The organism is Sinanaerobacter sp. ZZT-01 (genome assembly GCF_035621135.1).
Classification (GTDB): domain Bacteria; phylum Bacillota; class Clostridia; order Peptostreptococcales; family Anaerovoracaceae; genus IOR16.
Genome location: NZ_CP141728.1, coordinates 1,267,449 through 1,498,134, shown reverse-complemented (window position 1 = coordinate 1,498,134; position 230,686 = coordinate 1,267,449). Strand labels below are relative to the sequence as shown.

The following is a 230,686-nucleotide window of genomic DNA, read 5'->3' as shown; positions in this document are numbered from 1 at the left end:
CTTTTTTGCTGCCGGGGTTGTTACACCTTTTCTCGGATAATAGGTATCCCGTGGCACAGAAATAACATCAACATGCTGATTTTTCATGTCATAGCTCCCAAGCATAATCGTGTCCGTCATTCCGTCATTTACTCCAAGAACCAGAATGTTCACTCTTTGGCTGTCCTGAAAGGCTTCAAAAAATGGACTATTGGGGTCAATTAAAACATTCATGTCCTTCATGAGGTTCTCTTCCCCTGAAAAAATACGAACCTCGCCAACACGATTTATCATAATTTGTACCGGTATCATTATCACCGTAAAAATAATAAATGCAATGATAAATTGCTTAAAAAATACTTTCATATTGCAACTCTCTTATTCCTTTTTCCCTTTATATGCTTCAACATTCTAATATATTATTTTCATTATACACCGTAATATTTTATACTGATTTGACAAAAATGCAAGAAGAAAATAAAAAAATCGTAGTGAATTACATAACAAAAGCCCTCTCACAATCAATGCAAAAGGGCTTTACGTTTTTAGTAATCATTCAACAGGATATCATCCATTTTTCTTATTTGCTGTAGTCAAAGAAGCCTATGCCGCTCTTTCTTCCAAGCTTTCCAGCACGAACCATCTTCTTTAAAAGAACATGAGCTCTGTATTTTGGATCACCATATTCACTGTAAAGAACGTCCATGATTGCCAAGCATACATCCAGACCGATCAAATCACCTAAAGCTAGAGGACCCATTGGATGGTTTGCACCAAGCTTCATAGCAGTATCAATATCTTCTGCCTTTGCAACACCGTCAGCTAAAATTCCAACTGCTTCGTTAATCATAGGAATCAAAATTCTATTTACAACGAATCCAGGAGCCTCGTCTACTTCTACCGGAGTTTTCTTTAATTTCTCAGAAAGCTCTAAAATAGTAGCTTTTGTCTCTTCAGAAGTCGCAAGACCTTTAATAATTTCAACCAGCTTCATTGCAGGAACCGGATTGAAGAAATGCATGCCAATAATTTTATCCGGTCTATTTGTAGCAGAAGCAATTTCTGTAATGGAAAGCGATGAAGTATTGGTAGCCAAAATAGTACCAGGCTTGCAAAGCTCATCCAGTTCCTTAAATAATGCTTTCTTTGCTTCCATATCCTCTGTAGCTGCTTCGATAATTAAATCTGCATCCGCTACGATGGAAATGTCTGTGGAACCATGAACTCTTGCTAAGATTTCGTCTTTATCTGCAGCAGAAATCTTTTCTTTTGCAATCATTTTGTCAAGATTTTTAGTCACAGTTGCAATTCCCTTATCTACGGAAGTCTGTCTTCTTGCTCTAAGAACAACTTCGTAACCATTTTGTGCCAATACCTGAATGATTCCAGCACCCATTGTACCTGTTCCTAATACGCCAATCTTTTTCATGTTAAACTCCTCCATTTCGGTTGGGCTTGCGCCCATGTCTTAACTATGTATTGTTTGTTACATTTTTAACAAAGCCTATAATGTTAGATTAATTCATAACTGAATAAATTGCAAGAGTAAAATAATATTTCCGTTAAAAATATCAATTATTTTTTATTTACCCTTAAATTCTGCTTTTCTCTTCTCTAAAAAGGCATTCATGCCTTCTTTTTGATCCTCTGTCGCAAAGCACTGCCCAAAAAGTTCAGTTTCAAGAGCCATTGCTTCTGTCATAGGCAACTCAACACCCATTTGTATCGCTTTCTTGGAAGCTCGTACAGCAAAAGGTGCATTCTTCGTAATCTTTGCAGCAAGCCCCATCGCTTCTTCCATCAAGCTTTCTGGTGCAACCACTTTATTGACTAAGCCAATTTCTGCTGCCTGCTGAGCAGTAATAATTTCTCCGGTCAGAATCAATTCCATTGCTTTCGCTTTCCCTACAATTCTAGGCAGCCTCTGCGTACCGGAATAGCCTGGTGTGATACCAAGACCCACCTCAGGTTGACCAAATTTTGCCTTTTCACTTGCAATCCGCATATCACAGCTCATACACAATTCACAGCCGCCACCTAAAGCGAATCCGTTAATTGCTGCAATAGATGGTTTTTCAAGCGTCTCAATTTTGCGGAACACAGCAGAACCAAATGTACCAAATTCATTTCCTGCTTTTTCATCCATTACGCTCATAGCCGCAATGTCAGCTCCTGCAACAAATGCCTTACCCTCACCGGTAAAGATTAAGACTTTTACTTCGTCATCAGAAGCCACTTTATCTACCGCATCGGAAATTGCCTGCAGCACCTCTCCGTTTAGTGAATTCATCGCTTCCGGTCGGTTGATCTTAATAATTGCAACCTTGTCTTTTTTTTCTGTTACCACTACACTCATTTCATTTTCCTCCATTTGTTTAACCGTTATTTTACTAACGTTAAATTGTGGGTTTTCGATCAATGTTCGATCAATGATCGTTTCAATTTATTTAGTGAGCGCTTTGCGCATCTCTAACTTGTAGCTGTCCACCCCCGGCTGGTCAAACGGATTGATCCCAAGCAGGTAACCACTTAAGGCACAGGTGGTTTCAAAAAAATATACCATCTGACCAAAATGATAGGCGTTTAGGAAAGGAATGTCAACCTTAATCATGGAAATTCCCTCTTTTTGATGTGCCTTTATCACTCCGGCCATAGCCGCATTATTTATTTCATTTATACTGCGTCCGGCTAAAAATTCTCCGGCGCTTTTCGGTACTTTAAGGTCTTTTTTCGGATTCTGCAAAGAAAGGATGGTTTCAAAGAAAATTTGATTTCCCTGCTGCAAAAATTGTCCCATTGAATGCAATTCTGTACTGAACTGTAAAGCGGAAGGAAAAATTCCTTTTCCTTCTTTGCCTTCGCTTTCTCCAAAGAGCTGCTTCAGCCACTCGGTGAAAAAATAAAGCTTAGGTTCATAACATTCAAAAATTTCAATGACCTTCCCGTTTTGATATAATTCATTTCTCGCTGCCGCAAGCTTGCCGGCCTCACCTGCTGTCTCACTCTTCGCCAGCACAGTCGCCATATCTGCCGCACCATCAAGCATCTCCCGTATGTCAATTCCGGCGACTGCGATCGGTAAAAGACCTACTGCACTTAATACGGAATAGCGTCCTCCAATATCCTGCGGTACAGCAAAGCTTTGATAGCCTTCTTCTTCCACTTCGCAGCGAAGAATTCCTCTCTTCTGATCGGTAACTGCATAAATACGCTCTCGGCATCCTTTTTTTCCATATTTTTTTATTAAAAATTCTTTGAGTAACGCAAACGCTACACTAGTCTCCGTCGTTGTACCCGATTTAGAAATGACGCAAATGCATACTTCTTTATCTTCTAACGCTTCCAACAACTCACAGTGATAGGTTCCACTCAGATTATTTCCGGCAAAATATACCTTCGGTACATTCTTACTTTCAGATTCGGAATGCAACATCTCAATCGCTGCACGAGCACCAAGGTAGGAACCGCCGATGCCAATGACAACAAAAGCATTGCATTGCTTATGAATATGCTGCGCAGTCTGCTTGATCTTTCTGATTTCTTCCTTGTCGTAATGAAGCGGTAAATCCACCCAGTCAGTAAACGCTTCCGCCCCACTTTTCAGCTTCGCCCAGCTTTTTATCAATTTTTTTTCATGCTTTTTAATGTGACCCATTCCTTCTACCATTGACAAATCAATGGATAGAGCTTCTATTTCCAGACTACTCATCCTTTTTCTCTTTCAATCCCATATATGTCCTTTTTACATTTGCCAAATTATAGTTTGGCACTAATTTTTTTAACCAAAGTCTAGCATCCGCTTCTTTCTGCGTAAGAATCTCTTGTATTCCCTCTATTATGCCATTTCCCTCTTGTTCCAATAGGAGCTTTAATTCTTCTGGAGGTGGCACTGGATGTCCCACATATATTTTATTATGATTGGTCTTTTTTATACCCTCCTCATCTAAAAGGAGTTCCTCAAATAGTTTCTCCCCGGGGCGAAGACCAGTAATTTTAATGTCAATATCCACATACGGCACATAGCCGGATAATCGGATTACATTTTCTGCCAATTCCATAATTTTTACAGGATTGCCCATATCTAAAATGAAAATTTCTCCCCCTTCTGCCATTGCACCTGCCTGAATAACCAATTGCACCGCTTCCGGTATTGTCATAAAATAACGCGTAATCTTTGGATGCGTTACAGTAACCGGTCCGCCTTGAGCAATTTGTTTTCTAAAAATAGGAATGACACTTCCGTTGCTTCCAAGCACATTTCCGAAACGTACTGCGGAATAACACGTATTGGATTTTGTACTCTTATGCTGTAAAATCATTTCAGCTACTCGTTTTGTCGCACCCATGACATTTGTTGGATTTACCGCTTTATCTGTTGAAATCAATACGAATTTCCCGACCGCATACTTATCCGATAAATCTACCATATTCTGGGTACCTAGAATATTGTTCACAATGGCTTCTTTCAGATTCAATTCCATTAATGGTACATGCTTATGTGCCGCTGCATGGAACACAACATGCGGTTTATATTTCTCAAACATTTCCTCTAAGCGATCTTTATCTCTTACTGAACAGATCACAATATCAAACTCCAGATGTGGATTTGTCTTTTTAATCTCATTCGATAATTCAAAAATAGTGTTTTCATAAATATCTAATGCCACTAAACGCCTTGGTTTAAAAGCTGCAATCTGCCGGCAAAGCTCTGACCCAATAGAACCTCCTGCACCCGTAACCAGAACAATTTTCCCTTCTATATATTGACTGATTTCTCTCAAATTTACCTGAACGGTATCTCTGCCTAATAAATCTTCAATATCAACATCACGAAGCTTACTTACGCTGACTTTGTCATTAATCAAATCAATCAACGAGGGAACAATTTTCATTTTGCACCGCGTTTTATTGCATTCCGCTACAAGTTCTTGAATTTCTTTTTTCGCTCCCGAAGGAATTGCAATAATAATTTCATCTATACCATATTTTCTTGCCAGTCTTTTTATATCCGAGCGATTACCCGCTATTTTCACACCAGAAATCCGCCGTTTTAGCTTCTCTGGATTATCATCCACTGCAATTACCACTTTTTTATTGTATTCCGGATGATGCTTTATCTCCTTTATAATAGAAGCTCCTGCATCTCCCGCTCCTATTAGCATTACTTTAGTCAAGCCTGTTTTACCGGTAAGTTCTTCAATAATTGTGGTTTTATTTTTATTAAAATAATCATTGAATTTACCCGGAGAACGCCAATTTCGCAGCGTACGGTAAAGAAGACGACTCCCTCCAAAAAAAAGAATGTCCATATTGCAGCTAGTGATGTAAATGCTCCTAGGAAAAAATTGCTGCGTAAATTCCAAATAGACGATGACGGCTGCTCCTGCGACAATGGAGGCTATGGCTACATTCGCTAACTCTTCTACACCTGCATATTTCCATAAGCTGTTATACAATCCAAACAACCACAAAACGGCTATCTTTATTATAGACAGTATAACAATGTTATTTACATAAACAGCAAAAAATCCTTCGAAAACATCACTTGTGACATTGAAGTCAAATCGAAATAAAAAAGCCAGTATATAAGCCAAATTCATGCAAATGACATCTGCAATTAAGAGAAATATAATTCTCGAATATTTTATCATGTATCTATCCTCAATCTAATCCTGATTTCCTTGTATTACTCTATTTTACGTCAATTATTTTATTTTAGCAAGCTTATGAGATCTGCTGCAAAAGATAAGCAGAAAAACTTGGCGTCAATTTCTGCACGCCCCGAAAATTAAGATGACGCCGATCGTAAAAATCTTCATTAAGCTTTAATCCCAGCTCTTCATATTTTTGGTTGTAATCGATATAGGCAATATCGTGTTCCTCTGCAAACTTCCACGCCGCATTATAGAGCATCTGCTCCTTTCTGGTTGCATTGGATGGTGTTTTTAAAAAAATAAGAGTAATCCCTTCTTTATTTGTCAATTCATAAATTTTTTCTAAGTACTGCATTGTTTTGGAGAGTGGTTCTCTTGTTTCTATCACGTTAGAAATGTCCTCACGACTTTCGATCGGAGTAATCTGCTCTAAGCGAACAAATCCCTGATACGGATCACATTTTTTTTGGTACTCTCGCTTGTAATCCTCTAACGTCAACTCTTCCCACCTGTCATGGTATTTCATAATATTAAATATATAATTTCTCCGTTCTCCATTCGGAGCGGATGCAAAGACCATATCGAGCTTATTCTTGGATAAAGGGATCGGGTCCATTGCAGAATACAAGGTGCCCTCCTTCGGAAATTTTTTCTTTTCTGTCATCATATTTACTTCCAATACGACTGCCTTCGGACTTTGCGTCTTCAGGGCTTCTTTCATGTAATAGTAACTGATCCAAATCGGCTGTTCCTGCGTTGCCAGGACATAGGAGTGTAGTCCAGTTTGCTCTTCCACCATTTTCGGATCAATGGAACAATACATATGACTCGAACCAAAATACATGACATCAAAGCTGTTTTTCGGCTCATTATAAAATCCGCCAATTTTTACCGACATATCCCACGGCTGCGTCAAGCTTTTACGCACTAAAAGATCACTGACTTCTGCAAATAATAGCGTTAAAATCAGCAAGAAGCAGGCTATACGGAATATTCTCATTGTAATTTTCAAATGTAACTTCATTTTCTTCTCCATTAAAAAACAAGCTTTTTATTTATTTCAAACAAATCTCCTCTGCAAATTTCAAACTCAAAGTAAACACTCCGTTAAGAAATTTTGTCCATAAAGGCATGCTCCATAAGTATGACTCGCATTTGCGGCACATAAATGTTTGTTAAAAAATAAATCCTTAAAATTGAAAATATATAAATTGGCTTTCACTGTAACCAGGGCCGTAGACGCCAAAGATAACGATCGAAAAAATCAGTAGCAGATACACACTCCAGCGAAATAGGAATCCCTGCTCTAAGACTTTTTTTCTCCAATCTACACCATGATACTCTGCAATACTCATACAGATCATTACAAAAATTGCTGCGAGAGCTAAAAGAAAATTCTTTTGGTTCAGCCCAAGCTGCCATAGTGTTCCGTCCACAAATACAATTGGATTCCACTTCAAAAAAATTTGCTGGATTACGCCAAAGGCATCGTCCAAACTAGGTGCTCGAAAGAAAATCCACGCAAAGTTTACAAGAAAAAAAGTAATTACACCTTGTCCCAATTGATAGCCGAAATTTTTTCGATTGATTCCCAAAAAATCAAATACTGTATTTTTTAAAGGGCGAAGTACTTGACCGATCACTTGAAAAGCTCCATGCAGAAATCCCCACATGACAAACGTCCAATTTGCTCCATGCCAAAGTCCGCTGACTAAAAAGACAATCATGATATTGGCGTATTTTCTCCATGTTCCTTTTCGATTCCCCCCTAGAGGGATGTACAAATAATCTCGAAACCAAGTGCTCAGAGAAATGTGCCACCGCTGCCAAAATTCCTGAATACTTCTGGAAAAGTAAGGCTGTTTAAAATTATCCATTAAACGAAAACCCATCACTTCTGCAGCACCTTTTGCAATCAGAGAGTAGGAATTAAAATCACAATAAATCTGAATACCGAAAAACAAGGTCGCTACAACCACCTGCAGTCCCAGATAATAGGTATACTGTCCATAAACCTGATTTACCAAAGTTGCGATACGGTCTGCAATTACCAGTTTTAAAAAGAGCCCCCACAGCATAAGAAGAAGACCGGATTTCATTCTTTCATAGTCAAATGAATGCCGTTCACTGATTTGCACAAGAAGGTTCTTGGAACGTTCAATCGGTCCTGCTACCAGTTGTGGAAAAAAGGAAACAAACAATGCATATTTTAACAGATTGCGTTCTACATAGATATCCTTGCGGTATACATCCATCGTATAGCTTAATGCCTGAAAAGTATAAAAAGAAATTCCTACCGGTAAAATCACATCAAATTGCGGTTGAATCAGATCTATCCCAAATTTTATAAAAACTGTATTTATATTTGCAATTGCAAAATCAAAGTATTTAAAGAAAAATAAGATGCTTAAATTAGAAAGAAAGCTGATGCCGACCCAAAATCGTTTTTTTAATTCCTGCTTTTTTTTATCCGCTTTCGCAATTAAAATACCGCTGCCATAAGTAAGCAGCGTCGATGTTGCGATAAGTAAGGCATATTTAGGATTCCAAGACATATAAAAATAGTAGCTTGCGAAAAGCAGCCACAAATAGCGAAACTTATGTGGTATCAAGTAATAGATTCCCGTTACAATCGGGAAAAAAAGTAAAAAATTAAAGGAGTTAAATAACATCAGAGGAAATCCCTTCTAAATCTGATTTTTGTAACTTCTATTATTTTAAAATAAAAGAGTAAGAAGGGCAAGGGGGAATCCTATGGGAAACCATCGAATCGCTATGAGACGCAGTGTAGGTAACCAAAATATCGGCATTTCACTTTCAGGCGGCGGTATTCGTGCTGCCATTTTTCACTTAGGTGTACTGAAATGGCTCGCAGAAAACAATGAATTAGAAAACATCCGGCATATTTCGTCTGTTTCCGGTGCCAGCTTAGCAATCGGTCTTATTTATGCAAGAAATCACTACCGCTGGCCGGACAGCTGTCTTTACCTTGGAAGAACACTCCCTAAGGTACGAGATACTATATTAAATAATAATATTCAACAAGATTCCATTTTTTCACTGATTGAAACACCATGGAAATGGAATCAAAAAGTAAATGTTCTGGCTCATGTTATTGAAAAAAAATGGGGTGTTCGCGGACAAATCTGTGATTTGCCACTCACTCCGTTGTGGTCCATCAACTGCACGACGTTTGAGACAGGCAATAATTTCCGTATTAATCAAAAACAGATGGGAGACTACAAAATCGGCTATGTTTCCCACCCACAAATGTCCATTTCAGATGCCATCTCCGCTTCCGCAGGTTTTCCGGTACTCATCGGGGCATACAAGCTCTCTATTGATGATTACCAATGGGCAACCCTGCTGAAAAAAACAGAAAGTCACAGTTCTTCTCTTCCATCCCCTGCTTTAAAAGATTGGAAATATCTCCATCTATGGGACGGTGGTGTCTATGATAATTTAGGACTGGAAGCTCTTTATAAAATTTCGGACGGCGGCCATCTTACAGGTGATCTGGACTTTCTGATTGTCAGCAACGCTTCCTCTCCATCATCCTACCGAAAATGGGATAATCTTTTTTCTCCGCGCAATCTACGGCAGCTTTTGGGCATAAACATGGATCAGGTCGTATCTCTTCGAAGTCGTGACGTCATTGATTACTTTCTGCGTACCCAAAAAGGATATTATGTACAAATCGGAAGCAAAAAAAAGCATATCTTTGCCTTTTCTTCCAGTTCACTTCCAGCCTTCAAAAGCGGCACACTACCCATGTTAAGTGAGAAAGAAATTGAACGTGTAAAGCATTATCCAACTACTTTGAAATCACCGTCAGAAGAGGATTTTAACCTAATTCTCAATCACGGATATGAAACCGCAAAATATACGGAGCTTTGCTATTACTCTCCATATGCAGAAAATCAGTCTAAAATCTAATTGCAAATCTATGCTTTTCTATACTTAATTTTAACTACCTCTTTGTATTTGGGCCAAGTCCGGTCTTCTTGGAATTATGACCTAAATTTTGATGAGGCAGTGCGTTTGGAATGCATTCCTCATCGGCTAATTCCTTCGCAAACTCAACGGTTTGTGCTTCCTGAGCCTTCATGCCCTGCTCTGCCTGCTCTACCATTGCACGGGTCAGATTTCCATTCTGTCTTGAGGTCATCTCACCTCTGTCGATACCATCGTGATAATTTTTACTCATTTATTTCACCTCCTGCCGGTAGTGTAACCAAAAATTCCAAAAATAAGCAGCTTCTATTATAATTCACTGAAATACCCTTGTTCCAGTATAAGTATTCTTATATAATAAGATCTATTAAATATCTATGTTTAGAAATAGATATAAATTGCGGGAGGCTACCATGGCAAAAGATAAAAAAAATATAAATATATCGGAAGAGAAAAAAAAGAATAAAAAACGTTCTTCAAAAGTTTTGGAAACGCCCGAAGACTGTCTTTGGTCTATGAAGCAAGGGAATCTAACCGCAACTCACTGGTTTCAGATGATTCCTGCTATCTTTTTTACATCAGTGGTTATCTTAATTGTACGAATGCACGAATATAAACGTAACATGTCTCAATTTTTTTGGTCTGCCGGCGATTCTAGTCTGACGGATTTTTTCAGCTACTATAAAATGATAGCTATCTTGGGATGCGCCATTTTCGTTCTGCTTATTCTTCTATATAAAATTATCACACAATCTATGACAATCAAGCGCTGCTTTGCTTATATCCCTATAGCCGCTTATTCTTTCTTTGTTTTTAGTTCCTATCTGGGGAGCGAGTATAAGGAATTTTCACTCTTGGGCTGGAACGCTCGTTTTGAAGGGACACTGCCGCTTCTCTGCTATATGCTCCTCCTCTTTTATATAATAAATGCAATTAATTCAGAAAAAGCTGTAAAATGGATGATCTACTCATTAGCGGTTTCCAGTACTTTGCTCAGTCTGGTCGGACTGAGTCAAGCATGGGGTCATGATTTTTTTCAGACAAATATCGGAAAAATGTTAATTACGCCGAGCCGTTCCTGGGACAGCGTAGATTCTTTAATCTTCAACTTTAAAGCTAAAGAAATCTATCAAACACTGTACAATATCAATTACGTCTCTTTTTATTTGACATTACTGATTCCTTTATTTGGAATGCTATTCCTTTATTCAATGAATATGAACAATGAAGAAAAAAACTATAAAAAAATTATATGGGCTGCCCTTTTTGCGCTCCTTATTTTTAATATAATCGGATCTGCATCCTCCGGTGGTCTTTTAGGTCTCGCCACTATTGGAATCATGGGACTGATCGTACTGAATAAGAAAATTCTGCGATGGAAAAAACCAATTGCGATTCTATTTATTATTTCCTTACTTATAATAGGAACTACTTACCAACGCTGGATTCCTGAACTTACAAGTACCGTAAAAGGAATCACTCATACAGAATCTCGCGAAAGTGCCGCCAATATTTCACAAGATAACAATGTAGACTTAGATAATACAGATGTTATTCCGGGAAGTGAAAAAGCTAAAATTGATTATATTCAAACTCAAAAACACGACATCATCTTCTCTATAAATGGAAACCTGATGAAAATACATGTAATTATGGCTGGAGCTGATATTGACAGCCTGGAGTTATTGGATAAAGATGGAAAAAAAATTGCTTTGATTCCAAATGGAAAAAATTTCGCAATCGATGACCCTCGTTTTTACGATTTTGCCACCATAACACCGACCCTTACAAATGGGAATTATTACGTTATTGTCAATACACAAGAAATGCAGTGGCCATTCGCTATTATGGAAGATCAAGTTTATTACCAAAATGCGAAAGGGAATTTGGTAAATTTGGATAAAGTTCCATCAATAGGCTTTGAAAACAATCTACTTTTTGGAAATGGGCGTGGATACATTTGGTCAAAGACAATCCCTATGATGAAGGATACCTTGCTTCTAGGCAGAGGAGCCGACACATATTGTATCTATTACCCTCATTACGATTACACCAATAAATACAATATTGGGTGGAATGTAAATCTGGTCGTGGATAAACCGCATAATATGTATATGGGTATAATCATTGGAACCGGTGCTCTTTCTCTCATCGCACTCTTATCACTTTTTGGAATTTATCTTCTGCAAAGCTTTAAACTGTATTTTAGAAGTAAATTTGAAACGGACTTCCTCACCTATGTTGGAGCCGGAATCTTTTTTGGTATCTGCGGATTTTTGACCTCTGCATTGGTGAACGACAGCAGTGTTTCTGTTATGCCAATGTTTTACGGTCTTTTAGGAACCGGCATTTCAGTTAATCTTATGCTTCAAAAGAAAGCTAAAAATGAATAAAAGATGATTGTTAATCATGTGTTAAAAATAAAAAACGCTTTTTCCAGATAATACCGGCAGAAGCGTTTTTTACATTTTTTATTTCATCTGAATCCGATCGCACACATAGGCGACCTCTTCTTCTGTTAAATTGGTCGAACAAGGCAGATTTAATATGTGCTCCGCATAATCTACGGCTTTTTCTATTTTATAAGCTTGGCAGTCCAAATAAGGTCTTTGTGTATGAATCAGTTTCCAAACCGGTCTGCACTGTATCCCCTCATCAATTAAACGATGCATTAATTGGTTCCGGCTTTCACCAAAGGTTTCTTCTCCCACCAAAAGAGAGTAAAACCAGTGATTTGTTCTCGATTCATCGTTAAATTCTAATATACGAAGTCCCTCAGCTTGATTTAGTCTTTTCTTATATCGATTATAATTATCGATTTTTGTTTTTATAAATGTCTCTAATTGATCAAGCTGGCTTACACCAAGAGCTGCCTGCAAATTTAGCATCCGATAATTATAGCCCACCTCATCGTGCACAAAATATAAGGTGTCATTTTTGGCTTGTACGCCTAAATATCTGGCATGATTCAAAAGCTTCTTATTGTTTGAAACAAGCATCCCGCCGCCGCCGGTTGTAATAATCTTGTTTGCATTGAAAGAATAGGCACCCATATCTCCTATAGTCCCGGCAAAACAGCCTGCGTATCTGCCCTTTTTGTAATAGCTTCCGAGTGCTTCTGTTGCATCCTCTAAGACCTTCAAATGGTATTTCTGTGCAACTTCCATAATTCGTTCCATATCACATAGATTTCCAAAAACATGAACCGGAATGACTGCCGCAACTTTGTTTCCTGTTCTTCGATTTCGAAGCTCGTCTTCGACTAAGTCACATTCTTCCTCACAAAATTGCTCAAGCTTTTCTGCATCCAAGCACAAGGTATCATCACAATCCATAAAAACAGGAGATGCTCCCATGTAGATAACAGGATTTACCGCTGCAATAAAAGTAAGCGTCGGCACAATGACTTCATCGCCTGATTGTACACCAAGCACACGTAATGCCGTATGTAAAGCAGCCGTGCCACTCTGCATCGCTACTGCTTCGCTTACTCCCACATACTTCGCAGTTTTTTCTTCAAATTCTGCAATAAATCTACCGCCCGTAGACACCCACCCTGATTCAATGCATTCTCGAAGATTTTCTAAAGTTTCGATATCTAAATTAGGTACACTTAACGGAATCTCTTTTTTCATTCTCGACGCTCCTTATTCTTTTTTCTTTATCACTCTAGCAGGAACACCAACAGCTGTACAGTGATCCGGGATAGCTGAGATTATAACACTTCCTGCACCAATCATTGTACCTTGACCGATCCGTACGCCCTGTATTACCTTTGTCCCAGTACCAAGCATGGTCAATTCTCCTATCTGAACATTTCCCGCGGTGGTCACACCCGAAGCAATATGCACAAAATCATCTACTTTATTATCGTGTTCCAAAATTGTGCCCGTATTAATCAATGATTTTTTTCCAATTTTTGTATCTACGTTGATAATAACACCGGGCATTACAACGGTTCCTTCACCAAGCTCCACATGACTTCCCAGGATTGCGCTTGGATGAACCAGCGTATACCATGATGCGCTTAAATATTTTTCATACAGATTTTTTCGTATCGAATTTGCACCGATTCCATCGACAAATGCAATGTTCTTTTCATCTGAAAAATCTTCTATCTTAGAAAGACCACCTAAAATGGGATACCCTCCCATTTCTTTTTTCGCACAATCGTCATCTAAAAATCCTATAATTTCTAATTCCTCACCTAAAATCTGTTTTCTGGCAAAAATAGAGTCCAGAATCACCTTACTGTTTCCGCCAGCACCTACAATAATCAATTTTTGTGTCACGTATGATCCTCTCCCCCCTTTTTATTTCCCAGAAATTCACCCATAGTGGCCTGCCCCTCTGCACTAACGCCATCCCGCTTTATTACCTTTGCCACAGTCATGCACAGGATTTTAAAATCTAAAGTTAATGACCAATGGTCTACATACCATAAATCCAGTTCAAATTTCTGATTCCAATCAATGGCATTGCGGCCATTGACTTGTGCCCATCCGGTTAGACCGGGTTTTACTTCATGACGTCTTGCCTGCTCGTTCGAGTAGAGGGGTAAATACTTCACCAGTAAAGGTCTAGGGCCTACAAAGCTCATCTCTCCCTTTAAGATATTGATCAGCTCCGGAAGCTCATCCAAACTGGTTGCTCGCAGTTTTTTCCCAAAAGTTGTTAACCTTATTTCATCCGGCAGTAAATTCCCCTCTGCATCCTTTTCTTCGGTCATAGAACGAAATTTATACATTTTGAATACTTTCCCATTTAATCCGGGGCGTTCTTGAGCAAAGATAGCCGGCGACCCTAATTTTATTTTACACAAGACATATAGTACAAGCAAAATCGGAGACAGAATCATCAACATACCTGCCGAAACAATCAAGTCAAATAGACGTTTTACTGTGTTTTTCATTTTATTCCTCTGCAACTCATTTTATTAAAGATTCTATGCACTTTAGGTATTGCTTCATTACAATTTTTCGGTCAAAATTTTCAATCATCTTTTTTCTACCCAGCTTTCCCATTTCCATTCGCTCTTCCTCTGACAGTAATAGGAACTTTTCTAAAGCCAGTTCTAAGCTCTTTGCATCCCTCGGTTCGCATAGAAATCCCGTGACTCCCTCTTCCACCGCTTCCTTACAACCATAAACATTTGATGTAATCAGCGGAAGTCCAAACGAAGCGCCCTCTAATAGAACATTTGACATTCCTTCATGATAGGACGGTAATACAATGCAATCCGCTTGCGACATCTGCAGCCTTGTATCATGTGAAACGCCCAAATATTCCAATATACCGTCTGCTTCCATTTGCTCTACTTTGAGCTTGTAACGATCTTCATCATAATAACCTAAAATCTGAAATCGTACTTCCGGATAACGTTTTTTTACCGCCTCGGCAGCTTTTAAATATTCTTCAATACCCTTATCCTTCATAACACGAGCGATGTAGAGAAAGCAAACATTCTTTCCTGAAGATTTATATTCAGGAAATTTTTTTTGTCGTGCATAATGGCTTGTATTTACACCGGCGCCCGGTACCACAATATACTTGTCTTCTTGCGCAATTTCATATTTTTGAAAGTAGTCGCGATTTCCTACATTCTCAAAAAAAACAGCTTTTGTCTCTTTAAGTGCAAAGCGATACATCTTTCTAATAACCTTAGCCAAAAGATTATCTTCCTGTAAAGCACTTCCTAGTCCTGTAATATTATTCATATACGGTTTGCCCATCCACATCGCAAGGCAGCTCCCATATATATTAGGTTTAATCGTATGTAGGATCATAATATCGGGGTTTACTTCTTTATATACATTTTTTAGCTGTAAGATAAGGTCAAGGTCTTTTAAAGGATTCATTCCTCTTCGATCTACTTTCAATTCATGATAAAAAGCACCTGCATTTACTAATCTCACAAGCTTCTCATAATTAGGCACCGAAAAATGAACCTCCAACCCTTGCGTTAAAAGTACCTCTAGTAATTCTTTTTTAAAATTATAAAATCCTTGTCCGTTATTGCTTACCAGTAATACTCTTTTCACGATTCATTTCTCCCTAGATTTGATACTGCAAAGTTCCAAGCATCTTTGCACATATCTTCTAATGTTCGAACAGCGTACCATCCAAGCTCTTCCTGTGCTTTCGTAGAATCAGCATAGCAAGTCGCAATATCCCCCCATCTACGCGCAACAAATTCATAAGGTATCACTTTTCCATTCACTTTTTCAAACGTATCAATAACGTCCAGCACACTATAGCCTTTTCCAGTTCCAAGGTTATAAGTATGCAAGCCGCCTTTTTTCTCTAAAGCTTCCAATGCTGCAAGATGCGCTTCTGCCAAATCCATTACATGAATATAATCTCTGACACCGGTTCCATCTTTCGTAGGATAGTCTTTGCCAAAAATCTTTAATTTAGAAGTTTTTCCTAGTGCTACATTAATGACATATGGAACTAAGTTATTCGGTATTCCTTCTGCATCCTCTCCAATCAATCCACTTGCATGCGCGCCAACCGGATTAAAGTATCTAAGCAAAGCAATCTTCCATTCTTGGTCTGCACAATAGACATCTTTTAAAATCTGCTCCACCATCAGTTTCGTCGCCCCATATGGATTGGTAGCCGACAGCGGAAAGTCTTCTCTAATCGGTAATGTAGGTGCTTCTCCATATACAGTCGCAGATGAACTGAATACCAATGTCTTTACGCTATGCTTATTCATAGATTCCAATAAATTCAACGTTGATACAATATTATTTTGATAATAGCGCAGTGGCTCTTGTACCGATTCACCTATAGCTTTTAACCCCGCAAAATGAATCACTGCATCTATTTTATGTTGTTCAAATACCCAATCCAAAGCTTTCTTATCGCACATATCACAAGAATAAAATGCAGAACGCTTTCCGGCTATTCTAGAGATCCGATCGCAAACTGATTTCTTACTATTCGATAAATTGTCCAGCATCACCACTTCATACCCTTTCTCTAAAAGGCATACACATGTATGACTGCCTATGTATCCGGTCGCACCGGTAACTAAGATTGACATAAAGCTTTTCCCCCAAGATGGCTCTAATATAACAATGTAATTTGCTCAAAATTTTATTTTTATCTAAGCCGTAACTACAAATAAGTGATTTGATTCTTTTCCTCTCTGTATTCCTGTACCTATCATAAATCTATCATCTTCCGATACTGCGTATTCATAAAAGAATCAATCATACTTACAAATTTTGAATCCCATAATAATTTAGCATTTACCCCCATCCGTCTTAACTCTTCATTATTAGTAACACACCATTCAATTTTTTCCTCAATGCCTAACAAATTTTGCTCTGACAAATTCTTTATAACAAAGAACATCCACCCTATTTTTTTTAAAAGATTTTTCAATCCTCTTCCAAAAGGGCAAAGTTTCCTATAATAAAGTATGGAATCAGTATCATAAAAGCCTTTTCCTAATCTATCCCAAGCAATAATTTTATAGCCCATCTTTATAGAATCTAAATAATCAATATATTTCTGAAGACGAGGGTCCGGCTTAATATCATTGCACCGAATAAAAATAACCATTGAATCTCCCCTTTCGTTAAATAATAATCTCACTCATATTAGTTGGCATCTCGATGCCTATATTACTAAAGAATTTCTCAATTTCAGTCTGGTAATCAATTTCACACATTCTTATTAAAGATATGGTTTTAATTCCTAAAAAAGCAGCCATTTGCAACACTGTAGTAGTCATACCAATAACATTAACAAATTTATCTATATTTCTAGCCAAAACAGCTTCTAAAGCCACATTTTTTTCAATTTGCTTCATATCTTTAATATCTATGCTTACCTTGATGCTCTCTCTTGAAATTTGATGATAAACCTTTATTTTCAACATAAGGCGAATAATATGGTAACACTCCTTCTTCTACGTATATGTGACAGACCTGCTTGTTTTTATGATAGCAACACTTCATTTCTCTTACAACACTTGACGAATCATCTTCACTTCTTCAATCCTAAACAAACTCAACAATCCAATATACACTATTCCGTCTACCATTGCAGCCAGGCCAAAGTATATCATACGTGGCATCCAAATCGTTGAAACAAGCAAATAATAAATTGCATAAGATATCCCTGTTGCTATTATAGCACTTCCAGCAATTTTATACAATTTTGACCAAGATTCAATCAAACATATCTCATTGTATTTTTTTCTAAAAATAATGAACATGACCGCTACATTACAAGCGCTTGATATACTTGTTGCCAAAGCCAATCCACCATGTGCTAAGTAACGTACTAAAATTAAATTTAATGTTATATTAACAATCACTGCCGCCGCCCCGGCTAATAGCGTACTCTTTGTATCTTTCATTGAGTAAAACACTCTCGTAAAAAATTCTGCCAAAGCAAAAAATAAAAGTCCACCTATATAAAAGAGAAAAGTGGTTTGTGTAAGCATCGTTGCATTTGAATCAAAAGCACCTCTTTCGTATACAATTTGCACAATGGTGCTACTATACACTACTCCCCCAAACGTGCAGGGTAGCGCAATGATCAATATCAGATTGATACCCGTGCAAATCATCTCTTCAAATCGGCTCCACTGTCCTAAGGTCTTTGCCTGTGTCAGCTTTGGATAGATTACTGTCGTAATAATCGAAATAGTGAGGCCCGTCACAATTCCTACAAGGAGATACCCATAATTCAAGGCAGAGGCGCTTCCTTCCGGTAATTGAGATGCCAGCGATTTATCTACAAACAAATTAATCTGATTAATATAACTTCCAATGAAAACAGGAAGTGCTAGGATCATAATGCTTCTTGCTCTATCTTTAAAATGAAGATCAAAAGAATAGCGAAATCCTTTTTTCACAGCAAAGAAAAACACAATTAAAAAGCGAACAAAACAGCCAATTAGCAATCCAAATGCCAAAAAGTAATATTGGTATAACGCACTAATTACAATGCATCCGATCACAAAAACATTCTGCATATAGCCCGATATAATTGGAAGTAAAAAATATCCCTTATACTGTAAATAGGAATCTAACAAGCTTGCTGTAGAGGTAAATATAATGTACGAAAAAGTGGCTTTGACAAAAAAGCTCGCTAATTTTGCCGTTTCTCCCGTAAACCCCGGTGCACAAATTTTAATAATCATATCGGAAAAGAAAAAACCAAAAATAGAAGATATAATCGATATAATAAATAATAAATTTAGGATTTGGCTGGTAAATAAATCGGCTTCCTTCTTCCCTCGATGCTCTGTCACTTCCGAAAATAATGGTATATAAGCCGTAGCAACAGCTCCAAATAACCCTCCAAAAACAATCGTCGGAATAGCAGTAGAGAGTACATAAGCATCTGTCACATAACTGGTTCCAAACGCACTTGCCATAACCATTTCCCTAATAAAACCAAGCAGCTTTGACCCTAAGGTCAATCCTGCCATTAAAACAGCTGTCTGTGCCGCTGTTCTTTTTATCCCACGCATTTACCTCACCTCAAAATATTTACAAATTCTATCTCTGATTCTGCACGCAATCCTGTATCTTTTTCCTTCCATTTGCTTATGCTTTCCTCTCTCCAATAAAAAATTACTCCTTGATTTAAATTCACCTCTGCCATGGAATATTCTTTCAAGGCCAATTTTACGATTTCCATTACCTCATCTTCCGGCCCCACTATGTAAATTTTCTTTCCCAGCTTTTGATAAAAGTCTGATAGCGTTCGAATTTTCTCTGTTAATTTTATCACCGTGCCATAAGAATTCTTTATATACTGCAGCGTCCTTTCCGCTTTCTCTTTCATACCTTTTGGTGTCAAATTATATCTCAAAGACTTAGCCGTCTGCTGTTCTATCTTTATGAAGCCCTTCTTTACACACTTCTTAATTAAAAAATTCACTTGCCCTAAAGAGATTCCTATTTCCTCCGCTATTTTTCGCTGAGATAGATATGGTTTTTCCTCTATTAGCTTCAAAATTTCCAATTCATCTTTCATCATTTTTCTCCGTAACTGTAGCTATCGCTTCGTGCATCGTTCATTAAATGAACAATGCAATTTTATTCTAAATTCAATACTTCGTCAAGTCATTTCGCCTTTCACTATACTTCTGATTCAATTCTTTCTAATTTATCAACAAAACATTTCTTTTTTCTTACAATCATGGGCATATTATTGAAATAAAAAGCTAAGAAGGATATAATTAGGCTACATATTATGATCTTAATCTTAATGAATTATCTTAAATTAAAGGGGGATAAAAATGAAAAAAATAACATCTTTTATACTAATACTGGCACTCGTATTATCGGGTAGTCTCACTGTCTTTGCAGACGATCTTTCCAAAGAAACCTTACCACGAGATGTAAAAGGAACCAATTATGAAGCCGCAGTCAAGAACCTTATTTCAAAAGAAATTATCAGCGGCTATGAAGACGGGAATTTTAAGCCTGAAAACAAGATTACCCGAGCGGAGTCTTGCATTCTAATTGTTAGAAGCATGAATGCAACGGATTTGGTTCTTAAAAGTGCGATGAAAAGCAGCTTTAATGATATGCAGGGATATGATTGGGCGAAAAATTACATCAATTATGTAACTGCGAAAGGCATTGCGAAAGGCTACGGAAATAATACCTTTAGACCTGGAAACAATGTCACTTATAACGAAATGTGCGCTTTGCTCGTAAATGCTTTAGGATACAAAGCGCAAGACCTGCAAGGAAAATGGCCTGAAAACTACCGAAGCAAAGCGGACGAGCTTGGTATTTTCAAAGGAATTACATCTGATCTTTCTCAATTTGATACCAAGCAGCCTGCGACTAGAGGCAATGTCGCACTTATGATAAATTCTGTTTTGGAATCCCTTTTGAAACAAACGGATACGCAAACATCCACTGATACAAGCAAAAACGAACCTGATACGGACAAATCGCCAAGTAAAGCCGGAAAATTGAAGGACTACAGTGGTTATGCAATTGGAATGATCTTAAGTTCCGCAAAGGTAGTAAATAAAGATAAAGAATCCGTGCAGGAAATTGAATTTCTTTTTGGGGACGATATTTTATACTTAAACACGAATGGAAAATGCAACATAGATTCCATCTCCTTTGATGGCACTCCTTATACATTGAAGATAAATAACGGTGTAATAACGAAAATTAACACAGGAGGAAGCGGTTTAAAATACTATTCCGATCTTACCGGCGGCAAGTGGATCGAAGTTGCTGAACGAGATGGTCATGTCATCACCGCAAAGGATGGCTCTAAATTTACTATCGTGCGTGACGCTAGTTTTTATGGTGCATCGTTTAACAAAAAATCCATTGATGCTTACGAAGCTTCAAATTTAAATCATATTTCAAAAGGTACAAAACTCCGGATGTTTGACGTAACCGATGATACAAACGATGTTGCAAATATTGTTGTCATTATTGATGCCGATGATGCAAACGATATTGCAAAATTGACGCAGATGACAGTTCAAAAATAAAATAGAAAGAGGACTTAAATGAAAAGAAAATTAATTATTATGCTTTTATCTGTATCCCTTTTAACAACAAGCAGTCTATTCTGCTTTGCGGCAGAAGCTCTGCCGGATACTAATACTGCTGTGTCAATTGCACCAACGATGGATTTTGTCGGCACCTCTATTAAACTCTCTCTCTCCGAAGCTGTCAAACACATGCAGACAGAAGGAGTTCGTGCAGAAACAGCGAAAAATAACAAAGATTATGATAAAGCACTCTCCAGTGGTTATACGGAAAGTATAAAATCATTTCGCGATACCATCAATGACTACAGTGATAACTCTGACATATGGGGCGACAGCAGAGACAGCAAAATCGAAAAAAAGGTTGCAGAGTTAAAAAGAGATTTTGCAAAAGCTAATTTAGAAAACAACTACGCGGCTGAAATGAATAAAATCGAAAGCGATACAATCACTTCTTACTATAAGATATTGCAGGCAGAAGACATTTTGAAGTCCTCTCAGGACAATTTAAAAATTCAAAAAAGTATTTTGGAAACCACTCAAAAAAAATTTGACCTAGGCCTTGTTTCTAAAAATGATTTGGACTCTGCCAAAGCAAGCATCCTATCTGCAGAATTTAATATAAAGGATGCTGATGCCACTTTAAAAGACCTAAAAATGAATTTTAATCTCGATATGGGATATCCATTGATGCAAAAGGTTACTTTTTCCGACACATTAAAGGAGTTGGATGAGCCAAAAGAAGCTCTCTCTTCTGCAATCGATAACGGTCTTTCAAAACGAATGGAAATTAAAAATGCAGCCTTAGGGCTAGAAGTACAGAAAATACTGTTAGAGAGTATGAAATATACTATTTCGACAGCATCCTCTAAGTATGCAAAGCAAAAGATTGCTCTCTCAAATATGGAACAGGCATTAGAACAAAAACCATTGGAAATTGAAAAAGAGATTCGATCGGCTTACATGGACATACAATCAAAAAAAAGTGCTTTAGATTCTGCAAAGGCATCGAAGGTGTTGGCAGAAGACTCTTACCATCTAGCCATGATTTCATATAATGCAGGCGTCAAGACCTTAACCGATGTGCAAGAAGCACAGTTAAAGGCTTTTGAAGCAAATCAAAGCGTCGCAGCTGCAATCACTGCCTATGATCTATCCATCTACACTTATCAATATGCACAAAATGTCGGTACACAGAGAATTGATCTATAATACAAGTTCAGCTTAAAAAAAACAGCGATTGATAAAACAAGTTATCAATCGCTGTTTTTTTATATAACTAAACTAATAGACATAACCTCTCATGCTGACTTCTGTGTAGATACCTACCATATCTGATGAAGGTAAAATTGTAAATGAAATCGAGTTCTTATCATAAGAAAACTTCCCAATTTTTACTTTTCCATCTGATAAATGATTTATCTTCTGTACAAAATATTGACCTCCCGCATTGTAATATTTGCTATCGTCTCCATAACCTACAGTGAAGATATCAGAGCGGTCAGCACCCTGCGCATGGTATAGCTGTCTCTCTTCTACGTTTGGCTTGCCGGATCTAATTCCAATGTAATCAGCATCCACATATGCTGTCTTTACTGAACCATTTGCATTTTTTACTATATAAATATCCGCTACAAGCTGATCCCTCCTATTATAGGTTTTAATCAATCGAATCATCTTTGGAAAATATCCCGGAATCCCCGTATCAAAATTAAATGTCAAACGCTTTCCATCATCAACCCACTCAGATGTTATTAATTGATTATCATCTAGGTCAAACCTTGTCTTATATCCACCAAAGCTTCCTCTATCCACTTCCGTAATTCTTGTATCTAGAATATCAAGCACTTTATGAAGCGCTGTATCCCCTTTTGATATCTCTGTTCGTACCTTGCCTAGCTCAGTATAGAGAGCTTGGTCATCTTTTGAAATCTTTGTTCTTAAGTCAGAAAGCTCCGTATGAAGCCACTTATCTTCCGGTGAACCATCCGCTTTTAGTGTATTAATTTCACCTGTATTCGCTTTCGCAATAACATGAATAGGCGGCTCGCTGAATGTACCATTTTTTCGATTATACCACTTCCCCACTAATGACTGATCATAGCTTGGAATTTCAATCTTCTTCTCATCTGTTACTTTTGACTCCAATGCTACAACTTGAACTACGATATCTTGCTCATCCAACACAGCATAGTAAAACATCACATCTTCGAACTCTCCAGTTTCTCTATTGTACTTTTTACCTATTAATGACTCATCATTGCTGGGAATCGCAATATACTGCGGATGAGATATTACGGACGGCAGAGCAACGATGGTTTCTACCACATCCTGTTCATTGAGATATGCATAATAATGCATCGTCAATGCCATTGCTTCAAGCTCACTCATTTCATTTTTCATTTTTATACCTCTTTTCTTTCCTTTACGCTGCACAAAATAACTCGATTTACTATTTTTGCAGCATTTTTAAAAATAACCTACTTAAGTAATAACGAATACTCAAAACCAGCATCTCAATATATTTGCATTTAAATCTCCCCCCTTTATATAGAACCATTGCAGAGGCTTTTTCCACAAGATTCAAAAAAATAAAAAAGACCTCCTGCAAATACAGAACGTCTCCTATAAAGTTATGCAGCTTTTATCGCTTACTTAACTTAATAGCATAGTATCACATAAAAGTGCTAATATTCTCTCATCTTTGTCTCAATTCTTCCTATTCCCTTTTTAATTTGCTATAAATCAAAACCCCCTTGGAATAATCCAAGGGGGTTTTCTTTTCTGACAAAGTCAGATTTTTTTAAGCTATTAAGTTAAGCGATAAACACTGTAACCATTATAGACTGAATTATTTAGCAGTAACTGTTGCTGTAGTGTTCGTAGTTCCAATTCCTGCTTGATCTACCACTACCTTAACTGTCCAGTTATCACCAGCATCAACACCAGCAACATTAGTTACTGTAGCAGTTACAGTATCAGTATTCTCGTTAGCTAATACCAGCATTCCAGTTGTTGCCTCTACTGCTGCATCAGAAGTTCCTTGCGCAACCGCTTCTACTGTCCAAGCATAAGTTACACCATAGGTACCTGCTAATACTGTGTCAAGCTCTACACCAGCTGCATTCTTTAAAGTTGCTTTTGCATTTACAGTGCTAGCATCAGCCTTGTCAACAGTCACATTAGCAACTACCACAGTAGCAACCGTAGCAGCCTTCTTAATCAATGCTGCTTTCGCATCAATTCTCTTCTGAAGATCTGTTTTAAAGGTTCCATCCTGTACTCCAGTTAGATCAGGAGCTGTTGCATCTACTGCAATCTTAATGTTTGCATCATCATCTAATGCTAGAGCTTCATACTCTTCTACTTTAGTTTGTTCCTCAATCTCAGTTGTAGAAGGCTTCTTCACAACATTTCTTGTAACAAGTGCAGATTTATAGTATACCTTAACTTCATTGTCTCCAGTCGTAAACTTAGTAGTATCAGAAATAATTACTCTATTGTCAGTTATAACTAAGACCTTTTCTTCAATAAGGTTTCCATTAACATAAAGTCCAGAGAAATCATCCTTTGACTGATTTGTTACGATTTCAACAGAAGCTTGATCGTTTTCCATCGATATATCACCAGTTGAAGGGTTGGAAGTAGTTCCATCATCCTTCTTGTAGATAACAACGATATCCATTAAGTCATCATTGTTGTCATCCTTAGTGTCATAGAACCATACGGAAGAACCTGCAGGCAAATTCTCTAGCTTGTTATCTGTTCCATATTTCCAATCTTTTCCATCATTATATAAGATTGTTGCATTTCTATCAACACTTACACGTGGATATTTTGGATTTTCAAAGATTCCCTTAACAGCTGCACCGGTTTTGACTTCAAAGATACGATTCTTATAGCTATAATCGCCAGTCTGAATCCCTTCAATTGCACCAACTGTCATTGTATCGTCAGTATCAATGATCTTAGTTCCATTCCAAACCTGAACTAAATCGCTTAATTCGCCGTTTGCATTGAACTTCATCTTCATCAATTTCATTCCGGCATTCGCATCTGCAGTAGCATAGTCTTTAACTAAGTTGCCCTTAGCCTTTGAAGTTGCTTTGTATGTCTTTTCTGCCTTAGCGTCATTTGAAAGCATCTTGATTTCATAGTCAGAATCAACAGTCTTGCTGTATTCAGTTGCCACACCATAGATCGCATCAGAAGCAGCATAATCATAGATTAACATAGAAACAATTTTGCCTTTTTCAGTAACGAAAGCAGCATAAATATCTTTACTATCTAATACTTTCTCTAATGTAGTAACTCCATACTTGTCATCATCATTACGTTTGTTCAAGCTATCAACGCTTGTTGAGTTTTCAGCTTTTTCTTCATAAGTGTAGATTACTGCATTTTTCGCAATCTCACGTCCAGCATAATAGCCACTCTTCGTAATATCAGATTTAGGTGCATTATTAGGAGTTGCTTTTGAATTGTCATAATTCTTGCCAGTAGCAATTGTTAAATCTTCAAATGAATCGATAACGCCATCTTTATCAACGCCATATTTAACAATAGCTCCAGCAGTTAATGTGTCATCCCATTTATTCTTATCCGTAACGCCACTAACTCTGTCGTTTGCGTCACTTCCGAATAAATCATCGTCTACGTTAAATACCTTGTCTGTGCCATCTGCCAAGAACAACTTGATCTGATGCTTTTCATCAATTCTTCCGGTATTACCAGTGCTTAAATCCAATACAATCGCAAAGTTATCTGCACTTCCAGAAATTGCTTTGTAATCATAGATATAGCCATAAGCATCTAAATAAAATTCTACTTCATCTTCAGTATCAACATCATCTGCATCTACTTCAGCACTTGTAATTCCATTTTTATTTAACTTATCCTGTGCAAACTGATATTCTTTCCCATCAATAGTTACTTTGTTATCACGAGTGGATTCTTTCTTTTTAGTAATCTCACCTTTGACAGTCTCCGTTCCTACTGCTACTCTCGTAATTTCTTTATCAGATCCGCCTGTATAAACATATACAATGTGACCTTCTTTGATGTCATTTAATGATTTTACACCAACTAATTCAAAAGAATTCGTATCAATATCATCATTGTCATCTTCAGTAAAGTCTTTTCCTAATAAAGATTTATTACTTTTGATTGCTTTAATATCATCAGCGTCTACGGTCTCTGCATTATCAACACTCCACTTAGCAACAGAGTAAATACCTTTTACAGTTTTACCGGAAAGGTCTGCTGCGATTGTTACAAAAGTACCATCTTCTGAAGTATCAATTGTCTTTCCATCTCTTAAGATAGTAGTATCTCTTGAAGAAGCAGTATCGCCATTTACAAACTCAGAAGCAGTATAATCAGACTTAAAGAATTTTTCAGAAGAAGTTCCTTCTACACCATTCTTATATATATCATCTAATTTGTACTCAGTTCCGTCTGCAGTCTTAATCACTTTATCTGCATCTTTAAACTCACCAGTAATGAAGTCAGATTTTACATCAGAGATAGCAATAATCTTTCCATCGTTCTTACCCTTAGTCATTTTGAAAGTCTTTGCGCAAGCTCCGATATAAGCTTTGATGTTTACTAAAGCATCATCAGCATCAGACTTTGTGATAACAGAATAACCTTCTACACCATCAGAAGACTCTTCTGCGTCTAAGTTAGTAATTACTTTGACGTTTTTGCTGTCTTTATCTTTCTTATTCTGGTATACACCATCAGCATCAGCATAACCCATGTCAGCAGTCAGCATGTTGTAAAGGTAGATTGCAACGTCGCCTCTGTTCGCTCCAACAGCACCACCAGCTTTTACATCATCAGTCAATCCCAACACTCTAGCTTTCTGCACATAGATTGCAGGCCAGCTTCCATTCATTTCTTTGCAATCTTTTGTGTATCCGAGAGCACTTACAATCATAGTCAGCGCTTCATCATAGGATACAGTCTTGCCAGGCTTGAAGGTTCCGTCACCGTAACCACTGACAATTCCTAAGCTCTGAGCATATCCGATATAGCCCTCTGCCCAGCCGTAACCGGACATATCTTTGAATGTGCTCTTAGAACCGGTTGCATTTGCCTCCAATCCCAATTCAGCAATGATTAATTTTGCCATTTCAGCTCTAGTTACGATATTGGCAGGTTTATATGTGCCATCTTCGTAACCGCTAACTACTCCAAGAGCAGATAATGCTGTTACAGCACCTTCGAATTCGGTACCAACTACATCTGTAGGAGTTGCAGTTGTTTTCGCAGTCGTTGTAGTGTCTGCGAATGCGAATCCAAAGCTTCCAAGTACCAGTGTAAGAACTAATACTAATGAAAGTACTTTCTTCATCTTAAAATTCCTCCTTTAAGGTATTTTCTTCTGAAGGGGACTTATAAGTAAATTGTTTGCGCAAATCACCCTCCCCTTCTGAAGATAATTTGACATTATTTATAGAAACGCTAACGGGTAACCCGTCGCATATTCTATCACAGTGAATTATACCCTTATCCGCTTATTGCCGTCAACAAAATGGGGCAATTGTAATATTACTGTAATAAAATTATCAACTTTTTTTTCACCAAATTTCGTTATTTTTTTCTAAGCTTTACAGGTATTTTCGTATCTATTATTATACTGTTCTCTTAAAAAATGTCCATTACAATGATATTACAAAAAGGTTATGCTTTTACGTCAATCATTACCTAAATACAGTTTAATCCTGCATCTCTGCCAGCTGCGGATATTGATTTCTTCCCTTTTCCCAAATTGCCTTGCCATCGCTTCCTCTATAAGTATTCATCATATCCAAAACTAACTCATATCCGTTTACGGTCCGGAACGTTACCTTCCCGGAAAGCTGATCTTCAGTAAGCATGTATACATCTTCCAATCCGGACGTGTTTTGGTTGATCCCAACATCTTTATCGGCAGTGTCCTCCAACCAAAAACAGCTGGTCAGAGAGCCTAGATTTCTTCCGGCAATGCTTCCCCCTTCTCCATCTTCTGATACAGCTCCGCAATTATACACATTTAAAACACGTCCCATGTTTTTGCCGATGATACCACCGGCAACACCATTGCTGTAAATCTTTCCCTCATTGTAGCTATTACTGAGCAGGGTAGAAGATTCTCCCGCAATCCCACCGATATTTCCCGCTTCGCTGTTTTTCCCGATTGTACCTGTATTAAAGCACTTTGTTACCTTAGATTTTTCTTGCTGTTGAAATCCAATAATCCCTCCAATCAGATTATTGCCATCTACTCTTCCCTCATTTTTGCAAAGCTGAACCGTTCCTTCGTTGGCACCGACAATACCGCCAACATTTGCACCTTCCACTTCCCCCTCATTCAGGCAAGCATCAATGGTACTTGGATTCCCTTTCACATAGCCTGCAATCCCACCGCTAAGTGACTTCCCTTTCACCGTTCCCTTATTGGTACAATTATGTAAAGTAATACTTGCACGATTCCCGTCGATTAATCCGGCAATCCCTCCCGTATTTCCTTTTTCTCCTTCCACAGTCCCATAATTTCCGGAATCCTGAAGCGCATAATTCACGACAGCAAGATCTTCTCCATCGACAAAACCTGCAATTCCTCCCACATTTTGACTGCCGCTGACCTTTCCTCGATGTTCGCACTTGCTGATTGTCTGTACGCCTGCATGATAGTATCCTACAATTCCTCCGGTGCAGGTGTCCGTGCTCTCTACTTTTGCATAACTCGTGCAGCTGATTAAGTTACCTGTGCTGTATCCTGCAATCCCTCCCGCATTCTTTCCTTCTTCAATATAAGTTGAGCTTTCGGCACTGCAATTTGAAATCGTTCCTGCAGCATGACCGGCAATCGCTCCTGTGTAAAGCCCGTCTTTATTTTTTATTTCACTGTCAGAAACCCGGACATTTTGAATTCGGCTGGATGTAGCTGTCCATCCGAACAGCCCTGCCGCATCTGCTTTCACTTTTTCAGCTCTTCCGTCATTCTCCGAATTACTGTCAATCTTCAAACCAGAGATCGTAAAGTGATTCCCATCAAAATTCCCAAGAAACGGTTTTTCATTCGTTCCAATCGGCTGCCAATTTCCGCTCCGCCAGTCCGCCGCGATCTCGCCTATAGGTGGTGCACTCATCGCAAAATCAGATGATATTTCAATGTTTTGTGTCAGCTTAAAATAAATTCCCGCTTGGTTATGTTCTCTTATATGGTTTAGCTGCTCCTGTGTTGTGATCTCATACGGAGAACTTTCCGTCCCATTCCCTTGCTTAAAAACTCCCTCCGGAAGATCATCCAATGCTTCTTGACTGGCATCCGCCCCGTTTACTGTTTGCGGCAAATGGGATTTCATACAGCCGCCGATAATAGTAGGTTGCTGCGTTGCTTTCGAGTTATCTTCTCCGCTTTGCCCTTTTCCCACAATTACAGCTTCCTTTTTCTTAATTTGTAAAAGGAGTTGTACAGCCTCTGCTCTCGTTATTGCATTCGTTGGTCGAAAATTCCCCTCGGAATCTCCCTTCATATACCCTTTTTTAAACATCAAGTCTACTGCGTCGTGAGCCCATTCATCAATCAACGCTTTATCTTTTACGGTATCCACGCCGGATTGAGTCCCAGCATCGCTAGAAGACAAGACCGTAGATGCCACTTGTGCAGCCTCTTGTCTGGTCATCATTCTCCCAATTCCAAATGTGCCATCCGGATAACCGTTTGTCATACCGCCTGCAACGGCAGTTTTCACTGTTGCCACGTACCATTCAATCGGGTCGACATCAGTAAAGCTTATCTGTGTATGTGCAATATCCGGCTTCTGTGTTAGTATATTGCTCACCAAAGTATAGAATTCTTCTCGTTTAATTAGGTTGTCCGGCAAAAAAGTCCCATCGGGATAGCCCCCCACAATATTAAGCTGTACGGCTTGTTCAATCGTGTTTTTTGCCCAATGTCCGGAAATGTCGGAAAAGATCGCATTCTTTTCCGTGCTCCCTGTCGTATTCGTCACAGTTTGTGCACTTGCGGTTATGCCACCCATTCCAAACACTAAGACCGCCGAAAGTAAAATCGCTGTCATTTTTCTTAAGTTCATTTTTCTGATTCCCCCTTACTTGATCTACATTTCTGCAAAACTCTACATTTATATATACCTATAAAATATGCACATCTCATATGTGCGAAAACTTCTCTCGCAGTTGCCTTCCTTAAATCATTATAACCTGTTTTTGAAATCAGTGTAAAGGGTAAGTCGCTTTTCATCAATTTTCTGAAAAATAAAAAACCATATTTACTTTAAGAACCTCCATGAAATGAAATGGGCTCTCAATTGTAAATATGGTCTAATATCAGTTTGTAATAGGGATCACAGCACGCTGTTCAATGATATAACACAGGCGTTCGAATTCCTCAAACTTCAATGCATTTTTTTCATCATCCTGAATCATATAGATGCTTTCGCTATGCTCATTCATAAATTTTACAATATCTTGAAAGGATGAAAAGGGCTCAATATAAATAACATCTCTAGGACCGATCACACACACATCTATTCGTTCCGGGCTCAATGATGTCGTATTATTTCGTTTTTCCATAACCTTCACTAAGCTATACTTCCCGGACATGATCTCACCTCCAATATAAATGATTTCATTCAAACAATTTTTATAAAATTTTCAAATTTATCTGATAAAAAATAGGAAGACTAAAAATCTAAAATCGTAAACCAGTCAAACTAAATTTATGCGATTGTTTGCTTTATTATTATACCCGTTCTTTTCTTTCATGTACCAAAAAAGAAAATTATTTTTAATTATTTTTCTTTTTAAAAGAGCTTCTCTTTTTATTGATGCCTCTTTACTTTTCTGCTATAATTGCAATATTGTTTGAATGCATTCAAGCAAGATATAAATATAAAAAACACTCAAATTGTTTTATGTTGCGTGACAAGCCTAAAACAATTTATTTCATTGTGTACGAAATGGGGGCAAATATGAAAATCGGTTTCGATGCAGACAAGTACATTGAAGAACAAGCAAAATACATTTTAGAACGAATCAACTCCAATGAGGGAGAACGGCTTTATCTTGAATTTGGCGGTAAATTGGTTCACGACAAACACGCAATGCGTGTACTGCCAGGCTTTGATGAAAATGCAAAAATCAAGCTCTTACAAAGAATGAAGGAGCATGCGGAAATAATCATCTGTGTTTATGCCGGTGATATTACAACGAATAAAACGCGTCAAGATTTTGGCATTACTTATGATTTAGAGGTTCTGCGTCTAATCGATACATTTCGGAAATATCAGCTGCGCATCAACAGCGTTGTGGTAACCCGCTATCAGGATGAGCCGGCTGTCAATATATTTATCAACAAATTAAAACGCCGTGGAATCAAAACATACCAACATGGATATACAAAAGGATATCCAACAGACGTTGACACAATTGTAAGCGATGAAGGCTATGGTTCTAATCCATACATCGAGGTTACAAAACCGATCGTCGTAGTAAACGGTCCGGGACCGGGAAGCGGAAAGCTTGCTACTTGTTTGAATCAGCTTTATCACGAGCATAAGAGACACCGAAAGGTTCGTTACGCAAAATTTGAAACCTTCCCTATTTGGAATATCCCGCTAAAGCATCCGGTAAATATCGCGTATGAAGCTGCGACTGTAGATTTACGTGACGTCAATATGATCGACTCCTTCCACTTGGAAGCATATAATCAAATGGCAGTAAACTATAACCGTGACCTAGAAGTCTTCCCTGTTGTAAAAAGAATCATTGAAAAAATTACGAATGAATCTTCCGAGTATAAGTCTCCTACCGATATGGGCGTAAACCGCGTCGGTTTTTGCATCACAGACGATGAAGTTGTTCGAGAAGCTTCCTGCCAAGAAATTATTCGCCGATACCTGCTTTCTCAATGTGATTATAAAAAAGGAATCATAGACGAAGATGCCCTTCTCCGTTCTAAGCTTTTAATGGACGAGCTGAATCTTAAGGTAGAAGACCGCACTGTCGTCAAACCGGCAAAAGATTACGCCGAATACAAACGTAATTTGGACCAAAAATACGAAAATGTAATTGTCATGGCAATTGAGCTTCCCGATGGCAAGATTATAACCGGCAGAAGCTCCAGAAGAATGGTCGCCGGTGCCGCATTAATCTTAAATGCAATCAAAGATCTCTCTCGTTTTCCCGACGATATGCTATTGATTTCTCCGGAAGTACTTCAAACCATTCAATATCTGAAAACAGACATCCTTCATAAGGAAAAATCCACTCTGAACTGCGAAGAAGTGCTGAGTGCTTTAACGATATCGGCAACTACCAATCCATCCGCAAAGGCCGCAGTGGAAAAACTGCCAATGTTAAAGGGCTGCAAAGCACACTGCACCGCTATATTAAGCGATGTAGACGACCAAATCTTCCGAGACTTGGGCATTGATGCTACTAGCGAGCCGGAACATTCTACCAACAACTTGTATTTGGGTTGATGAACGACTTAAACACACGCATAGAAGAAGCAGCGGCCGATACTCAAAAAATGGAAGAGCTTATTATAAGATACGAACCTTTTATTCTAAACTGTGCATCCTCTGTCACCCATAAATACATTACAAAAAGTGATGATGAGTGGTCGATTGCACTGCTTGCTTTCTCGCAGGCAGTGCATCATTATCATGCGGAAAAAGGTTCCTTCCTTTCTTTTTCTTCACTTGTTATACGGCGACGCTTAACCGACTATCTGCGCAGCGAAACACGCCGGAAATCTGAAATTCTAGCCGAGCCAGCCCTCTTCTATTCCGGAGTATCTGACCATTCATTCGCATTGCAAAAAGAAATTATAAATAAAACAAAAGAATCGGAGCAGTCTGAATTAAAATTAGAAATTGAAACGGTTAATGAAAGTTTCTCATCTTACGGTTTTTGCTTTTTTGACCTTGCGGCTTGTTCACCAAAAGCAGAAAAAACAAAAAAATCATGTGCAAAAGCGGTATGCTACGTATTAAAGAACGAATTTCTATTACATCATTTGCAAGAATCCAAGCTGCTTCCTATTAAAATAATAGAAAAAAATATAAATGTACCCCGAAAAATATTGGAACGTCACCGAAAGTATATAATAGCAGCCATCGAGATACTATCCGGAGAGTATCCCGGTCTGGCCGATTATATGCGGTTTATCAGAGAGGAGTTAAACAAATGAAAGCAGTGGTAACAGAAATAAAAGGTTCATTTGCCGCGCTCTTATCTGATGATGGTCGCATGATCAAAGTAAAAAACAAAAATTATGCGATTGGACAGGTGATTATAATGAAAGAAACAAGATTGAAAGTAAAACACAAGCTACTTCCATGGGCAGCTGCTGTATTTGCAGTCTTTGCCATCAGCGGTGCCGGCGCCTATGCGTACTGCTCGCCTTATTCCTACGTTAGTCTTGACGTGAATCCATCTATTGAATACACACTAAATCGATTTGATCGTATTCTCGATGTAAAAGCAATGAATGACGACGGGCAAGACATTTTAGAAGAAATGAACTTTAAAAATATGGAAAATCACACCATAGAAAAAGCGATTGCTCAGACAATAAAGGAAATTTCAAAAAATGGCTATTTTGATGGGAGTGAAGAAGGAGGTATCGTCATTGCCACCTTTGGAAAAAATGAAAAAAAATCGAACAAACTAGCAGATACGTTACAGGAAACCGCTCAAGAAGCTGCCGATGAAGAAAATGGCGAAATCGCTGTGGAGTCTTCCAGTGTCGGACTGAATCGTGTAAAAAAAGCACGTGAATTAGGTGTAACGCCCGGAAAGCTGAACCTTGTAGAAAAATTACAGGCCAGCGCAGAAAATCCGGATGAAGTAAACTTGGAAGACTGGCTCAATCAGCCGGTTAAAGAAATTATGAAAGAAATGAAAGAAAATCGGAAAGCTTCACAACGCATCGATGAAGAAGAAGATCTACAACAGGAAGATCCTGCCGATGAAACAACTTCCAGCTCAAATACATCAAATACAAATAAGACAACTATAACAAACGCACAACAAAAAACACAAACAAAGGCGGAAGTAAAAGCAGAACAGAAAACACAAAAGAAAGCGGAGCAGCAGAAAGAAGTAAAAGCAAGCGTACAGCAGAAACCGCAAGAAAAAGTAGAACAAAAGGCAACTGAAGAAGTGCAAGCAAATACACAAGAAAAAATACAAGAAAACGAAGAAAAAGAAGTACAGCAAGAAATACAAAAGAATGTGCAAGAAAAGGAAGAAAAAACAAGCGAACAATCCGGCAATAATTCTAAAAAAATGACGGAAGAATCGTTGGAAAATGAAGCCGATGCGCAGCAAGAACAAGCAGCGGCTGAGGCAGAAAGAGACTCTAAAAATACCGGAAACAGTTCTTCAAACTATTCTTCCAAATCAAGCAATTCCAAAAGCAAAAAGAACTAATATAAATTTTATACAAAATAACATATTTGTATAAAATTCATACAACCCACTCAAATTATCTATTTTGAGTGGGTTGTTTTTTTACTATACTAAAATCTGAAAATAAAACAAGAAAGGATGCTAAAAACGATATGGTAAACGGCACCTATAAAATCACACTCCAAAGCCCTTTAGGTCCCAGGCATGGTACGCTTACACTTTTGCAGTGTGATTCCAGCTTATCCGGAAGCGTTGATATGCTTTCCTCCCACACAGTCTTTGAAAATGGCAGTGTACACGATAACCATTTTTCATTTACAACAGAAATGCATACCCTGCTCGGGAATAAATTGATCACGGTTACCGGGCTTTCAGAAGGCGATGCGCTTGTCGGGTTCTTATCCCTTTCTTTAAAGAAATTTCCGTTTACCGGAGAACGTTGCAGTTTGGAATAACTATTTACATTTCGGAAAACCGTTCCATGGCACTTCGGATATTGTTGCTGATTGTAATCGAAATCATTTCAATCAGTTCTTCCGCAGTCAGCTTTATTTCGCCCTTCATCCAACTGATCAATACCGCAGCAAAAGAAACGGTATAAAAATGTGCTAAAAAATCCTTATATTTTTCTTGTAAGATTAAATCGGAAGCACCTTCGTCAATTACACTTCGAAGAATGCTGTATATGTCTTTATAAAAAAAGGATTCTAAGTGCGAACGCCCCAATGAATGCAAAGCACTGGTACAAACTTCCCAATTCTGCTCAATATATTTCAGCAGATAAAGACAGCTGTCTTCCCAAGTTAAGAAGGTCATGTTTTCTTTTAAGAGACGAATTGCTTCTTGCTCAAACATCCATTCAACTAAGTCATAGATGTCTTTAAAATGATAATAAAAGGTTTGCCGGTTCAATCCGCTGTCTTCAACAATTTCACGAATGCTGATCTTATTCAGCGGCTTTTGCTTCATCATTTTCTTTAAAGATTCGGACAGCGCTTTTTTTGTCCTGCCGCTGGCGCCTGAATGTGCCATAATGCCCTCCTTATTCTTAATTTTTTTCTTATTGGCATTATAACACTTCTTTAGACAAATTACAAAATATGTCCAAATTTTATACAATCGTGTATGGATTATCTATTTTAAATTGCCTTAAAATTTCGTAGGATAATATAGAAAAGGCAACCGCTTTTCTATAACTGTAAATTAAAAATTCACATAACACATAAAAGGAGAAACGCAAATGGACACTTGTTCAAAACAACCACAAATAAAAAGTAAGAAGAGCCTAATTCAGACCATCATCCTGATTGGTATTGCTGCTCTTATCGTTTTCGTATTTTTCACAGTCACTTCCACAACAAAAGCAAAAGAAAAAGCTGCTGTGCTTCAAATACAAGGAAGTATTAAACTTGAAGAAGTTACTTTAAATTCAAAAATAGCCGGAAATATTGAAAAAGTAATTGTATCTGAAGGAGATATCGTAAAAAAAGGAGACCCCCTTCTACAGATTGACAGTTCCGCATTGGAAGCAAAAAAATTACAGGCAGAAGGTGCTGTCGCCGCTGCAAAGGCAACGGCAGAAAAAGCTGCAAACGGCGCAAGAAACCAAGAGGTTATTCAAGCAAAAGCAGCGTTTGATTATGCTCAAAAAACGTATGACCGTGTAAAATCGCTGTATGAAGAAGGAGCGGTTTCGGCAAATACTTATGATGAAACCTATGCAAAGTATACTGCTGCACAACAGACTTACAACATGGCTTTAGAAGGAGCTCGTTCCGAAGATGTCTCCGCTGCAAATGCTTTAGTCGCCCAAGCAGAAGGTGCCTTAGCTGAAGTCAACTCATATTTAGAAGACTGCATCATTAAAGCACCTGATGACGGCACAATTACTGCTATTAATGTGGAGTCCGGCGAACTCGTTTCAACCGGCATGGCACTTGCTTCTCTATCCAGTAACAAGACCCCTTGGATTGAAGTCAGCGTAGAAGAGAACTTATTATCCAATGTTTCTTTAAACCAAGAAGTTCCCGTCACGTTAACTGCATATCCAGATAAAACATTTATCGGACAGGTCACTAAAATCAGCCAGCAGCCGGACTTTGCCACAAAACGAGCAACCAATAACAATGGAGAATTTGACATACTGTCTTACCGTGTAACCGTCACTCTTGACAATCTGGATGTCGATGTATTTGCCGGCATGACTGCGGTTGTTGATTTTTCCAAGAAAGCCGGTAATGCACAATGATTTCTTTGTTTCAGTCAATCTCAGACCGTCTTTATCAATTTAAACTGCGGCATACGAAACTGATCATGACTTTACTGATTTTTCTTATTGTTCCTACTGTTACAGGGATAGCTTTGGGTTATGAGATGGGATATAACCGGATTGAGTCCATTCCGATTATGATTGCTGACTACGATCGTTCCGATTTCAGCAGAACACTTTTGGAATACATTACGGACAGTGAAATCCTTACAATCAAGGACTATGCCAAAAGCAACGAACAAGTAAAAGAGGCTTTGGACTCGGGCGAAGTAATGGCTGCTTTAATCATTCCGGAAGCATTCAACAAAAACTTATTAAAAGGAAATGGTCCAACAGTTGAAGTGCTTTATGATGGCTCACAGATGACAGTTGCCAGTTCTGCAAAGTCTGCTTTGTCTGAAATTTTATTGACGGTCAAAGCGGGTTATATGAAGAATATTTATCAGGGAAAGCTCTCTGTCGTTGAATCCGAATCCATGAAACAAATACAGCCAATCGGCGCAACCTACCGTGCCTTATTCAACCCAACGAAAAATTACAGAAACTTTTTACTGCCCGGTATGCTGGCTGCATTAATGCAGGTAGGCTTCGGTATCATCGGTTTATCCCGCTCAAAAGAAGAACGCTGCGGCTTTTTTAAATCAGTAAGTAAAATTATCGGCTGGGGCTGTGCCGGCGCTGCAAGTATGCTTCTTTGTCTGGGAATACAATATGTATTTTTTGGTCTTCCGTATCGCGGCAGCTTATTGGCAGGACTTCTCATGACCTGTTTTTTTGCCATTGCAATGACAGCATTTGGCTTTGTCATGGGCCGTATCGTACCGGATCGGGTGTTTGCAACGCAGCTTACCTGCGTACTAATCTTGCCGACAAGCATTCTAAGCGGGTATACGTTCCCTGTGATTGCTATGCCTCAGCTTTTACAAAAGCTTAGTGTTATTTGGCCTTTGACTTATTATGGAGATGGTATCCGAAGTCTTTGCCTGAAAGAAATCGGTCTGTCCTATTTTATACCTCATCTAACCGCTTTAGGTACGATCATTGCGGTAGAACTTTTATTTTTAGCTTGTGTCGTATTTGTGGAGAAAAGATACTATGATTACCAACTTTCATAATGCATTTATCAAGGTAAAGAATATATTGGTAGTCCTTGCTCTACCGATTCTCTTTACACTATTATTTGGCTATGTCTATCGTGAAGTTTACGTCGACAAGATCCCTTTCGCCGTTTTAGATTTGGATGAAACTTCAACATCACGTATGATTTCTGATCAGTTTTCGGAGCATGAGGGCTTAAATGTCCTTGGCAATGTAAGCACGCAAGAAGAGTTAAAGGATCTGATCTTATCGAATCAAGTTTATGGTGGTGTAATTATTCCAGATCATTTCGAAAAAGATATTAAGGCGAAGCAGGCTCCTTCTTTACTCGTCTTAATGGACGGGAGCAATCTCGTTATCGGCAACAATCTTCAGGCTTATGCAACGACAATTGTCAATACACTGGACATCGGTGTACAGCTTAACATCCTAGAAGGAGGTAACATTGTTCCCTATGATGCAAAGCAGTATTTAACGGCACTTTCCTTTACCAGCCGAATGCTCTATGACCCGCAAATGGGCTATTTTTTATACGTGTTTGCAGGTATATTGGGGATACTCATTCAGCAGACTTATCTGAGTGTAATCTGTTCACACTTATTACAATTAAAAAATGATTTAGCAGAAAAACAAGGGTCTATCTCGTTTCCAAATTTCACAATCGTTCAAAAAATCATACGGCTCATTTGCTTTAGCACCGTATCATTCTTTCTTTGCCTGTTAATCGCAAATAAAGGATTTGGCTATCCGCTTCGAGGTGATACCTTGTCTCTGCTTGCAATCGTAATCGTACTTTTAATCGGTGTGACTGCAATGGCAATTCTTATCACTTCCTTCTTTGACGATGAAGCGCATTGTGCACAATTCTGTATGTTCTTATCGATTCCGACCCTTTTAACGTCTGGATATATCTGGCCGGAATTCATGATGGCACCACACTTTGCCGCCATCATAAAATGCGTATGGCCGCTTTACTATTTCGCTAATCCGCTGCGTACGATTTGTTTAAAAGCTGCAAGCTTCCATGATATCCTTCCTTATTTAAATGGAGGTATCCTTTTCGCAGCTGCCTGGCTTACCATCTCTATCCTGCTTTTCAGACACCGGGTACGGCTGATGCGAAAAAACCATTTATCTAGACTTGACATTTGTAAAAATGAACTTTAATATATTAATTAAGTTTTCCGACTCTCGGGTCGGAAATAATAGCCAGCATAGAAAAGAGGAAAATGAAAATGAAAAAAAAATATATTTGCGCATTGCTGATTTCTTCCATGCTTCTCGGCAGCAGCACTTTCATCTTTGCCGCTGATGCAAAAGAAACAACAATTGTTGCAGAGGCAACTGCCGACAAGACTTCAAGCAGCTCTAAAGAAGAAAATTCCTCAGCGAGCACCGTTCCAATTCAAAGCAAGCTGTCTCTGAGTGAAGCCATTAAAATTATGCAGACGACGGGAACCAGTGCGGAAACGGCTGAATTAAACCGTCAATCGGATGAATCGATTGCAAAGGGGTACGCCGAATCCGTCAAAAGCATCAAGGAAGCCTTTGACAGCTTAGATCAGCTTCAATATCTTCTCAATGTCAACTATCCCGGTGTCAGCCGATCCGATTATATGACCGCCAGTTCCAGTGCTGAGGCCGCCGGTGCAACTGCAACCAATGAAAAAATCATGAAGCTTCGCCGCGATTTTGCAAAGGAACAAGGTGAAAATAATTACAAAGCAGAACTGAATTCAATTGAATACACCACTGTTCAAATTTACTCCGGTGTACTCTTAGCACAAGACAATTTAAAAATTACGCAGGATAATTTAAAAGTACAGCAAGAAATTCTAAAAAATACCGAAACGCAATTTAAAGTGGGGATGGTTGCTCAAAAGGATGTTCTCTCTGCTCAATCTGCTGTAGAAAGTGCAAAAAGTGATGTGCAAGCAGCTGAAACAAGCTTAGAAACAGCGAAGATGAAATTTAATTTTCTGCTTGGATATCCGGTAACGGAAAAAATTACCTTTACCGACACTTTAACCGAGCTGCCTGCTCCGACAGCCAGTTTAGATGATTCCATTCAAAGTGCTTTGAAAAATCGGAACGAAATCAAAGGTGCTAACTTTGCAAAAGAAGTACATGCCATTTTATTGGAAAGCTTAGCATACCGCTATCCTAAGAATTCATCGACTTATCTAAAGCAGCAAGTTGCATCCCTTCAAGCAGAAAAGACAGCGAAAGATGCTCCAAACCAAATTGAGATTGATATTCGAACTCAAAAATCGAAACTGGAAGATTTAAAAGTGGCATTGGAGTCTGCAAAATCGACAGAAACTTACGCAAAAGAAGGCTATCGCCTGACAAGCCTATCTTACCAAGCTGGTATGTGCACGCTCTCTGAATTACAGCAGACACAAGTGCTCTCGTACAAAGCAAGCTTAGGCGTAGCTGCGGCAATCAACGATTACAATTTAGCAATTTATCAATTTAAGTATGCCACTAATGTCGGAACCACACGACTTCCGCTGTAACATTAAATGGAACTCGGGACATACAGGGGATACCCCTCTGTAGCTTCTATGGCTTTCCCGATGTTGTAAGAAATATAAAAATTGCAAAGAGCTTTCTCTTAATGATTCATTAAGAGAAAGCTCTTTCTTGTTTGATTCAAAAACAGAGAGCATGCAACAAAAAAGCACCAGGAACATTCAACTGATACAGCCTTCTTATATACAGATAATCTTTATGATTTAAGTGTCTGCAACAAGAAAAATACATCGAGCAGTAATTCATGATGCTTTCCATTTTTAATAATCTGATTTAAAGCCTTGAGTAATCTCTAATCATTTACTTGCTTTTTAGAAGCTCAATCGCCTTATTCAGTTGCAGGTCATCTTTTCCATGAGCCGTCGTCGATGAAACATATTCCAAAACAGCTTGATCCAGTGCAGCAAGAGTCACATAGTCTAATCCGCCATAGGCGTATAGACCTCTTTCTTTCTGAAACTGTTTTATCGCTGTGACAGTTTGCTGATCCATCGTCGCACTTAAAGGAACATCAAATCCCAACACCTCTAATCTCTGCTGTGCGCCGTACACATTTAATCCGACCTGTCCCAAAGACGCCTTTACTTTTTCAATCATCGGAACAAACGCATTGACTTTTGCTTTCAGTTCATCGGACTTCTCTTCATTGCCATTATATACGATATAATCCGGCGTAATTCCGATATGATCAATTGTCTTTTTATCCGGCGTTAAAAAATAGTAGGTAGAGAGCTTAATTTCCGAACCGTTTTTCAGTTCTCCGATCTGCTGTGCAACTCCTTTTCCAAAGGTTTTTGTTCCTACCAAAACAGCCTTTTTGCTATCCTGCAAAGCGCCTGCTAAAATTTCGGAAGCACTTGCTGAATTTTGATTGACTAAAAGTACAATTGGCAGATCAACATGCTCATCAGCTGTTGCCTTTATTATCTCGACGATTTCGCCTTTTTGTTTAAAATACATGATCGGACCATCTTTCATCAGCTGATCTGCAATTTCTACAGTCGGTCCAATCAATCCCCCCAGATTGTTACGAATATCAATAATCAAGGATTTTGCCCCTGCCTTTAAAAGGCGGTCCAAAGCCAATCGGAATTCTTTATGGCAATCACTGTCAAAGCTTGTGATCTGCATATAACCTATATTTCCGTCCAGCATCTTATCCGCGATGCAAAGACTTCCAATCACATCTCGTGTCAGGGCAAAGGTCAGGCTTTTTCCACCACGATCTACCGTGATACTTACCTTTGTTCCCTTCTCTCCACGCATCAATGCAACGATCTCATCTACCGTCTTTGTGGTTACATTCACACCGTCGACCGCAGTTACAATGTCACCTGCTTTTATACCTGCTTCCTTTGCAGGGGAGGCGGAAAAAGTCTGTGTGATGCTGCATTTTCCATCCACATCCTTTACTGCAACGCCAATTCCACTAAATGCACCGTTTACACTTTGTACAAACGCTTTTCCCTCCTGCTCATTTGCATAGTAGACACTATAAGGGTCATTCAATGCCTCAAAAATACCTTCGTACGCCCCATCAATCAGCTCTTTATAAGTAATTTCATCCTTATAATTGTTATGTATGGTTTTGAGCAAGGTTTCCATTGTGGTAAATTCACCCTTCAAATAAGCACTGCTTTGCTTTTCGTTTTCTGTAGCATATACAGAAAACTCAGCTGCTCCCAACATCCCCGGAAAATACATAACAAACGAGAAGGAAGTCAGTATGAGTACCAACGCAACTAATAATGCCAGCACACGTGCTACTTTTTTTGTCCTTTGCGAATGCATTTTTACATCTCCTTTCTATTCTTCCATCTAAAAATTTATTTAAAAATATTTTACGCAAAATAGATTTTATATGATTTCAATATCCAATTTACTTCTGCCCTCAGTCAGTCCCCGTAAGCTGATATGGTAATCTATTTTCAAAGTGCCCTTTCCAAGGTCTCCCTGTAAACAATTTTCAACTTCATTGGTCAATACTTCCATTTCCACTGCACCGAACGGCGTATCATAATACCCTTCAAATCGTTTTCCTTTTTCAAATTCTATGACCGTATCTAAGGGAACGGACTCTCCGTAACGCCGCATTTTAACGGTATCCCCTTTCACCTTTAATGAGGTGGTACAGCCTTCCATTCCGGAAACTTCGCTCTCTTTATATAGCAAATACACAGAGCTTCCTTTTCTATAAAATTTCCCCTCTGTGATAAATTCTAAAACATTCTCTTCCTGTTCACTGGTAATCTGTTTACCAATGATTTTTAACATAATGTCTTTCATATCCTAATGTAATTATCCTTTCAATCAATGTGGAATAAGGTACGCCTACTGCTTCCCATAAGAGAGGAAACATACTGTATTTTGTAAAACCTGGGATTGTATTAATCTCATTCAAATAAATCTTGCCCGTTTTTTTATTGATGAAAAAATCAACTCTTGCAAATCCGCAGCAATCCGTTGCCCGATATGCCTTTTTCGCAATTTCCTGAATGGTTTCAGTCTGCTCTTTTGTAATATCTGCCGGTATACATAGCTTTGATTTTCCCCCGTCAAAGTATTTTGCCCGATAATCGTAAAATTCAGCAGAAGGAATAATTTCACCTACAGCAGCAACTTCCGGATTATGATTTCCGAGTACTCCGGTTTCAATTTCCCTGCATTCTATGTATTCTTCTACAATGATTCTTCGATCATATTTTGCTGCATTAAATAGGGCCTGTTCTAATTCTTTTTTATCCTTTGCCTTCCCGATTCCAACGCTCGATCCCATATTCGCCGGTTTTACAAAGACCGGAAAACCTAATTCATCGGATAATTTTTGAATGATATTATTTTTTTCCTCTTTCAATTCTTCACTGCAGACAATACGATAACAAACCTGCGGCAGACCTTCTTTTGCAAAAATTGCCTTTGCCAATCCCTTATCCATACAAACTGAGGATGCAGCCACACCACATCCACCATATGGTATATTAAGCATTTCAAACAATCCCTGCACCGTACCATCTTCTCCGTATGGGCCATGTAAGATAGGCAATGCAAAGTCAATTTGCTCTTTTAAGGAATCTTTCCCTGTCCCCAAAACGGTAAATCCATAATTCTGCGGATCATTCTCTAATGCAGTTTCAGCGATTTTCTGCCATCCACCATCCTCAATACGGCAAAATGGTCCGTCATATTTTAACCATTTCCCCTGCTTGGTAATGCCTATCATAACAATTTTATACTTTGTCTTATCAATCGCTTTGATGACCGATGCTGCTGACATCAAAGAAACCTCATGTTCCCCGGATCGCCCTCCAAATAAAACGCCTATTGTTGTCATTTTTATATCCTCCAAAGCTTTTCCTGCATTTATCCCTTCTATATTTTTGCATTTTACTATGCGGTAAGCAAACAAATGCATGATTTTAACAAACGCTTTCGTAAGCCAGCTGCTTCTCCAAGTATTTGCGTTCATTATATCGTATCGTGGGAAAAGTGCAATCATGCCTTTTTGTTTCGTTCTCGCTCACTTTTTTTTATTTATTTTTCATCTAATTCTGCAATCAGGCGTTCTAAATGGGATTGATCAAACTGGTATTTTTTTGTACAAAATTGACATACAAGCTCCGCTTGTCCATCTTCTTCCAAGATCGTTTGTAAATCTTTTTTTCCTATGCTCATCAGTACCTGCTCCAAGCGTTCTTCACAGCAGTCACATTCCCAGCTCAGTTCTCTGTATTCCAATGGATTGACTTGAAATTCTTCCGGCAGTTCCGAAAAAATCGTAGTTAACAGCTCCTGTAAGACCGCTTCTTCAGTTTTTCCTGCACCCTTTGCTGTCTGCTCTTCAATGAGCGTACTGATCGGCTTCATTTTATCCAGCATAGTTTCCAATGCGTCTACAGCCTCTTCCTTGCCCTGCGGCAGCATCTGAATCATCAAGCCTCCTGCAGCTGTGATTGCATAATCTTTTCCAATTTTCACACCCAAGGCTACAGAAGATGACTGCTGCTCTGACACAAAGAAATACGCAGTCAGGTCTTCCGCAATTTCTCCTGAAACTAAATCAATTCTTCCGACATACGGTTCCTTTAAACCCAGATCCTTTATTACGGTAAGCGTTCCGATACCGAGTGCTCCTCCAACATCCAGTTTCCCGTTTTCCTTTAACGGCAAATCTAAAAATGGATTGGAAATATAGCCCTTCACTCTTCCATTTCCCTTAGCGGTAGCTAAAATTTCCTTTGCCGGTCCGTCTCCTTTGAATTGAACGGTAACCTTATCCTTTTCATTCTTCATCATCAGTGCCATCATTCCGGTTCCGGTGAGCACTCTTCCCAATGCTGCCGCGGCAAGCGGCGTTGCCTGGTGTATCTTTCTCGCTTCCTCCGCCATGGACGTTGTAATCGCTAAATAAACGCGAAAGGATGCACTTTTATCAATTGCAATCAATGCTTTGCTCATACTGATTCTCCTATTGTTTCCGGTTGATCTAATTACATCAGCCGGATACTCTGTCTAATTTTCTCTGCACTAATTTTGAAACGTCTTCTTTCAAATTCTCCAATCTATGATTCACCTCTGCCGAGTCTTTTCCTTCCACGAAGAAATATATTTTTAATTTCGGCTCGGTCCCGGAAGGTCGAACAACAAAGCAGCTTCCATCTTGTAACGAATACTGCAAGACGTTTGCTTTTGGCAGTTTCGTTTCATCTCTCTCATAATCAATAACCGAAGAAACCAGACTGCCTGCGATAATCGCAGGCGGATTCTTTCGCAATCCCTCCAAAAGCCTCTGCATTTCCTGCATGCAATGTACTCCTTCAAAGGCAAAATCCAAAAGATCATTTTTATAATATCCAAATTGCTGATACAGATCCTGCAGGTGGTCGATTAAAGTTTTTCCTTGTTTTTTATAATACGCCGTCATCTCACAAAGAAGCATGGAACCATTCACTGCATCCTTATCTCGCACATAGCTTCCTGCTAGATAACCATAGCTTTCCTCAAAGCCAAAAACAAAACGGTGTGCTTCCCCTCGATCCTCCAACCATCCAATCTGTTCTCCAATAAATTTAAATCCTGTTAATACCTGAATCAATTCCAGCCCATAATGCGCTGCAAGAACCTCAATCATCCTGCTTGATACAATGGTTTTAATCACAATCGGGCGTTCTGGCAATGGATGAGCAGCTCTCTTTCTACTATTCGCATCTTTACGCATACTGCAAAGATAGTCCAATAGTAAAATACCAATCTCATTTCCGCTCAACAATTGAAATGCATCTTCGCCTACTTCGTCTTGTATGCGTATTGCAGCTGCAACACGGTCACAATCTGGATCTGTAGCCAAAAGCAAATCCGGCTTTTTTACTATGTCCCGGGAAATCGCCTCGGAATTTTCCGATAAACTCTCGTCGGCCTCTCTACAACGCTTTTTGCATAAGGCAAGTCCTTGTTCAAGCGCTTCTATTTTTTCCGGGTTCGGATACGGACAGGTTGGAAAGTTTCCATCCGGATGCTCCTGTTCCGGCACAACTTCGATATCCGTAACTCCGATTTCTCTTAAAATGCGGCGCACCGGACGGTTTCCTGTACCATTCAGCGGTGTATAGACGACTGACAAATCCGAGCAGTCCACACCTGTACTTTCATTCTTGACACATTCCATGTATTTGGTAACTGCTTCATCTGAAATATATTGTATCCGGCCGATCCGCTCTGCCGCCTGCTGCTCAGCAAAGTCGCCCTTGACAGCTTGTACGCCGTAAAAAAGGTCAATCTGATTCATCTGAGCGATTACAGCCTCTGCTTCCTCTAGATTTAATTGGCAGCCTTTTTCATTATATGCCTTATATCCGTTATATTTTGCCGGATTATGGCTCGCTGTTATCATTATCCCCCCGGCACATCCAAAATACCTTACCGCATAAGAGAGTATCGGTGTTGGCATCAATTCTTTAAAAAGAAACACATCAATGTTGTTTGCAGCAAGAACCTGTGCCGCTTTTTCAGCAAACTCTTTTGAATAAATTCGGCTGTCATAGGAAATAGCAGCCTTTGCTTTTCCTTTTATATAAGTTTTACAATTGATATAGTTTGCCAGCCCTTGTGTCACCTTGCCTACGGTATAGATATTCATTCGGTTGGTTCCGGCACCTAAAATACCTCGCAATCCTCCCGTTCCAAACGCAAGTTCCTTATAAAAACGTTCATAAATCTCTTCCAACGCAGTCTCATCAACGTTCTCTTTTTTTATCTCTTGTTCCAAAGAACGCAGCTCTTCACGAAGTGAAGCTTCCAAGTCAGGATACTCCAGCCATCGCTTCATTCTTTGAATGACCTCGGTATATTTCTCCATTTACGTATTCCTTCCTGTTTTTATATGGTTATTTTTTATTTTAAGGTCTTCTGATCTTTAGTCTTCCAAACCTTGCATTTCTCTACATTCTCAAATGATTTATATTATAGTTTACCATACTCTCGGAAATATGGAAACCTACATATCTGAATTACACACACCGTCACAAAAACTTCACGAATCATTGATAAATGGTGATAAATGCCAAAGAGTGCTTTCTAATGGTGGCAATAAATAAAAGCAGGAGTCGAGGGCATAAAAACACCCTCTAATTTTAGGTACAGAGGGTGCTTCTTCCTATTCTTGTATACGATCTAGGTATTCTCTTAATCCTTTTCGAACACTGCCTCGAACACCAACGACGCTTTCCGCGTGATAAAGCGAACTGAGGATTGCTTCTTCACTCGCTTCCGCTGTGGCTCGAAAAACGCTATCCAGATGCTCATCATATATCATCTTCGTTTCCAGAATATCCTTTTCACTATAATGAGGAACTCGGTTCGTTGTGGAAAAAGCAACTGCAATGTCTCCGCTCCCGTTTCCGTAAAAAGAGCCGGTTCTGGCAAGGCCTGCTCCCGCACGCTTTGCCGTCCTTTTCAGCTGGCGCTCGTTTAATGGCAAATCTGTTGCAACTACCATAATGATAGATCCTTGATCCCTCTCTCCTGATTCAAATGCACTCTGGCACTTTTCAGTTTCTTTTTGGGTCTTCTCTTCGTCTTGCATTTGGCGAATGCACTTTCCGACTGGATTTCCCGCAAGAATCAAATCTCCTCGCTCTCCAAAATTAGATAGAACAAGGACTCCGACGGTATAACGCGTTCCATCCATTTGCAGCACTCTAGAAGCAGATCCGATTCCTCCTTTTACACCCAGGCAGCACATTCCCCTCCCGGCTCCAACCGCACCCTCTTCAAAGATAATCGATGCGGATTCCAATGCATCTGTCACATGCTTTTCCTTAATATGAAGACCTCGAATGTCATTCAGTTTTCCGTCATTGCACTCCATGACTAGGGAATTGACTGTTCCCGTACTCACGCCGATGTCTTCGTTTTGCTTCAGCATATATTTAACCAATGCGGTAACTGCGGTTCCGACGCTTAACGTGTTTGTCAAAAGAATCGGTGTTTCAATTGTTCCCAGCTCGTTCAGCTGAATCAATCCCACACTTTTTCCAAAACCATTAATCACACAGCTTCCTGCCATCACCTTTTCTCGAAACAAATTGCCCTCATGCGGTAAAATTGCCGTTACACCGGTCTGTATTTCTCCCTTTGATAAAGTGAGATGTCCAACCTTTACTCCTGGTACATCAGTAATCAGGTTATTTTTGCCCTTTTGCATGTTTCCAATAACAATTCCTGTATTTTTACTCAAACCCATTTTCTTACCTCGTCTTTAAAAAAAATTATAAACCCAGTATAATATACTCTCTGTTTGAACACAACCGTTTGAAATACATGCTTACTTTGCTTCGAAATTGTTTATTAAATTTACAATGACAAATATTATTTATTAAATTTTAATAAATTGGCAAGTTTTTATTAAAGTACATTTTTAATATTTGGGGTACAATAGCAAAGAAAACAAATACGGAGGCTTTTCATGTTTCACTATATATCATACGCTGCAAGCTACTTAATTCCCGGATTCATAGTAACCGGGCTATTTTTAATTTTTTATGAAATTTATTTGCATAAACAGAATCTTGATCGAGATCCAAGCAAGCGATTTTTATTTTTATTACTCGGTGGTTATTTAACCTTCCTATTTTCACTGACTATATCCCCTATTTTTGGCTTTTCTTTTTCTGAAATCGGAACGGATCTCAATTTGGTTCCTTTGGACGTAAAAGATACGATAGCAACAAATCCACTTCAATTTTGGGGTAATATCTTTATATTTGTGCCATTTGGAACGCTCTTAGTTCTTATATCAAAAAAGTGCCGAAATTTATTTCTCACTCTTTTTCTAGGTGCACAACTATCTTTTTTTATTGAATTGATTCAGCTTTTTGAAAAAAGAGGGACGGATATCGATGACATTATTTTAAATGTAATCGGAACATTTTTGGGTTATATTCTCGGACGGATTCTAACGCAGTTTCTACCGAAAAAAACTCACTTAAAACCTAATTCTTTTTTTAAGCGCCCTGACCTTAAAAGCTTTTATATTCTCACGCTGCTTACCGTTACCACAGTTTTTTTCATTGGCTTTACGCAAATAGAAGACAAGCCGCCTTTCAGCAACACACCTGTTGTACAAGAAGCATCGCTGTCTTCCAAGCCATCCTACAGTGAGAATCCAATTCAAACAGAGATTGAAGCGCAAAATGCAATTTTGTGGAACACCAATACCAATACCATTCTATTTGATAAAGCGAGTGAGGATAAAATTGCACCAGCAAGCACCACTAAGATGCTTACTGCACTGACAGCCCTAGATTACAGCAATCTAGAAGACGAAGTGTTAATCGGAGACGAAATTCATTATATATCAGAAGACGCTTCCAGAGCCTGGCTCCTTTCAGGAGACCGCTTGACAATGAGGCAGCTTCTCGTTGCACTGCTTTTACCTTCCGGAAATGACGCTGCCTATTCGGTTGGTGTATACACGGGCAGAAAAATTGCAGGGAATGATTCTCTCTCTATTGATGAAGCACTTTCCGTTTTTATGGAAGCGATGAATCAAAAAGCTGCCCAACTAGGGGCAGCTGATTCCAATTTTATCAGGCCAGACGGTTATGATGCAGCGGATCAGTTCTCCACTGCTCACGATCTGGCGTGCATCGCTATTGAATTTTGTAAATCAAAAGAGCTTCTTGAAATTGCAGGCAGTCACTCTATCTCAAATGTTTGGTGTAATGGCAAGGATGTTACTTACTATAACAGCAACGAACTGATCAATCCGCAAAGTCCCTATTTTGATGCAGATGTCATCGGAATAAAAACAGGAACCAGCGTAGATGCGGGCTATTGTCTCATCTCTGCTGAAATTCGTAACAATGAACAATATATTTGTGTAGTCATGAACAGCACACAGGAAGGCAGGTGGAAGGACAGCTTAGCTCTGCTGCAAGCTACTCCTTGATTATAGAAGAAGGTCTTCGTCAAGGATTTCACCAGCCGCTACGATATTTGTATCTCCTGTTAAATACAGCGACTCGACACATCCATTTTCAATCAGAGCATCCACAAACAATTCTCCGCCGGGTACGGTCAGCTTTATGTTTTTACCGCTTACCTTACCTTGTAATGCCAAAACAGAAACGACAGAGCCTGAACCGGTACCGCAAGCCAAAGTAAAGTCCTCGACACCTCTTTCAAAAGTCTTTTCTAAAATATGGTCTTCCGAAACGATTTTATAAAAATTTACGTTAGCTCCCTTTGGAAACGCACTGTGCCAACGAAGCTGGCTTCCCAATTGAAACAGTTCTTCATGCGGCATTTCTTGAAATGCATCCAATCGAACAACTGCATGGGGCAATCCGGGATTTCCCAGCTCTACATAAGAACATTCATAACGTTTCCCATCTACTTCAACCGGATAGTCCAGCCGAACCACTTCGGGGGTATTCAGCTTTATTTTATAAAACCGTTTGCTTTTCCTCCATGCAAATACATCGCCCGCTTCGGTTTCAATTTTCATGCTTTCACCGGCAAGTTTACTTTCATAAGCATACCGTGCAATACAACGTGCACCGTTTCCACACATTTCAGCAACACTTCCGTCTGCATTATAAAAACGCATTTTGAAATCGCCGCCTGCCGTTGGCTGATCCACGACCATAAGTGCATTTCCTCCAATGGACAAGCCTCTCTGGCAGAGGCGTCTAGCCATTTGCGGAAACTTTTCCAGCGGAAGCTTTAATTCTATGTTATTCATAACAATAAAATCATTTCCTGCACCCTGCATTTTTGTAAATTGCATACCTAAAGGCCTCCTTCTGCATTTTTATAATCTTTGCTCTTGTTACCTCTCTGGAGCTGCAAATTCGATTTTTTTATTTTGCGTATCCAATGTACAAACACCGCCCATCGGTAAAGTCATCATCGGATATCCATGCCCAGATTGAATGTTGTATATAACAGGAATATCTAAATTTTTTAATGCATCTTTGTAAAGTTCTAACTCCGTATAAGAAGGGTCTTCTTTATTTAAACAGTCTGTAAACTGTCCCAAAAGAATTCCTGCACAATCCTTTAATTTCCCGGAATTTCGAAGATGGTACGTTAGCTTTTCAATTCGACTCATAGGCTCCTGTACCTCTTCAATAAATAAAATTTTCCCCTTTGTATCCATTTCATAAAAGGTACCTATAGAGGCAGAAAGGAGGGATAGGTTTCCTCCAATTAGTTCACCGCATGCTTTTCCTTCTTTTAATACTCCGATTTCATATCCTTTCGGATTCTGAAACGTATACGAAGCATCTGCATTCAGCGCTTTAAAGAAGCTTTCTTTTGTCTCTTCATCAAAATTCGCTACCATGTTGGAAGAAACCATCGGTCCATGAAACGTCACGAATCCACACTCTTTTGTAATTGCATTGTGCAGACTTGTAACATCACTGTAGCCGACAAAAATCTTGGGATTGGCCCGAATTAAGTCAAAGTCTACATAGTCCATAACCCGGCTTCCGCCGTCTCCTCCTCTGACGCAGAAAATCGCATCCACTTCAGGATCTGAAAACATGGCATTGATCCATTTTCCCCGAACATCTCCATCTCCGGCCATATATCCGGCATAATCAACCGTTAAATTATCGGCCAGTTTTACACGGTAGCCAAGCGCTTCCAAAACGTTCTTGCACTCCCGTTCTCTTTCTTCTGAAATGCGGGAGCTCGGGCAAACCAACCCAAGCGTTGCTCCCGGTTCTAATTTTTTTGGATACTTCATTCCCATCCTCTTCTTTACCTGTTCTTTATTAGCAAAATTATAGATCACTTTTTTATTATATTACAATTGTGCGTCTTTTAAAACCACATAACATTTACGATAACGGTAGCAGCAATTAAAGATGCCAAGTCTCCTAACAATCCGGAAATAATGGAGTGTCTTACATTGGTAATACCGACGCATCCGAAATATACTGCAACAACGTAAAACGTGGTTTCTGTAGAACCCAGAGCTACGGAAGCAATTCTTCCGATCTGGCTTTGTGTTCCATATGTTGTAAGAAGATCACTCATCATACCTTCTGCACCGCCGCCGGAGAAAGAACGCATGATGCCCATCGGCAGAACTTCTCCAGGCAGACCGATCAAGTTTGTAACCGGATTAATAATATCTACCAACCAATCCATAGCTCCCGAAGCACGGAACATACCGATTGCACAAAGCATACATACCAGATACGGGATAATCATTACGGAAACTTTTAATCCTTCTTTTGCGCCTTCTGTAAATACGGAATAAACTTTTACGCCTTTCGCCAATGCATACACAGGTATCACTAAAAGTATTAACGGTATTGCATATGTAGAAATTACATTTAAAACCTCTGTCATGTGTATATCCTCCTTTATCTCCCTATTTATAATTTAATTGGATCATTTCCGACATAATCTTCATTAATTTCCAAAGTACCGGCAGCTCTTTCTTTCTCAATGATGTTTTCCAGCTTATACTTTTTTGTTCTCTTGAGAATGATTGTAGCTCCTATTCCGACAATTGTGGAAATCGTCGTAGCTAAGATAACCGGTCCTACAATCTCTGCAGCACCTTCTACTTGTACTGCAGAACGCAATGCCAATACCGTTACTGGAATTAAAGTAATTGACGTTGTGCTGATAGCAAGAAGCATACATTGTGCATCTGTTGCGATATGCTTCGTCTTATTCAATGTCTGTAAATCGGCCATTGCTTTTAATCCAAATGGAGTTGCTGCATTTCCGATACCTAAGATATTAGCAGCAAAATACAAAGCCATAGAACTCATAGCCGGATGGTCTACCGGCACGTCAGGGAATAACAGACGCATAACCGGCCCGATTACCTTTCCTAATTTTTCACAGAGCCCTGCTTTTTCCATAACAGACATAAATCCTGTGAAAAAGACCATAACACCTACCAAACCAATTACAATGTCTACTGCTGTACCTGCGAAACTAAATAAAGCTTCTTGAACTGCCGTGATATTTCCCGTGAAAATTCCGGCAATTACTGCGATGGCCACTAGTCCCACCCAAATAAAATTCATCATAACAATAATTCCTCCTTAAAAAATAATTATCTCTCTATACAATATACGCAATTTCCGTGCCAAATTACCATTTTAATTTTTTACCATATCATCCTTTCTTTTTTCTACTTTTTTTTCGATTTTTAAATAGATCTGCTAAAAATCTTGCTTCTTTTCCTTTGTTTTTGTATTGAATTTCGAACCCCTATTCCTAATTTTAGGAATATTTATAAAAATCTCTTTTCAGCTTTACTTTTTTAAGTCGGATATGTAAAATAGGATAAAGTTAAAAGAAAGGGGACCAAAAATGGAAAAAATTCAATACTATTATCCTTCCATGTCAAAACAAGTTTTTCTAATCCTCCTCATGCTGCTTATTGCAGCACGCTTTACCATATTTCTTGAAGTTATTTTTTTTGATATTAATGATTATACCTCTACTTATAATGTCGGCGCTTCTTTACTTCTCTATCTCTTTTATTTGGTAATTTGTCTTTTCTTTTTCTTCGGATATAAATTTTTCTACACAACTTATAATGATAACGAAATTATCTATTATAATCGCATCTTAAGAAAAACAAAAGAAATTGATTTTCAACGTATTTCAAAGGCAGTTTTGGGCAAACGGGGCATCACGCTTTATGAGAAGGACGGCGAATCTGCGCTCTTCTTTCTTCCGTTTTTTCGTCTTGGTTTAATTTCGCCAGTTGGTGTTGACGGATTTTATAAACTCTTAAAAGCAAAAAACCTTTCCATTGAAAAACAGTTTACCATACTACCGGGGCATGGGATTTCAAGAAAGATTACTTCAATCGTCTATTCCTGTCTTGCACTTTTTGTTCTCGCCTCTCTCACGCAATCCGTGGCTTTAGCCGTTGCTATTTTAAAAAATAATTAGCGTTCTTTAACGAAAAAAGACTGTAGCTCAAGGAGGATATCCTTATCTACAGTCTAAGCAGACGTATAAACATGTCTGCTTTTTTAATTTCTGCCCTCTATAAGCAGTCTTTTATGATACGCATAGCGTTGCCATTGCAGATTTTATCTAGTTCCACTGCTTTAAAATGCTTGCTTAAAGCATTTAACAGCATTAAATATCCAGAATAATCCTTCATTTCAAGCTCATCATCAATGCCGTCAAAATCAGAGCCGAATCCAATGCTTTCCACACCGGCTTTATCCGCCATATATACCGTATGTGCAACGATGTCGTCAATCATAGAACGGCTGGCACCTTCCTTTAAGAAGGAAGCACAGAAATTTACACCGACTACGCCGCCTTTCTCTCCCAAAGTTTTTAATTGTTCATCCGTTAAATTTCTCTGATGATTGCATAAAGCACGTGCACAGGAATGTGAAGCAACAAACGGTTTCTTGGAATACTTTGCTACATCATAAAAACCACCTTCAGACAGATGGGATACATCAATCAGCATTCCCAAGCGGTTCATCTCTTCTACCACATGAATACCAAAGGGTTTTAACCCCATTTGATGTGCTTTTTCATCCTTACTGCAAGGAAACCCGATTGTATTTTCAAAGTTCCATGTGAGCGTTAAAAGGCGCACACCTTTCTGGTAGAACTCTTCTACTCGTTCCATTTGATCGCTGAGCACAACCCCGTCTTCAATGGAAAGAAGTGCAGACATTTTATTTAATTCTATGTTTTTTTGTATATCCGCTGCACAGTAAGCCGGTAAAATAAGATCCTTATTTTTTTCCAATTCTATCTGGTAAACTTTGTAAACCTCTTGAAAGATTTCATAGGGATCCATGGTTTTCATCTCATTACGGGATATGTAGATTGCAAAGAATTGTGCAAGCGCCCCCCCTTCTTTCATCTTTCTCAGGCTGATGTGCCCTGGATTATCAAGCAGTTCACACTGGCCATCACGATAGCAATTCAATAACGTATCGCAATGCAGATCAATCATTCTCATCGTATTCTCCATTTTGTTCTCCTTTCGCTAGCTTCTATACCTTTGTAAACCATTATTCCTATCCAACTTTATATCATAAAGCCTTATTTTATTAATTAAGCAAATTCTATGCCATAGATAATTCCCCTATTGATTTGGCATAAAGTTTGCTTATACTTATAAGTATAGTACTTCTTTTTACATTCCTATAGAACAATGTAAACAAACTTTGACTTTGATTCTTTAAACGGAGGTTATTATGAACATAGAAAATCAAATTGATGCCATTTTGGAGGAAATCATTACAATTCGGAGAGACTTTCACAAGCACCCCGAGCTTTCAGAACAAGAAAAACAAACGGCAGAAAAAATCAGCACTTATCTCCACAGCTGGAATATACCACATCAAATAGGCGTCGCAGGTTATGGTATTGTAGCATCCGTGACCGGTACAAAAGAAGCTTCCATAAAGCAGGCATTCCCTGCGATTGCAATTCGTGCTGACATGGATGCGCTTCCGATCTGCGAAAAGGTGGAAATACCTCACCGCTCTGTAGCAGAAGGGGTTATGCATGCCTGCGGCCATGATATCCATATGGCTACTCTGTTAGGAACTGCTCGTATTTTGCAGAGCCTGCGCTCCGAATTTCATGGTACAGTAAAATTCTTTTTTCAACCGGCAGAAGAAACCATCGGGGGAGCAGAGCGGATGATCGCAGCAGGATGTATGGAAAATCCCAAAATAGAAGCGGTGATCGGACTGCATGTTGCTCCATCCATTCCAAGTGGCGCAATCGAGTTTTGCCGAGGCAGAATGAACGCTGCGTCAACAGAATTTTCTATTCGTGTTGAAGGTGTTTCAAGTCATGGAGCACATCCAGATGATGGTGTCGATGCAATCTTAGCAGCTTCCCACATTGTAACAGCATTGCAGAGTATTGTCAGCCGCAACCTATCACCGACCAATTCGGGCGTCTTAAGCATAGGGCAGTTCCATGCAGGTACAAAAAATAACATTCTTCCACCATACGCTGACTTAAAAGGTATCATCCGTACATTTGATAAAGCAACACAAGTCTATATGAAACAACAGTTAGAGCAAATTGCTGTAAGTACTGCGCAAGCTTTTGGAGCAACCGCATCAGTGGATTTTCATGACAGCTACCCGGCATTGATTAACAATGATCTGCTTGGAAGCATATTGGAATCTGCTGCTCTGCAACACTTCAATCAAGAGCAGCTATTCCTCCTTTCCGAGCCCAGCATGGGCGCTGAGGATTTTTCTTATTTTGCAAATGCTTCTAAAGGAATTTATTTTAATCTGGGAACTAAGAGGGAGAGCAGCGAAAAACCACAGGCTCTTCACAGTGAATGGTATGATCCGGATGATTCTTGTATCCGCTCCGGTATGCTCATGGAAGTAGCCGCTGCATTTGCATTACTGAATTATGAAAAAAAGCCAAGTGCTACCGATAGGAGGAAATAAAAAGTGGAATTGCTCAGAGATACCGTCGTACAAGTCGATTTGGATGCAATCAGAGAAAACATGAGGGAGATTCATACGCTGATTGGAAAAGAAGTTTCGATAATGGCCGTGATCAAGGCAAACGGATATGGTCATGGGGCAATTGGAATTGCTCCGGCTCTGATAAAAGAGAATGCCGCTTATCTGGCCGTCGCTACATTAACAGAGGCCTTGGAGCTTCGCGAAGCGTATCACGATTATCCGATATTTATTTTAGGTCACACTCCTGACCATCTGCTGCCATATATCATTGAAAAGAACATTACACAGACAATTGTCTCTTTTAAGCAAGCTTCTCTTCTCAATGACTTGGCAAAACAAGCTCACAAAAAACCAAAGGTTCATCTAAAGGTAGATACTGGATTTCACCGCTTAGGTATGTCAAACGTTCATGAACTGAATAAAATCTGCCAGCTTGATTCAATAACAATTGAAGGCATTTTCTCTCACCTTGCCCTTGTCAACAAGCAGGAAAATGATCTGCAATATAACCGTTTTCTTGCTGTGATTGATGAACTGGAAAAGGGCGGGGCTTCCTTCCGCTACAAACATATCGCTGACAGTATTTCTGCGGTCGATTTTCCAAAGTATCATATGAATATGATCCGTCCCGGTGCTTTGATTTATGGTCTGAAAGGCTTTCACACTGGTTTTCTTCCATTGCAACAAGCACTTACGTTTCTTACACGAATTTCTCAAATTCATGAGATAAAAAAAGGAGATGGCGTTGGCTATGATTATTTATGGAAGGCGGAAAAGGATACCAGGATCGCTACACTTCCATTTGGATATGCAGATGGCTATCCTAGAAATTTAAGAGGAAAAGGTTATGTGCTGATTCACAGTGTCCGCTGCCCGATTATCGGGGTAATCTGCATGGATCAATGCATGGTTGATTTAACTGATGTTCCCAATGCTAAGGAAGGTGATTCTGCAATCATCTACGGCGACGGAGCTGATTCCGCTATGGACATTGAGGAGGCAGCAAAGCTGGCAGGAACAAACAAAAATGAAATTGTATCCCGAATCGCAAACCGTCCGCCGCGTATTTACCTTTCTAAATAATTTACCAAAAAAAGACTGCCTCACCAGTCATAAATCAGTGCGGCAGTCCTTCTAGTATTCTGCGTTAATCGTTATCCGTTGTTTCACAAAAAAACTTATTTATAGCTTATTTAAGCTTTTACTTTTCCATTACCAAAATATTTGTTAAAAAGAAACAGTTCTAGGAAAAGAGAACCAAATCCCGCTAGCAGAGTCACAACAACACTGTAGTTTGATAGTGCCGCTGCAATATATCCGATGATGCAGCAACTTGCTGTTGTCAGTGCATATGGAATCTGTGTCGATACATGATCCAAATGCACACAAGCAGCTCCTGTTGAGGACATAATTGTAGTATCGGAAATCGGCGAACAGTGATCCCCAAATATAGATCCGCCGAGAACTGCGGCAAGGGATACAGTCATTAAATTCGGTTGCGTCGCCATAGAAGGTTCTAAAACAATAATAACAATTGGAATGAGAATTCCGAACGTTCCCCATGCAGTTCCAGTCGCAAAAGCCAACGCCGAAGAGACAACGAAAATTAAAATTGGAAGGAAGGCCAGCGGAAAATGGCTTACTTCTACCATATGTCCTACGAATTGGCCCGTAGAAAGCAGCTGGCGACATACGGCTCCGATGGTCCATGCCAACGTCAAGATAATATTCGGCATAACCATATTTTTCGCCCCCTGAGTCACACCTTCAAAAAACTCATTAAAGGTCATCAGCTTTCTTGGTAGATACATAACGAACGCAACAACTAAAGCTGCAAAGCTTCCTAAAACTAAAGAAAGAGAGGAATTACAATTTCCGAACGCTTCCTGAACAGAACTACTCTCACCAGTAAAGAGCCCTCCTGTATAAAGCATCCCCAAGACAGAAAATATTATTAAACTCAAGATTGGGATTACAAGGTCCATAACCTTTCCTTTTTCACAAATTTTTACACCCATCTCTGCGTCATTTTCTGTGGAAGCCAAATTCCCTTCCTCTGCCAGCCTTTCAAATTTCCGCATAGGTCCAAATCCTACATTTGTTGTCGCAAGAACAATTACCATTGCAATGGTAAGGAGTGCATACAAATTAAAAGGAATTGTTGCTAAAAATGCAGCCATATCACTATCAAATACACCAGATGCACCCAAGCTGGACCCTACTGCAGCAACCCAGCTTGACACCGGGGCGATAATACAGATTGGCGCTGCTGTAGAATCTATAAAGTAGGCTAATTTTACTCTGGATACTTGATATTTATCGGTGATCGGTTTCATAATTGTCCCTACAGCAAGACAGTTAAAATAGTCATCAATAAAAATAATAACGCCCAGTAAGGCTGTTGCAAGCTGCGACATCACCCTTGACTTTATCTTGGTCGCAGCCCATACACCGTAAGCTTGTGCACCTCCTGCCACCGTAACCTGCACGACCAGGGCACCAAGTAAACTTAAGAAAATAACATTTGTAATGTTTCCTGCTAATGAGTCTCCCATAAGAGTAAATGTTGTCGTAAAAATCCCGACAAATCCAGTTCCGACGGTATAAGAATACGTCGCTGCACCAATTAGAATACCTACCAAAAGTGAAGATATCACTTCTTTTGTAAGCAAGGCCAAAATAATCGCAACAACTGGCGGCAAAATTGACAGCCAGCCAACACTGATACTTTCCATAAAACTATTCCTCCTTTATAGTCATTAAAGAACTATTCCTATGTTATTTTTAACAAATGGTGTAATCGTATGCTTTCTTTGCAATCTCCTGACAGACTCTATCAGCAAAACACACTTCCGTATCGTTGGATGCAAAGCATAAAACAAATGGAATTTCACTGTAAATAATTCCTGCATCATTTGTAATCCCATTATCCTCTCCGGTTTTGTGGCCAATCGGAATACGAGGAAGAAAAAAAGGAATTTTATAATTGAATTGCTGATTTTGCAAGATTGCAGACATCTCTTCGCTTGCTTGTCTTGAAATTAGCTCTCCCTTATAAATTTTTTCAAAAAACATCCCCGTCTCCTTTAGCGATATCACATTCTCTAAATTCTTTCCTTGAGGTGATGTATCAAAAAGAATGCGATTCAGCTTTGTCTTTTCCATCCCCAGTGAAGAAATAAATGCATTTATTTTTTCCATTCCCAATATATCAATTAAAATATTTGTTGCCGTATTATCGCTTACGGTAATCATAAGCCGATACAAATCTTCTATCGTCAGTTCTGTTCCTGTATGAAGCAAATTCAATACGCCGCTTTCCGGGAACATATCCTCTGAAAGAGATCCCGTTCTTGCTTGTCTTGCGTAATCTTCTACCAATCCTGACGGCACTTTATCTGAATCTTTTAAAATAATCATTGTATCTTTTGATAGAATGCCCTGCTCAATTTGATGAAAAGCTTCTCCCATCACCCATAGCTTTATCACGCTGGCAGACAAGAATAAATCATTTTCTGCAATCAGCAACTCTTCCTGTGTCTTCAAATTTTTATAGTAAACACCTGTCTTGCCTTGTAATTTTTCTAATTTATTTTCAATATATTCTTTCAACATATCTCCTCCTGTATAAAAGCCTGGGGATGTAGGTGTGCTTTTAAAGCGAGCAGTATTCTACCGCATTAAATTAATCTTCCAAAGACAATTCATTTTGTATCATATCTTCATAAGACTGTCTTTTTACAATCAACTGACTCTTCCCATCTTTTACTAAGACAACAGCTGGTATTGGATTTTTATTATAATTGGAAGCCATGGAATAACCATATGCACCGGTAGAAAAGACCGCCAGAATATCACCTTTTTTCGCTACAGGCATTTTAATATCTCGAATCAAAATATCTCCTGACTCACAGCATTTCCCACAAATTGTGACTAAGTCATCTTTGGTTTCTTCTGCCTTATTCGCAATTACGCCATCATATTCCGCCTGATAGAGCGCAGGGCGAATATTATCAGTCATACCTCCGTCTACAGATACATATTTCCGGATACCTTTTATGTCTTTAATTTCTCCAATGGTATAAAGCATGATGCCGGCTTCTCCGACAACACTTCTACCCGGTTCAATAACGACCGCCGGTCGATTCATTCCGTTTGCTTTAGAAAATTCCTCAATCCGTTTCATCATTGGATCAAGATAATATGCATACCTTTCTGGGTTTTGATCTGTGTAACAAATCGCATAGCCGCCGCCAATGTTCAGCTCACTTATTTCGTATCCAAATTTTTCTTTTGTTCCCTTTACAAGGTTTAGCAATGTCTCGAGTGCCGCTAAATGAGACTGATTATCTAAAATTTGAGATCCTACATGAAAGTGAAATCCCAGGAAATCAACAGATTCACATTGTATTGCTTCCTGAATCGCCGGATAGATCACCTCATCATCCAATGGGATCCCAAATTTAGAGTCTTTTTTTCCAGTTACAATATAGTCATGTGAATCACTTTTTACACCCGGTGTGATTCGATACAGCACCTTCATCTTTTTCTGCTTTTCTTTGCACACTTCATCAATTAATGCCAATTCATGAAGTCCGTCGATAATGATTCTTCCGATTCCATAGTCAACTGCCATTTCAATTTCACTGCGTAATTTATTATTTCCGTTAAATTCAATCTTTTCCGCCGGATATCCTACTGCCATCGCTGTATAGAGTTCCCCTCCGGATACAACGTCAATACACATCCCTTCTCTCTTCAAAATCTGTAACAGCGCCTTCGTGCAAAAAGCCTTGCATGCATAAGCCACACGTGTGTTGGGATATGGCTTCAAAAAATCATCTTTTAATTCATTCATCTTTTCTAAAAGGCCATTTTCCGAGTACACATAGAGCGGCGTTCCATATTTTTCAGCCAAATCTACCGTATTGCATCCGTCAAAATGTAATACGCCTGCTTTTACATCTTTATTCATTTTTTTCCCCTCATTTTTCTAATTTTTATAGCCTAAGCTCCTTCTTTTTTGTGAACAGCAAGATTTTTTTCACTTCCCCCCCTAAATGCACTTTGAAATGAAACCTCCTCAAATACTTACAGGGGAATTTTCCTTTTAATCCTTTATTGCTGCTTATTACCTAATATTTACGCAAGTCTTATGCCAACTGATTCCTTTAATCTTTTGTATAATCATTGCCGAAAAACCGTCTGTTTTGTTGCTTTTATGATTCACTTTTGCCATATTTTCATATTATTTTCTATGTTTTATACGAAAATCCGGACTACCAGTTCTTTTTTTCGGAAAAAAAATACAATAAAAATAGACGACCCTTAAACTATTATAAAGCCGTCTATCTACTGATTATTTAAATTGATATGAAGTATTTTTTCAATTTTTCATAAAAAACGGATTTTGACATATCTAAATCCTGCATTGCTTGAATCTTATTTCCGTTCGCCCGAACCAGTGCTTCTTTTAATATTTTTTTCTCTGCTTCCTGCATCTGTTCACGCATAGAAGTTCCAATCGTATAAGAACCCTTAATATTGATGTGTTCCGGGTAAATCCAATTGGTTTCACACAGCGTAATAGCCCGCTCAATGATATTTTCCAGCTCTCGGACATTTCCGGGCCAGCTATACCTGAGTAGCTTATCAAGCGCTTCTCCCGACAATTGCTTTGGAGATAAATCATAACGCACACAAATTTTATTTAAAATCTTATTAATCAGCATATAAAGGTCTGACTTATGCTCACGCAAAGGCGGAATCACAATCGGAAATACATTGATTCGATAGTAAAGGTCTTGACGAAACGTTCCCTTTACTACTTCCTCCTCAAGATTTTTATTTGTTGCTGCAATGACTCTGACATCAATCGGAATCGGCTTTGCAGAACCTACTCGATAAATGATCTTATTTTGCAGAACATATAAAAGTTTCACTTGAATTTCAAGAGGAAGGTCTCCGATTTCATCCAAGAAGATGGTACCTCCATTCGCATTCTCAAAGTATCCGGAACGTCCGGAAGACAGTGCTCCGGTAAAAGCACCTCCTACATAACCGAACAGCTCACTTTCAAAAAGAGTCGGTGCAATGGCATTACAGTTCACTTCTATAAACGGAGAGGATTTATTATTTTCTTCGTGAATCAAACGGGCCAATAAAGATTTTCCGGTTCCGCTTTCACCCGTAATGATTACATTAAATTTTGTTTTAGATGCCTTATGCGCTAAATATTTCAGCTGCACCATCAAATGACTGTTACCGACAAAACGAGGAAAGAGATCTTTTGAAAGGTCTCCATACATTGACGGACGGTTCGTATAACTTTTTTCAACCTCCATTAAAATTTGATTGCGGTCATCCAAAAGCTTTTCCAGCTCGGATACATCCTGTATATTAAGAAGAACGCCTTGTATCCCTTGCTCATCCTGAATCGCCCTGATTGAACACAATACTAAACGTTTATTAATTTCAAAAAAATCATTGGGAATAAGATGTTCTTTTCCAGACAAAACGGTTCCTATGCTTTGAAGCAATTTCCCTTTTTCAAAAAGGTCATCAATCTTCGTTCCAATGACGTTAAGGTCCTCTCTTTTGCTTCCTTTTGAAAGAAATTCACGATCATGTAAAATTTCTTTAATGGACTCTTTTCTTATGGTATAACCTTTCGCCTGAAAAAATTTTATACTTCCGCTTTTTCCATCGATAATCACCATATGGCCGAACGAATCTAAGAAAGAAACACTGTAGGAATCTCCGTTTACTCGAATGTGCATCTTTTTCTTAATCGGTTCGATCAGCACCTGAATCTGAAAGCCCAAATAATTTGCTTCTAATACAAAGTCCTCATTTAAATTCGCACCGCGAAGATATTTATAAACAGGCTGAATTTCAGGGTTTCCATAAACACCAATGCCAAGGATACAATCATTTGCTCGAATATCCGAATCCAAAATGTTAAGCAGCGATAAGTCCTTCGGTGATAAATCACCGTCATCCTTTCCGATTGCATTATCTGCAAGAATAACGATATCTCCGCTTTCAATTTTACCCGCTTCGTGGGATGCATATTTATCAAAAATAATCCCCGTGATTCCCTTTGCTTTTTGGTTAAAAAGACGTATTTTATGCTCTTTGTCTACAAATATGATACCGTCTTCCAAGTGATCGGTAATGAGCTGGAGCAATTGAGAGTTTCCAATCATGTTCTATCTCCTAAGCAGCGAAAGATTTAACTTAGAAATATTATAACAAAATGTTACTGCTTAAGCAATCCTGCCGATTTCATTTACCGCATATGTAATTGTTGAACTGCTTCTCTAAGCTGCTCTAACGCACGCTTCAAAACAACACGCGGGCAAGCGACATTCATGCGCAGATAGCCATCGAGACTGCGGCAAAAATCAGCTCCATTATTTAATCCAATTTTTGCTTCGTGAATCATAAAGCTCCATAAATTTTTATAATCCATCAGTTCTCTGCAATCCAGCCAAAGCAAATAGGTCGCTTCCGGCAGACTTACCTTTATTTCCGGGATTTCTGTATGTAAAAATTCTCTTACAAACAACATGTTTTCCTCTACATACACAAGCAGCTGTTGCAGCCATTCGTCACCATGACGACACGCTGCTTCTATCGCAACTAAACTAAAACAATTATTTCTGTGAATATCTAAGCCACCCCAAAAAGAATCAAAACGATTTTTCCACTCTTTGTTTGGAAAAATAATGGATGCTGCCTGTAATCCAGCCAAGTTAAAGCTTTTAGTGGAAGAAATACAGCTGATAGTTTGCCCCGCTACCTCCTTTGAGATCGTTGCCGTCGGAATATGCTCGCTTCCCCAAAGCAAAAGGTCAGAATGAATTTCATCTGACACAATCGGTACCTCATGGCGAATACACAACCCCGTCATGCGCTCCAGTTCTTCCTTCTTCCATACCCGTCCGACCGGATTATGCGGACTGCAAAATAGAAATAGCTTCGGCTTCCGTTTCAACTTTTCTTCCAAGTCTGAAAAATCCATCGTGTAAGATCCATTTTCTTCGATAAGCTGGTTTTCTATGACCTTACGGTCTTTCCAAGCCTCAATGACATCATAAAACTCAGGATATACCGGTGTCTGTATAAGCACAGCATCTCCCGGTTCCGTAAATTCATGTACCAGTTCTGATAGCGCCGGAACAATCCCTGGTGCAAAACTAATTTGATTTGGATCAATCTCCCAATTGTGATGTCGCCTCTGCCATTGACATATGGATTCGTAATAGGAACTTGGGCGGGAAGTATATCCATAAATTCCTTGATTCGCTCGCTTTTTTACTGCATCTATGATAGGCTGTGCTGTTTCAAAATCCATATCGGCAATCCAAAGCGGGATGATATCATCCCGCCCGAATTTTTTGAAGCGTTCATCATATTTTGCTGCATGCTGCTCGCTGCGATCAATTATTTTATCAAAGTTATATTTCATAATATCCGCTCCATTTCATCAAACTATTGGCTATAATACTCCTCACCGTACTGTAATAATACGCCTGTTTTTTCCGCACGTTCTGTGCTGTCCTCTGCACCTAAAACAATGGCAATGATTCTCGTTTCTGCAGCACCATTTTTTACTGGCATTGTCGCAATCAAGCAGCATCCCGCCCGATTTGTCGTTCCTGTTTTCAATCCGTCTACACCATCCATTTGGAATAATAAGCGGTTGGTATTTTCATCTGTGAAATTTAAACTTCCTTCAGACAGCTGTACTTTTTCAGTAATAGCAAGGACTTCCGGATAATGGTTGATGATGTATCGGCTCAACTCAAATAAGTCCTTTGCACTCATTCGATTCTGCTTCTTTGATGAAAGGACATCCGGGGTATAAATAGGAAGGCCATGTGGATTATAAAATTCTGCACTCAGCAGCCCTAATTCGCTCGCTCTCTGGTTCATACGCTGCGTAAATTTTTCCTCTGATCCATATAAATGTTCTGCAAGCGCCGTAGCTGATTCGTTACTTGAAACGATCAGCATAGCTTCTACCAAATCCTGTAATTTAACTTTCTGTCCCGCTTTCATAGGGACAACTCCATCTTCCGACAGAGAATAGGCTTCAGCTGTTTTGGAGAGAACGACTTCATCATCCCAAGAAATTTTCTTTTCTTTTACCGCTTCTCGAATCAGCAGATAGGTCATAAGTTTTGATGTACTTGCGATTGATACTTTTTGATCTGAATTATTTGAATAGAGAATTTCTCCTGTGTCAGAATTTCCAAGCAGTGCCCCGTGTAAAAAATCAAAATATCCGCTCTCTACTGTATTTTGGAATTGTACGGTATAATCTTTTTTCGGGTCGATCAGAATCGCTTCTGCGCTATAGTCATAGGCGGCATATACGTCAAAAATTTGCATGATATCACAGAATCTGAAATAGCTTTCTCCTTCAATACTGTATGCAGTAAACTTAATGCGTTTGTTATCTAGTAAAAGTTTCGAAGAAATCGACCGTGCCTCTTTGTTAATAAGGTTTTTTACCTGTTTTTGCTCTCCATTTGCTGTATACGCCTTTCCTTTCCATAGCTGAATTGCTTTATATTGATTATCATATGTAATATTAAACTGTTTTTCACTTCCATTTAGCAACTCCGCAAAGTCTCTCAGCCTAAAGTAATTCTGCCCCCCTACGTTATATCCTGCAAAGTTTTCAGTCTTGTCATCCATAACTACTGCCACATTTTTAGGCACTGCTGTATAGGAACTTCCAGCAAAAGCAAACGTCGTCATTCCACAAAATAAAGTCAAAATCAGCATCAAAGATAATGTAGTGCGTATTATTTTTCTATTCATAGTATCCTCCATTATTATAAGTTTCAATATTTTGTATTCCTATTTCATTGGGCAATTCCTATGCTACTTCATCTATTTCCGTTTCCCTATTTTTTTTCATCCACTCTTTTCCTTCCACAAGTCTTGTCACCATCATCGAAGAAACCGTATCCCCGGACGCATTTACCATAGTAGCCGGCGGGTCGACTAAAAAACCAATGGTTGCGATAATAGGAAATGCTTCTGGCGGAAATCCGTAAAGATTTACAATCAGCATTTCTCCAATCAAACCGCCTCCCGGTACCCCTGACATGACAACTCCACCGAGAACTGATATGATAATTGCTGTTGCAAATGTTCCAATGCCTGCAAATTCTTGCCCAAAGACACCAAATAAAAACGAAATCTTCAAGATAGAAGACAGGCAGGTTCCGTCCATATGCATGGTCGCGCCAATCGGTAATATAATTTCACGAATATCTTTTGGCACACCTATTTTTTGTGCAGCTTTTAAGTTAACTGGTAGTGTCGCAATCGAGCTTCCTGTTGCAAAAGCTGTAACAGCCGGTGGCATAATGTTTCTAAAACAAGCTGTTGTTCCTTCTTTTCCTCCTGCGAAATAAGAATAGCCAGCAAACGCAACAATAAAGTAAAGAAAACAAACCGGATAGTAGATCAACATCGCTTTCATATAAGCACCTAAAAGCTGTGGTCCGAATTCGCCGATTAAGGCTGCAAAATAAGCACCCAGTCCAATAGGAGCATAAAGCATGATGATACCGATCAGTTTCATAAAAATTTTCGATAAAGCGTCTAATCCTTTTGCGACCTTATTTTCTTCTCCTCCTGTCGTACTGACACAATATCCAAACAGAATAGAAAAGACAATCAACGGCAGCATATTCGCCTTTGATAAGAGACCTACGAAATCCGGTACAGTAATTGCCTTTACAATCTGTTCTCCAAGATCGATCGTCTCTAACTCTTCGGCTGCTTCCAATGCAATATTAGCTCCAGCTGCTGGTGGAAAAATGCTTACAACCGTAATGATAATAATGGATGCAATGATACCAGTGACACAAAATACTAGGAGCATATTTCCTAAAATCTTTCCCAATCGCTTCATATTCAGCATGCTTCCAACCGCACTGCTTATTGTAATAAAAACTAAAGGGACAACGGCAGTAAACATTAAATTAATAAACACCTGCCCAAAAGGCTTCAGCACAACGGCTTTTTCCCCCATAATAAGGCCGATTATGCTTCCAATGATAATACCTGAAAGTAATATAAGTGGAAATCGATAATTTTTCCAAAAAGTTTGCTTTTTTAAGGTCATCATAACAAGTCCTCCCCTTTATCAATACTATTCCTCCAAGAGTCTATTATTCCGATTAAGTTTCATAAACTCCTGCGGAAATCCAATCTGGATTTCGCAATCCCAATCTAAGACAATACAACGGCCATAAAAAATAAATCATTCATTTTAATCTTTTTTCATCCCTCCTTTTTCATGAGACAGGATTTGTAATCCTATGAGTTAATTATTTTCTCATACTTTTCACAATGTTTATTATAAGAGCAAGATCGATGCCAAATTGGTTGAATATTCTAAATAATGATACTGCTTTTAAATAAACTGTATGAAGCTTAGAAATAATAGAGCTTCTGAAAAACTTTCTTTTTTATTTGCGTTTCATTTACTAGCATAATACTCGTTTATCCTCTATTTTTTCCGGTTTTTCGGAAAATGATGTTAAAAAACGAACTACGATAAAAAAGTTTCATAATTCTTATAGTCAAAAAATAAAATCCCCAATCTAATCACATCATTAGATTGGGGATTTTTAAATCATTCATTTCCATCTTTAATCAATTTTCATCATTTCCAGAGTTTTAAATTTTAATTTTAAAGTTTTTGGTTTCTTTTTTGGATCTGTTGCTGCTTCAATCAATTCACTATATTTTTTATCTGTTAGAGCCTCGCGATAAATCTGAGCTACTTTCGGATCAACCTGGACTACCGGAACTAAGTCACTATCCAGCTCTTCAGGTGCTTGTGCTCCGATCAGACATAAGGGTGGAAAAAGTACACACCACCAATTTTGACCTTCGGCTTCTCCAATACTTACATTAAGTGCTTCATAGTTACCAGCTGGAAAAGTTACATTTCCATAGCTTTTTTTCGGCACCCATCGATTTCCCAGTGCAGCGGTTACTTTATATGTGTATCCTTCTTCTTTTATCACACTTTCTGCCGCCTGTTCAATGTCTCTTAAATGGCTCTCAATGTAAGCTCTCGAATCTCCTAAGGTTAATGAAACTTCTTTTGCCTCATCATCCGCTTGTGCAATTGCTTCTTGAACAAGTTCTTCATTGATTTTTTTCAGAAGCTGATCTCTCACTTCTCTTTTTAGTGCTTGATCTCCTTCGCTATCACTGTTTGCAATGACATGAAAACGTATAAAATCTTCATTACTCATAGATGACTGCATCCTTTTTTGTATATTCCATGTTGTATAGGCAAACAGGCAAAGTAAAACTAAAAACAATATTTGTATTCGCTTTTTCCTTGACCGCATAATAAAAACGCTCCTTTGAAATTTTCTTATTTTAATTTTTTCCAAAGTAGAGCGTTTTTATACAAGTGGTAATATTATTTTACAATTAATAATTTTGTTCCTGGTTTGATATCATTACTGTAATCTATGCTGTTAATTTTTTTGATTGCTTCAATTGTTGTACGATATTTTTTTGCAATTTTCCATATATTGTCACCTGCTTTTGTGATGTATAGCACCATACTTGGCTGATTTTCTTTTTGCTCCGGCAATTCTACAAAGCATACATTTTTAATCAATGCATGTTTTTCCATATCCATAACACTAGAAGAAACTGAGATTCCCGCATTTACTTCAATTTGATTTTGATTCATTTTGTCATACCAAAGCTCTTTTAGCACAACTTCATTATCAGCGACCATCTCACTCTTAATCCCTGGAATATCTATGCTGCTTCGGAACGGTAAATCCTGTTTTATACTAAATGGGGTTTTATTCTCATCCATTCCAATGCAGATAATCTTTAAAGTAACTGCACCCTCTACGATGTTTTTTCCCGCTTCAATATGCGATGTTGTTTCTCCAATGTTTCCGGATAAAAATACAACGCGGTCAATGCCGCCGTATTTTTCCGGCACATTAATGATCTCTCTAGCTGATACTTCAGAATTACCCATGCCACAAAGATTCATAAGGCTTATTTCATCCGTATCATACTGCATCTCCTTAATATGATGATATACATCTGTTACAATTTCCTGTTCTGTGTCTTTATAAACTTCAATCGTAGTATCTGCTGTCAGCTCCAATGTAAAAGAATTGACTTGCCCGTTCTCATCTTCTTTCGGTTTTACACTGGCGTTAGCGACGGCAAAAGAAACACTGCTTCCAGAAGGAGCGGCTGAATCAGGAGTATCTTCCTCTAATTTGATAAATTGCGTGAAGTCCGTCTTTCCCTGATAGAATACCGGTATTGCTTTCTGTGTATCTTCTTCGCCTTCCTCTGCCATAGATTCAATATCGCCACCAAAAGGCTCAGCACCCAGATACATAACATTGCAATAAACGGTTGCGTTGATTACCGCTTTATCTCGACTGACTTGCTTATGATTTTCTACAACATTTACATCATAGCGAAGAATTTTGCCAATTTCCGGCATACTGTCTTTTAATGGAAGGTCTTCTTCCAGTTCAATCGCTTCTGTTTTACGCAAAGCAACATCGGTTGCATGTATTTTTTCTTTTAGTAATTGTACCTCTTCTCCTTGTATTCCTTCAAAAATTTGCACATCGACTGCACGATATTCTTTTACATTAATTCCAACGGTTGCTTTCACGCGGAATTTTCTTTCATTCACTACGGAATAATCAATCGCTTCCAGCATTGGTGTAACAATTAATTCCGAATACGGCTCTGCACGTATTTCTGCTTTCTCTTTAAATGGCAGCCTGGAATCAATTGCGACAACAAGTTCATTTTCCTGTGTCTTATCTGGTATGTATAAGGTTTGCAGCATAAAATCGCCACTTATTTTTAAATCAGTCACACCTGAGGCACCTGCTGATACTTGTTTATCAGAAAGTTTTAATTTCCCATCCATAGAAAGAATGGAGGCTAAATCTGGTTTTACATCAGGTACTAAAATATCTTCTTCAATAAAAACACGAAATTGTGGTTTTGATTTTACATCTGTTATCTTTAGGCGGCGGCTCAAAAGGTTCGCATCTACCGGCTGAACCTTATGTGGAATAGGCTTTTCTGACGGCTTTTCTTTTGGCGCCTCTGCCGGCCGTTCTATTTTCTTTTCTTCCAAAGTTTGCGGGATGATTGCAGATGGAACAGTCGGTGATATTTGTATTTTTTCACGTGCAGTTTCCAGCATTGCTTCTTCTGCTGTTTCCGTAACCACTTCTTCTTTCTTTTCCACTGCCTCCTGCGTCAATTTTTCCTCTTTATTCGCTACTGTTTCCGATGCAGTTCCTTTCTTGGAAGCCGCTTCTTTCACCTCATCTTCGATATTCTCTTTTTTATCATCCAGTTTTGCATCTAATTCCCTTGCCATTACTGTTTCTGCATCTATACTTTCCTGCACATTTCCAATGGAATTTTTTATAGAACTTTCAGCTTCTTCTTTCTTTAAAGAATTTTCTTTCTGCTTCTCTTCATCCTTACTCTGCTCCGTCCCTTTTTCCTTCTCACCAGTCATCTCAAGCTTTTCTCTTTCAGAAATCGGTTTTCCCGCAGCTGCCTTCATATCTGCCACGGTTTTCGGACTGATTGCCGGAAGGTCATAAAACAGCCTGTCGTAGACACTCGGATCAAAGGCGTTATCTATCGGCATAGGCGTTTTCTGCTTCAAAGGCAATTCATTTTTTGGCCGTGCCGGTTTTAATGCAAAGTCTGGAATCTTATCAAAATCGTATGGATCTTTTTCATATGCCATGATCGTTCCCCCTGTATCACTAAAATCAAAATTTCTTTGTATTTAGTGTATGTAGAGAGCGGACTTGTTATGACAAGGTTCTGATTAAATATGTATCTTCATTTTTTTTCTTACTATTAATATATGCTGTTTTTGCTTTATTTTTACTTGTATATAAAGAAAAAATAGTTGGACCGCTTCCGCTCATCAAAACTTGATAGGCTGTTTGAAAACTTTTTAAATAAAGTTTGGTCTCTAAAACGCTTGGATTCTTGTTCAACGTAACCGTCTCAAGAACATTAATCATATTTTTTTGTATTTTGTTTAAATTTCTTTCCTTTAATCCACTAATCAATTCGGTAGTATTTGGGTGGCATTTCACTTCATCCATAAGAAACGCATCATATACCGATTTTGTTGAAATATTAACGGGAGGTTTGGAAAGCAGAATCCAGCCATCTAGAGGTGGAAGCGGAGTAAGTTTTTCACCGATTCCTTCTGCAAATGCACAAGTAGATGCAAGCTCCTTCTCTCTTAATTGTAAATCTTTTCTTTTATATACCTGGCCCATAATACAAAAAGGAACATCTGCACCTAGTTTTACTCCAAGCTGCAAAAGATCCTGTAATTTTAAATTCAAATGCCAAAGCTGTGAAAGCGCAAGCATAACCGCTGCTGCATCGGCACTTCCTCCTGCCAACCCAGCAGCGATCGGAATTCTTTTCTCCAATTCAATGGCAATCCTGCAATTGGGGTTATAAATACTCTGCATTAAAGCAGCGGCTTTATACGCCAAATTTGCTTGATCTGTCAAAAGTCCCTCGCAGTTTGTCGTCACTTCAATCTGCTCGTTTTCTCTTTGCTCCGCTTTTTCATCCATAAGCGGGTAATATTTTACAGTAACGGTATCGTACAAATTCACTTGCTGCATAACCATTTCAACTTGATGATAGTTATTTTCCAATTTTCCCAATACATCTAGACAAAGATTAATTTTCGCATACGCTTTCATTGAAATTTCATTCATAGAAAACTCCTTTCTTACAAGGTAGTATAATCGTCCTCGATAAAAATTACAATCCACTCTAAAATAATTAAAAATGTATTTTTTCGCCACGAAAAGGTAATAATGCTTTAATATAAAAAGAATTATTCTTAATTAAAAAAATGAGATCAATCATTTCCTGCTTTCAAATAATTGATAATAATTTCTTAATTATAAAAAAATTTTGTGAAATCTATTGACAAAAAGTCGAAACGATATATAGTATATAATATACAATATATCGTAAATCGCATATGTGGAAAAAAATGTTTAGGGAGGACTAAATATGTTTAAAAATGTAATTGTAAAAAGACCTTGTAAAGCTATGGTGGAAGGAATTACATCTGCACCGGAATTAGGTAAACCAGATTATGAATTGGCATTAAAGCAGCACGACGACTATATAGAAGCTCTGAAGCAGTGTGGTGTTGCCGTTACAGTATTAGAAGCAGATGAGGCTTATCCGGATTCTTGTTTTGTAGAAGATACAGCTGTTATTACGAGAAAGTGTGCTATCATTTCCAACCCTGGTGCATTATCCAGAAGGAAAGAAGCAGAAGTCATGCTTCCAACAATTAAAAAGTTTTTCAGCGATGATAAGATTGAATATATCAAATCACCTGGTACGTTGGAGGGCGGTGACGTCATGATGGTTGGCGATCATTTCTACGTAGGACGCAGTGCCAGAACAAACGAAGAAGGAATTCGCCAGTTTATTGAAATTTTAGAAAAACATGGATTGACTGGATCGGAAGTTCCTCTTGAATTGGTTCTTCATCTGAAGACTGGTGTAAATTATATTGAAAACAACAACATGCTTGTCTCTGGGGAATTTATTACGAAACCGGATTTTGAAAAATTTAATAAAATAATAATTCCTGAAGATGAATCTTATGCTGCAAACTGTATTTGGGTAAATGATAAAGTCATTGTTCCTAAAGGTTACCCAACTGTAGAAAAAAGAATAAAAGAAGCTGGATATGATGTTATATTGGTAGATACTTCTGAATATAAAAAGCTCGACGGTGGTTTGTCTTGCTTATCCTTACGCTTTTAATTTAAACAGGTAATTCACCTGAAAATTCCTTGCCGAGGGTATGCAAAAATACCTTCGGCATTTTTTGTTGCCAAGCATTTGTGATTGATCGAATGGAGGATTTTAGTATGACGGATCAACAGCCTCAAAAAGAAAGCAAAGGTGACTTAGGCTTGCTTCGCTTAACAACCTTCGCAATTGGTACGACTTTGGCAAGCGGAGTATTCAGCATATCGGGAGATATGGCGGCAAATGGAGCAAACACTGCGGCTGTATTGGTCGGCTGGTTCATTTGTGGAATCGGTATGTTAGCACTGATGCTTTGCTTTTACGGATTAAATAAACATCGACCTGACCTAAGAAGTGGTGTTTACAGTTATGCCAGAGAAGGCTTTGGAGATTATATCGGCTTCAACTCTGCATGGGGATATTGGATTAGCGCTATGTTAGCCAACGTATCCTTTGCTACATTGCTCTTTGCTTCTATGGGTTATTTCTTTCCTATCTTCGGAACGGGAAACAATCTTATTTCTGTCATTTGCGCTTCTGCACTTATCTGGTTTACTGTCTTTCTTGTTCTTCGCGGTGTCAGTCAGGCTGCTACCATTAATGCAGTCGTCGTTATCGGTAAAATCCTTCCTATTATGGTTCTAATCGTTGCTATCGTCTTATCGAGGGCCTTTGATCCTAAAATTTTTATGGACAACTTCTTCGGCGAACCTGATGGATTGGGTTTTTTGGATCAAATAAAAGCGACTACCTATACGACTGTATGGGCTTTTGTCGGAATCGAAGGTGCAGTTGTTATTTCTGCAAGAGCGAAAAAATCAAAAGATGCCGGATCGGCAAGCGTTATTTCCTTTTTATGCTTACTTGCCATCTACATTATGATTTCTGTCTTAAGTATGGGCGTATTAACAAGAGGTGAACTTGCTGAATTAGGAAATCCTCCAATGGCTGGTGTCCTTTATCACGTTGTCGGTACATGGGGTGCTACTCTTGTAAATTTCGCCGTTATTGTTTCTTTAGCAGGTGCCACATTTTCTTACACTATCTTAGCGGCAGAATCTGCCTATGCTCCAGCGGCTCAGGGCTGTTTTCCAAAATTCTTTGCCTCTGAAAATAAAAAAAATGCACCCTTTGGTTCTTTAATTCTTTCTAATTTAATTATTCAAGTTTTTCTAATTATCGTTCTATTTAATGAATCAACCTACCAAGTCTTTTACACACTCTCTGCGAGTATGATTATGTTTCCTTACTTACTCAGCGGTATGTTTTATCTAAAGCAAATTTTACAAAGGCATGGTACGATCTCTCAATTAAGCCCGGGTGAGCTGGCAATTCAGCGAATCATTGCATTTACCGGTACCATCTACGGTGCATGGCTTCTATATGCCAGCGGAATGATCTACGTATTGATTACAGCCTTGCTTTATGCCCCAGGAACTCTCGTTTATATATGGAGTAAAAAAGAAAAAGGTGAAAAAGCATTTTCAACCTTACTTGACTTTGCGATCTTGATTGTAATTTTAATCATGTTTGTAATTTCTGCGATCTTAATTGCAAATCAAACGATCCAACCATTTTAAAATCTTATTATAAATGAAACCAACCATCTTTTTTTAGGCGGGATGAAAATTTTTTTCTCCTGCCTTTTTTAATGCACACTGGTACCGGTAAATTTAGTGTTATCTATGAAGCTCTCAATTTTTTTGTGAAAAAATAAAAAAACGGCCTCCGAAGAAACCGTTTTTTAGTTTAAAATTAGGCAATGATACCAGGAGGCGATTCGATCAGTCCTCCATAATTTGCTCTCAATTTCAATATATTTTTTAAATCACATATGCATAGCCAGCTATAACGAATAATATTAAGGACAGACCTGCACTTATCAGTCCATACGGCAACTGCGTTATCGCATGATCCATATTATCAACTTTTGATACAATAGATGAGAATACTGTTACATCGGCATAAAAACAGATATGAGCACCAAATGCAGCACCTGATACTATTGCAGCGATTAGTAATATCGGATTAGCAGCTATTGCTACACAAAGAGGTACTAATATCGTACCTGCAGCAACCGTAACTCCCCATGTACTTCCAGTCGCAAAAGAAAGCACACCACAAATAGCAAATGTAATTGCAGGTAGCAATGCTGGACTCATATATGGTTTTGCCACTTCTATGACAAAATCAGGTAAACCAATCTGTATTAATGTTGTTTTTACCATTAAAGCTGCAATAATTATTAATACCATAATTAGCATGTCATTTACACCTTTAAATGATGCTTCCATTAACTCATTCCAATTTGCTGATTTAGTTACTAGATACAGGACATATGAAGCTGCAATCGTGACCAATTCTGCCATAAGAACATCTCCTGTAACTATAGAAATAGTTACTAGTATTGCTACAGGTATTACAAAACATAATATCTTTACTAAGTCAGAACGATTATCCTCTTTTTCTGAACTACTATTTTCAGCATTGGTAGTATTTAAGTGATCGCTTGCATCAGAATATAGTTTTCCTGTTCTCTCAGCTCTCTCATATTCCTTTTTCATCGCACCTATAGGCGGTATAATATCCATAGCAACCAATAAGCAAATAATCAAAGCTATCCATCCATAAAACATAAAAGGTATAGCATTTAAATACATACCATATGCGGTTCCATAAGAACTTAATTCCTCAAATCCTCCAAATACGCTCTGATAAAATATTGCCCATGTAGTAATCGGTACAAGTATACAGAGGGGTGATGCCGTTGAATCCAATATATAAGCAAACATTACCCTTGGAACTTTGTTTTCATCGAATATTTTAGACATAGCTCCTCTTACACTTACACTTAAATAGTCATCTATGAAAAGTAACACGCCTAATATCCACATAGCAATTTTACTTTTCTTCTGTGTATTAGAATATTTAACTAAAATATTTGTAACTGCACTCATCGCTCCTGACATTTCCAAAAGTGCAATAACAACTCCAATTAAAGAGCTAAATGCGATTACCCAAATTGTATCTGGATCCGTACAAACTTCATAAATCAAATCTATAAATGGATAAACAAAATTCAATCCATGCATTATAATGTAAGCAACCACTACTCCCAAAAGTAGCGAAGAAGTTGTTTTTCTCGTAATTATTGCAACTGCTAGAATAACCAGAACTGGCACTAAACTTATAATTCCATACTCCATTTTTACCTCCTATATAATAATAACATAGTAAATTTTAAGTTTTATTTGATCTTTTATTTACTATAATTTATCTAGATGTTGTGGATTAACCAGTTGGCTTCATATAATTAGCCTACCTACTTCTATATATATTCATTTATTTTTTCTTATTTTTTTTCATATTGAATCCCCAACATTCAGTAATTATTCTTCGTGCTGCAAACATAGCATTTAGTGTGGAATCAAGAGGTGGCGCTACTTCTACGACATCCATTGCAATAATAGGCAATTTTTCAAATATTTTTTCTAAGAATATCAGCATTTCTCTGCTTGATAATCCACCAATTTGTAGTGTTCCTGTGCCTGCTGCATATGCTGGATCTAAACTGTCAATATCAACTGTCAGATACACTTTTTTAAATCTTTTCATTTCTTCTATGACTTCTTCTGCTACTTTTTCAATGCCTTTTTTGTAACATTCTTTTGCATTGTGTACGTTACATTTATTTTCGGCAAAGTAATTTATTTCATCTATTTCTAACGATCTAATCCCTACAAAAGAGATGCTTTCTGAATCAACCACATTTTTTAATTCTAATGCTCTTCTTTGCACAGCTCCATGAGAATATTTGTCTCCCCCCAATTCATCACACATATCAGGGTGTGAATCAACATGAATTATTCCAAAAGGTTCATCTACTGCTTTATCTATTCCTGCCTCAACAGGTATTGTTACTGAATGATCTCCACCAATCATAGTAAAGAATTTTTCTTTTTTAACTAATTCACATACATATTCCTCAACTTGTTTAAAAAGTTGTTCTCTGTCTTTTTCCAAAAAATCTCCTGCATCATGAATATTAAGTATATCCAATCGCTCACCGTCTTCAGTTACTTCTGTAGAATGAAGTGTATTTGCCCTTAAAACCGAAGGCGTTTCTGCCGCACCCTTTCTATAACTTACTGCTTCATCATACGGAATACCAAAAATGACTACATCTGCCTCATCTTCTGTGATATCCGGCTTATTCATACCACACCAAATTTTATTTGTTTTTGTAAGTTCGTCTTTAGTTAACATTTTTTTGCTCCTTTTCTCTAAAAAATATTTTGCAATTATTTGCAGTTATTAGTAGCGCAATATCTATGCCAACATGCTAAAGTATTAAATATTTGGTTTTATTCCTTAAATATGAATGTTTTTATCACATTCTTTATCTCTTAGTGATTTTTTTATATACAAAAAAATAAAAAAGGCAAAAAAAATTTTTACATTTTGTGCAATTTTTTTTGCCTTTTTTACAGAATACATATTTTATTTACTTAAATTATGCTTTGTCATCTTATAATTTAACACTTGCCTGCTAATACGTAATTTTTTAGCAGCTTCACTAATATTGTCTGAACTATTCAGTGCTGCTAATATTATATTTTTTTCGTATCTATTCATTAACTCCGAATAGGAGAATTGTTCTAGTATTTCTGCATTAAATTTTTCATCTTCGGAATTGCTTATGCTTGCGCCATACAAAATATAATCTGGTATTTCATTTACTGTAATACTTTCTCCGTTTATAACATTAAACCCATACTCAATAGCATTGCGTAACTCTCTTACATTTCCTGGCCATGAATAGTTTATAAGAATGTTTTCTGCAATATCACTTACTCCGATGACTCTTTTATGAGATTGCTGATTGAATATATTAATAAAATGTTTGATCAATAACGGTATATCATCTTTTCTTTCAGATAATCCTGGCAAATTAATTTGCACAACCCCTAAGCGATAAAATAAATCTGCTCTCATTTCACCACTTTCTACCAGATCAAATGGTTTTTTATTCATAGCCGAAATAATACGTACGTCAATTTTTATTTCCTTTTGACCACCGATTCTCCGAACCTTTTTTTCTTCTATTACTTTTAAGATTTTCCCTTGTAATACAATATCCATGGAATTTAGCTCATCAAAAAATAACGTCCCTCCATTAGCTAATTCAAACAAACCTTTCTTCTGCTCCGCACCAGTAAAACTCCCTTTTTCAGTACCAAATAACATGCTTTCAAACAAGTTGACGGGTATTGCAGAACAGTTTTGTGAAACAAACGGTCCTTTGCTTCGCAAACTATGCGTATGTATTGATTGTGCAACTAACTCTTTTCCTGAGCCTGTATCTCCTATTATCATGACCGTTGAATTACCTATTGAAACTTTTGAAATAAATTCTTTTATATCTTTCATTTTGGAATTATTCGTAATGATATCGTCCAATTGATACAGTCTTTCTTCTTTTTCATCGGAATTACTTTTACTACTGTCCCACTTTTTTCCATTTATTGACAAGATAGTTGTTCCTTCTATCATGCCCACGATTTTATCTCCATATTTTAGAGGATAGGCAGACGTAATGTATTTGAAAGTGTTATTGTTATAATCCGTAATAACCTGCAATTCATCTATTATTGATTTACCATATGTAATAACTCTCCAAAATGTACTTTTTTCTTTTTTTAAATCAGGATATACTTCAAATATATGTTTACCCGTATATCCTTCATTTATATGTTTGTTCATATTTTGATCAAATCGAACTGAATACTCTATAACTCCTTCAGCGTTAACAATCATCACCGCATCAAATTTCTCATATATCTCTTCCATTATTTCCAAATGTTTTGTTATCATAATCCGTTTCTCCTAAGACTACATTATGTCCTTCTTCTTTAAACTAATATCTCTTGTATCCATTTACAAGAGCATAATTCTATATGTACTTTATGACATTTTTCCCAAATTTGTATTATATACATGTAATCTATTTCAAATGTTTCACTATGTAAGCATATACTAAAAACGGTTAATTACAACAGCCTCTACTTTTAAGCCTTTTAATTGTTAGAAAATCTAAATAGAATATTCAAAAACTTTATTTCGTCTGTTTATGAAGCATAAGATGCCTCATCCTCATTATATTTGTTTTCTGCTTTTTAATCAACACCATTGTAGAATATGAAACAAATATGCTTCTTTCTATTGCCTTCTTAAAGGACAAAAGAAAAAAAGCATATTTTTTTTTATTAAAAAGGACCGTCTCAATTATTTTGAGACAGCCCCTTTTCACCTATAAGTAAGTATTTACATCTCTACGATTAATGCAGTTCCTTGACCTCCGCCGATGCAAAGAGTCGCTAAACCGGTATGTGCATTTCTCTTCTTCATTTCAAAGATCAGAGAAATTAAGATTCTTGCACCGGAAGCTCCGATCGGATGTCCAAGGGCAATTGCTCCACCGTTTACATTCAGCTTTTCTTCAGGAATCGCAAGATCCTTTCCTACTGCCAAGGACTGTGCTGCAAATGCTTCATTTGCTTCTACTAAGTCGATATTATCCATGGTAATACCAGCTTTTTCCATTGCTTTTCTAGAAGAAGGAATTGGTCCGATACCCATAATTGAAGGGTCTACACCAGCAGATGCATAAGACTTAATTGTGCAAAGGTAACTCAAACCAAGTTCATCTGCCTTTTCCTTAGACATAACAACCAATGCTGCACCACTGTCATTGATACCAGAAGCGTTCGCTGCAGTTACTACACCATCTTTTTTAAATGCAGGCTTTAATTTAGCAACCTTTTCTATCGTAGATCCAAACTTAGGGAATTCATCGGTATCGAATACGATTGGATCACCTTTTCTCTGAGGAATTTCAACCGGTACAATCTCATCCTTGAATTTTCCGGCTTTTACTGCTGCTTCTGCTTTATTCTGAGATTTTACAGAGAATTCATCAAGCTGCTCTCTTGTCAGACCCCACTGCTCTGCAACATTCTCTGCAGTGATACCCATGTGGTAACCGTTAAATGCATCTGTCAATCCATCATGTACCATCATGTCAATCATCTTCGTATCGCCCATTCTAGCTCCCCATCTGGAAGATGGAACAACATATGGAGCCATGCTCATGCTTTCAGCACCACCGCAAACGACAACATCAGCATCACCAGCCTTAATAATTTGAGCGGCAAGACTTACTGAACGAAGTCCAGATCCACAAACCTTATTAAGCGTCATTGCCGGTACTTCCTTTGGAATTCCAGCGCCCATAGAGATCTGTCTTGCAATGTTCTGTCCAAGTCCACCCTGAAGTACATTTCCAAGTACGACTTCATCAACCTGTTCCGGCTTAATTCCTGCTCTTTTGATTGCTTCTTTTACTGCAACAGTACCTAATGTTACAGCTGGTGTGGACTTCAGTGTTCCGCCAAAGCTACCGATTGGAGTTCTAGCTGCACTCACAATTACTACTTCTCTCATTTCATTTCCTCCTAAAATAATTTAATATTTATGCCTATTCATTCAAAAAACCTAAAATTTTTCGAATTATTTTGCATTGTAATTGTTATCATATCATTTTCCATTTAAAAAGACAATACCCCTAAGAGGCTATCAAGATATTCAAAAAACGACCTCTTTGCAATATATTTTAAGTAATTTTCACCTAATCTCCTTAATTTCTATTGCGTTAATCGATAAATATTTAACAAAGTTACAAATTTTTACGAAAACACTTTGAAAAATAATTTTGCAAAAACTAATAATCAAGACATAAAATTCCGAAATATTACAAATCCGCCTTAAAAACGCCAATATACTTTTCCACAAGCTTGATAGGATTATACGAAAGTTTTGCCTTACGCAATCCTAGAATCCCCATATCTTCTTCTCTATTAATATACTTTACTCTACAAGCTACGTTCTTTGAAAATTCATTGTTAATTGCCTGGTATAAACCTCTAAACTCAATATTTGCCTTCTCGACGTGTACCGTAACCGTTCTTTTTCCTAAATTTCCCCCGATGCTTAATGCTTCTATTTTATCATCAATCAAAATTGCTCCCGCATGGTAACCTACTTTTTCTAAATTATGAAATACATCTTTCATAGCCACTTCCTCCATGAGCAGAAGCTCACGTTCATGACCAGACAAATTCTTTCTTTCATTAAACTCCTTGATAAATGCTTCTGCCTTCTCTGCCATCGACGAAGTTAATGGTACATATTTATAGTCGTAATGATTTAAGAAATAATTTAAATGATTTCTTTTGCTGTGAAATTCTCTTCCAGAAAGCTGAATTAAGTCCTTAGTCAGATAAAGATAGTCATAATTTGCACGATCAGCAATAATCAGCATTTCTTTTGAAAATGCTGCTTTAATTGCTTCCATTATTTGAATGGGAACCAGACGCAGGGTACAGACAAACCCACATTCTTCAAATGCTTTTTTTGCTTCTAAGATAGAATACCTCAGACCTTCCGTTTCATAAAATCCGGTTTTGGTTAAAGGGGGAAGTAAAAAAGGCTCTTCTTTGTCTTCTTCCAACTGGCTCATCCCAGCAATACAAAGATAGTCTCCAAAAATCTCCCAGCTAAAGTAATTGATGTTTCTCCACATATAAAGAGAACTAAATGACAAGCCTGAGGTTTTATACTCATAGCTTCCAAGGTATTCCTCTAATATTTCTCTGTTTTCTAACGTAATCTTATTTTTAAATAAATACATACTCTCTCCCATTTTGAAAAACCCCCGCTGAATGCGTGGGTTTTTATCAGCTTATAATCTTGTCCTTCTCGTCACAATCGTGTACGATTTTATTTTATAATTGCCGAAATTCCTTTAAACCCGGCTTCCTTCGCGCCTCCGCACAATTCAAACAGCACGGATTCCATCGATGTAAAGACAGCACCGGCAGCAATCATGCGAAGCTGTGCATATTCTTTATCCATCACTTTTCTAGAAGAAATGCAATCACCTACAACGAATACTTGATACCCATTATCCAGTAAATCAAGCACGGTTTGCTCTACGCAGATATGGGATTCAATCCCTGTTACTAAGATCGTTTTTCTGTCTTGCTTTTTTATTTCAGCCGCAAAGTCTGCCTGCCGCATTGCACTAAAGCTTGTTTTTTCAAATGGTTCATATGCCTCAGTCTTCCCTGCAATCTCTTCTGTCAACGCCATATTAATCGAAGGAATTGTTTCTCCAAGGCCTTTTGTATATTGCTGTGTCACAAGAATGGGAACATCCATTGTTCGGCATCCCTTCACTAATTTTACCATGGCTGCTTCCAGTGCTTCTTTTTCATTCATCACAGGCATCAACTTTTCTTGAAAGTCAATTGCAACCATAAGCGCTTCTTCTTTTTTTATTTTTTTCACTTCCATCAGTCTCTCCTTTATCTATCGAATTTTTAATCATAAAATTACTCTATTATAAAAAAAGCGGATGCTTTTTCATCTCTTCCAGAATTCTATAATTTGTCAAGTCATGCTGTAACGGCGTCACCGTAATATAGCTTTGCTCATGTGCTGCTACATCTACATCTTCTGATAAGCCTTTATAAGTCAAAGCTTCCCCTGAATATTGATATAAAATCGTTCCGCCTTCATTTTTTATTGGGTTAAAATGGTCAGCATACTCACGCTCACCCAATCTTCCAAGCCGGATTCCTTTAATCTCCGCTTCTGGTAAGTCTGGTATGTTAACATTTACAATGCTATGTTCATCCAATGATTCTAGAGCAAAGTCTAGCATGCGAACTGCAATCTCATGACAGCTTTCAAAATGTTTCGGATGATGGCTGCAAGAAGAAATCGCAATAGACGGTTTTCCGCATAAAACCCCTTCCATAGCTGCTGATACAGTCCCAGAATATAAAGTGTCCGTACCTAGATTTGCTCCATGATTAATCCCAGAATAAACAAGATCCATTTCAATTCCCAATGCACGAAAAGCACGTAATCCCAGCTTTACACAATCAGCTGGCGTCCCAGAGCAAGAGTACGCTTTTTCTACTCCCTCAAAGTCCCACTCTTTTAAGAGTAAAGGCTCCGATACTGTAATTCCGTGACCGGAAGCCGTTCTTTGGCGGTCAGGAGCACAAAGGTAAATATTCACATCGCTCCGCGTTCCAAGTGCTGTGACCAGCTCTCGAATTCCCTGCGCTTCGATTCCATCATCGTTTGCAACTAATACATTCATTTTATCACTCCATTTATATCATTCTACTTTATAGTCATTATTATTTTTATATATAATTATTTTTATATATTTTTTTATTATACCATAAATTTGTATATCTAAAACTAAAACATCAATCATTCTTATTTGTATTCAGTTTTTGCGATAATAGGAAGCATTGATTCTCTCCGTTTAAATAATTATTTCTTAGAAGTCCCTCAACACCTAGCACGGCTATCTTTACTCGTAAATTCGTGCGACCCTCGGTCCAATTGTTCCAAACAAATATTCAAAAGTATTTCCGGTAAGCTGTTCGATCTCCCACGTACGAATTCTCTCATTACCATCTTGTCCAATCAAAGTGACAGACTGTCCAAGTTCACACGGTATATCCGTTACATCTATAAACGATTGATCCATGCAACAGCCTATAAATCTAGTGCGTTTTCCACTGACTAAAACAGGGCCTTGCCCCTTCATCCATTCCGGACAAAAACCATCTGCAAATCCGATGGATAGAGTCGCTACTTTCATAGCTTTTTCGGCTTTAAAATATTGATTGTATCCAACGCTTTCATTTGGCATCACATCATGAATATTAGTAATAAAAGTGCGAATCTCCACAGGTTCTTCCAGTCCAATCGGCTCGCTTCCATCTTCCATTGCTATATGCCCTAAGACAGAAGAGCAGGAACGGACATGTGTCCCATAAGCTTCCTTGAACCATGCAATTGCGGCAGAATTGCAACAATGTATATATTTTAAAGAAACACCATGTTCTTTCATTTGATTCACACCTTCTTGAAATTTACGATGCTGTTCCAAAGCAAATAGATTGTTAGCTCGAACGGTCGAACTGGCAAAGTGCGTGTAGGCACCTACAATCTCTACATTATTTAAGTCATCTACATAAGATAGAAGCTCCGAAAGTGTCTTTCCCGGCTTGACTCCAAGTCGATTCATTCCAGTCTCTACCTTTATATGTACCTTTATAATTTCACCTGCTTTTCGTGCCGCAGCATTTAATTTTTGTGCTGTCACTTTATCGAACAAAGGAATTTGCAAACGGTATTTAACTGCAATCGGAATGAGATGTTGTGGGATTCCTCCAACAATTAAAATCTCGCATAATATGCCAGCTTCTCTCAGCTGCACTGCTTCGTAAATCGCCGCATTCGCTAGTAATTTAACATGACAGCGTTCTTCAAAAATTTTAGCTATAGGTACTAGCCCATAGCCATAAGCGTTTCCTTTCAGAACAGGAATGATTTCTACGTCTTTTCCAATATAATTTTTTACTTTATAAAAATTTTCAACTATTTTTTCAGTATCTACTTTAAAGTAAGAGTTGCAATATCCTATTTTATCTATGTATTGATCCATAAAATCCAACCTCTTCTTCCATTCTTATAAGAAAAAAAGCAGACACTCTGATGGAGTGTCTTACTTTATCAAAGGGCCTCATTTTGACTATTTACTGAACAGCTTTTGCAGCAAGCTCCGCATCCAGTTTTCTCTGTTCCAATATCTCTTGATACTCTTCATCAGACATTTTTTCCATTGTAAATCCGAGGAAGCCATACAGTGTTGATATTAATGGATTAATCCAATTTAAAACAGCATACGGTGCATATGCCGCAGTAGGAACTCCTAAAAAGCTTTTCATCGTGGCACCGCATACATTCCAAGGAATCAGCGGAGAGGTAAGCGTAGCAGAATCTTCTAAGCATCTGGAAAGATTTTTCGCCTTTAATCTTCGATCTTCAAATGCGGTTCGGTACATTCTACCCGGTAAAATAATTGCTAAGTACTGGTCAGCTGTAATCATATTGACAAGAATACAAGAGCAGATCGTAACCGCTACTAAAGAGCCCGTATTTTTTGCGATTTGCAATACCTTCTCTGCAATGTCGTTTAACATGCCTGTTGCTTCCATGACTCCGCCAAAAGACATGGAGCAAAGAATTACACTGACTGACCACAACATGTTGTGAAAGCCTCCTCCACCAAGAAGATCCGCAACCATATAATCAGCATTCAATTGCACCTCACTGATGGAATTATATCCATAATGCATGGTTGGAAACCAATCAGCAATTGAAATTCCCTGTACAAAAGTCATGCAGGCAAGCCCGACAAAAATTCCGATGTAGATTCCAGGCAAAGCTGGAATTTTTAAAACTACTATTACAATTAAAATCAGTATCGGCAATAATAACAATGGACTGACCGTAAACTCATTTAAAATTTCACTTTGCAGCAAATCTGCCTCTGTGACCGAAACATGGGCTCCAGCGGTACCTCTTCCTATAACTGCATATACGACCAATGCAATCAGCATAGAAGGCGTAACTGTGAATGCCATATGTCTGATATGATCAAAAAGATTTGTACCCGCAATAGCAGGTGCCAGATTTGTCGTATCGGAAAGAGGAGACATCTTGTCTCCAAAGTAAGACCCTGCAACAACCGCTCCCGCAGTCATAGCGGGATCCACACCAAGTCCAATGGATACGCCAATCATTGCAACACCAATTGTTCCTGCTGTCGTATACGAACTTCCAAGACACAAGGATACAATCGAGCATAAAATACAAACAGAAACTAAGAAAATAGAAGGGTTTAAAATATTTAGTCCATAGTAAATCATAGAAGGAATAATACCGCCAGCCTTCCAAGTTGCAATGAGTATTCCTACTGATAATAATATAATACTTGCTTGCAAAGAACGGCTGATAGCAGAAATCATACCTCTTTCCATAAATGACCATTTCCAGCCATTTAGTGCACCTACTGCCGCAGCTATAATTGCCGCCATAATCAGAGGCATGTGGGATTCACCATAACTAAATACAATGGAATAAATAATAACACCTAAAGATAATACAACTACTAGAAAAGTTTGCCAGATAGGAATTTTTCTACCCATTTTTTGTCCTCCCAAAATAAAATAGTAAAATAAGAAGATAATTTTGTTTATCAAGGCCCTATGTATAGCTCATTCTATCAATTGGATACAGAAAAGTCAATGAATTCTGAAAATATAAAAATACGTAAATACATAAAATACAATAATACAAATAGGTCTAATGTTTCAAAAAACAGTGAAGTCCTCAGAATTATAAATCCTAAGGACTTCACCAAATTTGGGTAAATAGTAAACACATAGTATGGCAAATCTATGTAATAATTACTATGAATATAAGTATATATGTATACTTTGTATTCGTCAAGTGTTTTATAATCGCCTTATATTGCGCCTATTCTTCTTTTATGATATATTATTTACAATACATATATATAAAAGGGGATACTGATATGGATTCATCCTTAAGAAATTTAGCAACAAAAATGATTTTAGAGAAAATACAGCGCGGTGACTTTGCGGCGGGCGACATCATCTCGGAATCTGAAATCTGCAAAATATTAAATATCAGCCGAACACCGGCAAGAGAAGCATTAATTGAACTTGTGGCAAATGGCGTTTTGGACAAAATACCCAGAAAAGGGTATCAAGTTGTAAATACCAGCCATAAACAAAAATTAGATGCTTACATCATATTGGCTGATCTTGATGCTTTAGCAGCAAAACAAGCTTGTTCCATGATAACGGAACAAGATATTCTCCATATGCAAGAATTGGTCGATCTGATTGATATTGCAATAAAATATAGAAATTATGTGTCTTATTGTGAACTGCAGGAAAAATTTCATCAAGTTTACATTAAACGTGCCGATAATCTGCTTCTTTCCCGTATGCTGGATGAAATCAAATCCAGTGTCTTACGTTACACTTATTTTAGCGAAGATGCAGACGCACAATTTGACATCTGCAAATTAATGAATGAAGAACACAGAAAAATCATCCAACTTTTCCAAGAAGGTGATGCCAATGCGGTAAGTGACTATTTAGAAAATACGCATTGGGCGACAAAAGACTATGAGCTTATTTAATTTTTCTAAAATACAAATGGACACCTTCGGGTGTCCATTTGTATTTTAGAAAATAAATAAAGATAGAAAGAATTATACTTCTTGTATTAAGCTTCGTTGCATTTCGCAATTAATTCTTCTGCTGTTTCCCTGCTTAATCCTGCCTCTAAACATACTTCAATAAATGCTTTATCCAAATTTTCTTCCTGCTGTTTGGATAACACGATGCCTGGAAGTAACTTGATCCGATCAGCTTCTTCTTTTGCCTTTTCAAAAATACTTTTTCCTCCATCCTTTTTCCAGCTCGCTCTCTCTTGATAATTCATAACCAAGTTATCATAATTATGCTCTTTTTTAAACCATTTTAATGTATGTTTTTCTTTCATATAATTCCCGGCAGGACCCACTTTACAAATCAATTCATTTGCCAAAGTCGTTTCGTTAAAGGTAATTCCTTTTGCAAAATGTTTTAAAGTGCCAATGTATTCTGCATCCATAATCAGCTTTTCCACACTCATCTCTGCGATGACATTTAATCCTCCTGCACCGGAAATGTTATCAATTCCCAACTGAAGTGCAAGCAAGCCACTTCTTGCAGTCTCACTTCCTGCCTGATAATCAATTTCTTTTGAATCAGATAAAGCTGCATACGTATGGGTCGGAAGTCCGTAATATTTTCCCATTAGAGCATAACCTGCCGTGATCATATTTGATTCCATCGCAGCCATTGGTGTATACATGGTACGCATATTAAAAATGCATGGTGCACCTCCATAACTAACAGCAGTACCCGGCCGAACAATTTGTGCCAAAATCAGACCAGATAAAAGCTCTACGGTATGCTGTAAAATACATCCAGCGATACTAATTGGACCGGTAGCACCTGCAATTTGAGCAGAGATCAATTCAATTGGTATATTTCGCTTTGCACAATCAATAATATTTTTTGCTCCAATATGCGACCAGGTCATTGGAGATGTCACGCAGATATCAAATATGCTGTAAGGTTTCTCTAGTACATTTTTTTCACTTCCAAGTACTGCTTCTAACAATTTAAACGTGCGAGGAACACCCAGTACATCGGTTGCACCTCCTATAATCGGTTTTGTTGAATATTTCATTTCAGTATAGTACAGATATTGAGAACCCAAGTCTCCCGGAGCTTCTTCACAAACGACAGAGGAAGATACAAAATCGATCTGCGGCAGGTGCTGTGCTACCTTCGTAATTAACTTTAAATCTGCTACCGTAGAAGGTCTGACTGTTTTCCCGTCATCGGCTAGCACAAGCCCCGAGCAGCTCCCAGGATTAAACCTGCTTTGAGAATCACCGAATTTACAATAATAATTTCCGTCCCTGTCGTATAAATCAAAAGAGCTTGGTGCCATTTGAATGCATCTTTCAATTAATTCTCTATGAAATTTTACTCTTTGTGCGTTTCTCTCTACTACGCAGCCAGCCTCTTCGAGAATATCCAACGCCTCTTCACAGGCAAAGGCGACTCCGGCGCGTTCAAGAACATGAATCGCATTCTCATGCATCTGCTCAATTTCGGAGTTTGATAATATTCTTAATTGCGGCAACGATTCAAATGTAAATTTACTCATAAATTCTCATATCCTCCTATGATGTTTGTTGTATTCATATATATAAAATATACTTTAATCAATACAAAGTCAATAGAACAATCATCAATACATTGTATTTATATTATTTTCGTTTAAATTCCAATGTTTATTTTAATAATTATTATTGCATTTCGTTTGCGTATACAGTATTCATAAATTAATTTAAGGATTCTTTTAGCTTTAGCGCCGTTTTTTCTGCACAACAAAAAAAAGTGGCAAAGCCACTTCTTTTAACTTTTATAAAAAATTTTATGTTATTTTAACGCCTCCACGCATGTGCCTAGAACTTCTCCAATCGCCTCATGGATAACAAGAGTCGCCCTGTGGTCCTGTTCAGTCATGGATTTATTAATTAAAACTAGATTCTCCCCATTAAAATATCGAATCAATCCGGCTGCCGGATACACCACTAACGATGTACCCCCTATGATTAAGGTATCGGCTTTTGAAATTGCATCAACTGCCCCATAAATACACGTCTCGTCAAGCGGTTCCTCATAAAGTACGACATCCGGCTTTACAACCCCTCCGCATTTCTCACAAATCGGGACCATTTTTTTACAATGTGCTTCATCCATAATATAAGATAAGGAATAAGAAGCTTTGCACTTCGTACAATGATTCCGCAGCACCGACCCATGCAGTTCATAAACAGTCTTGCTTCCTGCCAACTGATGCAGTCCATCGATATTTTGTGTCACTACCGCTTTTAAACGACCTTGCTCCTCTAATTTTGCCAAGGAATTATGGGCTTTATTCGGTTTTGCTTCTGTATAAATCAAATTGTTTTTATAGTAATCATAAAAAGTATCTGTATGTGTTGAATAGAAAGTATAGCTAAGCATTTCTTCTGGAGCATATCCATATTTTTGCTTGGTATGATATAATCCATTTTCCGAACGAAAGTCCGGAACACCGCTTTCAGTAGAGACGCCCGCCCCTCCAAAAAACACAATATTTTTACTGTTCTCCAAAACTTTTTTCAGCTCTTTGTACATTCCGAACCCCTTTCAAAACTTGCTTGTATTTATGTTCATTGTATCATCTTTTTTTTAGCAGAATCAAGGATACGAATGAAATTCGGTAAGATTTTTCCAATAGCGCACCGGCATACATCGTTTTTGACAGTCTGCATTGGTCCTCTCTGTAATTGCAATGGAATTAAAATACTTTTTCCATAATTTGCGGTACTCCAATTCATCCTCTGACACAGCATAAGTAAGCTCTTTCCTTAAATGCCCTAAATACCAATCACCATTTTGACAGAAAAGTGCCTTTTCCCTTTTTATATCATGCATGATAAACGTTTCTTCGGGGAACCGCTGTGCAAAATGGTCTGCAATTAATTCTAAGATATTATGATCCGGTTCAATCGCTGAATATAAAATATGCCTTCCTGCATCCGAACTTATGTCTTTTTCTTTGTCTTTTTCTTTGTCTTTTTCTTTTTTGCCTTCAATTGCAGAGAAACGTACCAATCCCAATAATCTGTGCTGTTCCGCAGCAACCTTATGCTCCAGTTGCTGAACTTGATAAACCACGGTTTCGGAATGAAGTGCATCCACCTTTTTTCCAATCCGAAAGCCCAATACTAAATAGTTCAAAAGCTTGGTTTCTTTTTGTATATCATTCGAAAGAAATGCTTTATAAACACGTTGTAAGGAAGCATTGGATATTTTATTTTGAATTGCTTTATAAACTTTCTCTGCCTTTTCTGCTTCCGTTTCCACAATAAAAAAAGGTTGGAGCATCGTCCTTTGATAATGATTCTCCGGATAAATTCCTTCTGCTCGTTTTTTATAATAATGTGCATAAATACAACACAGAAATCCTTCGAAGCTTCCGTCATACAAGTAATCCACGTGCCGCCTCCTTTGGCTCATATAATAGATTTCTCCGCTCACTTCCAAATAAGCTCAGCTGCTCTTCTTTTTCTCTTGGCAGCAATCCACTTCTAATTTTCTCTTGTGAGAGCATTCTTTCTCTTATGCATTCGGATGCAATATCCCCTGCACCATAATATTTTCCGTTGCAGGTAATAAAATACCTTGCCCGTTTTACCACTACGCCTATTTTTTTTAAGTCATCAAAGGTTACTGCACCAAGCCTTCTTTGTCTTACGATCCGCATTGCAGATATATTTCCCACTCCGGGAATCCTCAGCAGCTCTTCCATTGATACCTTATTGATTTCAAGTGGAAACAGCTCTAGATGCCGAAGTGCCCAAGTTACCTTAGGGTCTAATTCTAAATCAAAAAATGGACTGTCTTCATCCAGCAGCTCTTCTGCTGAAAAACCATAGAAACGCAGGAGCCAATCTGCCTGATACAATCGATGCTCCCGCAAAAGTGGAGGAGGTGTAAGAAGTGCAGGCAACTTTGAAGAAGAAACAACGGGTATATAGGCCGAAAAATAAACACGTTTCATTTGAAATTTTTTATAAAGGCTCTCTGACATTCTTATGATCTGCCGATCGCTTTCCGGGGTCGCACCAATAATCATCTGCGTTGTTTGACCTGCCGGAGCAAAACGATGTAAACTTCCTTTATCATAAGGAACCATTCCATATTTTGCTTCCTGCTCTCGTACCGCTGTCGGCAAAGCCATACCGTTTAAAAGATAGTCGTTTCCCTGCTTTAGCTTTGAAAAACGATTTCCTGCTCCTTTTAGGCTTTTTTGTTCTTTCATCGTATTTGTAATTTGTCTCATAGGTGTCAATATCCCCGCCGCTTTCTTCTGCGGGGCCAATATTGCTAAACTTTCTTTTGTAGGAAGTTCAATATTTACACTTAAACGATCTGCCTGCATTCCGATTTGCCGTACCAACTCAGCAGATACACCTGGAATAATCTTTGCGTGAATATAACCTGAAAATCCATATTTTTCTCTCAGCAAAGAAAGCGCTTTTAGTATCCGCTCCGCCGTATAATCTGGAGAAACTTCAACCGCAGAGCTTAAAAACAAGCCTTCAATATAATTCCTCTTGTAAAACTCTATTGTTAGCTTCGCAAGCTCCTCTGGCTCAAACGAAGCACGTTGTACATCCGCAGAACGCCTGTTCACACAATATTCACAATCATAGACACAACGATTTGAAAAAAGAATCTTTAATAAGGAAATACACCGCCCATCAGCAGACCACGAATGACAGATTCCGGAGACTGCGGCAGTTCCCATTTTATTGGTTTTCGTGCGGTCTGCCCCGCTGCTGGAACAAGATACGTCATACTTCGCACTATCTGCTAAGATTTTTAATTTTTCTAACATAACATCCAAACCAGGCATCGCTTTTTCCTTCTCTCTTTTTAAATACTCTTTTTCCGTTCAATAAAACGTTTGTTCTATTTATTATATCCAAATCAGAACAAATGTTCAATTCCTTTTTATGTATTTTACTTCTTTTTATCTTCATCTTTTTAGTTGAAATAAGCCATTATTTCTCTTTTTTAAGAGGCGCGTAAATTAATAATAAGTGGCGCATAATAATGATGTAATACATAAAATATTTTATAAGTATAAATAAATATCCTCAATGAATTTGAAGGCAAATAAAATATTATAATGCAAATCTATATTGAGCGATATAGAAAATGGTGAAATTAAATGGAAACAATATTAGCAATTGACGACAGCTCATTTAATATCCAAACTTTAGCCTCTTTTTTGCAAAATGACTATCATATCATTTCAGCACAATCCGGTAAAGAAGGAATTCAATTGGCAATCCAGCAATTACCTTCTCTTATTCTTCTTGATATTGAAATGCCTGAGATGAATGGTTTTAAAGTTTTAGAAGAATTGCAGAAAAATGATAAAGTAAGCCGTATTCCTGTTATTTTCTTGACGGGTTTGGCTAGTATTGAAACAGAAGAAAGGGCTCTGCTTGCGGGTGCCGTTGATTATATTACAAAACCCTATAACCAAAATATCGTCAAAGCGAGAGTACGAACGCATGTAGACTCTTATTTACATCAAAAAACAATTGAAAATGAGCTGTTGCTGGATACGCTCACCGGCCTCCATAATCGACGCAGCTATGAACGCTTTGTTCGGGAAAAATGGAATGATGCACTGGAAAATCAGACGCCTCTTTCTATTGCTATGGCAGACATCGATTATTTTAAGAATGTAAATGACACCTATGGGCATCAAGAAGGAGATCATGTATTAAAACTAGTTTCTTCTGCGATTCAAGAAGCACTTCCTAGCAATAACAACTATGTCGCTCGCTATGGCGGCGAAGAGTTTGTTTTTATCCTTCCAAATGTGTATGCAAAGGAAGCTGAACGAATTGCCGATCAAGTATGTAAAAATGTTTTTAATCAATCCCTCCCAAACCTCGGTTCAAAGGCTAGCAATGTCGTAACAATCAGTATTGGAGGGGTTACCATTATCCCAAATGAGTGTGATTTTCTTCTTGATTTCATGAATCATATTGACCATATGCTTTATAAGGCAAAATCCTATGGGCGAAATCAAGTTGTTTGGAAAAAATAATCTAAATATAGTAAATTAAAATTAAATGTAAAAAGAGAGTGTGGATTCAGCGTTTCACACTCTCTTTTAACTTTTATAATTCTGTTATTATTTAAATTTTATACCTGCCGCTTCCTTCTCTCCTTGCTGCCTTAAACTCATTTTAGAATCCTCTGCATCCGACTTCTTTTTTTTCGACCAGTTCCTATCATTACTTTAAGTCATATTTCTTCTTAACTCGTTCCAATTTTTCCCCGATAGGCTTTATCAAAACTACCAAGAAGACCACATTTGATATTGCATAGATTACCATAAACGGTAAGGATGATACAATCGCAACCTGATATCGCAATAGATTAAAATGCCCATCTATCGCAAGTACCGTCCATATATCCATCATTAAAGAAAATGCCGCACCGGCAATGATTCCATAAACAGCAAGTTGACTCTTTTTATTTAGCCATCCATGCTTTGCAAGGATTCCACCCACAAATCCTAAAATACCCCATACAAACATTTGAAAGGGAGTCCAAGGTCCTTGTCCAAAGAGAATATTAGAAACGACTGCCGTCAATGCTCCTGTCAAAAAACCTGCCTGTGGTCCAAAATAGATTGCCGTAATTATGGTAATTGCCGTCACAGGTTTGAAACCGGGAATTGGTGCAAAAATAAAACGCCCAACAACAGAAATCGCCGTCATAACGGCGATCAATATCATTTCTGTCGGTTTTGGATTCCTCTTTTCAAATGAGAGAAAAAAGGGAATACAGGATAAAAATACTATTATAATGGAGATTAAATTATATTTTCTATCATTAAAAAGTTTCACACCGATTGCAATTACAAGCGGAATTGCGATCAAAATAATGAAGTAACTTATAAATTTTCTTAATTTTTCTTCTCTATGCTCCAACTTGATCCCCCCTTTCCTTCAATCCATTTTCCAGGCAAAGAGCAACCACATCTTCACAAGTCACCGCATTTTCAAACATATGCCTGGAAATACGACTTGCTGCGGTTGTATAAAAGGTATTGGTAGAAAAAAAGGCATTTGGCTCATCGACAGAAACAACCTCCCCATCAAAAAACATCGCACATCGGTCTGCACACAGAGCCGCAAATTCCACATCATGCGTCACAATAATTACTGTAATTCCCTCTTGTTTTAAATCACCTAAAATCGTTCGTAAAATTTGCTTTGAATACGCATCGATTCCTTTTGTCGGCTCGTCAAGCAAAAGAATTTTGGGCTTCAATAAAAGCATTTTTGCTAATGCCGCTTTCTGCTGTTCTCCACCGCTTAAATCGTAGGGGTGCTTTTTCATTAAATGAGAAATTCCAAGCTTTTCTGTAATATCCGCTATCAGGGATTCTCCCTCTTCTTTTTTGTAATTCATAGCTTTACATACTTCTCTTAAATCTTCTTCTACTGCCGATTTCACAAAAGCAGACTGTGGATTCTGCGGGAGCAATGCGATGTTATGGCGATATAACTCAATACCCTTATATTGTTTTATATTCTTCCCCTGAATCTCTACCTTACCGCGATAGGCTCGCGCTTGTCCCGAAATAACTTTTAGCGTCGTCGTCTTTCCGGTTCCATTTCCGCCTAAAATGCAAAAGGTTTCTCCGGAATACACCTCCAAATCGACACCTCGCAACACATCCGGCAATTCTCTTTCATAGCGAAACCATGCCTCTTTCAACCTTACGATTGGCGCTTCTGTTCTTTTTTTGCTTACTCCTTCACGCACAAGATAAGTCTTTCTGTTTTTAAAATTCCTAGAAAGAAAATCCCTTCCGTCTCTGACTGTCAATGGACAAGCATCTTCAACATTCAGCTGATTATAAATGCGTACGGCACTCGGAAGACCCATCAGCATCTGGTGTTCGCCGCTGACGTACTTTAACTTTTTCCCTACATTTTCAGGTGTATCACAAGCAAGAACACGGCCCTGTTCCATGACAACAACCTTGTCGGCAATAGGAAAGACCTCTTCCAGACGATGCTCGACTAAAAGAATGGTCAAGCCAAGCTCTTTATTTAACTTTTGCAATGTTGAAATAAATTCAGATGCTCCAATCGGGTCCAATTGGCTGGTTGGTTCATCCAAAATAAGCACTTTCGGATGCATTACCATAATAGATGCTAAATTTAACAGCTGTTTTTGTCCGCCGGATAAATCTGCGGTCTGATTTCGAAACCAAGTCTGAATGCCAAAAAAGCTGGCCATTTCACCGACTCTTCTTCGAATTTCAGGTGTAGAAACTCCCATATTTTCAAGACCAAAAGCCAGTTCATGCCAAACTTTATCCATCACAATCTGACTTTCGGGATTTTGCATAACATAACCAATTTCGCATGCTGCAATTCGATCTTGCAGCTCAGAGAGAAGTCTTCCCATATAGCGAATGGTTCCGGACTGCTCACCCGAAGGAGCAATTTCTCTTTTTAAAAGACGTAGCAATGTTGTTTTTCCGCAGCCGGACTGCCCGCAAATTACAACAAACTCTCCATCTTGTATGGTAAGATCCACTCCCTTTAAAGCCTTTTCCCTTTCATCTGGATATGTAAATTCTAAATTTTTAATATGTAATAATTCCATTTTCTGTTTTCCTCTACTTCAACTACAAAAGGAATGAATAATAAGATCACTAATGCAGCATAAGCGATCACCGATACAGGGCTGATCTGAATAGACGACATTCTGGGATAAAAGGAATAGTCTAATACCCCTAAGCTGCTTCCGATTAATACAATACTGAAAAGGAAAGCAAGAATACTGAGCAGAATTCCATCTTTTAATGTGAAACGGAAGAGGGAGAAGTTTGTCCGCCCAGGCAACCCATACCCTCTGGCACGCATAGATGCCGCCGTATCTACGGCATTCTCCAGTGACCATGTAATCATCGCCGAAAAAATGCGAAAGCCGCTTAAAATACGGTCTGCAACGCCCTTGGTTGCATAGATTCCCATCGTCTTTTGAACGGTGTTGATGTGCTTAATCTGTTTGATAAACAAAGGCACAAATCGAATTGCCATGGAAATAACCAAGCTGAGCTTTGGGATGGCCTTCCCAAACAGATAAATAAATTTATCGGATGTCATAATCAGGTTGTAACAGCGACACCAATACATGACAGAAATAATCATGCCTCCGATCGCTGCTCCATAAAGAATTGCTTCTAGCGTAATCGGCTGATCGTTTAAAAAAAACAATGGAGTCACTCCATTGTGACTAAACAGCGGATTGGTAATTGCTATCAGAAAAAACATCGGAATATAGAAAGTAAAGCTCATAGCAACAGCCTTCCTGTTTTCTAACTGAACAGCAAATCCAAGTGCCCCTAGTAAAGAAACCGCTAGCAAAAGCGGATTCATTGTAAACATGCTGATCCCAATCACACCTATAAAGTATACAAGCAGTACACCGGGATGATACGATGAAAATAGTCTCATTGTCCGTTCCACTCTCCTCCCATCCAAACGCAGCCTACATCTCTGCCTAAATCGCAGGTATAGACCCATTCAATTTTATCTCCGTTCTTTAATTCGTATTTACTGCAGCCATAGTTCGGGAATACACCATTAACTCGATACATCCATCCGCTTAAAGGACCGCATGAAAATTCATATAAATAATGAATGCCTTGAATGTATACACTTCCATAGCTGTTCAAATTTGCCCCTTGGTATTCCATTTGAATTTTATTATAACGAACAGCACGGTCAATAATATCAAATGCGGTATCTCCTTCACGAAGTACATACGTTGTTTCCGGTAAAATAACACCATCTTGTGGGACAAATTCATCAGACTGCAGTTCTGGCACAAGATTATTCCAATTATCCCGTATCGTCTCACAGCGAATGCTGATGGTCACTGTTTTTGAATCAGCTGTGATATCATCAATATGCGTCAAATAGTACTCATCCACGGTCTGAAATTTGGTTCCTGATAGAATAAGAGCAATGGCAAGAATGATGAAGCCCAATGCTAACAAGTCTTTTTTCATGCGCCTTTCCCTTCTTGTTTTTCTTTCTCTTCATATTCCTTTTCAAGTGCTAACATAGCATTTGCCTTGTGATTCTTTCTCTTTTTTATATGCTTTATAATCCACACCGCACTGATTATTGAAAGAAGCCCCAATATAGCTGTAATAAGGACAGCCCGAAGTAAATTGTCGACCTGCGTTTTCGTTTTTACAACATCATCCCAACGTAAAATCTTCTTTTGGTCGTACGTACTCAGATTCTCATATCGATTTACGATACTATGGACAGTTCCCCAGTCTGCTAAGGATATTTTCTCAAATGGATAAAGGTTCTTCTTAACATCTTTATTTATGCTGTCAATCTCCTTCTGAATCGCCAAAATTTCCTTTTTTATACTTGTGAGCTTATCCTTGTATTCTTTTTTCTTATCAAAATCCTCCGACTTCTCAAGCTTATCAAGCAGCTTGATGACATCCACATACTGCTCTGTCGTCAGCTCCTTCGGCAATGCGTCCACTTTTCGCTTATCTGCATCACTGAAATACAGTAAAACACTTTCCTGTTCTTCTTTTTCTGTTTCTTCCGCTTCCTCTGTTTCAGGCTCTGCAGGTTCTTTTTTTACTTCAATACCGCCCTTTGCCGCCGCATCGGAAAGTTTATAGTAATTATATACATAACACTGTTCACTCTCTGGTATCGCTTCGTATTTTTTTACGAGCTCATTGATTTTTGCTTTCGTTGGAGAACTCTCTAAAGCGTTGATTTCTTTTTCTAATGTACGGATTTGATTTTTCAGGCTTGCGCTTTGTTCTGACCGAAAATCATATAGTGTGCGCATTCCTTTTGCCTGCCGCCAAACAGCAGTCAGTGTATATAAGGTTTGTTCGCTGGCCATTGTATTTGATTCTGTCGGCAGGGAGGTCGGATTATCTGCATCATAAGTATAGGAATGTACAAACCCGCCATCCGCCATCCGATAAAGCATAATTCCATCAAGAAGGGTGTTTCCGTTTTTAATAAAGCGACTGTCCGTTTGAACGTTAATTCCAAGAGAGCATAATGCCACCGCTACCTGTGTGGTGCTTTCCACATTTTTCGTACCCCAGCTATCATAATCTCCTGTTGCAAGCTGCATCTTTGAAAGACAGCTGACTGCTTCATCCACAACTTGGCGTACCTTTTTCGTCACGGATTTTCCAGATGCCTTATTGCTATATGTATATGCCTTCTCCCTGTTATAATACGGTGCCAGAGACTGTAGTGCCATCGCCGTGATATCCGGATCAGAAGCATTTCCATATAAAGTAAATCCGCCGTCTGAAAGCTGACGGCTTAAAATTTCCTTAATCATAGAGTCTCTGCTGTCACGTGCACCCGCGGGCACAGAATAACGCTTTGAATCCAGTGCTATCAAACCCCATATCCATCCATTGATTCCTTGCTTTCCTAAGGAGGTGGTTTTCCCCCGGTTATACGTTCCGTCAGCAATGAGGTTAATTACATTTCCGTTTGTATCAGTGCCTGCTTTTGTTGGATCTCCGCCAGATGCCAAGATTGCAAGGGAAATTCGATGCCATTCCGTAGCTTTCGCTGCACTCAATTTCGCAGAGGTCTTATAACGATCCTGCACCTTTTCTTTGATAACCGCCAAATATCCTGCATAGTCATCTTTATATCCAAATCTTCCCATTCCGACCTGATACCAATCTCCCGGCGTCGTCCCTGCCAATTCGAGGTATGCATCATTCATGAGATAGCCATCCAGTGTAGAACCGTTATCTAATTTTTTCCAATCTATAATGCCTTGTATGATTTCTTCCAGCTCCGCTGTACTATACGCTTTATGCCCAGCAGCATGCACCCATAGAGGCATCGCCGCAGCCACCATGACCATGCACAGCAGCACAGCCATGATCTGCCTTCCTAGTCCTTTCAATTGATCACCCATTTCTATTAAGCGTATAAAAATTAAAGTTTAATGCTTTTACGTATATCTTCTACCCGTATAGGTTTTCCATCGTGAATAATTACACGTAATTCACCATATTTGATTTCACGAATTAAAGCTAAGAGATTTGCTTCTTCTTTTCTTGTTACACTCAAGTCAACTAAAGGTTGTTCCATCTTTTTTTCTCCTCCTTTTATGTCCATAAAAATATTTTTTACTGCAAAGTTTATTAAACTGTGTATCAATCTTTGGATAATAATTCCTATGATTGAAGCGAATCCGTTTTTTTGATAGTTCCTACAGAATAAAAAAAAACTGTGACATTTCTGCCACAGCCGTATTTCTGCTTAATTTGCGCACTGAAAAAACAGAGCAACCTTTTTTATTTTACTCTTTTTTCCTCCAAAAACCCGTGGAATGCACTTCTATTTTATGTAGGTCTTCTGGCTTACGCTTCTGGAGAAATTAATTCTCCTGCATCTTCACTTCCCTTCCCGGTTTTCCAGTGGTCAATTCAAATGATTTAAAGTAAAGATTCTGCGATTACAGCGGCGGGACCGCGCAGGAATGTAACCTGCTTCCCTCTTAGCTGTCTACGTAATTTTTTATACTACATAAACAGACATAAAATTAATATTAAATTTTACTCTATTCTATCAATCACCTATTTTTTTGTCAAGAAGGATATATTTTTATAATGCATGATCCACTTCAGTCTGCGAAGCATCGAGCTTGGTTAAAATCGTTTTTACTTTCTCTGATACGTTTACATACCCTTTTTCTGCGACCTTTCTCAGAAGTTCTGTTTTATCGGCCACAGTATAAAAATTACTTCCATAAGTACCCATCGCATCGGCTCCTCCAATATCTCTTCCGTAGCCCCAAACTGTGAATTGTACTCGAACCACATCACCGTCTTGCAGATAGGTATCGGCAAATCCTACGTTTGGAAACACATTATTTACTGAATACATCCAGCCTGACATGCTCGTATAGTCAAACTCCCCTAAAGAATCTGCATCTGCTCTTGGTTCCATTTCGGCCTTATCCTTTTCCAGCACTTTCTTTAAGCAGCTTGGGATGTTCGATAAATCCATCGGAGCCTTCCCTTCTATTCCTTTCATATGTGATAAGTAAAACGAGCTGTCTGCGGTTCCCGTATGTTCATACTGCAATCCATTCTCATCCAAAATTCGCAAAAGAGCTTTTGCTGCATTTTCTCCTTCAAAAATTTCCACTTCAGTCGGTGTGACCAAATATCCGGAACCCAGAGTAAGCATTTCTACGGTAAATACTGCATGCCCGACGGATTCTCCCTCTTTCACTGTCTTGTGGTAGAGCGTATATGTTTGTTTTGTTGTCTGATCATCTGAAGCGGCACTGACAACAACTATGTTTTCTCCTTCTTTTAGTTTTAGCGTAAAGCTTGTTTTGGTCTGATCATCCCAATTTACAGAAGCAGCTTCTCCATTTAAGGTTACTTTACTGTCAATCTTTTTACCGTCTTTACTTCTTGCATAGACATCAAAAGTAAGCTTGCTTGGTTTCACTGTTTTCCCATCTACAAGCGTTGTTTCAATTGTCGGTGCAGTCGCTGAACTTTCGGTTTTCTGCGAATCGTTTGAACTGTTTTTCGGTATTGCTTTATCTAAAATCGTTACAACTTCTGCCCTAGTAATCTTATTTTTCGCATTTATCTTTCCTTCGAAGCCGCTCATCCAACCTTTATTTACAAGAGCATATACTGCTTCTTTTGCCCACGAACTGATTTGGTCTTCATCTTTAAATGTCGTATTACATACAGTTTCTTTTTCAAGATTCAGTGCCTGACACAGCATGAGTGCAGCCTCTTCTCTTGTGATTTGATCCTCCGGTCGAGCGAAATTCCCCGCTCCACTCATCACACCTGCGCTTTTTAACTTTAATATTGCCTCTGCATAGTAAGAAGATTCTTTTAAGTCTGTGAAAGTATTTTCTGCTTTTTCATTAAATTCCACTATCTTGTTTAAAATAACAGCCATGTCTCCACGCTTAATCGGATCGCTTGGCTTAAATGCACCCGCATAGCCACTCACCGTTCCGTTTTCGCTGAAGCGTTCAATCGCACCCTTTGCCCAATGTGTTTGAATGTCATTGAAGGCCTCTGATGATGCGCTGACTGACATCACGCTGAAAATGAAGCATAATACTAACACAATACTGCATACCTTTGTAAATCTTAATTTCTTTTTCATATTCTTTTTCTCCCTTCTTTTATATCTTTACTGTTTAACGATATACATTCTTCCGGTTTCTGGATCTTCATAAACAATTCCCTTTGAATCAAAATCCTCCGCCATACTTCCATCCTTTGCCGCATCGTTCAAATGTTCTACTTGCACTAACTCGTCTTCAGTAATAATATCCACTACCTTACTAATATCTACATTCCAATAGAGGATAATTGCGATCATCAATCCGCAGGCGAAAACAAGCATGACATCCACTAGATTTGACAAGGTTTCTAACGGGTTCAGCTCTGGCTCATTCATTAGGCTTCTCCGCCGTCTTCCTAAACGCCCACCATTACTAATCATCTACAGTGACCTCCTCTAAAACACACTCCATCACCGATTCTAAAGTGACCATATCGCTATTATACCAACGCTTACGTAAATTAGAGATAACACAAGCAATTCCTGCTGCGATCATTCCGGCTATAGTTGTATCGAACGCAACCCCTAAAGATTTTGAAAGTGCTGCTGTGTCTCCATTTCCCAGAGCGACAATCCCGGGGCCTAGAGGAATTAATGTTCCAAGCAGTCCGAACATAGGCCCCAGTCTTATTATTAAGTCAGTGATGGCAGTCGTTTTTTCATACTGCTCCTCTTCCGTCGCCAAAAGTCTTTGCGCTAATGCAATCAATGACACTTTTGGAAGGTGTTTAGCATGGAGCAATGTACACAGTAAATTCTTCTGACGAGAAGTCAATCCGCTTTCTTCGATCACTGTATCTAGGTTTTCATTCCCTTCATGTATTTTCTCTAACAGCTGAGGTATATGATTCTTTTTCAGTTTTCGTCTTTCCACAAGCAGTTCGACCAGCATGTCCCCTAACTGCCAGATTGCAATCACCATGAGCAGCAACAAAATGATGAGGCATGGCTTCATCATAACTTGTCCAATTATATGCAATGCTTCACTTAAATTGAATTTCATTTTTTGATCTCCTTCTTAACGGTTTGCTCTTTTGAATTTCTATAATGATCCCATTACTTCTCTCTGACTTATTGCAAATAAAAAAGCCGTGGCATTTCTGCCACAGCCGTATTTCTGTGAAGTTGCTACATTGAAAAATAGAGTAAATTTCTACTTTTTTACTCTTATTTTCTCCAATTACCCGTGGAATGTACTCTTGTCTTATGTGGCTCTCTGGCTTACGCTTTTAAGCCGTTCCGCTCAATATTCTTTCTATTGCATTGCTGTTTTCAATTGATCCAATAGAATTTGAAGCAAAACGCTGCGATTACAGTGGCGGGTCCGCACAGGATTTCAACCTGTTTTCCTCTTAGCTGCCTATATTGATTTAATAAGCAGGCACAAGACATTTTTTATGTAAATTGATTCTTTATCTAATCTCACTCTTTTTAAGATTGTATTTTTTCCTGTTTCTTAGAAAATGTTCTAAAAGAAAAGGAGCAGGAGAATCTCGGATATAGCCGCAAGTTCTATACCCTTAACACTCCTGCGGATGAAAAGGCAGTTATCAAACTTCATAGAGACAAACGGTTCTATCATAACTTTGGACAAAAACAAAAACAACCGTGGCAAAAATGCCACAGCCCGTATTTTCTGTGTATCAATCTTTCGCTATATGCCCAAAATCTCCCGTTGGTACAGCATTCTTTTATGCAGGTCTTCTGGTTTACGTTTGTAGAGAAACTCTTACGTCTTTGTTTTCCTTCCCGGTTTCCCAGTGGCGAACCTCACGGTTCTCAAACAAAGACTCCACGAATACAGCGGCGGGACCACACAGGATTCAAACCTGTTTCCCTTACATAAAAGTCTTTTATGAAGTTACTCTCATCTTAACAGTAAACATGGTCACCGTCAAGTCTTTTATCGAAATAATTTACTTTGCTTCTTTAAAGCATCTTCTCTTTGCTCTCTATTGGAAGCGATTAACTCATGAACGACATATAAAGGGTTTAATCGATCGAGAAACTCTTTTGCTTTTTTGCATTCTGTCGGCTGGTGAGTATCAACGTTTCCTAAAAGCTCATAAACTTGCTGAAATCTCTTATAATAATCCTTTTCTAAAATCGGAGGCTGTTTCAACGCTTTTTTCGTAAAAGTTCCCGTTACCGACTGATGTAAATGAACGCCTTTAACGTATTGACGCAGGTCACCGTGCAGTTCTATCATCTTTTCAACATATTCCCATGCTTCCTTCTCTGTCTCCAATTCGAGATTGCTGCACATCAAATGCCCGGTGTCCAGCATGATACCTTTCTTCTCATAATGAACCTTCTCCAAAAGACGTGCTGTCATCTTTGGGTTTGTCATCGTAAGTCCAGGCCACCATAAATTTTCCATAAGAAAAGTAAAGGTATACTCTCTATGGTCCAGCAGCTGGTTAATCAGATCTGCTGAAGCATCAATGACTTCTTCATCAGTGTGCATATGCTTATGCGTAAATACACCTTCAATTGTCACATCAGAAATATGAAAAACGACGTATTCTGCATCCATTTTTTTCGCATATTCCAAATCTTTTTGAAAATTTTCTAAAAGTACTTGGGGGTGTTTTCCACCATAAAAGCCTTCCCATACACTGCGTTCTCCAAATTCTTGATACAAGGCTTCTTCATTTTCGTTCCAAAAGTCAATCCAAAAAGGATAAAACGGCATATGGAGTCCCTTCACCATATCGGGCGATATAATCTTTCTATCGTCATTCCCACAGCAAATAATTTCTAATCCTCTGCATCCGTATCTTTCATAAAAATCCTTTAAATCCTGCGGATTTTCATATTCTCCCAAAGTCTCATTATAACTGGGTATGTATAATATCTGTTCCATTTTCTCCCCTCCTCACACTTGCATTCATTATATTTTTGAAAAATATAATTGTCAATCCTATTGTCAATCCTATAGTTTTTTTCTAAATTTCAGTCGATATTTGATTCTTCTATAACGGCTCGTCCTTATTGCAAACCTTCCTAAAATATGTTAGTTTTAATATAAGGAAAAAGCATTTCATGCAGACGATGAAAATGTTTATAATACAATATAAAATTACGCAGCATTCATAGGAGGAACGCAATGAAAAGTAAAAAAAATTGGAAAAAAGGGTTCTCAATTTGCCTGGTACTCTGTCTATTAATGGGCAATCTCAGCGGATGCAGCTTTGAGAAAACAGAGCAGCAATCCGAAGCTCTCATCGCTTTGGAAAATGCCGTTAATTATTATAAAACAGAAAATAATTTAAACAATTGGGAAGAACTCGTTGCGCTTTGTGCAGCAAACCAAGCAGATGGAATCGGGATTGGGTGGAGCTTTTTAACCCTTCCTAAAACGCCGAAAACTAATGAGTATGCTTCCTCCTACATCGGTGCAATTTTGAGTGATACCATCAAAGGAGAGGGTGACCCTATCAGTTTTGCAAAAAAATTATCTGAAACACAGAATTTAGAAACGGGTTCATTCGATGCAACTTATATCAATCAGCATGTATGGGCTATGATCGCTTTAAACGTAGCAATCAGTAAAGATGGCTATGACTACGATCATGCAGTTGCATACCTCCTTTCTTATCAGGCAGAAGACGGAGGCTTCGCTTATGGTCAGCAGCTTGCCGAGGGCAATGTGGACTTAACCGGCATTTCTTGCATTGCACTTGCTCCGTATTTTCAAAAGCACAAAAAAGATCCCGCTATGAAAAAAATCATTCGGTTCTTTAAAGACAAGCAGCTGGAAACCGGTGGATTTGAAAACGGCGGAACGGAAAACCCAAGTACAATCTCATCTGCAATTTGGGGACTTACCGCGTTTGATCAGTCTCTTCCTGCTACCGATAAAGGTTTGACACCATTTGAAGCATTACTTGCGTTCCAAAATGAAGATGGTAGTTTTCGTATGAAAAAAGATGGGGATCAGAAATTTGATAATCTGGCTACGAGGCAGGCAACGATTGCTTTATGTGATATCGTAAATGACATGAATACTTATCTGCTGCTTGCTTCCGATGCTGAAACTTATAGAATTGACCATCTATCAGGTCCTTCCATCACTTTAACAATTGATTATCCTGAAGACAGTGAAGAACAGGATGTCCATGGTCCATTCACCATTGAAGAGGATTCTACCGTTTTGGATGCGATCGTATTATACGGAAAAATTACAGAAACTCCTATTGAGCATAAATCCGGGATAATCAAAAGCATAAACGGAATTTCTGTCAAATCTACAGATCAGAATGAAGATGCAGCAAACGAACTTCCAGAAAATCCAACTGGCTGGAGTTTTAAGATAAACGACCAGTCGCCTGAACTAGATGCAAAAAATACGATTTTAAATGAAGGTGATATTTTGACTTGGACCTTTGTTTCTCCCGCATCAACAAATACGCCAGAGGAATAAACCGTTTATTAGCTTTCAGTAAATCATCATTTTATCTTCATATGAACGACATGAACGACCTTTACAATGAAAGATACATGGTAAAGGTCGTTTTATTAAAATGAACCATAAGATAAAATTGCTGAAGCAGTTTTTAAATAAAGGAGAATCCAACCAATGAAAATCCGAAGGTATCTGCCATTAAAATGGCTTGCCCTTTTTTCACTATTGGGTATTATTTGCTTTCTTGGAACAGTTGCATGCAAGGAAAATCAGAAAAACCAATATGAAATGGAACCTGCCTATTTAAAAATTGGAGAAAAAAACATTTCCGTAAACTATGTTATGAAAATCGATGAAAAAGAGGTATCCTTAGAAGAATATCGTTACCACTTTCTCAATATGAAAAAAACAATGGAAGATACAGACGAATCTTGTTTTATCAATGATACGGACGGCAGCTCACAACGCCGATTAAAATCCGATACATTGACAGCTCTAAGAGAAGTCTATGCCATTGAAAAACTTGCAAAAAAAAATAAGCTAGCTCTCTCCCAACAGGAAAAGGAAAAAATCAATACTGATATAAAGAATCAGGTTCATTCCTTGGGCAGCGCTTCTGCTTATAAGCAAGCATTACAGGCAAGCTATATGACGAATGCTATTTATCAGAAGATATGGGAGACAACTTTCTATTACGAGAAGCTGTATCAATATTATTTCCCCGGTGATAAATCCGCAGATTATGAAACTCGCCAACAGCTGAATCAGGACGAGGCTATAAAAAATGAAGTAAGTCTGCAAGCAATGATTGCAGAAGCTGCAGACTCCTTAATTGTAGAATATGGACCGGAATATGATTTGATTTCGATTGACAGTCTATATTAAATGGCACACTTTCCTTCTTTTAACATAGATTCACACTATGAAAAATCCTCAAACACCAGGTTTGAGGATTTTTTCATTATTTTTTATCTGTAATATAAATCGTTTTCCCTTTTCGAAGCAAGACTCTACCCTTCTGCGGATACAAAAATCCCATATCGTAGTCCCCGTACTGCTCTCTTTCTTTTTCTTTTAAGATCTCGCGCTCCATCAAAATTTCTCTTTTTCCATTTGACTCTACGACTTGAAAATACTTTGATCCGCGGATTTCTTCATCAAGGCTCACCCATATCTTATTTATCATCTTCTCTTGTCTGACTTCAATCAAGCAGCTTCCGCCAAGCCAAGGTGTATAATAGTCTTCGGATTTTGTAATTTCCTTTACACAAAAATTACTTTTTTCTAAAATTTCTTTATTTTCCCAAGCAGCAAAAGATAAAATAGAAAAAAAAGTAAGAAACAGAATTCCGATTTTAAAATAGTATGTCGAGGAATGAGTCCCTTTCATTTTTACATCTGACGGCCAATTAGATCGAATCGATGCAACTCGAAGTGTAGCGCCGATTGCCCCTCCGATTATCCCTCCTGCGAAAATCGACCAGTCCAAGTCCCATACAAGCAAAAAAACGCTTATAATCACAGCAAGAAATGCAAATAAGGAGTACATATTTTTAACAATGCCCATCCATCTTTTTATGCGTTTCAAGGAATCTCCCGCTTCAAATTCTTTCTGATTTTTTTTATTACAATAGAAACGATATGCGATACACATTTGAAAAAATAAAGCAAAAAAGCCCGCGATAAAAATTATAAAAGCAACACCTACTATCCATTGATCCCCATAAGAATCCAAATAGAATTGACTCCAGCTCCACTTACTTTGAAGGATGTAAAACAGAAAAGTAAACCATATACAAAAAAATAATCTACTGAAAAAGTTACGTTTTATGATACCTGCTTCTTGTTCTTGTCTTGTTTGTAAATCGGATTGCAACACGGTAGGATTCTTCCCGTCTATCGCCCGAAAAATTTTATATTCATCCCACTGCCATCGAAGTTCCCACCCCGAATCTTCACATAAATCGAGATAAGGCTGTATGTCTATATAAGCCTTTGGGCGGAAAACATCTATATCATACCTCACTTCTTGAGGCTCTACTTTCTGATATTTTGCAAAAACAGAGAAACACCCTAAAGAAGAAAAACGAAATCCTCTTTTTTCTTTTTCTTTTAAATATTCTGGAATATATTGATACCCATGTTTGAAAAACGGCCAAAAATGCCAGCAGTATTTTTCCTTTCTTCTACTATTTTGTAACATATCTACCATTACCCCTTCTATGTTGTTAACAAACCTTTTTCAAATGCATGACGCAAGCCTTTTGGTTTTGACACAATTTTCGGTTTTTTCACATTCTCCCCTAAAGGCACTTCGGGTTCATCTTTCGATTCATTTTCTATTGCGGATAAGACTTCTTCCTCCTCTTCAATCCCACCCCGGTCAATTGGGGGCAAGGTGCCGTCTTGATTAAAAAATAAGTCGCCATCCTTTACCATTTGATTGAGCCTTGCATACTCACGAGTTAAAAGTTTCTCTCCTAATTCGCTCAAACAGTACAGCTTTTTACGCTCTATCTCCCGAGTCTGTATCACAATTCCTTCTTTTTCAAAACGAGACAGCAATGCATACAAAGTTCCTGCACCGACCTCGACCCGTCCCTCTGTAAGCTTTGTAATGTTCTGCATGATCGCATACCCGTGCTGCTCCTTTGTCAAAGCTAATAGTACATAATACATCGGCTCTGTTAAAGTTTTCAATTGCTCTCTTGCCATTTTTCTCTCTTTCTTCCCTTCTTTTTTTAGCAAATCACTTTTATATCGATATTAGATATATCTATACTCACTATAATAATTTATTTTTTATATTTGTCAAGTGCTATTTATTTGAAACTTATGAAGTAAACTGTTATAATAAGGCTAGAATGCTATTTAATACTTATTTTTGAGAGGAGAAGACTGATATGAACGAGCATTACAAATTTGAGGTAAAACCACTGCCCTATTCGTATGACGCACTTGAACCTCACATTGGAAAAAGCACACTTTGCTTTCATCATGACAAACATTTGCAAAGCTATGTAGATAATTTAAATAAAACACTGGCTGACTTCCCTGCCTATCAAGACTGGTCCTTAGAGGAACTCATCATACGACAGGACGAATTGCCGGAAAGCATTCGTACCGCAGTCAGAAATAATGCCGGAGGTGTATATAACCACTTTTTATATTTTGATGGTATGGCACCTGCAAATGCGACCGAACCATCTGGAAAGTTTAAAGATAAAATAGAAGAAACTTTCGGTTCAACAGAAGAACTTGAAAAGAAGTTGAAAGAAGCCGCACTCTCCCAATTTGGTTCTGGCTGGGCTTATTTAGTAAGCGATCAAGATGGCAATCTCAGCATAGTAAAAACACCAAATCAGGATACTCCTCTAACGATGGGTTTGTGTCCAGTCCTGGCAGTTGATGTTTGGGAGCATGCGTATTATCTAGATTATCAAAATCGTCGGCCAGACTACTACAGCAACTGGTTTGAAGTAATCAACTGGAATGAAGCAGAAGAAAAGTACAACAACTGTTTACAAGGGTAAAAAATAGAAAAAAGATAGAAACGTTGTTTCTATCTTTTTTATCGTAACAAATCAAGGAGGTAATCATGTCAAAAGCATCTATATCAAAGACGAACGCACTCCGTTTATTGGATGCAAAAAAAATTGCGCATCAAATCTATACTTATAATGCCTCGAACGGCTTTTCAGACGGTCTTTCTGTCGCAAAATCTATAGGAAAAGATCCAAACCAGGTATTCAAAACCTTAGTCACACAAGGAAGCAGTAAGGAATATTATGTCTGTGTTATTCCAGTTTCCTGTGAATTGGATCTAAAAAAAGCTGCAAAGCATTTTAAGGAAAAGAAGGTTGAAATGATACCAGCAAAAAATATTACAAATATCACTGGATACATAAAGGGGGGCTGCTCGCCCATCGGTATGAAAAAACAGTTTCCTACTTGTATCGATCAAAAAGCCGCTGCCTTCGATACAATTATCGTCAGCGGCGGCCGTATTGGTCTTCAAATGGAACTCTCCGTGCACTCTCTTTGCGAACTCACAGAAGCTCAGCTCACCGATCTAACGGTTGAGTAAACTCATCATCAAAAGAAGCCGCTGCTTCCAGCCAAAGCTTCATTTGAGAAAACGTTTCTTCACTGATAATGTGCTCAATTCGGCAGGCATCCTGCTCTGCCGTCTCCTCACCAACCTCCAGTGCTTCCACTAAAAACTGTGCAATCAAACGGTGTTTTTCGTAAACGCTTTTTGCTCGTTTTCTTCCTTTTTCAGTTAATACAATATTTCCTCCATCTTCAACGGTAATATATTCTTCACGTTTTAAAATACCCATAGCACGGCTGATACTTGCCTTTGTAAAATCCAATTTATTTGCAATATCCACGGAACGTACCATTCCTTTTTCCTGCTCCAGCAGCAGAATGGTTTCCAAATAATTTTCACCGGATTCTTGTAATTTCATAGTGCCCTCCTATGTTAAGTAAAGTATTGATAGCAATTAGTTTATCATATTTATTTATCTTTTTCATCTTTTTATCCAAAATTTTAAAAAACTCATTGACAATTTGTCAATTGAATTTTATAATTAAATTAGTTAGCAATCGCTAACGTACGAGAAAGGAGTCGATTATGGCAGATTATATCATAGGTGCAATTGTTATTTTGCTTTTGGTTCTTGCCATTCGTAAAACCATAAAAATAAGAAAAAGTGGAGGTTGTTCCGGATGTTCAGGCTGTGCCTCCTCCTCCTTATGCAAGCAAAATAAAGCGAAAAAGTAAGTAAAAAAATGAAAGACACTTCAATGTGTTCTTTCATTTTTTATTTATAGAAGTTTTTATCCATATTTTTATAAATTCAGTTCAGGGTTTAAACTTCGCATTGCAAGTATCGTTTTTTGAATCAAATCATCCAGCTCCCATCCAAGCATCTGTGTTCCCTGTAAAATAACATCTCTGGAGCAACCGGCTGCAAAATTCAAATTTTTAAACTTCTTTTTGACTGATTTCAGTTCCAGATCATCCACACTCTTTGATGGCCTCATAACAGCAACAGCTCCGATCAATCCGGTCAATTCATCCGTAGCAAATAATATCTTCTCCATCGTATTCTGTGGCTCAATATCCACAGTCAACCCATAACCATGGCTGCATGTTGCATGGATGATTTCTTCATCAATGCCTAAATCAGCCATCAAACTTTGCTGTTTGATACAATGTTCTTCTGGAAACTGCTCAAAATCCAAATCATGAAGCATTCCCACTACTTTCCAAAACTCCACTCTATCTGGATCATATTCTTTTGCGAAATAACCCATGACACCGGATACAATCTCTCCGTGCTTTAAATGGAATGTATCCTCATTATATTTTTTTAAAATTGTCTTTGCCTCTTGCACAGTTGGTATATAACTCATATTTTCCTCCTTGTATTTAAATTATTAGATAAAAAAGATAACGCCAACTGTCACTACATCCGACAGCTGGCGTTATCCGTTTTCTTCAACCTGCATTTTTTGGTGGACTCACCTCTTTTCTTTTTGTTAGTAACCTTATTATAACAAAGAAAAAATAATTTGCAAGTGTTTTCTGAAAATTCTCTTAATTATTTTTACCGGAATGCCAGTGCCAAAAACACACCCGTTATTGTCCATGACAAGTACGTGAACTGTGATAAATAATTTGCAATCCACGGAAATGGCAGCAAAGGAACCAATGCGTACATCAACGGTGCGATCGCAATTACTAAAAATAAAAGAATTGGCACAATATATATGTACTTATTTTTCGTAAAGCGCATAGAGACCATACTTCCTACAGCGATCCCAATTGCAAGATAAACCACATACATAGCAATTGAAGAAATAAATCTTAAATTGCCTGATTCATTTGTATAGATAACCAGCTGTTTATTGAGCCAGGTACCAAAGACCATAAGAAAAACAATCAGCAAAGTTCTTACCATTAATTTCATTGGATTCGACATGTGCATTCATCCTTTCGTTATGCTCCGACTGGTCATTGGCACATATTCTCTGCGTGGGCATACATTCATATATGCAGGACGAATAATTTTACCTGCATTAATCAGTTCTTCTATACGATGTGCACTCCAACCGGAAATACGAGCGATCGCAAAAATTGGAGTGTAAAGTTCCAGCGGCAAATCAAGCATACTATAAACAAATCCACTGTAAAAGTCGATATTTGCACTAACACCTTTATACATCTTCCGTTCTTCAGAAATAACTTGCCCTGCCAATTTTTCAACTAAAGAATAAAGGCGAAATTCTTCCATTCTTCCCTTTTCCTTTGATAAATTCTCGACAAATTTTTTAAAAATATTGGCTCTTGGGTCCGATAAAGAATAGATTGCATGTCCCATACCATAGATCAAGCCCGCTTTATCAAATGCTTGTTTATGGAGTAATGCACGTAAATATCGTTCTACTTCCTCCTCATCCGTCCAATCTTTTAAAACTTTTTTCATATCCGCAAACATTTGGACGACTTTAATGTTCGCTCCTCCGTGTTTCGGTCCCTTCAATGAACCTAACGAAGCTGCAACAACCGAATACGTATCTGTGCCGGAAGAAGAAATGACATGTGTTGTAAAAGTAGAGTTGTTTCCTCCTCCATGCTCTGCATGAAGTACAAGTGCCAGATCTAAGATACGTGCTTCCAATTCCGTATATTTTGAATCCGCTCTAAGCAAATGTAAAATATTTTCTGCAGTGGAAAGTTCCGGCTTCGGTGTGTGAATAAATAAGCTGTCTCCGTCAAAATAATGCTTATAAGCCTGATATCCATAAACAGAAAGAAGCGGAAACAGTGAGATCATTAAAAGACACTGTCGAAGAACATTCGGAATTGATATATCATTGGCCTTTGTATCATAGGCATACAGAGTCAATACGCTTCTGGCTAAAGTGTTCATCATATCAGAGCTCGGTGCCTTCATGATAATGTCACGCACGAAGCTTGTTGGCAATGTGCGGTACTGAGCCAACAAAGTTCGAAAATCATCTAGTTCTTCTTTCGTCGGCAAAGCGCCAAACAACAAGAGATAAGTGGTCTCTTCAAATCCAAATCGTCTATCGTCGATAAACCCGTCTACAAGTTCATCAATGCTGATGCCTCGATAAAATAATTGTCCGTCACATGGTGTTTTTTCTCCATCAATTATCTTTGAAGCTTCAATTTCCGAGATTTCAGTCAGTCCCGTCAATACTCCATTTCCACTTAAATCACGAAGCCCACGATTTACTTTATATTTGCGATAAAGCTCTGCTTCAATGGAACTGTTATCCTTACAAAGATCTGACAGATCCACTAGCTCTTGCGTAATTCTCGAATAAGACTCATCCAACGTATTAAACATACAATTCCCCCTTTCTGTTTCCCCTTCTTAGCTGCTGTTTTCTGAGTGGTATTGCAAGCTTTACAGCTCTGCAATAACCTCGATTTCCACAAGAACGTCTTTTGGTAAGCGTGCAACCTCTACCGCTGATCTGGAAGGATAGGCACCTTCAGTAAAAAAGGTTCCATAGATTTCATTCATCACAGTAAAATCATCCATATTTTTAATAAATACGGTTGTCTTTATCACTTTATCCATAGAACTTCCCGCTTCTTCCAAAATTGCTTTTATATTTGTCAAGGACTGTTTTGTCTGCTCCTTAACTCCACCTTCTACGATCGTTCCTGTTTCCGGATTAAGAGGAATCTGTCCAGATGTGAAGATCAGGTTTCCAAAAATATTACCTTGTGCATAAGGTCCGATCGCTGCCGGTGCTTTTTTTGTTGCAATTGCTTTTTTCATTTCTTTACTCCTTTGCTTTTTTAATATATGAAATAATGTGGATACGAATTACTCGGTTGTACTTAATATCGTACTATACTTTTCAACTTGGCTGATTTTTAACTTACTTAAATCAGAAATATCGGTCCCATCCGGTACACGAAGTGTTCTTGTATCCAGATATGTGGTATCAATCAAATCTCCGTCAATCGTTAATACACTATACGGCGTGAAATTCTCACCTTTGATATATACATGATTTTCAATCGTAAATGCATCTGTAATATGGATATTTTTAATTCCCATGCGCATTTTAATCCTCTGATATGGCATCTCTCCATTATAGATATACTGCTTTCCATACAGCATGTCATACTGCAATGCTTTTAAATCAATCAGATAATTTGCTTTTCCCTGCTGTGTCTGATGGAATTTAGTTAAAATGCCATTATTAATACCAAGACGTCCCAGCACAGTTGCAGAAAGCTGATAAGATTTTAAATCCGTATCTATTTTTCTCATTCGAAAATTACTCCAAATAACATATTCCGTTTCATAAAGATCACCGTTTTTCAGAATGTCATTTGATATTTCCAGGCTTGGCAAGTGATCACCATATAATACTAGTACTACATCTTCATCATATTCAGACAAAGTGTCTGTCAGTTCTTTAATAAATTGGTCCATCTCATGAATTTGATTTACATAATATTCATAGGCATATGCATCGCCCTTGTTTTCAATGCCGCTTACGGTAATCGGCGGATTGTTGTAAACCTTTTTCGTTGGATATTTTCCATGACCTTGTACGGAAACCGTGAATACCAGATCTTCTTGCTCTGTAGACTGTAAAGCCGTCATAATTTCTTCTGTCAGAACTTTATCTTTCGCCCATTTTCTCGGGTTCATCTCTGCATTTGCCATATACTCCAAAGAAGTGAAACTATCAAATCCCAAGTTTGGATATACTGCATTTCTCCCATAAAAAACACCCCTATGATTATGAATTGCATGAGTCGCATATCCCAGTTCTTTCAAGTTGTATGCAATCGTCTCTGTCGTATGATCCTTTAAGACCGTTTTATACGGGTATTCACCCGGACCAAAGAAGCGGACACGCATGCCTGAAAGCACCTCTAATTCTGTATTTGCAGTTCCGGCTCCAATGGAAGGTACCATCAAATAGCCTGTACTATATTTTTTCTGTAATGCATGGAAATTAGGAATCGGATCCTCTGATACTTCTAAGCCTTTTATTAAAGTCGGATCAAAAAAAGATTCCAGCTGCACTATGACGATATTCGGTGTGCGCTCTTCCTGAGAAAGCAATCCACCTGTTGCTGCTGTACTGTCTTGCTTTACCTCTTGTAATATTTCTTTCATCTTTTCTTCTGAATAACCAGATGGAAGCCCAACACCGGTATTTAGCCATGTATTGATAAAGCAATAAGGGAATCCATAATCATCATATGCATATCCTAAATTCCCAAAGACTGTTGACAGCCAATTCTGTCTAAGGCCCAGCTGCGTAGAGCCCGTCAAACCAAGAGCTATAATTAAAATAACAAGGACACTTTTTTTCAAACTGTAATTCTTGCATTTTGGTGCAAATAAAAACAACAGCAAGTATAATATCAGAAGGAGAATGACTCCACCGCCTAGTCCCATCAGCTCCATATTAGAAAAATAATTTGGTAATACACCAAGCCCAGTCTCCATCAAAGAGAGGTCGGCCACTGTAAATGGCGTCATACGAAAACTCAGAATCACACCATTTGTCGTACCTAATATCAACCAAATTGAAGAGACAACAAAATATACAAATACCCTTCGTTTTACCAATAGCCCAATTGAAAGTGTAGCTAAGATAATTAGACCATTATAAAAAAATGCAAATGGATTTTTCTCTAAAAAGAGTAAAATTCCTCCAAACGACCCTCTGCTCACAATCTCAATATATAAATCGAGTGCAAATGCGAGAATGATGCAGTTAACAATAGCATAGTTAAAATTCTTTCTATAAAAATCCCGCACCGGCATTCCATATTTTTCATCATATTTCTTTAAATATTTTTCATAACAATTATTAAAAAAGTTTTTCATTTGTACCTTGTATCCTCCAGCCTTTATTTTTCCGCAATCCTATTAGACAAGCTGGCAAATTCTTCAATGCTTAAAGTTTCGGCTCTTCGCATTGGGTCTATCCCCGTTTCCGTCAGCGCCTCTGCTATTTCTTCTTTCGTTTTCCCCATCACACCAGTTAAGGAATTCAAAAGTGTTTTTCTTCTTTTCCCAAATCCGTATTTAACCACAGAAAAAAACACTGCTTCATCCAATAATTTCACAGATTTTTCTTTTCGCAAATCCAGCCGAATCACCGCTGAGTCTACCTTTGGCTGTGGAATAAATACCTCCTTCGGTACCGAAGCTACCGGAACTACTGTACAGTAATACTGCACAGCAACGGAAAGCGCACCATACGCTTTTGTTCCCGGCCCCGACTTGATTCGATCTGCGACCTCTTTTTGCATCATAATTGTAATGCTGTCAACAGGAACACCTTCCTCTAATAATTTCATAATAATCGGTGTTGTAATGTAATAGGGTAAATTTCCAATTATTTTTACACCTGTTCTTTCTGTTTTGTTTATCTCTTTATTTTGTTCAAGTACAGCAATTAAATCCGTTTTTAAAATATCTGCATGTAAGATTGAAATATTCTCATATTCTTTCAACGTTTCTTCTAATATCGGTATTAAATTTCTGTCAATTTCTACAGCGATGACTTTTCGTGCATAAGCAGCAGCTGCAGCCGTTAGCACACCAATTCCCGGCCCGATTTCAATTACTAAATCAGTCTCTCCGATTTGCGCACCTTCAATGATTTTATCAATAATATTTGCGTCAGTTAAAAAATTTTGTCCTAAGCTTTTTGACAGATGAAAGCCATACTTTTCTTTTATTTTTCGAATGGTATTTGGTGAATAGAGCTTGTCCATGCCTCTTCAAATTCCTCTCTGCTAATCCCATAATGATTTAAACGGCTCAAAAATACCTTAGTATTTCCATATCCAATTCCCAATTTTTTTCCAATATAATCACGTCTTGCTGCAGCATCTGCTGCCCCGCAAAGACCATAATCAAATAAATCTTGCTTTGAAAAAGTGACTTTTGTTTCTCTCGAAATGCATCTCACTTTTTTTAAAGCTTCTCTAATCGTATCAGCACTTGCGTTTTCAATGCCTATATCTCCATCCTTTTTGGCTTCTTCTCTGGATAGATACGCATGCTTTGCATCCGGAAATCTTTCACTAAGCCTCTTTCGAATGCTCTCTCCTGCATGGTCTGGATCAGTAAAAATGATAATTCCTGTGGTTTGATATGCTTTTTCAATTAAAGCAAAAGTGCTTTTTCGAATGCCAAATCCATGCGTTGCAATTGTCTGTGCTTCTACCGCACATTTAACAGCACTCTCATCATCTCTGCCTTCTACTACGATTACTTCTTGGATCATGACAGACCCCATTTCTTTTTACTATTGAGGCACAACACTTTTAAGCTCGTTATCTTTCTCTTTTTCATTTTCGCTTTCTTCTTTCTTATCATCTTCCGGTACTACATAAATCTTTTCTCCGGGCTTAATCATTTGAAGCTGTGTCCTTGCCTGCTCTTCAATGTATTCTTCACTGTTCACCTGCTTTAATTGTTCTTCTAATCTAGCTTGCTCTTTTTTCAATGCTTTTTGTTTTTCTACTTCTGCCTTCTGTGCTGCGTTTAATGAAATTAAATTGTAAACCGTCAAAGACATGAGTATTGCAATGAGAAAAAAAGCGGCGACACAAATAAAACGATGGCGGACAATTTTAATTGCACGCCGTTCGGACACCCCTGGGTTCTTCTCTTTTATCTTCTTTTTTTCATAAGCCTCTTTTCGTTTTTGGCTGCGTTTTCTTCGTGCTGCTTCAATATCTATAATTTGATTGTTTTCTTTATAAGCGCGGCTCCTTTTTTTTTTCGCCATGTGCCTCACCAAATCTTTCAGAAAAATGAAAATACAATGTGCTCTTTATATTAATTTCATATTTTAGCTTTAGACTTTATTATACCATAAAGCTGACCAATAAAAATTGAAATTTTTTTACCTACACAAAATCTCCATAAACACATCCCGCTGAAAAGTGCAACAAAGCTATGTACGCTTAGCTCACCATAGCAGCAATAATATAAAAAAGCACAAGTTATAAAGGCAGCAAAAATCCAAAATATAATTTCCAATGTCGCTTTCATAAACATTTTTGTCGTTTTTCTTCTCTTCTTATAACCTTCCAGAATTTGATAAAAAAACATGACTATCATTCCTGCATAAAACATAACAAAAACATCAAATACTTGGCTTGGAATCAAGGGGTTCATTTCAGTATCCTCTCCAGCCAGTTCTTATCCTGTTTCTCTTTCTTTTCGGTGTATGCCATAGAATGAAAAAATCCATTTACAACAACCTTTCCTTCTTGTAAATCTAAGCTTTGAATGTGCAGATGGTTCCCCTTTAACTGCATGCCTCCTTGATTTAAATCCAGTAAAACCGTATCCTCATTGAAATTTGCTACATCCTTTACTCCTGTGACAACCATTCTTTCACGATTTTCCATAAAAACACTATGTGTTTTCTTCTCTTTCATATCATCCATAAAAAACACCTCCTTGCCATACACTTTATGACAAGGAGGTATCATTTATGTTATTCAATGTTCCGCTGTCCCCGGATTGGTGCTAAAGGAAGAACAAGTGTTGCTTTTGTCCCTTTTCCTTCCTGGCTCTCAATTTCTATTGAACCACCGTGCTCCTCCACAATTTGCTTAGAGATGGAAAGTCCCAATCCAGTTCCACCCATAGCTCTTGACCTTGCTTTATCCACTCGGTAAAAGCGTTCAAAGATGCGAGGAATCTCTGATTCTGCCATCCCCATCCCGTTATCGGTCACAATTACCCTTGCTTGACCGTCTATCCTCATTGCATCAATATCAATGCGTCCCCCCTCTTGGGTATACTTTATTGCATTACTTAAAATATTTAACAAGACTTGTTCAATCCGGTCTTTATCAACCGTAACCATAATGCCCTGTTCGCCGTCAAAGATACAATTCAAATGCTGTTCCTTCTGCTTTGCTGTCATCTCCACTTTTGTAACAACAGCGCGCAAAAGCCAAATTAAGTTGCTATCTTTTTTATGCCATTTTTCTTGTTTATAATCCAGTCTCGATAGCTGCAACAGATCTTTTACCAAACGATTCATGCGGTCAGCTTCTGTGTCAATTATTTTCAAAAAGCTGGCTGCCATTTCTATGTCTTCCAACGTTCCATCCATCAAGGTCTCTGTATAGCTTTTAATTGTGGTTAAAGGTGTTTTCAATTCATGTGATACATTAGCAACAAAATCCGTCTGCATATTTTCCAGTTTTTGCCGTTCTGTGATATCTTGTAGAATAATTATAATGCCGACATCCTCATCATTCTCATCCCGAAAGCGATCATAGCGAACCGCGAAAGCAGATGAGCCATAGTTAAATATTTCTTGGCCCCCTCCTTCTTTGCAATTTTCTTTTAGATTTTCCAAATGAAAAATCTTGCTATATTTTTTTAATACATCGTTACAATTTTTTGATTCTAGATCAGGATCGACAATACCCAGCATTTGTCTTGCCGCAGGATTGGCGTGTATGATTCCTCCTGAAAGGTCAATTGCAATCAATCCATCTGCCATATAGCACAGGATTGTTTCTAATTTGCTTTTTTCATTAGAGATTTCTGCAAGGGTAATATTCAGCTTCTGCCGCAATAGATTGAACATCTCTGCCAGTCTTCCGATCTCATCATCCGACATGACGCTTACTTCTTGGCTAAAGTCTCCTTGCGCCATCTTTTCTGCTTTTTCAGTCACATCATTAATCGGCACCGTAATACTTTTTGCGATAAAGAAACCAAGGATTACTGTTACAAGCAATGCCAGTACCATAGCACGTATAAAAATCAGTTTCGATTGTGTCAAAAAATTAAAGACATCTGATAAATCGGCACGAATATACACCGCACCGATGATATTTTCTGCTTCACCAATCGGAAATGCAATATTTTTAATCGGAATGTTTGCGAGATTTACCCCATCGGCTTCTGCTTGCTTTCCCCCAATCATTGCGGTAGTAAGAAGTGTTGTATTCAATAATTCGGTTGCATTTTTTCCGATTATATTTTTATTCGTAGAAGCAATGATCGTAAAGTTAGTATCTACAATTGACATTTCTTCCTGGAAGCTGTTCTTCCATCCTTGATCTAAAGTATTCTGAATCTCTTTGCTATGGCTTGTCAAATCATCATATACTTCAAAAGAAGTGAGCAAGCCACTGTCTTTAACAGTCTTTGTCAAATTGTCTCGAATCGAATTGAGCTGATAAACTTCCAGCTGATTTACAATGAAAACGGAAACAATCGTCATCGCTATAAAAACCAACAAAAAATAAATAAGGACAATTCTCCATCGTATGCTGTTCCACTTCTTTGTCCCAAGCATCCCTTACGGCCTCCTAAAGTAATATCCGATTCCCCGTTTTGTCATGATATATTTCGGATCACTGGAATCATCTTCCAGCTTTTCTCTCAATCTTCGAACCGTTACATCTACAGTACGAATATCACCATAGTACTCATAGCCCCAGACCTCTTCTAACAATTGTTCTCTGGAGAATACTTTATTTTCTCGCTCTGCCAGGTATTTCAGCAATTCAAATTCACGAAGCGTAAGTTCCAAAGGTACTTCGTTTTTGCGAACCTCATAACGGTTTAAATCGATCGCTAAATTACCAAATTCCTGTATATTGGATGGTGCATCCTGCAGCTCATCCACAAAATCCATTCTTCGAATATTCGCTTTGATTCTTGCAATTAATTCACGCATGCCAAAAGGTTTTGTAATATAATCATCAGCGCCTAGCTCTAAACCTAGAACCTTATCAACTTCTTCTTCTTTTGCAGTCAACATTAAAATTGGAACTGCACTTGTTTCGCGTATTTTTTTACATACAAGGAACCCATCCATAATCGGCAGCATCACATCCAGTAAGATCAAATCCGGATTAACTGACAGTGCCTTTGTGAGTCCTTCCTGTCCATCATACGCAGTCTCTATTTGGAATCCTTCTTTGGCTAAATTAAATTTTATAATATCAGAAATGGATTTTTCATCTTCTATGATTAAAACCTTCTTTAATTCCATTCTTTTTCCTCCTTAACCAAATCCCCTTAATAAATCGTACAAACTGTTTCTATTATAGCAAAAAATCAAATCTCCGTCAAAAAAATAAGCAAAGCAGGTTCCTTTTGCATATTATAAATCAAATTTAGAAATTGGAGTTGAATCATATGCAAATACATCCGCGACTAGTCGCAAAATTGTCTGCTTCAAGGCAGACTCTTTTTCCCGTTATTATATATTCAAAAAAAACCATTTATGAAATCCGTGATTACATTGCAGATAGCTACGGACCGATCAAATATGAATTGCCTTTTATCAATGCGGTTTCCGTTGAGCTTTCCGCTGATAAAATAGACACTCTTTCGAAAAATCAATCCATTCGTTTGATTTCCGATGATCCGCTGGTTTCTAAAATTGGAGAAAAAAATACAAAACCTTTACTTAATCGTCCCGATATTCCGTTAAAAACGAATTATGATAAACATCGACTTTCTAAGCATGAAATTCTTTCTGATAAAAGGCACGGTCAAAATGTGGGCATCGCTATTATCGACACCGGTGTTGCTCCGCATTATGATCTTGTTTACCCTCAAAACCGAATCATTGCATTTAAAGATTTTATTGAGCATCAGTCAGTCCCATACGATGATGACGGACACGGGACTCACGTTGCCGGAATTGCTGCCGGAAACGGCTTCGTTTCAGAGAGATTTGCCGGAACGGCACCTGCTGCGGACATCATTTCCATAAAAGCTTTAAATGGTGATGGAAACGGCACAACATCCGACATCTTAGCTGCCATGCAGTGGGTTATTAACAATCGCCGTCTATATGGCATTCGTGTCATCAATCTTTCTTTGGGCGTTCCTACCGATCCTTCTTATGAAGAAGATCCTTTAATTAAAGGGGCAAATGCTGCAGTCCACCACGGAATTACCGTAGTTGCCGCTGCCGGAAACAATGGTCCTGATCGATGCACGATCAATTCGCCTGCTACCAGTCCTTATGTCATTACGGTCGGTGCTGCTGATTTCGCATCTTCTCCTTCGGTTGCACCTTTTTCCAGCCGTGGTCCAACACCGTCTGGTGTGGTGAAACCAGATCTTCTTGCACCGGGTGTTGACATCGTTTCTCTGGATGCAACCAATCCAAAGGGTTATGTGATACAATCCGGCACCTCTATGGCTGCCCCGGTAGTCAGCGGCGCTGCGGCATGTCTGTATGCTCTTTATCCAAAATTGACACCAATGGAGGTAAAGCGGATACTCATGCGTAATACCTTACCTCTGCAGCGTACTTCTTCTAATGCACAAGGGCGCGGCATATTAAATTATGAAGTTTTCTTTGATTTATAAAAAACCATTATATATTCTGTTATGAGAAAAAGCGGCAATTCAATCTTTATATTTTGCCGCTTTCTCTTTTTATTATTGATTTTTTTATTTATTATTTTAAGTAATTTAATGGATTTTTCGCAGTTCCGTTTACGTGAACCTCGAAATGGACATGAGGTCCGGTACTTCTTCCCGTATTTCCTACATTTGCAATATGCTGTCCCTGATATACTTTGTCGCCCTTCTTTACGAACAGCTTGCTGCAATGTGCATAATACGTCTCACGACCACCTCCATGGTTGATAATTACTAAGTAACCATAAGAGCCTTTATACCCAGCAAAAGTGACCGTTCCTCCATCTGCTGACGTAATGCTTGTTCCTATTGAACAGGCCAAATCAACTCCATAGTGGACCCTTCCCCATCGACGTCCGAACTTTGAAGTCAGTCTAGCTCCTCTTACGGGATAGCGGTAAGTTCCGGTTCCGACTAACTTTGGCTTTGCTTTTGTTCCTACTAACACGACTTGATTTGCCGGCTCACTCAATACCTCACTACTCAATACTGTCCGGCTGACTTCTACACCATTATGCCGTACAATTTGAGCAACAACTGCTTCTTGTCCGTTGGATCCGGTCGACTTAACTGTCTGTTCCCCTTTATACAAAGTGGTCGTATTTTCATATGTAATATCATATGGAATCGGCAAATTATATCCGGCAGTTTCTACGGTCTCTACCATCAAGACCGGAGAATCTTGGTCTAAATATAGTTCTTGCCCAATTTTCAGCTTATCCGGTTGTACGGTTGGATTGGATCGGGCTAATTCACTTTGTTTCATCTCATAGGAAGATGCAATCCCCGAAAAGGTCTCTCCCGACTGTACGACGTGAACCTTTTTTTCCACAGCTCCTGTCAGCATATAATTCAATGCTTCTGTTGGATTTTTTATTTCTCCTAATTTTGTATGCACTGGCTTAATCTCTACTTTTTGTGCAAATCCTACTTTATCATAGGAGATTCCTGACATAGGAGGTGCAAAATAGTCTTTAACCTGCTGCAAAACTTCACTCGCTGTTTTCTTGTTTTGCAATATAGATTTTTGCTCTCCGTCCGCAAAAATACCATAAGCGGTAACCTTGATATCTCTCATATAGGTTAAGGTATTTAGAATATCTTCGGTTGAATCTAATTTCAGTCCAAGGCCCATAACACGATGAAAACTTATATCATTTTCTTTATCAATTTCAATCTGTGCATCATAAGAATCCGCTAATTTTGTTCCGATGACATCAATCGTTTTGTATACCTCTTGCTGATCTTTTACAATTCCCAATACTTTTCCATTATAGCTATACTCATACGCACTGATTCGTCCGATAAGCAGGCAAATTAAAGCGATTCCAGCTACAAACCCGGCAAAGCTCTTTATCAGTAAAGCTTTATGGTGCTCTGCATAGTCTTCCACGCGTTCAAGCCAATGGAAAAGTTCATACATCCACATTTCTATTTTAATGGACCACTGTCCCAACCTATAATCTATGCAATTTACGAATCCGGCTACTTTCGCAGCTATTTTTTTCTCTTTTACTGAGAAGATGCCATAATAGCGGGCAAACCGGATCAGCGTATAATCCATCGCGATCAATCCATACTCTTTTAGTAGAGTCAGCCGCTTCGCCGTAAGCTTCTCATAAGGCAGAGGTGCATCTTGACGATTGGAGCTTCCCTGAGGGCTCACAACTTCTGAAACTGCATGTTTCATTGATCGAAACGTTTGCTTTAATCGGTTTCCTATCCTTTTTACTTTTAGAAAAAATGCGTCAATTGCTGCATCCAAACGCATGCTTTCTGTTTCCGCTTCTTCTATTTTTTCTTCCAGACAAATTTTGAATACTTCATCAATTTTTTTGTCTAGATCATCCTGAACTGATTCCTCTATTTGATCGGTAAATTCTTTGCTGTTTTTCCGCTGTATTTCAACTTGTTTTTGTATATTTTGCTGTATATCTTTTTGCGTCTTTTCTTTCTTACTTCCGATTTTTTCTTTTTTGTCTTTTTCTATATTCTTAGCCGCAGCAATCGGATTCTTTTTCTGATTGTGGTCTTCTTTTTCATTTAGGTCTTCCACAAAGCCTGTGTTGTTTTTCTTTTGTTTTGATTTCCTTTTTCTTTTACTATTTTTAGAAGGATGCTTCTCTTTTTCAAAAATCATTTTTTCCTGTTTTCTTACTTCTTCTATTTTTTTCAATTGATCTTCTACTTCTTCCCAATAATTATTGCGATTTTTAGACATAGGTCCCTCCCTTCTGCGTCTTAATCATTGCCGGATGCTTTCTTTAATTTTTCTGCAAAACAACTGCAGCGTTCACCGGTGTCTAAAATTCCAGTATCCTTACAATGTGAACAGGTATATTTGAGATCAATGTAATCAATCGTATAGTTATGTTCGGTCAACAAAAATGCCTTTTCGCCATTTAAATAATTTACTTTATTTTTTAATGCATTCATTTGTATCTTTGCATCATCTCTCCCAGAAAGCATAACCTTAGATATTTCCATCCCTATTTTACGAATTTCACTTTCAATTTCTTTCACTCTCGGAATCGCTTTATACACCTCCTGTCGTCTCTTATGAGCAGCCGCCTCATTTCTTGCACGATCCTCATCATAAGATCGCATTACCATATTAATTGGGTTACTTGGATTTGTCGGACTCGTCGCTTGTGCCTGTGCTCCTCTTCCGCTATTATTATCAGAGGAATGCCATGCTTTTAAAATACTGTTTATGTAATTGATATTCGGATTTGAAATACCGGTTGTTTTTTTGCAAGCCTCAAGAACTTTTTCAATGTCAAAATTCATCTGATCAAACCAAGTGTCCATAATACGCTTTTCTTCTTCTGTCGCATTTCGTAAAAAGCCCAGTGCTTTTAAGACTCGCTTATAAAGATAGTGCCGATTGTCATTTTCCTGTAAATATTTTTCTACATGTCCAATGGTCGTCAATCCTTTGTCCGCCCATTCCTTTACAACTGCTCCCACATACTTACACTTATTATTATTTCTATGACTCGAGCAGTAAGAATACGCATAAACTGCTAATTCTGGTGTAATATTATAGTCTCGTATCCAGGTTAAAATCTCGGCAGGCTCTTTTCCTTCAAAAAGTCTGCCGATAACTCGTTCAATTTCACTGTACATATTTCGAATGGTACCGTTATCCATAAGGTTCTTTAGATGATCGGGCACTTTTTCTGCTTTTTTCTGTCTCGACTTTTTCCCATATGCCAGCTCCCTCAAATTCAGAAACTCAACTTGATAATGGTATTTGTCCGCAGCGTCTTTATAATGTTTACGGACAATTCCCTGATTTTCCCAATAACTCCAAGCCTTCAGCACATCTTCATCTGCGATGGAAAGCTGTTTTGCAATAATGCTGTTTTCAAGAGGTACATTAATATCTGCATACATCAATGCAAAGAGATATACTTTTACATAATCTCCAGGCGCTTGTGCCATATATTCATTAATAAACATATTCTCCACACGAGTATCATGTAGATAATAATCTTTAATGATTTGTCGCTTAAAATTCATATTTTATTTCAGTCCTATCCATCTTTTTCTATATTAGCTGATTAAAAAATTTCGCCGCGAAGAATGGTTTGATCCCTTTTCGGTCCGACCGATATGCTTTTTACCGATACTCCCACAATTTCTTCAATCGCTTTGATATACTCTTTTGCTTCTTGCGGCAGCTCATCATAGGTCTTACAATTGGTAATGTCTTTTTTCCAACCCTTTATTTCCTGGTATATTGGCTTACATTCTTCCAATACGTCCAGCCTTGCCGGAAAATTAACCATTTTCTCCCCTTTATAATCATAAGCATAACAAAGCTTAATCGTATCAAATTCACTTAAAACATCAAGGAGCATCAAAGCAATTCCAGTCAGACCATTGATGCGTGCAGAATAGTTTACGACTACACCGTCAAACCATCCGCAGCGTCTTGGTCTTCCCGTCGTCACACCGTATTCATGACCAGTTTCACGAATCTTATCTCCGATTTCATCGTAAAGCTCCGTTACAAAAGGCCCTTTTCCAACACGAGTCGTGTAAGCTTTGACAATACCCAACACATCTGTAATGGAACCGGCGCCGATTCCACAGCCTGCGGTGAAACCACCAGAGGTCGGATGCGAGCTGGTTACATACGGGTAGGTTCCCAGATCAATATCGAGCATGGAGCCCTGAGCTCCCTCAAATAAAACATTTTTATTCTGCTTGATCGCTTCATAAACTAGAACGCCTGTATCTTTTATATAAGGCAGCAGACGCTTTGCATAATCCCGATACTCTTCTATAATTGCCTGCTTATCCAAAGGTTTTTCTTCAAATAATTTTACAATCATTTCATTTTTACGGTCAATCTCATGGGATAGTTTTTCTATGAAGCTGTTTTCTTCAAATAAATCACAAGTACGGATTCCATTTCGTTCTATCTTATCCATATAGCAAGGGCCGATACCTTTTTTAGTCGTTCCGATATCTTCCTTGCCTCTGGCTTTTTCAAACAGCTCGTCCATTTTTCTATGATAAGGAAAAACAATGTGTGCACGGTCACTAATAAAGATTTTCGTTGTGTCTACACCATCTTTTTCTAACATTTCCAATTCTTCAAAGAATCCACGTGGGTCAAATACAACTCCGTTTCCTATAATATTTACCGCATCTTTATTTAACACTCCGGATGGTATTAAATGAAGGGCATACTTCTTCTCATCAATGACTACCGTATGACCTGCGTTGTTTCCACCTTGTCCTCTTACAACCATATCCGCTTTTTTTGCAAGATAGTCAATCATCTTGCCTTTTCCTTCGTCTCCCCATTGGGAACCTACAACTGCTAAACCTGACAATGCAATCACTCCTTTTTGTCTTTTATCTAAAGTTTATCTAAATAGTCGTCTAAATCAGCTAAAAGTGCTTTTAAATCCAATCCATGTCCCTCTGCTGCTTCTCGAATACTTTCTGCAGCGGCGCCCGGACATCCAAGGCAATTTAAACCATTGCGTAAAAATATTTTACTTACATCGGGGTCCAAATCCAAAATTTCGCTTACCAGCATGGATTCATTGATTTTGCTCATAAAAACCTCCTTAACAGAAATATTTACGCTATTTAAATTTTTTATTCGGAAATATGACTCTTATCTACAAATCTTGTGTATTTTCCCAGCCAAGTCAGCTCGACGCTTCCTGTCGGCCCGCTTCTCTGCTTGGCGATGTTCACTTCACAGATATTTGGTTTTTCAGTTGTATCTGGATTATAGTATTCATCTCGATACAAAAACATGACAATATCCGCATCCTGCTCAATAGAGCCGGATTCTCTTAAATCGGATAAAATTGGCCGATGGTCTGTTCTTTGTTCTGGTGCACGGGACAGCTGAGACAATACAATGACTGGGCAATCCATTTCACGTGCAAGCAATTTCAAAAAACGCGAAAGGACGGAAACTTCTTGCTGACGACTTTCTGAACGACCTTCATAGCTCATTAGCTGTAGATAATCAATGACAACTAAATCCAATCCTTTTTCAGCTTTTAGTCTCCTGCATTTATTTTTCATTTCCATCACAGTGATCCCCGGTGTGTCATCAATGAACACCTCGGTTTGTGACAGTTGGTCTAAGGCTAAATGAATGTTATCCCAATCCTGAGAATTGAGGTTTCCGGTTTTCAGTCTCTGCATTTCCACTCTGGATTCCATGCTTAAAAGTCTTTGTCCCAACTGATCCTTAGACATCTCAAGACTAAAAATCAGTACGGTAGCATTTGCTTTAATTGCTGCCTGCTGGGCGATGTTTAAGGCAAACGCTGTCTTTCCCATCGCAGGTCTTGCAGCAAGCATGATTAAATCAGAACGCTGAAGGCCGGAGGTGCGTTCGTCCAAATCAATAAATCCTGTCGTTAACCCGGTAAGGTTTCCTTCCATTTTGGACATTTCATCAATTTTTGCAATATTAGACCAAAGAACTTCTTTTAACGGCTCAAAGTCTTTGTTCTGCCTTGTTTGGGCAATTTCAAAAATACTTCGTTCTGCATAATCTAAAACTTCTTCCGGCTGCATTTTTTCTTGATAAGCTTTTTCAATAATATCTGAGGCTGAAGAAATCAAACGACGCAGCACTGCTTTTTCAGCTACAATTTTTCCATATTGTGCTGCATTCGATGTCGTCGGCACGACGGTAGAAAGCAAGGCAATGTATGCTCTACCTCCCACCATCTCCAAACTTTTTCTTTTTTTTAATTCTTCGGATACTGTCAAGGTATCAACTGGCTCGTTTTTACGGTATAATTCAACAACGGCATTATAAATTTCTTTATGCATTGCATTATAAAAATCATCTGCTTTTAAAAATTCCAAAACTTCAAATAAAGCATCTTTATCTAAAAGTATTGAACCAAGCACTGATTTTTCCGCATCGTCATTATGCGGCGGAATACGTTCCATCTGGTTCATTGATATCCCTCTACATAACCTTTACTTTACAAGATGCTGAAACATCTGTATAAAGTTTGATTTCCACGTTAAATTCACCGATGTGCTTAATCGGTGTGTTCAAAATAAACTTTCGTTTATCAATTTCTATCTTTTCCTGTTCTTTTAGTGCATTTGCAATATCTTGGTTTGTAATAGAGCCAAACAGCTTGCCGCCTTCTCCTGATTTTGTATTGATTGTCAAAGTAATGGATTCAATTTTCTTTGCAAGTGTCTGTGCTGCTGCAAGCTCTTCTTTTCTTTTTGCTTCATCCAATGCCGCCCGCTCCTTCAGCTCTTTTAAAGCACCGGGGGTCGCTTCCTTCGCCATGCCCTTAGGCAAAAGTAGGTTTCTTGCATATCCGTCGCTCACTTTAGCAACAGTACCAGCCTTTCCGATTCCCTTTACATCTTTCATTAATATTACTTGCATATGTTCCTCCTTTATTTCACTGTATGTTCTCTTCTGCAATCAGCTCTTTCAATCTTTCAATTGCCTCTTCGGGTGCCATTTCAAGCTGTGCCCCGGCAGTTGTCAAATGCCCGCCGCCTCCTACCTTTTCTAAAATAGTCTGCACATTTACCGCACCCAGGGAACGACCGCTAACTGCTGCATAGCCTTCGCCGGTTGGTCCGGCAGCAAAACTGGCTCGAATTCCATTGATATCCAAGAGCTGATCTGCTGCTTGTGATACCAATACCTGCATATTTGCTGCAAGCTCCTCTGTATATGTCAATGCAATGCCATTTTCTAAAATTTGAGCATCTGCAATCAGTTGTGCTTTTCGTTTAAAGAAAGCCAAATCTGTTTTAAAGAACTGTCTTACATTTGCCGTATCTGCACCGGATCTTCTCAGCCACGATGCAGCCTCAAAGGTACGTACTCCTGTTTTGACGGAAAAACTCTTTGTGTCTACAGTAATTCCTGCAAGCAAAGCTTCCGCTTCCAGCTTATCTATTTCCTTCTTATCCCCAATATACTGTAATATCTCCGTTATCAATTCAGAAGTAGACGATGCATAAGATTCCATGTATGTTAATGTCGGATTTTCAATGCTTTCTTCATCTTTTCTATGATGGTCAATCACAACAATTTTATCTGTTTTATACAGTAGCTCTGAGCATTCGACCAAACTCGGCTTGTGTGTATCCAAAACAATTAGTAACGTATCTTTTTCCATCATCCCCAATACGGTTTCACTGCTTTCAAAACGATAATTCCCTGATTCTTTTGCTCGTTTGTAAATATTCTCCAATGACTCATGATAATCATTAATTACGATTACCGTATCTTTATTTCGATTTTTTGAAATGCGATAGACTCCAAGGGCAGCGCCAAAACAATCCATGTCCGGCTTCTTATGCCCCATAATAACTACGTTCGGCGATTGGTCGATGAGCTGACGCAGTGCATGTGCCATAATTTTTGATTTTCCTTTATTTCGTTTTTCGACTGCTTGTAAACGTCCTCCGTAATATTCTACCTTGCTCATCTTTTTAATGACTGCTTGATCTCCGCCTCTTCCTAAGGCTAAGTCTAAGGCCGCTGCTGCATATTCATCCAGCTGCTGCGGCGTCTTAGCCCCAACACCAAATCCCATGCTTAAAGACGCCGGAAAATCCGCATCCGTTTCAATCTCTCGGACTTCATCTAAGATCGCGAATTTGTTTACTTCCAATTTTTCAAAATGCTTGTATTCAAACGCAATATGATATTGTCCTGAACGATATCGCGTTACTGAAGCATTAATTTTAGCAGCCCATTGGCGTATCGTTTTCTCGATTTGTGCTGCAATGACTGCTTTTCTCTCATCGGGAGAGCTGGCAATTAAATCATCGTAATTATCAACGTTTACGTATGCCGTACAGAGCTTTTCATCCTTATATAAATTTTTCAACGTTTCCAAATTGGTCACATCTAACCAATATAGCATTGTTGTATTATTCTCTTCCTGTGCTTTTTCTTTGCTTCTCATGCTGGAAGCCATAACGCGATAAATTTTACCGCCATGTGAAATCAGCATATATTTATCTTCATCTTCGTTATTTAAAAACTCGGTATGTTTTACATTCGTAATTTGATGAATGTTTGTGTGAAACATTTCCACATCTTCGTAAATTTCGGAAAATTTTTTATTGATCCATAAAATCTCACCTTCAAAGTCAATCATACAAAGAGGCAATGGATTTTTTGAAATAAAATGCCGTGTTGTTTCTTCCATATCGTCTGTTATTGCTTTTGCATATTCTACAAGCAGCTCTCTTTTGCTCGCAGACAATCTTTGGTAATACCAAAATAAAACAAAAACTATAAGAAATGCAAAAATCCCTACTGCAATATTAAAATAAAGCAATATGGCTGCAAATAGAATTAATATAACAGTATTTACTTTTAAATACGGTTGAATTAAGCTTTTTAAAATTTTAATACCCATTTTATAATCCTTAACATATATAATGTTTCAATCGCTCAACATCCTGTCATAGTATAAACGATTGATCCAGTTTGCTCCGCCTTGATACAATTGATATCTCTAATACATCCGAGACAAAATACACTGATTTTGTTACATAAAGCGTATTTATTCTATCATCCGTGCAAATCGTTGCTCCGATTTGCTTCACTCCGATACAATCAATACATCCGAGATAAAATCTCCTGATTTTATTACATAAAGCGTATTTATTATATCATAAATCTATTATCATTTCGCACTCTTTTTTTGTTCTGAAAAAGGAAGCTTATGATATATTTCAAGCATTTTGTAGGTGAACGTTCCCTAACTAGTCATATGCTACTAAATGTAGCTTAAATTATCTCATCTTTACTTTTTATATTAAAATTTTAGTCTAATTTTTTTATAAGAATATATTTTTCCCATATCATTTTTCTGATTTTTCATAAAGAGTCCTTAAAATATTAAAAGAGGCGAAAACCGCCTCTTTTCTATTCTTATTCTGCTGTGTAAGGCAATAAAGCAACTATTCTTGCTCTTTTAATTGCCTTTGTCACTTCTCTTTGGTGTACGGCACAAGTGCCTGTGATTCTCTTCGGAAGAATCTTACCTCTGTCAGTAACATATTTTTTTAGTTTATCAACATCTTTATAGTCAATTGATTCTGTCTTATCTGCACAGAACTGGCACACTTTTTTTCTTCTTGCGCCACGTCTTTTGTCCATCATACTCTTTCTCTCCTTTCTTGAAATTCTAATTTACGAAAAGCAAAGATTTAAAATGGAATATCGTCATCATCGTCAAGTGCTTGAAAACCTTCTGGAACACCAAGACCGCCGGCCGGTGTCTCACGTTCGAACCCGCTTCTAGCAGACTCACTTTTGTCGCCCCATTCTAAAAACTCAACTCTGTCAGCAACAACATCGGTAGTATATCTGGTTTCGCCGGACTGGGTTTTATAACTACCAGTTTGCAGTCTTCCCTGCACGCCTACCAAACGACCTTTTTTTAAAAACCGTTCACAGTTTTCTGCTTGTTTGCCAAAAACCGTAATACGAGGAAAATCGGTTTTCTTTTCTCCACCTGCTCTGACCGGTCGGTCAATTGCAATTGAAAAGGTCGCAACCGCATTCTGACTCTCCGGGATATAGCGAATCTCGGGATCTCTCGTCAATCTGCCGATTAAAACTACTGAATTCATCTTTGTCACCAACCTTTATTTTTCATCTTTATTGATAATGATATGTCTGATCACATGATCGGAAATTCTAAGTCTTCGATCCAGCTCTTTCGGAAGCTCAGTGCTGCCTGTAAACTCGATTAAAGCATAATATCCGTCATTTTTCTTATTAATCGGATATGCAAGCTTTCTCATTCCCCAAACGTCTACTTTTCCAACTTCACCGTCTGCTGCGATGATTTCTTTTACTGTCTCGATGCTTGCTTCTTTTTTATCATCTTCTAATGCAGAATCGATGATAAACATAACTTCATAATTACTCATTTTTTCACCTCCCTATGGACTAAATGGCTCTGGCCTTATGCCTGAGCAGAGAGCATATATATTTTTGTCAGCCATTGCCTGTACAAAAATTCATGCTTACTAAGTATACCATAAAAAAAATAATTTGCAAGTTTTTTTATTGCGCTACAACGCTTGCATTCCCTTTAATGCCTGCACCAAGGCAAGAACAACACCGACAACTCCCTCTCCTCCTAAAAGGCCTGAAGCAATAATCATACCATTCCCCGCCTTTTCAAATTTCGGTGCAGCCTTTTCCACAATCAGCTTTAAAGCACCGCCAATCATAGCTGTAAAGGACAGGTAAAACGGCAGATAGATTCCAAGTCCTAAGGTCATAACCGGAAAACGCAGAACATATAAAACAGTTCCTATAAAAAGACCGATGACAAAGGAAGTCATATGCGGGATTCCTCCAACCATAGCGGCCACTGCGCTGGCTTGAGGGGCAGGGAACAGTTCAGGATCTCCAAAAGCTTCTGCTCCATATGCTTTTATCAAGACAAAGAGAACACCAACTGATACAAATGCGCCGATGATTCCGCCGATTACTTCTCCCAGCCACTGTGCTTTCGGGTTGCTTTGAAGGATATGGCCTGCTTTAAAATCGTTCATGACATCTCCGACTAATCCACAGGCAACTGCTACGATCGCAGCCACGAAAAAGGCTTGTACATTTCCAAGGCTCGCAGCAAACTTAGCCGCGAGAAGTACGATGATTCCAAAAATCTCCATCGGATTAATTCCAGATTGCCCAACTACCTGAGCTGACATTGACGTTGCAAGCCAAACACCTAAAATTGTAATCAAGCTGGCTCCGATACCCAAATCCAGAGCAAATGTAAAAATAAAGGCAAGAATCACCATAAGCATCGGTGCCCATCGAAGGTTTACAATGGAATCTCCACGTGATTCTTTGGAAAACATCGGCCCAAAAATTTCTTTTGCTTTCGGAAGAATACCCTTTACAATGATGCCGATTCCCGTTCCAACCATTACCCCAATTCCTAATGAGGATTTCACGGCCATTGCAGTATCTAAATCAAGGATTCCCATCCTAGGCATTCCTATAACAATTCCAAAATCTCCAATCACAGCACCCAAAAACCAGATCCCAACTGCCAATGGCCCTATAAGATATCCAACTGCTATAAGCATTGGAGATAAATAAATATAAAAAGCGACTCCTTTTGCAGCAATTGCTTTGTTCAAAATAAGAGTCTGCGGAATTTTTTCGAACCAATCTCGAAAAAGGGTAAAAAGTGCAGCAACTCCTAAAGAAGAAAATAAAACAACGGATTTTTTACCGCCCTCATCCCCGATAACCAAAGTCTCTGCCGCAGCGATCCCCATAGGGTACGGTAAATCCTGTGTCACTACGAAATATTTACGAATCAATGCGGTAAAGATCAAACCCAGTAAGACTCCTCCTAATGTGACGATGAGCAGCGAAGCTAAATTCACCTCTGCTTTCGGCTCTAGCATCCAAATGCCGGGAACGGTAAAGGCAATTCCACCTGCTACCATTGCACCTGCTGACATAACGGTATGCGTGACATTTATCTCGTGGATATTTGTCCGACCCAATGCTTTTAGAGCAAACATAGATACAAGGGCTACGAAAATGATTGGCCAAGGAAGTGCGCCTAGCTTTAAAGCTACATACATAGAGCTCATCGTTAAAATTACTGATCCGATTGAACCAATTACCATTCCTCGGAAAGTAAACTGCTCTCTGAATGAAGCCTGCCTTACGCCTTTTGGTGTGTTAGACATTTTTCTTTCTCCATTTCTTTTATTAAATTTTAATTGGTGCATACAATTGCACATCTTAAAAAGAATAGTACAAAAAAAAGGGCTTCGCAACCCTTTTTCTTTAAATTATTCCCAAAGATTTTGTGGATATACACCTTGATCTTTTAGTAACTGCAAGGCTCTCACCACATTTTCCTTATCCTCTTTATACGTAACACCCTGCCATTTATCAGGCGATTTCAGCACCTTTACCGTAGCATTTCCCTCTTCAATCAGTTCATCCACTACAAAGGGTAAAAAATATTCTCCTTTTAATGGATTTTCCTTCAATGCAGATTCTAAAAAAGCCGAAAATCTTTTTTCAAGCTCCTTCATTATACTCCTTGTAAAACCCCACAAGTTCATAGATACCAAGGTACCCTCTGCAATGGTAGCCCAATCACAGTCATTTTCAGTATATTGAATTTGCCCGTTGTTTCTTTGAATCTTTGTTCGCTCTACAATATCCTGCAAATACCCGTTCTCATCTGCTTGGCAGAGACCTCTTGCTACATGTCCATTCTCTGTCAAAGTATTTTCCACCAAATAACCTACCATACAGTAACGATATTTGTCGTCATCGTGTGCATTTCTCAGAAAATCATACATATCCTGAAATGCCTGCACTCCATAGTAATCATCTGCATTGATCACTGCAAACGGTGCATCCACTTCTTTTCTCGCAGCTAGTACAGCATGGCCTGTCCCCCATGGTTTTACCCGTCCATTAGGAGGATGAAATCCCTCCGGCACATCTGTCAGCTCCTGAAATGCAAAGACAACTTCTAATTTTTTACCTGCTTTTGGCTCAATCATGGCACGAAAATCTTTTTCCATTTCTCTTTTAATAATAAAAATAACTTTACGAAAGCCAGCTTTCCAGGCATCATAAAGGGAAAAATCAATAATCAGTTCACCATTTGATCCAACTGGGTCCATCTGTTTCAATCCACCGTATCGGCTGCCCATTCCAGCAGCCATTACAACTAAAATCGGTCCTTTCATTACATATATCCTCTCTCGTTTTTTATCTTATAGCAATTATATCACACCATCCTCCTTTTTTGACAAAGTCCCATTTTCAAAGGAAGATACAGTCTTTTACGCTTTATTTTATCTTAGCCGATTCCAGCTTTCAAGCGTTTCCTATTTTACATTTACACTTTCTAATGTTATGATAGAAAACAAGTTTAAAATTATTCGCTGTTACAAAGGAGTCGATATCATGACAAATCAAACAGGCAAAGAAATGAGGAATCGTGAAGAAATTCGAAAACAAATCGATCTAATTGACGATACACTTATGGAGCTGCTTACTAAACGCATGTCTATTTCTCTGGATATAGCTAAAGCAAAAAAAGAAAAAGAACTCCCTTTATTCGATGCGGTACGTGAGCAAGAAATTCTGGAAAAGCTTCCGCGTTTCTGTAAGAATTTTGATCCTAAAAATACTGAAAAAATTCATTCTGCCACAGAAAAAGTCTATGAACAGATTATGACACAAAGCCGACGAATTCAGTCTAACACGCTTTTACCTAACATTATTTATTTAATTGGCTATATGGGGAGCGGGAAAACCACCATAGGAAAAAAATTAAGCCTTATAACCGGTTTTTCATTTATAGATATGGATGCAGAAATCCAACAGAATGAACATGATTCCATCCGTACTATTTTCAATGAAAAGGGAGAACCTTATTTCCGAAACATAGAGGCCGCTTTACTAAAAACACTTTCTCAAAAAAGTGAAATCATTATTTCTTGCGGAGGCGGAATCATATTAAACGAAAAAAATCGAACCTTATTAAAAAATTCCGGCGGTTGCGTATTCTTAGATGGGTTCCCCAAAGATATGTTTGAGCGCATTAAAGAAGATCCAAATCGTCCAAATGCCTACTTTGAAACAGAAAATGAAGAACAGCGTCTCATTCAATTTAACAATCGATATCAAAAGAGGAAGAATTATTATTTAGAAACGGCAAACTGTACTATTTTTATTGATCAGGAAACACCCGAACAAATTGCAGAAGGCATTACCTTCCTCCTGTCAAATAGGTAGCTTAAACGGGTAGGCGGCAATAAATTGCACCCTACCCGTTTTTATTTGCTTGTAAATTTTGCAGTTTATCTTCAATCATTTCTTTGACTCGTTCCGAAAGCTCAGAAGCTTCTTTTTTATCCATGTCTTTGGTCTCAATCGCAGAATGAATGAACACATGAACCTCTGCAGGAAATGCATATCCCTTCTCTTCAAAGCATTTATAGCTTCCGTCGATGGTAATCGGCACAACTGGAATTCCCGGCTTTGTCGCAAGACGTAAGCTGCCGCGTTTGAATTCGCCCATCTTTCCTCCTTTACTTCTCGTCCCCTCCGGAAAAATGCCCAAAGAAAAGCCTTGTTTCAAATACTCTGTTCCTTTTTCAATTGCACGTAAAGAAGCTCTTGGATCTTCCCGCTTTATAAAAACGCTTCTCACATCATAAATCCATTCACCAAAGACCGGTAATTTTCTTAGATCTTCTTTTGCTATAAATCCAATTTGTTTAAAATCAATGACTGAAGTAAGTACTGCAATATCTGCATAGCTTTGATGATTGGCTACGAAAACAACCGCTCCTTGCGGTATGTTCTCAAGGCCTTCTACATGTACCTTAACTCCAACCTTTCGTATCAGATTTTTCCCCCAGGTTGACTCTGCAATGGCGATCTCTTTTCGCTCTGATTCCAAATCCCCCTGCGCCCGGTATTTATGGATATTTTTTTTATTTGAATGTATGTGAATCAAATCCCAATACATCCAAATACCCATTCGTAAATTCTTAAAAAATTTCATTTTCACTCCTTTTTCATTGTAAGATGTTAATTTGATTACAATTGCATAACGGTTCTGCTATTTAGTTGCAAAACAAATCCGTCAGTTATAAAATTGAGGCAAATACATAACAATGAACAAAGGAAATTCATTATGAAACACTCAAATCGCCTCGTAACAACCCTATGTTTACTGGGTTTTTCTATGATTGCATATTTTGTGACTTTAGATGCCTCATTGTCGTTTGATGCTTATCTTCAAAATGCAATTTTTTCTATGCGCAATGAATCACTTAATACATTTTTTATAACACTGACTCGTACAGGAGATTGGCAGACATTTTTAACGATATGCGTTGTCCTTTTGCTGTCTCCGAAAACCAGAGACCGCTTTGGGCTACCGCTCTCATTCGTAGCTTCTTCTTCACTATTACTGTACTCTATTTTAAAATACATATTCCAACGTCCGCGCCCCATGGTGGCTCTCCACTTAATTGAGCAAGGTGGATTCAGCTTTCCGAGCGGTCACACTTTAACGAGTCTTATTTTCTACGGAACTCTCATCTTATTGCTGAATCAATATTATGGTGCTAAGCATAAGGCGGTACGCGTTATAAGTATTTTTTGTGCGATCTACATATTTTTGATTGCATTTTCAAGAATTTATCTAGGCGTTCATTATCCGACTGATATATTAGGCAGCTGGTTCTTAGGAATCATGATTCTCTCCTTCTTTCACACACATTTTATCTCTCACGTCACTCGTTTCGATGAGACGGAAGAAGAGCAGAGTTCCCTGCATTTGCATCACTAATTATCTTTTTTCTCTTTTTACTGCATCATTATCAGCCGTCCCTCGATCAAAAAATGGATTTTTTGAAGAAACGGACAGGAGAATACCATAAGCAACACGAACGTCTTTTGGGAACAGTCCAATTTCCATTGCTATTTTTCCTGCTGTATAAATAGTCCGATTATCTATGCGATGATTTGCAGCAACAGAAACGGCAGAACCGATTGCAATCCCCAAATCACCTGTATTGAAACTGCAAATTCCATTGTTCTTTATATTTTCCCCACAATTTTTATAGCCGCAATATCCGCAGTGATCCAATAAAATGGGATGAATCTTTGCCCCCATAAGCATTAAAGCATCGGCCGTTTCTACGTTATGAGAATCCCTCACCATAAAATCTATTTTCCATTCCGTTCCATACTTTTCCATAGACTTTGCTAAATTATCTTTTTCTTCTCCATCTAAAATAAGAACTTCTAAATTATCGATTCCACAGCCCTTTGGCGCAGTTCTCGCAGCAGCAGCCATTAATTCTGCAACCTGTATCACAGCCTTTTTTTCCACTGTCTTTCCATTGCAAATCATGAGTTCCTCCTTTTTATCGTTTTGCATGAATTATTTTTATATTTATTAGTAATACCCGTAATAAAATCCTTCAATTACCCTTTTAGAATGTATTTATTATAGCAGAAAATCAAATAATTTTCTGCTTTTTCGTTCTTCATTTTTTTAATTATCAGCTTTCTCAAGTTCAATTTCATACAGCCCTTTTATTTCACTGTTTTAAAATCTTTAGAAAAGACCAAAAAAATGGTATTTATGTATGATTTTTTTCAAATAAAGCATACTATTAAAAGTTTTATCAGTCAAAGGAGGTATAAAAAATGGCTGCTGACAAGCAAAAAAATGAACAAGAAGAATTGATCGAAGGCATAATCAGAGAGGCAAAAAATGAATGCCCAGAAAAAGATGCAGACGGAAACTGTTTAACTCCCGGCTCTTTCAGCGATTCCGATCCAATCGGTGGATGATAACTTCTAAAACAAGTATAAAAAAGGCCTGACATCTAAAGATGTTCGGCCTTTTTTAAAGAGACGCAATTTCTTAAATTTTATTTTTCTTTATTCGTAGTTTCAAATGTACCGTATATGGTTGGTTTTCCTTCTTTTACCATAATATTTCCTTTTGCTACAACCGTATTAATCGTTAAATCCTCTGCATTTAACAAGCACAAGTCTGCATCGTAGCCTTTTTCGATCCGTCCTTTTCCCTTAAGCTTCAAAATCCTAGCCGGGTTTGACGTAATAGCCTTGATGGCAATTTCAAGCGGTATTTTTTCTTTCTGCACACATTCCCGAACTTCTTTTAAGAGACAGCTGCCTTTTCCGATCCCGATTCCAATGAACTCTTGTTTTTCATTAAATATCGGAAGGCTACCTTGACCGTCGGACGAAATTGTAAACTGATCGCTGCTGACTCCCTCTGCAAGCATCCGTTTTATCCCCGTGCATACTCGAACTTCATCACAGATCGTTTCCCAATAATCAATCTCTTCATTCCCTGTAAAATCCACAAAGCCTCCATTCTTTGCGTAGGATAAACACCGCTCAAAGAGCATTGCATTGCGATTGATATGTGTCGGCAAAAACTGAGATCTCGGAATTTCCGTTTCCTCTACCGTACGTTCGATTAAATCAATACATCTAGGGCTGTCACCTAAATGTATATTCAAAATGCCAGCTTTTCCAGACAACATTCCACCTACTCGGCTGTCAGCGGCAATGCGGATAAATTCCTCAAAGGTAGGCTGTGAAGAGCGATGATCTGAAATGGCAATTTCCCCGACTCCAATCACCTTATCAATCATCATAATATCTTTCATTAGACTTCCTGTTAAAGTATGCACTGGCACTTGGTAAGAACCTGTATACACAAAGGTACTGATTCCCTCTTCCTCCAAACCTTTCGCTTTTGCTAGAAGTGCTGTCATGTCCCTGCCGATGCCGTCTGTCCCGATACAGCCGACTACCGTTGTGATTCCATAGACGGTCAAATCTGTTAAAACAGCTTCCGGTGTTCTTGTTGAAAAGCCGCCTTCTCCACCGCCTCCCATAATATGTTCATGAGAGTCAATGAAGCCTGGTACTAAGTATTTTCCTGTACCATCAATGATTTCCACTTCTATATTTTCTCCAAGCTCTAGATCTTTTCCAATCTGACAGATTTTACCGCCTGCAATTATCACATCCATACTGCCTAAGCAGTCTGGTGCATATACAGTTGCATTTTTTATTTGCTTTATCATGCTTTACCTCTTTTATTGTGTTTCTCCTGTTAAAACTGATTTTAGAAACCACTTACGCTTGCAATGATTATGCTTATAACTGCCATCGCGTAGAGTACTCCTAAGAATTTAATCATAAACTTAACCCATTTTGCCCAATCCAATCTAGCAATTGCCAATGCTCCCATTAAGCAGCCAGAAGTTGGGACAATTAGATTTGTCAGTGCATCACCAAGCTGGAATGCTAAAACAGCAGTCTGACGTGTCACGCCTAAAAGATCTGCTAAAGGTGCCATGATCGGCATTGTCAACGCAGCCTGACCGGAGCCGGATACAACAAAGAAGTTAAAAACAGATTGGAAAACATACATAAGTACCGCCGCGGCAGTCGCAGACAGTCCCACAAACGCACTGCTTAATCCATTTAAAATCGTATTTAATACGGTTCCGCTTGTCGGGTCTGCTCCACCAAGCACAAGCATGATTCCTTGTGCCATGCCAACGATCATTGCAGCTCCAACTAAATCTGAAACGCCGGTTTTAAAGGATTGTGCCATGTCGTTTACGGTCATATTGTTTAATTTAAATAGAATACCGATCATGCCGGCAACGATACCCATAATGAAGAATTGTGTTGCCAGTTCAGGAATGTAATATCCATTTTTCATAACTCCCCAAACTACCCATACCATTCCTGCCAGAATAGTCAGAAGCACTAAAGCATGCCCCAGTGTAAATTTTTGTATTTCACCGGACTGCTCCTCAAAATCTTTTCTGAAATATTCATCTGAATCGTACGCAACTGATTTTATAGGATCTTTCTTTATCCTTGTTGCATAAATCATTGTCATAGCAGCACCGACTCCAGTAAAGAGCACCCACATTACGATACGAAAAGTAGCACCTGAAAAAACAGGAATTCCTGCAATTCCCTGAGCGATTGCTACAGAAAATGGATTCATCCAAGAGGTTCCAAATCCGATTTGTGTTGCAACATAAGTAATCAAGATTCCAACAACAGAGTCATACCCCATTGCTATGACAAGGGGTATTAAAATCATTGCAAACGGCAAAGCCTCTTCACCCATTCCAAATACGGCCCCGCCAAGAGAAAACAATACGAACAGCAACGGAACTAAGAGCTTCTCTCTTCCCTGCGTTTTCCCTATCATATTCAAGATTCCCGTCTCAACAGCACCAGTCCGTAAGATAATTCCAAATGCTCCGCCGATAACCAAAATAAATGCGATAACGCCAACTGCAGAACCCCATTTGTCACCGGATACCATTCCTTCAAAAACATAGTTGAACATGCCTACTTCACCATACGGCTCAAATAAAGCAACACCCTGTTTTAATGGTTCTCCATTTTCATCCAAAACATATTGAAAGCTTCCATCTTCAATAACAGTTCTGGTTTTTTCCACTCCATTTACTACATAACTGACTTCCTCGGTTGAATACATTCCTTGTGGAATCAAGTAGGTCAACAATGCAGCCAAAACAACGACTAAAAAAATGATGACGTAAGTATCCGGCATTTGAAAACCTTTATTGAGCGTTTCTAAGCCTCGTTTCTTCTCCTTACTCATTTCACACCTCCAAAAATAATATTATAACTACAAGCTTTATATATTAGCAAAAAAGATGCCATTTCTTTATATTTTTCTTTTTTATACCCATAATTAATAAAAAAAGCAAGAACTCTTCCTTATTTCTACTTTTTATAAGAAATTTCTCGCTTTATCTACATTTTTCACAAACATATGTTACTCTGTTTTTTATAAAAAAAACAAAACAAATGATCCTTTTAATTTTTTTGGTTCTTTTATGGCTCCCATTCATTTTATATGGTTACCATATGTTTTTAATTGAAGCTCTCCTTTTTCTGTTAAAGAAGCACCATTTCTTCCTCTTTTCTGAATCAAATATCCATCTATTTCTAAGCTCTTAAGACGGGTTCTTACTTGTCCTTCTGTACAAATTTTTCCGATACTGCTTAAATATTGTGCGATATTCACTCTGCCAGCAATTTTATGCTGCTTCTGTAACAGGAACACAGCCTCCAAAACCTCCAAAAGTTCCTTGCTCACAGAGTCTTCTATGCAATCAGCAAATGGCTTGGATTCCCGCTTTTTCTTGGAGGAATCCATTGCAAATTCAAAAAAATGGATATCAGGCAGGTCACATAAACAGAGTTGCTTCTCTTTTTGCCTGACAGCCAACATATATTTTATGGTATTGTATAATTCTCTTACGTTCCCGTTCCAGCGCAGTTTTTGAAATATCTGAAACACATCTCCTTCTATTTCAATCGGATATCCAAGTTCTTTTTTCACAAAATGTTCCGTTAAGGGTCTTATTTCCTCTGGCATTTCACATAAAGTCGGTAAGTAAAGACAGCCCATTTTCAAACGAAAGTATAAATCAGCACGAAACGTCCCATTGCGGACCATTTCTCTCAAATTTTTATTTGTGGCGGCAATTACTCGAATATCTACCTTTTTTATAGTATTCCCTCCAAGCGGCATAATTTCTTTTTCCTGCAAAACACGCAGCAGCTTTGTCTGCATTCTCGCAGAAATATCCCCGATTTCATCTAAAAAGATGCTTCCTCCGTCTGCTTGTTCAAAAAGACCCCGCTTTCCTCCTTTTCGCGCACCGGTAAAAGCTCCTTCTTCGTATCCGAACAATTCACTCTCCATTAATTCTTCCGGAAACGCACTGAAATTTGCGGCAACATACGGTCCGTTTTTACGATCAGATGCATTGTGAATCGAAGAAGCAAACAATTCTTTTCCCGTTCCGCTCTCTCCTTCAATTAAAACGGTTAGATCTGTCTTTGCCAATTTTTTTGCCTTTTCTTTTTCCTCTAGAAGTCTTGGTGAGGTTCCTAAAATATTAGAAAAGGAATGCACTGCAACATATCCCTTGCTCCGCAATTTCTCTTTTAATAAGTTTCGCATGACTTCCGTTTCCGTATTCATCAAAACCATCTTCTTAGAAATTTCGATAACCTTTCTGGTGTAAGGACGTACAACCGAGTTCCCATCCCAATTCGATATGCCGATTAATTCGGCAATCCCGACTAGTGAAGCGATGTCTAATCCGCGTGGCTTTAGATCAATGATTTTCTTAATACTCTTTGGTACCATATGCACTTCGCCCGGTGTAATAGCAATGGAAAAAGCAGATAAATCAATCGGAGTTATTCCCTCTTTTTGATGATCTGCTTCTATTTCTGGGTACCACGGCACATATTCAATATGATTGACTCCGATTTCCAGTAAATTCTGGATACAGGTTTCTGCGGTTTCTTTTGCATCATTAACAAAAAGAACTCGTTTTCCTTTCGGAAGAGTGATTACTTGCTCAATTTCATCTAACTGTAAAAAGCGACGGCACACAAAATAGGATATCCCGTCGCTCAGAAGTCCGTCTTCCCGCATTTCTCTTTTTAATTCAGCACTGGAAAGCAATACAATATCTGCGGATGCTTCTGCCTCCCGAAGATGTGCAATCCCGGTGTCGAGTGCAAAAGAAACAATTTGGATTTCTTCACCCAATACGTCTTTCAACTGTTGTTTTAGACAATTTTTAGTTTCTTCTGAACCCGCAATCAGAACAATTACTTTTTTTGCTGTACCTATCATCATTCTACCTTAATACCCCAAGCCAAACCGTTCCTTTACACGTTTTATCGTAACTTCCGAAATCATATTTGCACGTTCCGCGCCATCTTTTAAGATTTTTCTCAATTCATCGGATTCTCTGATTTCCTGAAACCGTTCTTGAATCGGTCTGATGGAATCAATTGCAATTTCAACTAAGTCCTTTTTAAAGTCTCCATATCCATGCCCCTCATAAGCTGCTTCTATTTCCGAAATCTCTTTTCCTGAGAAAGCACTGTAAATATTTAACAAATTACTGATTCCTGCTTTATTTTCCATGTCGAAACGAACGATGCCATCCGAATCTGTAGTCGCTTTCATAATCGATTTTTTTATTTTCTGCGGTGAATCCAACAAGGAGATACGGCTGTGGATATTTTCTGCACTTTTACTCATTTTGTTCGTCGGATCATCTAACGCCATGATACGAGCACCGCTCTTTAAGAATCTTCCGTCTGGAACAACAAAAGTCTCTCCATATTTATTATTTACACGAATCGCTAAATCCCTCGTAAGTTCAATGTGCTGTTTTTGATCATTTCCAACCGGAACAACGTCTGTATCATAAAGTAAAATATCTGCCGCCATTAAAACGGGATAACAAAAAAGTCCGGCCGGAGCTGATTCGCTGCCCTTGCTTTTTTGTTTGAATTGAGTCATGCGTGAAAGTTCTCCGGTGTAAGCGGCACATGTTAAAATCCAGCTAAGCTCTGCATGTCCACTTACATCCGACTGCACAAACACAATAGATTTTTTAGGGTCTAATCCGACTGCAAGATAAAGCGCCGCTACATCTAATATGTTTTTTTGCAGGATTTTCGGATCTTGTTGAATCGTTATGGAATGCATGTCTACAATACAATACAAACAATCATTTTCGTTTTGCAGTTCAACAAATTGCTTTAAAGCACCTAAATAATTTCCAATGTGTATATTCCCTGTGGGCTGAACGCCTGAAAAAACTCTTTTCATAATCAAATCCTCCACGCTTCCTTAAACCGACCCCTCAATTTTTTTTCAATTCTGGATATCGTCATTTGTGAAACACCAAATTCTTCCGCTATTTGCTGTTGTGTTTTGTTTTGTAAAAAACGTTTCTGAAACAACTGCCGTTCCTGCTCATCCAGCTGTACCAATACGCCTTTTATCAGTTCTGCATCCTCAAAGCTGGAAAACCCGCTGTCTTCAACGCCCATATATTTTTCAAATACGGCTCCTTCCCCTTCCTCTTGACTATCGTCAAAGGTCTGGTTTAATGAAAAGGCTCCGTACGATTGTCCACTTTCCATCGCTTCCAAAATCTGTTCTTCTGTGTGTCCCAGATAATTTGAAAGTTCTTTTACCGTAGGTGCCCGATGCAGTTTAGCAGAAAGGGCTTCTTTCGCTTTCGGAAGCTGCGCTGAAATTTCTTTCAGACGTCTCGGTACTTTAATCATCCACCCTTTATCTCTAAAGTAGCGTTTTATCTCTCCAATAATTGTCGGAGTTGCAAAACTTGTAAATTCAAATCCTTTAGAGGCATCAAACCTCTCCACGGCAAAAACCAAAGCCATAGAACCCACTTGATATAAGTCTTCGTATTCCATGCCTTTGTTTAAATATTTCCTTATTAAAATATCAATCATATATAAATAATGCTCGACAATTTGATTTCTTAACTCCATGCTTCTCGTCTTGCTGTATTCATCAAATAAGTCTTTTACATTGGTTTTGTTTATTGAGGACATAGAAAACTCCTAAGCTCATTTGCAATTACAATACTTTACCATTTTAATTTTTGTTCCTGCCCCGATTTCAGAAAAAATGTCTACTTCATCCATAAGTGCGCGTATGATAAAAATCCCCAACCCGCTTTCTTTTGGTTCGTTAGGATTCGGCATTTGATATTTGCTCATGTCATAACCGCCTGCAAGATCTGTAATCAAAATTGTAATTTGTTCTTTACAAACCTCACAAGTCACTTCATAAGATTGTATCCCTGAACATCCATGACGTACGACATTCGTACATGCTTCCGAAACCGCAACTTTGATATCATCAATAGCTTCTACATCAAATCCAATGTTATTTGCTAAAGAAGAAACCGCCATGCGAACCATACTTACGTATTCCGGTTTTCCAGGGACTGAAAATTTCAATAAGTCTGTCATTCAAATCTCCTCGTTTCCTTATAGAAAAATTTTGTCAAGACTGGTGATACACAATAACTTTTCAATGTTTTCTCTGGGATTTAAAAGGGTAAGCTTTTTACCCTTTTCCTGCATTCTTGTGTATGCGCCAATCATTACTCCAAGTCCGGTGCTATCAATATAATTTAAATGATCTAAATGCAACAGCATATCTTCTTCGTTCTTTGAAAAATTTGTATTTAATGTTGCCCGAAGATCAGGAGCTGTAAGAACATCTACTTCTCCATACAAAACAATATCCCATTTTTTTGCTTTCTCATTGAAATGACTGTCAATCTGCAGTGCCATCTTTTTATGTCCTCCTAAAAACTATACCCCTGCCGGTTATCTTTTAAACGTTTGATTTTTAGTTATTTCCCTCTTTGCCTGAAAGTTCTTCCTCTTCTTCATTTTCTTCACGAATTACCTTTGCCATTGCTATGATATTTGCATCATCTTTTACCCTCATGATCTTAACTCCTTGAGTAGCTCTTCCAAGCCTTGATACCTCAGAAGCCTTAATTCGGATGATAATGCCATCGGAATTAATCAGCAATATCTCATCATTTTCATTTACGACCATTGCACCGATTAACTCTCCTGTTTTACCAAACTTTCCTTTTGCGTAAGTCAAAAGACCTTTTCCGCCTCTTGCCTGTACTTTATAATCTTTGACAGCAGTTCGTTTTCCGTACCCTGCTTGCGTTACAACCAATAGTTCTTCTTCTTTTTCTGCAAGCTCCATTGCAACAACTTCATCATCTTTTTCCAAAGAAATTGCACGAACGCCGCCTGCCAGACGCCCCATTGGACGCACATCCTCTTCACTAAAGCAAATGCACTTGCCTTGTTTCGTCACAATAATAACATTGCTCGTTCCGGAAGTCTCTTTGATTCCAATCAGCTGATCGCCTTCCTTCAAATTAATCGCAATCAGCCCGGTCTTACGACTGGTATCAAATTGTGCCATATTCATCTTCTTTATCGTACCTTTTTTCGTAACAGCAATCAAATACTTATTCGCATCAAAGGATTGAATTGGAATGACTGCTGTAATTCTTTCCCTCTGCATCAGATTTAAGAAGTTAACAGCCGGTGTTCCCTTTGCTGTTCTCTGCGCTTCCGGTATTTCATAAGCCTTAATGCGGTGCGCTTTTCCGGTATTTGTAAAGAACATCAAATAATCATGTGTCGATGTAATCAGCATATTCTTTACAAAATCATTTTCTCTTGTCGTCAGTCCGGTAATTCCTTTTCCCCCGCGCTTTTGTGTTTTGTAAGTATCTGCAGACACGCGCTTAATATAGCCCAAATGCGTTAAAGTAATTGCTACGTTCTCTTCTGCAATCAGATCTTCTTCATCAATTTCCTGCGCATCGGCTACAATTTGTGTTCTTCTCTCATCACCGTACTTCTTTTTAATTTCAAGAAGTTCGTCTTTGATTACTTCCATTAATTTCTTTTCATCAGCAAGCAGACTTTTAAAATAAGCGATTTTTTCCATTAATTCACTATATTCCGCTTCAATTTTTTCACGCTCTAAGCCCTGTAATCTGGCAAGACGCATATCTAAAATCGCCTGTGCCTGTAATTCAGAAAGGCCAAAGCGTTCAATCAAACGAGGTTTTGCATCGTTATAGCTGGAGCGAATAATTTTTATAATTTCATCGATGTTATCTAAAGCAATACGTAACCCCTCTAAAATATGAGCTCTCGCTTCTGCTTTATTTAAATCAAATATTGTTCTTCTCGTAACAACGTCTTTTTGGTGCTTTAAATATTCTACTAAGATTTCTTTTAAGTTTAACAGCTTTGGCTGCCCATTGACAAGAGCAATCATAATCATGCTATAGCTGTCTTGCATCTGCGTATGTTTATATAGACGATTTAAAGTAATCTGAGGGTTTGCATCTCTTTTTAATTCGATAACAATCCGCATGCCATGGCGGTTGGATTCATCCCGAATATCTGAAATACCTTCGATCCTCTTTTCCTTTACCAATTCAGCAATCTTTTCAATCAATCTTGATTTATTTACTTGGTAAGGAATTTCTGTAACAATAATCTGCTGTCTGCCTTTTGCAGTTTCCTCAAACTCCACCTTTGCACGAACAACTACTTTTCCCTGTCCGGTACGATACGCTTCTTTTGCATTGTTTTTTCCCATTATAATAGCGCCCGTAGGAAAATCCGGAGCTTTTATAATGCTTATTAAATCTTCTATGGTTGCATCTTCATCGTCAATCAATTTCACCGCACCATCAATTACCTCGCCAAGATTATGCGGAGGAATGGAGGTTGCCATACCAACAGCGATTCCGTTGGATCCATTAACTAAAAGATTTGGAAAACGAGCCGGAAGTACCATTGGCTCTTTTTCTTCTTCATCAAAGTTCGGCATAAAATTAACTGTGTCTTTATCGATATCCCGTAGCATTTCTAGAGCAAACGGCGTCATTCTTGCTTCAGTATAACGCATCGCCGCAGCGCCGTCTCCGTCAACGGAACCAAAGTTTCCATGTCCGTCAACCATCATATAACGTATAGAAAAATCCTGTGCCATACGAACCATGGCATCATAGATTGAGCTGTCGCCGTGTGGGTGATATTTACCCATAACTTCACCGACGATACGAGCCGATTTTTTATGTGGTTTATCCGGTGTTACACCGAGTTCGCTCATTCCGTATAATATTCTTCGATGAACTGGCTTCAATCCATCTCTGACATCGGGGAGCGCTCTCCCTACAATGACACTCATTGCATAATCAATATAGGAGTTTTTCATTTCATCATGAATTTCATGCTGAATGACTTTTGTATCCTCTAATAAATTCATTTTTCTCCTCCTTCTCCTATATATCTAAGTTTTTAACATACTTTGCATTATCTTCTATAAATCGTTTTCGTGGCGGAACCTTATCCCCCATTAAAGTCGTAAACATTTCGTCCGCAGCCGCAGCATCCTCCAGTGTAAATTGAATTAAAGTCCTATTTTTATAATCCATGGTTGTTTCCCACAGCTGATTATAATCCATTTCTCCAAGACCCTTATAACGCTGAATAACCGTTTTACCTGGTTTATCGGAAAGCTGTGCCATCAACCGTTCCTGTTCTCTATCTGAGTAGGTGTAATGTACTTCCTTATTTTTTTTGACTTGGAAAAGCGGTGGCTGAGCAGCATAAACATATCCGCCTTCAATCAATGGTGTCATATAACGATAAAAGAACGTCAAAAGTAACGTACGAATGTGTGCACCATCGACGTCAGCATCTGTCATAATTACAATTTTGTGATATCTTAACTTTTCGATGTTAAAATCTGTACCGATATTACAGCCAAACGCAGTAATCATGTTTTTAATTTCTTCTGAGTTTAAAATCTTATCCAGCCTTGCTTTTTCTACATTCAAAATCTTTCCTCGAAGCGGTAAAATAGCTTGTCTCATTCTGTCACGGCCTTGTTTTGCAGAACCGCCTGCAGAATCTCCCTCGACAAGAAAAATCTCTGACAAAGCCGGATCCTTTTCTGAACAGTCTGCTAATTTCCCAGGTAAAGAAATTCCGTCTAAAACGCCTTTTCTTCTCGTCAGCTCTCTTGCTTTTCTCGCAGCTTCTCTCGCTCTTGCAGCACGAAGACATTTATCTAAAATTACACGTGCCTGCTGTGGATTCTCTTCTAAGAATCCCGCTAAATTTTCATTAGTTGTCGTTTCTACAAAGCCTCTCATCTCACTGTTTCCAAGCTTTGTTTTTGTCTGTCCCTCAAATTGAGGCTGCGTTAATTTCACTGATACGATAGCCGTCAATCCCTCTCGGATATCTTCACCAGAAAGGCTGTCCTCATTTTCTTTTATAAATTTGTTTCTTTTTGCATAGTCATTAAACACTCTGGTTAAGGCAGACTTAAATCCAGCCATATGTGTTCCGCCTTCAGTCGTGTTTATATTATTCGCATACGATAAAATCGTTTCATTATAACGATCCGTATACTGCATTGCGATTTCTACTTCGTGATCCTCTTTTTGATATTCAAAATAAATGATATCCGGATGAATCACTTCTTTATTTTTATTTTGATGTTTTACAAATTCTTTGATTCCGCCTTCATAATGGAAAACCTCTTTTCTTTTTTGTCCTTCTCTTTCATCACTGAGTTCTATTTTAATTCCCCGGTTTAAAAAAGCCATTTCACGAAGACGATGCTCTAACGTCGCAAAAACAAATTCTGTTTCCTCAAAAATTTCAGGATCCGGTTTGAAAATAGTCTTAGATCCTGTTTTCTTTCCAGATTCACCAATCACGGTCAATTCACTGGTTATCTTTCCTTTGGAATAGGTTTGCTTGTAAATTTTTCCATTTCTTTTTATTTCAACTTCCATCTCTTCGGATAGTGCATTTACAACTGAAGCACCGACTCCATGAAGTCCTCCGGATACCTTATACCCTCCACCGCCGAACTTCCCGCCCGCATGAAGTACTGTATGAATAACTTCAACTGCAGGTCTGTTTAATTTAGGATGGAGGTCAACCGGCATACCTCTTCCGTCATCTTCTACCAAGATGGACCCGTCGCTTTGTATCGCAATTGAAATTGTTTTGCAAAATCCGGCAAGTGCTTCATCTATGCTGTTATCTACTATTTCATATACCAGGTGATGTAGTCCGCGTGGACCGGTCGTTCCAATGTACATGCCCGGTCTTTTTCGTACAGCTTCCAATCCTTCCAGTACTTGAATCTGTTCCGCATTATATGCTTGCTGCTGCTTTACGTCTTCAAACGCCATTTTATCCTCCATTTCATATAAAACAAGTATAATCATTCATTATACTTTCCTGTTTTTCATCCAATTTTTTCAAAGACTCTATCTAAATTCTTGATAAAAAGTTTTTCTTTAACATTTGTGATCAATTTTACTGATGTTCATTCATAAACTTCATTATAACTTAATTCTTGTCAATATACAACTTTTTTACCAAAACAGCTCAAAATATTAAAAGATTGGTTTTCGTCTCTCTAATCGGCGTTTTTCGCTTTCGTTTCGTCCTCTTAATCTTATATATATATCACCTTATTTATCTTTTTTAACTTTCTTTGTATTTTATTTTTCCCCTTTTAAATACATTATTTATTTCATTTTTTCCAAAATTCTACACAACATCTATGCATTGTGAACAGGTTTACTCATTTTACCCACAAATTGTGTATAACTTCTGGAAGTCTGATTTTTTCATTATTTATTTTTAGGTATTGCCTGTGGATAACTTTTTTTGTTATGATAACTGTACGCAATTATGCTAGAAAGATTATCAATATACTTATTTTTTTAGAATGGAGTACCAATGAATAATATAAAAATACTCTGGGAAAAAACTCTGGAGCTTCTTCAACCTGAATTAACGCCCGTCAGCTTTGATACATGGATTTCTCCTCTATCCCCGATTAATGTCGATGATAAAGAGGGAATTTTATATCTATCGCTTTATAGTGATTTTTCAAAATCGATTCTAGAGGGACGTTACAAGCCAGTTATTGAAAATGCAGTAAAGCAGGCCTTTGGAAAAAATTTAAAGGTTTCATTTATTTCTCCAGAGGAAGCTCAGGTAACACAAAACAACAGTGGTGCTTTGGGACATGCTTTTACCGATGAACTCTATTTAAACCCCAAATACATATTCAACACCTTTGTCATTGGAAATAACAATCGGTTTGCACATGCAGCTTCTCTAGCTGTTGCAGAACAGCCGGCTAAAGCGTATAACCCCTTGTTCATCTATGGCGGAGCCGGACTTGGAAAAACACATTTAATGCACGCGATTGGACACTATATCTTGCAGCAAAATTCAAAGGTAAGAGTTCTTTATGTTTCCTCTGAGATGTTTACGAATGAATTAATTAAAGCAATCCGAACTGACAAAAATGTGGAGTTTCGAAATAAATATCGCAGTATTGACGTTTTGATGATTGACGATATTCAATTTATTGAGAAAAAAGAACGAACACAGGAAGAAATTTTCCATACGTTTAATACTCTTTACGAAGCAAATAAACAAATTATCATTTCAAGCGACCGGCCTCCGAAAGAAATTGCAACATTAGAGGAACGCTTGCGTTCCCGATTCGAGTGGGGTTTAATCGCAGACATACAAGCCCCGGATTATGAAACGAGAGTTGCTATTTTAATGAAAAAAGCAGAATTGGAAGAAATCGCAATTTCTGATACGCTCTTAGATGTAATTGGTATCATTGCAGAAAAAATTCAATCCAATATACGGGAATTGGAAGGTGCATTTATTCGAGTCATTGCTTATGCAAATTTAACCAATCAAAAAATTACAAAAGAATTGGCTCGAGAAGTGTTGAAGGATGTCTTTTCTTCCAAAAACACAGAAATAACTCCTTTTACTATTAAACAAAACGTTTGCAAACACTTTGACATCAAAGAATCTGACATGACATCCTCTAAAAGATCACGAAACATTTCCTTCCCAAGACAAATCGCAATGTATTTATGCAGAACGCTCACGGATCTATCCTTACCTAAAATAGGAGAGGAATTTGGAAATCGAGATCATACAACCGTTTTACATGCTTACGAAAAAATTTCAGCTTCCATCGTTGAAAATGAAGATTTGAAAAACGTAATCGCTTCATTAGAATCACAAATAAAAGAAATTTAATCCACAGGTACAAAATTTTCAAAGACAATTTTATCCTCTTTATGCACATTGTTTTTCACAGGGAGGATTGTGACGTTTACTTATCCACAGAAGTTATCCACAAATCCACAGGCCCTATTACTACTGTTACTAACTTTTATTTATAAGAAGGAGGCATTCTCATGCACTTTACTTGTACACAACAAACTTTATCAAAAGCTTTGAATACTGTTTCAAAAGCTGTTACTACTCGTACAACTCTTCCAATCCTAAAAGGTATCCTTTTAGAAACAACTGGGGATAACCAATTGAGACTTTCAGCTTCAGATTTGGATCTAAGTATTGAAAAAACAATCACTGTTTCCGTCTCTGAACCAGGTGCAATTGTTGTATCGGCCAGATTATTCAGTGATATTATTAGAAAATTACCAAATGACACAATCGAAATTCATCAAATGGAAAATAATCAAATTCTCATTCGCTGCATGTCTTCCGAATTTACAATTGTCGGCTTACCTGCTGATGAATTTCCTAATATTGGAATTGTACTAGAACAACAGTCATTGTTTATTGAAAAAGAGATTTTAAAAGAATTGATAAAAAAGACTTCATTTGCTGCCAGCATTGATGAATCAAAGGGGATCATTGTAGGTGTTTTAATGGATATTTCCTTAGAGCAGATAACGATGGTTGCACTAGACGGCTTCCGAATGGCTGTAAATAGGGAAAAGATGGACAATAAACAAGAACAAAGACTAGTCATCGCTGCTCGTATTTTAAATGAAATTAACAAAATTATGATGGATTCCGAAGAAGAGACGATTTCAATGATATTAGATGAAAAAAAAGCTGTTATTACAATGCAGGACACTAGAATTGTATTGCGCCTCTTAGAAGGGGAATTTATTAAGTATAATGATATTTTACCTAAAAATTACAATTGTAGAGTTATTCTTAATAGAAGTGATTTTTTAGAAAGTATAGAAAGAGCTTCTTTATTAGCAAAAGAAGGAAAAAATAATTTGGTTAAATTTTCTATAGAAGGCGAGAGCATGGAAATTACTTCTCGTTCAGAAGAAGGAACAGTTAGAGAAACAGTTATGATTGAAAAATTAGGTGATAATCTAGAAATCGGATTTAATTCAAAATATGTTTTAGATGTTTTAAAAGTAGTTACAGATGAGCAGATCATTTTACAATTTAATAGCAGTATAAGTCCTTGTGTTATAAAACCAGTTGAAGGAAATGCTTTTGAATATTTGGTTCTGCCTGTAAGAATTGCAACTAATTAAGGTAGAACGCGATGTACCTCAATAAAATTGAATTGCATAATTTTCGGAATTATTCAACACAAGATGTTGTATTTCATCCGAAAGTAAATATCATTACCGGAAATAATGCACAAGGAAAAACAAATTTATTAGAATCTATCTATATTATGAGTCTTGGAAAATCATTTAGAACGAGCAGAGATGCAGAGATGATAGGATTTAATCAAACATATTGTTCTGCAAAAAGTACAACTGTAAAAAATGGAGAAAAACTAGAAATTGAGATACGCTATGCAGAGAAACAAAAACAAATTAAAATTGATGGAGTGGCAATTCAAAAAAACATTGATTTACTTGAACATGTTTATACAGTAATTTTTTCTCCGGAAGATTTAAAGATTGTAAAAGGAGAGCCGGAAAAAAGAAGGAGATTTATTGACCGAGAATTATGTCAGCTAAGGCCGGTTTATTATAAAAATCTAGGAAAATACAAAAAAATAGTGCAGCATCGTAATACTTTATTAAAAATGCAAGAAATAGATCAGCAGGTGTTGGATGTTTGGAATGAAGAATTAGTAGAATATGGATCTAAAATTATCATAGAAAGAAAGAAATTTATAGACAAACTAAATGGAATCAGTAAAGAACTGCACTCCAAGATTACGAATGAAAAAGAAAATTTACAAATTAATTATGAGACTAACTTACAATTTGGGTCGGATATCAAAGAGCAGAAACAATATTTTTTAGATGCGCTTAAGAGAAATTTAAAAAAAGATATTTTTCATAGAAGTACAAGCATAGGGCCTCATAAGGATGATTTAAAAATTAGCGTTGACGAGATAGATATTCGAAAGTTTGGTTCACAAGGTCAGCAAAGGACAGCTGCACTTTCTTTAAAACTTGCAGAACTATCTTTAATAAAAGAAGAGACAAATGAAAATGCAATATTGCTTTTAGACGATGTGTTATCTGAATTAGATGGAGAAAGGCAGACTTTTCTATTAAATAGGCTGAATGAAACACAGATTTTTATAACGACTACAGAAATCGGAAAAACATTATTGAAAAATATGCCGGATGGATTTATTTTCGAAGTAAATAATGGAACGGTAAAGAAGCTACAAAATACTATAAAAACATTGACATAGCAGGGGTTTAAATGTATAATAACTAGGCAATTGTGTCATTATATGATGAAGTAAGACTACATATTGTAGTTTGTAAAATTGTATTGCACAAATTACAGATATAAGGAGGTGTAGAAAATGAAACAGACTTTTCAACCTAAGGTTAGACAGAGAAAAAGAGAGCATGGATTCAGAAAGAGAATGAGTACAAAGAACGGTAGAAATGTGTTAAAAAGAAGAAGAGCAAGAGGAAGAAAATCTTTAACAGCATAGAGACCGCAATATGTGGTCTTTTTGTTTCGTTTTTTTGCAAAAGGATTGGAAAATAAAATGCTAAAACCGAATGTTTTAAGAAATAAAAAGGATTTTTCTGCCCTTTATAATAAAGGTAGATCTGTTGGTGATAGATATGTTGTCCTTTTTTTTAAAAAAAATGGAAAAGCTTATAACAGAACTGCCTTTTTAGCTAGCAAAAAAGTAGGAAAAAGTGTCATTAGAAATCGAGCCAGAAGGTTAATGAAAGAAAGCTATCGATCGATTGAAAAAGATTTAGCTATAGGCTATGATATTATTTTTATAGCCAGAAAAACAATTTTAAATTTGAAATATGCGGATGTGAAAAAATCTATGGAAGCCGCAATAAAAAGATCTGGTTTAAGGAAGAAATTAAAGTAAGGTGAATGGACTTGAAAAAAATAATCATATTTTTTATTCGAAGTTATCAGAAATATATTTCACCATTATTTCCGGCTACATGTCGGTTTTACCCTACGTGTTCAGAATATTTTATTCAAGCAGTGCAAAAGTATGGAGCATGGAAGGGTAGTTATCTTGGTATAATACGGATTTTGAAGTGTCATCCTTTTCATGATGGAGGATATGATCCTTTAAAATAAACAAATAGGAAAAAAAATTTATGCATTTTGCATAAATTTAGGAGGTAATGAATACAGTGACAAAATTTATAGCAATACCTTTGGGATCATTATTGTATTTTTTGTATAGTTTCATTGATAATTATGCTATCACATTAATCGTATTCACTGTAATTGTGCGGCTATGTCTGTTCCCTTTGTATGCAAATCAAATTAAACATACATCTAAAATGCAGGATTTACAACCAAAAATGACTGCAATACAAAAAAAATATGCAAATGATAAAGAAATGATGAACCAAAAAATGCAGGAGCTTTATCAGGAAGAAAAATTTAATCCTATGCTTGGATGTCTTCCAATGCTGATTCAATTTCCGATTATTATTGGCTTATTTGCACTTTTGAGAAATCCAATTGCTTATATTGATAATTCAAGCATGATTATGGCAGTTCATGAATCTTTTTTGTGGATTCCAGATTTAAGTCAGCCAGATAGCTGGATTTTACCGATTGCTGCAGGTATTACTACTTATTTTTCTATGTCACTTTCGCAGTCACAATCGCAGATGACAGCAGAGAACCCTGCAAATCCTATGATGAAAATGATGAAATATTTCTTTCCTGTTATGATTGTGTGGATGGGTCGCTCTTTCCCTGCCGGCTTAGCTATTTATTGGTTTCTCGGTAATTTGATTCAAGTATTCCAAACAATTATACTAAATAAATTAAAGAAAAAAGCAAAAGCACAAAAGGATGCTTCAAAGAAAAAGGGAAAGAAATAAATGGAGGAATAAACGATGGATTATTCAGAAAAATGGGGAACCACGATAGAAGAAGCTGTTAAATTGGCGTTAATCGATTTAAAGCTTACGAAAGAAGAGGTAAAGGTTACCGTATTAGAGGAGCCTACGAAAGGATTTTTTGGAATCGGATCAAAACTTGCTAAGGTTCGTGTCGAAAAAATGATTGAAGAAAAACCATCAAAAAAAATAGTTGAAGAAAAAATATCAGAAAAATCATTAAAGAAAATAGTTGGAGAAAAAATATCAGAAAAACCTGTAGTAAAAAAGCAAGAAGTAGTTCATAAGGAAGAAAAAATGGGCGCACCAAAAGCTTCGAGAAAAGAAGAAACGCTCGTAATTCGGGAACGGCCTTCTGACCTTGTCGAAGTACAGGAGCATGCTGCGGTTACATTTTTAAAAGAAGTAACTGAAAAGATGGGTTTGGACCTTTCTATTAAAGGATATAAAAATGAAGGAAATGTTTATGTTGATATAGAGGGAAAGGATTCGGGAACCATTATAGGAAAAAGGGGTCAAACTTTAGATGCGATCCAATATTTGACTAGCTTGATTGTGAATAGAGATAAAGAAAAATATATTCGTGTTGTAGTAGATGCGGAAAATTATAGGCAAAAGAGAGAAAAGACGTTGGAACAACTTGCAAATCGTCTGGGAGATAAAGTTCTTCATTCTAAGAAAAGTGTTCGTCTTGAGCCTATGAACCCTTATGAAAGAAAAGTGATACATGCGACTTTACAAAGTAAAGCCGGAATTGTGACAAGAAGTGAGGGAGAAGAGCCTTATAGAAGGGTTATCATTGAATTAAAATAATGTTGTAAAAAAGGCTGTTTCTTCGGAAGCAGCCTTCTATGTAATGAGGAGTAGTAAAAATGGAAGATACCATTGCTGCCATTGCCACAGCCTTTGGAGAAGGTGGCATTGGAATCATTCGGATGAGCGGTGAAAAATCAAAAGATATTCTAAATCAGATTTTTATTCCGATTAGTAAAAAAAATTCAGAACAACATCAAATCGTTAATCGTAGATTGACATATGGCATTGTAATAGATCCTCAAACAAATCAAACGATTGATGAAGTTATGGCTGTTTTTATGAAAGCACCTTATACTTATACAATGGAGGATATAGCAGAAATTCATTGTCATGGAAGCAGCATTTCATTACAGAAGACATTAGCTTTAGTGCTTCGTTTTGGTGCTCGATTAGCCGAAAAAGGTGAATTCACGAAGAGAGCTTTTTTAAATGGAAGACTGGACTTATCACAGGCAGAGGCTGTAATCGATTTAATAAAAGCAAAGACAGATAAAAGCTTTCAGGTCGCTCTTTCTCAAATGGAGGGAGAATTATCGAGTAAAATAAAAGAAATACGTTCTGATCTTATGGATATTTTGGTGCAGATTGCGGTAAATTTAGATTATCCGGACGAAGATATTGAAGTACTAACTTATAAAAAACAGGAAGAAAGTTTATTGTTAATTGGCGATAAAATTGATAAACTATTATCATTAGCTGATACAGGGAGAATGTTAAGAGATGGTATTGCTGTCACGATTATAGGCAAACCTAATGTCGGCAAGTCTTCATTAATGAATGCCTTTTTAAGAGAATCCCGTGCTATTGTGACAGAAATACCTGGGACAACAAGGGATATTATTGAAGAATCAATGAGCGTTAGAGGGATACCGATTCGCCTTACTGATACAGCAGGGATTCATGAGACGGATGATATTATAGAAAAAATAGGAATTGAGAAGAGTAAACAATCCTTTAATCAGGCAGATCTTATTATTTTTATGCTAGATGCAAGTCAGCCTCTTATGAAAGAAGATTTAGAGATTGCAAATTATATTGGAGAAAGAAAAACCATTGTATTAATTAACAAGACTGATTTAGAAATAAGCCTTTGTGAGAAAGAAATAAAAAGGACATTACCTGGAGCTGTTATTTTGTATACTTCGATGAAGAATGAAACCGGATTAAATGAGCTGGAAGAAGAAATAGAAAAAATGGTTTACGGTGGTGATCTAGTTCAAAAAAACAGCATGATGGTTACAAATGTGCGCCATAAAGAGCTGCTTTTACAAGCAAAACAGTCTATTAACGATGCATTGAAAATGATAAAAAAAATGGAAGCGATGGATTTTATTGAAGTCGATATAAAAAGAGCATGGGAGTTACTAGGAGAAATGATCGGCGAAACGGTATCGGAAGACATCATAAATGAAGTGTTTTCTCGTTTTTGTCTTGGAAAATAGAGGATTATAACTTATGAATTATTATGTGATGAATGAATATGATGTAATTGTTGTTGGAGCAGGACATGCAGGATGTGAAGCTGGTTTGGCCTGTGCTCGTATGGGAAAAAAAACCTTAATGCTTTCCATTAATTTAGAGGCGGTTGCGATGATGGCTTGTAATCCGTCTATCGGTGGCAGTGGAAAAGGACATTTGGTAAGAGAGATTGATGCACTTGGCGGGCAGATGGGCATTAATATTGACAAAACTTTTATCCAGAGTAAAATGTTGAATACCGCTAAGGGTCCTGCTGTTCATTCTCTGCGTGCACAAGCGGATAAGGCACGTTATCATGAAGAGATGAAAAAGTCGATTGAAAAAGAAGAAAATCTACATTTAAAGCAGGGTGAGGTCATCGATCTAATCGTTGAAGAAAATCAAGTAAGAGGTGTTATTTTAAAAACAGGTTCTGCTTATAAAGCCAAGGCCGTTATTTTAGCGACAGGAACCTTTTTAAAAGGAAAAATATTCATTGGCGAATGGATTTATGAAAGTGGGCCAAATGGACTCGCACCTTCTACTGAATTAGGTGATAATTTAAGAAAATATGGTCTTGCTATGAGAAGATTTAAAACAGGAACTCCGGCGAGAGCACTAGCAAAAAGTATGCATTTTGAGAAAATGCAGGAGCAAAAAGGTGATGATGAAATAGTCCCATTTTCTTTCATGAATGATAAACTGGAGAAAGAACAGGTTTCTTGCTGGCTTACTTATACGAATGAAGAAACACATAAAGTAATTCGAGAGAATTTTTTAAGGTCTGCACTTTTTGGAGGAAAAATAGAAGGAGTAGGACCTCGCTATTGTCCTTCAATCGAAGATAAAATAAACCGTTTTAAAGATAAAGAGAGACATCAGTTATTTATTGAACCAGAAGGACTTTATACCGATGAAATGTATATTCAAGGGATGTCATCAAGCTTACCTGAAGATGTGCAGGAAGCTTTTTATAAGACGATACCAGGATTAGAAAATTTGGAAATCGTTCGTCCTGCTTACGCAATTGAATATGATTGCATTGATCCTTTGGATCTTCAAATTAATTTAGAGCATCGTCGAATTAAAAATTTATTTTGTGCTGGTCAGTTTAATGGAAGTTCCGGTTATGAAGAAGCTGCAGCACAGGGGTTAATTGCCGGAATTAATGCGGTTTTAAAAATTATGGAAAAAAATCCGTTTATCCTAAATAGATCCGAGGCTTATATTGGCGTTCTAATCGACGATCTCATAACAAAAGGTACTAATGAACCTTATCGAATTATGACGTCTAGAGCGGAATATAGGCTGCTTCTGAGACAAGACAATGCAGATTTGCGTTTAACACAGCGTGGTTATGATGTCGGATTGATTTCAGAAGAAAGATATCATAAATTTTTAAAGACAAAACAAGATGCAGAAAATGAAAAAGAGCGGCTTCGAACTGTTGAAGTTATACCAAGTGAGGTTAATTGGTTCTTAGAGAAATATAACAGTGCTCCATTACAGAATCGTATTTCATTAGCCGAACTTCTGAAAAGACCGGAATTGACTTATGACCTGCTTGCTGAGATAGATTCAGCTCGCCCGAAATTGTCAAAACATTCCATAACACAATTAGAAGTACAAATAAAATATGATGGATATATTGTGAAGCAGTTGCAGCAAGTAGAGCGTTTTAAAAAGCTGGAAACAAAAAAATTATCACCTGATTTTGATTATTCTAAGTTGGATGGTTTGCGAATTGAAGCACAGCAGAAATTAAATCAAATGAAACCGCTTTCTGTTGGACAAGCTTCTAGAATTTCAGGTGTATCGCCGGCAGATATTAATGTATTATTAATTCACCTTGAGAAGATGAGGAGAAAAAAATAGAATATGGAAAAATTAGAAAAAACCTTATCCGAATTAGAAATACCTTATAATCAACATTCACTGGACTGTTTGATTCAATATATGAATAAGATTTTAGAATGGAATGAGCATGTGAATCTTACTGCAATATGTGATAAAAATGAATTTATACTTAAACATTATATTGATTCTGTAATGATCTGCGCATACGAACCATGGAATGATTCAAGCCGAATCATTGATGTTGGAACAGGAGCTGGTTTTCCTGGTATTCCCCTGGCAATTCTGCATCCTCATAAAGAATTTGTGTTAATGGATTCACTTGGAAAGCGAATTAAGATTTTAAAGCAGATCACAGATGAATTACGAATTTCCAATGTTGAATTGATTCATGCAAGAGCGGAAGAGCTAGCTAGAAAAGAAGATTACAGAGAAAGTTTTGATTTATGCGTATCAAGAGCAGTTGCTAACTTATCTGTACTTTCAGAATATTGTATTCCGTTTGTGAAAATAGGAGGTTACTTTTCACCATATAAAACTTTGAGCGTATCTGAAGAAATCTTGCAGGCAAAGAAAGCAATTAAGATTTTAGGTGGAGTTTTAGAAGAAAAAAAGCCGCTGCAAATCAGTGATGTGAATCTGGAACATCAGATTTTATGGATTAAAAAACAAAGCAGTACGGCAGCAAAATATCCGAGAAAAGCGGGAACACCCGCTAAAGAACCCTTGAAATGACGATTTCAAGGGTTTTTTGTTGACCGAAAGGTCATTCCCTTTGGACAAGCTAATTGGTATTATAAAGGTAGTTAAATTTCGTTTTGAAAAGCAGGGGGGGAAGAAAATGTTTAGTTTAAAGAAAGGAACGCAAATTGATTTACCTGTCGATTGGATTTGTACAAACCCGGATCAACCAAGAAAGGTATTTGAGGATAAGGAATTGGAAGAACTTCGAGATTCTATTGCGGAGTTTGGTGTCTTACAGCCGATTCTTGTAAAAAAAGATAGAGAAGGTAAATATTTTTTAATTGCAGGAGAGAGACGGCTTCGTGCTTCGATTATGGCAGGATTAAAAAAAATACCTGCTGTGGTAAAGGATGCAGATGAAAAAGACGTTGCATTAATTGCATTGATTGAGAATGTTCAAAGAGAAAATCTTAGTTATATTGAAGAGGCTGCTGCATATAAAAGCTTAATGGAAGAACACGGTTTAACTCAAAGTGAAATTGCTAAAAAGGTTGGGAAACAACAATCAACCATATCGAATAAAATTAGACTTTTGGTATTACCGGTAGATATTCAAATTTTATTGGCAAAAAATCAGCTTACAGAACGACACGCAAGAGCGTTATTAAAGATAGATGACGATCAGCTCAGAATTCAGTTGCTTCAAAAGATTATAGATCATAACCTTAATGTGAAACAAAGCGAAAAACTAATTGATGATTTTTTAAATAAAACAGAAGAAGAAAGTCGTAAAACAGATAAATTAAAGTTTATAAATTATAAAATATATATCAATACTATTAAAAAGGCTTTTTTCTCTATTAGTGATGTGGAAAAAGATGCAAAGTATTATCAAGAAGACAGGGGAGATCATTTTGAAGTTCGAATTATTATACCTAAAAATGAATATCAGCGTAAACATGCCTGATTTTTAAAAATAAATTATGTTTGATAAGTGCAGCTAAATAGAGCTGATTATTAAAAAGATCTATTTAGCTGTGACTTTAATTTAATCATATTATTTTATTAGAAATAATAATATGGCGTAAAATTATAATATCATATGTATAATTTATATAAGGGCATTTTCATTTATATAAAACTTTTTAATATTGTTTCACGTGAAACAATATTTTGTTTTTTTACTCTAGATTAAAAAAAATGTATAAAAAAGATATGTTTCACGTGAAACATTAAAATAAAATTACATCTAATAAGCTAAATTACGTAATAAATATAGGCATAAAACAGAAAGTGAATTAATTTATAATGAAATATAAAAAAACAGCTTATTATTTAATGAAATAGTAAAAAGATATGGTTAAATAAATAGTGCTAGTATATAATGAATAGGTAAAACAGAACTAGACAGAGTAGCGGGGTGAATAATTTGGGAAAAGCAATCGCAATTTTTAATCAAAAAGGCGGAGTAGGAAAGACAACTACAAATATAAATTTAGCGGCATGTCTTGCATTAAAAGGAAAAAAGGTCTTAGTTTTAGATATTGATCCTCAAGGAAATACAACCAGCGGTATGGGAATAACGAAAAAAGGCTTGGAAAGAACAAGCTATGAAGTGATGATTAATGAAAAATTAGAACCTGTTGATGCTATTTTAAATACAGGTATTGAAAATTTAGATATTATTCCAGCAAGTGTTGCTTTAGCAGGAGCAGAAATTGAATTAGTTCAATTAGAAGGAAGAGAAAAAAGACTAAAAAAAGCGCTTGATAAAATTAAATCAAGATATGATTACATTTTTATTGACTGCCCGCCATCTTTAGGACTTTTAACAATTAATTCGCTTACGGCTGTAGACAGTGTTTTAATTCCAATTCAATGTGAATTTTACGCATTAGAAGGTGTTAGTCAGTTAATGAGTACGATTGAGCTTGTTAAAAAAAGTTTAAATAAGGATCTGGAAATTCAAGGTGTAATTTTAAGCATGTTTGATGGAAGAACGAATTTATCTATTCAAGTTGTAGAAGAAGTAAAAAAATATTTTAAAGAAAAAGTTTATACAACTGTTATTCCAAGGAATGTAAGATTGGCAGAGGCGCCTAGTTTTGGATTGCCAATTACTGTTTATGATCCAAAATCAAAAGGTGCAGAAGCATATTTAGACTTTGCTGACGAATTTTTGGAATTGGAGGATGAATAACAATGGCAGCTCCGAAAAAAAAAGGATTAGGAAGAGGTTTAGAGTCATTATTTAGTGGTGTAGAGATAAATGCAGAAGATTTAAAAAAAGAAGAGGAATTCGATAAAGAAGATGGTATCATATTTATTGATATCAATGAGATGAAACCTAATACAAATCAACCACGAAAAAGCTTTAATGATGAAAAGATAGAAGAATTAGCAAAATCAATTGAAATGCACGGAATTATTCAGCCAATTATGGTAAGAGATTCAAGAAATGGATATGAGATTGTTGCAGGTGAAAGAAGATGGAGAGCTGCAAGAAGGGCAGGATTAAAGAAAGTACCTTGCCTGATTCGAGAACTAGACGAACAGCAGAATATGTTGATTGCTATTATAGAAAATATGCAGCGTGAGGATTTGAATCCAATTGAAGAAGCATTAGCTTTAGAAGAAATGATAAAAACACATGGACTAACGCAAGAAGAAGTTTCAAGGAGCATTGGGAAGAGCAGGCCTTATATTGCAAATTCACTTAGATTATTAAAACTTCCTGAGAAAGTCAGGGGGTACGTTCTAGAAGGTAATTTGACAAATGGACATGCTAGAGCAATTGCTGGTATGAAAGATGAAGAAAAACAAATAGAAACTGCTGATAAAGCTGTTTCTGAAGGATGGTCTGTAAGGGAAATAGAGCGTTTTACAAATGGTGAATCAGAAGAAGTAAAAAAACGTCCTAAGGCCAGGCCAAGAGAGAAGAAGAGAGAAATTAAAGAAATTGAAAATCAACTGAAAGATATTTTAGGAACTAAAGTAACAGTCGATTATAATATAAAAAAAGGTAAAATTGAAATTGAATATTATAGCAGAGAGGAATTAGAACGTTTGTACGAGTTATTATTGACATTAAAATAAATAAAAAGAAGATGTTTCACGTGAAACATCTTCTTTTTATTTATATACAGTAAAAAAATCATTATAAGAACAAATGGACAATGAAATTCATAAACTGATAAATCAATAGATATAAGAAGGTGAATTTATGATATATTTAGATAATGCGGCAACTACATTTCCAAAACCTGAAGTATCTCTTCGTGCCATAAATCAGTGTATGAGTAAATATTGTGGGAATCCGGGGCGCTCTGGCCATGCAATGTCAATGAAGACGGGAGAAGAGGTATACAAAGTAAGAAAAGAAATACAAGAATTATTCCAAATTGAAGATTCTTCCCATATTATATTTACAAGCAATGCAACAGATTCATTAAATTTAGCAATAAAAGGAAGCTTAAAATCAGGTGACCATGTAATAACAACTTCAATGGAGCATAATTCTGTATTACGTCCGTTAAAATCAATGGAAAAAGAAGGAGTACAAATCAGCATCATATATGGGAATCGGGAAGGAAAAATTAATCCAGAAGTAATAAAAAAAGAAATCAAGGAAAATACAAAAATGATTGCTTGTACGCACGCATCCAATGTTACAGGTACTATTATGCCGATTAAAGAAATCGGTAAAATTGCAAAAGAAAATAAATTGATTTTTCTTGTTGATGCATCACAAAGCGCCGGATGTGTTCCAATAAACGTAAAAACAATGAATATTGATTTATTAGCTATGCCAGGTCATAAAGGATTATTAGGCCCTTTAGGAACCGGTATTCTTTATGTCGACCCTAAAATAAAGTTAAAACATCTGAAAGAAGGTGGAACCGGTACAAATTCTAGAGATGTAAGACAGCCATATGATTATCCTGAAGGATATGAATCTGGAACGATTAATGCACCTGGAATCATAGGGCTGGGACGTTCTGTTTCCTTTGTAAAAAAGATTGGAATTGAGAAAATTGGTAATTATGAGGAAAAATTGATTCTAATTCTTCATCAAGAGCTTGATAGGAATAAAAATATTGTGATTTATGGCCCTAAAAATGTGAAAGATAAAGTGGGCATTTTTACGTTTAACATTAAAGGGATGGAGTGCGAACAGGTTGCGCAAGAATTAAATGATAAATATAATATTGCGGTAAGAGCGGGATTTCATTGTGCAGGATTAGCTCATAAAACAATCGATACGCTTGAAATTGGAGCGGTAAGAGTGAGCGTAGGACCATTTAACCAGGTGAAAGATATGAAATATGCAGCACAAGCGATAAAAGAAATGTGCAGAAACAATGCAAGATTAAACTTGTAAGGTGAATGAGTTTTTCATATAATGGAGTAAAGTGAACAAATGGAGAAAATACATGAAGATACAAGTGATTAACGGACCGAATTTAAATATGTTAGGAAAAAGGGAACCGAAGTTGTACGGAAAATTGACATTAACAGAAATTAACCGTGTTCTGATGGAAGAAGGAAAAAAAAATAATGTAGAACTTTTATTTTTTCAATCCAATCATGAAGGTGCTATTGTAGATTGCATTCATGATTGTAATGAATATGCAGATGCGATCATTATTAATCCAGCTGCCTATACGCATTATAGTATAGCTATCCGTGATGCGATTGCTTCAATTTCTGTTCCAGTTGTTGAGGTGCATCTGACGAAAATTGATGAGAGAGAAGAATTTCGAAAAATTTCAGTTACGAAGGATGTTTGTAAGGCACAATTTTATGGAAAGGGAATTGGTTCCTATTTAGAAGCTATCTCCTATTTTATAAAACAGCAAAATACATTGAAAAAAAAGGAGAATACAGATGATAAGAAATAATGGCAGCTTAATGTATGATGTGATTGAAAAGATGGACTCTATGGTGAGAGTTTTAGATCATCACAATAATATCATATATATGAATCAAAAAATGAGAAGAGTATTTGGTGAAGGAACCGGGAAAAAATGTTATGAAATGCTATGCAAAGATGGGATTTGTGAAAAATGTATTTCAAAAGATTGTTTGAAATCTGGGAAATCAATCATAAAAAATGAAATAGTAGGAGAAAAAAAATACAGAGTGGTTGCATCACCCGTTAAAATGGATTCAAAAGAAAATTATTCTATAGAAATCTTTCAAGACATCACAGAACAGAGCCGAATTGAAGCAGAAAATTTAAAGCATTATAATAAGCTTCGCGAAGATTTGAAATTTGCAAGACAGGTTCAATCGAGAACGTTACCGATTGACGATGTGTATTGGGATTCACTTTCAGTGGCATCTTATTATTATCCCAGCGAAGATTTAGGAGGTGACATTTTTGATATCGTAAAAATTAACGAATCAAAAAGTCTATTCTACATAGCTGATGTGTCAGGACATGGTATTCGATCTTCTCTTCTGACTATTTTTCTGCGTCAAATCATTCGAGGCTTAAAAGCAGAAGCCGGCGACCTTCATTTACTTTTAGATGAAATACTGGAAAATTATAATGAATTAAACGTTAAAAATGAACAGTATATTTCCATCTTAGCCGGCGTATATGAAAAAGAAAAAAAGGAAATAACCTTTATCAATGCCGGACATAACTGTCTGCCTATTTTATTAAAAAAAGATGGTGAAATTGATAAAATTACAATAGCAGGAATGCCAATTTGCGGATTATTAAAGAAATCAAATCATGAGACAGTGAAAATTTCGGTAGAAAAGGGTGATCGCATTCTCTTATATACAGATGGAATAACAGAAGCATATAATGATGAAATTAAAAAATCCTTCAATTATGAAGGATTAAAATGCATATTAAATAAGTATAAGAAAGAAACCGGGCCGACTTTAGTGAAAACGATTATTAACAGTGTAATTGGATTTGTGGGAGATCATCCTCGAGACGATATGGCTGTATTAATTACTGAAATTCTATAGGCGAAAAGGTTCCATACCTAAATTTGCCAATGTATCGGCTCGGTTATTCTTTTCCGTAATATATAAAAAATCTTGATAGGTAAAGGAATCTCCGTTCCACTCTTTAAATTTTTCAAAGAGTGCATTGAAATTAACCGTCTTACTTGCTAAGTTCACGTGCCCCTTTACACGATAAAATTGAATGGTATGTTTTTCGACTAAATTTAACAAAGCTTCCCAAAGATCTTTGTTTTCAACAGGTGTTTTTTTAGAAGTTTTCCAATTGTTTTTTTTCCAATTTAAATACCATTTTTCTCGAAAGCAATTCATAAGATAGGAACTATCTGAAAAAACAGAAATAGCCTGCCCTTCTTTTTTTAAAGAGGACAAGGCGTTGATAAGAGCCATCATTTCCATGCGGTTATTGGTAGTATTTGCTTCTCCACCGTACAGTTCTTTCATGTGTTCTCCGTATTCAAGAATGGCTCCCCAACCGCCTATGTTAGTTTCGTTTTGATTTCCGGAACATGCACCATCGGTATAAATATTTATTTTTTTCATTCTTTATCTCCCATTATAATTTCTTTTGTAAAGCGATTTTAAACACGGCGTAACACGTTTGTAATATAGGTATTATATACTATTTGTTGTAGCATAGCAAAAATATCTTCTTTATGATAATTTTTATGATTGATTATAGAAGATTTTATTTTTTATAAATAAGAATAACGAAAGGAAAGGGGAAGACAAGATGAAAAATATAATAATGATTTTTATTGTTATTTTCACATTGTTCAGCACAACAATTTTAGCAAGTGCTGCGTCTGATCCGGCAGTCGTGATAGTTAGTCCTGTTCACAAAAGTGAAATTAATGCAAATAGTCTTCTGATTTCTGTAAAAGTTACACAACCTAAAACGATAAAAGTAAAAGTATTTGAAGAAAAGCAAAAAGTGAACGATGAATTAAAACCTATCTTAGCTGCTGATTGGAAAAAGGCTGATGGAAAAATAAAATCTCAACCGGTAGAATTTGTTCCATCTGAGGATTTTGTTTGCAACAATACATTAAGTTTTTATACGAAACAATTGAATGAAGTAAAGGCGGGAACTTATCGGGTTCAAGTGGATACAATCAATAGTGAAGGAAAAGCGGTGAATACTTCTTATAGCTTGATTATTGTATCGGATAAAGAGGATAAAGAATCAGCTAAGGTTTTTGAAACTTCACAATCAGGAACATTACAGTTCCTTCAAAATGTACTAAAGAGTATTTTTGGAGATGAATAAAGGCGAATAATTATGAAAAAGCCATTTCTTATCAATATTGAAAAAATAAAAGATATCATATTAGTAGTATTGTTTTTTATAACAATACTACTAATATATTTTTTTTGGAGAAATAATTCCTTTGATATTGTTTTCCAATTGCCAAGCGATCCGATTACGTCGACAATGAATTATAATACACCACCTCCATCCATATCTCAGCTGATACAGCCGGAGGAGATTTCTGTTTGCTTTGGGAGCAGTGGTACATATACAAAAGTTTCATTGGAGGATAGAAGTAATTTATGGAATTCAGCGATTAATCAATTGAGGCAGTTTGGAAAATCGGAAACAGTTTTTGTAGAAGAAATAACAAAAGAAAAGTACGAAGAGATATTAAATTACCGTTCAATTGAATATCGATTTGCTTATGATATTCCTTTTTCTGAATTTTTAAAGTATGAGGATATAAAAAAATACCAGAGCTTAGAAGGAATTTTCGGTATGGGCTCCTTGGCTTATTTTGATGGCAGTAAAGAAAGCATTGTTATACATCAATATAAGGATGATAAATATTATCGTCTTGCTTCCAACAATAAAGAATTTAGTACATTTTCAGATATGATTGATGAGATTGAGTCTTCTGACTATATTACATATTATCCGAGCAATATTATTTTTGGTCTAAAGACAAATAGCAATACCTTAATTCCGTTGAGCATTCAGTCAAATTTACAACCATTTCCATATCAATTAGAGAATAAACATAACAAGGAGAAACTAAAGGAGTTATCTGCGTCATTTTTCGGAGAAAGTTATGATTTTGTTCGTAAAATGGTAGACAGCAAAGGAGCTGTTATCAATATGTATGGTTATGGGCAAAAAGTATTTACAATGAATACAGACGGCAGTTTTGAGTATAAAGAAGAAGAAAATGAAAGCAGTGGTACCTCTTTAGGATTTTATGAAGCGTTGGAAACTGCGGTAAAATTTGTAGCAAATCGTGGTGGATGGCAGTCTTTAAATGGAGCAGAGCTTACTCCTTATTTAAAAGATGTTATCGTTACAGAAAAAGATAAAAATAAAACCTATGAATTTTCATTCGGAATGTTACTGAATGGCCATAAAATATATTATCAAGAGGGAGAACCGCTATTTGTTGAAATAAAAGGAAGCCAGGTAATTCGTTATAAGCGGAATATGATAGATTTTGATAACAGCATGATGAATAATTTAAAAAATGCCGTTTATCAGGAAGTGTTTCCTGCGGTAAATGTCCCTGCCGGTGCAAATTATATCTATTTAAAAAATTTGTTAGAGAGTCAAGCAGCAGCGGAAAAAGTGGAAGAAAAAAATTCTCATTTAAAAGAAATGACTTTTGAACAGATTGCAAAAGAGATTGAAGGAATGGAAGTCGGGTATATAAGAACAATGAACGAAGAAGATGAATTTATATTGAGGCCTGCTTGGATTATTGAAATGAAGAAGATGGATGCATATTTTGATTTATATAATCAAGCAGAGCCGATTGGTTACAGCATAAAATAGGAGGTTGTAGTTTTATGGATTGGACAAAAGCAAAAACCATACTAATTATAGCACTTCTTATCACAAATCTTATCTTTCTTACAAGCTATTTTTTTACATTAAAACAACCGAATTTTGTGGAAAATGATGTGACAAAAAATACAGAAGAGCTATTGTCTGCTAAAAAGATTTATTTGGAGGCAGAAATACCAAAGAAAACCCCTACAATGGCAGTTTTGTCTGTTAAGAGCAATGAGCTTAAAAACGAAATAAAGCAGAGGGCACTAGAAAACCAGAGACCTTTATCAGAAAATCAAACGATGGACGAGGATTATATCTCATTAAGCAAAGAGTTTATAGAGAATTGTGGTGTTTATGATGAAAATGTAGAATTTCAATCCATAAAAAAAGAAAATAGTAAAATTTATGTGAGATTTAAAAATGTATATGAAAAGATACCCATTGAAGAAAGCTATATGGTTTGTATAATAGAAGATGGAAAAGTAATTGATTTTCAAAGAAAATGGTTTGATGCAATTGGGTTTGGAGAAACAAAGAAAAAAGTAATCACTGCATCCAATGCTTTGATTAAATTTATGGTAAATAAAGAAGAAGATAAAAAATCTTCCAGTCTGGAAGGAAAAGCTATTCAGATCAAGGATATTTCGTTGGTATACTGGCTTTATTCCTATCAATTAGATCATGCAGTATCTACTTCAGAAGATACTGCATTTCCGGCTTGGAGGATCACCTATAATAATGATGAAATGGAGTATATTTTAGCATATCAGCAATAAAAAAACGAAAAGGCTACAAATAAACTTCATATTTTTAACATAATTAAGAGGAATAATAGGGATAGAGGAGAAAAAAATGACGTTACGTTTTTGTTCTTTTTCTAGCGGAAGCAGCGGAAACTGTTATTTGGTCAAAACAGATAAAACAGCTCTTTTGGTTGATGCGGGAATAAGTGGAAAGAAGATATGGAATGGAATTGAAAAAACAGGAACATCAATTCAAGATCTGAAGGGGGTTTTAATTACACATGAACATAGTGATCACACGAAAGGCGTACGCATTTTAGCAAAAAAAGAGAAAGGATTGAATTTTTTTGCCAATAAAAAAACATGGAGTCAATTAAAAGAAAAGGGACCTTCAGAACAATGTCAGATTTTTAAAACAGGCGATTCTTTTTTGATAGGAGATATTCAGGTTAAGACTTTTTCTGTTTCACACGATGCGGCAGATCCTGTGGGCTTTTCTTTTTCAAAGGGTGAAAAGCAAGTATGTATTGTAACTGATACAGGCTGCATTTGTGAAGACTTACTAAATGAGATGCGCTTTGCAGATCTTTTGGTACTAGAAGCCAATCATGACATAGATATGCTTAAAATTGGAAAATACCCCTGGTTTTTAAAACAGAGAGTACTTGGGGATCAGGGACATTTATCCAATGAAAGTGCAGCAAAGACGTTGGTTCGTCTATTAAAAGAAGAGAAACGAAAACGGCAAGTTCTCTTAGCTCATTTGAGTCGCGAAAATAATTTTCCGCAAATGGCATTTCAGACTGTTAAAAACATATTAGAAGAGGAAGACTATTACATAGGCAAAGATATTGGGCTGAATCTTCTGTTGCGGGATCAATTGAGCTTAGTATATGATGTTTAAAAAATTTAGGAAATGAGGTGTCATATATGGATGATGAGGTAAGGACAAATGAAAACAAAATTGATGGAGAAAACTTTGTTATGAGAGATGCAGGGGGATCAATTACAGAATCTCAATATGTTTACCACGGAAAAGGAAAAAAAGGGAAAGGACAACTAATTGCTATTATATTAATTGTTGTGCTAGCCTTTGGTTCCGGATTTGGCGGTGGGATTGCAGCGATGTATTTCGGACAGAATTTTATAGTCAGTTCACAAAATGGAACAAGTGGGTCAAATATTACAATCAATCCCGACAGTAAATTAGATACAGCAGAAGTGATTGCAAAAAAAGTGATTCCATCCGTAGTGGGGATCAGCACCAAAACAGAAGTCGTATATCAAGGATGGTTCGGAAGACAAAGCGGAATCAGTGAAGGCGTCGGAACGGGAATCATCGTTGATAAAAATGGATATATTTTAACAAATTCACATGTAATCAGTGATGGAAAAGCACAAAAAATAACTGTGCAACTATCCGATGGACGAGAAGAAGAAGGTTCGGTTTTATGGAGTGACAGCATCTTGGATTTAGCTATCGTTAAAATTGAAGCAACTGACCTTCAAGCAGCTTCCCTTGGTGATTCCGAAGAAGTAAATATTGGAGCTTATGCTGTTGCAATCGGAAACCCTCTGGGAATGGCATTTCAAAGAAGTGTAACACAAGGGATTATAAGTGGACTTGACCGATCCATTTCTGTTGGTGAAGGGCAAGGTGCCGTTACAATGGATGGATTGATGCAGACCGATGCTTCTATCAATTCAGGAAACAGCGGAGGACCGCTTTTAAACAGTAAAGGTGAAGTTATAGGCATTAATAGTGCAAAGGTACAATCTGCGGAAGGCCTTGGCTTTGCAATACCGATCAATACTGCAAAACCAATTGTGGATGAAATTAAAGAAAAAGGCGAATTTACTAAAGCTTATATCGGAATCAGCGGTGTAAGCTTGAAAACCTACCGTGAAAATTATGAAACTGTGGATAAAGGTGTGGATGAAGGGGTAATTGTATTAGATTTAACCTCAGGCTTTGGTGCAGAAGCTGCAGGAGTAAAAGTAGGTGATGTCATTGTAGCGTTAGAAGGAGAAAAAATAGATACAATGAGCCGTTTAAATACAAAACTGATTCAACATCGTCCGGGAGACAAAGTAAAGCTGGAGATCATTCGTGATAAAAAGAAGATAGAATTAGAAGTCCTGTTAAAAGCAGCAGAATAAAACTAGGAAGTGGAATGATGAACGTATCTATTATTTGTATTGGTAAATTAAAAGAAACATATTGGACTGATGCGGTGAAAGAATACAGCAAACGATTGGGTAAATACTGTACATTGTCAATTAACGAATTGAAAGAAGAGAGATTGCCGGATCATGCTTCGGTAGCACAGGAAATTGCTGTAAAACAAGAAGAAGGAAAGAGTTTATTAAAACAAATAAAAGCGAATGCATTTGTCATTGCCCTAGAGATTCAGGGAAAAAATTTGTCTTCAGAGGACTTTGCTAAAAAAATAGAGCAATTAGCTTTAGAGGGTAAGAGTGAGATTGCTTTTATCATCGGTGGGTCTTTGGGGCTTTCCGACGAAGTTTTGGAACGTGCTGATTACGGTTTGTCTTTTTCTAAAATGACATTTCCTCATCAGATGATGCGTGTTATATTACTAGAACAGATTTACCGATGCTTTAAAATAAATAAAAATGAAACATATCATAAGTAATTCTATAAAACTCTGAATACTTTTATTGAAAAATTTCATACTAAAGTTTAGGAGGTACGGTGTAATGAAAAAAGAACAAGAATCAACAAAACGTAATTATTTTGGAATGCATGATAATGTAACACAAGATACTATAAAATCAACAGATTTTATTCCCGAGGGGATTTGGGAAGCTAGCGTCGGAAAAAGAGAACCAGCGACAGTTGAAGAAGATTTAAAAAAAGAGAAAGTTTTAGGGGAATATAATAAAATTTATACAGAAAATATAGATTCTGACTCCTCAAAAAAAAGGAATTAAGAAATTAAAAAGAAAGAGGATAGCATTAGTCATTTTGACTTTTTGCTAATCCTCTTTTTTACTTTCATCTGGCTTTTCAATAAAATAAGTTATAACGATAGAAAAAAATTGACAAATATGTATTTCATATCTATACTTAAATTGTTAGAGGGAGTAACTGACCTGAATAAGGGATTAAAGTCGTCATACCCGGAAGATATAAATTCCCGGCTTTAATGGCATTGTGTCTGGTGAGACTCTACAAAAAATATAAGCACTCTATTTGTTTATATTCTTTGTAGAGTTTTTATTTTTGCTTAGAATTCATTCGAATCGTACATAATTATTAGTAGATTTAAACCACAAAAGAAGGAGTATACCATGGAGTTATTGATTCATAATTATTTAAATTCATTTTCAACGTTATTGTTAGTCCTCGTTATTGCTGCGATGCTGTATATATTAAGTAAAGGAGCAGATATATTAGTAGAAGAAGCTGTGAGTCTATCTCTTCACTTAGGTGTGCCCAAAGCGATTATAGGAGCTACGATTGTTTCTTTAGGGACAACCCTTCCAGAAGCAACCGTCTCTGTATTGGCTGCAATAAATGGTAATCCCGATTTGGCATTGGGCAATGCAATCGGTTCAATTATAGCTGACACGGGATTGATTCTTGGAATTGCTGCATTGATTGGAGAATTGCCGGTAGATCGCTTAGTTGTAGAGCGTCAGGGTAAAATTCAAATATTATGTGGATTTTTGCTAGCAGTTGTATGTCTTCCGTTTTTATCCGGAGGAAAAGGAAACATCAGTCAATGGGTTGGCGGCCTTTTCCTAATTCTTTTGGCTTTTTATCTGTATATTTCAATGAAATGGACGAAAACATCTGATGGGGAAAATGTTTCCGAAGAAAGTATAAAAGAAGAGGAAACGGATACCTTCGTGGAAGAAAAGAGGCCGATTTACTTCCAATTACTAAAATTAGCAGTTGGTATTGCCCTAGTAATCGCATCTTCTAAAATTTTAATTCCAGCCGTACAAATAACAGCAATTCGAATCGGGATTCCTCAAAGTATTATAGCAGCGACACTGATTGCTTTTGGTACAAGTCTTCCTGAATTGGTAACGGCAGTTACTGCGGTAAGAAAGGGACATGGGGAGCTCGCAATTGGAAATATCGTAGGTGCAGATATACTAAATGTTCTTTTTGTGGTAGGCAGTGCAGCAGCCGTAACTTCTGGCGGATTAAATGTTCCTTCTAATTTTTATAAGCTCCAAATTCCGGCAATGTTAATCATCTTACTTTTCTTTCGATTCTTTTCTGCAAATGGAAAGAAAGAAGAAATCTCAAAGAAAGAGGGGCTACTGCTTTTTATCAACTACATTCTGTATGTAATACTGAATTTTACATGGCGTTAATATAAATCAATAGTAAAAAAACAATAAATAAGACTTAAAAACGCAAACATTTTAAATTTATGTTTGCGTTTTTTGCGTGATTCATAATTTGTTCCATTACTGAAATTTTTTAACAGCATCTAGATATTTGCCTAAAATCCCAATATTAACATAGTATATGGAAAATTTATCTTGTTTTTTTACTTGTATCAGACCTGCTTCAACCAATTTTTTTATGTGCTGGCTGATGGTAGCCTGTGAATAATCAAAATTAGCGACGACATCTTTATTACAGATTGTTTCTCGGTTTCGGTTGCTTACATAAATAAAACGAAATATTTTGACTCGTGCTGGGTGGGCAAGAGCATCAGAGACTTTGGCAACTAATAATATCTCATCTTCCTGCATTTCATCCGATTCTTTTCTTAATCTCATATCTAAATCTCCTAAAAATAAAATGTACATCGTGTTTAGGCGATGCACATTTTATTATAGGGAAAAAGATTGAAAAAGTCAAGAAAATGAATGAAAAAGAATGTTACTTAATCGTAACATAGTTTAAAAACGATACGATTAAGTAACAAAATATTCTGAAAATTACAATTTAATTCTTTGGATTATTTATAAAATTTACTATTAAAAAAAATAGAGAAGAAACACTTTACAAGGGTTCCAAGCTTTTTTTATTTAGAAAATTTAAAAAAGAAAAAAAATTGGCATAAATTCTGCTCTTAATAACTGCAAAAGTAATTTTATTTTAAAGGAGGAAAAAAGGATGAGACCAAAGGAAAAGTATCTTAACTTTTATTATGAGACAGTAAAGGAGCACGAAGAGCTGACATTTGATCCAAGAAAAACAGCATTGCTTATTATCGATATGCAAAATGAATTTGTACTTCGAGATTTCGGAGAGGCACTGCAATTTAAAGAAATGGGAGAATGGGAACGCTGGATACCATTTCATGACAGGCTGGACGACATAGCCATTCCAAATAATAAGAAACTGCTAGAATATTTCAGAGAAAATAAAATGGTTGTTACCTTTGGAAGAATCGCATGTTTAAGAGAGGATGGAGAGGATCGTTCTCCCGTGCAAAAATCGGAAGGATGGAACAATATGTTAATGCCGGTTAACAGTTATGCGGCACAAATGATTGATGAATTAAAGCCGTTGGAAAATGAAATTGTGGTAAACAAAACAACGGACAGTGTTACAACAGGAACAAATTATTTGACGCTGCTTCGTTTTATGGGAATTGAGACAATCGTTGTCACTGGTATTGTGACAGATCAGTGCGTGGCTTCTACGATAAGAGGTTTGGCAGATGAGGGATTTAAGGTAATCTGTGTCGAAGATGCCTGTGCGGCGGGAAGTATGGAACTTCATGATGCAGAATTGAAAATTATGAGCGTTATCTACTGCGACGTTTTAACAACGCAGGAAACCATTCAAGCAATTGAAAAAAATAAACAAAAAAATCGCTAAAAACAGTTTAAAAGCAAAAAGGGGATGGATAGAAAATTAACAATAAACACCTTACTTTAGGAAGGAGTGAAATATATGTCAGATAATGCATTGAAAAAGGAATTAAAACTAACAAATTTAATTTCAATGGCTGCAGGAGGTATGATTGCTGCATGGATGGTTGAGATTAAATTTTGGTTCGAGCTTTCAGGACCCGGCGCCGTGCTGTCATTGTTGACCTGCGCCGTGCTGGTATTACCACTATGTTTGATTTATTCGGAGCTGACGAGTACACTTCCGTATGCAGGCGGAGAAAATATCTGGGTATCGAATGCTTTTGGATGGGATATTGGATGGTTCTCTTGCTGGGGGGTTATGCTTTTATATATCATGGCTATGCCTACCGTTGCTTATGGGATTGCCAGCATGGTTGGGTTTCTTTATCCGATTACTTTCTTTCAAACAAAAGTGATTGCGGCGGTAATCTTAGTTATTTGGTTCTTCTTAACAAATAAAGAATTAAAAATTCTAGCTAAAATGCAATCCATCATGTTTTGGAGTACTTTAGTTGTTTCAATCTTTGCTTCCATTATTTTTATTACGAATCATAATTGGAGCTATAATACATTAACACCGTGGTTTCCAAATGGATTTGCCGGATATGGAGCAGCAGTGGGACTTCTTATCATGAAGTTTGTAGGATTTGATTTGATTCCTCAGCTTTCAGAAGAATCAAATTTTCCTAAAAAGAAGCTTTGGATTGCCTTTGTCGGATCGCTATTTTGTACAGTTTTAATTTATGGATTGGCAGTCATCGGCGTAGGAGGTATTGTCAGAACCGAATGGATTGCACAGACCGACATTGTTGATCCTAGAGTAGCTGATATTATCGGCATGCACTGGCTTGGAGTCATCATTGTAATTATGGGTTCTTTAACCTGTTTGACAACCTTATCCTCATTTTGGCTGTGTGCTTCTCGTACGTTGTACGGAGCAGCAAAGCAAAGACAATTTACTCCTATTTTTACGACATTGAATAAAGAAGGGCAGCCTTGGAAGGCAAACATCGTAGTTGGCATTTTATCAATCTATTTTACAGTATTTGCACCAGAAGCTTGGATCAATTATATCTATACGATTTATGGTGCCGCGGCAGGTGTTGTTTATCTTTTGGTTACACTTTCTTTCCTGAAACTAAGAAAAACAAAGCCTAATTGGGAACGACCTTTTAAAGTAAAAGGGGCTATGGCAATGGGTAGTATCTCCATTATCTTTACACTTTGGGTTATTTATTCATCTGTTATAGCAATGGATATAGGAGCATGGGTTGTATTAGGATTGTATATTCTACTTGGAATTCCATTTTGGATCTATGCAAAGAAAAAACAGAAAACGGAGCCAGAAAAGTGGGCACCTGTTATTCTTTCACCAGATAATCAGGAATAATGGATTTTTAAAAATGATGAGAAAGGAAAGAATTTATTTCCTTTCTCTCATCTTATATTTTCATTATAAACAAAATTAAATTTTGGTATAATAAAAGTAGTAAATTGCCGGTCCAAAAGCAGAGCTAGGAGGAAAAGGCATGAAAAATTTAGTTAGGAAATCACTAGTTACCAACATTTTAATTGTATTTATTCTTTTTAATGCCATTTCCCTTTTGGTATTTACTTTTTTTGTAATTCAACAAGATAAACAGACAGCGAGGCGAAATGTAGAAAGCAGCTTACTCGAACTTGCCTCAGAAAAGGCTAATTCCATATCTATGATAATGAAAAATGTTGCTTATGAAGCTGAGAATACAGCGACGTGGGCCGAAAAATATATTACAGATACAGATCGTGGTGATACATTGTCGGATGAATATTATTTTAATAATTTAGGAACCTTAATGCGTAAAAAATCAGAAAAAGAACCGGATTGCTCTGCTGTTTTTTTTCCGGCAAATCAAGAATTGACATCTGATGCCATCCGTGTTATTAACTTGACAGAGAAGCTGGATGCTCGTTTTCAAGAAGTAAAACAAAGACAGGATACTGTTCGATGGATTTATATTTCAACGGAGGAAGGACTTTTACGCTGCTACCCATATTTCGGCATGGGTGTATTCATGCCAAACCATCAACAAAAAGAAGATCCATTTTATGTGGATGCTAATGAACAGAATAACCCAGAGCGTAAGACTATTTGGACGAAACCATACGTAGATTATCTGGGGACGGGATGGCTGATTAGCTGCTCTCATCCTGTGTATTATAAAAACTCTCTATTCGGAGTAGTCAGTGCAGATATTGGGATCAGTACATTGAGAGAAAAATTTCTTACCGATTTTAATCTGGGAGAATCAGGACTCATATATCTATTATCAGAAAACGGAGATATTATTTTTCATCCTAAATATGTAACTCCTGTTACAAAACAGGGTCAGCTTTTTTTAGATAACATTTTTGATAAAGAGGAGACAAACGAAAGCAAGAGAAAGGCTTTAAATATCGCTCTCAGCGAAGAAAAAGGAATGACTTCTTATGCGCTTGCAGATGGCTCCGGCTCCTTGAGAACTTTAGCTTTTGCACCTGTTAAAGGCATGCCGTGGAGGTTGGTTTTAGAGATTGATCGATCGGAATATACGGCGATTCACCGGATTGAAAGAAACAACTTTTTAATCTTTCTACTCTTCCTATTTGCTGCGATTTTAATCTTTGGATTTATTCTGCTGAAGAAATATTCAAAACCAATGAATGAATTAGTGAATCAGGCAAAGGGTATTGCTTCCGGAAATTTTAGGGAAACAAAACATCTGGAAGGGTATTCTGAAATCGAGACCTTATCAGATGCTTTTTGTTTTATGAGTGAACACGTAGAGGAATACACTGAAAGCTTGCTAGAAAAAAACAGAGAAATTGAAAGCATTTTTAACAGTATCAGCGGAATTTTAATGATTGTAACTCCTGACGGAGAAATTCGCATGATGAACAAAAAAGGGAAAAGACTTCTTGGATTATTAGGGAATTATAAACGATATTGTTATGATATTTTTTCAAATGGAGAAGGTATTTGTAAAGGATGCAAAATACGCGAAGTGATAACTGGAAAAGAATCTGCTTATGCACGCATGGCGATTGACGGTGAAATTTATAACAATGCTTATTATCCTATTATCAATCGGAATAATGAGGTAGAAGAGATCGTAGTTTTCAGTCAGCGGGTGACGAAAAGTATATTAATGGAGAAGGAATTGCAGCAAGCAGAGAAGCTGGCTGGCATTGGGCAGATTTCATCAGCAATTGCACATGAATTAAAAAATCCACTTACAGTAATCAAAGGATCTATGTATCTGCTTGATGCGTATACAAGGACGGAAGAAGAGTGTGAAGTTAAAGAAATTATAAAAACTGTCTCAGAGACGGTAAAGGAAGCTGAAAAGGTAATTTACAGCTTATTGGATTTTTCTGCAAGAGAAGAAGATAAAGATGTATTGGTGGATATGACGAAAATAATCAACCAGATATTACTTTTAAATAATCGTGACTGCATTCGATATGGCATTTTGATTGAAAAGCATTTTGAACCAGATCCTTTCTTATATTATGGGAAAGCGGAACCATTAAAAAACATTTTTCAAAATATCATCGCCAATGCCATCAAAGCATTGAATGAAGGTGGTAAAATAAAAATTAATGGATGCGTGGAAGGAGAAGGAGGAAATAAAAAAGTACGAATTCGCATTGAAGATGATGGGATAGGAATTCCATCTGAAAACTTAGAAAAGATATTCACGCCTTTTTTTACTACTGATCAGCTTGAAAGCGGGACTGGTTTAGGGCTGTGGATTACCAAGATGCTAGTTGAGAAAATGGGAGGTAAAATTGAAGTAGAAAGCCAAGTTGGAATAGGGACGGCTTTTATACTTTACTTTCCCATAAGCGAGAAAGGGACAAACTATGAATTACAACACGCAGATTCTTCTAGTTGATGACGATATCGGTCTGCTAAAGGTTTATGAAAAGATTTTTACACTAAAAAATTTTAATGTAATTACGGCATCAAACAGTTTAAAAGCTTTAGACATTATAAAAAGACAGCAGATTGCAGTGGTTATCTCAGATATTATAATGCCGAAAATGGATGGAATGGCATTATTAAAAGAAATAAAAGAATGCTCTCCTATTACAGAAGTAATCATGCTGACGGCAGAGGGGTCTGTATCTGGTGCTGTAGAAGCCGTCCACAAAGGTGCTTTTACCTATTTGTTAAAACCGGCTGATATTGAAGAACTTCTTTTTAATGTAAAACGCGCATATGAGGTTTACTCTATAAAAGAGGAAAATTATGTATTAAGGCAGCAAATCTCTGATATTACAAAAGAGGAGCCCTTAATCGGAAATAGCCTTTGCATTAAAAAAATAAAAGAAAAAGTGGAAACCATTGCGCCCATGGATAGTACCGTATTGATAATGGGTGAAAGCGGGACTGGAAAAGAAATATTAGCAAATATGATTTACAACAAAAGTAAACGGAAGGATAGAACCTTTGTACGGGTCAATTGCGCAGCTTTAACGCAAAATTTATTAGAAAGTGAATTATTTGGACATGAGAAAGGTGCTTTTACTGGAGCTGACCGCATGCGAAAAGGGCGGTTTGAAATGGCGCAGGAAGGAACCATTCTGTTAGATGAAATCGGAGAATTGCCTTTGGGAACACAGGCAAAACTTTTGCGGGTATTACAGGAAAAAGAGTTTGAACGTGTGGGAGGGTCTTCTACGATAAAAACTGACTTTCGCTTAATCGCAGCAACGAATAAAGATTTGCGGCAGGAGGTAGAAAATCATAGATTTCGTGAAGACCTATTTTATCGTATTAATGTTTTGCCTCTTACGATTCCACCTTTACGTGAACGCAGAGAGGATATTCCTATTTTAACGGATTATTTTTTAAAGCAAATTGCAAAAGAAGTAAAGAAACCTGTAATGCTCTTTGAAAAAGAGGCATTGCAGCAGCTGTTAGAGTATGAGTGGCCGGGAAATGTGCGCGAGCTGAAAAATGTAATTGAACGCTTGGTAGTACTATCTAAGCATGAGAAGATTGATTTGGAGGATATACCAGAAGAAATACGTAATAAAAATATGAAAGAAGATATTTTACAGTTAGGTGAGACTATAAAAATAAAAACACTTTCAGAAGCAAGAAAAGAATTTGAAAAAATATTTATTCTTAAGGCACTGGATCGAAATGAGTGGAGCATAACAAAAACAGCAGAGGAATTACAATTAGCCAGAAAAAATTTATATAAGAAATTGCATGAATATAAAATTAAATTTTCTTAAAGGATTTACGAGCTTAATTTTACAGAGTATACCTTAAATAATTTGCGATATCTCCTAAAAAAGTATAGAATGAAAATAAGTGATTATAAAGAGTGATTATGTAAAAAGGGGACGTTTTTGTCATGAAGAATAAGGAGTATATACAGGTTCTGCAAAAAATTTTGCAAGCCATGGATGAAGGCATTCATGTAGTGGACCCAGACGGAAATAGTATCATTTATAATCGGGCTATGGCTCAGTTAGAGAAGATGGAAAGTCAAGATGTTTTAAGGAAACCGTTCGCAGAAGTTTTTAAAAACATGGATGAAAGTGAAAGTACGCTAATGAAAGCGATATTGCACCGCAAGGCCACTTTAAAGAAAGAACAGACTTATTTGAATAAGGATGGTAAAGAAATTACCACTGTCAATACGACCTTCCCTATGGTCGTAGAAGGTAAATTGATTGCTGCCATTGAAATTGCAAAAAATATTACGGATATTCAAAAGATGTCACATACTATTTTAGAATTGAGGAAGGAAATTGACTGCCCCGAAGAAGCAAAGGAACTTAAGATTAAAAAATATAACTTTGATAATTTGTACGGTAAGAATGAAAAATTTTCTGAAACTGTTGCACTTGCAAAGAAGGCTGCAAAAAGTTCGGCATCAGTATTAATTTTTGGAGAGACCGGTACCGGTAAGGAACTGATTGCACAGAGCATTCATTTCGATAGCCCGAGAAAGCATAAACCATTTCTTGCACAAAATTGCGCTGCACTCCCTGCAAACCTTTTGGAAGGTCTTTTATTCGGGACAGCAAAAGGGGGATTTACAGGTGCTGTGGATCGAGTTGGATTGTTTGAGCAGGCAGATGGGGGAACTTTACTTTTAGATGAAATCAATTCTATGCATTATGAGCTTCAGGGAAAGCTACTGCGTGTTTTGCAGGAGGATTATATAAGAACAGTCGGCGGAACAAAAGATATTCCGATTGATGTACGAATCATCGCCACTATTAATGAACCGGCAGAGGAATTGATCGAGAGTGGAAAATTCAGAAAGGACCTTTTTTATCGCCTGAACATTGTACCGATTAATATTCCGCCTCTTCGTGAACGGCGTGACGACATACTCCTTCTGACAAATCGATTTATGGAAAAACATAATGAGAAATATGGAAAGCAGATGTGGATGTTGTCAGAGCAGGCGAAGGAGAAGCTTTTAGATTATGATTACCCCGGAAATGTGAGAGAACTGGAGAATATTATTATGGGTGCGATCTCAATGGCAGAAGATAATGAGCATGTTTTGATGCCGGAGCATCTGATTATTAATCGAAGAAAGTCTGTTGCACATCAGGGAATTTATGAAATACAAGAGGGATTAGACTTGTATTTAGAAGGAATTGAGCGGGAAATAATTGAGCATGCATTGGTAACGGAAGGCGGAAATATATCGAAGGCTGCAAATCGGCTTAAGATTAAACGCCAGACCTTGCAGCATAAAATAAAAAAGTATAAAATGAATATGGAATAAGCAAAAACATTTGCACTAAGTGCAAATGTTTTTGCTTTAATTTTAAAAAATAAGTAAAAAATAAGCAAAATTTGTATAGATCAAAAAAATAAAGAATAAAAAATCCATTAATTATCAAATAATATAGTGAAATATAAAGCACATTACTAAAAATAAAGGGATATTTATTATAAAATTTGTTTTGGCATAGTATTTGCTTAATAATTTAGTATCGAGCAGTGTAGAAAAAACATGAAATGAGGGATAAGCACTGTAAGATATTTTAAAGTTAATTTTTTAAAATTATAAAAAATGGAGGATGAAAAGATGCAAAATGTAAAAGTAATCATTTGGGGACTTGGTGCTATGGGCGGCGGTATGGCTGACATGCTGCTTAAGAAAAAGGGCGTTGATATTGTAGGCGCTGTAGGTCGTGGTGCTAAAATCGGAAAGAGCATGTATGATTTCATTAAAACTGAAAAAGGCGACAGACAAGACGTGCTAATTGGCGCAGCTGAAGATGTAATTAAACCAGGCGCTGCTGACATCGTTCTACTTTGCACAGATTCTTTCACAAGAAATGCATTTGATAAATTAAAGTTCATAATGGAACAAAAAATCAATGTAATCACTTCCGCTGAAGAAATGGCTTATCCAAAAGCGCAAGAACCAGAGCTTGCTAAGCAGCTAGATGAAATTGCTAAGGCAAATGGAGTATCTTGCTTAGGAACTGGCATCAACCCAGGTCTTATCATGGATTTACTTGTATTAATTATGACTGGCTGCATGGAAGAGGTAGAACATATTGTATCTAGACGTGTAAACTCATTATCTCCATTTGGACCTGCCGTTATGGAAGAGCAGGGTATTGGTGTTACTGTTGAAGAATTTAATAAGGGCGAATTAGCTGGACACGTTGGTTTTGCTGAATCCATGGGTATGATTGCTGACGGTATCGGTTGGGAAATCGATAAGTTCGAGCAATCAATGGATCCAATCGTAACAGATGTTGACAGAAAATCACCTTATGGATTTGCAAAAGCTGGAAATGTTGCAGGTGTTGCAATGAAGGCATTTGGATATAGAAACGGCGAATTAATGATTGAAATGGACCATCCTCAGCAGATCGAACCAGAGCAGGTTGGAGTACAGACTGGCGATTATGTAATCATTAAAGGAACTCCAAACATCAATATGGTTAACAGTCCAGAAGTTGAAGGCGGAATCGGAACAATCGCTATGTGCGTTAACATGATTCCTCACGTTATCAATGCAAGAGCAGGACTTCACACAATGTTAACCCTTCCAGTTCCAAGAGCAATCATGGGCGACATGAGAGATCAGGTCTGCGAAGAAGCTAAAATTGTAAAATAGAGAGACTTGTCCCAATTTGTGAAACAAATTGATGGAAAGTCCTCCGTCAGCAATTCATGCACTTTAGTGCATAGAATTGTACGGCGAAGAAAATAGAAAAGCTTTAAAGTCGAGATCAGCAATTCATGTGCTTTAGCACATAGAATTGTACGGCGAAGAAAATAGAATATATGAATGATAGAGGACGATTTTAAAAAAATCGTCCTCTATAGCAAATTGTATTCGGATAAATAAAAACTGAAGAGAATTAATTTTAATAGAAGCATAGAAAAAGGTATAAAATTTTTTTCTAGAAAAGGAGAATGAAAATGGTTAAAAAGGGAGAATGGGTTCGCATTCACTCAATCGTATTGGAACCATCTGGAAGAGCTCCAAAAGTTCCAGATGATACAAGAGCATGCCCTCTTGAAATGTGGACAAAAGGATTTTTACAGGAAGATGCAGAAATCGGCGATGAAGTTACTATTAAGACTGTAGCAAATCGTATGGAAAAGGGAAAACTGCTAGAAGTGAACCCTTATTATACACATAGTTATGGAAAGTTTATCCCAGAATTAGTACAGATTGATAAGCAGTTGAGAGAAATCATGTTCGGAGGTGAAAAATAATGGCATTAGCAAAAGATTATGCTTCCGTTATGGGAAGATCCAATGAAATCATGAAAAAAGCTCTAGGCTTAGATTATGCAGAATTTGAATCCGGTTCCGTAGCATTTGACTATGAAACCTTAATGAAGTCAACTGGGTATACATTAGATGAAGTTTCTAAAATTCAAGGCAGAACAGGTGTTGGTAATACACCGTTATTAGAGCTGAAAAATTTATCTGCGCTTTCAAGAAAGTATGCAAAGCCAGGGTATGGTGCTCGTATTTTCGCTAAAGATGAAGCTGCAAACCCATCCGGTTCCTTCAAGGCAAGAAGAGCTGCTTGCGCAGTTGCTCATGCAAAGAAGCTTGGATATAAAGGCGTTATCGCAGCAACATCCGGAAACTATGGTGCAGCAGTTGCATCGCAGGCAGCGATGCAGGGCTTAGAGTGCATCATCGTTCAGGAATGCTATGACTCCCGTGGAGTTGGTCAGCCTGAAATCGTAGAAAAAGCAAGAAAGTGCGAAGCATTTGGTGCGGAAGTTGTTCAGCTTACTGTTGGACCTGAATTATTCTATTCCTTCTTGTCAATCTTAGAAGATACAGGATACTTCAATGCTTCCTTATATTCTCCATTCGGTATTGCCGGAGTAGAAACTTTAGGATATGAAATTGCTATGCAGTGCCGTGAAAATATCGGAAAAGACCCGGATATGGTTGTTTGCACAAATGCCGGCGGCGGAATGATGACGGGAACTGCTCGTGGTCTTATGAAGGCTGGAGCTACCGACACAAAATATGTTGCAGCCTCCATTGATTTAACGGGACTTCACATGGCTTCCGATAAGCAGTTTAATTTAAAATCCTGCACAACAGGTCACACCGGATTTGGTGTTCCATACGCTACAGACCCAGATCACTCCGATGTTCCGAGAAGTGCTGCAAGACCACTTCGTTACATGGATCGTTATGTAACGGTAACACAGGGTGAAGTATTCTACATGACAGAAGCTCTTGCAAACCTGGAGGGAATTGAAAGAGGACCGGCAGGAAATACTGCATTAGCAGCAGCATTTTCATTGGCTCAGGAGCTTCCGGAAGATGCAGTAATCGTTATCAGTGAGACAGAATATACCGGTGCAGGAAAGCACATCCAGCCACAGTTGTCTTTCGCAAGAGACAACGGCATTGATATCCGCTTCGGTGATCCGGCAGAAGACAAACCAGGAGAAAATGTTATCCTTCCTAAGGATCCAAGCTACATTAAGTGCAAAGAGGCTGATATCAAGCGCTTCAGATCTTCTTTAATCAAAAAAGCTTGCAAAAAACACGAAGGAACTCCAACGGATGCTGATTTAGAATTTCTTGCAGCAGAGACAAAGACAGATGTTGCCTTTGTAAAAGAAGTTTTAGGACTTTAATTTTGTAATTCGAAGTCGTTAAAAGTCTTCGAAAGTAAATCAAATTAAAAATGAGAGATGCAGGTTTGATGAAACCGCAATGAACGAAAGCCTGCATCTTATGAATCCGAAATAAAAAGATTATGAAATAAGGAGAATCAGGATGGAAAGAAAAGATGATTTTGCAGAACGCAGAAAGCATATTGCGAAACTTTCAGACGAAGAATTATACAACAAGTTCTGGGAGTTGACAGCACAAGTTGTTGATCCGCTTCTGGATTTGGGAAAGAAAAACACAACTCCTTCTGTAGAAAGAGCAGTTCTTCTGCGAATGGGTGTTTCCTCACTTCAATCAAAACCAATTGTTGAAGGGTGTATGGACAGAGGATTGATGGGAAAAGGTGCAGGTCACGTAGTTTATAAATTCTCAAAGGCTAAGAACATTTCAATTCCTGAAGCAGCGGCAATGTTAGCAGAGGGCAATGGTTGGGATGAAGCAGTTGCATTGTTTAAAGGAGGGAAATAAGATGGCTTACGATAAATTAGAAAAAGACAAGAAAATTGATGTCGAGCTGATCTTACAGGACCTCGATAAATATGCACCAAGAAGAAAAGGATGGGTTTGGAGAAAACCTGTAGCAGACTTAGAAATGGGACCTTTCACATATAAGGATGCCACTGAACCGTTGAAACAAGGTGTACCTCTACCTCCTGCAAAATATTTCAACAATGTCGATCCACAGCCAGCCCCTGTTATTACGACTGAAATCGCTTCAGGCAGATTTGAAGATGATATCAGAAGAATGAGAATGGCAGCTTGGCATGGCGCAGACCATATCATGGTAATTCGTACCGCAGGGCAGTCTCATATGGACGGATTGATTGAAGGCACTCCGCAAGGTATTGGAGGCGTTCCAATTACAAGAAAGCAAGTCAGAGCACAGAGAAAAGCATTGGATTTAATTGAAGATGAAGTTGGTCGTCCAATCAACTATCATTCTTATGTATCCGGGGTTGCAGGCCCTGATGTAGCAGTTATGTTTGCGGAAGAAGGAATTAATGGAGCTCACCAGGACCCACAGTACAATGTTCTTTATAGAAACATCAACTGCGTTCGTTCTTTTGTAGATGCTTGCGAATCAAAGAAGATATTAGAATGGGCAGAAATCGCACAGATTGACGGAGCGCATAATGCAAATGCAACGGCCAGAGAAGCATGGAAAGTAATGCCGGAACTTATCGTTCAGCATGCAATTAACTCTTTATTCTCAGAAAAGGTTGGAATTAAACCAGAGAATATTTGTTTGTCAACCGTACCTCCAACAGCAACTCCAGCACCGTGTGTATATATGGACCTTCCTTATGCAGTGGCACTCAGAGATTTCTGTAGAAGATATAGAATGAGAGCACAGATGAATACGAAGTATATCGATTCTTCTGCTAGAGAGGCAACTGTAACACACGTATTAAATATGTTGATTTCAAAGCTTACAAGAGCAGATATTCAGTCAACAATTACGCCAGATGAAGGCAGAAACGTTCCTTGGCATATCTACAACATCGAAGCTTGTGATACTGCGAAGCAGACATTGATCGGACTTGACGGATTAATGGAAATGGTGGAATTAAAGAAAGATGGACCATTAGTAGATACATCAAGAGAAATCAGAGAAAGAGCTTGCTTATTCATGGAAGAAATTGTGGAAGTAGGCGGCTACTTTGAAGCGGTACAAGAAGGATTTTTCGTTGATTCTGCAATGTATCCGGAAAGAAACGGCGACGGTATCGCAAGAAAGATCGAAGGCGGTATTGGATATGGATTTGTTTACGAAAGAGACGAAGACTATATGGCTCCAGTAACGGCTCACTATGGATACAATAATGTAGAGCAGTACGGTGGAGATCCTAAAAATCCAGCTGCATTAATCGGTGGCTGTACGTTTGAAGACAGAAGCAAGATTGTTTACATCGATGAGCTTGACGATGATAACGTAAATACAAGAATGGCTGAAAATGCGAAATACAGAAATTCTAACTTCATCAAGCCTGAAATGGAATGGTTGGCAGATGGTACCGTAATGCTTACAATGTGCATCCCTGCAAACAAGAGAACTGCGGAAGTTGTTGCAGTGGAAATCGGTAACAAATTAGGTTTGGAAGATCCGGAAGTCATTTCAAGAGAAGTGCTTCAGGAGGCGGAAGGTACAAGAATTGAAATGAAAGGAAAGCTCAAATTCGATGTAGACCTTTCAAAGCTTGTTATACCTCCAGAACCAGTATATCTAACGGATGAAGAGATCAGAAAAGATGTAAAAGATCATCCATTAAAGGTTGTTTGCGGTACGGTTGGTGAAGATGAACACTCTGTAGGTCTTCTAGAGATTATTAACATCAAGCATGGCGGTATTGAACGATTTGGTATTGAGTGTGTATACCTTGGCACTTCGGTTCCGGTTGAAAAGCTGGTTGATGCCGCAGTAGAATTGAATGCAGAGGCTATTTTAGCATCTACCATTATTTCTCACGACAACATTCATTACAAGAACATGAAGAGAATCAATGAACTTGCAATTGAAAAAGGAATCAGAGATAAGGTCATGATTGTTGCAGGCGGTACGCAGGTAATTCCTGAAGAAGCTATGAAGACTGGTATTGATGCTGGTTTCGGAAGAAACTCGCATGGTATTGATGTAGCTTCCTTCTTAGTTGAAGAAAGAATCAGAAGAAGAAATCAGTAGGAATAAGCGAAAAGAATTTTAATGGAGTCTGTGCAAAGAGTGCAGACTCCATTGTTAAAAATAAGGAGCTATTATATGAAAGTCGACGTATTAGTAGCCGAAATCGGCTCAACAACAACGGTAGTAAATGCATTTAAAAATATAAATACAGCGGACCCTGTTTTTTGGGCTCAAGGGCAGGCTCCCACCTCAGTAATGGACGGCGACGTAAGAATTGGGCTTCAAGGCGCAATTGATGATTTATGCAAAAAAATGAGCATTGATTCTTTAGAATACGATGAAATGCTTGCGACTTCTTCCGCAGCAGGCGGATTGAAAATGACCGTGCATGGCCTTGTTTATGACATGACTGCGAAAGCAGCAAAAGAAGCAGCGCTCGGTGCTGGGGCCATCATTCACTACGTAACAGCAGGAAGGCTGAGACGTACCGATTTACAAAAGATTAAAGAAATAAAACCGAATTTGATTCTCATAGCAGGCGGTGTGGACTATGGAGAACGGGATACTGCAATATATAATGCAGAATTAATTCGAAGCATGGGACTAGGCACACCGATTATCTATGCAGGAAATGTAGAAAATCAAGAAGAAATCAAACTGATCTTTGATGAGGAGAGCGGTTCAAACTTATATATTGTAGATAATGTGTATCCTAAAATTGATGATTTGAATGTAGAGCCTGCAAGAAAAGTCATTCAAGATGCATTTGAGGATCACATCATTCATGCACCGGGTATGGAGCATGTAAGGGATATGGTAAATGGACCGATTATTCCGACACCGGGTGCTGTTATGGAAGCAACAAAGCTGTTAAATGAATGTATCGGAAATGTTGTGGTTTTAGACGTCGGCGGTGCGACAACAGATGTACATTCCGTATGTGAAGAATCTGATCAGATTGCAAGAATTATGATCAGTCCCGAGCCGAAGGCAAAGCGGACGGTGGAAGGCGATCTTGGCGTTTATGTGAATATGAAAAATATTGTGAATCTAATCGGTGAAGAAAAATTAAAAGAAGATCTGCCGGATGTTGATTTAAAAAGTGTCATGGATAACTATAAAGCCATTCCAAAAAATGATGAAGAACGCACTTTTGTCGAACGTTTGACTAAAGAAGCAGTGATTCGTTCCGTAGAACGTCATGCAGGGCAGATTCGCTATATTTACGGTCCTTCCGGTAGGAGCACCGTTGCAGAGGGAAAGGACTTGACACAGGTAAAATATATCATAGGGACAGGTGGTGCTCTGACAAGGCTTCCGCACAGAGTGGAAATTATGGAAGAGATCGCACAGCATAATGAGACAGGACTGTTGCTATTCCCAAGTGAAAGTGCTCGTATTTTAGTGGATAACGATTATATTATGGCATCCTTGGGCGTTTTGTCAAAAAGGTATCGTGAAGGAACGATTAAGCTTTTACAAAAGAGTTTAAACTTTACATTCCCAGAAAAGAAAGAAGATGGTCCGATTCGTTCCGCAAAGGCAGCTTACCTGCAAGAATTGGAACGGCTGGAAGCGATAGAAAATAAAAAGAAAAAAGAATTGGAAGATCACTTACGTGAGGAAGGCTATGAATTGGTTAACGGTGAATATGTAAAGAAAGCAGAAGAATAAGGTGAAAGAATTTTAAATGCTGCACTTTGCATAAAAATAGGAAGCCACTTTACGAAAAAGTAGAGAATATCTAAAAGGTATCTTCTATTTTATAAAAATGGATAGAAAAGAAGTAAGGATTAAAGGAGGAAAAGGGATGTACCCTAGATTAACGGTTCATTTGGCAAAGGTTAGACAAAACCTTGATGCAGTGAGTAAAATAACACATGGCGGCAACTGTTCTATGATGATTGTAACAAAGGGGTTCTGCGCCGATAAAAAAATTGTAGAGCTCATTATGAAGCACCAAGGCGTGGATTTTTTAGCAGATTCTCGTGTGCAGAACATTAAAACCTATGCAGAGACAGCCAAAAAAAATGGGAAAGAAACGGTACTCTTAAGACTGCCTATGGGGAGTGAGGCAGATGAAGTCGTAAAGTACGTTGATCTAAGCTTTAATTCAGAAATTAAGACAATTGCTTTATTAAATGAGGCAGCAAAGAAATATGATAAAAAGCATAAAGTTTTACTTATGATTGACCTAGGTGACCTGAGAGAAGGTATCTTCTTTAAAGATGAAGACCAAATTATGGAGGCTGTATCTCAGATTTTAAAAATGGAACAGATTGAACTATACGGAGTAGGCGTAAATCTTACCTGCTATGGAGCGGTGATTCCGAAACAGGATAATTTGAGTATTTTAGTAAGCATTGCAAAAAAGATAGAAGAAAAATTCGGTATTTCATTGTCGATGGTTTCCGGTGGGAATTCCAGCTCTATCTATTTGATTGGAAAGGATGAAATGCCGGAAGGTATCAACAATTTACGACTGGGAGAATCCTTTATATTAGGAAATGATACTGCATATGGAACAAAAATTGAGGGCACTTGCTCGGATGCACTGATACTAGAAGCAGAAATTATTGAATTAAAGAGAAAGCAATCGATTCCAATTGGAGAGACAGGAGTAGATGCATTTGGTCAAAAGCCGGTCTATGAGGACCGCGGAGTCATCAAACGTGCGATTCTAGCTGTAGGAAAACAAGATATAGATATTGATAGTTTGACACCGCTTGATAAGAAGATTGATATTTTAGGTGGAAGCTCCGATCATTTAATCCTAGATGTAACCAATTCAGATACGACTTATAAAGTAGGCGATTGTATCAAATTTGAGCTTGGATATGGTGGAATGCTAAAGGCATTTACAAGTGCTTATGTTGATATCAGCTATGAAGAGTAGAATTACAAGCGAATAGAATAAAAAATAGAAACCTTTGGAAATGAATGCAGAGACGAAGAAGCGCATTTTATTTTCGAAGGTTTTTCTTTTTCAGAGAACACAGTTCTTTCCCTATTGATGATGAAAAAATAACTTTTCACATCTTTTTTTAGTTTTTGGCTAAAATTTAGAATAATGGAAAATATATTTAAAAGATAAGTTTTAGGTTGGAGGGGGAAAGGTTTTGAAACATGCGAAAGATTTTTTCTTAGAGCATAAAAAGCTGTGTGTTTTAAGCTTCTTATTTCTGCTCCTTTTTTTCGGAGTTTTTTTATCGAGTAAAGCAGCAGAGCCTTATGCACATATTACACCGAATTATCCACAAGAAGAAATCATTTCTGTTTTTTTAAAGGAAGAACTGAATGAAGGAGATTATAAAAAAATTTTGTTTCAAACGGGGCTTGGGAAGCAATCTGTGGATTATTTAAGAAAAATAAGACCCAAAACAATAAATGAGAGCAATATGGAGTACAAACTGTGGAAAAGTAAGGTGGATAACTTGCATAAAAAATTTTTTGAGGAAGTTAATTTTACACAGAAGGCAAATACTTTAATTTCCTGTGAAGAAATTCTCATTGATAACGATGGAAATCCTGTGAATGGTATTTCTTTTGTAGATTTAGAAGATGGGGATATTTTGGTTACAAAATGTTCACGTATATACGGCTGGAGAAATGGGCATGCAGCACTGGTTATTGATGCAAAAAATGAGAAGACAATTGAGTCAGTCGTTCTGGGAGAAGATTCTTGTATTCAAAATCTTCGTAAGTGGAAGCATTACCCGAATGTCATGGTTTTTCGTTTAAAAGGAAAGGATCAGGCTTACCGTAAGAAAATAGCAGATTGGGCAATTCAAAATATGGAAAATCTGCCGTACCGCCTTTCAGTAGGGATCTTATCAAAAAAAGATGGCAAGGAAGGAAAATATAATGGAACACAGTGTGCTCATTTAGTATGGGCGGCCTATTGGCAATTTGGATATGATTTGGACGGCGATGGAGGTAAAATTGTGACGCCAAAAGATCTGGCGAATAGTTCCTGTTTAGAAATCGTACAATTATATGGGACCGATCCACAAGAGCCTTGGAAATAATCAGTAGTTTCATTGACAGAATGAATGTGGAAGATTATGATAATATTAAGCATGTACAAGAGCAAAGAACGTGAGAGGATGCAGTTATAGCAGCATGAAGAAGTACCGAAAAAGCTTTATAAGAATTTGAATTTTACCCAATACCTATGGAGATAAAGAAGTAAAAAGTTTAAAATTATTTTAATTTGTATAGTGATAAGTAAAAGGAGTGAGGAAAACATGATTTCAAAGAAAATGGTTGCATTTGTTGAAGGAAGTTCGACAATACGTGCAATGTTTGAAGAAGGTAAACTTCTTGCTGAAAAGTATGGTGCAGAAAATGTGTATGACTTTAGCTTAGGTAACCCGAATGTACCGGCACCGGCAAAGGTTAAAGAGGCTATTATTGATGTTTTAAATGAAGAAGAGCCAACTTTTGTGCATGGATATATGAATAATTCAGGGTATGAAGACATTCGAGAAAAAATTGCCTTATCAATCAATAAAAAATATGGGACTTCCTTTGATCATAATAACATAATCATGACGGTTGGAGCTGCAGGAGGAATCAATGTTATATTAAAGACTTTACTGAATCCGGGAGATGAAGTGGTGGCGTTTGCTCCATACTTTGGAGAATATCGCAGCTATGCCGCGAATTATGATGCAGACTTAGTCGTTGTATCGGCTAATACAACGGATTTTCAGCCAAATCTGGTTGAGTTTCGTGAAAAACTGACTTCCAAAACAAAGGCAGTCATTATCAACTCGCCGAATAATCCGACCGGTGTGGTTTATACGGAAGAGACACTTCGGGCATTGGCTGCTGTTCTCAATGAAAAGCAGAAAGAATTCGGCACAGATATTTACTTAATTGCAGATGAACCATACAGAGAGCTTGCTTATGATGGTGTGGTTGTTCCATATGTAACGCCGTATTATAAAAATACCATTGTTGGATATTCTTACAGCAAATCGCTTTCTCTTCCGGGAGAACGAATTGGGTATTTGGTCATTCCAAATGAGGCAGCAGACTTTGAAAATATCATTGCAGCAGCAAATGTTGCTACCCGTATTTTAGGCTTTGTAAATGCGCCTTCTCTACTTCAAAGAGCGATTGGAAGATGCTTGAATGAAGAGGTTGATCTTGCGTTTTATAATAAAAACAGAGAGACCCTTTATAAGGGACTTTGCGATGCAGGATATGAGTGCATTAAGCCAGAAGGAGCTTTTTACTTATTTGTAAAAACGCCAATTGAAAAGGATGCAGAATTTTGCCAGCTTGCCAAAAAGTATAATTTACTATTGGTACCGGGAAGTGCATTTGCTTGTCCGGGATATGTCAGAATTGCCTATTGTGTTGCGCATGAAACCATTGTTAATGCTTTACCGAAGTTTAAAGTGTTGATGGATGAAATAAAAGCATCGAAAAAATAAATAGCGATAGACTAAATAAAATACCCAAAGGGTTTGCATTGGCGTTTGCTTATTCCTTTGGGTATTTTATTTATCTTCTTATTTGTTATTTTGCTTGTTATTTTCTCCTCCTTTTGATTTTTTCATTATGCGAGTTTTCTTTTTATGGTTTTTATTTTATGGTTTTGTAACTTTATTATAGAAGAAAAGAAGGGGTAAAAAATATCAATTTTATTTTAAGATATGTAAATAAATTTGTTATTTTATCGCGTAAAAAACAAATTTAATATTTGATAATCAAAAAATATAATGTTAAAATTATAAAAAATATAAAAATGATTGGATAAAGAGGAATGCAATATACTTCTACAGGTGGAAATTTGGATGCAGAGCAGAAAGTGATAGAAAAAGCAAAGAACGTTGCAAAGGCTTTTTCAAATGTCACTCAAATTCCGGTCACCTTTTTTTATCGGGAAAATGAAATGAATTGGGAATGGCAGCCACAGGGAAAATTATGCAATGTGTTCACAGACCAGTGTCATTGCAGTGAAAGCTGTCTCAGAACCTTAAATTCCGCTGCCAGCACAGCTCATAAGTTGCGGGAAGCCTATATTTTTGTCTGCAATTCAGGCATGATTCAAGTTGCATATCCAGTGATATATAAAAAAGAAAATTGCGGGTGTGTCTTTGCAGGTCCTTTTGCAATGGGTTCTAATCGTGAACGTGTTCTACGTCACATTTTAAAAAGAGTGGTGCAGAAAGAAGCATATGAATATAAATTAATTGCTTTTTTCAGCGTAATAAAGATGTATTCACCGAAAGAAGTACAGTATCTTTATGATTTGTTTCAGTACAGTATGCTGGGTGCTTTACAGATGGAGAGGGAGTTTGGAGCGGTTGCAGTTTCTGAGAATAAAAAGAGAGGCATATCTATCGAAACGGAAAGAGAACGAATTTATCCAAGTGAGCTAGAGGATCAGCTGCTGGAAGCGGTAAGACGTGGAAATGCCGAAAAAGCACAAGTTCTATTTTCAGACTTCTTTGAAAAGATAAAGGCATTAGAAGCAGATAATTTGGGATTTGTAAAAATTCGTCTGATGGAGCTTACGGGGATATTATCAAGAGTTTCTTCAAAAAATGCGGTGCATACCTTAAATTCTTATACGTATTTGGAATGTCTCGATGAGTTAAATAGCGCAATGACTTTTCAAAGCGTTTTCGGTCTTATTTATAATTTGATCGGCAGGTTTGCAAACGATGCATTTTTGCACATGTATGAAGGAAACTCAGAAACCATTCGAATGGGACTGCGCTTCATAGAAGAAAATTATAAAGATGACATTACATTAAATGATGTAGCAGAATTTGTCCATATCAATCCATCCTACTTATCAACGTTATTTAAGCAGGAAATGGGGATTGCATTTACTTATTATTTGACAGAATTGAGAATTGATAAAAGCCTGAGGCTGCTTGCGGATACAAGTTTTAGTTTGACTGAAATTGCACTTCGTGTAGGCTTTAATAGTCAAAGTTATTTTATTAAAGTATTTAAAAGTATAATGGGAATGACCCCTAAAGAATATCGGAAAAAATCGAATACACATGGAAGCTATTGATCGTCAATGCTTTTCAATGTCGCCTGTGTAATTTTTATCAATTGTAATGACAGGCTGATATAGAGGATTACACAATTGAAGATCTTTGGCCAAATGTGATTTTAATTCCTCCTCGCTCATACTGCACTGTGGGGATATAACGACGTCAAAAATAACATTATGGTGTGTGTAGCCGTGAACAACCCGTATATCATGGATATCCAAAATAGTATCATATTCCGTAATGATCTCTTTGAGCTGTTGTTTTACGATTTGTGTCAAAGGGTCTTTATAATCGACCGGGTCCATATGAACGACAAGATGAATGCGAAGAGATTCACTTAAGGTTCGTTCAAGATTGTCGATCATATCATGGCTTGCAATCATATCGTTGTGCGCATCTACTTCTACGTGTACCGATGCAAAAATACGAGCAGGACCATAGTTGTGAACGACTAGATCATGTACGCCTAAAACATCAGGGTGCTTCATGATTTTTTCACTGATTGCATTGACTAACTCTGGGTCTGGCGCTTGACCGAGCAAAGGGTCAGCTGTCTCTTTAACCAGCTGAAAGCCTGAATAGATAATGAACAGAGCAACAAGCATTCCTAGGTATCCGTCAAGCTGCAAATTGGTTGCTTTACCGATTAAAATACCAAACAACACAGCAGAGGTTGCAATGACATCATTTCGGCTGTCTGTTCCGGTTGCTTTTAAAGTAGAAGAGGAAATGATTTCTCCCATTTTTATATTAAAAAGGGATTGCCAGATTTTGATTAAGATTGAAACGATTAAAATACCAATTGTAAAATAATTAAAATCCAAAGGATCGGGATGAAGGATTTTATCAAAGGAACGCATGCATAGCTGGACGCCAAGTACGATAATAAGAACTGATACAATGACGCCGGTCAAATATTCGATGCGCGCATGACCGTAAGGGTGTTCTTCATCGGCAGGACGGGAGGCCAGTCGAAATCCGATTAAAGTAATAAAGGAAGAGGAGGCATCCGCTAAATTGTTGATTCCGTCAGCTAAGATGGCAATGCTGTGAAAAAGTAATCCTGTGAGGATTTTTAAAGTGCACAAAAAGGCATTGGAAACAATGCCGATGACACCAGCTAATTTACCGTAGCTTTCACGAACATGCGGGTCTCTGATGTTTTCATAATCTTTAATAAAGACCTTTATTAATAATTTTCTCATGATTTCTCCTGCATTTTTAATTCTTCTTCTTATTATATATGAATTAGCCTTATATCATTCTACTTTTCATAATTGATATATTCAAGTGTAAAAACTATTTTTACATCTAAAAATACGATGAGACAGAAAAAAATCTGGAAATGTTGTTTTCTGAATCTTGTAAAAAAATTTATTTTTAGTGCAGAATATAAATAGATTTTGTTTTATAAAACAGAATATTCATAGAGCATCTATTTCCTATATTTAAGTAGGAAGTTTTGCTTATATATGATAAAATGCTGGTAGAGATTTGTCGTAAGGAGGAACGATTCAATGACATACGATTTAGAAGAGTTGAAAACAAAAAATTCCTTGCTTTTGCCAATGATGAGAACGGAACCTATTTTTTGGATCAATCCAAATAGTGGGGAAAAAGTGGAATATCCATTTGAAGAGAAAGACATTTCCGAAGCGGAAGCAAGACTCAGGCGTTTTGCACCTTATCTTCGTATAGCATTTCCGCAGACAGAGAAAACAAAAGGGATTATAGAATCACCGTTGATTGAGATTCCAAACATGCAGAGGGCTTTATCGGAACGTTACGGTATACTGCATAGGGGTACTTTGCTAATGAAATGCGACAGCCATTTGCCCGTATCTGGATCAATCAAAGCAAGAGGCGGAATTCATGAAGTTTTAAAATATGCAGAGGATATCGCAATAGAAAAAGGGCTGCTGAAAAAAGAAGATAATTATGAAGTACTCACGGAGCCCCATTTTAAAGAACTGTTTTCAAAATACAGTGTCGCAGTAGGCTCTACGGGAAATTTAGGATTGTCAATTGGCATTATTAGTGCAAAATTAGGGTTTCATGTGACCATTCATATGTCATCCGATGCAAGGCAATGGAAAAAGGATATGCTGCGAGAAAGGGGTGCAGTTGTAGTCGAATATCCGGATGATTATCAAAAAGCGGTTGCGGAAGGAAGAAAAGAAGCGGAAAAGGACCTGATGTGCCACTTTGTAGATGATGAAGGCTCTTCTGATTTATTTTTAGGTTATGCAACGGCAGCCAAACGCTTAGAAAAGCAGCTAAAAGAAATGGGGATTCAAATCGATGAAGAACATCCTATGTTCGTTTACTTGCCTTGTGGAGTAGGTGGTGGCCCGGGCGGTGTCACATTTGGATTGAAAGAGATTTATGGTGAAAATGTACATTGCTTCTTTGCAGAGCCAACGCATGCACCATGTATGGCACTGGGTATGATGACCGGACTGCATGATCAAATTGCTTGCAGTGACATCGGTTTGGACGGGAAGACCGCAGCAGATGGTTTGGCAGTTGGCAGAGCATCTAAATTGGTAGGAAAGATTATGGAAACGCAGTTAGATGGTGTATTTACGATAGAAGATGATGAGCTTTATACACTTCTTTATCTGCTTTCCGAGGAAGAAAAGCAATACATTGAGCCATCCGCTTGTGCCGGATTTCCGGGAATTGCAAAAGTACTTTCACAAGAAGAGTATCTGAAAAAAAATAATTTGAAGGATAAAATGCATCAAGCAGTTCATATTGTTTGGGCAACCGGAGGAAGTATGGTTCCGCGGGAAGAAATGCAAAATTATTTAGAAAAAGGAAAAAAATTTATTTAGATTATTTAATCATGAATATAATAAATAAAAATTATAATTAGGGGATGGGCGGTTTTTATGAGTACCATTTTAATTGTGGATGACGAGAAGGAAATCGTTGATTTAATAGAAATTTATATGAAAAGCGAAGGCTTTTTTATTGAAAAAGCGTACGATGGCGTACAGGCATTAGAATTAATCGACAAAAAAGAAATTGATTTGTTGATTTTGGATGTAATGATGCCGGGAATGAATGGTCTTGAGGTATGTCAGCGCGTTCGCTATAAAAGAAAATTACCAATTATATTACTCAGTGCAAAGTCAGAGGATATCGATAAAATAATGGGTCTGGGTATGGGAGCCGATGATTACATTACGAAACCGTTTCATCCGTTGGAATTGATTGCAAGAGTAAAGTCACAGCTTACGCGGTTCGCACAATTGACCGGAGACTTGGGTAAAGAGAACTATGATGAAGTAAGCATTCGAGGTTTATTTATGGACAGCCGGAGTCATAGAGTCACGGTCTTTGAACAGGAGATTGATTTAACGCCTACCGAGTTTGATATTTTATTTCTGCTGACATCACATGCGGGTAAAGTTTTTTCCGCCGAAGAGATTTTTCACCAGGTATGGAAAGAAAAATATTTGGATTCCAATAACACTGTCATGGTGCATATTCGTAAAATCAGAGAAAAAATAGAATCAAATACGAGAAAACCTAAGTTTATTAAAACGGTTTGGGGCGTTGGGTATGTGGTTGAGAAATGAATAAAAATGAATTTACGACCTTAAAGATAAAATTAATAATTCGGATTATCGGAAATGTATTTTTTGCTGTCATTGCTGCCATGCTTGTGATTTATATAGCGGTAGATGGATTTTTGCAAAGACCTATTGCCAATTTGGCAGATCAATTAGGGCTATATCATCTCTTGCTTCAGTTAAAAATTCCGTTGATTGCGGTAATGATCATTCTTTTCCTTCTCCTAGGCATTTTTCTTGCTATGGGGAAGCTTTCCTATTATCTGAATGCAGTAAGCAGAGGAATTGATCAAGTTTTTGACGAAAAGAAAAATATTGTAGAGTTGCCTGAAGGATTGGAAGCGATGGAAACAAAGCTGAATCGTGTGAAATATGATTTACAGAAACGACAGCTGGAGGCGAAAGAAAGCGAGCAGCAAAAAAATGATTTGGTAGTGTATTTAGCACATGATCTGCGTACGCCGATGACATCCATATTAGGATATTTAAATCTTTTAGAAGCAGAGAAAGATATGGAGCAGGAAAAAAGAGAAAAGTATCGCGGCATTGTACTTAATAAGGCAAAACGAATGGAGCTGCTTTTAGATGAGCTTTTCGAAATCACCCGATTTAATGCAACCAGTATTGAACTGATTGAGCGCAAGGTGAATCTAAATATCATGCTGGAACAACTGATTGAAGAATTTTATCCACTGCTGTCAGAGAAGCAGTTATCCTATAAAATAGTGCAGGATGAAAATGTAGAGATTATTGCGGATCCCGATCAGCTGGCACGTGTTTTTGATAATCTACTGAGGAATGCGGTTGCGTATAGTGAAACGGAGACAGAGATTCTCATTGAACTTTTAAAAACAGAGCGGATAGCAATCATAAGATTTACAAATCATGGGATGACGATTCCAAAAGAGAAGCTGGATCGTATTTTTGAACGTTTTTATCGTGTAGATGAAGCGAGAACGACAGCAAACGGCGGTGCTGGGTTGGGATTGGCCATTGCTAAAAAAATAGTAACGATTCATAAAGGAAGTATCAGGGCCGAAAGTAAAAATTTAGAAACAATTTTAACTGTAGAGCTGCCTCTTAAGAAATCTTTAAGAAATTAGTAAGGAAGCGATAAGGTATTTTCCCCTTTTTTGCGGTACAATACTCGTACAAAAGGGTTTTTTATTGAGGAGAAAAGAGCAGATGAAAAAGAGAAAATTGATAAAAGGAGTAATTTGTTTAAGTTTGGTTGGAGTTTCTGCATTTGGTTTGAATCAAATGATGAAAAAACAGACAGACGTAACAGGAAAATTTTTAGAAAATATGGTAGTCTCGGCTGTAGAGCCGGACAATGAAACACTTGCAAAACAGGATTATACCGTACTTGTTGATGCAGAGCATCCTTTGCAAAGAGATTTTGTACCTGATAATTTAGTCACTGTAAGCTATACAGAAGAAAAATTGACGGAAGTAGCAGCAAAACAAATGACCGCAATGATTAGGGATTTAGAAAAAGAAGGGTATACCATTCTTCCATTAAGTGGCTATCGTTCTTATGACCGCCAGCAGACATTATTTGATCGCAAAGTATTTGAATTAATGCAGGCAGATAAATCCCTTACAAAGGAAAAAGCAGAAAAAAAAGCCATTGAATTCGTAGAACTTCCAGGAACCAGCGAGCATCAAACCGGACTGGCGATGGATGTCGCACTGCGAGATGACGAAACCGATCCGCCAATGGAAGAAACGCCGGAAGGAAAATGGCTGATTGACAATGTGTATCGGTATGGATTTATTGTACGGTATCCGGATACAGGCGATGCGAAAAAAGATGTTTCCTATGAACCATGGCACCTGAGATATGTGGGTACAGAATTAGCTGAAAAATTACAAAAAAGCGGAGTGCGCTTAGAAGAATACAAAGCGAATATTTTATCCTAAATGGGGATAATATGATGATGATTTTAACTCTGAAGCAAAGATATGATTTCAAAGAAAGTAATAAAATTCTTTTCTTTGAAATCACAAATACTTTATGATATGAAATATTTTAGAGTCGAAAGATTACGTAAAAGATTATTTAATGGAAGTAATTAGAACCTATTTTTACTTAGATTGTATAATCGATTGAATCTAAAATACCCGAAAGATACGCTAAGGCGACTCCGTAATTGGTCATTGGAATGCTTTGTTTCTTAGCTAGACCAATACGGGTTAAGACGTATTGTCGGTTAAACATACATGCACCGCATTGTATAATTAAATCATACGAATGCAGCTCCTTAGGAAAATCGACTCCGCTGACGATGTCAACGGTAAGCTCGTTGCCAATCCGTTGGCGTAATAAGCGGGGGAGTTTTTCCCGGCCAATGTCTTCAGACAAGGGAGCATGTGTACAAGCTTCTGCAATCAGCACACGTGAATGCGGAGCTAACGATGCGATTGCTTTTGCACCTTCTAGATAATAAGGCAAATCACCCTTATAACCTGCAAATAATATAGAGAAAGAAGTAAGCTTGCTTTGAGCAGGCTTTTTCTCATATACGGATTTAAAAACCTGTGAATCGGTAATGATTAAATCCGGTGCTTTAGAAAGGGAAGACAAAGCAGCATCTACAGTATCGGCAGTTGTGCAGACCGGAAAACATTTTTTGTCTAATAATTCCCGAAGTACTTGCACTTGAGGCAGGATTAAACGGCCCTTCGGTGCTTGAATATCCTGTGGCATTACCAAAAGAACAAGATCACCTGGCTTGGCCAGCTCACCGGTAATGCTTTCTTTTTCATAATCAGAAGGAAGTGCTTCGATGATTTCATTTCGAAGCATTTCAATACTGTCTGCATTGTTTACGGAACAAACAATGGGGCGTAGGCCGGATTGCTTATTTATAAAAAGCGCAAGCTCCGACTGTTCTTCTTCTGTTAAGCAGTCGGACTTACTGAGGACGGCAACGACTGGAATGTTTTTTTGTTCAAAGCTCTTTGCCCATTTACATTCTAAGTCTATCGCATTTTTGTGAAATAAAATCAAGGCCAAATCCGTCTTTTCAGAAGCTTTTTTCGTTTCTTCCATACGAAGATTACCCAATGTGCCTTCATCGTCAAATCCGGGTGTATCGATGAAGACACATGGACCGATGCCGTGTATTTCCATAGATTTGTACACGGAATCGGTCGTGGTTCCGGCTACATCCGAAACCACGGCAATCTGCTGATTAGTTAGAGCATTGATTAAAGATGATTTTCCACAGTTTCTCCTTCCGAAAAGACCAATGTGTAATTGGTTTGCTCTCGGCGTTTCATTTAAACTCATAGTTTCCTCCGTCCTAGAAACGAAAATCTCGTTTTCCGTTATGAAGTTCACTTAAATGATCCTTTGCAATGGCGCGTACCTTTTCATTTGTAATATGCTCGACTTCCTTGGAAATCAACGTTTCACCTTTTTGCTTTGTATCTTCTGAAGCATAGTCTTCCAAATATTCTTTTAATGTCATAAGTGCATTTGGCAGGCAGCAATTTGCAATTTGTCCGGATTTCACGAGACTCATAAAACGGTCCCCCGTGCGTCCTTCCCGGTAGCACGCAGTGCAGAAGCTCGGAATGTAATCCATATCTAAAAGCCAATTTACGATTTCATCCAGCGTTCTTGTATCATTCAATTCAAATTGTGAGGAATTATCTTCTTCTTTCTCTTCTTTTGCATAACCACCAACACTTGTGCGAGAGCCACCACTGATTTGTGAAATGCCAAGATCCAGTACACGTTTTCTCGTTTCTTCATTTTCTCTAGTGGAGATAATCATACCGGTATAAGGAACCGCGATTCGCAAAACAGCAATAATCTTAGAAAAGATGTCATCGCTGATAGAATTCGTAAAATTATTTGGGTCGATGTCATCTGCCGGGCGAATTCTTGGAACGCTGATTGTGTGAGGGCCGACTCCGAATGCAGCCTCCAGATGTTCTGCATGCATTAAAAGACCAATGAAGTCATAGCGATATAGATTGAGCCCAAATAAAACACCGATGCCGACATCATCAATACCGGCTTCCATCGCACGATCCATCGCTTCAGTATGGTAGGCATAATCATGTTTTGGTCCTACCGGATGAAGTAGCTCATAATTTTCTTTGTGGTACGTTTCTTGGAATAAGATATAGGTGCCGATTCCTGCATCTTTCAGCTTGCGGTAATTTTGCACACTGGTGGCAGCAATATTGACGTTGACTCTTCGGATTGCCCCGTTTTTATGATGAATACTGTAGATTGTCTTGATACTTTCCAAGACGTACTCAATTGGGTTATTGACGGGGTCTTCACCGGTTTCCAGCGCGAGACGTTTATGTCCCATATCTTGTAAAGCACGCACTTCACAGACAATTTCCTCTTGGGTCAGCTTTTTTCTTGATATATGTTCGTTCTGATGGTGGTAAGGACAATATACGCATCCATTTACACAGTAATTAGATAAGTACAGCGGTGCAAACATGACGATACGGTTACCGTATAGTTTTTGTTTGATTTCTTTTGCCAAAGTAAACATTTTTTCATTTTCTTCTGCTATCTGACATTCTAAAAGCACTGCGGCTTCTCGGTGAGTAAGACCTTTGCAGTTTCTTGCTTTTTCGATCAGAGTAGAAATTAACTTCTGGTTATTTTTGTTGGCTTTAGCATACTCAATGGTAGAGAGGATTTCCTCATTGTTGATAAATTCTTCTGCTTTCATGGAAGCTGGATCATAACGCATTTTAATTCCTTTCCGGGGCATCACCCCGATCTATAACTAGGATACGGCCAATGTTGTTCATACGGTTTGAAAGGCAGCCTTGACATTCTGCTGCTTCTTCCCCTGTACAAATTTTATTATCATACAGCATATACTTTTTGCGTATGCTGAGCGGAGATAAATTTGGCATAACTACGTTGGCACCTGCTAAAATACCGAGTTCACGGCCTTTCGGATGGATTGTGCCCAGCGCAGTCGTGGCAGGAATTAAGAGAGTGGGAAGCATAAAGCGCAGAATGCTAATTAAACATAGCGTTCTTTGTAAGCTCCCGGCGGACTTGTTTGCAAACGGAGTCTGGTGATGAGGTAAAAATGGACCGATTCCTACCATATGAGGTTGTAATTCGTGAATAAACTGCAAATCTTCAACCAATGTCTGCGTAGTCTGATAAGGAGAACCTACCATAAATCCGGTTCCGGTCTGATAACCAATTTCCTTTAAATTCAACAGACATTGCTTGCGGCTTTCTAATTTCTGAATAGAAGGGTGCAGCTTGCTATAGTGTGTTTCATCTGCTGTCTCATGTCTTAACAGATATCGATCTGCTCCTGCATTAAAATAAGAGAGAAAGCTTTCCTTGCTTTTTTCCCCTAAGGAGAGTGTGATAGCACAATCCGAATATCTGTTTTTGATTGAAGAGATTATATCAGTCAAGATGGTGTCCGTATAGTAGGGGTCCTCGCCTCCTTGCAGCACAAAGGTTCGAAAACCGAGTATATAGCCCTGCTCGCAGCATTCCAAAATTGCTTGCTTATTTAATCGGTAGCGTGATGCATTGCCATTGCTTCTTCGAATACCGCAATAATAGCAGTCATTTTGACAGTAGTTTGTGAATTCAATTAAACCCCGTTTATAAATATGATTTTGAAAATGGATTGCAGTAACTTCTCTGGCCTTCTCAAAGAGATAAGACGACAGCTCCATTGAAAGAGAAGAGGTTTCTTCTTGTAGGGTTTGACTTAATGGAGAAACGCTTTCAATTAATAACTGAAAAGAAGTATTGTCCAATCTTTTTTCTTTAAAAAGAGTATCAATGAGCTGTTTACCCTGCATGAAATTTAGCATATGGTCGGCACCTTCGAGTATATGGTCTTTGTACTGACATGAGGAAGCATTCCGATTTTTCCTGAAAGTGTACTGATAACATCATTAGGAGCATCTATGATGACACTGATTACCGAAACCTGGCGTCTTGGGTAAGGGATTCCCATACGGCCTACAATATAGCTGCCGTATTCGTGCAAAAGTGCATTCATTTTTTCAACAGAATCCTTATCCTCAACAATGATTCCAATTAATGCCAGTCTAGTTTCCATAAAACAATCCTTTCTTTATATGTTTAGCGTTGGTATCTGCAAAAGTGTAATTTTTACTTTTTATAGTTGGGTGTGCTGCAAATCTTTACCGTTTAATAAGCTTTTTTTATTACAGAAAATTCATAACGAAAAAATCCCTGTACTTTTAAGTACAAGGATTCATGCAATCAAAAAAACACTAACGAGGAAGCAAGATAAATCTTGTTTCTTTTTTAGTTAGAAAACAAATTCCGCCGAAGCTGAAACCGTTTTTTTTGTCGCCTTCCTACTCGGGACGAACCCTTGTACTCTCAGAACGATTTTTTATGTTTTAAGAGTAACATAGGGCAAAAAAAAGTACAAGAAAAATATTATAGAAAAAATGGGTATTAAATCACATTTATGATAAAATAAAAGTAAATAAAGCAGAGAAATAAAGGATAGGAAGGATATTTTGATGAAGCTAATCATAACGGCCGGAGGGACGACAGAACGAATAGATGATGTGCGTTCTATTACGAATACATCAACGGGGAGATTAGGGAATACCATCGGCAGAACTATTTTAAAGAATTACGGAGAAAACATAGAGACTTTGTATTATTTACATGGACTTCGGGCAGAACCTCCCGTTGGACAGAATGTGATTTCCATTCCGATACAAGGGGTGAAAGAGCTTGAGGAGAACCTAAGACACCTTCTTGAAACCGAGGAAATCGATGGTGTTATTCATTCGATGGCAGTCAGCGATTATACGGTCAAAGAGGTGACAACGACTCAAGCATTAAAAGAAGGCAAAGCATTAGACAGCAGTAAAAAAATAAGTTCTGAAATTGAAGACCTTGTTATCGTTATGGAAAAAACGCCTAAGGTTATTCAATCCATAAAAAAATGGAATCCAAAAACGATCTTAATCGGATTCAAACTTTTGAGTGATGTAGCGAGAGAAGAACTAATCAATGTTGGGCACAATCTTCTGCTTAAAAACAAATGTACCTTTGTTTTAGCAAATGATTTAAAGGAGATTCATGCGACCGAGCATGCTGGGTATTTGATTCACGAAGACAAAACTTATGATTCTATGGCAACAAGAGAAGAAATTGCAGAAAAAATCAGTATGCGGTTGCTTGAAAAATTGGACAAAGGAAAGGACAGAAAATGAAGGAGGGAACGACCATGAAGCATGTACTTTTGGGAGTGACCGGAAGCATTGCTGCATATAAAGCTGCGGATGCTGCGAATCAGCTTACAAAGGATGGATACAGCGTTGATGTGATTATGACAGAAAGTGCAGTGAAGTTCATTACGCCGCTGACCTTTCAATCTTTGACAAAAAGAAAGGTTTACACTGATATGTTTGAGGAAATTGTCCCGAGTGAAATTAAGCACATTTCCCTTGCGAAGAGAGCGGAAGTATGCGTCATTGCGCCAGCATCTGCAAATATGATTGGAAAGCTTGCGGCAGGAATTGCAGATGACTTTCTTTCTACGGTCATGATGGCTGTGCGGGATAAACCGATTCTGCTTGCTCCTGCGATGAATACAAATATGTATGAAAATCCGATTGTACAGGATAACTTGCAAAAGCTGCAGCGATTTGGTTATCAATTAATTGAACCAAAAGAGGCACTGCTAGCTTGCGGTGATTTGGGGAAAGGTGCAATGGCGGATGTCTCCGTGATCGTTGAAGCAGTAAAAAAAGCAATAATGAGTAAATAAGTAAAAAATCTTGCAATACGGGTCTCTTCATTGCAAGATTTTTTTATATAGAATACTTTTAATGGCCGGATGCAGAAGTCAGAGAAACCCCGGTAAGGCTGCAAACTTCATTTTTATTCAATCCAAATTGAATCAGTTTCTCTGCCATTTCTTCTCTCAATTGCAGACTAGCTTTTTCAGCTCCCTGTTTGATCCCTTGGTGTAAACCCAATTCAATGCCGTCTTTTAAACCTTTATCATACTCGGTATTCATTGAGAAGTTTTGACGCCAGTGATAAACTCTGTCGTTGGAAGCGATTTTTTGAGCTGCCTGTTGCTTTTCCTCACATAGATTTCTTAAATAGTTCATTATATTTATCATTTTTTATACTCCTTTATCTAAGTTATTGCTATGCAGATAGTAATTGTTTCGATATTAATTTAGTTTAAAAATTATTTTTAAACACAAAAAACTATAGCCATAAAATAGCTACAGTCCGCATTTACTGTCTATAAAACCATAAAAAGAAATGTTTCAAACAACTGCTGAATATCCCGTCAGGCTGTTTCTTATTTTATGCAGGTCTTCTGGCTCATGAATCAAGGCCTGTTTCCTCCTTCCCAAAGCATGGCTTCAGTGGATACTCTGTCATTGCAGTGTATGGAAAAGGCTCATCATTTACAGCGGCGGGACCGCACAGGCGTTAAACCTGTTTCCCTCTTAGCCGATTCTTTCATCGGAACATAAAATAGTTATTTAACTTTTAAATTCATAGTAGCAGTTTTTTTTAGCGGCGTCAAGTTCAATCCTTTAAAATTAAATCAATTTCTTTTGGTAAAACGGTAACCATGATCTGTGTTGCTCTTTTACCGTTTGCAGAAATTACAGTTGTACGTAAATTTTCAAAATCAAAGGAATCATCTTCAACAGGGATGCGTCCAAGCTGTTTAATAATCCAGCCATTCACTGTAGCGGCATCCGGTTCTTCTTGATCGATATTAAGAAGTCGAAACATTTTATCAAGGCTTGCACTGCCATTTATCCGGTATTCATGCTCTGAAATTTGTTCAAATTCTTTGACTACTTCATCATGCTCGTCCCAAATTTCACCGACTAATTCTTCAATAATATCTTCTAAAGTAACGATCCCAAGCGTTCCGCCGTATTCGTCGGTCACGAAAGCTAGATGAGACTTGCTTTCCTGAATCAAGCGCATTAATTTCGGTATTTTAATGCTATCCGGTACAAAGAGAGGGCGTTTTATAAGTTCTGATATGGTACAGCTCGGATTGTTATATAAGTCTTTAAGGTGGATCACGCCGATAATGCTGTCAATATTATTTCGGTAGACGGGAAGCCTTGAGAGGCCGCTCTCTATAAAAATATCTCGAATTTGATTTTCACTTGTTTTTTCCTCTACAGCAACCATTTTGGTACGAGGAGTAAAAACATCGATCACGTCTAAATCATTGAACTCTATTGCACTTCGAATCAGATCTCCTTCATCTTGCTGAATTCCTCCGTCTTGCGTTGCTGTTTCCACAATGGTGATTAATTCCGCCTCAGTAATTGCTTTACTATCTCGTACTTTAATAAGTTGAGACAGAAGCCGTTTCCACAGTATGAATATTCGATTAAGAGGCATGAGAAATACAGATAGAATTTTAAGAAAAGGCGCAGAAAACATTGCAAAGCTTTCAGGTGCTTCTTTTGCAAGACTCTTTGGTGAAATTTCACCGAATATCAGCACTAAAACTGTCATTACGATGGTTGAAATCGTAACCCCCGCATCACCGAAATATGATACAAACAAAACGGTAGATAAAGATGCAGATGCAATATTTACAATATTATTTCCAATTAATATGGTAGATAAAATCTTATCATAATCTTTCGCAAGTTCCAGCACCAGTGATGCTTTCTTATTTCCTTTGCTTGCTTTATTTTTCAATCGAATTTTACTCATAGATGAAAATGCTGTCTCTGTTGCGGAAAAATATGATGACATTAAAATCATACAGGCTAAAATAATAATGGGAATAAAACTGTTATCGTTCATTTTTTTATCAGTCCTCCTAATTAGACTAAATTACTTACTGTATTTTATAGTATTGACAATTTTTAAAAAAACCAAAAAAGCATCCCCTTGTCCCGCTAGAGAGAAAGGTATGCTTTCATCATTTGGTGTTTTGCCGTATCGAGTAATGCTTCCGTCGTACGGTTGTTGTCATTTTTCATAATATTCGAAACCTCTTTGGGATGAAATAATTGCTACCAATTATATATAAAGTAATAGGAGAAATCAAGATAATTCACCTGAATTTCGTATTACCTAGAGGAAGTTTCAAAGCTATGAGGGATTTCTAAAAAATCCAAGCTGCGTGCGGCATCCGCTTTTGACCGATAGAATGTGACATCGTGATTGAAGATATTGTGTGTTTTCCAGTCCTCTTCTGATGGAAGAAGACCCAAAAATGCTTTTAAGTTGTCTGCAACGAAAAAACAATTTTTATTTTTATCGATATAGCAAATAGGAGAGTCAGATTCCATATCTGTTATTTGGCCAATTGTGCCGAATAACCCGCCTAAGCTGTCTTGTGCAAAAATATCAATATGAGGTACGGTATAAAAATCAATTTCAGGAATGTTATCGTCAAATATAAATCTTAAATCATACGTATCAGCATACCTTTTGTATTCTGCATTTTTATCTTTCGCACTCATGGAGTAGAGTGTCGTGCCTGCTGGAATGAGTTCTGCATCTACTCCGTAGATTCCAATACCCCCTCTGTTCTCAAGCCTGTCTAGATATATTCTTTTCATAGTTTATCCTTAACTCTTCTTTCTGTTTCGAACCGTAAAGCGGACTACCTATAATCTTTGCGTAAGCAACTGTACTCTGTAAGTTAAAGTGTATTTGTTTTCAACAGATTTTATATCTACAGTAATTTCATCACCCACAGTGAAATCTTCATAGGTCAAAGTCTGTACTTCACTGGTCTGGTTGTTTGCATATATATAATAAATTTCTGGATTTTCGCAGCTGACGTAACACTTGTCACCTAATATACTGTTTTTGTCTAAGCTTTTCACTACAAAACCTTTTAATTCAGTATTGATTTCTAAGATTTCAACATTCACGCCTATATGAGTCGCTCTCTTATCATTGCTGCATGCTGCTAATCCAGTGACGAATAAAGCAATGGCTATCGAGAGAAATAATACTCTCTTCATAATTTGAACTCCTTTACCATGAAATACATGAAATAAATAGTATCAATTCAATTTTATCATACATAAAGGAAAAAATCATGCAAATCAGCATACATGATTTTTTAATCTGATTCCCAAGATATCACATAATCATGTGATTAGACATATACTAAAATGGGGCATCATAAGGTGTGCCTATACAGAATGGAGATTAATATAAATGGATTATAGATGTAAAAAATGCAACGCTTGCTATGGAAGCTGTTGTTGCAATGCGGGCTATTACTGTTGCGTAGAAGGTCCGCCAGGTCCTCGAGGACGCCAGGGCGTCACAGGTCCCATAGGACCCATAGGGCCCCAGGGTGTCGCAGGTGAGCCTGGTCCAGCAGGTCCTCAGGGAGCCCAAGGTGTCGCAGGTGAGCCTGGTCCAGCAGGTCCTCAGGGAGCCCAAGGTGTCGCAGGTGAGCCTGGTCCAGCAGGTCCTCAGGGAGCCCAAGGTATCGCAGGTGAGCCTGGTCCGACAGGCGAGCAAGGCCCAATTGCACCCAGTGTAACAAGCACTTTTGCATTTGCAGGAATAAATGTGGGTGCTAATAATATTATACTCGACACGTCGTTGCCTAGAGCTGTCATTGCATTGCCTGATTTCCAATTTTTTTCTAATATTACAAAAAATTCAGACAACACTATTTATACGATTTCTGAAGCTGGTGTATACCAAGTTTCATACCGAATTAACGTGACAGGTAGCATCCAAATTCTTAATACTGCGATAACAGCAAACGGAACAATCTATCAACCCTCTATAGCATTTCCATCTAATGGACCTTTATTTATCACAACATTCATTGCACAGTTTTCCGCCAATACAGAACTATCTCTTGTAGTGTATAACTATATACCGAATGCCAATGTTTTTCAGCAGCGCAACAGCGTAAATACGTTATCTATAATACGCATAGCGTAAACACCCTGGTACGAGGATGATTTTGTTTCATGTCTGTAGTGATGCGATTTTTACGTTAAAAATTTTGTTTGATTTTTAACGAAAGGAGGGCCTATCTTGGTCCTCCTTTTTGTACTATTATGAATTAATTAAATAAAATAATCAATAACAATATAAACTTTAATTTTCGTGTCGCATTTCGTGTCACATTTGTTTGTAAATGGCATCATTTTTATGCAATATATTACAATTTTAGCTTAAATATTTCAAAGTATAAAATCAACGCAATCGTTGAAAATAAAAGAGAATCGCTGTTTTCAACGGTTCTCTTTCTGTGTCATTAGGTCAAAATAGATGCATGTGAGATTATGCTTATTTTGTTCTATGCGCAAGCTTAGAGACGACCAATCTAACCCAATCTAAAATTGCGCCATAAACAAGAAAAGAAAAGATACATGCTATGTACCAATAAATCGAAATTGATCCCATAATTGTTCTGCATGGTAATTGCATACCCGAATTCATAAAAGCCAAACCATTATCAGTACGAGAAATTGCAGATAGGATGGGATTTAAGCCTATTAAAACAATACTTTTCGGGTCTCGCCCAATTTGATGCATGTAAATCTCAGATAATGCTATCAAAAAAAACCAAAATATAAAAGATTTAATGACTTTTTTCATACAGATGCCTCGTTTAATTAAATTACCTTCAGTATAAGTATAACATTAAAAATTAGGACAAAACTGATGTTTACTTATATCAATTTTGTCCTAATCTCCTGGTCGAGGCAGCAGGATTCGAACCTGTGGCCTTTGCGTCCCGAACGCAACGCTCTACCAAGCTGAGCTATGCCTCGCCAACTAATAATACATTATATACCTGTTTGATTAAAAATAAAAGAGGGCAGGTTAATTTTTTATAGCAAAGGAAAAGGTTCAAAATAAACCAATTCTTTTTCAGGACAGTTGATGTGTTTTAAATATTTCAAATATTCTGTATTATTTTTGATTTTTTTTGATGAAAAACGATTCGAGTAATTTATAATGCAAAAAGTCGTGATCACAACAAAAAAGATTTAAAGGAGGAAAAGGAATGGACTTATTAACGATAACTGGAAAGTTAAGCGGCTACTTGTGGGGAACGATATTCATCGCACTATGTATGGGCGTCGGTATTTATTTTTCTATTTTTATGAAGTTTCCACAGATTCGTTTAATTAAAGACATGATTTACCAGCTCTTTCAAGGGAAAAGCTCTGAAAGTGGAATATCATCTTTTCAAGGCTTTGCGATGGCTCTTGGAGGGCGTATTGGTGTCGGAAACATTGCTGGTGTGGCGACTGCTATTTGCTTCGGTGGACCGGGAGCCGTTTTTTGGATGTGGGTCATTGCATTTTTAGGAGCAGGTGCTGCATTCGCAGAATCCACATTAGCTCAGGTTTGGAAAGAAGAAATTGGAGGTGAGTACCGAGGCGGTCCGGCTTATTACATTCAAAAAGGAACCGGATTAAAATTCTTTGCTGTATTGTTTGCAATTGCCGCCATCATAGCAAATGGATTTACAGGGCCAACTATTCAGGCCTTTAACATTGCAGATTCCGTAAAAAATGCGTTTGGTGTTGATCCTTTGATTACTGGAATTTGTGTGGCTGCTATATTTTCCATCATTGTCTTTGGAGGAGTGAAACGAATTGGAAAATTTGTGGAACTTGTCGTTCCATTCATGGCAGCTTTGTATATTCTACTGACAGTGGTGATCTTAGCTGTAAATTACCAGCAGATACCGTCTATGTTTGCTTTGATTTTCAAAAGTGCATTTAATGCGGAAGCAGCCTTTGGCGGAGTATTCGGCGGAACCATCATGTGGGGTGTAAAAAGAGGAGTTTATTCCAGTGAGGCGGGCATGGGAAGCGGTGCGCAAGCTGCAGCAGCGGCCGAAGTTTCTCATCCTGCAAAGCAGGGATTGGCGCAATCCTTCTCTGTTTATGTCGATACACTGTTTGTATGTACTGCAACTGCCCTGATGATTCTATCTACCGGACAATACAACGTAGTTGATATGGATAATAACTTTGTTATTCATAACCTCCCAAGTATCGAAGCAGGAACCGGTTATACACAAGCAGCCATTGATACCCTGGTTCCGGGGTTTGGCTCTGCATTCATTGCCCTTGCGATTTTCTTCTTCGCATTTACTACACTTCTATCTTTTAGTTTCTACACAGAATCCAATGTTGCCTATTTATTTAAAGAAAACCGATATTTAAAATACATTTCATTTATAATGAAGCTTATGCTAATAGGAATGATTATTTTCGGAAGCGTGAAGAGTGCCGCAGTTGCCTGGAATATGGCAGATATTGGGGTCGGATTGTCAGCTTGGTTGAATCTAATTGCCTTAATTCTGCTAAGAAAGCCTGTATTGAAAGTTTTAAAGGATTACGAAAAGCAAAAATCAAATGGATTAGATCCAGTTTTTAATCCAAATGACTGTGGTATTCAAGGTGCCGATTTGTGGCTGGAAATTGCAGAAAAGAAGTATTCGCATTTAAATGAAACGGCAAATAAAAAGGCCGGATGATGAACTTACCATCAATCTATGATTCATTCATAAATTTATCATAATGAAAAAGAAAGTCGAAGACCTCCCGTGTCTTCGACTTTCTGCTATAAATAAAATATATTTTTTCATATGTCTTTCTTTCATTAGTGAAAGCTGTTGTTATAAGGGCACCTTATTATAATTTGGCAATCGTCTTTACATCAGATTCTAAATATCTTAAATATTGTTTGGATAATTTGCTTAGAGGTTGAGAAATCAAAGAAATATATCCAAGATGCAATGGCTCAGGAAAATTCTTTAAAGGTATGGCTAAAATCTCTCCCAAGCCTTTATGAAATATATCAGCATTGCTATTTGTTAAATCCGGGCCAATGCTAAAGCAATTGCAGTTGCGGACAAGTGCAATTTTAGTACATCGATCACTTACATGTATGTTTCTATTTAATAGTTTATAGAAAAGTATTTCCTCTGTAAAATGAGAGAGATCAATCTTTTGATCATATGTAACGAAGGGATATGGTTCTAAATCCTCCAAAGAAATGCTTTTTTTTGTAGCAAGGGGGTGTAAGGAGTTAATAAAAACGTATGGTTTTAATTGACTGATTTCATTAAAGCATAAATTATAGCTCACAAGAACCTTTTTTATAGAGCTAATATATGAATTGTGAATAGAAAGGATGCCAAGCTCACTTCTATGAGTGGCAACATCGTGTATAACGGAGTAAGTGGGGCATTCCCTAATAGCAATATCATAAGTGTCTAAGTTTAAGTCACTCGTTAATTTTGTAAAGGATCTCACAGCAAAAGGAAGTCGTTGTGTTGATACCGAGAATCTCATAGGAAGGTATTTTCTAGATTGATAGCGTTGCTCTAATTGCTCAGACTGATAAACAATTTCTTTGGCGTATTTTAAATAATCTTCTCCGTCATATGTAAGGGTAACACCTCTATTATTGCGATGAAATAAAATGATACCTAAACTCTCTTCTACTGACTTTATAGCTGTTGACAATGTTGACTGAGAAATAAATAAAGCTTTTGAAGCCTCGGAAAAAGATTGATGTTTAGACGTTTCTATAATATATTTCATGGATTGTAACCTCATAAAAATGCGCCCTCCTATTTCCTTTAGTATAGTCATACGCAAATTATATTATCAAAAAAATTGATGGCGGGCAATAGGAAATATCTATGGAAAGATAGATTGTATCTTGTCACACCTCATGATATAATTAAAAAAAATATAGGAAGTTATTACATGGAAATCGGTTAAAGTCCGATGCGGTACCGCCACTGTAAGGAGGAGCCACTGCAAAAAGACATAAACACTGGAATTTAGTTCTGGGAAGTTGTTGCAGCGTGCGCAGAGTCCAAGCCAGGATACTTTAATGACTTTAGATTAACCACCTAACGGATTATTAGGAAAGTTTAATTTTGATTTGTTTTATAATTCTATATATTGAATATATATTAAATATATATTCATGTTAAGAATATGAGATAAGAAACTCCTATCCGAGAGGTATGGGGTTTTTTTATTTTATTAATATATGAAAGAGTTAGGAATATAAAAATGAACAAACGATGCATAAGAATTGCCCTTTATGGGAAAGGGGGTATAGGAAAATCTACGGTGGCTTCAAATGTTTCAGCGGCATTTGGAGATATGGGATTACGCGTTTTACACATAGGATGCGACCCAAAAGCTGATTCCACAAGAAACCTTATTGGATTTAAGATCCCGACAGTTTTAGATGTCTTATCGGAGAAGAGTCAAGTACAAAGAAAAGATATTTTATTTACAGGCTTTAAGGGGATTTCATGCATTGAAGCAGGGGGACCCAAACCTGGAACCGGTTGCGCAGGAATGGGAATATCTATTATGGCAGATGAGCTAGAACGGCTTGGAATTTTAGAAGAAAATTGGGATGTAATTATTTACGATGTCTTAGGAGACGTGGTATGCGGAGGATTCTCTATTCCTATGAGAAAACATTTTGTGGATCAGGTTTATATAGTCAGTTCGTCGGAATTGATGTCGTTATATGCAGCTAATAATATTATGAAAGGATTACAGAACTGTTCTTCAAATAAACAGTTACTCTGTGGAATGATTCACAATAGGTGTAGCGGAGACGAAAGCAACAGGCAAATGAATGATTTTGCCAGAAAAACAAATACGACTATTATTCACGCAATTAAGCAAAGCAATGAAATAAGAAAGGCAGAATGTCAAAGAAAAACTGTTATAGAGGCTTATTTTGAAAGTGAGTCCAGGAATGAATTCTTACAATTAGCTCAAAAACTTTTAAAAAACAAAAGCTCTACTATACCAAAAACTCTTGAAGATGAAGAAATCGATAGAATCGGGCTAAATCTCATGTATGTGAAAATGCAAAGACTTATTGAAGAGGACAGGCTATGAGTAGAAATAATATCAAATTAATGTGCATGGCAGAGTCTGAAATCAGTAATCTCAATTACTTATTGAGTATTCCAGGGGCAGTCGTTTTAGCTGTTGGCCCTCCTTCCTGTGTCAGACAGCTTTATTTTGCTGCACAGAGCCAAAATCAACAAGATAACTTTTATATGTATGTAGAAGATGAAAAAAAGTTGACTATGGGGATGCATTTGCAAGACGTAAAAAAAGTTATAGATAAACTGCTTATAGATGAGCCTAAAATTTTAATTTGCTATTTATCTTGCCTTGACTTATTAATAGGTTCGGATTTTGACAATATCATTGAAGAATTGCAGCAAGATACGAAAACTTATGTGATCCAATTTAAAAGAGGACCATTGGAAAAAAGAAAAATAAAACCGAAAGCAAAAATTAGATCAATATTATCTGATTTAATTAATCAAAAATTTTTTTCTTTAGAAGAAGAGAAATTAGTAGTAGATATATTGGAGGAGCTTGAAAATGAGTAAAAATTTTTTGCATAGATTACCTCCAATTGCAGCAGACTTCTCTGGCGCATGTTCAACTTTAGTTGATTGGAATGTAGAAGTTCTATTATTATCTCCGGGAAGCTGTGGAAAAGTTGTTTCTCAGGTTGATGAATCTCGTTTGAATGTTAATTTTTTAGAGACTGAATTTAATGATCTTGATATAGCTAGAGGAATCAATGACCTTCTTGTTGACGAAATAAATAATGCAAGAAATAAAGAAAAAAAGTTAGTAATATTGGGAACTCCGGTTACGGCTTTTTTAGGAATAGATTACAAAATCATTGAGGAGAACGTTGAAAATTGTATAACGATTCCGATGAATGGATTCCATACATACAAGTATGGTGTTTCAAAAACCCTTTTTATCGTAGGGAAACAAATTTTAGATTTGGGAAATAGAGTAGCAGATCATATTAACATAGTAGGGTATACTCCATTAAACTTGGCTTCTTTGGATTTGCTTAATGAGCATATAAAAATACTTGAGGCGTTAGGCTTTAAAAGCTCCGTTATTGGAAGACAAGGAAGTTCCTTTGGGGAGACTCTAAATTGGGTAGTGTCTGAGGAAGGAATTGAGCTTGCCAGATGGATGGAGGATCAATATAAAATACCTTATATAGTGGGACTTCCCGTTGGGAGACAAAGCACATATAAATGGCTTAATGAATTAGAAAAAATTTTAAATAAAGATGTTACAGAAATAAAAAAGAACTACATAGCTAATATAACAAATAATATTTGTTTCAACAAAAAAGTTGTCGTTATTGGAGAACAATTTATTTCCAATGAAATTGCAACTTGCTTAAAAGAAGATTTTGGATGCAAACTGATTGAAAGCATCCCCTATAATGATGAAATCAAAATTGAAAAGGCAGCGAAATGGGCAGATATTTGCATATGTGATTCAATTTATAAGCCTTTTTTCTTAAATAGTAAAGTAAAATTCATACAAGTACCTTATATAGCATTAAGCGGAAAATATAACAAATCAAATTGCAAATTACTTGGAAACGAAGGTTATAAATATTTATTGAGATATTTAAAATAAAGTTGAGGAGGAATTTAGATGAAGAAAGGTTTCGGAAAAGTATTTTTAGTATTTTTAAGTATTTGTTTAATTCTAGGATTAAATGGGTGTGGAAACAAGAGTAAAACTTCAGAGCAAGGTCAAACAACACGTGTAATTGTAGACGCAGCGGGGAATCATGTGGAAGTTCCTATAGAAGTTAAAAAAATAGGTGTCCTTCCTATTCCTTGGGCATCGGTTATTTATTGTATAGATAACTCTTCAGAACGTTTGGAAACGATTCATCCGTCTGCTATGCAAGCTTATAAAGGACATTTTTTAGAAAGCATGGATCCCGAATATGGGAATATTTCGACTACATGCATCGGGAGTGACTTTTCCATAAATATGGAGGAAGCCGTAAAGATTGGCGTGGAAGTTATGATAATTTGGGACTATCAAACTGATGAAGCAGAGCAGCTTAAGTCACTTGGGATTGCCCCGATAATGATTAAGAATGAAACAATTGATGAATTGCAGGAAAGCATGAAAATCATTGGACAGTTACTTGGTAAGGAAGAACGTGCTCGGCAATTTATAGATTCTTATAGCGAGACTTACAGTTTTATGGAATTAAAGCAGGGAAATGTTGATGTAGCAGATAAGCCAAGGGTTTTATATTTAAGGAATCCACAATTAAAGATTCAGGGAAATGATAATTTCATGAAAAAAGTTATGGAATTGGCAGGTGCAGATAATGTAGCCTCGGAAGCGAACAATACTGTAACAATGGAGGAAATATTAGAGTGGGATCCAGAAGTTATTTTCTTGAGTAATTTTGATGAATTTGTACCAGAAGATTTATACCAAAATAAAATTTCTGGACAAGATTGGAGCAATGTTTCGGCAGTTAAAAATAAGAGAGTTTATAAAACACCATTAGGAATTTATAGATGGGATGCTCCGGGTGTGGAAACTCCATTGATGATGAGATGGATGGCACAAATGTTACAGCCTGATATTTTTTATGACTATGATTTTGAAAATGAGTTGACTACATATTATAAAGATTATTTTGACTACAAACTATCACAGGATAATATTGACTTGATTATGAGTAAGGAAGCAAATAAGTTAAGCAAATAAGACCGGAAAGGATTAATACATGAATAAAGAAAAGGGAAAATGGTCTTATTCACGACTACTACTAACACTAATTGCTATTTTGGGAATAACTGCGATTCTATCTGTTGGTAGCGGAAGATATTATATTACACCAGCAGAAGTAATAAGCATATTCCTGTCTAAGGTTATCCCTATTCAACAAACATGGGCTGATCAGGCTGAAAGTGTTATTTTTACATTGAGACTTCCAAGAATTATAGCTGCTGCTTTAGTAGGAGGAGCACTTTCTTTATCGGGAGCAACTTACCAGGGGGTTTTTAAAAACCCCCTGGTAGCACCGGATATTTTAGGCGTATCAGCGGGTGCGTGTATTGGGGCCTCTTGCGCAATATTGGCAGGGGCAGGGAATTGGATTATCCAAATATGTGCCTTTATAGGGGGATTTTTAGCTGTTGCACTTACAACTAGTATACCTAGAATTTTAAAGAACAAGTCCATGATGATGCTTGTACTTTCAGGTATTATTGTTGGAGGAATGATGAGCTCAACCCTGGGCTTAATTAAATATGTTGCTGATCCAGATACACAACTGGCGTCTATCGTGTATTGGCAGTTAGGAAGTTTAGCGCAGGTTACGTTAAAAGATATATACATTATAGCCCCTATCACTATAATAGCGGGAGGGGTTTTATATTTACTTAGGTGGAGAATTAACATTTTATCGTTGGGAGAAAGAGAGGCAAAGACTTTAGGGGTCGACATTTCATTCTTAAGGGGAATCTTAGTAATTTGTGCAACTCTTCTGACCGCTAGTTCAGTTTGTATAAGTGGAACAATCGGATGGATCGGTCTAGCTCTTCCCCATTTAGGAAGAATGATTACAGGTCCGAATAATGTGAAGTTAATCCCAGTATCTTGCATATTAGGATCGATTTTTTTGATGATAATTGACACGATAGCAAGGGTTTCAAGTAGCTCTGAAATCCCATTGGGAATTTTGACGGGTATGATTGGGGCGCCTTTTTACTTTTATTTATTATTAAGACAAAGGAAGAATTTACAATGGTACTAGAAGTTAAAAGCTTAGAATTTGCTTATGAAAAACAAACAAAGATTTTTTCTGATGTTAACTTTAAAGTAGAAAAGGGCAATGTTATGACCATATTAGGGCCAAATGGTGCCGGTAAATCAACGTTATTAAATTGCATTACGAGTTTACTAAAGCCGACAAAAGGAACTATCTTGCTTAAAAACACACCTATGTATGAAATGGAATTAAGCCAAGCAGCAAAAATCATCGCTTATGTACCACAAGTACATATTCCGACGTATGAATATACTGCACGCGAATTTATTGTAATGGGACGTGCTCCACATTTAGGTTTATTTCAAAAACCATCTAAAAGGGATTATGAAATTGCAGATTATGCGTTGGTGCAGTTAGATGCCATTGGATTAGCAGATAAGTGTTATACAAAATTAAGCGGAGGAGAGCGTCAATTGGTAACCATTGCCCGTGCTATTGCACAGGAGCCCGAATTGATTATTTTAGATGAACCTACAGCACATCTAGATTATGGAAATCAGGTTAGAGCTATTAGGCTGATAAAAAAATTGGCGAAGCAAGGCTATGGCATAATTATGACGACGCACACACCGGACCATGCAATTCTTGCAGGAGGACAAGTGGGGGTTCTTGATTACGACGGTCATTTGACCGTTGGGACGACTGAAGATGCCATTAATGAAAATCTGTTGAGACATATATACAGAACGGATGTAAGAATAATTTATATTGAGGAGCTTGGAAGAAATGTATGTGTTAGCGGTATTTGAAATGAAAGAATGAAAGGGGAAGTGTAAAAATTTAATGCTTTCTGCTCAAAACTCGTATGGGCATTGAAAAATAAAAAAGAACTGATTTTTTAGGGTCATTCCAAGTTCTATGTAAACTCTCTGTGAATGAATAACCCTCAGTTTCTGCGGTTTTGGCTTCATTTCTTGGTTACGTCTAAATATTCTATCTGGGTTTGTTTTTTTGATGGATAAATTTTAACTAAAAAATAGAATAAAAAAGCTTGATTAAAAGAAAATGTTGTGGTACTATAAATAAGTATTCTAAATGCACAAGTGAGTCACATATTTTTGTAAGTCATTTGCTCGTTGGTCAAATGGTTTACAAAAATATGTGTTTTTTTTGTTCCGGAATATAATAAAAATGAAGGAGGTACCATAGATGAATACTGGTACTGTAAAATGGTTTAATGCGGATAAAGGATTTGGTTTTATTTCAAATGATGATGGGAGCGATGATGTATTTGTACATTTCTCCGCAATCATGTCTGATGGCTTTAAAACTTTAAATGAAGGTCAGAAAGTTACATTTGACACAGAGCAAGACTCAAGAGACAGCAGAAAAATTCGTGCAGTCAATGTACATGTTGCGTAGCAACTAATGTTAAAAAGTGCCCGCTCATATTGTGAGCGGGCGTTTTTTATTTCTTGATCAAATTTATTTTAGTTTCTTTACCGATGGCTTTATCGTAGAAATGTTGTTTTGAGCGGATGCAATTTTTTACGACTATTCCGTATCATTGAACAAAAAGGACGATTCAAGAAGCCTACTTAGATAAAAGAAATAATTAATTAATTACATAAAAGCCTTAAGAGAAAGGACTGACACAATTTTTATCGTGTACAGTCCTTTTTTAAATAAAAATTTCTAGAAGTCCTAAAAGGATGATGATTAAGCCGGATATCGGCTCTGCATACTTCCCGATCATGTGTGCCATATGCCCATTCCCTATTTTATTTCCAAGGTATAAAAGGGAAAAGCTGCATAAAAAGGAAGCAAAAGAGGTGAACAGCAGATTGAGTCCTGTAATGCTCGCACCTACACCTAAACCCATATTATTAATCGAAAGCGCAATTCCTAAAACAATTAATTCTTTTTGATTTAGGATGGATTGCTGCTTTTTTTTCTGTATGGCTTTTTTTTCTGCAATATTTAGAGTCATATCAATTGTATCATCAGATTTTTTCAATTTTTTTTGACGCATATCTTTTATATGATGCCATAAAAAAGAAAGAAAATAGTAGAGTCCCATGCAGATAATAAGGCTGCCACCTAACAGACCGGCAATTTTTAGAGGAATGAGGTACAAGAGACTTTTACCGAAAGCCATAGATAAAACCGTTCCGATAAATGTAATAAAACTGACTATTAAAGTATCTCTATAGGTAACATGTATGTTTTTTATTCCATATGCCATGCCGACAGCAAAGCAATCTATATTGGAGGAAAGTGCAAATAAAATTATAGAAAAAAAATGCATGATTGATCTCCTTTTTTTAAATTCTTTTACACGGTATTCAGTATATTTACAAAGCTTATTTTTGCTACTCGCAACAGAGGAAGAATAGGAGGTTTCTACTACATGTTTTTGTAATAGGTGGATAATAAAAAGCAGCTGATAATTAGAAAAAAGCTTATCCTTTGTTTAAAGTACAATAAAGCCACACTGTAAGAAATATGCATAAATTACGGCTGTGAAAGTATTCATAAAGTAGAAATTATTTAAAAAAGGAGGAAGCAAAATGAAAGATGCAGTGCACTCGAAAGTGAAAGAACAAAAAGAATTTCCACATATACTAGTTATATTACTGGTGGTTTTAGCAATTTCTGCGATTTGTACATGGATTGTTCCTGCCGGAACATATGATCGTATGATGGATGAAGCAAGCGGCAAAATGATTATTGATCCAGATAGCTTTCAATATTTAGATCAAACACCCGTTGGGTTGTTCCAAATGTTTGTCTGCTTGGAAGAAGGCTTGATTCAGGCAGCTAATATTACATTCCTGATTTTCTGCGCATTTTCCAGTTTATACTTGTTAGAAAAAACAGGTGCGATTGATGCGGCAATTGCTTTAATGGTAAGAAAAACACAAAAGCATCCTCGGTATGCAACGGGAATTATCGTAATTGTTATGATTATTTTATCAATTTGGGGTTCGACTGGAACGATGTCCTATGAAGAAATCATTGCATTCATTCCCATTTTTGTGGCAGTGAGTATGGCGCTGGGTTATGATGCGATGGTTGGTGTAGCAATTTCAGTTGTGCCGGTCGGCGTTGGTTTTGCAGCGGCTACGGTAAACCCTTTTACAGTAGGAGTTGCACAAACAATTGCAGAGCTTCCGATGTTTTCAGGATTGGGATATCGAGTTTTAATTCTTGCAGTTATGACCTTGTATACGATTATTTATGTTTTGTTGTATGCAGCAAAAATAAAAAAAGACCCGATGAAAAGCTTGACTTATCACATTGATTATTCTGATATGAAAGTGGATGAGAAACGCTTAAATACGCCAATGACAGCTGCACGAAAAGCGTCGCTTTTGACCTTGCTGATCAGTGTTGCTGCAATGGCATGGGGCTTGATTACGCAAGGTTGGTATATCAATCAGGTAGCTGCTATTTTTATGATTATGGCAATTGTAGTGGGGATCATCAATCGATGGAAAGCAAATAAGATTGCGGAAATATTGGTAGATGGTCTGGCAAAGGGCGTACTTTCTGCGATTATTGTCGGTGTGGCAAGAGGTGTTTTGGTCATTTTGACGATGGGAAATATTATAGATACCATTATTCACGGGTGTGTATCTTTAATTGAAAATTTGTCCTTATATGCAAGCTCAATTGGAATGCTTGTATTCCAGACACTGCTTAATTTTCTCGTGCCATCCGGTTCCGGTCAGGCAGCTGTCTCTATGCCAATTATGACACCGATTGCAGATTTAATTGGCATGAATCGCCAAATTGCTGTACTGATTTTCCAATTTGGAGATGGTTTTTCAAATTTGCTTTGGCCGACCAGCTTTATGGTAATTGCGTGTGCGATGGCCAAAATTCCTTTAAATAAATATTATAAGTGGGTGATTCCTTTTCTGGGGATTGGATTTTTAATTCAGATCGCCTTCGTATTTGGTGCAATAGCCATTAATTATGGTTCGATGTAAGGAGGCAGCTTAATGATATTAAAAGAAGTTTTTAAAGCGTTAGATATTCAGATTCAATTTATGAAAGAAGAAATTATTTCTAATCGCAGATATTTTCATATGCATCCTGAAATTGGATTTGATACTCTGAATACAGAAAAGAGGGTAAGAGAGTTTCTGGAAAAAGAAGAAATTGAAGTAATTTCAAGTAAGATTGGTGTAGTTGCGAGGATAAAAGGGAAAGACCACAGCCGTATGATTGCGCTAAGGGCGGATATGGATGCACTTAGCCTACAAGAAGAAAACGAAGTTCCATACAAATCCGTTTGTCCGAATAAAATGCATGCCTGCGGTCATGATGGGCATACGGCAATGCTTTTGGCAGCAGCAAAAATATTACAGTCCATACGCAGTAATTTGTCTGTGGATGTATTGCTGATTTTTCAGCCGGCAGAAGAAGGCCCTAATTTAGGTGGTGCACGCATTATTATGAATGACTTGGAAGAGCAAGGCCTCGCTGATAAGATTTTATATATTTTCGGGCTCCATCTTTTTAATGATTTTGAAACAGGAAAGGTGGGAATTCGGTATGGAAGTCTCATGTCGTCTACCGATGAATTTGACATTAAAATCATTGGAAAAGGTGGGCATGCAGGTCAGCCCCATACAACGGTTGATGCTTTGTCTATTGGAGCAAAATTTGTATCAGCAGTTGAAAGCTTTATGAGTAGAGGGAAAAACCCACTTGATCCGGCAGTCTGCTCTATAGGGATTTTTCACTCTGGCTCAGCCAAGAATATTGTAGCAGAGACTGCTGTTATTTCAGGGACCATTCGCTGTCAAACAGAATCGACACGCGAATCTATACTGGAAAATTTGGAAAAAATTTTAAAGGGAATCTGTGAAGGATTTGGCGCAGATTACCAGATGGAAGTACTGAGAGGCTTACCTGTATTAATCAATGACGAAAATGCAACCGGTTATGCAGAAAATTTGGTACAGCAGGCAGTAGGAGATAAAAATATATTCCACATTATGGAGCCGACAATGGGAGCAGAGGATTTTGCATTTTATGCTCAAAAAATACCGGCCTCCTTCCTATGGATCGGTTCAGGCAATAAGGAAAAAGGATTTATAAACCTCGCGCACCAACCGCGTTTTGATTTTGATGAAGCAGCACTTTTTACAGGTGTAAAAGTGCTTTGCTGCCTTGCAATGGGAGTATAAGAAATTTAAAAATAACATATATAATGTAAATTCTAAATAGACAATTTATAAAAATAATTGAAACGAAAAAACCCACAATTTTAAATAATTGTGGGTTTTTCTTGGCACATGTTTTAATGTGCTTTGGGGACGAAAGGTTTCATAAATTCAATTGTTTTATTGGTTCGATAATACTGCTTGCCAATGCATCTATTTGTGGCAATTGAATTCATTTCGTTTCTTATTTTGGACTATATCATTCTGGATAATAAATGTCAAGTATTGATGGCAAAAAAACCACAGCCGTTAAAAGCTGTGGTTTTTTTTCTTGGTACACCATCACGGGTTCGAACCGTGGACACCCTGATTAAGAGTCAGGTGCTCTACCAGCTGAGCTAATGATGCACATTGCATTGTTTCCGACGCAAGAATTATTTTAGCATTATAAGGAAGGCTTGTCAATTGTTTTTTTATAAAAAATGACATAGTACCATTTAATATAATAACGTGTTTCTTTTATTTTTATACATAAAAAAAATTTAACATAAATATCTTTTCAGTAAAAAACCAATAATAAAAACAGAACTACTATTTATAAAATTTTAAATTAGCTAAATTAACCATTTTTTTAAAAACATACTTTTTTATATTCCGCAATTTCCCTGACATAGTATTCTAAAGTTTGCGCAAAATACTTTGTGTAGAGGAGGGATTTAAAAATGAGAAATGAAACAAACAGATCCAATGAAAGAGAACGTATGAGTGACAGTCGTATGAATGATTACCACATGAATGACACAAGAAGTTCTAATGAAACAAGAAGCACAAATGACACAAGCAGTAAGAAATCTAACAAATCAAAGCGTTCAAATGCTACAAGCAAAATTAGTAACAATGCGAATGATGTTACTAACTGCGGACATTAATTAACCGATCAATGACAAAAAAGAGCGAAAATAATAAGTTTTTTCGCTCTTTTTTGCATTAATATTTTGTTTTGAAAAATAAAATGAAGAGGAAGTATGCATTGCCATTACTAGGTTTGTGTATTATACTATGATTGTATAATTATTTTTAAGAAATTTCCCCGGGAATTTACTTTTCGGATTATCATATCATTCTGACAATAATTAAGAATTTATAATTTTGGAATGGAGGAGCAAAAAGCATGTATTGTAAGATATGCGGAACGGAAATCAATCCTACAGATTTATTTTGCAAAGTTTGCGGAACAAAAATTGAAAAGACAGAACCTCAGGAACAATCTATTGAATCTGCGGAATCAAAGCATGAGGACCATGAGGATTTTACTTGGAATATCTATGAGTTTCCCAAACCGCGGAAGACAGAGAATATTGATTTTCAATGGAATCTAAATGCTCTGGAAGAAAAAGAGAAGGAAATAAATGAAGAAGAACTCTCAAATAATGATAAAGAAATTTCTTTGCAAAGTTTGGATATTAAATTGAAAGATGAAGAAAAGATTGAATGGGAGTTGCCTAAAAAAGAACCGATAAAAGAAGATATTATTGTATCAAGTTTTGAAGATTTGCCAGGTTCTAGATTTAAAAATAAAATTCCAGAAGAAAAAAATCCAGAAGAAAAAAATCCTGAAGAAGCAAATCCAATGGAAATAGAAAATTCCGATGTCAATGATATGGATGATAAATTTTTTACATTCAGTAAAAAAAATGAAGAGTTTCAACAGTTGTTAGACAGAGAATATGAAAAAATTCAAAAAAAGAATTTAGAAAGACCTTCTTTAAAAGAAAGTCAGATATCAACAGTAATGAATGATTTAGATTCTCCAAAACAAGAAATGAGTAAGTCTTTCTTGACGAAAGAAGAAGATATTGATGATACAAAACGGATTGATACAAAAGAAATAAAAAAAATAAGCGATTATAGTGATAAATTATCACCTATTTCTTTCAACCACAGTTTTGAAAATGAAAATATTGAATCTGAGATGGCTGTTAAACTTGCCGCTCATGCCAACCACTTAGAAGAAATGATGGCAGCTCGTGCAAGCTTCTTTGATGAAGTACCTGAAGAAGAAAAAAAAGACAAGCCTCCGATTTTGCATACAGATGGGGATACGCTGGTGGGGCCGAATACAGAAGTTTTAGTAACCGTTGAGGTGAAAGCAAACGGCAAATCGGAAACCGTTACGAGGCAGACTATTTCAATGGACCCAGCTGTTATTTCTGCTGAAGCGAAAAAGGAGGAAGAAAAAGAAGCACTTCCTTTTTCTTTTGACAAAGATAAAAGTTTAAAAGAGAAATTTGTTTCAGAGGATATTTTACATACACAGACAAGTGATGCGGAAATCGTGAATCGAGAAAAGAAAGAAAAGCAAAATAGTGATACCATCGAGGAAAGTGAACAAAAAGAAAAAGCAGAAGAAGAAGGAGACGAAAAAACTCCTGATCTGAAAAATACTTTGTCCCAGGATGATTTGACAAAATTCTGGCAGAAGAACACTTTTGGCATGGAAGAAAAAAAACCAGTCAATAAATTAAAAGTTGCATTAGGAATCATTGCGGTTATTTTAGCAGCTGAAATTGCTACATTAGGTATCCAATATTTTTTTCCAAAAAGCTCAGCAGCAGGAGCGATCAATCATACACAATCTAAAATAATACAAGTCTTTGCGCAGGCAGGTGAAGGCATCGATAAAATATTTAATTTGGATGAAAAGCCAAATGAAAAAGAAGAGGATGATACGTTATCCAATCAACAAGAGAAAAATAATGAAACAGCTGATGAACCGGACCCAAATCCAATGGCTGATAAGAATGCCTTAATTGAAAGTCAGACTAAACGGAATAAAAATATACAGGTCATTGCGGAGTCAGAATCGCGAGTATTTGATTCGTCTCATGATTATGGCATCGAAGATTTAAATAATTCTAAACCAATTGACAATAATATATGGTATACAGATGAATATGGAAATACTTTCTATTACGATCAATCCGTTGTAGGAGCTTTAATTGCATTTAATTCACAATGGATCGATTATGTTAATAATAAAGACAATTCTATTTTAGATTTATTAAAACCAAATAGTAAAGGGTATAATAAAGTAGTGTCATTTACCAAGGCTGGAAAAATCACCGAAGTTTTTGAAAGTTTTTCAATAGGAGACATTCGCCAAGGTTCCACTGGATTCTACGTATTTACAGAAGAATTAATAAAAAAAACGGAGAATGGAAAAAATTATGAGATTCCAAATAAATGGATTTATTATTTAGAACCGATTGATCAAAATATGATGGTAGTAAATTACTTCTAGTTGGATAAAATAATAATAATAGTAAAAGAAAAGGAGCAATAACAGAAACTAAAATGGCAACAAATTCAAATTTTAAACGCAACGAAATCAGTTCACAAAATGTGGCATTTTCTCAATCCAGAACAACGATTGAAACTGCTTTTTACGGAAACAATGTAAGACGTGTTTTTGATTTAAAAGAAGCATATGAATTAGCGAAAGAATCTACTGGTACAATCGTAACGGACATGCCCGTATATGAGCCGGAAAAGTTAGGTCTTCCGGAAGAAGCAAAAGTATTACTGTTTAATGATGGAGAGACGGTAGGAAGATTTGCAGGCGCACGAGTTATCTTAGGCGAAGAGGGTATTCTAGAGGCAGATATTGCTGCCGTATTGAGAGAAGCCGTATATAAAACAAGATATAAAAACATGCTTCACTCAAAAGCATATATCGGATTAAATGAAGATTTTATGGTAAAAGCGAATCTTTTAGTTCCGCAGACATATGAAAATACTTTATATAATTGGCTATTAAATTTTCAATATATGAATCTATTTTACGATCAAATGTATGAAAAATCTAAAGTGATCGACAATGAACCAGATATTTTTATCTTGTCAGACCCGGATTGGAGAGATGAACGTCATCCAAATGGACTTGCTTATTTTGATCCTGAGCATAATTGTGCAGCAATTTTAGGACTTCGATATTTCGGCGAGCATAAAAAAGGAACCTTAACATTAGCGTGGGGGATCGCAAACCGCAATGGCTATGCCGCATGCCAC

General features: G+C 37.4%; 207 protein-coding genes, 2 tRNA genes and 5 riboswitches (2 of these 214 only partly in view). Of the genes, 89 read left to right on the top strand and 120 right to left on the bottom strand.

All coding sequences use genetic code 11. The features are described from left to right. The 7 genes from U5921_RS07205 to U5921_RS07175 form a co-directional block, all read right to left on the bottom strand. A protein-coding gene (locus tag U5921_RS07205; RefSeq protein ID WP_324825792.1) for an LCP family protein crosses the window boundary here: on the bottom strand, window positions 1-345 show its 5' end (the start). 651 nt of this gene lie to the left of the window's left edge; the window shows 345 of its 996 coding nt (coding positions 1-345); it begins with the start codon at window positions 343-345; its stop codon lies beyond the left edge, outside the window. Between the two features lie 214 nt (window positions 346-559). Continuing rightward, entirely contained in the window at window positions 560-1,408 is an 849-nt protein-coding gene (locus U5921_RS07200) for a 3-hydroxybutyryl-CoA dehydrogenase (RefSeq protein ID WP_324825791.1), read from the bottom strand. A gap of 153 nt (window positions 1,409-1,561) precedes the next feature. Next, the gene (locus U5921_RS07195) at window positions 1,562-2,335 is read right to left on the bottom strand and encodes an enoyl-CoA hydratase-related protein (protein ID WP_324825790.1); all 774 of its coding nucleotides are present in this window, start codon (window positions 2,333-2,335) and stop codon (window positions 1,562-1,564) included. An 87-nt stretch (window positions 2,336-2,422) separates the two neighbouring features. Beyond that, entirely contained in the window at window positions 2,423-3,688 is a 1,266-nt protein-coding gene (locus U5921_RS07190; RefSeq protein WP_324825789.1) for a glucose-6-phosphate isomerase, read from the bottom strand. Next, window positions 3,681-5,630, bottom strand: a complete 1,950-nt coding sequence (locus U5921_RS07185) for a nucleoside-diphosphate sugar epimerase/dehydratase (RefSeq protein WP_324825788.1) — start codon at window positions 5,628-5,630, stop codon at window positions 3,681-3,683. The genes U5921_RS07190 and U5921_RS07185 overlap by 8 nt, the downstream gene beginning before the upstream one ends. A 73-nt stretch (window positions 5,631-5,703) precedes the next feature. Next, the gene (locus U5921_RS07180) at window positions 5,704-6,657 is read right to left on the bottom strand and encodes a hypothetical protein (RefSeq protein ID WP_324825787.1); all 954 of its coding nucleotides are present in this window, start codon (window positions 6,655-6,657) and stop codon (window positions 5,704-5,706) included. A gap of 166 nt (window positions 6,658-6,823) precedes the next feature. Next, window positions 6,824-8,305: an MBOAT family O-acyltransferase gene (locus U5921_RS07175; protein ID WP_324825786.1), complete on the bottom strand. Its 1,482-nt coding sequence runs from the start codon at window positions 8,303-8,305 to the stop codon at window positions 6,824-6,826. Between the two features lie 82 nt (window positions 8,306-8,387). Between U5921_RS07175 and U5921_RS07170 the strand changes: the two genes are divergently transcribed. Beyond that, window positions 8,388-9,569, top strand: coding sequence for a patatin-like phospholipase family protein (locus U5921_RS07170; protein WP_324825785.1), 1,182 nt, complete (start codon window positions 8,388-8,390; stop codon window positions 9,567-9,569). 34 nt (window positions 9,570-9,603) lie between these two features. Here U5921_RS07170 and U5921_RS07165 read toward each other — a convergent pair whose 3' ends face one another. Further along, a complete protein-coding gene (locus U5921_RS07165; RefSeq protein WP_324825784.1) occupies window positions 9,604-9,840 on the bottom strand; it encodes a hypothetical protein in 237 nt (78 codons plus the stop codon). Between the two features lie 160 nt (window positions 9,841-10,000). On the opposite strand from U5921_RS07165, the gene U5921_RS07160 reads away from it, so the two are divergent. After that, window positions 10,001-11,980: an O-antigen ligase family protein gene (locus U5921_RS07160; protein WP_324825783.1), complete on the top strand. Its 1,980-nt coding sequence runs from the start codon at window positions 10,001-10,003 to the stop codon at window positions 11,978-11,980. A gap of 78 nt (window positions 11,981-12,058) precedes the next feature. Here the strand turns inward: U5921_RS07160 and U5921_RS07155 are convergent, their stop codons facing one another. From U5921_RS07155 to U5921_RS07115, 9 genes are all read right to left on the bottom strand, one after another. Further along, window positions 12,059-13,222 carry a LegC family aminotransferase gene (locus tag U5921_RS07155; RefSeq protein WP_324825782.1) on the bottom strand — a complete coding sequence of 388 codons (1,164 nt, stop codon included), beginning with the start codon at window positions 13,220-13,222 and terminating at the stop codon, window positions 12,059-12,061. Window positions 13,223-13,234: 12 nt separating this feature from the next. Further along, window positions 13,235-13,879 carry an acetyltransferase gene (locus U5921_RS07150; protein ID WP_324825781.1) on the bottom strand — a complete coding sequence of 215 codons (645 nt, stop codon included), beginning with the start codon at window positions 13,877-13,879 and terminating at the stop codon, window positions 13,235-13,237. Continuing rightward, on the bottom strand, window positions 13,876-14,499 hold the full coding sequence (locus U5921_RS07145; protein ID WP_324825780.1) for a sugar transferase: 624 nt from the start codon (window positions 14,497-14,499) through the stop codon (window positions 13,876-13,878). Before U5921_RS07145 ends, U5921_RS07150 begins: the two co-directional genes overlap by 4 nt. Before the next feature lie 16 nt (window positions 14,500-14,515). Continuing rightward, the gene (locus U5921_RS07140; protein ID WP_324825779.1) at window positions 14,516-15,628 is read right to left on the bottom strand and encodes a glycosyltransferase family 4 protein; all 1,113 of its coding nucleotides are present in this window, start codon (window positions 15,626-15,628) and stop codon (window positions 14,516-14,518) included. Continuing rightward, window positions 15,625-16,638, bottom strand: coding sequence for a UDP-glucose 4-epimerase GalE (gene galE / locus U5921_RS07135; RefSeq protein WP_324825778.1), 1,014 nt, complete (start codon window positions 16,636-16,638; stop codon window positions 15,625-15,627). The genes U5921_RS07140 and galE overlap by 4 nt, the downstream gene beginning before the upstream one ends. 122 nt (window positions 16,639-16,760) lie before the next feature. Beyond that, the gene (locus U5921_RS07130) at window positions 16,761-17,162 is read right to left on the bottom strand and encodes a hypothetical protein (protein ID WP_324825777.1); all 402 of its coding nucleotides are present in this window, start codon (window positions 17,160-17,162) and stop codon (window positions 16,761-16,763) included. A gap of 16 nt (window positions 17,163-17,178) precedes the next feature. Further along, window positions 17,179-17,412, bottom strand: coding sequence for a hypothetical protein (locus tag U5921_RS07125; RefSeq protein ID WP_324825776.1), 234 nt, complete (start codon window positions 17,410-17,412; stop codon window positions 17,179-17,181). Window positions 17,413-17,565: 153 nt separating this feature from the next. Next, window positions 17,566-19,086, bottom strand: coding sequence for a murein biosynthesis integral membrane protein MurJ (murJ, locus tag U5921_RS07120; RefSeq protein ID WP_324825775.1), 1,521 nt, complete (start codon window positions 19,084-19,086; stop codon window positions 17,566-17,568). A gap of 5 nt (window positions 19,087-19,091) precedes the next feature. Then, window positions 19,092-19,595: a winged helix-turn-helix transcriptional regulator gene (locus U5921_RS07115; RefSeq protein WP_324825774.1), complete on the bottom strand. Its 504-nt coding sequence runs from the start codon at window positions 19,593-19,595 to the stop codon at window positions 19,092-19,094. A 265-nt stretch (window positions 19,596-19,860) separates the two neighbouring features. On the opposite strand from U5921_RS07115, the gene U5921_RS07110 reads away from it, so the two are divergent. Together U5921_RS07110 and U5921_RS07105 are read left to right on the top strand one after the other, a co-directional pair. Beyond that, window positions 19,861-21,087, top strand: coding sequence for an S-layer homology domain-containing protein (locus U5921_RS07110; RefSeq protein ID WP_324825773.1), 1,227 nt, complete (start codon window positions 19,861-19,863; stop codon window positions 21,085-21,087). Window positions 21,088-21,105: 18 nt separating this feature from the next. Continuing rightward, window positions 21,106-22,299 (top strand): TolC family protein, encoded by a 1,194-nt coding sequence (locus U5921_RS07105; RefSeq protein WP_324825772.1) that lies wholly within the window; start codon window positions 21,106-21,108, stop codon window positions 22,297-22,299. 72 nt (window positions 22,300-22,371) lie between these two features. On the opposite strand, the gene U5921_RS07100 is transcribed toward U5921_RS07105, so the two are convergent. The 4 genes from U5921_RS07100 to U5921_RS07085 all read right to left on the bottom strand — a co-directional run bounded on the left by U5921_RS07100 (window position 22,372) and on the right by U5921_RS07085 (window position 30,705). Further along, a complete protein-coding gene (locus U5921_RS07100; protein ID WP_324825771.1) occupies window positions 22,372-23,490 on the bottom strand; it encodes a hypothetical protein in 1,119 nt (372 codons plus the stop codon). 448 nt (window positions 23,491-23,938) lie between these two features. After that, complete coding sequence (locus U5921_RS07095) at window positions 23,939-27,445, bottom strand: S-layer homology domain-containing protein (RefSeq protein ID WP_324825770.1); 3,507 nt, start codon at window positions 27,443-27,445, stop codon at window positions 23,939-23,941. A 364-nt stretch (window positions 27,446-27,809) separates the two neighbouring features. Continuing rightward, entirely contained in the window at window positions 27,810-30,176 is a 2,367-nt protein-coding gene (locus U5921_RS07090) for an S-layer homology domain-containing protein (protein WP_324825769.1), read from the bottom strand. Between the two features lie 253 nt (window positions 30,177-30,429). Next, window positions 30,430-30,705 (bottom strand): hypothetical protein, encoded by a 276-nt coding sequence (locus U5921_RS07085; protein ID WP_324825768.1) that lies wholly within the window; start codon window positions 30,703-30,705, stop codon window positions 30,430-30,432. 368 nt (window positions 30,706-31,073) lie between these two features. On the opposite strand from U5921_RS07085, the gene U5921_RS07080 reads away from it, so the two are divergent. From U5921_RS07080 to U5921_RS07065, 4 genes are all read left to right on the top strand, one after another. Next, window positions 31,074-32,585, top strand: coding sequence for a DUF1846 domain-containing protein (locus U5921_RS07080; RefSeq protein ID WP_324825767.1), 1,512 nt, complete (start codon window positions 31,074-31,076; stop codon window positions 32,583-32,585). Next, on the top strand, window positions 32,585-33,298 hold the full coding sequence (gene sigI, locus U5921_RS07075) for an RNA polymerase sigma-I factor (RefSeq protein ID WP_324825766.1): 714 nt from the start codon (window positions 32,585-32,587) through the stop codon (window positions 33,296-33,298). Before U5921_RS07080 ends, sigI begins: the two co-directional genes overlap by 1 nt. Next, a complete protein-coding gene (locus tag U5921_RS07070; RefSeq protein WP_324825765.1) occupies window positions 33,295-34,542 on the top strand; it encodes an anti-sigma factor domain-containing protein in 1,248 nt (415 codons plus the stop codon). Before sigI ends, U5921_RS07070 begins: the two co-directional genes overlap by 4 nt. 131 nt (window positions 34,543-34,673) lie before the next feature. After that, window positions 34,674-34,976, top strand: coding sequence for a hypothetical protein (locus tag U5921_RS07065; RefSeq protein WP_324825763.1), 303 nt, complete (start codon window positions 34,674-34,676; stop codon window positions 34,974-34,976). Between the two features lie 4 nt (window positions 34,977-34,980). Here U5921_RS07065 and U5921_RS07060 read toward each other — a convergent pair whose 3' ends face one another. After that, window positions 34,981-35,553: a TetR/AcrR family transcriptional regulator C-terminal domain-containing protein gene (locus U5921_RS07060; RefSeq protein WP_324825762.1), complete on the bottom strand. Its 573-nt coding sequence runs from the start codon at window positions 35,551-35,553 to the stop codon at window positions 34,981-34,983. A gap of 208 nt (window positions 35,554-35,761) precedes the next feature. Here U5921_RS07060 and U5921_RS07055 point away from each other — a divergent pair, with 208 nt between their 5' ends. The 4 genes from U5921_RS07055 to U5921_RS07040 all read left to right on the top strand — a co-directional run bounded on the left by U5921_RS07055 (window position 35,762) and on the right by U5921_RS07040 (window position 40,407). Next, window positions 35,762-36,769 carry an HlyD family secretion protein gene (locus U5921_RS07055; protein ID WP_324825761.1) on the top strand — a complete coding sequence of 336 codons (1,008 nt, stop codon included), beginning with the start codon at window positions 35,762-35,764 and terminating at the stop codon, window positions 36,767-36,769. Then, the gene (locus U5921_RS07050) at window positions 36,766-37,905 is read left to right on the top strand and encodes an ABC transporter permease (RefSeq protein ID WP_324825760.1); all 1,140 of its coding nucleotides are present in this window, start codon (window positions 36,766-36,768) and stop codon (window positions 37,903-37,905) included. The genes U5921_RS07055 and U5921_RS07050 overlap by 4 nt, the downstream gene beginning before the upstream one ends. Further along, the gene (locus U5921_RS07045) at window positions 37,886-39,055 is read left to right on the top strand and encodes an ABC transporter permease (RefSeq protein WP_324825759.1); all 1,170 of its coding nucleotides are present in this window, start codon (window positions 37,886-37,888) and stop codon (window positions 39,053-39,055) included. Before U5921_RS07050 ends, U5921_RS07045 begins: the two co-directional genes overlap by 20 nt. Before the next feature lie 68 nt (window positions 39,056-39,123). Next, on the top strand, window positions 39,124-40,407 hold the full coding sequence (locus tag U5921_RS07040) for a TolC family protein (protein ID WP_324825757.1): 1,284 nt from the start codon (window positions 39,124-39,126) through the stop codon (window positions 40,405-40,407). A 316-nt stretch (window positions 40,408-40,723) separates the two neighbouring features. Here U5921_RS07040 and U5921_RS07035 read toward each other — a convergent pair whose 3' ends face one another. From U5921_RS07035 to U5921_RS07010, 6 genes are all read right to left on the bottom strand, one after another. After that, a complete protein-coding gene (locus tag U5921_RS07035) occupies window positions 40,724-42,214 on the bottom strand; it encodes a S41 family peptidase (protein ID WP_324825755.1) in 1,491 nt (496 codons plus the stop codon). Window positions 42,215-42,280: 66 nt separating this feature from the next. Next, a complete protein-coding gene (locus tag U5921_RS07030) occupies window positions 42,281-42,697 on the bottom strand; it encodes a DUF1934 domain-containing protein (RefSeq protein WP_324825754.1) in 417 nt (138 codons plus the stop codon). Then, window positions 42,678-43,754 (bottom strand): D-alanine--D-alanine ligase family protein, encoded by a 1,077-nt coding sequence (locus U5921_RS07025; protein ID WP_324825753.1) that lies wholly within the window; start codon window positions 43,752-43,754, stop codon window positions 42,678-42,680. Before U5921_RS07025 ends, U5921_RS07030 begins: the two co-directional genes overlap by 20 nt. A gap of 200 nt (window positions 43,755-43,954) precedes the next feature. Beyond that, window positions 43,955-44,878, bottom strand: a complete 924-nt coding sequence (gene hslO / locus U5921_RS07020) for an Hsp33 family molecular chaperone HslO (RefSeq protein ID WP_324825752.1) — start codon at window positions 44,876-44,878, stop codon at window positions 43,955-43,957. 37 nt (window positions 44,879-44,915) lie between these two features. Then, a complete protein-coding gene (locus U5921_RS07015; protein WP_324825751.1) occupies window positions 44,916-46,775 on the bottom strand; it encodes a phospho-sugar mutase in 1,860 nt (619 codons plus the stop codon). 297 nt (window positions 46,776-47,072) lie between these two features. Beyond that, window positions 47,073-48,161, bottom strand: a complete 1,089-nt coding sequence (locus U5921_RS07010) for a P1 family peptidase (protein WP_324825750.1) — start codon at window positions 48,159-48,161, stop codon at window positions 47,073-47,075. Between the two features lie 222 nt (window positions 48,162-48,383). Here U5921_RS07010 and U5921_RS07005 point away from each other — a divergent pair, with 222 nt between their 5' ends. Then, window positions 48,384-49,868 carry a VanZ family protein gene (locus U5921_RS07005; protein ID WP_324825749.1) on the top strand — a complete coding sequence of 495 codons (1,485 nt, stop codon included), beginning with the start codon at window positions 48,384-48,386 and terminating at the stop codon, window positions 49,866-49,868. On the opposite strand, the gene dapF is transcribed toward U5921_RS07005, so the two are convergent. From dapF to U5921_RS06985, 4 genes are all read right to left on the bottom strand, one after another. Next, window positions 49,869-50,708: a diaminopimelate epimerase gene (dapF, locus tag U5921_RS07000; protein ID WP_324825748.1), complete on the bottom strand. Its 840-nt coding sequence runs from the start codon at window positions 50,706-50,708 to the stop codon at window positions 49,869-49,871. 42 nt (window positions 50,709-50,750) lie between these two features. Then, window positions 50,751-51,674 (bottom strand): LD-carboxypeptidase, encoded by a 924-nt coding sequence (locus tag U5921_RS06995; RefSeq protein ID WP_324825747.1) that lies wholly within the window; start codon window positions 51,672-51,674, stop codon window positions 50,751-50,753. A gap of 77 nt (window positions 51,675-51,751) precedes the next feature. Further along, window positions 51,752-52,285 carry a spore maturation protein gene (locus tag U5921_RS06990; RefSeq protein ID WP_324825746.1) on the bottom strand — a complete coding sequence of 178 codons (534 nt, stop codon included), beginning with the start codon at window positions 52,283-52,285 and terminating at the stop codon, window positions 51,752-51,754. A 26-nt stretch (window positions 52,286-52,311) separates the two neighbouring features. Continuing rightward, entirely contained in the window at window positions 52,312-52,980 is a 669-nt protein-coding gene (locus U5921_RS06985) for a nucleoside recognition domain-containing protein (protein ID WP_324825745.1), read from the bottom strand. Window positions 52,981-53,266: 286 nt separating this feature from the next. Between U5921_RS06985 and U5921_RS06980 the strand changes: the two genes are divergently transcribed. Further along, window positions 53,267-53,857 carry a hypothetical protein gene (locus U5921_RS06980; protein WP_324825744.1) on the top strand — a complete coding sequence of 197 codons (591 nt, stop codon included), beginning with the start codon at window positions 53,267-53,269 and terminating at the stop codon, window positions 53,855-53,857. 97 nt (window positions 53,858-53,954) lie between these two features. Here U5921_RS06980 and U5921_RS06975 read toward each other — a convergent pair whose 3' ends face one another. Continuing rightward, a complete protein-coding gene (locus U5921_RS06975) occupies window positions 53,955-54,911 on the bottom strand; it encodes a dipeptidase (protein ID WP_324825743.1) in 957 nt (318 codons plus the stop codon). Between the two features lie 226 nt (window positions 54,912-55,137). Between U5921_RS06975 and U5921_RS06970 the strand changes: the two genes are divergently transcribed. Both U5921_RS06970 and alr (U5921_RS06965) read left to right on the top strand, forming a co-directional pair. Continuing rightward, complete coding sequence (locus tag U5921_RS06970) at window positions 55,138-56,364, top strand: M20 family metallopeptidase (RefSeq protein ID WP_324825742.1); 1,227 nt, start codon at window positions 55,138-55,140, stop codon at window positions 56,362-56,364. Window positions 56,365-56,367: 3 nt separating this feature from the next. Beyond that, window positions 56,368-57,468 (top strand): alanine racemase, encoded by a 1,101-nt coding sequence (gene alr / locus U5921_RS06965; RefSeq protein WP_324825741.1) that lies wholly within the window; start codon window positions 56,368-56,370, stop codon window positions 57,466-57,468. 110 nt (window positions 57,469-57,578) lie between these two features. On the opposite strand, the gene U5921_RS06960 is transcribed toward alr (U5921_RS06965), so the two are convergent. The 10 genes from U5921_RS06960 to ispE form a co-directional block, all read right to left on the bottom strand. Continuing rightward, the gene (locus tag U5921_RS06960) at window positions 57,579-59,120 is read right to left on the bottom strand and encodes a Na+/H+ antiporter NhaC family protein (RefSeq protein ID WP_324825740.1); all 1,542 of its coding nucleotides are present in this window, start codon (window positions 59,118-59,120) and stop codon (window positions 57,579-57,581) included. A 49-nt stretch (window positions 59,121-59,169) separates the two neighbouring features. Continuing rightward, window positions 59,170-60,000 carry a serine hydrolase gene (locus U5921_RS06955; RefSeq protein ID WP_324825739.1) on the bottom strand — a complete coding sequence of 277 codons (831 nt, stop codon included), beginning with the start codon at window positions 59,998-60,000 and terminating at the stop codon, window positions 59,170-59,172. A gap of 70 nt (window positions 60,001-60,070) precedes the next feature. Continuing rightward, complete coding sequence (gene lysA / locus U5921_RS06950) at window positions 60,071-61,360, bottom strand: diaminopimelate decarboxylase (protein WP_324825738.1); 1,290 nt, start codon at window positions 61,358-61,360, stop codon at window positions 60,071-60,073. 388 nt (window positions 61,361-61,748) lie between these two features. Further along, on the bottom strand, window positions 61,749-63,593 hold the full coding sequence (locus tag U5921_RS06945; protein WP_324825737.1) for a sigma-54 interaction domain-containing protein: 1,845 nt from the start codon (window positions 63,591-63,593) through the stop codon (window positions 61,749-61,751). An 83-nt stretch (window positions 63,594-63,676) separates the two neighbouring features. Continuing rightward, complete coding sequence (locus U5921_RS06940) at window positions 63,677-64,858, bottom strand: PatB family C-S lyase (RefSeq protein WP_324825736.1); 1,182 nt, start codon at window positions 64,856-64,858, stop codon at window positions 63,677-63,679. Window positions 64,859-64,881: 23 nt separating this feature from the next. Further along, window positions 64,882-66,219, bottom strand: a complete 1,338-nt coding sequence (locus U5921_RS06935; protein WP_324825735.1) for a D-alanyl-D-alanine carboxypeptidase family protein — start codon at window positions 66,217-66,219, stop codon at window positions 64,882-64,884. A gap of 58 nt (window positions 66,220-66,277) precedes the next feature. Further along, window positions 66,278-67,540: a dicarboxylate/amino acid:cation symporter gene (locus U5921_RS06930; protein ID WP_417765047.1), complete on the bottom strand. Its 1,263-nt coding sequence runs from the start codon at window positions 67,538-67,540 to the stop codon at window positions 66,278-66,280. 526 nt (window positions 67,541-68,066) lie between these two features. Continuing rightward, entirely contained in the window at window positions 68,067-68,780 is a 714-nt protein-coding gene (gene spoIIR / locus U5921_RS06925; protein ID WP_324825734.1) for a stage II sporulation protein R, read from the bottom strand. 74 nt (window positions 68,781-68,854) lie between these two features. Beyond that, window positions 68,855-71,203: a DUF3794 and LysM peptidoglycan-binding domain-containing protein gene (locus U5921_RS06920; protein WP_324825733.1), complete on the bottom strand. Its 2,349-nt coding sequence runs from the start codon at window positions 71,201-71,203 to the stop codon at window positions 68,855-68,857. A 67-nt stretch (window positions 71,204-71,270) separates the two neighbouring features. Next, the gene (gene ispE / locus U5921_RS06915) at window positions 71,271-72,209 is read right to left on the bottom strand and encodes a 4-(cytidine 5'-diphospho)-2-C-methyl-D-erythritol kinase (RefSeq protein WP_324825732.1); all 939 of its coding nucleotides are present in this window, start codon (window positions 72,207-72,209) and stop codon (window positions 71,271-71,273) included. Between the two features lie 304 nt (window positions 72,210-72,513). Here ispE and U5921_RS06910 point away from each other — a divergent pair, with 304 nt between their 5' ends. Then, window positions 72,514-73,284, top strand: coding sequence for a dimethylarginine dimethylaminohydrolase family protein (locus U5921_RS06910; protein ID WP_324825731.1), 771 nt, complete (start codon window positions 72,514-72,516; stop codon window positions 73,282-73,284). Window positions 73,285-73,391: 107 nt separating this feature from the next. Beyond that, a complete protein-coding gene (locus U5921_RS06905; RefSeq protein WP_324825730.1) occupies window positions 73,392-74,852 on the top strand; it encodes a basic amino acid/polyamine antiporter in 1,461 nt (486 codons plus the stop codon). Window positions 74,853-75,095: 243 nt separating this feature from the next. On the opposite strand, the gene U5921_RS06900 is transcribed toward U5921_RS06905, so the two are convergent. The 9 genes from U5921_RS06900 to nhaC all read right to left on the bottom strand — a co-directional run bounded on the left by U5921_RS06900 (window position 75,096) and on the right by nhaC (window position 86,411). After that, on the bottom strand, window positions 75,096-76,478 hold the full coding sequence (locus tag U5921_RS06900; protein WP_324825729.1) for a Na+/H+ antiporter NhaC family protein: 1,383 nt from the start codon (window positions 76,476-76,478) through the stop codon (window positions 75,096-75,098). Window positions 76,479-76,614: 136 nt separating this feature from the next. Beyond that, window positions 76,615-77,538: an agmatinase gene (speB, locus tag U5921_RS06895; protein WP_324825728.1), complete on the bottom strand. Its 924-nt coding sequence runs from the start codon at window positions 77,536-77,538 to the stop codon at window positions 76,615-76,617. A 234-nt stretch (window positions 77,539-77,772) separates the two neighbouring features. Next, the gene (locus U5921_RS06890; RefSeq protein WP_324825727.1) at window positions 77,773-79,146 is read right to left on the bottom strand and encodes a sigma-54 interaction domain-containing protein; all 1,374 of its coding nucleotides are present in this window, start codon (window positions 79,144-79,146) and stop codon (window positions 77,773-77,775) included. A gap of 450 nt (window positions 79,147-79,596) precedes the next feature. Continuing rightward, window positions 79,597-80,775, bottom strand: coding sequence for an acetyl-CoA C-acetyltransferase (locus tag U5921_RS06885; RefSeq protein WP_324825726.1), 1,179 nt, complete (start codon window positions 80,773-80,775; stop codon window positions 79,597-79,599). A gap of 307 nt (window positions 80,776-81,082) precedes the next feature. Beyond that, window positions 81,083-82,021 (bottom strand): DUF2156 domain-containing protein, encoded by a 939-nt coding sequence (locus U5921_RS06880; RefSeq protein ID WP_324825725.1) that lies wholly within the window; start codon window positions 82,019-82,021, stop codon window positions 81,083-81,085. Window positions 82,022-82,110: 89 nt separating this feature from the next. After that, on the bottom strand, window positions 82,111-82,686 hold the full coding sequence (locus U5921_RS06875; RefSeq protein WP_324825724.1) for an isochorismatase family protein: 576 nt from the start codon (window positions 82,684-82,686) through the stop codon (window positions 82,111-82,113). A 46-nt stretch (window positions 82,687-82,732) separates the two neighbouring features. Continuing rightward, a complete protein-coding gene (gene surE, locus U5921_RS06870) occupies window positions 82,733-83,503 on the bottom strand; it encodes a 5'/3'-nucleotidase SurE (protein ID WP_324825723.1) in 771 nt (256 codons plus the stop codon). Window positions 83,504-83,722: 219 nt separating this feature from the next. Continuing rightward, entirely contained in the window at window positions 83,723-84,865 is a 1,143-nt protein-coding gene (gene alr, locus U5921_RS06865) for an alanine racemase (RefSeq protein WP_324825722.1), read from the bottom strand. A gap of 91 nt (window positions 84,866-84,956) precedes the next feature. Then, window positions 84,957-86,411 carry a Na+/H+ antiporter NhaC gene (gene nhaC / locus U5921_RS06860; protein ID WP_324825721.1) on the bottom strand — a complete coding sequence of 485 codons (1,455 nt, stop codon included), beginning with the start codon at window positions 86,409-86,411 and terminating at the stop codon, window positions 84,957-84,959. Between the two features lie 389 nt (window positions 86,412-86,800). Between nhaC and U5921_RS06855 the strand changes: the two genes are divergently transcribed. After that, window positions 86,801-87,436: a GntR family transcriptional regulator gene (locus U5921_RS06855; RefSeq protein ID WP_324825720.1), complete on the top strand. Its 636-nt coding sequence runs from the start codon at window positions 86,801-86,803 to the stop codon at window positions 87,434-87,436. Between the two features lie 86 nt (window positions 87,437-87,522). Here U5921_RS06855 and U5921_RS06850 read toward each other — a convergent pair whose 3' ends face one another. From U5921_RS06850 to U5921_RS06835, 4 genes are all read right to left on the bottom strand, one after another. Then, the gene (locus U5921_RS06850) at window positions 87,523-89,022 is read right to left on the bottom strand and encodes a trimethylamine methyltransferase family protein (RefSeq protein WP_324825719.1); all 1,500 of its coding nucleotides are present in this window, start codon (window positions 89,020-89,022) and stop codon (window positions 87,523-87,525) included. 275 nt (window positions 89,023-89,297) lie between these two features. After that, complete coding sequence (locus U5921_RS06845; protein ID WP_324825718.1) at window positions 89,298-90,041, bottom strand: NAD-dependent protein deacylase; 744 nt, start codon at window positions 90,039-90,041, stop codon at window positions 89,298-89,300. 63 nt (window positions 90,042-90,104) lie between these two features. After that, window positions 90,105-90,905, bottom strand: a complete 801-nt coding sequence (locus tag U5921_RS06840) for a TIGR03915 family putative DNA repair protein (RefSeq protein ID WP_324825717.1) — start codon at window positions 90,903-90,905, stop codon at window positions 90,105-90,107. Beyond that, window positions 90,889-92,328 carry a putative DNA modification/repair radical SAM protein gene (locus U5921_RS06835; RefSeq protein WP_324825716.1) on the bottom strand — a complete coding sequence of 480 codons (1,440 nt, stop codon included), beginning with the start codon at window positions 92,326-92,328 and terminating at the stop codon, window positions 90,889-90,891. The genes U5921_RS06840 and U5921_RS06835 overlap by 17 nt, the downstream gene beginning before the upstream one ends. A gap of 318 nt (window positions 92,329-92,646) precedes the next feature. On the opposite strand from U5921_RS06835, the gene U5921_RS06830 reads away from it, so the two are divergent. Then, window positions 92,647-93,540: a diguanylate cyclase gene (locus U5921_RS06830; protein ID WP_324825715.1), complete on the top strand. Its 894-nt coding sequence runs from the start codon at window positions 92,647-92,649 to the stop codon at window positions 93,538-93,540. Between the two features lie 190 nt (window positions 93,541-93,730). Here U5921_RS06830 and U5921_RS06825 read toward each other — a convergent pair whose 3' ends face one another. The 10 genes from U5921_RS06825 to U5921_RS06780 all read right to left on the bottom strand — a co-directional run bounded on the left by U5921_RS06825 (window position 93,731) and on the right by U5921_RS06780 (window position 104,525). Beyond that, window positions 93,731-94,432, bottom strand: coding sequence for an ECF transporter S component (locus U5921_RS06825; protein ID WP_324825714.1), 702 nt, complete (start codon window positions 94,430-94,432; stop codon window positions 93,731-93,733). Next, window positions 94,422-96,125 (bottom strand): ABC transporter ATP-binding protein, encoded by a 1,704-nt coding sequence (locus tag U5921_RS06820; RefSeq protein ID WP_324825713.1) that lies wholly within the window; start codon window positions 96,123-96,125, stop codon window positions 94,422-94,424. The genes U5921_RS06825 and U5921_RS06820 overlap by 11 nt, the downstream gene beginning before the upstream one ends. Beyond that, entirely contained in the window at window positions 96,098-96,979 is an 882-nt protein-coding gene (locus U5921_RS06815) for an energy-coupling factor transporter transmembrane component T (protein WP_324825712.1), read from the bottom strand. The genes U5921_RS06820 and U5921_RS06815 overlap by 28 nt, the downstream gene beginning before the upstream one ends. Next, window positions 96,976-97,536, bottom strand: a complete 561-nt coding sequence (locus U5921_RS06810) for a DUF4430 domain-containing protein (RefSeq protein ID WP_324825711.1) — start codon at window positions 97,534-97,536, stop codon at window positions 96,976-96,978. The genes U5921_RS06815 and U5921_RS06810 overlap by 4 nt, the downstream gene beginning before the upstream one ends. Further along, window positions 97,533-99,428: a prenyltransferase/squalene oxidase repeat-containing protein gene (locus tag U5921_RS06805; protein WP_324825710.1), complete on the bottom strand. Its 1,896-nt coding sequence runs from the start codon at window positions 99,426-99,428 to the stop codon at window positions 97,533-97,535. Before U5921_RS06805 ends, U5921_RS06810 begins: the two co-directional genes overlap by 4 nt. 56 nt (window positions 99,429-99,484) lie before the next feature. Next, window positions 99,485-99,640 carry a DUF2292 domain-containing protein gene (locus U5921_RS06800; RefSeq protein ID WP_324825709.1) on the bottom strand — a complete coding sequence of 52 codons (156 nt, stop codon included), beginning with the start codon at window positions 99,638-99,640 and terminating at the stop codon, window positions 99,485-99,487. A 239-nt stretch (window positions 99,641-99,879) separates the two neighbouring features. After that, window positions 99,880-100,107: riboswitch (cobalamin riboswitch) on the bottom strand. A 49-nt stretch (window positions 100,108-100,156) separates the two neighbouring features. Further along, the gene (locus U5921_RS06795) at window positions 100,157-101,698 is read right to left on the bottom strand and encodes an S-layer homology domain-containing protein (RefSeq protein WP_324825708.1); all 1,542 of its coding nucleotides are present in this window, start codon (window positions 101,696-101,698) and stop codon (window positions 100,157-100,159) included. Window positions 101,699-101,725: 27 nt separating this feature from the next. Beyond that, complete coding sequence (locus tag U5921_RS06790; RefSeq protein WP_324825707.1) at window positions 101,726-102,040, bottom strand: DUF2149 domain-containing protein; 315 nt, start codon at window positions 102,038-102,040, stop codon at window positions 101,726-101,728. Beyond that, window positions 102,033-102,662 carry a MotA/TolQ/ExbB proton channel family protein gene (locus U5921_RS06785; protein ID WP_324825706.1) on the bottom strand — a complete coding sequence of 210 codons (630 nt, stop codon included), beginning with the start codon at window positions 102,660-102,662 and terminating at the stop codon, window positions 102,033-102,035. Before U5921_RS06785 ends, U5921_RS06790 begins: the two co-directional genes overlap by 8 nt. A gap of 185 nt (window positions 102,663-102,847) precedes the next feature. Next, a riboswitch (cobalamin riboswitch) is annotated at window positions 102,848-103,062 on the bottom strand. Between the two features lie 273 nt (window positions 103,063-103,335). Continuing rightward, window positions 103,336-103,520: riboswitch (cobalamin riboswitch) on the bottom strand. Window positions 103,521-103,562: 42 nt separating this feature from the next. Then, on the bottom strand, window positions 103,563-104,525 hold the full coding sequence (locus tag U5921_RS06780) for a TIM barrel protein (protein ID WP_324825705.1): 963 nt from the start codon (window positions 104,523-104,525) through the stop codon (window positions 103,563-103,565). A 243-nt stretch (window positions 104,526-104,768) separates the two neighbouring features. Between U5921_RS06780 and U5921_RS06775 the strand changes: the two genes are divergently transcribed. Beyond that, the gene (locus U5921_RS06775) at window positions 104,769-106,085 is read left to right on the top strand and encodes a DUF4430 domain-containing protein (protein ID WP_324825704.1); all 1,317 of its coding nucleotides are present in this window, start codon (window positions 104,769-104,771) and stop codon (window positions 106,083-106,085) included. Window positions 106,086-106,241: 156 nt separating this feature from the next. Beyond that, window positions 106,242-106,952 carry a SurA N-terminal domain-containing protein gene (locus tag U5921_RS06770; RefSeq protein ID WP_324825703.1) on the top strand — a complete coding sequence of 237 codons (711 nt, stop codon included), beginning with the start codon at window positions 106,242-106,244 and terminating at the stop codon, window positions 106,950-106,952. Window positions 106,953-107,028: 76 nt separating this feature from the next. Here U5921_RS06770 and U5921_RS06765 read toward each other — a convergent pair whose 3' ends face one another. Next, entirely contained in the window at window positions 107,029-108,270 is a 1,242-nt protein-coding gene (locus tag U5921_RS06765; RefSeq protein ID WP_324825702.1) for a DUF2812 domain-containing protein, read from the bottom strand. Window positions 108,271-108,287: 17 nt separating this feature from the next. Beyond that, window positions 108,288-108,782 carry a PadR family transcriptional regulator gene (locus U5921_RS06760; RefSeq protein ID WP_324825701.1) on the bottom strand — a complete coding sequence of 165 codons (495 nt, stop codon included), beginning with the start codon at window positions 108,780-108,782 and terminating at the stop codon, window positions 108,288-108,290. A 188-nt stretch (window positions 108,783-108,970) separates the two neighbouring features. Here U5921_RS06760 and U5921_RS06755 point away from each other — a divergent pair, with 188 nt between their 5' ends. After that, entirely contained in the window at window positions 108,971-109,600 is a 630-nt protein-coding gene (locus U5921_RS06755) for a superoxide dismutase (protein ID WP_324825700.1), read from the top strand. A gap of 65 nt (window positions 109,601-109,665) precedes the next feature. Then, window positions 109,666-110,154 (top strand): Cys-tRNA(Pro) deacylase, encoded by a 489-nt coding sequence (gene ybaK, locus U5921_RS06750; RefSeq protein WP_324825699.1) that lies wholly within the window; start codon window positions 109,666-109,668, stop codon window positions 110,152-110,154. On the opposite strand, the gene U5921_RS06745 is transcribed toward ybaK, so the two are convergent. Then, window positions 110,132-110,539, bottom strand: coding sequence for a metal-dependent transcriptional regulator (locus U5921_RS06745; protein ID WP_324825698.1), 408 nt, complete (start codon window positions 110,537-110,539; stop codon window positions 110,132-110,134). The genes ybaK and U5921_RS06745 overlap by 23 nt on opposite strands. 167 nt (window positions 110,540-110,706) lie before the next feature. Between U5921_RS06745 and U5921_RS06740 the strand changes: the two genes are divergently transcribed. Then, window positions 110,707-110,856, top strand: coding sequence for a FeoB-associated Cys-rich membrane protein (locus U5921_RS06740; protein ID WP_324825697.1), 150 nt, complete (start codon window positions 110,707-110,709; stop codon window positions 110,854-110,856). Window positions 110,857-110,924: 68 nt separating this feature from the next. Here the strand turns inward: U5921_RS06740 and U5921_RS06735 are convergent, their stop codons facing one another. The 12 genes from U5921_RS06735 to U5921_RS06680 form a co-directional block, all read right to left on the bottom strand. Next, the gene (locus U5921_RS06735; protein WP_324825696.1) at window positions 110,925-111,491 is read right to left on the bottom strand and encodes a hydrolase; all 567 of its coding nucleotides are present in this window, start codon (window positions 111,489-111,491) and stop codon (window positions 110,925-110,927) included. A gap of 194 nt (window positions 111,492-111,685) precedes the next feature. Further along, a complete protein-coding gene (locus U5921_RS06730; protein ID WP_324825695.1) occupies window positions 111,686-112,060 on the bottom strand; it encodes a hypothetical protein in 375 nt (124 codons plus the stop codon). Window positions 112,061-112,066: 6 nt separating this feature from the next. Continuing rightward, on the bottom strand, window positions 112,067-113,455 hold the full coding sequence (locus U5921_RS06725) for a citrate/2-methylcitrate synthase (RefSeq protein ID WP_324825694.1): 1,389 nt from the start codon (window positions 113,453-113,455) through the stop codon (window positions 112,067-112,069). Between the two features lie 60 nt (window positions 113,456-113,515). Next, window positions 113,516-113,896 (bottom strand): RidA family protein, encoded by a 381-nt coding sequence (locus U5921_RS06720; RefSeq protein WP_324825693.1) that lies wholly within the window; start codon window positions 113,894-113,896, stop codon window positions 113,516-113,518. Between the two features lie 48 nt (window positions 113,897-113,944). Further along, entirely contained in the window at window positions 113,945-115,978 is a 2,034-nt protein-coding gene (locus tag U5921_RS06715) for an LTA synthase family protein (RefSeq protein ID WP_324825692.1), read from the bottom strand. Window positions 115,979-116,001: 23 nt separating this feature from the next. Next, a complete protein-coding gene (rsmA, locus tag U5921_RS06710; RefSeq protein ID WP_324825691.1) occupies window positions 116,002-116,874 on the bottom strand; it encodes a 16S rRNA (adenine(1518)-N(6)/adenine(1519)-N(6))-dimethyltransferase RsmA in 873 nt (290 codons plus the stop codon). Continuing rightward, window positions 116,835-117,389, bottom strand: a complete 555-nt coding sequence (gene rnmV / locus U5921_RS06705) for a ribonuclease M5 (protein WP_324825690.1) — start codon at window positions 117,387-117,389, stop codon at window positions 116,835-116,837. Before rnmV ends, rsmA begins: the two co-directional genes overlap by 40 nt. Window positions 117,390-117,410: 21 nt before the next feature. Further along, on the bottom strand, window positions 117,411-117,896 hold the full coding sequence (locus tag U5921_RS06700; RefSeq protein WP_324825689.1) for an FtsB family cell division protein: 486 nt from the start codon (window positions 117,894-117,896) through the stop codon (window positions 117,411-117,413). A 56-nt stretch (window positions 117,897-117,952) separates the two neighbouring features. Further along, window positions 117,953-118,288, bottom strand: a complete 336-nt coding sequence (gene yabQ / locus U5921_RS06695) for a spore cortex biosynthesis protein YabQ (protein WP_324825688.1) — start codon at window positions 118,286-118,288, stop codon at window positions 117,953-117,955. Then, window positions 118,285-118,563 (bottom strand): sporulation protein YabP, encoded by a 279-nt coding sequence (gene yabP, locus U5921_RS06690; protein ID WP_324825687.1) that lies wholly within the window; start codon window positions 118,561-118,563, stop codon window positions 118,285-118,287. Before yabP ends, yabQ begins: the two co-directional genes overlap by 4 nt. A 50-nt stretch (window positions 118,564-118,613) precedes the next feature. Next, the gene (locus U5921_RS06685) at window positions 118,614-120,440 is read right to left on the bottom strand and encodes an ATP-binding protein (RefSeq protein ID WP_324825686.1); all 1,827 of its coding nucleotides are present in this window, start codon (window positions 120,438-120,440) and stop codon (window positions 118,614-118,616) included. 3 nt (window positions 120,441-120,443) lie between these two features. Further along, a complete protein-coding gene (locus U5921_RS06680) occupies window positions 120,444-121,142 on the bottom strand; it encodes a winged helix-turn-helix domain-containing protein (RefSeq protein WP_324825685.1) in 699 nt (232 codons plus the stop codon). A gap of 146 nt (window positions 121,143-121,288) precedes the next feature. Here U5921_RS06680 and U5921_RS06675 point away from each other — a divergent pair, with 146 nt between their 5' ends. Further along, window positions 121,289-122,476, top strand: a complete 1,188-nt coding sequence (locus U5921_RS06675; protein WP_324825684.1) for a S8 family peptidase — start codon at window positions 121,289-121,291, stop codon at window positions 122,474-122,476. Window positions 122,477-122,567: 91 nt separating this feature from the next. On the opposite strand, the gene U5921_RS06670 is transcribed toward U5921_RS06675, so the two are convergent. The 12 genes from U5921_RS06670 to U5921_RS06615 form a co-directional block, all read right to left on the bottom strand. Continuing rightward, a complete protein-coding gene (locus U5921_RS06670) occupies window positions 122,568-124,751 on the bottom strand; it encodes a LysM peptidoglycan-binding domain-containing M23 family metallopeptidase (RefSeq protein WP_324825683.1) in 2,184 nt (727 codons plus the stop codon). Window positions 124,752-124,771: 20 nt separating this feature from the next. After that, window positions 124,772-126,055 carry a DnaD domain protein gene (locus U5921_RS06665; protein WP_324825682.1) on the bottom strand — a complete coding sequence of 428 codons (1,284 nt, stop codon included), beginning with the start codon at window positions 126,053-126,055 and terminating at the stop codon, window positions 124,772-124,774. A 41-nt stretch (window positions 126,056-126,096) separates the two neighbouring features. Continuing rightward, the gene (locus U5921_RS06660) at window positions 126,097-127,380 is read right to left on the bottom strand and encodes an adenylosuccinate synthase (RefSeq protein WP_324825681.1); all 1,284 of its coding nucleotides are present in this window, start codon (window positions 127,378-127,380) and stop codon (window positions 126,097-126,099) included. Window positions 127,381-127,406: 26 nt separating this feature from the next. Next, window positions 127,407-127,610 carry a DUF1858 domain-containing protein gene (locus tag U5921_RS06655; RefSeq protein WP_324825680.1) on the bottom strand — a complete coding sequence of 68 codons (204 nt, stop codon included), beginning with the start codon at window positions 127,608-127,610 and terminating at the stop codon, window positions 127,407-127,409. Between the two features lie 41 nt (window positions 127,611-127,651). Next, a complete protein-coding gene (gene dnaB / locus U5921_RS06650; RefSeq protein ID WP_417765054.1) occupies window positions 127,652-128,992 on the bottom strand; it encodes a replicative DNA helicase in 1,341 nt (446 codons plus the stop codon). A 4-nt stretch (window positions 128,993-128,996) separates the two neighbouring features. Then, entirely contained in the window at window positions 128,997-129,437 is a 441-nt protein-coding gene (gene rplI, locus U5921_RS06645) for a 50S ribosomal protein L9 (protein WP_324825678.1), read from the bottom strand. A 16-nt stretch (window positions 129,438-129,453) separates the two neighbouring features. Beyond that, the gene (locus U5921_RS06640) at window positions 129,454-131,439 is read right to left on the bottom strand and encodes a DHH family phosphoesterase (protein ID WP_324825677.1); all 1,986 of its coding nucleotides are present in this window, start codon (window positions 131,437-131,439) and stop codon (window positions 129,454-129,456) included. Between the two features lie 518 nt (window positions 131,440-131,957). Further along, window positions 131,958-132,188, bottom strand: a complete 231-nt coding sequence (gene rpsR / locus U5921_RS06635; protein ID WP_324825676.1) for a 30S ribosomal protein S18 — start codon at window positions 132,186-132,188, stop codon at window positions 131,958-131,960. A 47-nt stretch (window positions 132,189-132,235) separates the two neighbouring features. After that, a complete protein-coding gene (locus U5921_RS06630; RefSeq protein ID WP_324825675.1) occupies window positions 132,236-132,661 on the bottom strand; it encodes a single-stranded DNA-binding protein in 426 nt (141 codons plus the stop codon). A 15-nt stretch (window positions 132,662-132,676) separates the two neighbouring features. Next, window positions 132,677-132,964, bottom strand: coding sequence for a 30S ribosomal protein S6 (gene rpsF, locus U5921_RS06625; RefSeq protein ID WP_324825674.1), 288 nt, complete (start codon window positions 132,962-132,964; stop codon window positions 132,677-132,679). A 144-nt stretch (window positions 132,965-133,108) separates the two neighbouring features. Further along, window positions 133,109-134,758, bottom strand: a complete 1,650-nt coding sequence (locus tag U5921_RS06620) for an OPT/YSL family transporter (protein WP_324825673.1) — start codon at window positions 134,756-134,758, stop codon at window positions 133,109-133,111. A 105-nt stretch (window positions 134,759-134,863) separates the two neighbouring features. After that, window positions 134,864-135,781, bottom strand: a complete 918-nt coding sequence (locus tag U5921_RS06615) for a nucleotidyltransferase family protein (RefSeq protein WP_324825672.1) — start codon at window positions 135,779-135,781, stop codon at window positions 134,864-134,866. A 220-nt stretch (window positions 135,782-136,001) separates the two neighbouring features. On the opposite strand from U5921_RS06615, the gene U5921_RS06610 reads away from it, so the two are divergent. Further along, on the top strand, window positions 136,002-136,835 hold the full coding sequence (locus tag U5921_RS06610) for a shikimate kinase (protein ID WP_324825671.1): 834 nt from the start codon (window positions 136,002-136,004) through the stop codon (window positions 136,833-136,835). 31 nt (window positions 136,836-136,866) lie between these two features. On the opposite strand, the gene U5921_RS06605 is transcribed toward U5921_RS06610, so the two are convergent. After that, window positions 136,867-137,610 (bottom strand): lysophospholipid acyltransferase family protein, encoded by a 744-nt coding sequence (locus U5921_RS06605; RefSeq protein ID WP_324825670.1) that lies wholly within the window; start codon window positions 137,608-137,610, stop codon window positions 136,867-136,869. Between the two features lie 132 nt (window positions 137,611-137,742). On the opposite strand from U5921_RS06605, the gene U5921_RS06600 reads away from it, so the two are divergent. Then, a complete protein-coding gene (locus U5921_RS06600) occupies window positions 137,743-138,402 on the top strand; it encodes a phosphatase PAP2 family protein (protein WP_324825669.1) in 660 nt (219 codons plus the stop codon). On the opposite strand, the gene U5921_RS06595 is transcribed toward U5921_RS06600, so the two are convergent. Then, window positions 138,403-138,969: a ferredoxin domain-containing protein gene (locus U5921_RS06595; RefSeq protein WP_324825668.1), complete on the bottom strand. Its 567-nt coding sequence runs from the start codon at window positions 138,967-138,969 to the stop codon at window positions 138,403-138,405. It lies immediately after the preceding gene. Between the two features lie 299 nt (window positions 138,970-139,268). On the opposite strand from U5921_RS06595, the gene U5921_RS06590 reads away from it, so the two are divergent. Continuing rightward, on the top strand, window positions 139,269-139,415 hold the full coding sequence (locus U5921_RS06590; protein ID WP_324825667.1) for a hypothetical protein: 147 nt from the start codon (window positions 139,269-139,271) through the stop codon (window positions 139,413-139,415). An 80-nt stretch (window positions 139,416-139,495) separates the two neighbouring features. Here U5921_RS06590 and iadA read toward each other — a convergent pair whose 3' ends face one another. From iadA to gyrB, 9 genes are all read right to left on the bottom strand, one after another. Further along, a complete protein-coding gene (gene iadA / locus U5921_RS06585; RefSeq protein ID WP_324825666.1) occupies window positions 139,496-140,689 on the bottom strand; it encodes a beta-aspartyl-peptidase in 1,194 nt (397 codons plus the stop codon). A 41-nt stretch (window positions 140,690-140,730) separates the two neighbouring features. Then, complete coding sequence (gene yfcC / locus U5921_RS06580) at window positions 140,731-142,260, bottom strand: putative basic amino acid antiporter YfcC (protein WP_324825665.1); 1,530 nt, start codon at window positions 142,258-142,260, stop codon at window positions 140,731-140,733. A gap of 249 nt (window positions 142,261-142,509) precedes the next feature. Further along, complete coding sequence (locus tag U5921_RS06575) at window positions 142,510-144,324, bottom strand: sigma 54-interacting transcriptional regulator (RefSeq protein WP_324825664.1); 1,815 nt, start codon at window positions 144,322-144,324, stop codon at window positions 142,510-142,512. 6 nt (window positions 144,325-144,330) lie between these two features. Further along, window positions 144,331-145,311, bottom strand: a complete 981-nt coding sequence (trpS, locus tag U5921_RS06570; RefSeq protein ID WP_324825663.1) for a tryptophan--tRNA ligase — start codon at window positions 145,309-145,311, stop codon at window positions 144,331-144,333. Between the two features lie 2 nt (window positions 145,312-145,313). Then, on the bottom strand, window positions 145,314-146,066 hold the full coding sequence (locus U5921_RS06565) for a SigB/SigF/SigG family RNA polymerase sigma factor (protein WP_324825662.1): 753 nt from the start codon (window positions 146,064-146,066) through the stop codon (window positions 145,314-145,316). Between the two features lie 15 nt (window positions 146,067-146,081). Further along, on the bottom strand, window positions 146,082-146,489 hold the full coding sequence (locus U5921_RS06560) for an ATP-binding protein (protein WP_324825661.1): 408 nt from the start codon (window positions 146,487-146,489) through the stop codon (window positions 146,082-146,084). A gap of 18 nt (window positions 146,490-146,507) precedes the next feature. Continuing rightward, entirely contained in the window at window positions 146,508-146,816 is a 309-nt protein-coding gene (locus U5921_RS06555) for an STAS domain-containing protein (RefSeq protein WP_324825660.1), read from the bottom strand. A 58-nt stretch (window positions 146,817-146,874) separates the two neighbouring features. Next, complete coding sequence (gene gyrA, locus U5921_RS06550) at window positions 146,875-149,346, bottom strand: DNA gyrase subunit A (protein WP_324825659.1); 2,472 nt, start codon at window positions 149,344-149,346, stop codon at window positions 146,875-146,877. A 16-nt stretch (window positions 149,347-149,362) separates the two neighbouring features. Further along, the gene (gyrB, locus tag U5921_RS06545) at window positions 149,363-151,294 is read right to left on the bottom strand and encodes a DNA topoisomerase (ATP-hydrolyzing) subunit B (RefSeq protein WP_324825658.1); all 1,932 of its coding nucleotides are present in this window, start codon (window positions 151,292-151,294) and stop codon (window positions 149,363-149,365) included. Window positions 151,295-151,850: 556 nt separating this feature from the next. Here gyrB and dnaA point away from each other — a divergent pair. The 17 genes from dnaA (at window position 151,851) to U5921_RS06460 (ending at window position 168,043) form a co-directional block, all read left to right on the top strand. Continuing rightward, window positions 151,851-153,188 (top strand): chromosomal replication initiator protein DnaA, encoded by a 1,338-nt coding sequence (dnaA, locus tag U5921_RS06540; protein ID WP_324825657.1) that lies wholly within the window; start codon window positions 151,851-151,853, stop codon window positions 153,186-153,188. A gap of 161 nt (window positions 153,189-153,349) precedes the next feature. After that, on the top strand, window positions 153,350-154,459 hold the full coding sequence (gene dnaN, locus U5921_RS06535) for a DNA polymerase III subunit beta (protein ID WP_324825656.1): 1,110 nt from the start codon (window positions 153,350-153,352) through the stop codon (window positions 154,457-154,459). 11 nt (window positions 154,460-154,470) lie between these two features. Then, window positions 154,471-155,589 (top strand): DNA replication/repair protein RecF, encoded by a 1,119-nt coding sequence (gene recF / locus U5921_RS06530; RefSeq protein ID WP_324825655.1) that lies wholly within the window; start codon window positions 154,471-154,473, stop codon window positions 155,587-155,589. 117 nt (window positions 155,590-155,706) lie between these two features. After that, window positions 155,707-155,841, top strand: a complete 135-nt coding sequence (gene rpmH, locus U5921_RS06525) for a 50S ribosomal protein L34 (protein ID WP_206460147.1) — start codon at window positions 155,707-155,709, stop codon at window positions 155,839-155,841. A 57-nt stretch (window positions 155,842-155,898) separates the two neighbouring features. Beyond that, window positions 155,899-156,243, top strand: a complete 345-nt coding sequence (rnpA, locus tag U5921_RS06520) for a ribonuclease P protein component (protein ID WP_324825654.1) — start codon at window positions 155,899-155,901, stop codon at window positions 156,241-156,243. A gap of 5 nt (window positions 156,244-156,248) precedes the next feature. Next, window positions 156,249-156,464, top strand: a complete 216-nt coding sequence (yidD, locus tag U5921_RS06515) for a membrane protein insertion efficiency factor YidD (RefSeq protein ID WP_324825653.1) — start codon at window positions 156,249-156,251, stop codon at window positions 156,462-156,464. A gap of 47 nt (window positions 156,465-156,511) precedes the next feature. Next, on the top strand, window positions 156,512-157,225 hold the full coding sequence (locus tag U5921_RS06510; RefSeq protein WP_417765046.1) for a YidC/Oxa1 family membrane protein insertase: 714 nt from the start codon (window positions 156,512-156,514) through the stop codon (window positions 157,223-157,225). 15 nt (window positions 157,226-157,240) lie between these two features. Then, window positions 157,241-158,056, top strand: a complete 816-nt coding sequence (gene jag, locus U5921_RS06505; protein ID WP_324825651.1) for an RNA-binding cell elongation regulator Jag/EloR — start codon at window positions 157,241-157,243, stop codon at window positions 158,054-158,056. Window positions 158,057-158,115: 59 nt separating this feature from the next. Then, on the top strand, window positions 158,116-159,501 hold the full coding sequence (gene mnmE, locus U5921_RS06500) for a tRNA uridine-5-carboxymethylaminomethyl(34) synthesis GTPase MnmE (RefSeq protein ID WP_324825650.1): 1,386 nt from the start codon (window positions 158,116-158,118) through the stop codon (window positions 159,499-159,501). 13 nt (window positions 159,502-159,514) lie between these two features. Next, the gene (gene mnmG / locus U5921_RS06495) at window positions 159,515-161,392 is read left to right on the top strand and encodes a tRNA uridine-5-carboxymethylaminomethyl(34) synthesis enzyme MnmG (RefSeq protein ID WP_324825649.1); all 1,878 of its coding nucleotides are present in this window, start codon (window positions 159,515-159,517) and stop codon (window positions 161,390-161,392) included. 3 nt (window positions 161,393-161,395) lie between these two features. Further along, a complete protein-coding gene (gene rsmG, locus U5921_RS06490; RefSeq protein WP_324825648.1) occupies window positions 161,396-162,106 on the top strand; it encodes a 16S rRNA (guanine(527)-N(7))-methyltransferase RsmG in 711 nt (236 codons plus the stop codon). Window positions 162,107-162,212: 106 nt separating this feature from the next. Further along, window positions 162,213-163,022, top strand: a complete 810-nt coding sequence (locus U5921_RS06485; protein ID WP_324825647.1) for a ParB/RepB/Spo0J family partition protein — start codon at window positions 162,213-162,215, stop codon at window positions 163,020-163,022. A gap of 462 nt (window positions 163,023-163,484) precedes the next feature. Then, on the top strand, window positions 163,485-164,255 hold the full coding sequence (locus U5921_RS06480) for an AAA family ATPase (protein WP_324825646.1): 771 nt from the start codon (window positions 163,485-163,487) through the stop codon (window positions 164,253-164,255). 2 nt (window positions 164,256-164,257) lie between these two features. After that, complete coding sequence (locus U5921_RS06475; protein ID WP_324825645.1) at window positions 164,258-165,151, top strand: ParB/RepB/Spo0J family partition protein; 894 nt, start codon at window positions 164,258-164,260, stop codon at window positions 165,149-165,151. Window positions 165,152-165,278: 127 nt separating this feature from the next. Further along, entirely contained in the window at window positions 165,279-166,436 is a 1,158-nt protein-coding gene (locus U5921_RS06470) for an aminotransferase class V-fold PLP-dependent enzyme (RefSeq protein WP_324825644.1), read from the top strand. Between the two features lie 52 nt (window positions 166,437-166,488). After that, window positions 166,489-166,956: a type II 3-dehydroquinate dehydratase gene (gene aroQ / locus U5921_RS06465; RefSeq protein ID WP_324825643.1), complete on the top strand. Its 468-nt coding sequence runs from the start codon at window positions 166,489-166,491 to the stop codon at window positions 166,954-166,956. Beyond that, window positions 166,943-168,043 (top strand): SpoIIE family protein phosphatase, encoded by a 1,101-nt coding sequence (locus tag U5921_RS06460; RefSeq protein ID WP_324825642.1) that lies wholly within the window; start codon window positions 166,943-166,945, stop codon window positions 168,041-168,043. Before aroQ ends, U5921_RS06460 begins: the two co-directional genes overlap by 14 nt. Here the strand turns inward: U5921_RS06460 and U5921_RS06455 are convergent. Further along, window positions 168,038-168,583 (bottom strand): ribonuclease HI, encoded by a 546-nt coding sequence (locus tag U5921_RS06455; protein ID WP_324825641.1) that lies wholly within the window; start codon window positions 168,581-168,583, stop codon window positions 168,038-168,040. The genes U5921_RS06460 and U5921_RS06455 overlap by 6 nt on opposite strands. Before the next feature lie 190 nt (window positions 168,584-168,773). On the opposite strand from U5921_RS06455, the gene U5921_RS06450 reads away from it, so the two are divergent. The 8 genes from U5921_RS06450 (at window position 168,774) to U5921_RS06415 (ending at window position 175,933) form a co-directional block, all read left to right on the top strand. Further along, window positions 168,774-169,310: a hypothetical protein gene (locus tag U5921_RS06450; RefSeq protein ID WP_324825640.1), complete on the top strand. Its 537-nt coding sequence runs from the start codon at window positions 168,774-168,776 to the stop codon at window positions 169,308-169,310. A 12-nt stretch (window positions 169,311-169,322) separates the two neighbouring features. Beyond that, entirely contained in the window at window positions 169,323-170,837 is a 1,515-nt protein-coding gene (gene yycH, locus U5921_RS06445) for a two-component system activity regulator YycH (protein WP_324825639.1), read from the top strand. Between the two features lie 14 nt (window positions 170,838-170,851). After that, window positions 170,852-171,613 (top strand): two-component system regulatory protein YycI, encoded by a 762-nt coding sequence (yycI, locus tag U5921_RS06440; protein ID WP_324825638.1) that lies wholly within the window; start codon window positions 170,852-170,854, stop codon window positions 171,611-171,613. Between the two features lie 76 nt (window positions 171,614-171,689). Further along, entirely contained in the window at window positions 171,690-172,484 is a 795-nt protein-coding gene (locus U5921_RS06435; RefSeq protein ID WP_324825637.1) for an MBL fold metallo-hydrolase, read from the top strand. A 26-nt stretch (window positions 172,485-172,510) separates the two neighbouring features. Continuing rightward, window positions 172,511-173,740 carry a S1C family serine protease gene (locus U5921_RS06430; protein WP_324825636.1) on the top strand — a complete coding sequence of 410 codons (1,230 nt, stop codon included), beginning with the start codon at window positions 172,511-172,513 and terminating at the stop codon, window positions 173,738-173,740. A 17-nt stretch (window positions 173,741-173,757) separates the two neighbouring features. After that, window positions 173,758-174,237, top strand: a complete 480-nt coding sequence (rlmH, locus tag U5921_RS06425; protein WP_324825965.1) for a 23S rRNA (pseudouridine(1915)-N(3))-methyltransferase RlmH — start codon at window positions 173,758-173,760, stop codon at window positions 174,235-174,237. A 64-nt stretch (window positions 174,238-174,301) separates the two neighbouring features. Next, window positions 174,302-174,535, top strand: a complete 234-nt coding sequence (locus tag U5921_RS06420; protein WP_324825635.1) for a hypothetical protein — start codon at window positions 174,302-174,304, stop codon at window positions 174,533-174,535. Between the two features lie 360 nt (window positions 174,536-174,895). Beyond that, window positions 174,896-175,933 carry a calcium/sodium antiporter gene (locus U5921_RS06415; RefSeq protein WP_324825634.1) on the top strand — a complete coding sequence of 346 codons (1,038 nt, stop codon included), beginning with the start codon at window positions 174,896-174,898 and terminating at the stop codon, window positions 175,931-175,933. Between the two features lie 96 nt (window positions 175,934-176,029). Here the strand turns inward: U5921_RS06415 and U5921_RS06410 are convergent, their stop codons facing one another. Next, window positions 176,030-176,347 (bottom strand): ArsR/SmtB family transcription factor, encoded by a 318-nt coding sequence (locus U5921_RS06410; RefSeq protein WP_324825633.1) that lies wholly within the window; start codon window positions 176,345-176,347, stop codon window positions 176,030-176,032. 340 nt (window positions 176,348-176,687) lie between these two features. On the opposite strand from U5921_RS06410, the gene U5921_RS06405 reads away from it, so the two are divergent. The 15 genes from U5921_RS06405 (at window position 176,688) to U5921_RS06335 (ending at window position 197,278) form a co-directional block, all read left to right on the top strand. Further along, window positions 176,688-177,398, top strand: coding sequence for an isochorismatase family cysteine hydrolase (locus tag U5921_RS06405; RefSeq protein WP_324825632.1), 711 nt, complete (start codon window positions 176,688-176,690; stop codon window positions 177,396-177,398). 75 nt (window positions 177,399-177,473) lie between these two features. Next, window positions 177,474-178,823: an APC family permease gene (locus U5921_RS06400; protein WP_324825631.1), complete on the top strand. Its 1,350-nt coding sequence runs from the start codon at window positions 177,474-177,476 to the stop codon at window positions 178,821-178,823. 139 nt (window positions 178,824-178,962) lie between these two features. Continuing rightward, window positions 178,963-181,350: an ATP-binding protein gene (locus U5921_RS06395; protein WP_324825630.1), complete on the top strand. Its 2,388-nt coding sequence runs from the start codon at window positions 178,963-178,965 to the stop codon at window positions 181,348-181,350. Next, window positions 181,319-182,701, top strand: a complete 1,383-nt coding sequence (locus U5921_RS06390) for a sigma-54 dependent transcriptional regulator (RefSeq protein ID WP_324825629.1) — start codon at window positions 181,319-181,321, stop codon at window positions 182,699-182,701. Before U5921_RS06395 ends, U5921_RS06390 begins: the two co-directional genes overlap by 32 nt. Before the next feature lie 122 nt (window positions 182,702-182,823). Beyond that, the gene (locus tag U5921_RS06385; protein WP_324825628.1) at window positions 182,824-184,218 is read left to right on the top strand and encodes a sigma-54 interaction domain-containing protein; all 1,395 of its coding nucleotides are present in this window, start codon (window positions 182,824-182,826) and stop codon (window positions 184,216-184,218) included. A 306-nt stretch (window positions 184,219-184,524) separates the two neighbouring features. Then, window positions 184,525-185,571 carry a 2,4-diaminopentanoate dehydrogenase gene (ord, locus tag U5921_RS06380; protein WP_324825627.1) on the top strand — a complete coding sequence of 349 codons (1,047 nt, stop codon included), beginning with the start codon at window positions 184,525-184,527 and terminating at the stop codon, window positions 185,569-185,571. Window positions 185,572-185,879: 308 nt separating this feature from the next. After that, window positions 185,880-186,179 carry a 2-amino-4-oxopentanoate thiolase subunit OrtA gene (ortA, locus tag U5921_RS06375; RefSeq protein ID WP_324825626.1) on the top strand — a complete coding sequence of 100 codons (300 nt, stop codon included), beginning with the start codon at window positions 185,880-185,882 and terminating at the stop codon, window positions 186,177-186,179. After that, the gene (gene ortB, locus U5921_RS06370; protein WP_324825625.1) at window positions 186,179-187,579 is read left to right on the top strand and encodes a 2-amino-4-oxopentanoate thiolase subunit OrtB; all 1,401 of its coding nucleotides are present in this window, start codon (window positions 186,179-186,181) and stop codon (window positions 187,577-187,579) included. The genes ortA and ortB overlap by 1 nt, the downstream gene beginning before the upstream one ends. A gap of 142 nt (window positions 187,580-187,721) precedes the next feature. Then, window positions 187,722-188,084: an ornithine aminomutase subunit alpha gene (locus tag U5921_RS06365; protein WP_324825624.1), complete on the top strand. Its 363-nt coding sequence runs from the start codon at window positions 187,722-187,724 to the stop codon at window positions 188,082-188,084. 1 nt (window position 188,085) lies between these two features. Further along, window positions 188,086-190,296: a D-ornithine 4,5-aminomutase subunit OraE gene (gene oraE / locus U5921_RS06360; RefSeq protein WP_324825623.1), complete on the top strand. Its 2,211-nt coding sequence runs from the start codon at window positions 188,086-188,088 to the stop codon at window positions 190,294-190,296. Between the two features lie 75 nt (window positions 190,297-190,371). Then, window positions 190,372-191,910: a GlmL-related ornithine degradation protein gene (locus tag U5921_RS06355; protein ID WP_324825622.1), complete on the top strand. Its 1,539-nt coding sequence runs from the start codon at window positions 190,372-190,374 to the stop codon at window positions 191,908-191,910. A gap of 136 nt (window positions 191,911-192,046) precedes the next feature. Next, window positions 192,047-193,132 (top strand): ornithine racemase Orr, encoded by a 1,086-nt coding sequence (gene orr / locus U5921_RS06350; RefSeq protein ID WP_324825621.1) that lies wholly within the window; start codon window positions 192,047-192,049, stop codon window positions 193,130-193,132. 223 nt (window positions 193,133-193,355) lie between these two features. Next, the gene (locus U5921_RS06345; RefSeq protein ID WP_324825620.1) at window positions 193,356-194,264 is read left to right on the top strand and encodes a hypothetical protein; all 909 of its coding nucleotides are present in this window, start codon (window positions 193,356-193,358) and stop codon (window positions 194,262-194,264) included. A 219-nt stretch (window positions 194,265-194,483) separates the two neighbouring features. After that, window positions 194,484-195,680 (top strand): pyridoxal phosphate-dependent aminotransferase, encoded by a 1,197-nt coding sequence (locus U5921_RS06340; RefSeq protein ID WP_324825619.1) that lies wholly within the window; start codon window positions 194,484-194,486, stop codon window positions 195,678-195,680. A gap of 332 nt (window positions 195,681-196,012) precedes the next feature. After that, window positions 196,013-197,278: an AraC family transcriptional regulator gene (locus U5921_RS06335; protein ID WP_324825618.1), complete on the top strand. Its 1,266-nt coding sequence runs from the start codon at window positions 196,013-196,015 to the stop codon at window positions 197,276-197,278. 3 nt (window positions 197,279-197,281) lie between these two features. Here the strand turns inward: U5921_RS06335 and U5921_RS06330 are convergent, their stop codons facing one another. Beyond that, the gene (locus U5921_RS06330) at window positions 197,282-198,466 is read right to left on the bottom strand and encodes a cation diffusion facilitator family transporter (RefSeq protein WP_324825617.1); all 1,185 of its coding nucleotides are present in this window, start codon (window positions 198,464-198,466) and stop codon (window positions 197,282-197,284) included. A gap of 312 nt (window positions 198,467-198,778) precedes the next feature. On the opposite strand from U5921_RS06330, the gene U5921_RS06325 reads away from it, so the two are divergent. The 4 genes from U5921_RS06325 to U5921_RS06310 all read left to right on the top strand — a co-directional run bounded on the left by U5921_RS06325 (window position 198,779) and on the right by U5921_RS06310 (window position 202,765). Continuing rightward, entirely contained in the window at window positions 198,779-200,098 is a 1,320-nt protein-coding gene (locus tag U5921_RS06325; RefSeq protein WP_324825616.1) for a D-serine ammonia-lyase, read from the top strand. 57 nt (window positions 200,099-200,155) lie between these two features. Further along, window positions 200,156-200,848, top strand: a complete 693-nt coding sequence (locus U5921_RS06320; RefSeq protein WP_324825615.1) for a response regulator transcription factor — start codon at window positions 200,156-200,158, stop codon at window positions 200,846-200,848. Then, on the top strand, window positions 200,845-201,945 hold the full coding sequence (locus tag U5921_RS06315; RefSeq protein WP_324825614.1) for a sensor histidine kinase: 1,101 nt from the start codon (window positions 200,845-200,847) through the stop codon (window positions 201,943-201,945). Before U5921_RS06320 ends, U5921_RS06315 begins: the two co-directional genes overlap by 4 nt. An 82-nt stretch (window positions 201,946-202,027) precedes the next feature. Beyond that, window positions 202,028-202,765, top strand: a complete 738-nt coding sequence (locus U5921_RS06310) for a M15 family metallopeptidase (protein WP_324825613.1) — start codon at window positions 202,028-202,030, stop codon at window positions 202,763-202,765. Between the two features lie 169 nt (window positions 202,766-202,934). Here the strand turns inward: U5921_RS06310 and hydF are convergent, their stop codons facing one another. From hydF to U5921_RS06290, 4 genes are read right to left on the bottom strand one after another with little or no spacing between them, the layout of a single operon-like run. Continuing rightward, window positions 202,935-204,137, bottom strand: a complete 1,203-nt coding sequence (gene hydF / locus U5921_RS06305; protein WP_324825612.1) for a [FeFe] hydrogenase H-cluster maturation GTPase HydF — start codon at window positions 204,135-204,137, stop codon at window positions 202,935-202,937. Between the two features lie 13 nt (window positions 204,138-204,150). Continuing rightward, window positions 204,151-205,572 (bottom strand): [FeFe] hydrogenase H-cluster radical SAM maturase HydG, encoded by a 1,422-nt coding sequence (hydG, locus tag U5921_RS06300; RefSeq protein ID WP_324825611.1) that lies wholly within the window; start codon window positions 205,570-205,572, stop codon window positions 204,151-204,153. 1 nt (window position 205,573) lies between these two features. Next, window positions 205,574-206,677: a [FeFe] hydrogenase H-cluster radical SAM maturase HydE gene (hydE, locus tag U5921_RS06295; protein ID WP_324825610.1), complete on the bottom strand. Its 1,104-nt coding sequence runs from the start codon at window positions 206,675-206,677 to the stop codon at window positions 205,574-205,576. Next, window positions 206,671-206,928 (bottom strand): TM1266 family iron-only hydrogenase system putative regulator, encoded by a 258-nt coding sequence (locus U5921_RS06290; RefSeq protein WP_324825609.1) that lies wholly within the window; start codon window positions 206,926-206,928, stop codon window positions 206,671-206,673. The genes hydE and U5921_RS06290 overlap by 7 nt, the downstream gene beginning before the upstream one ends. A 436-nt stretch (window positions 206,929-207,364) precedes the next feature. Between U5921_RS06290 and U5921_RS06285 the strand changes: the two genes are divergently transcribed. Together U5921_RS06285 and U5921_RS06280 are read left to right on the top strand one after the other, a co-directional pair. Next, complete coding sequence (locus U5921_RS06285; protein ID WP_324825608.1) at window positions 207,365-208,069, top strand: phosphopantothenoylcysteine decarboxylase; 705 nt, start codon at window positions 207,365-207,367, stop codon at window positions 208,067-208,069. 14 nt (window positions 208,070-208,083) lie between these two features. Continuing rightward, the gene (locus U5921_RS06280; RefSeq protein ID WP_324825607.1) at window positions 208,084-208,626 is read left to right on the top strand and encodes a flavoprotein; all 543 of its coding nucleotides are present in this window, start codon (window positions 208,084-208,086) and stop codon (window positions 208,624-208,626) included. 58 nt (window positions 208,627-208,684) lie between these two features. Here U5921_RS06280 and U5921_RS06275 read toward each other — a convergent pair whose 3' ends face one another. The 4 genes from U5921_RS06275 to U5921_RS06260 all read right to left on the bottom strand — a co-directional run bounded on the left by U5921_RS06275 (window position 208,685) and on the right by U5921_RS06260 (window position 211,840). After that, on the bottom strand, window positions 208,685-208,987 hold the full coding sequence (locus U5921_RS06275) for a hypothetical protein (RefSeq protein ID WP_324825606.1): 303 nt from the start codon (window positions 208,985-208,987) through the stop codon (window positions 208,685-208,687). 178 nt (window positions 208,988-209,165) lie between these two features. Beyond that, a riboswitch (cobalamin riboswitch) is annotated at window positions 209,166-209,368 on the bottom strand. Between the two features lie 40 nt (window positions 209,369-209,408). Beyond that, a complete protein-coding gene (locus U5921_RS06270) occupies window positions 209,409-210,665 on the bottom strand; it encodes a hemolysin family protein (RefSeq protein ID WP_324825605.1) in 1,257 nt (418 codons plus the stop codon). Between the two features lie 269 nt (window positions 210,666-210,934). After that, on the bottom strand, window positions 210,935-211,429 hold the full coding sequence (locus U5921_RS06265) for a hypothetical protein (protein WP_324825604.1): 495 nt from the start codon (window positions 211,427-211,429) through the stop codon (window positions 210,935-210,937). A gap of 48 nt (window positions 211,430-211,477) precedes the next feature. After that, the gene (locus U5921_RS06260) at window positions 211,478-211,840 is read right to left on the bottom strand and encodes a hypothetical protein (RefSeq protein ID WP_324825603.1); all 363 of its coding nucleotides are present in this window, start codon (window positions 211,838-211,840) and stop codon (window positions 211,478-211,480) included. Window positions 211,841-212,039: 199 nt separating this feature from the next. Here U5921_RS06260 and U5921_RS16205 point away from each other — a divergent pair, with 199 nt between their 5' ends. Then, window positions 212,040-212,786: a BclA C-terminal domain-containing protein gene (locus U5921_RS16205; RefSeq protein ID WP_417765045.1), complete on the top strand. Its 747-nt coding sequence runs from the start codon at window positions 212,040-212,042 to the stop codon at window positions 212,784-212,786. A 351-nt stretch (window positions 212,787-213,137) separates the two neighbouring features. Here the strand turns inward: U5921_RS16205 and U5921_RS06255 are convergent, their stop codons facing one another. Together U5921_RS06255 and U5921_RS06250 are read right to left on the bottom strand one after the other, a co-directional pair. Further along, a complete protein-coding gene (locus tag U5921_RS06255; protein ID WP_324825602.1) occupies window positions 213,138-213,449 on the bottom strand; it encodes a hypothetical protein in 312 nt (103 codons plus the stop codon). A 99-nt stretch (window positions 213,450-213,548) separates the two neighbouring features. Further along, window positions 213,549-213,625: transfer RNA gene (locus U5921_RS06250), tRNA-Pro, on the bottom strand. Window positions 213,626-213,861: 236 nt separating this feature from the next. Between U5921_RS06250 and U5921_RS06245 the strand changes: the two genes are divergently transcribed. Beyond that, a complete protein-coding gene (locus U5921_RS06245; RefSeq protein WP_324825601.1) occupies window positions 213,862-215,349 on the top strand; it encodes an alanine/glycine:cation symporter family protein in 1,488 nt (495 codons plus the stop codon). 157 nt (window positions 215,350-215,506) lie between these two features. Here U5921_RS06245 and U5921_RS06240 read toward each other — a convergent pair whose 3' ends face one another. Further along, window positions 215,507-216,421 (bottom strand): LysR family transcriptional regulator, encoded by a 915-nt coding sequence (locus tag U5921_RS06240; RefSeq protein ID WP_324825600.1) that lies wholly within the window; start codon window positions 216,419-216,421, stop codon window positions 215,507-215,509. A 126-nt stretch (window positions 216,422-216,547) separates the two neighbouring features. Further along, a riboswitch (cobalamin riboswitch) is annotated at window positions 216,548-216,736 on the top strand. Between the two features lie 168 nt (window positions 216,737-216,904). On the opposite strand from U5921_RS06240, the gene U5921_RS06235 reads away from it, so the two are divergent. The 7 genes from U5921_RS06235 (at window position 216,905) to U5921_RS06205 (ending at window position 222,863) form a co-directional block, all read left to right on the top strand. Then, window positions 216,905-217,756: a nitrogenase iron protein NifH gene (locus U5921_RS06235; RefSeq protein ID WP_324825599.1), complete on the top strand. Its 852-nt coding sequence runs from the start codon at window positions 216,905-216,907 to the stop codon at window positions 217,754-217,756. Continuing rightward, a complete protein-coding gene (locus U5921_RS06230; protein WP_324825598.1) occupies window positions 217,753-218,262 on the top strand; it encodes a hypothetical protein in 510 nt (169 codons plus the stop codon). The genes U5921_RS06235 and U5921_RS06230 overlap by 4 nt, the downstream gene beginning before the upstream one ends. Beyond that, window positions 218,255-219,331: a nitrogenase component 1 gene (locus tag U5921_RS06225; protein ID WP_324825597.1), complete on the top strand. Its 1,077-nt coding sequence runs from the start codon at window positions 218,255-218,257 to the stop codon at window positions 219,329-219,331. Before U5921_RS06230 ends, U5921_RS06225 begins: the two co-directional genes overlap by 8 nt. A gap of 18 nt (window positions 219,332-219,349) precedes the next feature. Next, window positions 219,350-220,435: an ABC transporter substrate-binding protein gene (locus tag U5921_RS06220; protein ID WP_324825596.1), complete on the top strand. Its 1,086-nt coding sequence runs from the start codon at window positions 219,350-219,352 to the stop codon at window positions 220,433-220,435. Window positions 220,436-220,454: 19 nt separating this feature from the next. Beyond that, window positions 220,455-221,486 carry an iron ABC transporter permease gene (locus U5921_RS06215; protein WP_324825595.1) on the top strand — a complete coding sequence of 344 codons (1,032 nt, stop codon included), beginning with the start codon at window positions 220,455-220,457 and terminating at the stop codon, window positions 221,484-221,486. Continuing rightward, window positions 221,477-222,250 (top strand): ABC transporter ATP-binding protein, encoded by a 774-nt coding sequence (locus U5921_RS06210; RefSeq protein ID WP_324825594.1) that lies wholly within the window; start codon window positions 221,477-221,479, stop codon window positions 222,248-222,250. Before U5921_RS06215 ends, U5921_RS06210 begins: the two co-directional genes overlap by 10 nt. 400 nt (window positions 222,251-222,650) lie before the next feature. Then, window positions 222,651-222,863: a cold-shock protein gene (locus U5921_RS06205; protein ID WP_324825593.1), complete on the top strand. Its 213-nt coding sequence runs from the start codon at window positions 222,651-222,653 to the stop codon at window positions 222,861-222,863. Window positions 222,864-223,122: 259 nt separating this feature from the next. Here the strand turns inward: U5921_RS06205 and U5921_RS06200 are convergent, their stop codons facing one another. Next, the gene (locus U5921_RS06200) at window positions 223,123-223,872 is read right to left on the bottom strand and encodes a manganese efflux pump MntP family protein (protein ID WP_324825964.1); all 750 of its coding nucleotides are present in this window, start codon (window positions 223,870-223,872) and stop codon (window positions 223,123-223,125) included. Window positions 223,873-224,011: 139 nt separating this feature from the next. Between U5921_RS06200 and U5921_RS06195 the strand changes: the two genes are divergently transcribed. Both U5921_RS06195 and U5921_RS06190 read left to right on the top strand, forming a co-directional pair. Continuing rightward, window positions 224,012-225,436 (top strand): YfcC family protein, encoded by a 1,425-nt coding sequence (locus U5921_RS06195; protein ID WP_324825592.1) that lies wholly within the window; start codon window positions 224,012-224,014, stop codon window positions 225,434-225,436. Between the two features lie 12 nt (window positions 225,437-225,448). After that, a complete protein-coding gene (locus tag U5921_RS06190; protein WP_324825591.1) occupies window positions 225,449-226,642 on the top strand; it encodes an amidohydrolase in 1,194 nt (397 codons plus the stop codon). Between the two features lie 308 nt (window positions 226,643-226,950). On the opposite strand, the gene U5921_RS06185 is transcribed toward U5921_RS06190, so the two are convergent. Beyond that, window positions 226,951-227,026: transfer RNA gene (locus U5921_RS06185), tRNA-Lys, on the bottom strand. A 314-nt stretch (window positions 227,027-227,340) separates the two neighbouring features. Between U5921_RS06185 and U5921_RS06180 the strand changes: the two genes are divergently transcribed. The 3 genes from U5921_RS06180 to U5921_RS06170 all read left to right on the top strand — a co-directional run. Next, window positions 227,341-227,547, top strand: coding sequence for a hypothetical protein (locus U5921_RS06180; RefSeq protein ID WP_324825590.1), 207 nt, complete (start codon window positions 227,341-227,343; stop codon window positions 227,545-227,547). A 242-nt stretch (window positions 227,548-227,789) separates the two neighbouring features. Continuing rightward, a complete protein-coding gene (locus U5921_RS06175; RefSeq protein WP_324825589.1) occupies window positions 227,790-229,919 on the top strand; it encodes a zinc ribbon domain-containing protein in 2,130 nt (709 codons plus the stop codon). Window positions 229,920-229,972: 53 nt separating this feature from the next. Next, window positions 229,973-230,686, top strand: partial view of a phosphoenolpyruvate carboxykinase (ATP) gene (locus tag U5921_RS06170; RefSeq protein WP_324825588.1) — the start only. 936 nt of this gene lie beyond the right edge of the window; 714 of the gene's 1,650 nt are visible here — the first part of the coding sequence; the start codon lies at window positions 229,973-229,975; its stop codon lies off the right edge, out of view.

What these genes read in the sequence shown, in the direction of transcription:
- U5921_RS07200 (WP_324825791.1), bottom strand. Translation starts at nt 1,408, where the DNA reads ATGAAAAAGATTGGCGTATTAGGAACAGGTACAATGGGTGCTGGAATC.
- U5921_RS07195 (WP_324825790.1), bottom strand. Translation starts at nt 2,335, where the DNA reads ATGAGTGTAGTGGTAACAGAAAAAAAAGACAAGGTTGCAATTATTAAG.
- U5921_RS07190 (WP_324825789.1), bottom strand. Translation starts at nt 3,688, where the DNA reads ATGAGTAGTCTGGAAATAGAAGCTCTATCCATTGATTTGTCAATGGTA.
- U5921_RS07185 (WP_324825788.1), bottom strand. Translation starts at nt 5,630, where the DNA reads ATGATAAAATATTCGAGAATTATATTTCTCTTAATTGCAGATGTCATT.
- U5921_RS07180 (WP_324825787.1), bottom strand. Translation starts at nt 6,657, where the DNA reads ATGAAGTTACATTTGAAAATTACAATGAGAATATTCCGTATAGCCTGC.
- U5921_RS07175 (WP_324825786.1), bottom strand. Translation starts at nt 8,305, where the DNA reads ATGTTATTTAACTCCTTTAATTTTTTACTTTTTTTCCCGATTGTAACG.
- U5921_RS07170 (WP_324825785.1), top strand. Translation starts at nt 8,388, where the DNA reads ATGGGAAACCATCGAATCGCTATGAGACGCAGTGTAGGTAACCAAAAT.
- U5921_RS07165 (WP_324825784.1), bottom strand. Translation starts at nt 9,840, where the DNA reads ATGAGTAAAAATTATCACGATGGTATCGACAGAGGTGAGATGACCTCA.
- U5921_RS07160 (WP_324825783.1), top strand. Translation starts at nt 10,001, where the DNA reads ATGGCAAAAGATAAAAAAAATATAAATATATCGGAAGAGAAAAAAAAG.
- U5921_RS07155 (WP_324825782.1), bottom strand. Translation starts at nt 13,222, where the DNA reads ATGAAAAAAGAGATTCCGTTAAGTGTACCTAATTTAGATATCGAAACT.
- U5921_RS07145 (WP_324825780.1), bottom strand. Translation starts at nt 14,499, where the DNA reads ATGAAAAACACAGTAAAACGTCTATTTGACTTGATTGTTTCGGCAGGT.
- galE (WP_324825778.1), bottom strand. Translation starts at nt 16,638, where the DNA reads ATGTCAATCTTAGTTACCGGTGCGACCGGATACATAGGCAGTCATACA.
- U5921_RS07130 (WP_324825777.1), bottom strand. Translation starts at nt 17,162, where the DNA reads ATGGTTATTTTTATTCGGTGCAATGATATTAAGCCGGACCCTCGTCTT.
- U5921_RS07125 (WP_324825776.1), bottom strand. Translation starts at nt 17,412, where the DNA reads ATGAAGCAAATTGAAAAAAATGTGGCTTTAGAAGCTGTTTTGGCTAGA.
- murJ (WP_324825775.1), bottom strand. Translation starts at nt 19,086, where the DNA reads ATGCGTGGGATAAAAAGAACAGCGGCACAGACAGCTGTTTTAATGGCA.
- U5921_RS07115 (WP_324825774.1), bottom strand. Translation starts at nt 19,595, where the DNA reads ATGAAAGATGAATTGGAAATTTTGAAGCTAATAGAGGAAAAACCATAT.
- U5921_RS07110 (WP_324825773.1), top strand. Translation starts at nt 19,861, where the DNA reads ATGAAAAAAATAACATCTTTTATACTAATACTGGCACTCGTATTATCG.
- U5921_RS07105 (WP_324825772.1), top strand. Translation starts at nt 21,106, where the DNA reads ATGAAAAGAAAATTAATTATTATGCTTTTATCTGTATCCCTTTTAACA.
- U5921_RS07100 (WP_324825771.1), bottom strand. Translation starts at nt 23,490, where the DNA reads ATGAAAAATGAAATGAGTGAGCTTGAAGCAATGGCATTGACGATGCAT.
- U5921_RS07095 (WP_324825770.1), bottom strand. Translation starts at nt 27,445, where the DNA reads ATGAAGAAAGTACTTTCATTAGTATTAGTTCTTACACTGGTACTTGGA.
- U5921_RS07090 (WP_324825769.1), bottom strand. Translation starts at nt 30,176, where the DNA reads ATGAACTTAAGAAAAATGACAGCGATTTTACTTTCGGCGGTCTTAGTG.
- U5921_RS07085 (WP_324825768.1), bottom strand. Translation starts at nt 30,705, where the DNA reads ATGTCCGGGAAGTATAGCTTAGTGAAGGTTATGGAAAAACGAAATAAT.
- U5921_RS07080 (WP_324825767.1), top strand. Translation starts at nt 31,074, where the DNA reads ATGAAAATCGGTTTCGATGCAGACAAGTACATTGAAGAACAAGCAAAA.
- sigI (WP_324825766.1), top strand. Translation starts at nt 32,585, where the DNA reads ATGAACGACTTAAACACACGCATAGAAGAAGCAGCGGCCGATACTCAA.
- U5921_RS07070 (WP_324825765.1), top strand. Translation starts at nt 33,295, where the DNA reads ATGAAAGCAGTGGTAACAGAAATAAAAGGTTCATTTGCCGCGCTCTTA.
- U5921_RS07065 (WP_324825763.1), top strand. Translation starts at nt 34,674, where the DNA reads ATGGTAAACGGCACCTATAAAATCACACTCCAAAGCCCTTTAGGTCCC.
- U5921_RS07060 (WP_324825762.1), bottom strand. Translation starts at nt 35,553, where the DNA reads ATGGCACATTCAGGCGCCAGCGGCAGGACAAAAAAAGCGCTGTCCGAA.
- U5921_RS07055 (WP_324825761.1), top strand. Translation starts at nt 35,762, where the DNA reads ATGGACACTTGTTCAAAACAACCACAAATAAAAAGTAAGAAGAGCCTA.
- U5921_RS07050 (WP_324825760.1), top strand. Translation starts at nt 36,766, where the DNA reads ATGATTTCTTTGTTTCAGTCAATCTCAGACCGTCTTTATCAATTTAAA.
- U5921_RS07045 (WP_324825759.1), top strand. Translation starts at nt 37,886, where the DNA reads ATGATTACCAACTTTCATAATGCATTTATCAAGGTAAAGAATATATTG.
- U5921_RS07040 (WP_324825757.1), top strand. Translation starts at nt 39,124, where the DNA reads ATGAAAAAAAAATATATTTGCGCATTGCTGATTTCTTCCATGCTTCTC.
- U5921_RS07035 (WP_324825755.1), bottom strand. Translation starts at nt 42,214, where the DNA reads ATGCATTCGCAAAGGACAAAAAAAGTAGCACGTGTGCTGGCATTATTA.
- U5921_RS07030 (WP_324825754.1), bottom strand. Translation starts at nt 42,697, where the DNA reads ATGTTAAAAATCATTGGTAAACAGATTACCAGTGAACAGGAAGAGAAT.
- U5921_RS07025 (WP_324825753.1), bottom strand. Translation starts at nt 43,754, where the DNA reads ATGACAACAATAGGCGTTTTATTTGGAGGGCGATCCGGGGAACATGAG.
- hslO (WP_324825752.1), bottom strand. Translation starts at nt 44,878, where the DNA reads ATGAGCAAAGCATTGATTGCAATTGATAAAAGTGCATCCTTTCGCGTT.
- U5921_RS07015 (WP_324825751.1), bottom strand. Translation starts at nt 46,775, where the DNA reads ATGGAGAAATATACCGAGGTCATTCAAAGAATGAAGCGATGGCTGGAG.
- U5921_RS07010 (WP_324825750.1), bottom strand. Translation starts at nt 48,161, where the DNA reads ATGGGTTTGAGTAAAAATACAGGAATTGTTATTGGAAACATGCAAAAG.
- U5921_RS07005 (WP_324825749.1), top strand. Translation starts at nt 48,384, where the DNA reads ATGTTTCACTATATATCATACGCTGCAAGCTACTTAATTCCCGGATTC.
- dapF (WP_324825748.1), bottom strand. Translation starts at nt 50,708, where the DNA reads ATGCAATTTACAAAAATGCAGGGTGCAGGAAATGATTTTATTGTTATG.
- U5921_RS06995 (WP_324825747.1), bottom strand. Translation starts at nt 51,674, where the DNA reads ATGAAGTATCCAAAAAAATTAGAACCGGGAGCAACGCTTGGGTTGGTT.
- U5921_RS06990 (WP_324825746.1), bottom strand. Translation starts at nt 52,285, where the DNA reads ATGACAGAGGTTTTAAATGTAATTTCTACATATGCAATACCGTTAATA.
- U5921_RS06985 (WP_324825745.1), bottom strand. Translation starts at nt 52,980, where the DNA reads ATGATGAATTTTATTTGGGTGGGACTAGTGGCCATCGCAGTAATTGCC.
- U5921_RS06980 (WP_324825744.1), top strand. Translation starts at nt 53,267, where the DNA reads ATGGAAAAAATTCAATACTATTATCCTTCCATGTCAAAACAAGTTTTT.
- U5921_RS06975 (WP_324825743.1), bottom strand. Translation starts at nt 54,911, where the DNA reads ATGGAGAATACGATGAGAATGATTGATCTGCATTGCGATACGTTATTG.
- U5921_RS06970 (WP_324825742.1), top strand. Translation starts at nt 55,138, where the DNA reads ATGAACATAGAAAATCAAATTGATGCCATTTTGGAGGAAATCATTACA.
- U5921_RS06960 (WP_324825740.1), bottom strand. Translation starts at nt 59,120, where the DNA reads ATGGAAAGTATCAGTGTTGGCTGGCTGTCAATTTTGCCGCCAGTTGTT.
- U5921_RS06955 (WP_324825739.1), bottom strand. Translation starts at nt 60,000, where the DNA reads ATGTTGAAAGAATATATTGAAAATAAATTAGAAAAATTACAAGGCAAG.
- lysA (WP_324825738.1), bottom strand. Translation starts at nt 61,360, where the DNA reads ATGAATAAAGATGTAAAAGCAGGCGTATTACATTTTGACGGATGCAAT.
- U5921_RS06945 (WP_324825737.1), bottom strand. Translation starts at nt 63,593, where the DNA reads ATGATTGGAAACTCTCAATTGCTCCAGCTCATTACCGATCACTTGGAA.
- U5921_RS06940 (WP_324825736.1), bottom strand. Translation starts at nt 64,858, where the DNA reads ATGAAATATAACTTTGATAAAATAATTGATCGCAGCGAGCAGCATGCA.
- U5921_RS06935 (WP_324825735.1), bottom strand. Translation starts at nt 66,219, where the DNA reads ATGAATAGAAAAATAATACGCACTACATTATCTTTGATGCTGATTTTG.
- U5921_RS06930 (WP_417765047.1), bottom strand. Translation starts at nt 67,540, where the DNA reads ATGATGACCTTAAAAAAGCAAACTTTTTGGAAAAATTATCGATTTCCA.
- spoIIR (WP_324825734.1), bottom strand. Translation starts at nt 68,780, where the DNA reads ATGCGGTCAAGGAAAAAGCGAATACAAATATTGTTTTTAGTTTTACTT.
- U5921_RS06920 (WP_324825733.1), bottom strand. Translation starts at nt 71,203, where the DNA reads ATGGCATATGAAAAAGATCCATACGATTTTGATAAGATTCCAGACTTT.
- ispE (WP_324825732.1), bottom strand. Translation starts at nt 72,209, where the DNA reads ATGAATGAAATTTCAATGAAAGCGTATGCGAAAATTAATCTTTGTCTA.
- U5921_RS06910 (WP_324825731.1), top strand. Translation starts at nt 72,514, where the DNA reads ATGTTTAAAAATGTAATTGTAAAAAGACCTTGTAAAGCTATGGTGGAA.
- U5921_RS06905 (WP_324825730.1), top strand. Translation starts at nt 73,392, where the DNA reads ATGACGGATCAACAGCCTCAAAAAGAAAGCAAAGGTGACTTAGGCTTG.
- U5921_RS06900 (WP_324825729.1), bottom strand. Translation starts at nt 76,478, where the DNA reads ATGGAGTATGGAATTATAAGTTTAGTGCCAGTTCTGGTTATTCTAGCA.
- speB (WP_324825728.1), bottom strand. Translation starts at nt 77,538, where the DNA reads ATGTTAACTAAAGACGAACTTACAAAAACAAATAAAATTTGGTGTGGT.
- U5921_RS06890 (WP_324825727.1), bottom strand. Translation starts at nt 79,146, where the DNA reads ATGATAACAAAACATTTGGAAATAATGGAAGAGATATATGAGAAATTT.
- U5921_RS06885 (WP_324825726.1), bottom strand. Translation starts at nt 80,775, where the DNA reads ATGAGAGAAGTAGTAATTGTGAGTGCAGCTAGAACTCCAATCGGTAGC.
- U5921_RS06880 (WP_324825725.1), bottom strand. Translation starts at nt 82,021, where the DNA reads ATGTATTTATTTAAAAATAAGATTACGTTAGAAAACAGAGAAATATTA.
- U5921_RS06875 (WP_324825724.1), bottom strand. Translation starts at nt 82,686, where the DNA reads ATGGAAGTGAAAAAAATAAAAAAAGAAGAAGCGCTTATGGTTGCAATT.
- surE (WP_324825723.1), bottom strand. Translation starts at nt 83,503, where the DNA reads ATGAATGTATTAGTTGCAAACGATGATGGAATCGAAGCGCAGGGAATT.
- alr (WP_324825722.1), bottom strand. Translation starts at nt 84,865, where the DNA reads ATGGATCAATACATAGATAAAATAGGATATTGCAACTCTTACTTTAAA.
- nhaC (WP_324825721.1), bottom strand. Translation starts at nt 86,411, where the DNA reads ATGGGTAGAAAAATTCCTATCTGGCAAACTTTTCTAGTAGTTGTATTA.
- U5921_RS06855 (WP_324825720.1), top strand. Translation starts at nt 86,801, where the DNA reads ATGGATTCATCCTTAAGAAATTTAGCAACAAAAATGATTTTAGAGAAA.
- U5921_RS06850 (WP_324825719.1), bottom strand. Translation starts at nt 89,022, where the DNA reads ATGAGTAAATTTACATTTGAATCGTTGCCGCAATTAAGAATATTATCA.
- U5921_RS06845 (WP_324825718.1), bottom strand. Translation starts at nt 90,041, where the DNA reads ATGTACAAAGAGCTGAAAAAAGTTTTGGAGAACAGTAAAAATATTGTG.
- U5921_RS06835 (WP_324825716.1), bottom strand. Translation starts at nt 92,328, where the DNA reads ATGCCTGGTTTGGATGTTATGTTAGAAAAATTAAAAATCTTAGCAGAT.
- U5921_RS06830 (WP_324825715.1), top strand. Translation starts at nt 92,647, where the DNA reads ATGGAAACAATATTAGCAATTGACGACAGCTCATTTAATATCCAAACT.
- U5921_RS06820 (WP_324825713.1), bottom strand. Translation starts at nt 96,125, where the DNA reads ATGGAATTATTACATATTAAAAATTTAGAATTTACATATCCAGATGAA.
- U5921_RS06815 (WP_324825712.1), bottom strand. Translation starts at nt 96,979, where the DNA reads ATGAGACTATTTTCATCGTATCATCCCGGTGTACTGCTTGTATACTTT.
- U5921_RS06810 (WP_324825711.1), bottom strand. Translation starts at nt 97,536, where the DNA reads ATGAAAAAAGACTTGTTAGCATTGGGCTTCATCATTCTTGCCATTGCT.
- U5921_RS06805 (WP_324825710.1), bottom strand. Translation starts at nt 99,428, where the DNA reads ATGGCTGTGCTGCTGTGCATGGTCATGGTGGCTGCGGCGATGCCTCTA.
- U5921_RS06800 (WP_324825709.1), bottom strand. Translation starts at nt 99,640, where the DNA reads ATGGAACAACCTTTAGTTGACTTGAGTGTAACAAGAAAAGAAGAAGCA.
- U5921_RS06795 (WP_324825708.1), bottom strand. Translation starts at nt 101,698, where the DNA reads ATGAAAAAGAAATTAAGATTTACAAAGGTATGCAGTATTGTGTTAGTA.
- U5921_RS06790 (WP_324825707.1), bottom strand. Translation starts at nt 102,040, where the DNA reads ATGATTAGTAATGGTGGGCGTTTAGGAAGACGGCGGAGAAGCCTAATG.
- U5921_RS06785 (WP_324825706.1), bottom strand. Translation starts at nt 102,662, where the DNA reads ATGAAATTCAATTTAAGTGAAGCATTGCATATAATTGGACAAGTTATG.
- U5921_RS06780 (WP_324825705.1), bottom strand. Translation starts at nt 104,525, where the DNA reads ATGGAACAGATATTATACATACCCAGTTATAATGAGACTTTGGGAGAA.
- U5921_RS06775 (WP_324825704.1), top strand. Translation starts at nt 104,769, where the DNA reads ATGAAAAGTAAAAAAAATTGGAAAAAAGGGTTCTCAATTTGCCTGGTA.
- U5921_RS06770 (WP_324825703.1), top strand. Translation starts at nt 106,242, where the DNA reads ATGAAAATCCGAAGGTATCTGCCATTAAAATGGCTTGCCCTTTTTTCA.
- U5921_RS06765 (WP_324825702.1), bottom strand. Translation starts at nt 108,270, where the DNA reads ATGTTACAAAATAGTAGAAGAAAGGAAAAATACTGCTGGCATTTTTGG.
- U5921_RS06760 (WP_324825701.1), bottom strand. Translation starts at nt 108,782, where the DNA reads ATGGCAAGAGAGCAATTGAAAACTTTAACAGAGCCGATGTATTATGTA.
- U5921_RS06755 (WP_324825700.1), top strand. Translation starts at nt 108,971, where the DNA reads ATGAACGAGCATTACAAATTTGAGGTAAAACCACTGCCCTATTCGTAT.
- ybaK (WP_324825699.1), top strand. Translation starts at nt 109,666, where the DNA reads ATGTCAAAAGCATCTATATCAAAGACGAACGCACTCCGTTTATTGGAT.
- U5921_RS06745 (WP_324825698.1), bottom strand. Translation starts at nt 110,539, where the DNA reads ATGAAATTACAAGAATCCGGTGAAAATTATTTGGAAACCATTCTGCTG.
- U5921_RS06740 (WP_324825697.1), top strand. Translation starts at nt 110,707, where the DNA reads ATGGCAGATTATATCATAGGTGCAATTGTTATTTTGCTTTTGGTTCTT.
- U5921_RS06735 (WP_324825696.1), bottom strand. Translation starts at nt 111,491, where the DNA reads ATGAGTTATATACCAACTGTGCAAGAGGCAAAGACAATTTTAAAAAAA.
- U5921_RS06730 (WP_324825695.1), bottom strand. Translation starts at nt 112,060, where the DNA reads ATGTCGAATCCAATGAAATTAATGGTAAGAACTTTGCTGATTGTTTTT.
- U5921_RS06725 (WP_324825694.1), bottom strand. Translation starts at nt 113,455, where the DNA reads ATGTTTAATACGTTGGATGAGTCTTATTCGAGAATTACGCAAGAGCTA.
- U5921_RS06720 (WP_324825693.1), bottom strand. Translation starts at nt 113,896, where the DNA reads ATGAAAAAAGCAATTGCAACAAAAAAAGCACCGGCAGCGATCGGACCT.
- U5921_RS06715 (WP_324825692.1), bottom strand. Translation starts at nt 115,978, where the DNA reads ATGAAAAACTTTTTTAATAATTGTTATGAAAAATATTTAAAGAAATAT.
- rsmA (WP_324825691.1), bottom strand. Translation starts at nt 116,874, where the DNA reads ATGGACAAGCTCTATTCACCAAATACCATTCGAAAAATAAAAGAAAAG.
- rnmV (WP_324825690.1), bottom strand. Translation starts at nt 117,389, where the DNA reads ATGATCCAAGAAGTAATCGTAGTAGAAGGCAGAGATGATGAGAGTGCT.
- U5921_RS06700 (WP_324825689.1), bottom strand. Translation starts at nt 117,896, where the DNA reads ATGGCGAAAAAAAAAAGGAGCCGCGCTTATAAAGAAAACAATCAAATT.
- yabQ (WP_324825688.1), bottom strand. Translation starts at nt 118,288, where the DNA reads ATGAACCCCTTGATTCCAAGCCAAGTATTTGATGTTTTTGTTATGTTT.
- yabP (WP_324825687.1), bottom strand. Translation starts at nt 118,563, where the DNA reads ATGGATGATATGAAAGAGAAGAAAACACATAGTGTTTTTATGGAAAAT.
- U5921_RS06685 (WP_324825686.1), bottom strand. Translation starts at nt 120,440, where the DNA reads ATGCTTGGGACAAAGAAGTGGAACAGCATACGATGGAGAATTGTCCTT.
- U5921_RS06680 (WP_324825685.1), bottom strand. Translation starts at nt 121,142, where the DNA reads ATGGAATTAAAGAAGGTTTTAATCATAGAAGATGAAAAATCCATTTCT.
- U5921_RS06675 (WP_324825684.1), top strand. Translation starts at nt 121,289, where the DNA reads ATGCAAATACATCCGCGACTAGTCGCAAAATTGTCTGCTTCAAGGCAG.
- U5921_RS06670 (WP_324825683.1), bottom strand. Translation starts at nt 124,751, where the DNA reads ATGTCTAAAAATCGCAATAATTATTGGGAAGAAGTAGAAGATCAATTG.
- U5921_RS06665 (WP_324825682.1), bottom strand. Translation starts at nt 126,055, where the DNA reads ATGAATTTTAAGCGACAAATCATTAAAGATTATTATCTACATGATACT.
- U5921_RS06655 (WP_324825680.1), bottom strand. Translation starts at nt 127,610, where the DNA reads ATGAGCAAAATCAATGAATCCATGCTGGTAAGCGAAATTTTGGATTTG.
- rplI (WP_324825678.1), bottom strand. Translation starts at nt 129,437, where the DNA reads ATGCAAGTAATATTAATGAAAGATGTAAAGGGAATCGGAAAGGCTGGT.
- U5921_RS06640 (WP_324825677.1), bottom strand. Translation starts at nt 131,439, where the DNA reads ATGGGTATTAAAATTTTAAAAAGCTTAATTCAACCGTATTTAAAAGTA.
- rpsR (WP_324825676.1), bottom strand. Translation starts at nt 132,188, where the DNA reads ATGATGGACAAAAGACGTGGCGCAAGAAGAAAAAAAGTGTGCCAGTTC.
- U5921_RS06630 (WP_324825675.1), bottom strand. Translation starts at nt 132,661, where the DNA reads ATGAATTCAGTAGTTTTAATCGGCAGATTGACGAGAGATCCCGAGATT.
- rpsF (WP_324825674.1), bottom strand. Translation starts at nt 132,964, where the DNA reads ATGAGTAATTATGAAGTTATGTTTATCATCGATTCTGCATTAGAAGAT.
- U5921_RS06620 (WP_324825673.1), bottom strand. Translation starts at nt 134,758, where the DNA reads ATGTCTAACACACCAAAAGGCGTAAGGCAGGCTTCATTCAGAGAGCAG.
- U5921_RS06615 (WP_324825672.1), bottom strand. Translation starts at nt 135,781, where the DNA reads ATGAAAGGACCGATTTTAGTTGTAATGGCTGCTGGAATGGGCAGCCGA.
- U5921_RS06610 (WP_324825671.1), top strand. Translation starts at nt 136,002, where the DNA reads ATGACAAATCAAACAGGCAAAGAAATGAGGAATCGTGAAGAAATTCGA.
- U5921_RS06605 (WP_324825670.1), bottom strand. Translation starts at nt 137,610, where the DNA reads ATGAAATTTTTTAAGAATTTACGAATGGGTATTTGGATGTATTGGGAT.
- U5921_RS06600 (WP_324825669.1), top strand. Translation starts at nt 137,743, where the DNA reads ATGAAACACTCAAATCGCCTCGTAACAACCCTATGTTTACTGGGTTTT.
- U5921_RS06595 (WP_324825668.1), bottom strand. Translation starts at nt 138,969, where the DNA reads ATGATTTGCAATGGAAAGACAGTGGAAAAAAAGGCTGTGATACAGGTT.
- U5921_RS06590 (WP_324825667.1), top strand. Translation starts at nt 139,269, where the DNA reads ATGGCTGCTGACAAGCAAAAAAATGAACAAGAAGAATTGATCGAAGGC.
- iadA (WP_324825666.1), bottom strand. Translation starts at nt 140,689, where the DNA reads ATGATAAAGCAAATAAAAAATGCAACTGTATATGCACCAGACTGCTTA.
- yfcC (WP_324825665.1), bottom strand. Translation starts at nt 142,260, where the DNA reads ATGAGTAAGGAGAAGAAACGAGGCTTAGAAACGCTCAATAAAGGTTTT.
- U5921_RS06575 (WP_324825664.1), bottom strand. Translation starts at nt 144,324, where the DNA reads ATGATGATAGGTACAGCAAAAAAAGTAATTGTTCTGATTGCGGGTTCA.
- trpS (WP_324825663.1), bottom strand. Translation starts at nt 145,311, where the DNA reads ATGAAAAGAGTTTTTTCAGGCGTTCAGCCCACAGGGAATATACACATT.
- U5921_RS06565 (WP_324825662.1), bottom strand. Translation starts at nt 146,066, where the DNA reads ATGTCCTCAATAAACAAAACCAATGTAAAAGACTTATTTGATGAATAC.
- U5921_RS06560 (WP_324825661.1), bottom strand. Translation starts at nt 146,489, where the DNA reads ATGACAGACTTATTGAAATTTTCAGTCCCTGGAAAACCGGAATACGTA.
- U5921_RS06555 (WP_324825660.1), bottom strand. Translation starts at nt 146,816, where the DNA reads ATGGCACTGCAGATTGACAGTCATTTCAATGAGAAAGCAAAAAAATGG.
- gyrA (WP_324825659.1), bottom strand. Translation starts at nt 149,346, where the DNA reads ATGAATTTATTAGAGGATACAAAAGTCATTCAGCATGAAATTCATGAT.
- gyrB (WP_324825658.1), bottom strand. Translation starts at nt 151,294, where the DNA reads ATGGCGTTTGAAGACGTAAAGCAGCAGCAAGCATATAATGCGGAACAG.
- dnaA (WP_324825657.1), top strand. Translation starts at nt 151,851, where the DNA reads ATGAATAATATAAAAATACTCTGGGAAAAAACTCTGGAGCTTCTTCAA.
- dnaN (WP_324825656.1), top strand. Translation starts at nt 153,350, where the DNA reads ATGCACTTTACTTGTACACAACAAACTTTATCAAAAGCTTTGAATACT.
- recF (WP_324825655.1), top strand. Translation starts at nt 154,471, where the DNA reads ATGTACCTCAATAAAATTGAATTGCATAATTTTCGGAATTATTCAACA.
- rpmH (WP_206460147.1), top strand. Translation starts at nt 155,707, where the DNA reads ATGAAACAGACTTTTCAACCTAAGGTTAGACAGAGAAAAAGAGAGCAT.
- rnpA (WP_324825654.1), top strand. Translation starts at nt 155,899, where the DNA reads ATGCTAAAACCGAATGTTTTAAGAAATAAAAAGGATTTTTCTGCCCTT.
- yidD (WP_324825653.1), top strand. Translation starts at nt 156,249, where the DNA reads ATGGACTTGAAAAAAATAATCATATTTTTTATTCGAAGTTATCAGAAA.
- U5921_RS06510 (WP_417765046.1), top strand. Translation starts at nt 156,512, where the DNA reads ATGAATACAGTGACAAAATTTATAGCAATACCTTTGGGATCATTATTG.
- jag (WP_324825651.1), top strand. Translation starts at nt 157,241, where the DNA reads ATGGATTATTCAGAAAAATGGGGAACCACGATAGAAGAAGCTGTTAAA.
- mnmE (WP_324825650.1), top strand. Translation starts at nt 158,116, where the DNA reads ATGGAAGATACCATTGCTGCCATTGCCACAGCCTTTGGAGAAGGTGGC.
- mnmG (WP_324825649.1), top strand. Translation starts at nt 159,515, where the DNA reads ATGAATTATTATGTGATGAATGAATATGATGTAATTGTTGTTGGAGCA.
- rsmG (WP_324825648.1), top strand. Translation starts at nt 161,396, where the DNA reads ATGGAAAAATTAGAAAAAACCTTATCCGAATTAGAAATACCTTATAAT.
- U5921_RS06485 (WP_324825647.1), top strand. Translation starts at nt 162,213, where the DNA reads ATGTTTAGTTTAAAGAAAGGAACGCAAATTGATTTACCTGTCGATTGG.
- U5921_RS06475 (WP_324825645.1), top strand. Translation starts at nt 164,258, where the DNA reads ATGGCAGCTCCGAAAAAAAAAGGATTAGGAAGAGGTTTAGAGTCATTA.
- U5921_RS06470 (WP_324825644.1), top strand. Translation starts at nt 165,279, where the DNA reads ATGATATATTTAGATAATGCGGCAACTACATTTCCAAAACCTGAAGTA.
- aroQ (WP_324825643.1), top strand. Translation starts at nt 166,489, where the DNA reads ATGAAGATACAAGTGATTAACGGACCGAATTTAAATATGTTAGGAAAA.
- U5921_RS06460 (WP_324825642.1), top strand. Translation starts at nt 166,943, where the DNA reads ATGATAAGAAATAATGGCAGCTTAATGTATGATGTGATTGAAAAGATG.
- U5921_RS06455 (WP_324825641.1), bottom strand. Translation starts at nt 168,583, where the DNA reads ATGAAAAAAATAAATATTTATACCGATGGTGCATGTTCCGGAAATCAA.
- U5921_RS06450 (WP_324825640.1), top strand. Translation starts at nt 168,774, where the DNA reads ATGAAAAATATAATAATGATTTTTATTGTTATTTTCACATTGTTCAGC.
- yycH (WP_324825639.1), top strand. Translation starts at nt 169,323, where the DNA reads ATGAAAAAGCCATTTCTTATCAATATTGAAAAAATAAAAGATATCATA.
- yycI (WP_324825638.1), top strand. Translation starts at nt 170,852, where the DNA reads ATGGATTGGACAAAAGCAAAAACCATACTAATTATAGCACTTCTTATC.
- U5921_RS06435 (WP_324825637.1), top strand. Translation starts at nt 171,690, where the DNA reads ATGACGTTACGTTTTTGTTCTTTTTCTAGCGGAAGCAGCGGAAACTGT.
- U5921_RS06430 (WP_324825636.1), top strand. Translation starts at nt 172,511, where the DNA reads ATGGATGATGAGGTAAGGACAAATGAAAACAAAATTGATGGAGAAAAC.
- rlmH (WP_324825965.1), top strand. Translation starts at nt 173,758, where the DNA reads ATGAACGTATCTATTATTTGTATTGGTAAATTAAAAGAAACATATTGG.
- U5921_RS06420 (WP_324825635.1), top strand. Translation starts at nt 174,302, where the DNA reads ATGAAAAAAGAACAAGAATCAACAAAACGTAATTATTTTGGAATGCAT.
- U5921_RS06415 (WP_324825634.1), top strand. Translation starts at nt 174,896, where the DNA reads ATGGAGTTATTGATTCATAATTATTTAAATTCATTTTCAACGTTATTG.
- U5921_RS06410 (WP_324825633.1), bottom strand. Translation starts at nt 176,347, where the DNA reads ATGAGATTAAGAAAAGAATCGGATGAAATGCAGGAAGATGAGATATTA.
- U5921_RS06405 (WP_324825632.1), top strand. Translation starts at nt 176,688, where the DNA reads ATGAGACCAAAGGAAAAGTATCTTAACTTTTATTATGAGACAGTAAAG.
- U5921_RS06400 (WP_324825631.1), top strand. Translation starts at nt 177,474, where the DNA reads ATGTCAGATAATGCATTGAAAAAGGAATTAAAACTAACAAATTTAATT.
- U5921_RS06395 (WP_324825630.1), top strand. Translation starts at nt 178,963, where the DNA reads ATGAAAAATTTAGTTAGGAAATCACTAGTTACCAACATTTTAATTGTA.
- U5921_RS06390 (WP_324825629.1), top strand. Translation starts at nt 181,319, where the DNA reads ATGAATTACAACACGCAGATTCTTCTAGTTGATGACGATATCGGTCTG.
- U5921_RS06385 (WP_324825628.1), top strand. Translation starts at nt 182,824, where the DNA reads ATGAAGAATAAGGAGTATATACAGGTTCTGCAAAAAATTTTGCAAGCC.
- ord (WP_324825627.1), top strand. Translation starts at nt 184,525, where the DNA reads ATGCAAAATGTAAAAGTAATCATTTGGGGACTTGGTGCTATGGGCGGC.
- ortA (WP_324825626.1), top strand. Translation starts at nt 185,880, where the DNA reads ATGGTTAAAAAGGGAGAATGGGTTCGCATTCACTCAATCGTATTGGAA.
- ortB (WP_324825625.1), top strand. Translation starts at nt 186,179, where the DNA reads ATGGCATTAGCAAAAGATTATGCTTCCGTTATGGGAAGATCCAATGAA.
- U5921_RS06365 (WP_324825624.1), top strand. Translation starts at nt 187,722, where the DNA reads ATGGAAAGAAAAGATGATTTTGCAGAACGCAGAAAGCATATTGCGAAA.
- oraE (WP_324825623.1), top strand. Translation starts at nt 188,086, where the DNA reads ATGGCTTACGATAAATTAGAAAAAGACAAGAAAATTGATGTCGAGCTG.
- U5921_RS06355 (WP_324825622.1), top strand. Translation starts at nt 190,372, where the DNA reads ATGAAAGTCGACGTATTAGTAGCCGAAATCGGCTCAACAACAACGGTA.
- orr (WP_324825621.1), top strand. Translation starts at nt 192,047, where the DNA reads ATGTACCCTAGATTAACGGTTCATTTGGCAAAGGTTAGACAAAACCTT.
- U5921_RS06340 (WP_324825619.1), top strand. Translation starts at nt 194,484, where the DNA reads ATGATTTCAAAGAAAATGGTTGCATTTGTTGAAGGAAGTTCGACAATA.
- U5921_RS06335 (WP_324825618.1), top strand. Translation starts at nt 196,013, where the DNA reads ATGCAATATACTTCTACAGGTGGAAATTTGGATGCAGAGCAGAAAGTG.
- U5921_RS06330 (WP_324825617.1), bottom strand. Translation starts at nt 198,466, where the DNA reads ATGAGAAAATTATTAATAAAGGTCTTTATTAAAGATTATGAAAACATC.
- U5921_RS06325 (WP_324825616.1), top strand. Translation starts at nt 198,779, where the DNA reads ATGACATACGATTTAGAAGAGTTGAAAACAAAAAATTCCTTGCTTTTG.
- U5921_RS06320 (WP_324825615.1), top strand. Translation starts at nt 200,156, where the DNA reads ATGAGTACCATTTTAATTGTGGATGACGAGAAGGAAATCGTTGATTTA.
- U5921_RS06315 (WP_324825614.1), top strand. Translation starts at nt 200,845, where the DNA reads ATGAATAAAAATGAATTTACGACCTTAAAGATAAAATTAATAATTCGG.
- U5921_RS06310 (WP_324825613.1), top strand. Translation starts at nt 202,028, where the DNA reads ATGAAAAAGAGAAAATTGATAAAAGGAGTAATTTGTTTAAGTTTGGTT.
- hydF (WP_324825612.1), bottom strand. Translation starts at nt 204,137, where the DNA reads ATGAGTTTAAATGAAACGCCGAGAGCAAACCAATTACACATTGGTCTT.
- hydG (WP_324825611.1), bottom strand. Translation starts at nt 205,572, where the DNA reads ATGCGTTATGATCCAGCTTCCATGAAAGCAGAAGAATTTATCAACAAT.
- hydE (WP_324825610.1), bottom strand. Translation starts at nt 206,677, where the DNA reads ATGCTAAATTTCATGCAGGGTAAACAGCTCATTGATACTCTTTTTAAA.
- U5921_RS06290 (WP_324825609.1), bottom strand. Translation starts at nt 206,928, where the DNA reads ATGGAAACTAGACTGGCATTAATTGGAATCATTGTTGAGGATAAGGAT.
- U5921_RS06285 (WP_324825608.1), top strand. Translation starts at nt 207,365, where the DNA reads ATGAAGCTAATCATAACGGCCGGAGGGACGACAGAACGAATAGATGAT.
- U5921_RS06280 (WP_324825607.1), top strand. Translation starts at nt 208,084, where the DNA reads ATGAAGCATGTACTTTTGGGAGTGACCGGAAGCATTGCTGCATATAAA.
- U5921_RS06275 (WP_324825606.1), bottom strand. Translation starts at nt 208,987, where the DNA reads ATGATAAATATAATGAACTATTTAAGAAATCTATGTGAGGAAAAGCAA.
- U5921_RS06270 (WP_324825605.1), bottom strand. Translation starts at nt 210,665, where the DNA reads ATGAACGATAACAGTTTTATTCCCATTATTATTTTAGCCTGTATGATT.
- U5921_RS06265 (WP_324825604.1), bottom strand. Translation starts at nt 211,429, where the DNA reads ATGAAAAGAATATATCTAGACAGGCTTGAGAACAGAGGGGGTATTGGA.
- U5921_RS06260 (WP_324825603.1), bottom strand. Translation starts at nt 211,840, where the DNA reads ATGAAGAGAGTATTATTTCTCTCGATAGCCATTGCTTTATTCGTCACT.
- U5921_RS16205 (WP_417765045.1), top strand. Translation starts at nt 212,040, where the DNA reads ATGGATTATAGATGTAAAAAATGCAACGCTTGCTATGGAAGCTGTTGT.
- U5921_RS06255 (WP_324825602.1), bottom strand. Translation starts at nt 213,449, where the DNA reads ATGAAAAAAGTCATTAAATCTTTTATATTTTGGTTTTTTTTGATAGCA.
- U5921_RS06245 (WP_324825601.1), top strand. Translation starts at nt 213,862, where the DNA reads ATGGACTTATTAACGATAACTGGAAAGTTAAGCGGCTACTTGTGGGGA.
- U5921_RS06240 (WP_324825600.1), bottom strand. Translation starts at nt 216,421, where the DNA reads ATGAAATATATTATAGAAACGTCTAAACATCAATCTTTTTCCGAGGCT.
- U5921_RS06235 (WP_324825599.1), top strand. Translation starts at nt 216,905, where the DNA reads ATGAACAAACGATGCATAAGAATTGCCCTTTATGGGAAAGGGGGTATA.
- U5921_RS06230 (WP_324825598.1), top strand. Translation starts at nt 217,753, where the DNA reads ATGAGTAGAAATAATATCAAATTAATGTGCATGGCAGAGTCTGAAATC.
- U5921_RS06225 (WP_324825597.1), top strand. Translation starts at nt 218,255, where the DNA reads ATGAGTAAAAATTTTTTGCATAGATTACCTCCAATTGCAGCAGACTTC.
- U5921_RS06220 (WP_324825596.1), top strand. Translation starts at nt 219,350, where the DNA reads ATGAAGAAAGGTTTCGGAAAAGTATTTTTAGTATTTTTAAGTATTTGT.
- U5921_RS06215 (WP_324825595.1), top strand. Translation starts at nt 220,455, where the DNA reads ATGAATAAAGAAAAGGGAAAATGGTCTTATTCACGACTACTACTAACA.
- U5921_RS06210 (WP_324825594.1), top strand. Translation starts at nt 221,477, where the DNA reads ATGGTACTAGAAGTTAAAAGCTTAGAATTTGCTTATGAAAAACAAACA.
- U5921_RS06205 (WP_324825593.1), top strand. Translation starts at nt 222,651, where the DNA reads ATGAATACTGGTACTGTAAAATGGTTTAATGCGGATAAAGGATTTGGT.
- U5921_RS06195 (WP_324825592.1), top strand. Translation starts at nt 224,012, where the DNA reads ATGAAAGATGCAGTGCACTCGAAAGTGAAAGAACAAAAAGAATTTCCA.
- U5921_RS06190 (WP_324825591.1), top strand. Translation starts at nt 225,449, where the DNA reads ATGATATTAAAAGAAGTTTTTAAAGCGTTAGATATTCAGATTCAATTT.
- U5921_RS06180 (WP_324825590.1), top strand. Translation starts at nt 227,341, where the DNA reads ATGAGAAATGAAACAAACAGATCCAATGAAAGAGAACGTATGAGTGAC.
- U5921_RS06175 (WP_324825589.1), top strand. Translation starts at nt 227,790, where the DNA reads ATGTATTGTAAGATATGCGGAACGGAAATCAATCCTACAGATTTATTT.